Below are 230,686 nucleotides of genomic sequence, written 5' to 3' on the forward strand. Positions count from 1 at the left end.
CCATGCCGAACTCAGAAGTGAAACGCCGTAGCGCCGATGGTAGTGTGGGGTCTCCCCATGCGAGAGTAGGGAACTGCCAGACATCAAATAAGTGAAAAGGCCATCCGAAAGGATGGCCTTTTTGCATTTATACGCGGAAATCAACCGGAACTGTATCCGGCATATATATATTTAATGGATAACCTGCGATAAAAACGCGCGAGTGCGTTCCGATTTGGGGTGAGCAAAAAACTCATCCGGTGGTGCCTGTTCCACAATCTCGCCAAGATCCATAAAGATCACCCGGTCAGCTACTGTGCGGGCAAAGCCCATTTCATGGGTTACACATAGCATGGTCATGCCCGATTGCGCCAGACCTATCATGGTATCCAGCACTTCTTTTACCATTTCAGGATCCAACGCTGATGTGGGTTCATCAAATAACATGATTTTGGGTTTCATACACAGCGAGCGTGCAATGGCCACGCGCTGTTGTTGTCCACCAGAGATTTGCCCGGGATATTTATGTGCATGTTCGGCAATGCGGACCCGCTCAAGGTAGTGCATTGCCAGTACTTCAGCCTCTTTTTTCGGCATCTTTTGCACCCAGATAGGCGCCAGCGTGCAGTTTTGCAAGACAGTTAAATGAGGAAAGAGATTAAAGTGCTGAAAGACCATGCCAACTTCTTGTCGGACGCGCTCAATATTGCGGATGTCTTCATTGAGCTCAATCCCATCCACTATTATGCGTCCTTGCTGATGTTCTTCCAGATGGTTAATACAGCGGATAGTTGTCGATTTACCCGAACCGGAAGGCCCGCATAATACGATGCGCTCTCCCTGTTTTACCTTCAGGTTGATGTTTTTCAGGACATGAAACTGTCCGTACCATTTGTTGACGTTTTCCAGCGTAATCATCGCGTCGGTAGACGGCATTAATAATTGGCTCATAAATTCCTCAGTGCGGTGTACGCCCGGTGTTAAAACGTTTTTCCAGATGCTGGCTGTAACGCGACATACTGAAACAGAAGATCCAGTAAATCAGTGCAGCGAAAACATATCCTTCTGTCGACATACCCAGCCACGCAGGGTCCACAGTTGCCTGCTGCACGCTACTGAAGAGATCAAACAGACCGATGATGATGACCAGGCTGGTATCCTTGAACAGGGCGATAATCGTGTTAACCAGACCCGGGATAACCAGCTTGAGGGCTTGCGGAAGAATGACCAGCCCCTGAGTTTTCCAGTACCCTAGCGCCAGTGATTCCGCGGCCTCATACTGACCTTTCGGTAGGGCCTGTAACCCTCCGCGAACCACTTCTGCGACATAGGCCGACTGGAAAAGAATAACGCCGACCAGCGCCCGGATAAGCTTGTCGATACTGGTTCCTTCGGACATAAACAGAGGAAGCATGACCGAGGACATAAACAGAACGGTAATCAACGGTACACCGCGCCAGAACTCAATGAAAATGACGGATAAAACCCGCACGACTGGCATATGGGAACGACGTCCCAACGCCAGTAAAATGCCCCATGGAAGCGCGCCTGCAATCCCCACGGATGCAATAATAAGCGTCAGTGTTAATCCACCCCACTGCCGGGTTTCTACGCGTTCAATCCCGAAAAAACCACCGTACATCAGCCACCAGACGACAAGCGGATATATGACTGCCCAGATGGCGATATAACGGCCTCGGTGGGGAATGGTTTTCCAGAACATCGGAACAATAGAAACCAGACCAATTATCAGGGCCAGATTTACACGCCAACGCTGATCGTGTGGATAAAGCCCATACATGAATTGCCCGAAGCGTTCATGGATAAACACCCAGCAGGCTCCCGCTTTGGTACAGTCTGCCCGGGTAGAACCGACCCAGTTGGCCTGAAAGAATACCCAGTTCAACAGTGGCGGGAGAAATGACCAAATCAGCCATACGCATAGCAGGGTGAGCAGGCTATTTGACCAACTGGAGAACAGGTTTTTACGCACCCAGAGTAGACTGCGGCTTGCCGGATTACTGCGCTGGCGCGAGGGGTGAGACAGCAGTGCTTTTGTCATCATGGCTCCTTAGCGCTCAATCAGTGCAATACGGCGGTTATAAATATTCATCAGCAAAGAAATACTCAGACTGATGATCAGGTATACCGACATGGTGATGGCGATCGTTTCAATGGCTTGCCCTGTTTGATTGAGTACCGTGCCGGCAAACAGTGAAACCATGTCCGGATAACCAATGGCGGCCGCAAGAGAAGAGTTCTTGACGATATTCAGGTACTGGCTGGTCAGTGGGGGAATGATGACGCGTAGCGCCTGTGGGATGATTACCTGGCGTAGCGTCACCGGATTTGGCAGACCCAGCGAGCGTGCGGCTTCATGTTGGCCGTAAGGAACGGCCTGAATGCCCGCCCGAATAATTTCTGCAATAAATGCCGAGGTATATACCGAAAGCGCCAGAGTCAATGCCGCCAGTTCAGGAATAAGCACCATACCGCCACGGAAGTTAAAACCACGGAGCGCGGGAATATCCCAGTGAAGCGCAGCGCCAAACATCCACTGTGAAATCACCGGTAAAAGTACGATCAACGCCAGAGCTGTGGGCCAGGTCCGACGTAGCTGACCGGTTTTGGTCTGATGCATTCTGTTGAAGCGAAATAATCCGATGGTGACGACGATAGCGATAACGACAGCGGTGCAAAAGGCAAAAAAACCTTCTCCCATTTGCGGGGCCGGAATATAGAGCCCCCGGTTACTCAGGAACATCAAATCCAGCGCGTTAACGGCCTGGCGTGGGCCGGGCAGATTACGTAATACGGCGAAATACCAGAAGAAGATCTGCAGCAGCGGCGGTATATTGCGGAACGTTTCGATGTAGATCGTCGAGAGCTTTCGCAATAACCAGTTATCTGACAGGCGTGCTAGTCCGAGAAAGAAACCGAGAATTGATGCGAAAACAATGCACAGTGCTGAAACTAACAGAGTATTGAGCAGGCCGACCACAAAGACACGACCATACGTATCGCCTTGCTCGTAATCGATCAGATGCTGGACAATGCCAAATCCGGCGCTGCGATCGAGAAAAGAAAACCCCGAGGTAATACCGCTATTGTTCAGGTTATTTATCGTGTTATGAATGAGATAGACCGCAATGCTGATAACCGCAATGACGGCGAGTATTTGAAATAACCAGGCGCGGACCGCAGGGTTAGAAAAGGATAACGATCCTTTTACGGTTGAGCGGCGATGGAACATAAGAAAACCTCAGTAACTATGACTCTGGGCTGAGCGCCGCAGTTGCGGCGCCCGTTACATCACTACGCATTAGCGCACCGGTGGCGCATACTGAATGCCACCGTTATTCCAGAGGTTGTTCTGTCCACGTTTGATCTTCAGCGGACTTTCCGATCCAACGTTACGTTCAAAGATCTCCGAATAGTTACCAACCTGCTTGATAATGTTGTAGGCCCATTTGTTATCAAGCTTCAGATCCTTGCCATAATCCCCTTCTTTACCCAACAGGTGTGCCATATCCGGTGTTGCTGGATTAGCCGCTTTTTCATCGACGTTTTTCGAGTTAACACCCATTTCTTCCGCATTTAGCATGGCGAACAGCGTCCAGCGAACAATGGAGAACCACTCATCGTCCCCACGACGTACGACAGGTCCCAGCGGTTCTTTAGAAATAACTTCTGGCAGGACGATCCATTCCGCAGGATTGCTCAGCTTGATGCGTAGGGCATACAGCTGAGACTGGTCGGAAGCCAGCGTATCACAACGTCCAGATTCCAGAGCCTTGGCTGATTCATCCGAACGGTCAAAGGTGACAGGGGTGTACTTCATCTTATTGGCTTTAAAGTAGTCGGCCACGTTTAGTTCGGTATCGGTTCCCGCCTGAATACAGACCGTTGCACCATCCAGCTCTTTAGCGCTCTTCAGGCCTGCTTTATTGTGGGTAAGAAAGCCAATGCCGTCGTAATACGTTACACCAGTGAAGGACATGCCCATACCGGCATCACGAGAAGAGGTCCACGTGGTATTACGAGAGAGCATGTCGACTTCACCAGACTGTAATGCGGTAAAGCGTTCCTTGGCGGTGAGCGGGGTATATTTTACTTTGCTATCATCGCCAAATACGGCGGAGGCAACGCCACGACATACATCAACATCAATACCCGAGAACTTGCCGCTTGCATCGGCGTAAGAAAAGCCAGGCAAGCCGTCGCTGATCCCACATTGCACAAACCCTTTTTTCTTTACGGCATCAAGTGTTGCGCCGGCATGTGCCTGATTTGCAACAGCAAGCAGCACACCGGCCGCAGCCAGGCTGGCGATTATCATCTTTTTCATAGAGCATCCTGTGTGGAGGAATTATTGTTATGGAAACGTTCTGAAAACGTCTTTTACCTGTCTGTGGCTTTGGCCATACTCTTTTAAGCAAAGGTAGTGCCAGTTTTTTGCGCCTGATTATTCGACGCAATATGCAGAGTGTAGACAGGAAAAAATAAATGCAGCGCCCTGAAGTGGTGCAAAATTGAAACGTAAGCCACATTTCGGCGCAAAAAATTTAAAAATCAGACAGGACGCGTGATAACGATTTCTGGCGTTAATATTAATGGCGTGAGAATAATGAAAAGAAAATGCGGTGTTACGAAAAACAGAAAAAATGCTAATTTCAAATCGCGGATGTGTGAGTGAAATCTATAATAATTTTATTACATGTCAGGTTCTATTAAGCAACGTTTTGTCTTATATGTAGATTTTATGCTTATTGCTAAAAGCGCGGTAATAACCGCGCTTTTAATATGATTTATTTGGTCAGGGCGACAATCCCAAGCGTCAGTCCGGCAACGGCTGCAGCACCACCGGCGATGGCTCCAGCTGTTTCCCAGTTATCCTGGGTGGTGCCTTTCATACAGGTATTGGTATGAACCAGGCGTCCCTGATCGTCGTATACAGGTACGCAAGGAGAATCGTGTGCACAGCCAGCCAGGAATGCGGTAAGCAGTGCAACGGATATTAATCTTTTCATGGTGTTACCTCAAAAATAAGCGTTTCGCTAATCGAGCAAAGACAAACGCTAAGCCATCTGCGAACTCGGCGATTATTTTACCACTTCTTAAAAAAGGACTGACATGAGGAATAATCTCAATTCATGTGGATTGTAAAAATAATGGATAAAAAGAAAGGTCGCGGGGGCGTTTAAAGGAATGCTTTAAATGAAATAAATGGCTATCTTATTAATAAATAAAGAGGCGTAACATGGGTGAAAAAGGCGTCCGTAGACGCCTTTATTTTACAAATTAATCGTTGTGCCGACTAAAACGCCGTCTTACGACAACAAAGAAGACGGGGACGAAGAAGATAGCCAACAATGTTGCGGTCAGCATTCCTCCCATAACACCTGTACCGACCGCATTCTGCGCACCACTACCTGCACCGTGACTGATAACCAGAGGCATAACCCCCAGAATAAAGGCCAGGGATGTCATCAGGATAGGACGAAGACGCATGCGCGATGCCTCCAGCGTCGCTTCAATCAACCCCTTGCCTTCTTTATCCATCAGGTCTTTGGCAAACTCGACGATCAGGATGGCGTTCTTAGCCGAGAGGCCGATTGTGGTTAGTAAGCCAACCTGGAAATACACATCGTTATTCATCCCACGCAGTGATGCTGCTAACAATGCGCCCACAACACCGAGCGGTACAACCAGCATCACCGAGAAAGGAATAGACCAGCTTTCATACAATGCGGCAAGGCAAAGGAAGACAACGATTAGCGAGATGGCATACAGCGCAGGTGCCTGGTTACCCGACAGCCTTTCCTGATAGGACATCCCCGTCCAGTCATGACCAATACCGTTTGGCAGTTTTTCCGCCAGGCTTTCCATCAGCGCCATTGCTTCACCGGTACTTCTGCCAGGCGCTGCTTCTCCCAGCAGTTCCATAGAAGGCATACCGTTATAGCGCTCCAAGCGCGGTGAGCCGTAGATCCAGTGTGCGGAACTGAACGTGGAGAACGGAACCATTTCGCCATTGGCGCTACGAACATACAGATTATTGATGTCCTCCGGTAACATACGGAACTTGGCATCGGCTTGTACGTACACTTTTTTCACGCGTCCACGGTCAATGAAGTCATTGACGTAATAGCCGCCCAGCGCAGCTGAGATAGTTTCGTTGATATCAGACAGTGAGACACCAAGCGCTTGCGCTTTCTCCTGATCGACATCCAGCTTGAACTGTGCGGTATCCTCGAGCCCGTTTGGACGCACACGAACCAGCAGGTCAGGGTGTTTGGCAACCATGCCCAGCAGTTGGTTACGTGCCTGGGTTAGCGCAGCATGCCCCAACCCGCCCTGGTCAATCAGCTCGAAGTCGAAGCCCGTCGCGGTACCCAGTTCAACGATGGCTGGCATGTTGAAAGGGAACACCAGACCATCACGAATCTGACTAAACGCTCGGGTAGCGCGGGCGATAATTGATTCAACGTTATTTTCGTTACCGCTACGTTCTTCCCAGGGCTTGAGGCTGACGAACGCCATCCCTGAGTTTTGCCCCTGGCCGCTGAAGCTAAAGCCGTTAACCGTAAAGACGCTTTCAACGTTGGCTTTTTCATTGTTCAGGTAGTAGTGGGTGACCTGATCCAGCACCTTCTGGGTGCGTTCTTGCGTGGCGCCTGCAGGAAGTTGAATCATCGTCAGGAAGACGCCCTGATCTTCCTCTGGCAGGAAGGAGGTTGGCAGGCGCATAAACAGCACCGCCATCCCGATGACGATTATCAGGTAGACGACCAGGTAACGCCCGGTTTTACGCACAATACCGCTGACGCTATTGGTGTAATGATTGACGCTGTGATCGAATTTGGCGTTGAACCAGCCAAAGAAACCGCTTCTTTTCTCGTGATGTTCAGCTGATACCGGCTTCAGCAACGTTGCACAAAGTGCGGGAGTCAGGATCAGCGCGACCAGTACTGAAAGCGCCATGGCGGAAACGATGGTGATGGAAAACTGCCGATAGATAGCCCCGGTTGAACCGCCAAAGAAGGCCATCGGGATAAATACCGCAGACAGCACCATGGCGATACCAACCAGTGCTCCCTGTATTTGTGACATGGATTTTTCCGTCGCCTCTTTGGGCGGCAGATTATCCTCCATCATCACGCGTTCCACGTTTTCCACCACCACTATCGCATCATCGACCAATAGACCGATGGCGAGCACCATGCCGAACATCGTCAGGGTGTTTATTGAGTAGCCAAACGCAGCAAGCACGGCAAATGTGCCCAACAATACGACAGGTACGGCGATGGTCGGAATGAGCGTTGCCCGGATGTTTTGCAGGAATAAATACATGACCAGGAACACCAGCACGATCGCTTCAAACAGTGTTTTTACCACTTCATGAATGGAGATGGTTACAAATGGCGTCGTGTCGTACGGGTAGACCACCTTCATTCCCTGCGGGAAGAATGGTTGCAGTTCAACCAGCTTGGCTTTAATAGCGTTCGCGGTATCCAGCGCGTTTGCCCCAGTTGCCAGCTTGATCCCAAGGCCGGATGCAGGCTTACCGTTAATACGCGCCACGACGTTGTAGTTTTCCCCGCCTAACTCGATACGCGCGACGTCTTTCAGGTGAACAACCGAACCATCGCTGTTCACGCGTAAAGTCACTTTGCCGAACTCTTCAGGGTCTTTCAGTCGCGTTTGCGCAATGATAGAAGCGTTAAGCTGCTGGTTAGGTAATGCAGGCGTCCCCCCTAACTGACCTGCGGCAATCTGATCGTTCTGTACCTTCAACTGATTGATCACATCAACCGGCGTGAGCTGATATTTGTTCAATAAGTTTGCATCCAGCCAGATGCGCATGGCGTACTGTGCACCAAACAGTTGCACGTCACCCACGCCATTCAGACGGCTGATTGAGTCTTTAACGTTCGAGGCGACGTAGTCGGAAATGTCATCCTGTGTGGTTTGTGGGTTGTCAGAAACAAAACCCGCAACCATCAAAAAGCTGCTGCTGGATTTCTCGACGCTGATCCCTTGCTGCTGAACTTCTTGCGGCAGTAGCGGAGTGGCGAGCTGCAGTTTATTTTGCACCTGCACTTGCGCGATATCGGGATCGGTACCGGACTGGAAAGTCAGTGTAATAGTCACACTCCCGGCCGAGTCGCTGGTGGAGGACATATACATCAGGTTATCGATACCATTCATATTCTGTTCGATAACCTGTGTGACTGTATCCTGAACCGTCTGTGCATCTGCACCAGGGTAGGTGGCAGAAATAGCGACCGCAGGAGGCGCAATGGTCGGGTACTGTGCCACGGGCAGTTGCATGATTGCCAGAGCACCCGCCATCATCAGAATGATAGCCAATACCCAGGCAAAGATAGGACGCCTGATAAAAAAGTTAGCCATGTCCGGTTACCTTATTGGGCTTTCGTGGCAGGGGTTTCGGTATCGGCGGTTGCTTTAACCTGAACGCCTGGACGTGCTTTCTGTAAGCCACTCACGATAACTTTGTCACCCGGTTGCAGGCCTTCGCTGATGAGCCACTTGTCACCAATAGCTTGTGCGGCAACGACTGCGCGAGACTCAACCTGACTCTTGCCGTTAACGACCATTACGGTGGCATCGCCGCGAGGTGTACGCGTTACCCCCTGCTGCGGAACGAGAATGGCATTTGGCTGGACGCCTTCATCAATGCGTGCGCGCACAAACATGCCCGGCAACAGCGTGTGCTGTGGGTTAGGGAACACGGCTCTGAGGGTGATTGAGCCGGTGCTTTCATCAACCGTCACATCAGAAAACTGCAAAGAGCCTTTTAGCGGGTATGACTGACCATTTTCCATCACCAGTTCGACAGTACTGCTGGCGCTGTCTTTATGCAGACTCCCTTGTTCAACGGACTGTTTGAGGCGCATAAAGTCGTTACTGGACTGTGTCACATCGACGTAAATGGGATCGAGCTGTTGAACGGTAGCAAGCTCTGTAGCCTGGCCATTCGTGACTAATGCACCTTCGGTGACGTTAGATTTACCGATGCGTCCGCTAATTGGCGATGTCACTTTGGTGTAGGCCAGATTGATACGCGCGCTTTCGACCGCCGCTTTTGCCGCGATCACGGAGGCATCGGCCTGACGAGCATCAGCAATTGCCTGATCGTACTCTTGCTGGCTGATGTACTTGGTGCCAACCAACGGCACATAGCGTTTCACCGTTAAATGCGCGATTGCAGCCGCCGCTTCACTCTTCGCCAGTTCACCTTTGGCGCTGTCATAGTCAGCCTGATAAGTCGCGGGATCGATCTGATAAAGTGACTGTCCGGCTTCAATATCGCTTCCCTCAGTGAAATTCCGTTTAAGCACTATCCCGCTGACCTGGGGACGAACTTCTGCAATTCGGAATGCCGTTGTGCGCCCGGGTAATTCGGTCGTTACGGCTAAAGGAGCCTTTTCGACGATATGGACAGTCACCTGCGGTTCTGCGGGATGAGCTTGTGTTTCTCCCTGATCGTTACAACCGGCGAGTAATGCAGCGGAGACGATGATGAATGAGGGCAGGAGTGAAAACCTGGCATTTTTCGTCATTTCTATTCCTTAAAAAACCGAACGCTCGTTATTAACCGGGTAAAGCAGGGGGCGATAACGCGCACAAGAAAAATAATAGTTGGCTATCCTACAAATTATTAGCTTGCGATGTAAGCAATACTTATTTATAGGCACGATACACGGCACGTAAAAGCAAAAAAAGATTAATCGACAGCTGTTTCATTGTGGTGTTAATAGCAATACTATGATTCGCATAAACACAAATTGAAATAAGCATTTGGTTTGTGAATATATTGTTTGTTGGCATTCGTTTTGTTTATTCGTGTGCAAAGTCCGTAATAATATTTTTTAGAACTCGTTTAAATAAATGCTAAGTGATACATTTGTTCCGTATCGCAAATATTAGATAAGAAAGTTAATCATTCTCTACTCTACCTCAGACAGTCGGAACCATGGCCAGAAAAACGAAAGCTGATGCCCTCAAAACGCGGCAGCACCTGATAGAAACGGCAATTGTACAGTTTGCCGCACGTGGCGTAAGCAATACGACGCTAAACGACATTGCGGATGCTGCCAGCGTGACGCGTGGCGCGCTCTATTGGCATTTCGAAAATAAAACTCAACTGTTTAATGAGCTATGGTTACAACAACCACCTTTACGCGATCTTATTCAGGACAAGCTAATTGGTCGTTGGGGTGATAACCCTTTACAGCGATTGCGAGAAAAGTTTGTGGTGGGGTTACAATATATTGCAGAGAACCCTCGTCAGCAGGCATTAATGCAGATTTTATATCATAAGTGTGAATTTCATAACGATATGATATCTGAGCAGGCTATTCGCGATAAAATAGGTATCAGTCATCATAGCATTCGTGATTCCCTGCAAAAGTGTGTCGATGACAATTTGATTGCCACCACTCTTGATTTAGATGTCATCATCATTATTCTGCACGGTAGTTTTAGCGGAATTATAAAAAACTGGTTAATGAATCCAGTGAGTTATGATCTATATGGGCAAGCTCCAGTATTAGTTGATAATGTACTAAAAATGTTAAGCCCAGACGGTAGCGTCATGCAATTAATGCAGAGTGAAAACCAGGTAGGATAGTTTTTACCGCCAGGGGCTGACGGCTGTCGAAGTGTTATCTGAGGTGCTATTCGAGGTCGACGCAGTTGACCAGCTTAAGGGGATTCACTGAGTTCATATTCCGGCACTTGTCGTGCTCTGTTGTCATCAGCTCTATCCATTGGATGAGCAGCGCATCAAAAAGAAAAACGAAGACCGCAAAAACAACCAGCCACCAATACTTGCGAATCATTCCTAAACCCTGTGTATTCATGCCCAAGTGTGCAGGGAATATACACGAAATTTTTAAGCTGAAAAGCAGACTTACAATGCCTTTACTTTGTTGAAAGATCGCCACTCCTTGCCGTCAATCGACTCTTTTTAGACAGGTTTTTTGTCTTACGTTTTTTCACCTTGGCAAGCTCAATTTCTGAAAAATGAGAACCGATACTCAGTCTTCTGAGTCCCATTTTTACGTATTCAGTATTGATCTCAATCCCGACAAACTTGCGACCCAATTCCACGGCGGTAGCTCCGGTGGTGAAGCTGCCGGCAAACGGATCCAGTACCTTGTCATCTGGGTTCGAGGACGCCAGAATTATACGCTCCAGGAGGGCTTTGGGTTTCTGGGTGGGGTGGTTTTCGTATTCGTCCATCAGATAGCGTACGCGTGGGAACTCCCAGACATTGCCCGGCACTTTTTTCTGATTGTAGGGCTGCGGCGGGTTTTTTCTGTAGTCTATTAGCGCGCGTTTAGCGCCAGTTTTGGCTTCAACCAGAATATCGTCACGATTAAATGTGTAGTTTTTCTGATCTTTTACCATCATCAGGATCGGTTCATACATCGAACCAAAGTAATTTTTGGCCTGTACTCCTGAGCTATCGTATGACCACACGATACGACTCTTGATGGTAAAAAGCGGGCGGCATTTGAGATCGATGTACGGCATGTTCTCCGTACTGTTCATGATGTACATGGTGCCGTGTGGTTTGAGGATGCGATGGCACTCGTCGATGCACTCAAACAACCACGCCAGAAAGGTCTCTTCGTCCCAGGATTCAACCATCCCGTCAAAGTCTTTCCCGATGTTATAAGGAGGGTCAGCAAAAATGAGTTCGACGCTTTCAGACGGCAGTTTTTTCAGTTCAGTTAGCGCATCGCCCAGGATTATCTTTTTAGATTCATCGCCAAAATAGACAGGTTCACATCTCGCGTTCATCGCCAAAGCCTCCCGTGTGACGTCAATAAAAAAGGCGCTTCCCCATGCCGAGTAGCGCCTTTTAAAACAAACATTTAACTGATTAGTATCAGTTCATGCCGTATTTTTTCAGTTTTTTACGCAGCGTACCACGGTTGATGCCCATCATCAGGGCAGCACGGGTCTGGTTACCGCGGGTGTATTGCATCACCATGTCCAACAGGGGCTGTTCTACTTCAGCCAGTACCAGCTCATAGAGATCATTCACATCCTGACCATTCAATTGAGCAAAATAGTTCTTCAGTGCCTGTTTAACCGAGTCACGCAGGGGCTTTTGAGTTACCTGGTCCTGAGAGTTAACGGTAGAAACGGTCAGTACGTCAGAATTTACGCGTTGTTCGAACATAGTTCTGTCAGCTCTTTATTTCTGTTTACGCAAAATTTTCGAAGTATGCCTCCAACGCCGCCAGCTGTTCGCTGGAATCTTCAATGGCGTTGAATGTGCGCCGAAACTGGTCATCCGGAGCGTGTTCCTGGAGATACCAGGATACGTGTTTACGCGCAATTCGGTACCCTTTTGCCTGACCATAAAAGTCGTGCAGTTCCCGAATATGCGCACAAAGCAAGCGCTTCACCTCTGCCAGAGGCAGCGGGGGCAGCAGCTCCCCAGTGTCCAGATAATGCTGGATTTCCCGAAAGATCCAGGGTCTTCCCTGAGCTGCACGTCCTATCATCAGGGCATCCGCCCCCGTATAGTCGAGTACAGCTCTGGCTTTATGCGGGTCAGTAATGTCGCCATTCGCGATAATCGGAATGGAAACTTTCTGCTTAACTGCCCGAATACTGTCGTACTCAGCATCTCCATTGAACAAACAGGCGCGGGTGCGTCCATGAATGGTCAGAGCCTGAATGCCACAGTCTTCAGCCAGTTGGGCAATCTCTACGCAGTTACGGTGTTCCGGAGCCCAGCCGGTGCGAATCTTGAGTGTGACAGGAACGTCCACTGCATTGACGACCTCGGTTAGTATCGATTTCACTAAATCCGGGTACTGCAAGAGGGCTGAACCTGCGAGCTTGCGATTCACTTTTTTAGCCGGACACCCCATATTGATATCAATAATCTGGGCGCCGCTTTCCACGTTAATACGTGCGGCATCGGCCATCTCAACAGGGTCGCTACCGGCAATTTGCACCGTGCGAATTCCTGGCTCATCAACGTGCACCATCCGTAAACGAGACTTGTCACTTTCCCAAACCTGCGGGTTAGAAGACATCATCTCGGATACTGTCAATCCTGCTCCCATCTCATAGCACAGCGTCCTGAATGGTCTGTCAGTGATGCCAGCCATAGGTGCTGCGATCAGGCGATTTCTGAGCTGGTATTGTCCGATGCGCATGAGTTAAGAAATGACCATACTGTGACTGCAAGGCGGCGTATATTACGCATTTTTCGCACGAGATGAAAGGCCAAACTTTGACCAATCCACTGAGGTGGATCAATGAATTGCCGTAAATGTGAACGCATGAAAATATTTAATCATATAAATCATCGCATTATAAAAATGTGTCGATTTTATATACACATATAATTTTGCGTAACTTCTCATTTTTTCTTCAGCTGCAGACGGTACTGACAAGATATTCTGCTGAATTAATCAGCAAATTACCTCGTCATTGTGTGATCGCTACCTCATTTTAGTACAGGATCTCGGTATCCCCAGAATAGCTGTCCGTAATCTTGCGTTCATTCAACGGCTGCAGCGGGCGATTGTTTGCCGTCCCAACAATGTAGTGGAATTTATCCATCTGTTCGGCAGAAAGAGCAACAGGCGTTTTCAGGACAGTCCAGGTGACGCCTTCGGTGCAGGGAGGCGTTGTTAACGAACCACGGTAGCGCCAGTAGGTTTTATTGTCGGGTAAAAGCTGGTGGATATCGACCGGCGAGAAGATGGCCATGCTGCTGTCCTCCATGGTTGGAAAGGACTCCCACAAATTTTGAATCGCCTGGTTTGGTTCGCCGATATCAAACATAACCGCCACGATAGCGATGTCTCCGGATTGATTTTTGTGGACCAGCTGCAGCTCCAGCGGATAGGTTTTACCGTTGAGGGTATGTTCGCTCGGGGCATGAAAATCAAATTGTTTTAAATAATAAAGCGTTTCATCAATTTCAATAGAATTAGATGCGTAGCTACTCATCGTTGCTTGCAACGTATGGTTAATGCTCCGAAATCTAGTTGGGCCATCGACGTACTGCATGTTCAGCGCGGGGAGACCGAGTTTACTGGTTGTGGTGGTCTGGATGTCTATGGGGGATTGGTTTATGCCTGTCTGGCACGTTGCATACGCTTTGCTGATTTCTCCCCACCGTGCTGGGCCGTTTTCTTCGGTATATCCCCATGGTACGGCCAGCGTGGTCAGTGGCGTCATGCATGCTGCCAGCAAAGTTGTTGTAAAACAGTTGAAACGCATACGTTTACTCAACGAAAATCAATATAAAAAATAACAAAATCAATTGATTATTATATCGCTGAGGAAAGTGTCGGTATGCTGGTCAATTGTCTGAAAATGGCGTGGTCAGATAACCACGCCGGAAGGGATTATTTTTTCTGGCCGGTAATGCGACACCACTCTTCTTTCTCGATAACCGGATCGAGCGTAAAGAGATCGGCATAGGCTTCACAGACGCTTTCCGCCTGGCTGGCAAGAATACCAGAAAGCCCCAGCAAACCGCCCTCAACGGGCAGTACGCTGATTAACGGAGCCAGTTCACGTAATGGGCCAGCAAGGATGTTGGCGACCACCACGTCGGCTTTCATCGCCTCTGGCTGGTCTTTCGGCAGATAAAGCTCCAGACGCTCAGAAACACCATTACGCTGGGCGTTATCACGGCTGGCCTGAATCGCTTGCGGGTCGATATCCACGCCAATGGCTTTCGCCGCACCCAGCTTCAGTGCCGCAATAGCAAGAATGCCGGAGCCGCAGCCAAAGTCGATAACCGTTTTACCGTTAAGATCAAGACCGTCCAGCCATTGCAGGCACAGAGAGGTAGTGGGGTGCGTGCCTGTACCAAACGCCAGACCCGGGTCCAGCATCACGTTGACAGCATTCTCATCCGGGACATCGCGCCAGCTTGGGCAAATCCACAGACGTTCACCAAAGCGCATCGGGTGGAAGTTATCCATCCATTCGCGTTCCCAGTCTTTGTCTTCGAGCTGTTCGATTTTATGCGCGAAGCCTTCACCCAGCAGCGGATGCTGTTCCAGGATAGCAACTACTTCTTTCATGTCGGTTTCTGCATCGAACAAGCCGATAACGTCGGTATCACCCCACAGGCGAGTCTCGCCCGGCAGAGGTTCAAATACCGGCGTATCATGCGTATCCTGGAAAGTAATGGAAACGGAGCCCGCTTCCATCAGTGCATCGCTCAACTCTTCAGCGTTGGCACCGGTCGTGTTCAGTTTCAGTTGGATCCATGGCATGGCAAAACTCTTTATTTATCAGTAGTCAATATGGCGGCTTGCGGGACGGCGGAACCGAAACGGTTGCCTATCAGGAAAGCCAGCAAGCTTATCAGTAACGAGGGCACGATTGGGTGGAAGCCCAGGAACTGAACGTTAAAGGTGGCGAGTAGAGCATAAAGCACGCCGCCGACAATCATCGCGCTCAATGCGCCTGACGCGTTTGCCCGCTCCCAATAGAGGCCCAGCACCAGAGGCCACAGGAAGACGGCTTCCAGCCCGCCAAACGCCAGCAGATTCAGCCAGATAATCATCTCTGGCGGTTTCCAGGCGGCCAGCAACAGCAATGCGCCCAACAGCAGGGTAATCACTGCCGACATGCGTTTCAGCCGGGTTTCGTTTTCCAGCTGTTCCGGGCGAAGGTTCAGGTACAGATCCTTAATGATCGTAGCGGAACTTTGCAGCAATTGGGCATTGATCGTCGACATAATCGCAGCCATAGGTGCGGCGAGGAAAATCCCGGCAGCGACCGGCGGCAGGACTTTGACCATCAGCGTAGGGATTACCAGATCCGGTACCGTCAGGTCAGGGATTACCGCCCGTCCCAGAGCGCCCGCCAGATGCATACCAAACATCAGAATCGCCACCACGATGGTGCCGATGATAATGCCGCGGTGTACCGCTTTACTGTCTTTATAAGAGATACAGCGTACCGCCGTATGCGGCAGGCCAATCACGCCAAAGCATACCAGCACCCAGAATGAGGTCATAAACGTGGGTGACAAAATGTCATCAGCGCCCTGCGGCGAAACCAGTTTAGGATCGATAGTCTGCAGGGTTACCACCGCATTGCTGAGGCCACCGGCAGCATGAACAACGCCGACCAGCAAAACGATAGTACCAATCAGCATCACCATGCCCTGCATGGTGTCGTTCAACACGCTGGCGCGAAAGCCGCCGAACGCCGTGTATAACGCGATGCTGACGCCAAAAATCAGCAGACCGGTTTCGTAGGGGATACCCGCTGCGGTTTCCAGCAAACGTGCGCCGCCAATAAACTGTACGGTCATTGCCCCGACAAACGCGACCAACAGGCTGAGGCTTGCCAGCCATACCAGCAGGCGGCTCTGGTAGCGTGCAAATAGCATATCGTTGAGGGTAACAGCATTATAACGGCGTGCCAGAATGGCGAATTTCTTACCAAGAATCCCCAATGAGAGCCATACGGCGGGCAACTGGATCATCGCTAGCAGCACCCATCCCAGTCCGTATTTGTAAGCGGCACCAGGACCGCCAATAAACGAGCTGGCGCTAATGTAGGTTGCCGTTAGCGTCATCGCTAACACGACGCCGCCCATGGAGCGGCTGCCGAGGAAATATTCATTCAGGAAGGTACCGGTCGATCTCTTGCGCATGGCATAAACTGAGAGACCGAAGACCACCAGAAGATAGGCGACCAGCGGAAAAATAACTTCAAGCTGCATCGTCATCCTCCAACGGAATGTCGCGATAGATAAACTTCACCATCGCCCAGCACAGCACGATAAAAACCAGCGGCGTTAGCAGGCAGGCCATTTCGAACCAGTGCGGTAAGCCGGTAAAACCCAGCGTTGAATCTGGTAAGTAAGCGGCCACTAACCATGTGACCAGATATAAAAGGGTTAGCCACAGCGCCCAGCGCGCCTCTTTATGGGCCTGAACAAAACGAGCGTCCATTTTTTGTCCCTTGTGGATAAAGAAAGCGGGGATTGTACCTTATGGCACGTGCGGGAGGGGAGAAAAACAAAAGGCCGGAATTTCCGGCCTTTTCGGTTAACGCACGCTTACTTTTCCTGAAGTCCGAGTTTTTTCTCCAGGTAGTGGATATTGGTTCCACCGTGCTGGAAGTGCTCGTCATTCATGATACGGATCTGCAGGTCAACGTTGGTTTTGATACCGTCGATGATCAGTTCCTGCAATGCGTTTTTCATACGGGCGATAGCGACGTCGCGGTTTTCGCCATAGCAGATCAGCTTACCGATCATTGAGTCATAGTACGGAGGTACGGTGTAGCCTGCGTAAATATGAGACTCCCAACGCACACCAAAGCCACCCGGTGCGTGGAAACGCGTGATTTTACCCGGGCTTGGCAGGAAGGTGTTCGGGTCTTCGGCGTTGATACGGCATTCTACCGCATGGCCTTTAACCACAACTTCGTCCTGCTTGATGGACAGCGGTTGACCCGCTGCGATGCGCAGCTGCTCTTTGATCAGATCAACGCCGGTGATCATTTCGGTTACCGGGTGTTCAACCTGAATACGGGTGTTCATCTCAATGAAGTAGAATTCGCCGTTTTCGAACAGGAACTCGAAAGTACCCGCCCCGCGATAGCCGATATCAACACACGCTTTGGCGCAACGCTCGCCGATGTAGCGACGCAGTTCCGGGGTAATGCCCGGCGCTGGTGCTTCTTCGACAACTTTCTGGTGACGACGCTGCATGGAGCAGTCACGTTCTGCCAGATAAATTGCGTTACCCTGACCGTCAGCCAGCACCTGAATTTCAATGTGGCGTGGGTTTTCCAGGTATTTCTCCATGTAGACCATGTCGTTATTGAAAGCGGCTTTTGCTTCCGCTTTGGTCATGGAGATGGATTGTGCCAGTTCGGCATCGCTGCGCACGACGCGCATACCGCGACCGCCGCCGCCGCCGGAGGCTTTGATGATAACCGGGTAGCCGATGCGTTTAGCATGAGCGCGGTTAGCGTCCATGTCATCGCCCAGCGGGCCGTCAGAGCCTGGGACTGTCGGTACGCCCGCTTTCTTCATCGCGGTGATTGCAGACACTTTGTCGCCCATCAGGCGGATGGTGTCGGCTTTCGGGCCGATGAAGATAAAGCCAGAACGCTCTACCTGCTCAGCAAAGTTGGCGTTCTCAGAGAGGAAGCCATAGCCCGGGTGAATTGCCACCGCGCCGGTGATTTCAGCGGCGCTGATGATAGCCGGGATGTTCAGATAGCTTTTTACGGACGGAGCCGGGCCGATACAGACCGTCTCATCCGCCAGCAATACGTGTTTTAAATCGCGATCCGCACTTGAATGCACAGCGACAGTCTTGATGCCCAGTTCTTTACAGGCACGAAGAATACGCAGGGCAATCTCGCCGCGGTTGGCGATAACAATTTTATCCAACATGTTCGCCTCGTTATTCGATGACGACCAGCGGCTCGTCAAATTCTACCGGTTGACCACTTTCTACCAGGATCGCTTTAACTACGCCGGATTTGTCGGCTTCGATCTGGTTCATCATTTTCATGGCTTCAACGATGCACAGGGTATCGCCCGCATTCACTTTCTGTCCGATTTCGATGAACGCTTTAGCATCCGGGCTCGGGGTGCGGTAGAACGTACCAACCATTGGGGAGCGTACGATGTGACCACTGATTTCCGCTGCTGCCGGAGCTTCCATACTTGGAGAGGCAGTTTGTGCGACAGCGTTAGACAGAGCTGGTTGCTGCATCACTGGTGCAGCATAAGCCTGTTGCATCATCGGAAAACTTGCAGCTGGCGCTGCACGGCTGATGCGTACAGATTCTTCGCCTTCAGAAATTTCCAGTTCGGAGATGCCTGATTCTTCAACCAGCTCGATCAGCTTTTTAATCTTACGAATATCCATGAGTGGGTTCCGTACTCTTTGTTTAGTGAGATTGTGACAGGCGTTTTACCGCCGTCTGTATAGCATTTTTATAACAGTGAGTGACAAGATGCCACGCATCTCAGGCGCTGCACTGGGTGCTGCTGCCATTAAGTGAGATTGCCAGACTTGTTAGTCATTGTGCGGCTATCTTCTGCCATTTTCGGGTAAAAGACAAAATATACCTTCAATATGCGATTGTCACCCTTTCAGCGCCTTAAAAACGCTACCGGGGATAGCAAAGTCGCACATTATAACTATTTCGTAGCAATTGGCAGCTAAATACTGGTCTTATCAGGGAAGATAATCAACCGTTAACATGTAAAGAAAATCGGATCGTCCGTGTTTTGCAACGCACTGCACATATCGTGAAACTACCGCCACCACTGGCGAAACTTCTTGTAACGGCACGCTAACAGCACCGCAGCGAGCGCTGCATAAATAATCGGTTGAGGGGAGATAATTTTTACCGACCACAGATAATGTATGGGTGCCAGGATCGCCACAAGATAGACGAAGTTGTGCAAATACTGCCAGTTTTTACCCAGCTTTCGCTGTGCAGCCTGCGTGGACGTTAAGGTGAGGGCGAATAATATGACCCAACTGACAATGCCCAAGGTTAAATAAGGTCGCGTAATTAATTCCCGCCCTAACAACGCCAGATTATTAATGCCCAGTTCCAGTAACGCGTAGCTGGTTAAATGCAGTGTTGCCCAGGCGAAACACCATAGCCCTAACAGGCGACGTGTGCGTATCAATAATGGCTGTTTAGCGTAGCGCGCGAGTGGAGAGACCAGCAAGGTCGCCAGCAAGAATTTCAGAGCTGTCCTACCGGTAAAGTGCTGGATATCTTTGACCGGATCGGCGCTCAGGCCGCCGTGATTTATCGCCCAAAATAGCCAGATAAACGGCAAAAAACCGGCAAGATGCAGGCAAACTTTCAGCCCGGTAATATACTTTGCGGTCAGTCGCACTTAAAAATTCTCCTGCAAATTGAGTCCGCGATACAGTGACGCAACCTCTTCGGCATAGCCGTTAAACATCAGCGTAGGCTGACGCTGTACGTCCAGAATACCGCCAGCGCCAATAAAACGCTCAGTGGCCTGGGACCAGCGGGGATGATCGACATGCGGATTCACGTTGGCATAAAACCCGTATTCATTGGGCGCGGCCAGATTCCAGGTTGTCGGAGGGCGTTCGCGCGTGAGTTTGATACTCACGATCGACTTAATGCCTTTAAATCCATATTTCCACGGCACAATTAAGCGAATGGGCGCGCCATTTTGTGGCGGAAGGGCCTTACCATAAACCCCCACGGTAAGCAGTGTGAGTGGGTGCATTGCTTCATCCAGGCGCAACCCTTCAACATAGGGATACTTCAGCCCGCCGCCAATAAAGCGATCTTTTTGTCCTGGCATTTCTTCCGGTGCGTACAGCGTTTCGAACGCGACATACTTCGCATTGCTGGTGGGTTCTACCTGCGCCAACAGTTTATGTAACGGAAAGCCAATCCACGGCACGACCATTGACCAGGCTTCCACGCAGCGCATGCGGTAAATCCGTTGCTCCAGCGGGAAACGGGTGGTCAAGGTATCGTGATCGAGAGTGAGTGGTTTGGCGACCTCACCACTGATTTTTAATGTCCACGGATCGGTTTTCAGGCTACCCGCGTTGGCTGCCGGATCCGCTTTGTCGAGACCGAATTCATAGAAGTTGTTGTAGCCAGAAACTTTATCCGCTGGGGTTAAAGGAAGCGAATTTTGCCAGGCGGCGGGCTTGCTGAAATCAAGCGGCTTTCCCGCGGGCGCGGGCGGGCGGTCATTACCCTTAAACCAACTCAGAAGGTCAGCCTGCGCAGAGTGGGGTAAAGACAACGCGGCTGCGCTGATCCCTAATGCTTTCAGCACATGGCGACGCTGCATAAAAAAAGCCGACTCGTCAGTGACGTCGGCTTCTGTAAATGGACGTAATTTCTTCATAACAGACTCCCGGCTTACGCGTCATAACTGACAGGGGACGCGTAGTTAATATGGCAGGGAGTCTGTAGATGTGCCGCGAAATTTCGTTAATTAAGTGTAAATTTCTGCGCCAGGGTCTGTTACTTCACCTTCACCAGCGTACGGCCTTGCACCTGGTTATTGATGATGGCATCGGCGAACTTCGGCGCATCCGCCAGCGTAATTTCCGTTGCCGCCTGAGCATAGAAAGATTCCGGCAGATCCTTAACCAGACGAGCCCAGGCTTCTGCACGGCGTGTCGGCGGGGTCATCACCGAGTCCACTCCTTGCAAACGAACGTTACGCAGAATGAATGGCATTACCGTGGTTGGCAGAGCGAAACCGCCCGCCAGACCGCAGGCGGCAACACAGCCGCCGTAGTTCATCTGCGCGAGGACTTTCGCCAGAACTTTGTCGCCAACGGTATCCACCGCGCCAGCCCACAGCTGTTTTTCCAGCGGGCGAGATTCAGCAAATTCATCGCGGCCAAGAATACGATTAGCGCCCAGGCTTTTCAGGTAGTCGTGGGTGCTTTCACGACCCGAAACCGCCGCAACCTGATAACCCAGTTTATGCAGTAACGCAACGGCCGTGCTGCCCACGCCTCCGCTGGCACCAGTGACGACAATCTCACCGTCTTGCGGACGAATTCCTGCATCTTCAAGCGCCATGACGCAAAGCATGGCGGTAAAGCCAGCGGTACCGATGACCATGGCTTTACGTCCATCCAGCCCTTTTGGCAGCGCAACCAGCCAGTCGCCTTTCACGCGTGCGCGTTCTGCCAGTCCACCCCAATGATTTTCACCTACGCCCCAACCGGTCAGTAAAACCTCCTGACCCGCATGAAAACGGGGATCTTCGCTTGCACGCACGGTACCAGCGAAATCGATACCAGGAATCATCGGAAAATTACGAATGATTTTTCCCTTGCCGGTGATAGCCAGGGCGTCTTTATAGTTCAGGCTTGACCAGTGGACATCCACCGTTACATCGCCTTCCGGTAGCTGATTTTCGTCGAGGGGTTGAACGGATGCGAGGGTTTTTCCGTCCTGCTGTTCTAAGATCAAAGCCTGCATAACCTGTCCTCAATTCGTATAGTGGATTGGAAAATTAATAATGAAGACTATACTCGCTAATCAAAACATGATGCCGATTCTGCGCAATAAATTGCCAGATATACCTGATTTGGTAGTATGCCCTCACAGTTTGTATAAATTGGCGGATTTTGCGGTCAGTTTTGCATTTTAGAGTCGATTTATCACTTTCAGGCCTGTTTCATAACTGTCGGAGTTAACACAAGGATGCGATTAACGACGAAATTTTCAGCTTTTGTCACGCTGCTTACTGGGTTAACGATCTTCGTGACTCTGATCGGCTGTTCGCTGAGTTTCTACAACGCTATTCAATATAAGTTCACCACGCGCGTTCATGCGGTCGCGACGGCGATTGATACGCATCTGGTCTCCAGAGATGTCGTTGCGTTAACCCCGCAAATCGATGAACTGATGGTTTCTGTTGATATCGTTCGCATCGAACTGTTGCAGGGCGAAAACGTGGTGTATGACCACTCACGGACCAGCAGCTACCGACCGGCAGGGACAAACAATCTCTACCGCGAGATTACCGTACCGTTGGTCAAGCATCCGGGTATGTCATTGCGTCTGGTTTATCAGGATCCGATGGGTAACTATTTCCATTCGCTACTGACCACCGCACCGCTCACGATAGCCATTGCTTTCATTATTCTGATGCTCTTTTTGTCTGTGCGCTGGCTTCAGCGCCAGCTTTCGGGTCAGGAGCTGCTGGAGATTCGTTCCACGCGTATTCTGAACGGCGAACGTGGACCGAACGTGCGGGGAACGGTCTATGAATGGCCTGCGCGTACCAGCAGTGCGCTCGATATGCTGCTGACTGAAATTCAAAATGCCCGCGAGCAACGCAGCCGCCTGGATACGCTGATTCGTTCCTATGTCGCGCAGGATACAAAAACCGGGCTAAGCAACCGCTTGTTTTTTGATAACCAACTGGCCACGCTGCTGGAAGATCAGGAAAAAGTAGGCTCGCATGGCGTCGTGATGATGGTGCGCCTGCCGGACTTTACGCTGCTGCGTGATAGCTGGGGAATCACCCTCGCGGAAGAACAAATCTCGACGCTGATCAATTTGTTGTCGACTTTTATGACGCGCTATCCGGGCGCGTTGCTGGCGCGCTACCACCGTAGCGATTTTGCTATCCTGCTGCCGCACCGTACTCTGAAAGAGGCGGAAAGTATCGCCGGGCAATTATTAAAAGCGGTAGATGCACTTCCGGCTAATAAAATGATCGATCGTGCCGATATGGTTCATATTGGCATTTGCGTTTGCCGCAGCGGTCAGTCGCCGGAGCAAGTGATGGATCATGCTGAAGCCGCCACCCGGAATTCGGTATTGCAGGGCGGAAATAGCTGGTCGGTCTATGATGACTCGCTGCCGGAAAAAGGTCGGGGCAACGTACGCTGGCGAACGCTGATCGAACAGATGCTCAGCCGGGGCGGGCCAAGAATTTATCAAAAGCCTGCAGTAACGCGCGAAGGTCGGGTGCATCATCGGGAGTTGATGTGCCGTATTTTTGATGGCAACGAAGAGGTCATTTCGGCGGAATATATGCCGATGGTCCTGCAATTTGGTCTGGCAGAAGAATATGACCGTTTGCAGATAAGCCGTCTGATCCTGCTTTTGGGCTACTGGCCGCAGGAAAATCTGGCGATGCAGACAACGGTTGAATCGCTTATTCGTCCACGTTTTCAGCGCTGGCTGCGTGATACGCTGATGCAGTGCGAAAAATCATTACGCAAACGCATAATTATTGAACTTGCTGAGGCAGATGTCTGTCAACATATCAGCCGGTTACAGCCCGTTATCAGATTGATGAATGCGCTGGGCGTGCGTATTGCCGTTACGCAGGCGGGGTTAACGCTGGTGAGCACCAGTTGGATCAAAGAGCTTAACGTTGAGTTATTGAAGCTACATCCAAGTCTGGTGAGGAACATTGATAAGCGAACGGAAAATCAGCTTCTGGTTCAAAGCCTGGTGGAGGCCTGTTCGGGAACACCCACGCAGGTTTACGCCACGGGCGTACGTTCGCGTAGTGAGTGGCATACGCTGACAGAACGCGGAGTTGCGGGTGGGCAAGGGGATTTTTTTGCCGCATCACAACCACTTGACACTAACGTGAAAAAATATTCGCAAAGATACTCGGTTTAACCTGCCGTTTAATTTGTTTTCACGTAGAATAACGCGCGCTGTGCCTTCTGGGGGTGTGCTTGCCTGCTCGCCAGGTTGTAACAGCAAACATGCAGGTGAATGACCTTTGACAGGTTGCAAACAAAAGCGAGGAGTGCTGCTGATTTATTCAGCCCTGATGGACTCAGGCCGGTTTTGTAACAAAGGAAACGAACTGCACTAATTTTCACCGTAGCAGATGATTTTTGCGCCTTGTCGCTGCTGCGTGTGGTTGGTAAAGTAAGCGGATTTTGTTTTCCGCCCCAGCTTTCAGGATTATCCCTTAGTATGTTGAAAAAATTTCGTGGCATGTTTTCCAATGACCTGTCCATTGACCTGGGTACCGCGAATACCCTTATTTATGTAAAAGGACAAGGCATCGTATTGAATGAGCCTTCTGTTGTGGCCATTCGTCAGGATCGTGCCGGTTCGCCGAAAAGCGTGGCTGCAGTAGGTCATGATGCGAAGCAGATGCTGGGTCGTACGCCGGGCAATATCGCTGCAATTCGCCCAATGAAAGACGGCGTTATCGCTGACTTCTTCGTGACTGAAAAAATGCTCCAGCACTTTATCAAGCAAGTGCACAGCAATAGCTTCATGCGCCCAAGCCCGCGCGTACTGGTGTGTGTACCGGTTGGAGCAACTCAGGTTGAACGCCGTGCGATCCGTGAATCCGCTCAGGGCGCAGGTGCTCGTGAAGTCTTCCTGATCGAAGAGCCGATGGCGGCCGCGATCGGTGCGGGTCTGCCAGTCTCTGAAGCAACCGGTTCAATGGTTGTTGATATCGGTGGTGGTACCACTGAAGTTGCCGTTATCTCCCTGAACGGCGTGGTTTACTCCTCTTCTGTCCGTATTGGCGGCGACCGCTTCGATGAAGCCATCATTAATTATGTTCGTCGTAACTACGGTTCTCTGATCGGTGAAGCGACCGCAGAACGTATTAAACACGAGATCGGTTCCGCTTATCCGGGCGACGAAGTGCGCGAAATCGAAGTTCGCGGTCGTAACCTGGCTGAAGGCGTTCCGCGCGGCTTTACCCTGAACTCTAACGAGATTCTGGAAGCCCTGCAGGAACCACTGACCGGTATCGTGAGCGCAGTAATGGTTGCACTGGAACAGTGCCCGCCGGAACTGGCGTCTGACATCTCCGAACGCGGTATGGTGCTGACCGGTGGCGGTGCGTTGCTGCGTAACCTTGACCGTCTGTTAATGGAAGAAACCGGTATTCCAGTTGTTGTTGCTGAAGATCCGCTGACCTGCGTGGCGCGCGGTGGCGGCAAGGCGCTGGAAATGATCGACATGCACGGCGGCGACCTGTTCAGCGAAGAGTAATCGGATGCAGGTTGGGTAGCCCCCGCGGGTTGCCCTTCCGCTCTGATACGAGAATACGCATAGACTATGAAGCCAATTTTTAGCCGTGGCCCGTCGCTACAGATTCGCCTTATTCTGGCGGTGCTGGTGGCGCTCGGCGTTATTATTGCCGACAGCCGCCTGGGTACGTTTAGTCAAATCCGAACGTACATGGATACCGCCGTCAGTCCTTTCTACTTTATCTCAAATGGTCCTCGTGAATTACTCGACGGCGTGTCGCAAACGCTGGCTTCGCGTGACCAACTCGAACTTGAAAACCGGGCGTTGCGTCAGGAACTGCTGCTGAAAAACAGCGAACTGCTGATGCTGGGGCAATACAAACAGGAGAACGCGCGTTTGCGTGAGCTGCTGGGATCGCCATTGCGTCAGGACGAACAAAAGATGGTGACGCAGGTCATCTCAACGGTTAATGACCCTTACAGCGATCAGGTTGTGATCGACAAAGGGAGCGTTAACGGCGTCTACGAAGGCCAGCCGGTTATTAGCGACAAAGGCGTAGTAGGTCAGGTCGTGGCGGTGGCTAAATTGACCAGCCGCGTGCTACTGATTTGCGATGCGACGCATGCGCTGCCCATTCAGGTACTGCGTAACGATATCCGCGTGATCGCTGCGGGTAACGGCTGCACCGACGATCTTCAGCTCGAACACCTGCCGGCTAACACCGACATTCGCGTTGGCGATGTGCTGGTCACCTCGGGTCTGGGTGGACGTTTCCCTGAAGGTTATCCGGTTGCTGTTGTTTCTTCCGTTAAGCTGGACACTCAGCGCGCTTATACCGTGATTCAGGCTCGCCCGACTGCGGGTCTGCAGCGTCTGCGCTATCTGCTGCTGTTGTGGGGTGCCGATCGTAATGGCGCAAACCCGATGACGCCGGAAGAAGTACACCGCGTTGCTAATGAACGACTGATGCAAATGATGCCGCAAGTTCTGCCTGCACCAGATACCATGGGACCGCCTGCGCCAATACCAGCACCTGCAACAGGCGTGGCTCCAGCGCCCGCAGATACCACGCCGCCACAACCTGCTCCGCGTAAGCCGGGAGGACAGTAAGTGGCAAGCTATCGTAGCCAGGGACGTTGGGTGATTTGGCTCTCGTTCCTTATTGCACTGTTGCTGCAAGTCATGCCCTGGCCGGATGACATTCTGGTTTTCCGGCCAAACTGGGTGCTGCTCATCTTGTTGTATTGGATCCTGGCACTGCCGCATCGCGTAAATGTGGGCACGGGATTTGTGGTGGGTGCCATACTGGATCTCATCAGCGGCTCCACGCTTGGCGTGCGCGCATTGTCGATGAGTATCATTGCTTATCTGGTCGCGTTGAAATTCCAGCTATTCCGAAACCTCGCGCTCTGGCAACAGGCGCTGGTGGTCATGTTGTTATCACTGGTCGTGGATATTATTGTTTTCTGGGCCGAGTTTTTAGTGATCAACGTCTCTTTCAGACCTGAAGTGTTCTGGAGTAGTGTAGTGAATGGTGTGCTTTGGCCATGGCTATTCTTACTGATGCGTAAAGTCCGTCAGCAGTTTGCGGTGCAATAAGGTTGATATGAATACTCTGTATCTTGCTTCAGGTTCTCCACGTCGTCAGGAGTTGCTCGCTCAGCTTGGTGTTACGTTTGAACGACTGGTCCCTGGGATTGAAGAACAGCGTCACCCGCAGGAAAGCGCGCAGCAGTACGTTTCCCGTCTGGCGCGCGAAAAAGCGCAGGCTGGCGTAGTGCTGGCACAGCGCGATTTGCCGGTATTGGGTGCGGATACCATCGTTATCCTTAATGGCGAAGTGTTGGAAAAACCGCACGACGCCGACCATGCCGCAGCAATGCTGCGCAAACTGTCGGGCAAAACGCATCAAGTTATGACGGCCGTGGCACTGGCCGATCGCCAGCACAGTCTGGACTGCCTGGTTGTGACGGAAGTGACGTTCAGAGCACTAACCGATGAGGACATCGCGGGCTATGTTGCCAGCGGTGAACCAATGGATAAAGCAGGTGCATACGGTATTCAAGGGTTGGGTGGCTGTTTTGTCAGGAAGATAAATGGCAGCTATCACGCCGTAGTCGGCTTACCGCTGGTAGAAACGTATGAGTTGCTGACCAATTTTAACGCACTGCGTGAGAAAAGGGATAAACATGACGGCTGAATTGTTGGTAAACGTAACGCCATCGGAAACTCGGGTGGCTTACATTGATGGTGGTATTCTGCAGGAAATTCATATTGAACGTGAGGCGCGACGCGGAATCGTAGGCAATATCTACAAAGGTCGTGTAAGTCGTGTACTTCCGGGTATGCAGGCGGCTTTTGTAGATATTGGACTGGATAAAGCCGCATTTCTTCACGCTTCTGACATCATGCCGCACACCGAATGCGTGGCGGGTGAAGAACAAAAACAGTTCACCGTACGCGACATCTCTGAACTGGTGCGCCAGGGTCAGGATCTGATGGTGCAAGTGGTAAAAGATCCGTTGGGAACTAAAGGCGCACGCCTGACGACGGACATCACGCTTCCTTCCCGTTATCTCGTCTTTATGCCGGGGGCTTCGCACGTTGGCGTATCCCAACGTATCGAAAGCGAAACCGAACGCGAACGCCTGAAAAAAGTGGTGGCGGATTACTGCGATGAGCAGGGTGGCTTCATCATTCGCACGGCTGCGGAAGGCGTATGCGAAGAGGATCTGGCCTCGGATGCTGCCTACCTGAAGCGCGTCTGGACGAAAGTCATGGAGCGTAAAAAGCGCCCGCAAACGCGCTACCAGATGTACGGTGAATTGGCCCTGGCACAGCGCGTGTTGCGTGACTTTGCCGATGCGCAGCTTGACCGCATCCGCGTCGACTCCCGTCTGACCTATGAGGCGTTACTGGAATTTACGGCGGAATATATCCCCGAGATGACCAGCAAGCTGGAACATTACAGCGGGCGCCAGCCTATTTTTGATCTCTTTGACGTTGAGAATGAAATCCAGCGCGCGCTGGAACGCAAAGTTGAGCTGAAGTCCGGCGGCTATCTGATCATCGATCAAACCGAAGCGATGACCACCGTCGATATCAATACCGGCGCGTTTGTTGGGCATCGTAATCTCGACGACACTATCTTTAATACTAATATTGAAGCAACGCAGGCCATTGCTCGTCAGCTGCGTCTGCGTAACCTCGGCGGTATTATCATTATCGATTTTATCGACATGAATAATGAAGATCACCGTCGCCGGGTGCTGCACTCCCTGGAGCAGGCTCTGAGCAAGGATCGCGTAAAAACCAGCATTAACGGTTTTTCACAGCTGGGCCTGGTGGAGATGACGCGCAAACGCACACGTGAAAGCGTGGAACATGTACTGTGCAACGAGTGTCCGACCTGCCATGGGCGTGGTACGGTGAAAACGGTGGAAACCGTATGCTATGAAATCATGCGCGAAATCGTGCGCGTACACCATGCATATGACTCTGACCGTTTCCTGGTTTATGCCTCTCCGGCAGTGGCTGAAACCCTGAAAGGTGAAGAGTCACATGCGCTGGCGGAAGTTGAGATCTTTGTCGGCAAACAGGTCAAAGTACAAATCGAACCGCTGTATAACCAGGAGCAGTTCGACGTCGTCATGATGTAAATCGTGTAGTGGCACCCGCGCATGTAGGCCGGATAAGGCGCAAGCGCCGTTATCCGGCAATATTCACTCAAGGGGTGTGAGTCATATTTTTTGGTAGACAAGGAGAGGCGCGTGAGGCGATTGCCGGGGATTTTACTGCTCACTGGAGCCGCATTCGTTGTCATCGCAGCGCTGCTGGTCAGTGGACTGCGCCTTGCGTTACCTCATCTTGATAGCTGGCGTCCGGCCATTCTTGGCAAGATTGAATCCGCCACAGGTCTGCCTGTTTCCGCTAGCCAGCTTTCTGCCAGCTGGCAAAATTTCGGTCCTACGCTTGAAGCGCGCAATATCCATGCGCAGCTGAAAGATGGGGGAGAATTTTCGGTAAAACGCGTCACGCTGGCGCTGGATGTCTGGCAAAGTTTGCTACACATGCGCTGGCAGTTTCGCGATCTCACCTTCTGGCAACTGCAGTTGCGCACCAATACGCCTATCCAGCGCAGCGAAGGCGGAGATGGGATTGAAACCGGCCATCTCAGCGATCTCTTCCTGCGTCAGTTCGATCATTTCGATCTACGCGACAGCCATATCAGCTTTATAACCCTCTCAGGTCAACGTGCTGAACTGGCGATCCCCCAGCTTACCTGGTTGAATGGTAAAAATCGGCATCGCGCCGAGGGTCAGGTCAGCCTCTCCAGCCTGACCGGACAGCACGGCATTATGCAGGTGCGTATGGACCTGCGTGATGACGAAGGGCTGTTGAATAACGGTCGAGTTTGGCTGCAGGCAGACGACATCGACGTCAAACCATGGCTGGGCAAATGGATGCAGGATAATGTCGCGCTACAAACCGCGCGTTTTAGCCTGGAAGCATGGATGACGATCAGCAAAGGCGTCGTTTCTGGTGGCGATGTCTGGCTGAAAAAAGGCGGGGCAAGTTGGCTGGGTGAAAATCGTACGCACACGCTCTCCGTCGATAATCTGACGGCGCACATCAGCCGTGAAGAGCCGGGCTGGCAATTCTCTATTCCCGATACGCGTATCACCATGGATGATAAGCCCTGGCCGAGCGGGGCATTAACGCTGGCCTGGATCCCTGAGCAGGAAGTCGGTGGCGAGAATAACAAACGCAGTGATGAGCTACGCATTCGCGCCAGTAATCTGGAATTGGCCGGGTTAGAAGGACTGCGTCCGATGGCGTCCAGGTTATCGCCTGCGCTGGGTGATATCTGGCGGGCCACGCAACCCAGCGGCAAAATAGATGTGCTTGCGCTGGATATCCCGTTACAGGCGACAGAAAAAACCCGCTTCCTGTCCTCGTGGACCGATTTGGCCTGGAAACAGTGGAAGCTGCTGCCGGGGGCAGAACATTTCTCCGGTACGCTTGCGGGCAGCGTTGAAAATGGGGCGCTTACCGCCTCCATGAAACAAGCAAAAATGCCGTATGAAACCGTCTTCCGCGCGCCGCTGGAAATAGAGAACGGCGTGGCGACGCTAAGCTGGCTGAAGAATGATAAAGGCTTCCAGTTAGACGGGCGCAACATTGATGTTAAAGCGAAAGCGGTACATGCGCGCGGTGGTTTTCGCTATCTGCAACCGGCTGATGATGAGCCATGGTTGGGCATTCTGGCCGGTATCAGCACCGACGATGGCTCCCAGGCCTGGCGCTATTTCCCGGAAAACCTGATGGGTAAGGATCTGGTTGACTACCTCAGCGGCGCTATTCAGGGCGGCGAAGCGGATAACGCCACGCTGGTGTATGGCGGTAACCCGAATCTGTTCCCGTATCTGCACAATGAAGGGCAGTTTCAGGTCCTGGTGCCGCTACGCAATGCGAAATTTGCTTTCCAGCCCGACTGGCCTGCGCTAACCGATCTTAATATCGAACTAAACTTCATTAACGATGGCCTGTGGATGAAGACGGATAGCGTCAATCTAGGCGGCGTGAAGGCCAGTAACCTGACGGCTAATATTCCCGACTATGCAAAAGAAAAGCTGCTGATTGATGCCGATATCAACGGGCCAGGCAAGGCGGTTGGACCTTATTTTGATGAGACTCCGTTGAAGGATTCTCTCGGCGCCACGCTGGAACAGTTGCAAATTGACGGTGATGTGAATGCTCGCTTACATCTTGATATTCCGCTAGACGGCTCGCTGGTTACCGCCAAAGGCGACGTCAACCTGCGTAATAACAGCTTGTTTATTAAACCACTCGACAGCACGCTGAAGAATTTGAATGGTAAATTCAGCTTTATCAACGGCGATCTGAAGAGCGAGCCGATGACGGCGAACTGGTTTAATCAGCCGCTGAACGTCGACTTCTCCACCACCGAAGGGGCGAAAGCCTATCAGGTAGCCGTGAACTTGCAAGGCGACTGGCAGCCAACCCGCATGGGGATTTTACCGGCGCAGGTCAACGATGCCTTAAGCGGTAGCATGGCGTGGAATGGCAAGGTGGGTATCGATCTTCCGTATCATGCCGGGCCGACCTACGACATTGAGCTAAAGGGTGACCTGAAGAATGTAAGTAGTCACTTACCTGCTCCGCTGAATAAAGCGCCCGGTGAAGCGTTGCCGGTGAATGTTAAGGCCAACGGTAATCTGCGCAGCTTTGAACTGACCGGCAATGCTGGCAGTAAGAACCACTTTAACAGCCGCTGGTTGCTGAATCAGAAACTGACGCTTGACCGCGCTATCTGGACGTCGGAAAGCCGTACTGTGCCCGCGTTACCCGATCAGCAAGGCATTGAGCTTAATCTTCCCCCTATGGATGGCGCGCAATGGCTGGCGTTGTTCCAAAAAGGCGCAGCGGATAACGTTGGCACTAATGCCAACTTCCCACAACGCATCACCGTGCGTACGCCATCATTATCCCTGGGCGGTCAGCAGTGGAATAATTTGAGTATTGTGTCTGAGCCTGCGAGCAATGGCTCCATCGTGCAGGCGCAGGGTCGTGAAATTAATGCCACGCTGGCGATGCGCAATAATGCGCCATGGCTGGCCAATATTAAGTATCTTTATTACAACCCCAGCGCGGCGAAAGCGTCACCGGGCAACACATCAGCCTCGCCGTTTTCCGCCGTGGACAACTTCAGCTTCCGCGGCTGGCCTGACCTTCAGTTACGCTGTGCCGAGTGCTGGATGTGGGGACAGAAATATGGGCGCATTGATGCCGATGTAGCAATTAAAGGCGACACGCTAACGTTGAGCAACGGTCTGTTGGATACGGGCTTTGCCAGACTGACCACCGATGGCGTGTGGGTGAATGCGCCGGGCAAAGAGCGAACGTCACTGAAGGGTAAACTGAGCGGTAATAAAATTGACTCTGCGGCCAGTTTCTTTGGCGTATCGACCCCGATTCGTAATTCTTCGTTCAACGTGGAGTATGACCTGCACTGGCGTAACCCGCCGTGGGATCCGGACGAAGCATCGCTGAATGGGATTTTGCGTACCCGGTTGGGCAAAGGTGAGCTTACCGAACTCAGTACCGGGCATGCGGGGCAACTGTTGCGACTGCTGAGCTTTGATGCGTTGCTACGTAAACTACGTTTTGATTTTAGCGATACCTTCAGTGAAGGTTTCTATTTCGACTCGATTCGCAGCACGGCGTGGATTAAAGATGGTGTGATGCATACCGACGACACGCTGGTGGATGGTCTGGAGGCAGACATTGCGATGAAAGGCTCAGTGAACCTGGTCCGTCGGGAGCTGGATATGGAAGCCATTGTCGCGCCTGAAATTTCTGCCACCGTAGGGGTTGCCGCTGCGTTTGCTGTCAACCCGATTGTCGGCGCGGCGGTATTTGCTGCCAGTAAGGTTCTGGGGCCATTATGGAGCAAAGTTTCGATTCTGCGCTATCGCATCACCGGTCCGGTCGATAAACCGCAGATTAACGAAGTTCTGCGTCAGCCGCGCAAAGAAAGCCAGCAATGATTTGACGGGGGCAAGTAATTGCCCCAATCTCAGTACATAGTATTGCCGGATGGAGCAGCGCTTATCCGGCCTACAGTAGCCTAACAACGTAGGCCGGATAAGGCGTTTTTGCCGCCATCCGGCAGAATTAAATGAGTAACCAAAACGATGAGTCTGAACCTGGTAAGTGAACAATTGCTAGCGGCGAATGGCCTGAAACATCAGGATCTGTTTGCCATTCTGGGCCAACTGGCCGAACGCCGTCTTGACTACGGCGATCTCTATTTTCAGTCGAGCTATCACGAATCCTGGGTTTTAGAAGACCGCATCATTAAAGACGGCTCTTACAATATCGATCAGGGTGTTGGCGTGCGCGCCATCAGCGGCGAAAAAACAGGGTTTGCCTATGCAGACCAGATCAGCCTGCTGGCGCTGGAGCAAAGTGCTCATGCTGCCCGTACTATCGTGCGTGACAGCGGTGACGGCAAAGTAAAAACGCTAGGAGCGGTTGAGCATCAGGCGCTTTACACTTCGGTTGATCCGTTACAGAGCATGAGCCGCGAAGAGAAACTGGATATTCTGCGTCGCGTTGATAGCGTGGCCCGTGCCGCCGACAAACGCGTCCAGGAAGTAACCGCCAGCCTGACCGGTGTTTATGAACTGATCCTGGTAGCAGCGACCGACGGTACGTTGGCCGCTGACGTTCGCCCGCTGGTACGCCTGTCCGTAAGCGTCCAGGTCGAAGAGGACGGTAAGCGCGAGCGCGGTGCCAGCGGTGGTGGCGGTCGTTTTGGCTATGACTATTTCCTTGGCGACCTTGATGGTGAAGTCCGTGCTGACGCGTGGGCGAAAGAAGCCGTACGCATGGCGTTAGTTAATTTGTCCGCGGTAGCAGCGCCTGCTGGTACGCTGCCGGTAGTACTCGGCGCTGGCTGGCCTGGCGTTCTGCTGCATGAAGCGGTCGGTCATGGTCTGGAAGGTGACTTTAACCGCCGTGGTACCTCGGTATTCAGCGGTCACATGGGTGAGCTGGTGGCGTCGGAACTGTGTACCGTTGTGGATGATGGCACAATGGCGGACCGTCGTGGCTCTGTGGCTATTGATGATGAAGGCACACCGGGTCAGTACAACGTGCTGATCGAAAACGGTATTCTGAAAGGCTACATGCAGGACAAACTGAACGCGCGCCTGATGGGCGTCGCGCCAACGGGTAACGGTCGCCGTGAATCTTACGCGCACCTGCCGATGCCACGTATGACCAACACCTACATGCTGCCGGGGAAATCCACGCCGCAGGAAATCATCGAATCCGTTGAATACGGTATTTATGCACCTAACTTCGGCGGCGGCCAGGTGGATATCACCTCCGGGAAATTTGTGTTCTCGACGTCTGAAGCGTATCTGATTGAAAACGGTAAAGTAACCAAACCGGTGAAAGGCGCGACGCTGATTGGGTCTGGTATCGAAGCGATGCAGCAGATTTCAATGGTAGGTAACGACCTGAAGCTGGATAACGGGGTTGGTGTGTGCGGTAAAGAAGGGCAGAGCCTGCCGGTGGGCGTGGGCCAGCCGACGCTGAAGGTGGATAACCTGACGGTGGGGGGTACTGCATAACATCATGATGTATGCCCGATAAGCACCAGCGCTATCGGGCATCTTTCCGGACGCGGCGTCAACGCCTTATCCGGCCAATACTCTTTTTATTTCTCTTTTCCCCGGCCGTACATCCCCTGAAAAAGCTGCGCTACATCAACAAAATACTCCGTCAGATAGTTAATCACCACCTGGACCTTGAGCGGCAGTTTGTCTTTTTCGGTATATAGCGCATAGACCGGACGCGGATCCGACTGGTAGCGGGGAAGGAGGATCTCCACTTCGCCACGATTGATCTCATTGATCACCCACATCAGCGGCACATAGGCAATGCCCGCACCCGCAGCCAGCCAGCGCACCAATGTCATCGGATCGTTAGTCACAAAACGACCCTCTGGGATCAGGCGGGTGGAAATTCCTTCCGGAGCGATAAGCTCGAATTCATTATCCGGGCGCACGCTGTATTCCAGCCACGAGTGGTTGCTGAGATCGGCGGGTTTCTCCGGGGCACCAAACTGTGCGAGATAGCTTTTAGCCGCGCAGACTACCATCGGCATGGCACCCAGGCGACGCGAGAACAGACTGGAGTCCTGCAACGCACCGACGCGGATAACCACGTCCAGACCATCGGCAATTAAATCCGGGGCCGGGATGCCTGTTACCAGATTTACCGTCAGACCGGGGTATTCCTTCAGCATTGTCGCGGTCAATCCGGCGAGGACATTTTGTGCCATGGTTGAAGAACAACCAATGCGCAGCGTGCCGATGGGCGTGTTGTTAAAGGCATAAAGCTGCTCGTGAACATCCTGCGCTTCGTGCAGCATTCTCCGGCAGCCCTGGTAGTAAATTTTACCGGCTTCGGTCAGCCCAATGCTGCGTGTACTGCGGTTTAGCAGCTTAACCTGTAGCTCATCTTCCAGTTTGGAGACCGTCTGGCTTATCGATGAAACGCTCATTTGTAGCTGTCTTGCGGCGGCGGTGAAGGAGCCCAGTTCGACGACTTTGGCGAACACCGACATACGTTTTAATCGTTCCATTGTTCACTCTGGCTTAAAAGTGATTTAGATCACATAATATAGATAACAGCATAACAGTTACGTTAATATATTATTATTCAAATAACAGCTATGTCGCTCTCGCCTGGCTCATCCTTGCCCTTCTCTGCGGTGACATACGCTAGAAAATCTATCACCTGCACTCTCTTAAGTTACCAAGGTCAACATGAGTCTGTTTCCCGTTATCGTGGTGTTTGGTTTGTCCTTCCCACCGATTTTTTTCGAATTACTTTTGTCACTGGCGATTTTCTGGCTGGTGCGCCGGATGCTGGTTCCAACCGGCATCTATGATTTTGTCTGGCATCCGGCTCTGTTTAACACCGCGCTGTATTGCTGCCTGTTCTATTTAATAACGCGCCTGTTCGTTTGAGGTTGAAGTGAAAACACTAACAAAAAAACTCTCCCGTACGGCCACGACTCTCGTACTGGTCATTCTGGCCTTCATCGCTATTTTTCGCGCATGGGTGTATTACACCGAGTCGCCATGGACACGTGATGCGCGTTTCAGCGCGGAAGTTGTCGCTATTGCGCCGGATGTTGCGGGTCTTATTTCCAACGTTAACGTCCATGATAACCAACTGGTGAAAAAGGATCAGATTCTGTTCACCATCGATCAGCCACGCTATAAGAAAGCCCTTGAGCAGGCCGAAGCTGATGTTTCTTATTATCAGGTTCTGGCCCAGGAAAAACGCCAGGAGGCTGGCCGTCGTAACCGCCTGGGCGTGCAGGCCATGTCTCGTGAAGAGATTGACCAGTCAAACAACGTCCTGCAAACCGTATTACACCAGCTTGCGAAAGCACAAGCGACCCGCGACCTGGCAAAATTAGATCTGGAACGTACCGTCATTCGCGCACCAGCAGACGGTTGGGTCACTAACCTGAACGTTTATAGCGGCGAATTTATTACGCGTGGTTCCACAGCGGTGGCACTGGTCAAACAGCATTCTTTCTATGTGCTGGCTTATATGGAAGAAACCAAACTAGAAGGCGTTCGCCCTGGTTATCGCGCTGAGATCACCCCGTTGGGCAGTAATAATGTCTTAAAAGGTACCGTTGATAGCGTGGCGGCGGGGGTAACAAATGCCAGCAGTACGCAGGATGCAAAAGGTATGGCGACCATTGATTCAAATCTGGAATGGGTGCGCCTGGCGCAGCGTGTACCGGTGCGAATCCGCCTTGATGAGCAGAAGGGAACTCTGTGGCCTGCCGGGACAACGGCTACCGTTGTCATTACCGGTAAGCAGGACCGTGATGCAAGCCAGGAGTCCTTCTTCCGTAAAATGGCGCACCGCCTGCGCGAGTTTGGTTAATCGCGATGGGTATTTTCTCCATTGCCAATCAGCATATCCGCTTTGCGGTAAAACTGGCGTGCGCGATTGTACTGGCGCTGTTCGTTGGTTTTCACTTCCAACTTGAGACTCCGCGTTGGGCGGTGCTGACTGCAGCCATTGTGGCGGCAGGCCCGGCCTTTGCTGCCGGTGGGGAACCCTATTCAGGGGCTATTCGCTATCGCGGCATGCTGCGTATTGTCGGGACATTTATCGGTTGTATTGCCGGACTGATCATTATCATCAGTATGATCCGCGCTCCGTTATTGATGATCCTGGTGTGCTGTATCTGGGCCGGATTTTGTACCTGGATCTCGTCACTGGTGAAGATCGAGAACTCCTATGCCTGGGGGCTTTCGGGCTATACGGCGCTGATCATCGTCATTACCATTCAGGCTGAACCGCTGCTGACGCCACAATTTGCGCTCGAACGTTGCAGTGAAATTGTGATGGGGATTGTCTGTGCCATTGTGGCCGATCTACTTTTCTCTCCCCGTTCGATAAAACAAGAGATTGATGTTGAGCTGGACAGCCTGCTGGTGGCGCAATATCAACTAATGCAGTTGTGCATTAAGCACGGCGACAGCGAGGTTGTGGATAAAGCCTGGGGCGATTTAGTCCGTCGTACGGCAGCGCTGGAAGGTATGCGCAGTAACCTGAATATGGAGTCTTCACGCTGGGGGCGTGCTAACCGCAGGCTTAAGGCATTGAACACGCTGTCGCTCACGCTCATCACGCAGTCCTGTGAAACCTATCTTATTCAGAACACCCGACCGGAACTGATTACTGATACTTTCCGCGAGTTGTTCGATACGCCGGTTGAAACGGTGCAGGATGTCCATAAACAGTTGAAGCGGATGCGTCGGGTTATTGTCTGGACTGGCGAACGTGAAACACCGGTAACGATTTATAGCTGGGCAGGTGCGGCGACGCGCTACCTGCTGCTCAAACGTGGTGTGGTGAGTAATACCAAGATTAGCACTACGGAAGAAGAGATCCTGCAAGGTGAGCCGGTGGTGAAAGTGGAGTCTGCCGAGCGTCATCATGCGATGGTTAACTTCTGGCGTACCACGCTTTCTTGTGTGCTGGGGACCTTATTCTGGCTATGGACCGGATGGACCTCCGGCAGCGGTGCAATGGTGATGATTGCGGTCGTCACATCGCTGGCAATGCGTTTGCCAAATCCTCGCATGGTGGCGATAGACTTTATCTATGGGACGTTGGCAGCGTTACCGCTCGGAGCGCTCTATTTCCTGGTGATTATCCCTAATACGCAACAAAGTATGCTGTTACTGTGCCTGAGCCTGGCGGTGCTGGGATTCTTTCTGGGGATTGAGGTACAGAAACGACGGCTGGGATCGATGGGGGCGCTGGCCAGCACCATTAATATCATTGTGCTGGATAACCCGATGACCTTCCACTTTAGCCAGTTCCTTGATAGTGCGCTGGGGCAGATTGTTGGCTGCGTGTTGGCGTTTATCGTCATTCTGCTGGTGCGTGATAACTCTCGTGACAGAACAGGCCGCGTATTGCTCAACCAGTTTGTTTCGGCGGCGGTTTCAGCAATGACCACCAATGTAGTCCGTCGTAAAGAAAATCATCTTCCGGCACTTTATCAGCAGCTGTTTTTGCTGATGAACAAGTTTCCCGGCGATCTGGCGAAGTTTCGCCTGGCGCTGACGATGATCATCGCGCACCAGCGCCTGCGTGATGCACCGGTACCGGTAAACGAGGATCTATCCGCATTCCATCGCCAGCTTCGTCGTACTGCCGATCACGTAATTTCAGCAGGAAATGACGACAAGCGCCGGCGCTACTTTAGCCAGTTACTGGAGGAGCTTGAGGTCTACCAGGAGAAATTAATTATCTGGCAAGCACCGCCGCAGGTGACCGAGCCGGTAAAACGACTCAGTGGGATGCTGCACAAATACCAGCATGCGCTGGTCAGTAATTAAGAGTTGTAAACCGACGCTAAAAGCGTCGGTTTTTTTATGGCTATACTTACCTGAAAATGCGAGAGACCCCTGGATATTGGCGGTCTGTAGAGTAGCTGGCGTCGGGATGGTGGCTATAGATGAGCATCTATACATTTGATTTTGACGAGATAGAAGATCAGGGCGATTTCTACCGCGAGTTCACGCGCACATTCGGTCTGGCCCGGGAAAAGGTTGTTGATTTGGATTCTCTGTGGGAGGTGGTGATCGGGGAGGTCTTGCCGCTGCCGCTGGAAATTGAATTTGTCCATTTACCGGACAAGCTGCGCAGGCGATACGGCGCGTTGATTTTACTGTTCGATGAAGCGGAAGAAGAGCTTGAAGGGCAGTTGCGTTTTAACGTTCGTCACTCAATGTAAGACATAAAAAAGCCCCCGGCAGGCGGGGGCAAGTCGTCGGACTTAGACGACGAGGGTTTATTTGTAGAGTTCTGCAGTAGCGTGCCAGTGAGCACCTTCACGGAGTTCGGTGACGCGATAGCTGCTGGCGCCTGCTTTTTCAGCTTTAGCGGCGATGGCCTGACGCATGTCCATTGGTGAACTACCGATCTGAGAGACGGAGACGCTACCGATGGATTGCAGATTCTGTGCTTCTTGTGAGTTCACCTGAGTAACCGCGGCGCTTGCACCGAAGGAGAGAACAGAAAGAAGGCTTAAGGTTGCAATAGTAGTTTTGATTTTCATGATATTTACCTCGTCGAATTCTTTTATTGGGGGTCTGTGTTTCGTGACCCTCATCACAAAATCAAGTATACACTAATCACCCAATAAATTAATACCACGCTAATTGTTTCGCTGGGTTTTGAGTGTTAAGAAAATGATTTTTTATAACTCAATGGAATTAAAAAGAACATTTCAAACAGCTTATACAAAATAAATTTAATTAAATCATGTAGATGCTTTATTTTGCAAAATGTGCGTTTTTAAGGCTGCATATTCACCATGTGAATGTGTTTTGATGGTTAAACGCACCATTTGTTAAATCAATAGCAGTGGAAAAGAGAAGGAGGGGGATGAAAAGAGAGTGTTTTCCCCCGCCGCGAGGCGACGGGGAGGCGGTATTACAGTTCTTGTTCGAACAGTTCCAGAATGGCTTCGTACAGATCTTTTACCGTAAAACCCTTAGCTGGGGTGGTGAAGATGGTATCGTCACCGGCAATCGTACCCAGGATACCTTCCGCTTTCCCCAATGAGTCCAGCAGACGTGCAATCAACTGAGCAGCGCCAGGGCTGGTATGAATAACCACGACCGCATCGTTATAGTCGATATCCAACACCAGATTTTTCAGCGGGCTGGAGGTCGTGGGTACGCCCAGCTCAGCCGGAAGGCAGTACACCATTTCCATTTTCGCATTGCGGGTACGCACGGCGCCAAATTTGGTCAGCATGCGTGAAACCTTGGACTGATTGATATTATCAAAGCCCTGATCCTGCAACGCGAGGACGATTTCGCCTTGAGAGCTGAACTTTTCTTCTTTAAGTAGCGCTTTAAACGCCTTTACTAATTCTTCTTGTTTTGCCGAGCTTCGCATAAGTCACCCGTAATATGGCGGTAGAAACAACATTATTGTGCATACAGATGAATTTTTATGCAAACAGTCTGCCTTGTTCAAGGCTGAAATAATGTTATGAAAGAGCGGAATTTTATCAAATTTCGTTATCAAGAAACATGCCTGTGTCACGGCTCGCAAATAAGGTTAAAAGTAAATTAAATGTTATCAAATTGATGTTGTTTTGAGAGGCGGGTAGGGTATATTGTCAGCACCTGTTGGAAAGTTGCTCTACTGTGTGGGTGGTTTTGAATTACGTAACTTAGGTTTTATTTTACGTAAGTTAAATGCATAAAAGCCAAATTTGCGTGACTACGCATTCTTGACGCGTGGTTGTTGTATTCATTGGATTTGTGAATTAAGGTCGCCGCCGCGGAGCAATAGACATTTTGCTTATCAATATAATAAGGAGTTTAGGATGAAAGTTGCAGTCCTCGGCGCTGCTGGTGGTATCGGTCAGGCGCTAGCATTACTGTTAAAAACCCAACTGCCTTCAGGTTCAGAACTCTCCCTGTACGACATCGCTCCAGTAACACCTGGTGTGGCCGTTGATTTGAGCCATATCCCTACTGCTGTGAAAATCAAAGGCTTCAGCGGCGAAGATGCTACCCCTGCACTGGAACGTGCTGATGTGGTACTGATCTCTGCGGGTGTCGCACGTAAACCGGGTATGGATCGTTCCGACCTGTTCAACGTCAACGCCGGAATCGTGAAGAACCTGGTGCAGCAAGTTGCTAAAACCTGCCCGAAAGCGTGTATCGGTATCATCACCAACCCGGTGAATACTACCGTTGCTATCGCTGCAGAAGTGCTGAAAAAAGCAGGCGTATACGATAAGAACAAACTGTTTGGCGTGACCACGCTGGACATCATCCGCTCCAACACCTTTGTTGCGGAACTGAAAGGCAAACAACCAGGCGACGTTGAAGTTCCGGTTATTGGCGGCCATTCTGGCGTGACCATCCTGCCACTGCTGTCACAAATTCCTGGCGTAAGCTTCACCGAACAAGAAGCAGCTGACCTGACTAAACGTATCCAGAATGCGGGTACTGAAGTTGTGGAAGCCAAAGCCGGTGGTGGTTCTGCAACCCTGTCTATGGGTCAGGCTGCTGCACGTTTCGGCCTGTCCCTGGTTCGCGCATTGAGCGGCGAAAAAGGTGTGGTTGAATGTGCTTACGTTGAAGGCGACGGCCAGTATGCTCGTTTCTTCTCTCAGCCGCTGCTGCTGGGTAAAAACGGCGTAGAAGAGCGTCAGTCTATCGGCAAGCTGAGCGCGTTTGAACAAAGCTCGCTGGAAGGCATGCTGGATACGCTGAAAAAAGATATTACTCTGGGCGAAGAGTTCGTTAAGTAACGCGAGAGAGGCCTGCGTGTATTTGTAGGCCTGATAAGCGTAGCGCCATCAGGCATTACGTACTAACTCTCTACGATATCGCCTAATAAAAACCGGAGCCAACATGCTCCGGTTTTTTTATGGTCAGTAGGCCGCCAGACGTGACGTTAATTGGTGGCTGGGTATTCCTGGATCGTTACCTGCAGCGTCAACTGTTTGTCATCACGCATCACGACAACGGAGATAACTGAACCTGGTCGAATCTCTGCCACCTGGTCCATCGTTTCCAGCGCAGACACCGCCGGTTTGTTATTGACCGAGATAATCAGATCGTTAACCTGAATGCCTGCCTGTGCTGCCGGACCATCCGGGGAAACTTCGTTAACCACAATCCCCTGAATTTGATCCATCCCGCCGCCCTGAGCGTGCAGTGGTGCAATTTCGCGACCGCTGATACCGATGTAGCCACGAATCACGCGCCCGTCACGAATCAGTTTATCCATGATTTTAGTCGCCAACTGAAACGGAATGGCAAAACCGATCCCTTCCGGGGTTTCGCCATCGTTGCTCTTATCAAATGACAGCGTGTTAATCCCCATCAATTCACCCAGTGAGTTGACCAGCGCACCGCCGGAGTTTCCGTGGTTGATGGAAGCATCTGTTTGCAGGAAGTTTTGCCGTCCTGTCGGGTTCAGGCCAATTCGACCGGTGGCGCTGATGATCCCCTGAGTGATGGTTTGCCCAAGGTTGTACGGGTTACCGATGGCGAGTACTACGTCACCAATGTGCGGCACGCGTTTGTTATTAATTGGGATTGTTGGCAGCCCGCCAGTGGCGTTGATTTTCAGCACCGCAAGGTCGGTTAACGTATCAGACCCCACAAGCAGCGCTTCAAATACGCGGCCGTCCTGCAATGCGACGATGATTTGGTCGGCATCGTTAATGACGTGCTTATTGGTAATGATATAGCCGCGCTGATCCATGATAACGCCTGAGCCGAGCGTGCGGATCTCAAGCTGGTTGTGCGCGGTACTGTTCATACTGCGGTTATAAACGTTCACGACGGCAGGCGCTGCGCGGCGAACCGCCGGGTTATAGCTAGCGGGCGTTTCATCTGCACTGTCGAACTGCGGTGCGGTAAGCGTATTAATTTTTCGCAGAGAGGGCATCGCGGCCAGCAGGATGGCGCCGACGATTAAACCAATCGCGACCGAACGTAAAAGCTTCACAAACATGATGGCGGCGTCATTAATAAAGGGAACGGCAGCAGCATATCACGAGTTTACCGGACATCACACGAGGGGCTGATGTCCGGTTGCATGCGTTAACGCAGGAGCAGGTAAATACTCTCGTTACCGCGCACCACCTGCAGAGCAATGATCGACGGTTTCGCTTCCAGCACTTTTCGCATTTCGGCGATTGAGTTTACGCGATCGCGGTTAACGCCAATGATAACGTCATCTTTATGCAGACCGGCCTGTGCTGCAGGGCTGCTTTTTTCTACGTTATCAATTCTGATGCCTTTGGTGCCGTCTTTTAACTGACCATCGCTGAGCGTGGCCCCTTGCAACGCAGGCGCAATCATCTCTGCGCTGGCGGACGATGATGTGCTGGTATCGAGGGTGACTTCAACCTCGAGCGGTTTACCGTTACGCAGCAGGCCCAGTTTGACCTTGGTCCCAGGTTCAGTTGTTGCAATGCGTGAACGCAGCTCGGCGAAGCTGTTTAGCGGTTTGCCGTTGAGACTGGTAATGACGTCACCAGATTTCACTCCCGCTTTTGCGGAGCCGGAGTTAGGCAGAACCTCACTGACAAACGCGCCACGCTGTACGTCCAGTTTGAATGCTTTGGCGATATCCGAGGTCATTTCGGTGCCTTTGATACCCAACAGACCGCGTTTGATTTCACCAAACTGCATCAGCTGCTGTGCCAGCGTGCGCGCCATGTTGCTCGGGATTGCAAAGCCAATCCCGATGCTGCCGCCGCCGGGGGCCAGAATCGCGGTGTTAATACCGATCAGCTCACCGTTCAGGTTGAGCAATGCGCCGCCGGAGTTACCGCGGTTGATAGAGGCGTCAGTCTGAATAAAGTTTTCCAGACCTTCCAGGTTCAACCCACTGCGACCCAAGGCAGATACAATGCCGGAGGTGGCTGTTTGACCCAAACCGAACGGGTTACCCACAGCCACCGCGAAATCACCCACGCGGAGTTTATCGGAGTCAGCAATGGCAATTTGCGTCAGGTTGCTGGGGTGCTGAATTTGTAGCAGTGCGATATCGCTCTGATCGTCGCTGCCGATAAGCTTAGCGTCGAACTCTCGGCCATCATTAAGCTGAACGCTGATTTTTTGCGCCTGATTAATAACGTGGTTATTGGTCAGAACGTAGCCTTTGGCTGCGTCAATGATGACCCCTGAGCCCAGCCCTTCAAAGGGTTGTGACGGTTGATCGGGAAGTTCATCACCAAAAAACTTTTTGAACTCTTCCGGGACTTTCTGCCCCTGAGTGGCTGTACCTTCAACCCTTACGCTCACCACGGCAGGTAACACTTTCTCCAGCATCGGAGCGAGGCTGGGAAGCGCAGCCTGACCGGGAACCTGGCCGGGGATAGACGCTGCGGCCGGGAATGGCGCCGAGAGAGTTAACCCGACACTTAACGCTAATGCACTCAACAGCTGGGTTTGTTTTTTCATGGATCCTGCTCTCGTACCTTGAGTAAACGGAAGATGATTCAAAACAGGTTGATGTTATTGAATTTTCGGTTAGGTCACAATGCGGCTAACGACTAAATAATAGCTGGGACAGGAAGAGAAGCGGAGGGCGCAATTGCTGCGCCCAATAAATTTCTTAACGATGTGCGGTTAGTCGCGCTTTGCGCCGCTACGCAGCAGGCCGGATGCCCCTTCAGAATAGTCACGTGGCATCTGAACCGGCGCCTGATCGTTGCCTGCTTCAGACTCTGCCAGACGGTTACGGAACGGGTTGTTTTCCGGCGACATACCCGGCAGCAGGTTGCTGGAGCTTTTCGCCATGTGCTGGTAAATCTGACGATAATCGTCCGCCATGTTATCCAGCAATTCAGCGCTGCGGGCAAAGTGGCTCACCAGCTCTTCGCGGTACTCTTCCAGCTCAGCTTTATTTTTTTCCAGTTCGTACTGCAATGCCTGCTGTTGGCGTAATTTACGATTACCAAAACGCATGGCTACAGCACCAATAATGATACCGACGACTAACCCAATTAGCGCATATTCCCAGGTCATGAACATCTCCCGTTGTCTTGTGTTTCCGTAGGGTGTTGGCTTTAGGCTCCATGCCTGCGCCTGATTATGCCACTATAACCGCTAATCCCGTAGAAGTGGAATCCCGTGTTTATATCACGTAATGTAGAACGGCCTTTTTTTCGTCAACCGTGAGCGACGGCACATCGATTCTCAAGGAATAACAATAACATCATGCAAAGCTTTTCCCCTACATCGCGTTACCAGCAAGCCCTCAACGACGGCAGTCATCAACCCGACAACGTACAACTCGAAGCCGTGAATCGACTGGAAACCATTTTCCAGGCGCTTACAACGCCAGCACGTCCTGCGCCGCAAGAGAGTGGACTGATGGCGCGTTTTGGTAAATTGCTGGGCAAGCGTGAGTCACCGATCAACGCGCCGGTGCGTGGTTTATATATGTGGGGCGGAGTTGGGCGCGGAAAAACCTGGCTGATGGATCTGTTCTACCATAGCCTGCCGGGCGAACGTAAACAGCGTTTGCACTTTCACCGTTTTATGCTGCGCGTGCATGAAGAGCTTACTGCCTTACAGGGGCAGAGCGATCCGCTGGAAATCATCGCCGACCGCTTTAAGGCCGAAACCGACGTGCTGTGCTTCGACGAATTTTTTGTTTCTGATATCACCGACGCCATGCTGCTCGGCGGCCTGATGAAAGCGCTGTTTGCCCGCGGTATTACGCTGGTGGCGACCTCTAATATTCCGCCAGATGAGCTATATCGTAACGGTTTGCAACGCACGCGTTTTCTTCCTGCCATTGATGCCATCAAACAGCATTGCGACATCATGAATGTCGATGCCGGCGTCGATTATCGTCTGCGCACCTTAACGCAGGCGCATTTGTGGTTGTCGCCATTGAATGAGGAAACCCGCCAGCAGATGGATAAGCTTTGGCTGGCATTAGCGGGAACCAAAGTTGAACATGCGCCAACGCTGGAGATCAATCATCGTCCGATGCAGACGCTGGCCGTCGAAAACCAAACGCTGGCGGTGTCGTTTACCACGCTCTGTGTCGATGCCCGGAGTCAGCATGACTACATTGTGCTGTCGCGTCTGTTTCACACGGTGCTGTTGTCTGATGTGCCGGTCATGACCCCGCTGATGGAGAGTGAAGCGCGACGCTTTATCGCATTGGTGGATGAGTTCTACGAACGCCACGTCAAGCTGGTGGTCAGTGCGGCATCACCCCTCTATGAAATTTATCAGGGCGAGCGTCTGAAGTTTGAATTTCAGCGTTGTTTGTCGCGTTTGCAGGAGATGCAAAGCGAAGAGTATCTGAAGCGGGAACATTTAGCCGGTTAAACCTGCCGCAAATCACATAAAGGGGTCGATCTTTGACCCTGACTTCTCTATAATCTTGCGACCCCACGTTACGAGAGAGTTTTTTTCCCAAAACTTTCTATGCGCCGGCATAGGCTATTCGAAGGGGTAGGTTTGCTGGACAATGTCGTGTGAACCTCAACTGACAAAACGTTTGGGTGTTCACCAACGTGTAACTTATTTATTTGGGTAAGCTTTTAATGAAAACTTTTACAGCTAAACCAGAAACCGTAAAACGCGACTGGTATGTTGTTGACGCGACCGGTAAAACTCTGGGCCGTCTGGCTTCCGAACTGGCTCTGCGCCTGCGCGGTAAGCACAAAGCGGAATACACTCCGCACGTAGATACCGGTGATTACATCATCGTTCTGAACGCTGACAAAGTTGCTGTAACCGGCAACAAGCGTACTGACAAAGTGTACTATCACCACACCGGCCACATCGGTGGTATCAAACAAGCGACCTTTGAAGAGATGATTGCTCGCCGTCCTGAGCGTGTGCTTGAAATCGCGGTTAAAGGCATGCTGCCAAAAGGCCCGCTGGGTCGTGCTATGTTCCGTAAACTGAAAGTTTACGCTGGCAACGAGCACAACCACGCGGCACAGCAACCGCAAGTTCTTGACATCTAATCGGGATTATAGGCAATGGCTGAAAATCAATACTACGGCACTGGTCGCCGCAAAAGTTCCGCAGCTCGCGTTTTCATCAAACCGGGCAGTGGTAAAATCGTAATCAACCAACGTTCTCTGGAACAGTACTTCGGTCGTGAAACTGCCCGCATGGTAGTTCGTCAGCCGCTGGAACTGGTCGACATGGTTGAGAAACTGGATCTGTACATCACTGTTAAAGGTGGTGGTATCTCTGGTCAGGCTGGTGCGATCCGTCACGGTATCACCCGCGCTCTGATGGAGTACGACGAATCCCTGCGTGGCGAACTGCGTAAAGCTGGCTTCGTTACCCGTGATGCTCGTCAGGTTGAACGTAAGAAAGTCGGTCTGCGTAAAGCACGTCGTCGTCCTCAGTTCTCCAAACGTTAATTGTACTCTGCTTCGGCAGACGACAATTTGCGAAAAAACCCGCTTCGGCGGGTTTTTTTATCGTTATTTCTCGCCTCAGATCCACGGTAATCCGCTGATTGCCACCTCTTTTTCCCCATTTCAAGAATCGACTCACCACAAAGGTCACAAAATCTGGTAAACTATCATCCAATTTTCTGCCCAAATGTCCGGTATCGTTCATTTTTTGTTTGTATTTTGAACAGTAATGACTTTCCCGAGTCTGGGTGACATCACTTCTGGCTGGCCACTGAGTGGCTGGTAGCAGTAAAAATTCTGAATATACCTGGAGGTTTTCATGGCTGTCGCTGCCAACAAACGTTCGGTAATGACGCTGTTTTCTGGTCCTACTGACATCTATAGCCATCAGGTCCGCATTGTGCTGGCTGAGAAAGGTGTTAGTTTCGAGATTGAGCATGTGGAGAAGGACAATCCACCTCAGGATCTGATCGACCTCAACCCGAATCAGAGCGTACCGACACTGGTGGATCGTGAGCTGACCCTGTGGGAATCTCGCATCATTATGGAATACCTGGATGAGCGCTTCCCGCATCCGCCGCTGATGCCGGTTTACCCGGTTGCGCGTGGTGAAAGCCGCCTGTACATGCAGCGTATTGAAAAAGACTGGTACACGCTGATGAACGTCATCGTGAACGGTTCTGCTTCTGAAGCCGAAGTCGCGCGTAAGCGTCTGCGCGAAGAACTGCTGGCAATCGCGCCAGTATTTGGCCAGAAACCTTACTTCCTGAGCGATGAGTTCAGCCTGGTAGACTGCTACCTGGCGCCGCTGCTGTGGCGTTTACCGCAGCTGGGGATTGAATTCAACGGTGCAGGTTCGAAAGAACTGAAAGGGTACATGACTCGCGTCTTCGAACGTGACTCTTTCCTGGCTTCTCTGACTGAGCCTGAACGTGAAATGCGTCTGGGCCGGGGTTAACCTGTATGGATTTGCCACAGCTAACACCACGCCGTCCGTATCTGCTGCGCGCGTTCTATGAGTGGTTGCTGGACAACCAGCTCACGCCGCATCTGGTGGTGGATGTGACGCTCCAGGACGTGCAGGTTCCAATGGAATATGCGCGTGACGGGCAAATTGTTCTGAATATTGCACCGCGTGCGGTGGGCAACCTGGAACTGGCTAACGATGAAGTGCGCTTTAACGCGCGTTTCGGTGGCGTGCCGCGTCAGGTGTCTGTGCCGTTGGCTGCCGTTCTGGCAATTTATGCACGTGAAAATGGCGCCGGTACGATGTTCGAACCGGAAGCCGCCTACGACGAAGATGTTGCCAGCTTAAATGATGACGACAACGACGCGTCTGGTTTTGAGAGTGAAACGGTCATGTCGGTCATTGATGGCGATAAGCCTGATAATGGCGACGACAACGATCCGGATGATACTCCGCCACCGCCTCGCGGTGGGCGTCCAGCGCTGCGCGTAGTGAAATAAGTAGTGAAATAAAAAACAGGCCCTTTAGGGCCTGTTCTGCTTTCTGGCTTTGGTATCAATAAAACAGCGCGATGGTGGCTACCATATTCACCACAAATCCTACTGCCATCGGGATTGCTGTACGTTTTACCACTTCAAAGGGCGATACGCCGGCAATACCCGATGTCACGACAATTACAGCGGTTATGGGTGACACCGCGCGGGCAAGCGTAGTGGCAAAATGCATCGGCATAATCATTACTACGGCAGGAATATGCAGCCCGGCGGCAATATCCGGAATGAGGCTGGCAAAAGACATAAACGGCGCGTTGCCTGACCCCATGACGATTGCGCAGGCGGCGATGACAACCGCCATGATGATCATCACGCCGATACCGCCAAGACCGGAATGCTCTGCGCCTTTTATTACGGCATCGACAGTCCCGATAGTCGTCAACCCTTTCGCAAAGATTTCACCGGCGACCACCAGGGTGACAACGTTGGCAAACTGCGTCCCCATGCCGTCAAAAAAAGCCTGCACATCATCCATCGTTTCGCGCAGATTATGTTTATGCAGGAATTCAACAAACATAGTCAGCGTCATGCTCATTAACATCACCACCACCAGATTCAACTCAGCTTTCATTAGCCCCATTTGTGCAAGAGCAAGCGAGCCCAGCATCAGGATCAGCGGCATCACCGGCAAAATGGCGTAATAGAGCGGGGGTACGTTTTCCAGCGTCTTTTGTTCCGCAAATCCGTTACTTTCCGGTGCGGCTTTTTTATCAAATTGACGCTGAACGAAAAAATGCGCAATGGCGACGGCGACAATGACACACGACGCGACGGGCAACTGGTATTGAAAGAAATAGGTGGCGATTTTCATGCCCGCGACCTGCGCGGCAAAAATAGAGTTGGTTTCCAGAATGCCCCATTCAATCGACATCGAAGTGGCAATGACCGCAACAGCGGATAAACGGCTTACGCCAAGACTAACCAGCGTTGGGAACAGCGTCACCATCAGCAACATACCTAACCCGGATGCGCTGGTAATGAACTGCGCCATGATCTGACCAATCACATAGGTGGCGGCAAGCACTACATAGGGTGAACGGATTAGCTTGAGCGGGCGGCTTAACAGGCTAACCATCGCTCTGCTGGCCCCCATTCTGTCCATATAACGGGCATAACCGCCCACCGCCATGATTGATAACCCCAGCCCGGCCGCGCGGTTGGAGAGCATACGCAAAATTTCATTGTAAATATCGACCAGTAGATAGCCACTGCTTTTGTCGTTAGCGACCAACGCGCCGTAGCCCAGCCAGACGCCGCAGATCATCAGGAAGATCCCGGCGGCGGCCAGCACGACCTGCGGTTTGTAGTTTTTGAGGATCAGGTAACCCATCGTTAATAAAACGATGACAGAGATAATGATGCCGAACATTGTTTCACTCCATGCCAGAGAAGAAGATAAATCCGGTAATAATGCTGTTGTCAAAACGGATGTTATATTTTTCTGGGCATTTTTTATGGAGTGAATATCTTATTTTTAATTCGATGATGTAATTATTTATCGTTATAAAATAGATGGTTATGATAAATTATCACGTTCATATTCATAATTTTCATGAAGCTATTTAACTCCATTCAATTAAAATGAGGCAGAAGATACTCGCTTAAAATAATATTGCTGTTACGTATATTATCAATAAGCCAGCCGGATCAGATCGTCCATCATTTCACCCTGCTTTCGATCCTGTGTTAGGATAAACCCGCTGTTGTTTGTCACCATGACTTAGCTGAATGGACCCTATGAACGCATTTGATTCGCAAGCTGAAGACTCTCCATCCACCATTGGCCGTAGCTTACGCAATCGCCCGTTGGCGCGTAAAAAACTGTCTGAAATGGTTGAAGAAGAACTGGAGCAGATGATTCGTCGTCGGGAATTTGGCGAGGGCGAACAGTTGCCGTCTGAGCGGGAGCTGATGGCCTTCTTTAACGTGGGCCGTCCTTCTGTACGAGAAGCGCTGGCCGCGTTAAAACGCAAAGGTCTGGTACAAATCAACAACGGCGAGCGCGCCCGCGTTTCGCGTCCTTCAGCTGATACCATCATCAGCGAGCTGTCTGGTATGGCGAAAGATTTCCTCGCACATCCCGGCGGCATTGCCCACTTCGAGCAGTTGAGACTGTTCTTTGAATCCAGCCTGGTACGATACGCTGCCGAACATGCGACAGATGAGCAAATCGACAGACTAGTTAAAGCACTGGAGATCAACAGCCAGTCGCTCGATGACAATACGTTGTTCATCCGCTCGGACGTTGATTTTCACCGTGTACTGGCTGAGATCCCGGGCAATCCTATCTTTATGGCTATCCATGTTGCGCTGTTAGACTGGCTGATTGCCGCCCGTCCGACCGTCGCCGATCAAGAGTTGTATGAGCACAACAACGTGAGTTATCAGCAGCATATCGCGATTGTCGACGCAATTCGCCAGCGCGATCCTGAAGAAGCTGACCGCGCACTGCAAGAACACCTCAATAGCGTTTCCGCGACCTGGCATGCCTTCAGCAAAAGTAAAAAGTTGCGTAAGTGATCGCGATCCCGACGATCGTTTAAACACAAAATCATTCAAGTTGCATCAAGGCGGCAAGAGAGCGAGTTCCCTGGAGCATAGATAACTATGTGACAGGGGTGAGCGAACGCAGCTAACGCAGAGGCGGCTCGAAGGATGAAGTGTTTAGTGAAGTAGATCGCACTATAAGCGTTCTGTATTGTATTGCTGCTTATTTGATCTGGTATAACAGGTATAAAGGTATGCAGTTAGATAACACTAATCATCGTCAGAGGTCGTTATGGCAAGAGATTTAAAAGGCGTAATGCCAGCGTTGTTAACCCCATTCGATAACCAACAGAGACTGGACATCGAGAGTTTGCGCCGCCTGGTGCGTTTCAACATTGGTCAGGGTGTAGACGGGCTCTATGTCGGTGGCTCAACGGGTGAGGCCTTTGTCCAAAACCGCGTTGAAAGAGAGCAGGTACTGGAAATTGTTGCCGAAGAGGCGAAAGGTAAGGTGACGCTGATCGCCCATGTTGGCACGGTGAGTACTGAAGAGAGCCAACAGCTGGCGAGTGCGGCACATCGTTACGGCTTTGATGCCGTTTCGGCCGTTACACCGTTTTACTATCCGTTCAGCTTTGAAGAACATTGCGATCACTACCGCGCAATTATTGATTCCGCTGATGGTTTACCGATGGTGGTCTATAACATTCCGGCGCTGAGCGGCGTAAAACTGACGCTGGATCAGATCAACACGCTGGTAACGCTGCCAGGCGTTGGCGCACTGAAGCAAACTTCGGGCGATCTCTATCAGATGGAACAGATCCGCCGCGCTCATCCCGATCTGGTGCTTTATAACGGCTATGACGAGATCTTTGCTTCCGGAATGCTTGCGGGCGCAGATGGCGGTATCGGTAGCACTTACAACATCATGGGGTGGCGCTATCAGGGAATTGTGAAAGCGCTCAAAGAAGGTGACATCCGCACGGCGCAAAAGCTGCAAACCGAGTGCAATAAGGTTATCGATCTGCTTATTAAGGTTGGCGTGTTCCGCGGCCTGAAAACAGTATTGCACTATATGGATGTGGTTTCTGTCCCACTGTGCCGTAAACCCTTTGCCCCGGTAGATGAACACTATCTGCCGGAACTGAAAGCGCTGGCAAACCAACTGCTGGCGGAAAAGGCGTAATCACGGGTCGCCGGGGGCGTTTCGCTTGCCCGGCCTGGATTTTCGACCGTAGGCCGGGTAAGGCAAAGCCACCACCCGGCACAACAACAAAAATCGTCGGGAGAGTAAAATGAGTACTTCTACCCAAAGCATCCCGTGGTATCGCCATCTCAATCGGGCACAATGGCGGGCATTTTCCGCCGCCTGGCTGGGATATTTGCTTGATGGTTTCGATTTTGTGTTAATCGCTCTGGTGCTGACAGAAGTGCAGGGCGAATTCGGACTGACGACGGTGCAGGCTGCCAGCCTGATCTCGGCCGCCTTTATCTCCCGTTGGTTTGGCGGGTTAATGCTGGGGGCAATGGGCGACCGCTACGGACGCCGCCTGGCAATGGTCACCAGCATCATTCTGTTCTCTGTGGGAACGCTGGCCTGCGGTTTCGCGCCGGGCTACACCACCATGTTTATCGCCCGCCTGGTTATCGGTATGGGAATGGCCGGTGAGTATGGCTCCAGCGCAACCTATGTTATTGAAAGTTGGCCTAAACACCTGCGAAACAAAGCCAGTGGTTTCCTGATTTCCGGATTTTCCGTTGGTGCCGTGATCGCCGCCCAGGTTTACAGTCTGGTGGTCCCGGTCTGGGGATGGCGCGCGCTGTTCTTCATCGGCATCCTGCCAATTATCTTCGCCCTCTGGCTGCGTAAAAATATTCCGGAAGCGGAAGACTGGAAAGAAAAACACGAAGGCAAAGCGCCGGTACGCACGATGGTGGACATTCTCTACCGGGGTGAGCATCGGGTAATTAATATTCTGATGACGCTCGCCGCTGCAACTGCGCTGTGGTTCTGCTTTGCTGGCAACCTGCAAAATGCGGCTATCGTGGCGGTCCTGGGACTGATATGCGCCTTTATCTTCATTAGCTTTATGGTGCAAAGCAGCGGGAAACGCTGGCCGACGGGCGTGATGCTGATGGTGGTCGTGCTATTCGCCTTCCTGTACTCGTGGCCGATTCAGGCGCTGTTGCCAACCTATCTGAAAACGGAACTGCTGTACGATCCTTCCACGGTGGCCAGAGTGCTCTTCTTTAGCGGCTTTGGTGCGGCGGTTGGGTGTTGCGTCGGCGGTTTTCTTGGTGACTGGCTGGGCACGCGTAAAGCCTATGTCTGCAGTCTGCTGGCCTCGCAGTTGCTGATTATTCCGGTGTTTGCGATAGGCGGTTCAAACGTCTGGGTACTGGGTTTGCTGCTGTTTTTCCAACAAATGCTCGGCCAGGGGATCTCCGGGATCTTACCAAAACTGATTGGCGGTTATTTCGATACCGATCAGCGTGCGGCGGGACTGGGCTTCACCTATAACGTAGGCGCACTGGGTGGGGCTCTGGCACCGATCATCGGCGCGCTGATTGCCCAACGTCTGGATCTGGGTACCGCGCTGGGATCGCTCTCTTTCGGCCTGACATTTGTAGTGATCCTGCTGATTGGTCTTGATATGCCGTCCCGTGTACAGCGCTGGCTGCGTCCTGAAGCGTTGCGTACGCATGATGCCATTGATGGTCGACCGTTTAGCGGTGCCGTGCCGTTCGGCGGTGACAAAAGCACTATGGTGAAATCCAAAAGTTAATCCAGTTGCCCGGTGCTGAACCGGGCAATAGCTGTAAGGGAAGGAATATGTCGTTCTTCGAGCTACAGAGCGCCACTACGATGCATGAGGCGGCGTCATGACCACACTGGCGATTGATATTGGCGGCACCAAATTGGCTGCCGCGCTGATAGACAACAATCTGCAAGTCCGCGAGCGGCGTGAACTGCCGACGCCTGTCAGTAAAACGCCGCAAGCGCTGCGCGCCGCGTTACAAACACTGGTTGCCCCGCTACAGGGGCGTGCTAATCGGGTGGCGATCGCCTCGACGGGGATTATCCGTGAGGGGGCTTTACTGGCGCTGAATCCGAATAACCTCGGCGGATTGATGCATTTTCCGCTGACACAAACGCTGGAACAAATCACCGGCCTGCCGACGCTGGCCGTCAATGACGCACAGGCAGCGGCGTGGGCTGAGTACCATGCGCTTGGTGGTGAGTACCGCGATCTGGTGTTTATTACCGTCTCCACAGGCGTTGGCGGGGGAGTCGTCAGCGGTGGGAAACTGCTGACTGGAGTCGGCGGTTTGGCTGGGCATCTGGGACATACGCTGGCCGATCCGCATGGGCCTGTTTGCGGCTGCGGGCGTGTGGGCTGCGTTGAGGCGATCGCATCCGGTCGTGGAATAGCGGCGGCTGCCGAAGGCGCGCTTGCCGGATGCGACGCCAAAACTATTTTTAGCCGTGCCGGGCAGGGGGATGAGCAGGCAAGCCGGTTGATCCATCGCTCAGCGCGTACTTTGGCAAGGCTTGTTGCCGATGTGAAGGCCACGACTGATTGTCAGTGCGTGGTCATTGGCGGCAGCGTTGGGCTGGCTGAAGGGTATCTGGCGCTGGTGGAACATTATCTGGCACAAGAGCCTTTGGCCTATCACGTGGAATTGCTGGCGGCGCATTGCCGTCATGACGCTGGATTACTGGGGGCCGCGCTGTTGGTCCAGGGAGAATGATGATGATATCAGATGCGTTGAATTCACTGCCTTCTGCCGGATTACATCCGGTCTTGCAGCAGGCGTTAACGCTTGCCATTGCGGCGAATCCGCAGGAGAAAACGCCTGGGCGCTACACGTTGCAGGGCGAGAATATTTTTATGAATGTCATGCAATTTACAACGCAGAGCCCAGAGCATAAGAAAGCGGAGCTGCATCAGCAGTACATTGATATTCAGATGCTGTTGTCCGGCGAAGAACGGATTCTGTTCGGGATGACCGATTCTGCTCGTCACTGCGAAGAGATGCACATCGAGGATGATTATCAGCTGTGCAGCCAGATTGCCGATGAACAGGCTATGGTACTGAAGCCGGGAAAATTTGTGATTTTTATGCCGGGCGAGCCGCATAAACCGGGTTGTGTGGTGCAGACCCCGATGGACATCAAAAAGGTGGTGATCAAAGTCCGCGCCAGCTTATTACAAGCTTGAGAATGAGAGACTGTGTCGGATGGCAAGGCTTACGCCATCCGACATGGAATGTAACGACCTAGCGCTTAAACGTCACCGTTTCTGGCTGCGTCAGATGCAGTGTGGTTTGGCTTGGGACCGTCTCGGCAATGACTCGACCATGACGAATGGAATAACGGGCAGGCGTCTGGCGACGAACCGCGTCAAACCCATTTTCTGCAGGCAAAATCACCAGATTCGCAGAATTCCCCACGTTCAGACCATAGTCCTGCAGATGCAGGGTTTTCGCGCTGTGGGTGGTGACCAGGTTCAACCCATCGTTAATTTGTCCGTATCCCATCAGCTGGCACACGTGTAATCCCATATGCAGCACCTGCAGCATATTCGCAGTGCCCAGCGGATACCACGGATCGAAGACGTCATCATGACCGAAGCAGACGTTGATCTCCGCTTCCAGCATCTCTTTGACGCGCGTAACACCACGACGCTTAGGATAAGTGTCAAAGCGCCCTTGCAGGTGAATATTCACCAGTGGATTTGCGACAAAGTTAATGCCGGACATTTTCAACAGACGGAAAAGACGGGAAGCATACGCGCCGTTGTAGGAATGCATCGCCGTAGTATGGCTGGCGGTCACGCGCTCGCCCATATTGTAGCGATGCGCCAGCGCCGCAACGGTTTCAACAAAGCGGGATTGCTCATCATCGATTTCGTCACAGTGCACGTCGATAAGTTTGTCGTATTTTTGCGCCAGAGCGAAAATCTTATGCAGCGACTCTACGCCATATTCACGCGTGAATTCAAAGTGCGGGATCGCGCCAATGACGTCGGCGCCCAGACGCACGGCTTCCTCCAGGAGCGCTTCACCGTTGGGATAAGAAAGAATGCCTTCTTGCGGGAACGCGACAATCTGTAGCTCTACCCACGGAGCGACTTCTTGCTTCACCTCCAGCATGGCTTTTAGCGCCGTCAACGTAGGGTCGGAAACGTCAACGTGAGTACGGACATACTGAATGCCGTTGGCCATTTGCCACTTCAGGGTCTGCATGGCGCGCGCTTTGACGTCTTCGTGAGTGAGCATTGCCTTACGTTCAGCCCAGCGCTCAATGCCTTCAAACAATGTACCAGACTGGTTCCAGCTCGGCTCGCCCGCGGTTTGCGTAGTGTCCAGATGGATATGTGGCTCAACAAACGGGGGAATTGCCAGACCACCTTCGGCATCAAGCACTTCACCCTGTGGCAACGTAGCTGCGTCTTGAGGCTCAATACGGCTAAAGCGCCCGTTTTCAATCGTGATTTGCCATAACCCTTCACGTCCCTGTAAACGCGCCTGATGAATGGTGATGTTATTATTCTGCATGGCTGACCTCCGGGGATTTAGCAAGGCTGCGATTGAAAAGTGGATTCAGCAGGATATAGCTGAATACGCCGCCGAGTACGGCATTGACGGGCACGATGCCGGGAATATAGTGGCCTGCGGCAATGCCCAGTGCAACGGACAGGATCGCTATCCAGTTTACGGAAATAAATTGCGCTTTGCTGAAGTCGGCATAGCGGCGATGGTTCAGCAGATAGTCGGCGATGATCACCCCGCCAATCGGGGGAATCGCTGCCGACAGAAATGTCAGCCAGCCGACAAAGTTATTGTAAAGCCACAGCGCGCACAGTGTGCCAATAATACCGTTAGCCACCGACAGCGTACGGCTGGAAAGGCCGGTAATATTGGCAAATCCCAGGCCCGATGCGTACAGCGCATTATCGTTGGTGGTCCAGATATTCAGGCCGAGAACGATGATCGCGGGCAGCAGCAGTCCCTGGGCAATCATCACGTCAGAGATATCCGCCTGTCCAACCGCAGCCGCGCCCGCAGCGCCGAAGATGAACATCAAGGAGTTGCCAAGGAAAAACGCCACCATGGCGATCAGCACCGCGCCTTTGGCGTTGCGGCCAAAACGGACGAAGTCAGCGGTTAATGTCCCTGCGCTGACAAACGAGCCGACTACCAGCGCCAGTGCGGTGGAGAAATCCAGCGGCGTTTGCGGCACTATCGCTTTTAAATGCTCCAAACCGCCGACATCACTCACCGCCAGCCAGACGGAGTAGCTGCCAAGAACAACGATGGCAGGTACGGCGATGATTGATAAAACGGTCAGCGCTGAGATGCCAAAAAAGATGGTCAGGGTCATCAACAGACCGGAAACCGCAATCAGGATATTGACGTCAATTCCCGTCGCTTTGCCAACCGGGATAGCAAACATGGCCACACCAACGCCAAACCAGCCTACCTGTGTGCCGCCTAACAGCAGAGAGGGAAGCCATGAACCTTTCACACCAAATGAGTAACGCGCCAGAAGGTGGGTTGAGAGCCCTGTTTTTGCGCCGATAAAACCGAGAAATGCAGTGTAAATACCGAGGAGAAGATTACCGAAGAGAACTGCCAGGAAGAAATCATTATAAGAAAGACCGGTACCGAGTGTGCCACCGGTCCACATACTGGCGGAAAAGAATGTGAGTCCCAACATGACAAATGTTAGTGGAACTACGCCTTTTCGCGCCGCCAGAGGGACGGGGCCCTGGCTATAATTGTTGTCTTGCGACACAACGCCTCCATGAATTTTGCCCAAAAAATCCGCCGCATAATATACAGTTCTCAACGTAAAGCAAACGTTTTCGTCTGATTTTTACATGGTTATTATTCATGCTATTGATCTGTTTGGGGTGTTAAGGTTATTTGCCCTGTTTACTAAACGTGTTGTCAGACTGGCTTAATCGGCAGGTTTGGCGGTATTGCGGCAGGAATTTGGCATCTCACCCACCCGGGCAGATGAGATGCCTTAAGAGGCTGTATTACACTTCCAGGTAGTTCAGGATACCGTCTGCCGCTTTACGACCTTCGGCAATCGCGGTGACTACCAGATCCGAACCGCGCACGATGTCGCCACCGGCGAAGATTTTCGGGTTGCTGGTCTGGAAGGCGTTGTCGCTGCGCTCTGGAGCAATAATGCGGCCCTGAGAATCCAGTTCGACGCTGTGTTTTGCCAGCCACTCCATACTGTGCGGACGGAAGCCAAACGCCAGTACCACCGCATCTGCCGGAACAACGTGTTCGGAACCGGCGACGATCTCCGCACGGCGACGGCCCTTCGCATCCGGTTCACCCATTTCGGTACGCGCCATTTTCACACCGCATACCTTACCGTTGGCGTTCACTTCCACGCCTAAAGGCTGGACGTTGAACTGGAATTCGACGCCTTCTTCACGCGCATTTTTCACTTCGCGTTTGGAACCCGGCATGTTCTCTTCGTCACGACGATAAGCGCAGATGACATGTGCTGCGTTCTGGCGAACCGAGGTCCGCACGCAGTCCATCGCGGTATCGCCGCCGCCGAGAACGACGACGCGTTTGCCTTCCATGCTGATGTACGGCTCGTCGCTGCTTTCGCCAAAGCCCATCAACTGTTTGGTATTGGCGATCAGGAACGGCAGGGCATCAAACACACCGGAAGCGTCTTCGTTTTCCAGTCCGCCGCGCATCGACTGATAAGTACCTACGCCAAGGAATACCGCGTCGTAATCCTTCAGCAGGTCGTCGAGCTGGACGTCACGGCCCACTTCGACGTTGAGTTTGAACTCAATACCCATGCCGGTGAAGATCTCACGACGGCGGGTCATGACCTCTTTCTCCAGCTTGAAAGCCGGGATGCCGAAGGTCAGCAGACCACCAATCTCCGGATGACGATCAAACACCACCGCCTTCACGCCGTTACGGGTCAGCACATCAGCACAGGCCAGGCCTGCCGGACCGGCACCGATGATCGCCACGCGCTTGTCGGTTTGACGCACGCCGGTCATATCCGGGCGCCAGCCCATTTCGAATGCTTTATCGTTGATATAGCGCTCGATGTTACCGATAGTCACTGCGCCGAACTCATCGTTCAGCGTACAGGATCCTTCACACAGACGATCCTGCGGGCACACGCGGCCACAGACTTCCGGCAGAGTGTTGGTCTGGTGCGACAGTTCTGCTGCTTCAAAAATACGCCCCTCGTTCGCCAGTTTCAGCCAGTTCGGGATGTAGTTATGCACCGGGCACTTCCACTCGCAGTACGGGTTACCGCAGGACAGGCAGCGGTCTGCCTGTGCTTTGGCCTGACCTTCGGAAAACGGCTCGTAGATCTCGATAAACTCGATCTTACGGATCTTCAGCGGCTTCTTAGGCGGATCAACGCGCTGCAGGTCGATAAATTGGTATACGTTCTGACTCATTGCTGCTACCCCTTACTGCGCCTGCACACGCAGCTCTGCTGCGCTACGACTACGGTGACCCAACAGTGCTTTCACATCACTGGATTTTGGTTTTACCAGCGCGAATTTCGCCGAGAATGCTGGCCAGTTAGCCAGGATCTCTTCGCCGTGTGAAGAGCCGGTATGCTGTACGTGCTCGGTAATCAAACCGCGCAGGTGTTCCTCGTGGATAGCCAGCGAGTCCACGTTCAGCACTTCTACCAGTTCCGGGTTCACGCGTTTGCGGAACTCACCGTCTTCGTCGAGCACGTAGGCGAATCCACCCGTCATACCCGCTCCGAAATTGACGCCCGTTTTTCCGAGAATACAGACGATGCCGCCGGTCATATATTCGCAGCCGTTGTCGCCAATACCTTCAACCACGGTGATTGCGCCGGAGTTACGTACTGCAAAGCGCTCACCTGCACGACCCGCGGCAAACAGGCGGCCACCGGTGGCGCCATACAGACAGGTGTTACCAATGATGCTCGCCTCATGGCTACGGAAAGCAGAGCCAACCGGAGGACGCACTGCCAGCAGACCGCCCGCCATACCTTTACCGACATAGTCGTTGGCATCACCGGTCAGATACAACTCCACGCCGCCCGCGTTCCACACGCCGAAGCTCTGGCCTGCGGTACCGCTGAAGTGCGCTTTGATTGGGTCAGACGCCAGCCCCTGATCGCCATGCGTTTGCGCGATATAGCCCGACAGCGACGCGCCAACGGAACGGTCGGTGTTGCGGATATCGAACCAGAAGGTTTTACTCTGGCGCTCGTCGACAAACGGTTTCGCTTGCTGTAACAACTGAGCGTTCAGCACGCCGTTATCAAACGGCGGGTTGTTCTCGGTGCAATGCAGCGCTTTACCCGGATGCGGTTCGGCGGTTTCCAGCAGACGAGACAGCTCCAGTTTCTGTTGCTTGGCGGTAAACCCTTCCAGCTCTTTGAGCAGGTCGGTACGACCAATCAGATCCACCAGACGCTTCACACCCAGTTGCGCCATCAGCTCACGGACTTCGCGGGCGATAAATTCAAAGTAGTTAGTCACTTTGAACGGCAGGCCGTGATAGTGATTCTTACGCAGTTTGTCATCCTGAGTCGCCACGCCGGTTGCGCAGTTGTTCAGGTGGCAAATACGCAGGTATTTACAGCCCAGCGCCACCATTGGACCGGTACCGAAGCCGAAGCTTTCCGCACCCAGAATCGCCGCTTTAATGATATCGACACCGGTTTTCAGACCGCCATCAACCTGCAGACGAATCTTGTGACGCAGACCGTTAGCGACCAGCGCCTGCTGGGTTTCCACCAGACCGAGTTCCCACGGGCAGCCCGCATATTTCACCGAGGAGAGCGGGCTTGCGCCTGTACCGCCATCGTAGCCAGCAATGGTGATCAGGTCCGCATAGGCTTTCGCCACGCCTGTGGCGATGGTGCCAACGCCTGGTTCGGAAACCAGCTTCACGGAGATCATCGCTTTCGGGTTGACCTGTTTGAGGTCGAAAATCAGCTGCGCTAAGTCTTCGATAGAGTAAATATCGTGGTGCGGCGGCGGGGAGATCAGCGTCACGCCCGGTACCGAATAGCGCAGTTTGGCGATGTACGGGGTGACTTTATCACCCGGTAACTGACCGCCTTCGCCAGGTTTCGCGCCCTGAGCGACTTTAATCTGGATGACATCGGCGTTGACCAGATACGCCGGGGTTACGCCAAAGCGACCGGAAGCAACCTGCTTAATGCGCGACACTTTATTGGTGCCATAGCGCGCCGGGTCTTCACCGCCTTCACCGGAGTTCGAGTTGCCGCCGATGCTGTTCATGGCTTCGGCCAGCGCTTCGTGTGCTTCGGGGCTTAATGCGCCGATGGACATAGCTGCGGTATCGAAGCGTTTAAACAGTTCGGTTGCGGGTTCTACTTCGCTAATGCTTACGGCTTCATCGCCAGGCGTAATCGCCAGCAGATCGCGCAGCGTGGCCGCCGGACGCTCATTGACCAGCTTGGCATATTCCTGATAGTCGCTGTACTCGCCGCTTTGTACCGCCTGTTGCAGCGTGCGCACCACGTCCGGGTTGTAGGCATGGTATTCGCCGCCGTGGACGTATTTGAGCAAACCGCCCTGGCTGATAGGTTTACGTGCCAGCCATGCATGTTTGGAGAGGTTTAGCAGATCCTGCTGGAAGTCGCTAAACCCTGCGCCGCTAATACGGCTGACCACGCCCTGGAAGCACAGCGCCACGACATCATCGTGCAGACCAACCGCTTCAAACAGCTTCGAGCAGCGGTAAGAGGCGATGGTCGAAATGCCCATTTTGGACATGATTTTGTACAGACCTTTGTTGATGCCGTTACGGTAGTTCAGCATCACGGTCCGGTAATCTTTGGCAATCGCCTGAGTGTCGATCAGCCGTCCCAGCGTTTCATACGCGAGATACGGGTAAATGGCCGTCGCGCCAAAGCCGAGCAGGACAGCAAAATGGTGCGGGTCGCGGGCGCTGGCGGTTTCAACGATGATGTTGGCGTCGCAACGCAGGCTTTGTTCTACAAGGCGCGTTTGCACTGCGCCCACGGCCATCGGTGCCGGAACCGGCAGGCGGTTTTTCGCGATGTTACGGTCAGAGAGCACCAGCAGCACCGTACCGTTACGCACCATCTGTTCCGCCTTATCGCACAATGCCTTGACGGTCTCTTCGAGGGTGGTTTCGGTCACATCGAAGGTGATATCCAGGCGGTCGGCGCGGTAATGCTCCTCTTTCATGGTGGTGAGCTGGGTGAAATCGGAGTACAGCAGGATCGGCGATTTAAAGCTCAGGCGGTGTGCCTGACCTTCGGCTTCGCAGAAGACGTTCATCTCACGACCGATGCTGGTGGCCAGCGACATAACGTGCGCTTCACGCAGCGGGTCGATCGGCGGGTTAGTCACCTGCGCGAACTGCTGGCGGAAGTAGTCATAAATGATGCGCGGCTGGCTGGACAGCACGGCAAACGGGGTATCATCACCCATTGAGCCGACCGCTTCCTGACCATTTTCGCCGAGCACGCGGATCACGGAATCCAGCTCTTCGGCGCTGTAGTTAAACTGTTTCTGATAGCTGGCGAGCGTGTCATCGTCCAGTTCGCGGCTGCCGACCTGATCGTCTGCGAGGTCTTCGAACGGCACCAGACGGCGGACGTTCTTCTCCATCCACTCTTTGTACGGATGGCGGCTTTTCAGATCGTCATCGGTTTCGGCGGAGTGCAGAATGCGCCCGCTGCGGGTATCGATAACCATCAGCTCGCCAGGGCCGACGCGACCTTTCTCAACCACTTCATCCGGCTGATAATCCCAGATCCCAACTTCAGAGGCGCAGGTAATCAGCTTGTCTTTGGTGATGACGTAGCGCGCCGGGCGCAGGCCGTTTCGGTCAAGGTTACAGGCGGCAAAGCGGCCGTCGGACATAACAATGCCCGCCGGGCCATCCCACGGCTCCATGTGCATGGAGTTAAAGTCAAAGAACGCGCGCAGCTCCGGGTCCATATCCGGGTTGTTCTGCCAGGCCGGCGGCACCAGTAAACGCATGGCACGGATAATGTCCATCCCGCCAGCCAGCAGCAGTTCCAGCATGTTATCCATTGAGCTGGAGTCGGAGCCGGTTTCGTTAACGAACGGTGCGGCGTCGTGCAGGTCAGGGATCAGCGGTGTCTGGAATTTATAGGTACGTGCGCGTGCCCACTGGCGGTTGCCGGTGATGGTGTTGATTTCACCGTTATGCGCAAGGTAGCGGAACGGTTGCGCCAGCGGCCAGCGCGGTACGGTATTGGTGGAGAAGCGCTGGTGGAACAGGCAGATGGCCGATTCCAGACGCAGGTCCGCCAGGTCCAGGTAAAAGCGCGGCAGATCCGCCGGCATACACAGACCTTTATAGATATTGACCAGGTTCGACAAGCTACACACGTAGAAGTCTTTATCGTCCTGGAGGCGTTTTTCGATGCGACGGCGCGCGATGAACAGGCGGCGCTCCATATCACGCGGACGCCAGCCCGCAGGGGCGTTGACAAAAATTTGCTCGATACGAGGCAGGGAGGAGAGGGCGATTTCACCGAGAACACCTTCGTTGGTCGGCACGTCGCGCCAGCCGACAATCGACAGGGTCTCCTGCTGTAATTCTTCTTCGACAATGCGACGAGAAGCCGCAGCCAGTTCAGCGTCTTTATTTAAAAAGATCATGCCGACGGCGTAGTTTTTAGCTAAACGCCAGCCGCGCTCTTGCGCCACGATGCGGAAAAAGCGGTCAGGTTTTTGTAACAGCAAACCGCAACCATCGCCGGTTTTACCATCGGCTAGAATTGCGCCACGGTGCTGCATGCGGGCCAGTGCGTGTATGGCGGTACGCACTACCTTGTGGCTAGGTTCGCCTTCTATGTGGGCGATCAGGCCGAAACCACAGTTATCCCTCTCAAGGGATTTATCGTACAACATATCAGTGAACCTCCCCAGGCTCTGCGGGATTCCCATCTGGACCGTTGCGCACGGGCACACCAAGAGCATGGCGACGGGGTTTGCGTGTCATGCGCTTACCTCGCATTCGCCCTCTTTATCCTTTTCGCATAGGTCAAACAAGTTTGAGGACTTGCTTCAGAGGGAATCTCAATTACTGCATAAATATGATGAGCAGGCTGCTCATCCAGAAAGCTTCCAGCGGATTTCCACGTTATCGGGAATCCACACACAGGTCAAATGGCAATCTTATTTATGCAAAAATGTGCTATAGGGCGATTAACTTTATGAATATGTTGAAATTTAAGGCTTTTTTACATTGATTTAACGCAAGGAGAATGGAGAGCGAAGTGTGATCTGTCTCACTGTCAGAAAGGCTGTATATCCCCCGTCCTCCCTTTGTTTATCGCTATGCTTGGCATTTTATGCTGGTTTTTGGAGTTTTGGCGTCTTAAAGATACTGTTTTTATGCTGAGAGTATAAGAAGATAAAAAAAACAGTCGGATATAAGGAAAAGTAATTTCATTTTTAATGAATGAAATTTCGATTATTTTGATTTGTTATGCAATGAATAAAGGCACGCCAGGGCGATTGATCCAGGTCATCGCCGACTGGGGCAAAAAATGGCAGGCTTTGGCCTCTTTTCAAGGCGCGGTCTACCAGATTATGCAGTTACAGAAATTAGTCAATATGTTTGGTGGGGATCTTTCTCGCCGTTACGGGCAAAAGGTTCATAAACTCACGCTTCACGGCGGCTTTAGCTGTCCAAATCGTGATGGCACCATCGGACGTGGTGGATGTACTTTCTGCAATGTCGCCTCGTTTGCCGATGAAGCACAGCAGCACCATTCTATTGCCGAGCAGCTTGAGCATCAGGCGCATCTGGTCAATCGCGCGAAACGCTATCTGGCCTATTTCCAGGCCTATACCAGCACCTTTGCTGAAGTGCAGGTGCTGCGTTCGATGTATCAGCAGGCGGTTAGCCAGGCCAGTATCGTCGGGTTATGCGTTGGGACGCGCCCCGACTGCGTGCCGGATGCGGTACTCGATCTGCTTTGCGAGTATAAAGACCTCGGCTATGAGGTATGGCTGGAGCTCGGTTTGCAAACCGCGCATGACAAAACCCTGCATCGTATTAACCGCGGCCATGATTTTGCCTGCTACCAACGCACTACGCGACTGGCACGCGAGCGTGGGCTGAAAGTGTGCTCGCACCTGATTGTCGGTCTGCCGGGAGAAGGGCAGGCAGAATGCCTGCAAACCATGGAACGTGTAGTGGAGACGGGTGTTGACGGTATTAAGCTGCACCCGCTGCATATTGTGAAAGGCAGTACGATGGCGAAAGCCTGGGAAGCCGGGCGGCTGAACGGAATTGAACTGGACGACTATACGGTTACCGCCGGGGAGATGATCCGTCATACGCCGCCAGAGGTGATTTATCATCGAATTTCCGCCAGCGCGCGCCGCCCAACTCTGTTGGCACCGCTATGGTGTGAAAACCGCTGGACCGGCATGGTCGAACTGGATAAGTACCTTAACAAGTACGGTGTGCAAGGCTCGGCGCTCGGTACGCCATGGGTGCGGCCTGAGAACTAACTCTTCGTAGGCTGGATAAGGCAAAGCCGACATCCGGCAATCTGCGCCTGCTTGCCTGATGGCGCGTTGCTTATCAGGCCTACGATGGCCTCTCCGCGGTCATTTCACCGATAACCTCCGCATTTCTTGCACAATCTTCAACGTCACGCTGAGAATTGAGTATTATTGTGCCAAGTTGTCGTGAAGGAACCCTCTATGAAGCAAATCCGTATGCTGGCGCAATATTACGTCGACCTGATGATGAAGTTAGGTCTGGTGCGCTTTTCGCTGCTGTTGGCGCTGGCTCTGGTCGTGTTGGCAATTGTGGTGCAGATGGCTGTCACCATGGTGCTGCATGGCCAGGTAGAAAGCATTGATGTCATCCGTTCTATCTTTTTTGGTCTGTTAATTACCCCCTGGGCCGTCTATTTCTTGTCTGTGGTGGTGGAGCAACTTGAGGAGTCCCGGCAACGCCTGTCACGACTGGTACAAAAGCTGGAAGAGATGCGCGAGCGCGATCTCAAGCTCAATGTGCAGCTGAAAGATAATATTGCCCAGCTCAATCAGGAAATTGTTGAGCGTGAAAAAGCCGAAGCAGAGCGCCAGGAAACATTCGAGCAACTGAAGGTTGAAATCAAAGAGCGCGAAGAGGCGCAGATCCAGCTTGAGCAACAGTCTTCCTTTTTACGCTCTTTCCTTGATGCCTCGCCGGATCTGGTTTTTTATCGCAATGAAGATAAGGAGTTTTCCGGCTGTAACCGTGCCATGGAGCTGCTGACTGGCAAAAGCGAAAAGCAGCTGGTGAACTTAAAACCGGCTGACGTTTACTCTCCTGAAGCGGCTGAAAAGGTGATTGAGACCGACGAGAAGGTGTTCCGTCATAATGTTTCGCTCACCTACGAACAGTGGCTGGACTACCCGGACGGGCGCAAAGCCTGCTTTGAAATTCGCAAAGTGCCTTACTATGACCGCGTAGGTAAACGACATGGTCTGATGGGCTTTGGGCGCGATATTACCGAGCGTAAGCGTTATCAGGACGCGCTTGAGCGCGCCAGCCGCGATAAGACCACCTTTATTTCTACCATCAGCCACGAGCTGCGCACCCCGCTTAACGGCATTGTCGGCTTAAGCCGGATCCTGCTGGATACGGATCTAACCGCGGAGCAGGAAAAATACCTGAAAACAATCCACGTCTCTGCTGTGACGCTGGGGAATATTTTCAACGATATTATCGACATGGATAAGATGGAGCGACGTAAAGTCCAGCTCGATAACCAGCCGATCGATTTCACCAGCTTTATGGCGGATCTGGAAAACCTCTCTGGCCTACAGGCGCAGCAAAAGGGGCTGCGTTTTGTGCTTGAGCCGACGTTACCGCTGCCGCATAAGGTCATTACCGACGGAACGCGTCTGCGTCAGATCCTGTGGAATCTGATCAGCAACGCCGTGAAGTTTACCCAGCAGGGGCAGGTGATCGTGCGGGCGCGCTATGACCAGGGGAATATGCTGCATTTCGAAGTTGAAGATTCCGGCATCGGCATTCCGCAGGATGAGCAGGATAAAATCTTCGCTATGTATTATCAGGTGAAGGACAGCAACGGCGGTAAACCGGCAACGGGGACAGGGATTGGTTTGGCCGTGTCGAAGCGTCTGGCGAAAAACATGGGCGGTGATATTACGGTTTCCAGCCAGGCAGGAAAAGGGTCCATCTTTACGCTAACCGTGCATGCCCCCGCGGTAGCGGAAGAGATTGAAGATGCTTTTGAAGACGATGAAATGCCGCTGCCAGCCCTGAATGTGCTGCTGGTAGAAGACATTGAGCTGAACGTTATTGTTGCGCGCTCCGTGCTGGAAAAATTAGGCAACAGCGTGGATGTCGCGATGACCGGGAAAGCCGCGCTGGAAATGTTTACGCCGGGTGAATATGACCTGGTGCTGCTGGATATTCAGCTACCGGATATGACCGGTCTGGATATCTCGCGGGAGCTCACGCAAAAATACGCCCGTGAAGATCTGCCACCGCTGGTTGCACTCACCGCCAACGTACTGAAAGATAAAAAAGAGTATCTGGACGCAGGCATGGACGACGTGCTGAGTAAGCCGCTGTCGGTTCCGGCGCTAACCGCCATGATCAAAAAATACTGGGATACCCGAAACGAAGAGGAGAGCACTGTGACATCTGAAGAAAGCAGTAAATCGCAAGCGCTGTTAGATATTCCTATGTTGGAACAATACCTCGAGCTGGTGGGACCGAAGTTAATTACCGACGGGCTGGCGGTATTTGAGAAGATGATGCCGGGATATTTGAGCGTGCTGGAGTCCAACCTGACGGCACGGGATAAAAAAGGTGTTGTTGAGGAAGGCCATAAAATTAAAGGCGCAGCAGGTTCAGTGGGGCTGCGTCACCTGCAACAGCTAGGTCAGCAAATCCAGTCGCCGGATCTTCCTGCTTGGGAAGATAACGTTGCTGAATGGATTGAAGAGATGAAGCAGGAGTGGCAGCACGACGTGGCAGTATTAAAAGCCTGGGTGGCGAGCGTGGAAAAAAAATGACCCCGGCTTGACCGGGGTGCGCGAATACTGCGCCAACACCAGGGAAATCGTGGCTGCGCCGTAAATTATTATCATTGTTTACAAGGGCGCAGCCCTAATTTTCAGGCCGCACGCAGTTAAGATAGCAAATCTTAAATAATTTGTTACATGAATCAGTTAAATGTGTGAAGCGTAGCATTTAAATCATAATAACTAATATGTTTCAGCCAGTTGAGAAAGGAGTATTGCGATGAAAAAAGTGGGTGTAGTGCTCAGCGGATGCGGCGTGTATGACGGTGCAGAGATCCATGAAACTGTTCTCACGCTTCTGGCGATTGCCCGCAACGGCGCTCAGGCTGTCTGTTTCGCACCTGATAAACAACAAGCGGATGTGATTAATCATCTGACCGGCGAGTCGATGCTGGAAACTCGCAATGTGCTGATTGAAGCCGCGCGTATCACACGTGGTGATATTCGCCCACTTGCGCAGGCAGTCTCATCGGAACTGGATGCGTTGATCGTGCCGGGTGGGTTTGGTGCGGCCAAAAATCTGAGCAATTTTGCCAGTCAGGGCAGCGAATGCCGGGTTGACAGCGATTTAGCCGCGCTGGCGGTGGCCATGCATCAGGCGGGTAAGCCGTTGGGGTTTATGTGCATTGCGCCTGCCATGTTACCTAAAATTTTTGACTTCCCGCTGCGTCTGACCATCGGCACTGATATCGACACGGCAGAGGTGCTGGAAGAGATGGGCGCTGAGCATGTGCCTTGTCCGGTTGATGACATTGTCGTCGATGAAGACAACAAAATCGTCACCACGCCTGCCTATATGCTGGCGCAGGACATCGCTCAGGCTGCGAGTGGCATCGATAAACTGGTATCGCGTGTGCTGGTGCTGACTGAATGAGAAAAGGAGTAACCGCCTTTCTGCGACGTATTTTTCTGCGGGTGGTGGTTGTCCTCGCCGTATTCTGGGGCGGGGGCATCGCACTTTTCAGCGTGATGCCTGTGCCTTTCTCGGCGGTAATGGTCGAGCGACAGCTGGGCGCATGGCTGTCCGGTGATTTCGGCTATGTGGCGCACTCGGACTGGGTGAGCATGGATGAGATCTCACCGTGGATGGGACTGGCGGTGATTGCTGCGGAGGACCAGAAGTTTCCAGACCACTGGGGGTTTGACGTCACCGCCATAGAGAAAGCGCTGGCGCACAATGAACGCAATGAAAACCGCATTCGCGGGGCGTCGACGTTATCGCAACAGACGGCGAAAAACCTCTTTTTGTGGGATGGACGTAGCTGGGTGCGTAAGGGCCTTGAAGCCGGGCTAACGCTGGGTATGGAAACCGTCTGGAGTAAGAAACGTATTCTGACCGTCTATTTGAATATCGCCGAGTTTGGCGATGGGATATTTGGCGTGGAGGCGGCGGCGCAACGGTATTTTCATAAACCGGCCAGTCGGTTGAGCCTGTCTGAAGCGGCCTTGCTGGCGGCAGTATTGCCCAATCCTTTGCGTTTTAAGGCGAATGCGCCTTCTGGTTATGTGCGTAACCGCCAGGCTTGGATTATGCGCCAAATGCGCCAGTTAGGTGGTGAGTCGTTTATGCGGGAAAATAAGCTGTATTAGCGTAGTTATTGCCGGATGCGGCGTAAACGCCTTATCCGGCCTACTGGCTACGTTCTGTGTACTCGATTAATCTTCATCAAACCCTGAATTAAACAGGGCAATCACTGCGGCCAGGGCTTCTACTTCCTGTGGTCCCGTGGCTTCGACTTCTATCTGACGCCCTTTGGCTGAATCCAGCATCAGCAGAGCGATAACGCTGTTGGCCTCGGCTTCCGTTCCTTCATCATTACGCAGCAAAACTTCTGCTTCGAAACCCTGCATCAATTCAAACAGTTTCATCGCTGGGCGGGCATGCATGCCCAGCTTATTGGTGATTTCAACGGTTTGCTTCACGGTCATGATTTACGTTTTTCCAGCGTACGATGGCGTGACTGCACGTTTTTACCGCGTGAGCGGAAGTAGTCTGCCAGCTGCTCAGCAATATACACCGAACGGTGTTTCCCGCCGGTACAGCCGATGGCTACGGTAAGGTAGCTACGGTTGTTGGTCTCCAGCATGGGTAACCATAGCTCAAGATAGCTGCGAGTCTGGTAAATAAAATTGTGTACTTCTGTGTGCCTGTCGAGGAATGCGGCGACGGGGCGGTCAAGACCGGTCATTGGGCGCAGCTTTGGATCCCAGTGTGGGTTAGGCAGAAAGCGCACGTCAAAGACGTAATCCGCATCAATCGGGATACCGTGTTTGAAACCAAAGGATTCGAATACCATCGTCAATTCACGTTCACGTTTACCCAGCAGTCGGGTACGTAACATTTCCGCCAGTTCGTGTACGGACATTTCGGAGGTATCAACGATCAGGTCAGCGCGAGAGCGCAGTGGCTCCAGCAAATCGCTTTCCTTATCGATAGCGCTTTCCAGAGACAAGTTCTTGCTGGAGAGCGGGTGTAAACGGCGCGTGTCACTGTAGCGACGAATCAGCGTGTTACGGTCTGCATCAAGGAACAGCAGCTGTGGTGAGAAACCCTCGGGCAGATTATTCATTGCCTGCTCAAAAATTTCCGGGGACTCAGGCATGTTGCGCACATCAATGCTGACGGCCGCAGAAATCTGGCGATCGGCCAGTGTACGAGCCAGATCGGGCAACAGCACTACGGGAAGGTTATCCACGCAGTAAAAACCCATATCTTCCAGCGCACGCAGGGCGACAGATTTACCTGACCCTGAACGGCCGCTGACGATCATCAGTACCATGTACTGTTTCTCCTCACAACGACAAAAAAGGATGCCATTGGGTTGTTATGCTTCATCCTGTCCACCTTCGGTGTCCGTGATGATTTGATACAATTCCTGGTCACTCTGCGCAGCGCGCAGACGACGACAGATGGTTTTATCTGCCAGACGTTTTGCGACCAGTGACAACGTATGCAAATGCGTCTTGGTTTGGTCTGCCGGGACCAGCAGGGCGAAAAGCAGATCGACAGGTTGATTATCAATGGCGTCGAAGGCGATGGGTGTTTCGAGTTGAACAAACACACCAACCGCGCGCATCGTGTCTTCTTCCAGCTTTCCGTGCGGGATAGCAATACCATTACCGATGCCGGTACTGCCCATTTTTTCACGCGTCAGAATGGCTTCAAATACCACCTGAGAAGGCAGGCTAAGCTGTTTTGCCGCAAGTTCGCTGATGATTTCCAGTGCGCGTTTCTTGCTTTGGCAGTGAACGCCTGCGCGTGTACATTCCTGGTTAAGAACAGTGCTCAGTTGTAGAGTCGTATCGTTATTTGTCATAATTTCACCTAAGCGCTAACTGTACAAATGGCCCGTTGTGCTACACAACAGGCCGTCCTGCACCCGCTAACTGCCCGGACAAGTTAGTGCTGTTTCAGTTTATCTTTATGTTTTGTTAACTGCCGAGCCAGTTTATCAATTAAACCGTCAATGGCGGCGTACATATCCTGACCTTCCGCGCTGGCATGAATTTCGCCACCGTTCACATGCAGTGTTGCATCCGAGATATGTGTAACCTTCTCCACTTTCAACACAATATAGACCTGATTAATCCGGTCGAAATATTGTTCGAGCTTGGCAAATTTTGTATTCACAAAATCGCGCAGGGCTTCGGTGATTTCGACGTTGTTTCCAGTGATGTTGAGCTGCATAGTGTCTTCCTTATCGGTTGGGTCACACCAGCTGTTTGCGCTGGTTAGACGGCGGAATGGATAAAGACTCTCGGTACTTCGCAACGGTGCGGCGTGCCACCATGATACCCTGTTCTGACAGCATAGAGGTTAACTTGCTGTCACTCAGCGGTTTCGCGGGGTTTTCCGCAGCAATTAATTTCTTCACCAGCGCACGGATAGCTGTGGATGAGGCTTCACCTCCGCCTTCAGTGTTAACGTGACTGGAAAAGAAATACTTCAATTCAAAAATGCCGCGCGGACTGTGCAGATACTTTTGCGTGGTCACACGGGAAATGGTCGATTCGTGCATCTCGACGGCCTGGGCGATATCCGCCAGCACCATCGGTTTCATATACTCTTCGCCTTGCTCAAAGAAAGCTTGCTGCTGCTCAACGATGCAGCGGCTGACGCGCAGCAACGTATCATTGCGGCTTTCCAGGCTTTTAATCAGCCACTTCGCATCTTGCAGATTGCTACGAATAAACTGGCTGTCGGCATCGTTGCGCGCGCTATTGCACATGGCGGCGTAGTGCTGGTTAATCTGTAAACGAGGAATGCTGTCGCCGTTGAGTTCGACCACCCAGCGATCGTTATGCTTACGCACCAGCACATCCGGAATAACGTACTCCGGCTCGCCGGTCTGGATCGATTGCCCAGGTCTTGGATCCAGCGACTGAATAAGATTGACGGCTTCTTTCAGCACGTCTTCTTTCAGCCGGGTCACGCGCATCAGGGTGCGGAAGTCATGGTTGGCTAACAGATCGAGGTGATCGCTGATGATCAGACGCGCTTCTTCCAGCCACGGTGTGGCTTTATCAAACTGCGAAAGTTGGATCAGTAAGCAGTCACGGAGATCTTTGGCGGCCACGCCAACGGGATCAAAGCGCTGAACGCGTTTAAGCACAGCTTCGATTTCGTCCATACCGACGTCGTCATCGCCCATGCTTTCGAGAATATCGTCCAGGGTCACGGTGAGATAACCGGTTTCGTCTACCGCATCTACAATGGATGTCGCAATGGCGCGATCGGTATCCGAGAACGGAGTCAGTTCCACTTGCCAAATCAGGTAATCCTGTAGTGATTGCGTGGTCTCACCCTGATACACAGGCAGTTCGTCGTCGATGTAATCTCCGCTGGTGCCCGAAGGCGTCCCGGCGGTGTAAATTTCATCCCAACTGGCGTCAAGCGGCAACTCCTCAGGCATCTCTTTTTGTTCGAGAGCATCTGCGGTGTCGAGGGTTTCGCTGTCCTGTTTTTCCTGGGTATCAATTTCGTCGTGAAGATCGGTTTGCTCGAGCAGTGGGTTACTTTCCAGCGCTTGCTGAAGTTCTTGCTGAAGTTCCAGCGTGGACAGCTGCAACAGACGGATAGCCTGTTGTAGCTGAGGCGTCATCGCCAGTTGTTGGCTAAGCCTGAGTTGCAAACCTTGCTTCATGTTCAGAGTTGTTTTCTCCTGCAGTGACGTGAAGTCTTCTACCCTATCAGAGTCTGAAGTCTTCCCCAAGGTATACGCGCTTAACGTGCTCATCCTGCAGTATTTCTGTTGGCGTGCCGTGCGCGATCAGGTGTCCCTGACTTACGATATAGGCGCGCTCACACACTGCCAGCGTTTCGCGGACGTTATGGTCGGTAATCAGCACGCCAAGGCCGCTGTCGCGCAGGTGTTCGATGATCCGTTTAATATCAATAACAGAAATCGGGTCAACACCGGCAAACGGTTCATCCAGCAGGATAAATTTCGGATTAGCGGCCAGTGCGCGAGCGATCTCCACGCGGCGTCGTTCACCACCGGAGAGCGACTGACCTAAGCTGTCACGCAGGTGCTCGATGTGGAATTCTTCCATCAGCTCGTTGGCCCGATCTTCCCGCTGCTCGCTGGTCAGATCGTCACGAATTTGCAGTACCGCCATCAGGTTATCAAACACGCTCAGGCGACGGAAAATCGATGCTTCCTGCGGTAAGTAGCCGATGCCGCGACGCGCGCGCGCATGCAGAGGCAGCAGACTGATGTCTTCGTCATCAATGATAATGTTACCCGCATCGCGCGGGACAATGCCGACTACCATGTAAAAGGTTGTTGTCTTGCCTGCACCGTTAGGACCGAGCAGACCGACGATCTCCCCGGAGTTGACGGTCAGACTGACATCTTCAACCACACGACGGCCTTTATAGGCTTTTGCAAGGTTCTTTGCAGTTAATGTTGCCATAACGAATCAGTTACCTTTTTTCTCTGCCGGAGCCTTGTTTTTGTCCTGCAACTGCGACGGAACCAGAACGGTGGTGACGCGTTTGCCTTTATCGCTGAAGGCCTGCATTTTCTGCTCTTTTACCAGATAAGTGATCTTATCGCCCGTGATGTTGCTATCGAGCTGTTCCAGATACGCCTTGCCGGTGAGAACGACAAAGTCTTTCGCCAGTTCATAGTGCATCTGAGAGGCGTGGCCTTTAACCGGTTTACCGTTGTCCTGCATCTGGTAAAACGTCGCTGGATTGCCATAGCCATCAATCACTTCTTTGCCGTCTTCACCGCCAGGACGGGTCACGACGACTTTATCGGCGTTAATTTTGATGGTGCCCTGAGTCACAATCACGTTGCCAGTAAACGTCACCACGTTGCCCTGCATATCCAGGGACTGCTGGTCCGATTCAATGTGAATCGGCTGCTCGGTATCGCCGGTGACGGCAAATGCCGGAATGCTGGCGGCCAGAAGTGAGCTGGCAAGTACAAGATTAAGGCTGAGTTTGTTTGTTTTGGATTTCATATGAGGTTCTAACCTTTTCAATCAGCTCGGCGTTCTTGCTGCGTAAGTTGCCGCGCATCTTCAGTCCGCTGGAGTTAAATGTTGTGCCATACAACGTCACCAGATCATCGGAAGTGACGTCTTGTGTCACCAGGTTAATCTGCGCGTTATCGGTCGTAATTCTGCGTAGTTGAGAGTCAGGCACCAGGGCGTTAACCTCAACATGGCCGTACAGATACAGCATCCGATCGTTGGTCAATTTGGCTTTGTCGGCCTTGATCGTCCAGGTCGGTACTTTATCCTTATCAAACGTGGTTAATACTGGTTGAGTAAACCACGAAACCGCTTGTTCCGAATAATATTCAACGTGTTGTGCGATCAAGTGATAGCTCAGCGCGCCTTCCGGACTATACACGACGGTATCAGTATGTTCGCTCTTATAGGTTGGCTCGTTGTTATTGACGACGACCTGAGTGGTGTCATCTTTGTCTGCCAGATTAATACCAATCATCACAAGGACAGCCAGCGACAGTAGAATGATAACCCAACGTCTGGTTTTGCTCATATCGATTGCCCTTTGGCCTCGTCCAGTTTGCCCTGCGCCAGGAGTAATAAATCGCAGACTTCACGCACAGCGCCACGTCCCCCATCAATGTGGGTGACATAATCAGCTCGCGGGATCAGCAAAGGGTGGGCATCTGCCACCGCGACGCTTAATCCCACTTTAGCCATCACCGGCCAGTCGATCAGGTCATCGCCAACGTAGGCGACATTCTTCGGCGCGATCGCCAGTTTGCTAAGGAGATCGCCAAAGGCAACCAGTTTGTCTGACTGCCCCTGATACAGGTGGGTGATCCCCAAAGTGGCACAGCGATCTTCTACAAGTTTAGCCTTTCGTCCGGTAATAATGGCAACCTCAATACCGGAAGTGAGCGCACAGCGAATTCCGTAACCATCACGGACGTTAAAAGCCTTCAGCTCTTCACCGTTGTTGCCCATATAAATCAGACCATCAGACAGTACGCCATCCACATCCAGGATCAGCAAACGGATGTTTTCTGCCCGGGTGATAACGTCTGCGCTGACGGGTCCATAACAGGTCGCAAGCGACGCACCTGCTTTACTCATTTTCGTTATCCTTGAGTTTCTTACACTACACCTGCACGCAGCAGATCATGCATATGTAACACACCGAGTAATTGGTCGCCATCAGCAACCATTACCGAGGTGATATGGCGGGACTGCATTAAGTTCAGGGCATCGACGGCAAGAATACCCGGACGCACGCGAATGCCTCCAGGGGTCATCACATCGGCAATGCCTAACTGGCGTACATCAACGCCCATATCGAAGACACGACGTAAATCGCCATCGGTGAAAATACCGTCAATCTTCATGGCATCATCGCAAATGACGGTCATGCCGAGATTTTTACGCGTGATCTCAATTAAGGCGTCACGCAGGCTGGCGTTTTTGGTCACATGCGGGATCTCGTCGCCCGTATGCATAATATCGTTAACGCGCAGTAAAAGCTTACGGCCCAGTGCGCCACCGGGATGAGACAACGCAAAATCTTCCGCGGTAAAGCCGCGCGCTTTTAATAATGCCACCGCGAGGGCATCGCCCATCACCAGTGTTGCTGTCGTACTGCTGGTCGGCGCCAGGCCTAACGGACAAGCTTCCTTGGGCACTTTAACACACAGATGCACATCTGCCGCACGCGCCATACTGCTTTCAGGACGACCGGTCATGCAAATAAGCGGTACATGAAGACGTTTTAATACCGGGATCAGCGCCGCTATCTCATTGGATTCACCGGAGTTAGAGATGGCGATGACCACATCCTGCGGCGAGACCATACCCAGATCGCCATGTGCGGCTTCGCCTGGGTGTACAAAAAATGAGGGGGTGCCGGTGCTGGCAAATGTGGCTGCCATTTTCCGCCCGATATGGCCGGATTTCCCCATTCCCATCACCACCACTTTGCCCGGGCAGCTGAATATTTTCTCGCATGCGAGGGTAAAATTTTGGTTGATGTACTGATCAAGCTCCGCCAGGCCTTCACGTTCAATTGCCAGGACTTCCTTGCCTGCTTGCTGAAAGTCAAAACCCGGTTGCAACTCTAAGTGCGACATAATGCGTTTCCAGTTATCCAACGAGAAGTGGCGATAACCAATACAGCATCGCCAGCCATATGATAAAACCGCCGGTCAGCAGCGCACCTGCGCCGCGACCAATCTGGCGCGGACGTCGCCAGCAGAGTAGTGCAAAAATCACGCTCACCAGCAGCATGACGCTATAGTCACGGGTGAAGGCCATCGGGTTGACTTCACCCGGCGTAATCAGCGCCGGTAGCCCGAGGACGATAACGATATTAAAAATGTTTGCGCCGATAATGTTACCGACGGCAATATCATTTTCACCTTTACGCAGACCCGCAATCGCTGTTGCCAGCTCCGGCAGGCTGGTACCAATGGCGACCACTGTCAGCCCGATAGTAAGTTCGCTCATGGCGAAATAGTTCGCCAGTACGGTCGCGTTGTCCACCACCATACGTGTTGCCATTGGCATGATAATCAGCGCAATGCCCAACCACAAAAATGCGACCGGTAATCCGCCTTCGCGCGGCAGCTCAGCTATCTGCTCACGTGTCAGGCTGTCATTGCCTTGTCGCTCGGCCAGACGGGCGATTTTAACAATGAATAGCAGCCATAGCACGGCCAGAAGCAGAAGAAAGAAACCGTCGCTGCGGCTTAACTGCCCGTCATACAGGACGGATGCAGCTAAAATACTTACCAGCAACATTAGCGGTAATTCACGACGCAGAACATCAGAATGCACGGTAAAAGGATGAATCAGCGCCGACAGGCCTAAAATAAGCAGAATGTTGGTGATGTTAGAACCTATAGCGGTCCCGACAGCCAGATCGAGTTGCCCATTCATCGATGCGGCAACGGAGACAATTATCTCGGGTAACGACGTACCCATGCTGACCACGGTCATTCCGATGATAATGGGAGGAATACCGAAGTTTCGACATAAAATGGATGCAGCAAATACCAGACGGTCGGCACCGTAGACCACCAGAAGTAAACCAATTATTAACAGCGCCGTCGCTAAAAGCATCTAAAGTCCTTTCTTCAGGTATACTCGCCGGTCCACTTGAAGGATCTTCTGGAAGCCGTAACGAAGTCTTAATTTTGACTTTATGCGGCTAAAAAGTAAAACAAATGCCAGCTTTCGCTAACCAGGACAGGCAATAATCTGTAAATATGTTGAGTTCATGGCTAAATTGAGCGCCAAACTCTTCGATCAACGAGGCAATAGTAAAGGATGAATCAATGGGGCAGTCTGTGGCGAATCTAGTCGATATGCGCGATGTCAGCTTTTCCCGGGGTGACCGCTGCATCTTTGATAATATTTCCCTGACGGTACCGCGCGGTAAGGTGACGGCGATCATGGGGCCATCAGGCATCGGCAAAACGACGCTGTTGCGTCTGATTGGCGGACAGATCCCCCCGGATAAGGGCGAGATCCTGTTTGACGGTGAGAACGTCCCGGCCATGTCCCGTTCGCGTTTATTTACCGTGCGTAAGCGCATGAGTATGCTGTTTCAGTCTGGGGCGCTATTTACCGACATGAATGTGTTTGACAACGTCGCGTACCCTCTGCGCGAGCATACGACGTTGCCAGCGCCGTTGCTGAAGAGCACGGTGATGATGAAGCTCGAGGCCGTCGGCCTGCGGGGTGCGGCCAAATTAATGCCTTCTGAATTATCCGGTGGGATGGCGCGTCGCGCCGCGTTAGCACGTGCTATCGCGCTGGAGCCAGACCTCATCATGTTTGATGAGCCGTTCGTCGGCCAGGATCCCATCACCATGGGCGTTCTGGTGAAGCTGATTTCAGAACTGAACAGCGCGCTGGGCGTCACCTGTGTGGTGGTATCCCATGATGTGCCTGAGGTACTGAGTATTGCGGATTACGCCTATATAATGGCGGACAAAAAAATAGTGGCCTACGGTAGTGCTCAGGCACTACAAGAAAATGCCGATCCGCGCGTACGCCAGTTCCTGGACGGCATTGCCGATGGACCGGTTCCGTTCCGTTACCCGGCGGGCGACTACCACATCGATTTACTCAAAACAGGGAGTTAAGCCACCCATGTTGTTAAATGCGCTGGCATCACTCGGACATCGGGGAATAAAAACCCTCAGGACGTTCGGGCGAGCCGGATTAATGTTGTTCAATGCGGTTGTCGGCAAGCCGGAGTTTCGCAAACATGCGCCGCTGCTGATACGCCAGCTCTATAATGTCGGTGTCTTATCGATGCTGATCATTATTGTTTCTGGCGTGTTCATCGGTATGGTGCTGGGGTTGCAGGGATACCTGGTGCTAACCACCTACAGCGCGGAAACCAGCCTCGGTATGCTGGTGGCACTGTCATTGTTACGTGAGTTGGGACCGGTTGTTGCGGCGCTGCTGTTTGCCGGGCGGGCCGGGTCGGCCTTAACCGCAGAAATTGGCCTGATGCGGGCGACCGAACAGCTTTCCAGTCTGGAGATGATGGCCGTCGATCCACTGCGCCGGGTGATTTCCCCACGTTTTTGGGCTGGCGTCATTTCATTGCCGCTGCTGACGATTATTTTTGTCGCAGTGGGTATCTGGGGTGGTTCACTGGTTGGCGTAAGCTGGAAGGGTATTGATGCAGGCTTCTTCTGGTCGGCTATGCAAAATGCCGTCGACTGGCGTCTGGACCTGGTTAACTGTCTGATTAAGAGCGTGGTGTTCGCCATTACGGTCACCTGGATTGCATTGTTCAATGGTTATGATGCGATCCCGACCTCTGCCGGGATTAGCCGGGCAACGACACGCACCGTTGTGCACGCCTCTCTTGCCGTTCTGGGGCTGGATTTTGTGCTGACCGCACTGATGTTTGGGAATTGAGTTCATGCAAACGAAAAAGAATGAAATTTGGGTCGGGTTATTCCTGCTGGTTGCGCTGCTGGCAGCGCTGTTTGTTTGCCTGAAGGCGGCGAACGTTACCTCAATGCGTACTGAGCCGACTTACACGATTTATGCGACCTTTGATAATATCGGCGGCCTGAGAGAGCGTTCTCCGGTGCGGATTGGCGGGGTGGTAGTTGGACGCGTATCGGACATCTCGTTAGATCCGAAAACGTACCTGCCGCGCGTGACGCTGGAAATCGAATCGCGTTTTAACCATATTCCTGACACCAGTTCTCTGAGCATCCGTACTTCCGGTCTGCTGGGCGAACAGTATCTGGCATTGAATGTGGGTTTTGAAGATCCTGATCTGGGAACGTCTATCCTCAAAGATGGCGGTACGATTCAGGACACGAAATCCGCGATGGTGCTGGAAGATATGATTGGTCAGTTCCTTTACAACAGCAACAGTAAAGGTGATGACAATAAGAATTCTGGCGATGCGCCAGCCGCAACTGACGGCAATAATGAAGCCACTACGCCTGCGGGCGCAACGAAATAATCTCAGGAGAATCGACGTATGTTTAAACGATTGATGATGGTGGCTATGCTGGTGATTGCCCCGCTTAGCGCAGCAACTGCAGCCGACCAAACGAACCCGTACAAACAGATGAATGAGGCGGCGCAGAAGACATTTGACCGTCTGAAGAATGAACAACCTAAAATCCGCGCAAACCCGGATTACCTGCGCCAGGTTGTCGATCAGGAACTGTTGCCATACGTGCAGGTTAAATATGCGGGTGCGCTGGTACTGGGGCGCTACTACAAAGATGCGACCCCTGCTCAGCGTGAAGCCTATTTTGCCGCATTCCGTGAATATCTGAAGCAGGCCTACGGCCAGGCTCTGGCGATGTACCATGGCCAGACTTATGAAATTGCACCAGAGCAACCGCTGGGTGATGCGACCATCGTACCTATCCGCGTAACCATCATCGATCCAAACGGTCGTCCTCCGGTACGTTTGGATTTCCAGTGGCGTAAAAACTCCCAGACCGGTAACTGGCAGGCTTATGACATGATTGCTGAAGGCGTAAGTATGATCACCACCAAACAAAATGAGTGGAGCGACCTGCTGCGTACCAAAGGTATTGATGGCCTGACGGCGCAGCTGAAATCTATTGCTCAGCAGAAAATCACTCTGGAAGAGAAAAAATAATGACGCAGTCACTCACCTGGACGCGTGAAGGCGACAAGCTGGTGCTGGTGGGGGAGCTGGATCAGGACGTGTTAAACCCATTATGGGATGCGCGAATTGAGGCGATGAAAGGGGTATCCTGCATCGACCTGAACCAGGTATCCCGGGTAGATACCGGCGGTCTGGCGTTACTGTTGCATCTGATTAATCAGGGCAAGCAGCAGGGAAACAGCGTTTCACTCACTGGTGTTAACGATAAAGTGTACACGCTGGCGCAGCTTTACAATCTGCCTGACGACGTCCTTCCGCGTTAATTTTTCCAGGCCGGATAAGGTCTTGTGCCGCTATCCGGCAAAACCCCTGAGGGGGATCTGCCACTAAAGCCTTGTCTGATTTATCAGCGAGGCTTTTTGCTTATTTATGACAGCGCCACTTTGCTCTAAGATGTTGGGCTGTTTTCACTATCTGACGAATGAAGAGCCCATGGAAAATAATGAAATTCAGAGCGTGCTGATGAATGCACTCTCCCTCCAGGAAGTCCACGTTTCTGGCGACGGCAGTCACTTTCAGGTTATTGCCGTGGGTGAGATGTTTGAAGGCATGAGCCGGGTCAAGAAGCAGCAATCGGTCTATGGCCCGTTGATGGAGTACATTGCGGACAACCGCATTCATGCCGTGTCGATTAAGGCGTTTACCCCAGCGGAATGGGCGCGCGATCGCAAACTTAACGGTTTTTGAGCTACGGGTGATGTGCCGGTAGCGAAGATAAATTCTTAACAGAGAACAGAATAATGGATAAATTTCGTGTTCAGGGGCCAACTAAGCTCCAGGGCGAAGTCACAATTTCAGGCGCTAAAAACGCCGCACTGCCGATCCTGTTTGCGGCGCTGCTGGCTGAAGAACCTGTAGAGATCCAAAACGTCCCGAAACTGAAGGACGTTGACACATCAATGAAGCTGCTGAGCCAGCTGGGTGCGAAAGTTGAGCGTAATGGTTCTGTGCACATCGATGCGCGTGATGTGAACGTCTTCTGTGCGCCGTACGATTTGGTGAAAACCATGCGTGCATCCATTTGGGCGCTCGGGCCGCTGGTTGCCCGCTTTGGTCAGGGCCAGGTTTCACTGCCGGGTGGCTGTACCATTGGCGCGCGTCCGGTTGACCTGCACATTACCGGTCTGGAGCAGTTAGGCGCGACAATTAAGCTGGAAGAAGGCTATGTGAAGGCGTCCGTTGATGGCCGTCTGAAAGGCGCGCATATCGTCATGGACAAAGTGAGCGTCGGCGCGACGGTCACCATCATGTGCGCAGCAACGCTTGCCGAAGGCACCACCATCATCGAAAACGCTGCGCGCGAGCCGGAGATTGTGGATACCGCGAACTTCCTGATTGCGCTGGGCGCGAAGATCACGGGTCAGGGCACCGATCGTATTACCATCGAAGGCGTTGAGCGTCTTGGCGGTGGTGTTTATCGCGTTCTGCCAGATCGTATCGAAACCGGTACCTTCCTGGTGGCGGCGGCAATTTCTCGCGGCAAGATTATCTGCCGTAATGCACAGCCGGACACGCTGGATGCCGTTCTGGCGAAGCTGCGTGATGCGGGTGCGGATATTGAAGTGGGTGATGATTGGATCAGCCTTGATATGCACGGTAAACGTCCGAAAGCGGTCAATGTGCGTACTGCACCGCATCCGGCGTTCCCTACCGACATGCAGGCCCAGTTTACATTGCTGAACCTGGTGGCAGAAGGGACCGGCTTCATCACGGAAACCGTGTTTGAGAACCGCTTTATGCACGTGCCTGAGCTGAGCCGTATGGGCGCTCACGCAGAAATCGAAAGCAATACCGTGATTTGCCACGGCGTGGAAACGCTCTCTGGCGCACAGGTTATGGCGACCGATCTGCGCGCATCTGCAAGCCTGGTGCTGGCAGGGTGTATTGCTGAAGGTACGACGGTAGTCGACCGTATTTATCACATCGATCGCGGCTATGAGCGCATCGAAGATAAACTGCGTGCGCTGGGCGCAAACATTGAGCGCGTGAAAGGCGAGTAATCGTCAACGTCTCTTGTAACCCCCAGTTCAGTTGGCCGGGGGTTACAGCTCAATGTTCATTCCGGATTCTTTTTCTCTCTGCGACTCCTCATCATCCGCGTTCTGTCGATGAACTCATGCGTTTTGGCATCGTGATAGCGTGACGGCCAAATCACCCAGGGGTCAGTTCCCAGTGCCCGGGCGATAATCAACTCACCTTTTGGCCATGGTCTCGTTAACGCATTGGCCAGCGTTGATGAACTCAATCCATTTTTACGTGATTCAGCGGCCATTGAGGTCCCTTTCTTGCGCAGTCCGGCGATGATGTCGGCCGGATGCCAGTCAATCAGCTTGCTTTCCATCAATTCATCTCTCCTTTGGTTAACGGCTTACGGTTTCACGATCGGTTGTGCCGACACTATAACGCCCGAAGAACGAATGTTCTAAAATGTTCATGTAAAGTGTGTGTATATTCAGAAGATACCAAGGTTCTGCGTGATTATCTGGAGGGGGAAAATGATTACTGGAACTTATAAGAAAATCCCGTGCAGGGCACGGGATGAGGGAAGATGCTGTAGGGAATTAACGGTCGCGCTGCACGGCGATATGTGCCAGACCAATCAGCGCTTCTCTCCACGGCGTATCGGGCAGCACCTGAAGCGCAGCGATGGCTTTATCAGCCTCTTCTTCTGCCCGCTGACGGGTCCATTCCAGAGAACCACAGGCGTTCATCGCTTCCAGAACCGGCTCCAGAAGGTGACGACCATTACCTTGCTCAATGGCCTGGCGGATCATTAGCGCTTGTTCTGGGGTGCCGTGGCGCATGGCATGCAACAGTGGCAGCGTTGGTTTACCCTCATTGAGGTCATCACCGACGTTTTTACCCAGCTGCTCGCCATCTGCGCTGTAATCCAGCAAATCGTCAATTAACTGGAAAGCGGTACCGAGATAACGGCCATAATCCTGCAACCCTTTTTCTTGTTCTTCGCTACAGCCAGCCAGAATACCTGAACATTGGGCTGCCGCTTCAAACAAACGCGCGGTCTTACTGTAGATGACGCGCATATAGTTTTCTTCGGTGATGTCCGGGTCGTTGACGTTCATCAACTGCAAGACTTCACCTTCGGCAATGACGTTGACTGCTTTCGACATGACTTCCAGCACTTTCAACGAGCCAAGGCTGGTCATCATCTGAAATGCACGGGTATAGATAAAATCGCCAACCAGCACGCTGGCCGCATTACCAAACGCCGCATTTGCCGTAGCTTTCCCACGGCGCATGTCTGACTCATCCACAACATCGTCGTGCAGCAGGGTCGCTGTGTGGATAAACTCGATGAGGGCCGCAATCGTAACGTGCGCATTTTCCTGGTAACCAACGGCCCGCGCGGCGAGGACGGCGATCATTGGGCGAATGCGTTTTCCGCCGCCGCTAACGATGTAGTACCCCAGTTGATTGATCAACTGAACGTCGGAATTGAGCTGTTCAAGGATTGTCGCATTGACCCCCGCCATATCTTGCGCGGTTAACTCATTGATTTTTTCTAAATTCATCGCAAAAGCCGGGCTTCTCGCCCCGATTACCTTACTGTGTGGGAAGGTAACGTCGGGTTTAGGGTTATAAATATATGCTGATTGTACTGAAAAAACGCCGTAGATAAACGTTACCGTACGTGTTGTGTTTTTTTTCTTCATGTATTGACGGTAGCACTTGTCAAAGGCTCGCGTTTTGCGTAATATTCGCGCCCTATTGTGAATATTTATAGCGCACTCTGAATCATCAAAAAGGTGTGCGCGGAAGCGGAGTTTTTTATGTACGCGGTTTTCCAAAGTGGTGGTAAACAACACCGAGTAAGCGAAGGTCAGACCGTTCGCCTGGAAAAGCTGGACATCGCAACTGGCGAATCTGTTGAATTCGCAGAAGTTCTGATGATCGCAAACGGTGAAGAAGTCAAAATCGGCGTTCCTTTCGTTGATGGCGGCGTTATCAAAGCTGAAGTCGTTGCTCACGGTCGTGGCGAGAAAGTTAAAATTGTTAAGTTTCGTCGTCGTAAACACTACCGTAAGCAGCAGGGCCATCGTCAGTGGTTCACTGATGTGAAAATCACTGGCATCAGCGCTTAAGTTAAGGGGAGCAGATTAAATGGCACATAAAAAGGCTGGCGGCTCGACTCGTAACGGTCGCGATTCAGAAGCTAAACGTCTGGGCGTAAAACGCTTCGGCGGTGAAACAGTTCTGGCTGGTAGCATCATCGTTCGTCAACGTGGTACTAAATTCCACGCTGGCTCCAACGTTGGTTGCGGCAAAGACCACACTCTGTTTGCTAAAGCAGACGGTAAAGTGAAATTTGAAGTGAAAGGCCCGAAAAACCGTAAATTCATCAGCATCGTTGCTGAATAAGTTTTTCGCGTCCCGGTAACGGATAAAAGCCCCGCAACACGTTGCGGGGCTTTTTACATTCGACGGCCGGTAAATACGCTCGTCGCGCCGTGACAACCCGGAAACGAGCCCTTGCAGGGAATACGGCATGAAGCAGCAGGCAGGCATTGGTATTCTGTTAGCACTCACAACGGCGGTATGTTGGGGCGCTTTGCCAATAGCAATGAAGCAAGTGCTGGAGGTGATGGAGCCTCCTACCGTGGTGTTCTACCGTTTTTTAATGGCAAGCGTTGGCCTTGGCGCTATTCTTGCGGTTAAAAAAAAGCTCCCTCCGTTGCGTATTTTTCGCAAAGCGCGTTGGCTGGTGTTGCTGGCTATCGCAACCGGTGGGTTGTTCGGTAACTTCATTCTGTTTAGTTCATCCTTGCAGTATTTGAGCCCAACGGCTTCGCAGGTTATCGGTCAGCTGTCACCGGTTGGTATGATGATCGCCAGCGTCTTTATCCTGAAAGAAAAGATGCGCGGCACGCAGGTGATTGGCGCCATTATGCTTCTGAGCGGCCTGGTCCTGTTTTTTAATACCAGTCTGATCGAAATTTTTACCCGACTCACCGATTACACCTGGGGCGTTATCTTTGGTGTCGGTGCGGCGATGGTCTGGGTGAGTTATGGGGTCGCGCAAAAGGTGTTATTGCGCCGCCTGGCATCACCGCAGATCCTGTTTTTACTGTACACTTTATGTACGATTGCGTTGTTGCCGCTGGCTAAACCCGGTGTCATCACGCAGCTCAGCGACTGGCAGCTGGCATGCCTGGTATTCTGCGGCCTGAATACGCTGGTAGGATATGGCGCTCTCGCGGAAGCGATGGCGCGTTGGCAGGCGGCGCAGGTGAGCGCTCTTATCACGCTCACACCGCTGTTTACGTTGTTATTTTCAGATTTATTATCACTGGCCTGGCCCGATTTCTTCGCCAGACCGATGCTAAACCTATTAGGTTATCTCGGTGCGTTTATCGTGGTTGCGGGCGCGATGTATTCCGCCATTGGTCATCGAATTTGGGGCGGTTTACGTAAGCATGAAACGGTGGTTTCGCAACCCCGCTCAGGCGAATGATTTACGGAGAGTAAAATGAAGTTTGTTGATGAAGCATCGATTCTGGTCGTTGCAGGTGATGGCGGTAATGGTTGCGTCAGCTTCCGCCGCGAAAAGTACATCCCAAAAGGCGGTCCGGACGGTGGTGATGGTGGTGACGGTGGTGACGTTTGGCTGGAAGCCGACGAAAACCTGAACACACTGATCGATTACCGTTTTGAAAAATCATTCCGTGCGGAACGTGGTCAGAATGGCGCGAGCCGTGATTGCACCGGTAAGCGTGGCAAAGACGTTACCATTAAAGTACCTGTTGGTACGCGTGTTATCGATCAGGGCACGGGCGAAACCATGGGCGACATGACCAAACACGGTCAGCGTCTGATGGTCGCTAAAGGTGGCTGGCACGGTCTGGGCAACACCCGTTTCAAATCCTCGGTTAACCGTACTCCGCGTCAGAAAACAATGGGTACGCCGGGTGATAAGCGCGATCTGATGCTGGAGCTGATGCTGCTGGCGGACGTGGGTATGCTGGGCATGCCAAACGCTGGGAAATCGACGTTTATCCGTGCGGTGTCCGCGGCGAAGCCGAAAGTCGCTGATTATCCGTTTACCACCCTGGTGCCGAGCCTGGGCGTGGTGCGTATGGACAACGAAAAGAGCTTCGTGGTTGCCGACATTCCGGGACTGATTGAAGGCGCGGCTGAAGGCGCAGGCCTGGGCATCCGCTTCCTGAAACACCTGGAACGTTGCCGTGTACTGCTTCACCTCATCGATATCGATCCGATTGATGGCTCTGATCCAGTTGAAAACGCCCGTATCATTATTGGCGAACTGGAAAAATACAGTCAGGATCTGGCATCTAAACCGCGCTGGTTAGTGTTCAACAAAATTGATTTGATGGACAAGGCTGAAGCGGAAGAGAAAGCGAAAGCGATCGCCGAAGCATTGGGTTGGGAAGGTAAATATTACCTGATCTCTGCCGCCAGCCAACTGGGCGTGAAAGATCTCTGCTGGGATGTGATGACCTTTATCATCGAGAACCCGATTGTTCAGGCTGAAGAAGCGAAACAGCCAGAGAAAGTTGAGTTCATGTGGGATGATTATCACCGCCAGCAGCTCGCTGAAGTCGAAGACGAAGCGGAAGATGACTGGGATGACGATTGGGACGAAGACGACGAAGAAGGCGTTGAGTTCATCTACAAGCGTTAATCTCGTCGCCGGATGGCGCTAGCGCTTATCCGGCCTACGGACGGCATCATATCGTAGGCCGGATAAGACGCGTTAGCGTCGACATCCGGCAATAATGCACTCAGTTATTCTGATAAATATCCTTGTACAACCGGCTCTCGAAGCGCACCAACGGAATACGGCGATTACGCTGGTCAGCTGGCTCTACCGCATAACCAGATAAATACTGCACGAATGCCATGCGTTGGCCGCTTGCCGTGGTGATGAAACCTGCGAGGTTATAAACCCCCTGCAGCGAGCCTGTCTTCGCCGATACTTTGCCATCCACACCAGCCTGATGCAGACCCGCACGGTATTGCAGAGAGCCGTCGTGGCCCGCCAGCGGCAGCATAGTGATAAAGTTCAGCTCGTTATCGTGTTGAGCGATATATTGCAGCACCTGCATCATGGTCGCTGGGGCAATCAGGTTATGGCGGGAGAGGCCAGAACCGTCGGCAATAATAGTGTTGCCGATATCGACGCCTGCCTGCTGACGCAAAATCTGGCGCACGGCGTCAGAACCCGCCCGCCAGGTGCCCGGCACGTTAAATCGGGCATGACCAATCATACGGAAAACGGTATCGGCAATCATGTTGTCCGATTTTTTCAGCATAATCTTAAGCAGGTCATGTAGCGGCGCAGACTGCTTACTGGCGACCACCGTTCCTGGTTCGTTGACCAACGTCTGGCGCAGCAGTGTACCGCTGTAGGTGATACCTGCTTGTTTTAGCTCATCTTTGATAATTGCCCCGGCATAGCTGGCACCGTCCTGAATGGCGAACGCCAGCGGCAGCGGATCGGCACGTTGTGGCAGGCATCCGGTCAGCGTATAGCGGTTGAGATCGCCGGGAACTACATCCAGTTCACAATATTGCGCTTCCGCAGAACCTCGGGCGAGAGTACGCACCTGACTGAACATGGTGACCGGGTAATAAGATGCCACGCGAATAAAGGCGAGATCGTTGGGTTTTTGCGCGCTGTAGAGTGAAACCGAGAAACAGTTTCTATCGACAATAGCCGCTGCGGGCGGTGCGCTAAAACACTGCGTCATGTCGTTCCAGGGCCAGCCGGGCGCTTTATCATGACTGGCAAAAATAGAGGTGTCGATCAGGACATTCCCGGCAATTTGCGTCACACCTGATTTTTTCAGGGTTGCCACCATATTGCGAATATCCTGGCGTTTTAGCGTCGGATCGGCACCAAATCGTGCCACTAAGTCACCTTTCAATACGCCGCCTTCCACGCTGCCTTTGGTCTCAAGCGTGGTGGTAAAACGAAAGTCAGGCCCGAGCTGAATCAATGCTGCCAGCGCGGTGATTACTTTCTGGGTACTGGCGGGCAGCGCCATCTGCTGGCTATGAAAATCAATCGCGGGTGCAGGTGCGCCAACCTTCTGTACCATAAGGGCGAGGTTGGCCCCGGCAGGGAGCTGATTGATATACTCGTCGACGTTCGCAGCCTGAACGCTGAACGCTATACTGGCAGTCAATCCGATGGTAAATCTGGAAAATCGCATAATCTCGCGCTAACAACCTGGAAACAGGCCGTCATACTACGGCGCAACGCCCCAAAAAGTAAACGATGACCCATAAGGAACTCCAGGGTAAAATGATCATCAAATAGAGAATTGTAGCTGACCTGGGACCTTGAGCCCCGGGTCGGTATTTTTTTGCTTCTGACTCTGGCATGACACACGCCAGGGTGGGCTTAGCAGCCGGGGTGAGAGCAACTACCCCCTACAGGAATGTTCAAGAGGTATAACAAATGCAAGCTATCCCGATGACCTTACGTGGTGCTGAAAAACTGCGCGAAGAGCTGGATTTTCTGAAATCTGTGCGCCGTCCTGAAATTATTGCCGCTATCGCTGAAGCGCGTGAGCACGGTGACCTGAAAGAGAACGCGGAGTATCACGCGGCGCGTGAACAGCAGGGTTTCTGCGAAGGACGCATTAAAGATATCGAAGCTAAACTGTCCAACGCGCAGGTAATCGACGTTACTAAGATGCCGAACAATGGCCGCGTTGTTTTCGGTGCGACGGTTACCGTTCTGAATCTCGATAACGATGAAGAGCAGACCTGGCGTATTGTCGGCGATGATGAAGCCGATTTTAAACAGAACCTGATTTCAGTGAACTCGCCTATCGCTCGTGGCCTGATCGGTAAAGAGCAGGATGACGTCGTAGTTATCAAAACGCCGGGCGGCGAAGTGGAATATGAAGTGACGAAGGTAGAATACCTGTAATTCGCATCTTGGTTAAGATGTTGATACATTGTAAAGAAAGGAAAAAGGCCGCATAGCGGCCTTTTATCAACGAAGAGAGCGTGGCATTTTGCTCTCCTGCTAGCGGAAAACCCCGCGTTTTACACAAACTTCGTGTGCAACTTTGGGATATTCTTAGCGTGGCAGCGAGATTTTACGTTCTTTAGTCGGGCGATACAGTACCAGCGTTTTGCCGATGACCTGTACATTGCAGGCGCCGGTTTCGCGTACGATAGCTTCCACGATCAAGGTTTTAGTATCGCGATCTTCCGAGGCGATTTTCACCTTGATAAGTTCATGGTGCTCTAACGCTTGTTCAATCTCGGCCAGTACCCCTTCGGTCAAACCATTATTGCCAAGCATAACTACAGGCTTGAGCGGATGTGCCAGACCTTTCAGGTGCTGTTTTTGTTTAGTACTCAGATTCATCGTATATTTTTGCTTACGTTGGGATTGAAAACGGGTCATTCTACCGCCATCTCCCATATATCACCAAATAGCTGTGTAGAAATTTACACCATTGGTTACGATGAACTGCCCTTTGGGAATGTGAAATGACAGGTAAAAAGCGTTCTGCCAGCTCGAGTCGCTGGCTTCAGGAACACTTTAGCGATAAATATGTTCAACAGGCGCAGAAAAAGGGGTTACGTTCCCGTGCCTGGTTTAAACTTGATGAAATACAGCAAAGTGACAAAATTTTTAAACCGGGGATGACAATAGTTGATCTCGGTGCTGCACCCGGTGGCTGGTCGCAATATGCAGTTACGCAGATCGGCAACACCGGCCGCATTATCGCTTGCGATCTTTTACCTATGGATCCAATCGTTGGTGTGGACTTCCTTCAGGGCGACTTTCGTGATGAATTAGTCCTGAAAGCGTTACTTGAACGCGTAGGTGACAGTAAAGTACAAGTTGTCATGTCTGATATGGCGCCAAATATGTGTGGAACACCGGCGGTGGATATTCCCCGGGCCATGTATCTGGTAGAGCTGGCGCTTGGAATGGCTCGTGATGTATTAGCGCCAGGTGGTAGTTTTGTAGTGAAGGTGTTCCAGGGCGAAGGCTTCGATGAGTATCTAAGAGAAATTCGCTCCCTGTTTACGAAGGTCAAAGTTCGTAAGCCGGACTCTTCTCGCGCCCGTTCGCGTGAAGTGTATATTGTAGCGACCGGGCGTAAACCATAACCGGCAGATTTCAAACGAAAGTTTGAAAGAAACTGGATATAGAGTATCCTGACGCTGTTTTTAACACAGTTGTAATATGAGGTTAATCCCTTGAGTGACATGGCGAAAAACCTAATTCTCTGGCTGGTCATTGCCGTTGTGCTGATGTCAGTATTCCAGAGCTTTGGGCCCAGCGAGTCTAATGGCCGTAAGGTTGATTACTCTACCTTCCTGCAAGAGGTCAATCAGGACCAGGTTCGTGAAGCGAAGATCAACGGACGTGAGATTAACGTTACCAAGAAAGATAGTAACCGTTACACGACCTACATCCCGGTTAACGATCCGAAGCTGCTTGATAACCTGCTGACCAAAAACGTCAAGGTTGTTGGCGAACCACCTGAAGAGCCGAGCCTGCTGGCTTCTATCTTCATTTCCTGGTTCCCAATGCTGCTGCTGATTGGTGTCTGGATCTTCTTCATGCGTCAGATGCAGGGCGGTGGTGGCAAAGGTGCCATGTCGTTCGGCAAGAGCAAAGCGCGCATGCTGACGGAAGATCAGATCAAAACGACTTTTGCTGACGTTGCGGGTTGTGACGAAGCAAAAGAAGAAGTCGCTGAGCTGGTTGAGTATCTGCGCGAACCGAGCCGTTTCCAGAAACTGGGCGGTAAAATCCCGAAAGGCGTCCTGATGGTTGGTCCTCCGGGTACGGGTAAAACCCTGCTGGCGAAAGCTATCGCAGGTGAAGCGAAGGTTCCATTCTTCACAATTTCCGGTTCTGATTTCGTGGAAATGTTCGTGGGTGTCGGTGCATCTCGTGTGCGTGACATGTTCGAACAAGCCAAGAAAGCGGCACCGTGCATCATCTTCATCGATGAAATCGACGCCGTAGGTCGCCAGCGTGGCGCAGGTCTGGGCGGTGGTCACGATGAACGTGAACAGACGCTGAACCAGATGCTGGTTGAGATGGACGGCTTCGAAGGTAACGAAGGTATTATCGTTATCGCAGCAACTAACCGTCCGGACGTTCTTGACCCTGCGCTGCTGCGTCCAGGCCGTTTCGACCGTCAGGTTGTGGTTGGTCTGCCAGACGTTCGCGGTCGTGAACAGATCCTGAAAGTGCATATGCGTCGCGTACCGCTGTCTCCGGATATCGATGCGGCAATCATTGCACGTGGCACACCTGGCTTCTCCGGTGCGGACCTCGCGAACCTGGTGAACGAAGCGGCGCTGTTTGCTGCTCGTGGCAACAAGCGCGTAGTGTCGATGGTTGAGTTCGAAAAAGCGAAAGACAAAATCATGATGGGTGCGGAACGTCGCTCCATGGTGATGACGGAAGCGCAGAAAGAATCTACCGCGTATCACGAAGCTGGCCACGCGATTATCGGTCGCCTGGTACCGGAACACGATCCGGTGCACAAAGTAACGATTATCCCGCGCGGTCGTGCGCTGGGTGTGACCTTCTTCCTGCCTGAAGGCGACGCAATCAGCGCCAGCCGTCAGAAACTGGAAAGTCAGATCTCCACACTGTACGGTGGCCGTCTGGCGGAAGAGATCATCTACGGTGCTGAACATGTTTCTACCGGTGCGTCGAACGACATTAAAGTCGCGACTAACCTGGCGCGTAACATGGTTACTCAGTGGGGCTTCTCCGATAAACTCGGTCCGTTGCTGTACGCTGAAGAAGAAGGCGAAGTGTTCCTGGGACGTTCTGTGGCGAAAGCGAAACACATGTCCGATGAAACCGCTCGCATTATCGATCAGGAAGTTAAGCTGCTGATTGAGCGTAACTATGACCGTGCTCGTCGTTTGCTGAACGAAAACATGGACATTCTGCACTCGATGAAAGATGCACTCATGAAATATGAGACCATCGATGCGCCGCAGATTGACGATCTGATGGCTCGCCGCGACGTGCGTCCGCCAGCGGGTTGGGAAGAACCGGGTTCTTCTAACAACAACTCTGGCAGCACCGGCAAGCCGAGTGCACCGCGTCCGGTTGATGAACCGCGTGCGCCGGACTCTGGCACTATGTCAGAGCAACTGGGCGACAAATAAGTTATCGTTGATGATGACCGTGTTTTAATTGAAAACCCTGGGGCTTGCTCCGGGGTTTTTCTTATCTGCATATTCAAGATTTTACCAGGGATAAAACTATGAAACTCTTTGCTCAGGGTTCTTCACTGGATCTCAGCCATCCGCACGTCATGGGGATTTTGAACGTCACGCCAGACTCATTTTCCGATGGTGGAGCGCACAACTCTCTGGTTGAGGCGGTAAAACACGCAAACCTGATGATTAACGCCGGGGCGACTATCATTGATGTGGGCGGTGAGTCCACGCGTCCGGGCGCGGCTGATGTGAGTGTGGAAGAAGAGTTGCAGCGAGTGATCCCAGTGGTCGAGGCGATTGCTCAGCGTTTTGAAGTGTGGATTTCGGTCGATACCTCAAAACCCGAAGTGATTCGCGAATGCGCCAGAGTTGGCGCGCATATCATCAATGATATTCGCTCACTCTCGGAGCCTGGAGCGCTGGAAGCCGCAGCGGAGACCGGATTGCCGGTTTGCCTGATGCATATGCAGGGGCAGCCGAAAACCATGCAGGAAGCGCCAAAGTATGAGGATGTTTTTGCTGAGGTAAACCGTTACTTTGTTGAGCAAATAGCACGTTGCGAGCGGGCTGGAATCACAAAAGATAAATTGTTGCTCGACCCCGGATTCGGATTCGGTAAAAATCTCACTCACAACTACACATTACTGGCACGTTTGTCTGAGTTTCATCATTTTAATCTGCCATTGCTGGTTGGGATGTCACGAAAATCAATGGTTGGCCAGTTACTGAATGTGGGGCCATCTGAACGCCTGAGCGGTAGCCTTGCGTGCGCGGTGATTGCCGCAATGCAGGGGGCGCAGATCGTTCGTGTCCATGACGTCAAAGAAACCGTAGAAGCGATGCGTGTGGTGGAAGCCACATTGTCTGCAAAGGAAAAAAAACGCTATGAGTAATCGTAAATATTTTGGCACTGATGGGATCCGCGGTCGCGTAGGCGATGCCCCAATTACACCTGACTTTGTGCTCAAGCTGGGCTGGGCTGCAGGGAAAGTGCTTGCTCGTCATGGTTCACGTAAAATTATTATCGGTAAAGATACGCGTATTTCCGGCTATATGCTGGAGTCTGCGCTGGAAGCGGGCCTGGCTGCCGCCGGACTCTCAGCCTCATTCACAGGGCCAATGCCAACACCCGCCGTTGCGTATCTGACGCGCGCCTTCCGTGCTGAGGCCGGGATTGTTATCTCCGCTTCGCACAACCCGTACTATGACAACGGGATTAAATTCTTCTCTACCGACGGGACTAAACTGCCGGATGCAGTGGAAGAAGCCATTGAAGCCGAGATGGAAAAAGCGATCACCTGCGTGGATTCCGCTGAACTGGGTAAAGCCACGCGTATCGTTGATGCTGCCGGTCGCTATATCGAGTTTTGCAAAGGCACCTTCCCGAACGAACTGAGTCTGAATGAGCTTAAAATTGTGGTGGATTGCGCTAACGGTGCGACGTACCACATTGCGCCAAATGTACTGCGTGAACTGGGTGCAAACGTGATTGCCATTGGCTGTGAGCCAAACGGTGTGAATATCAATGAAGAAGTCGGCGCCACCGACGTCCGTGCCCTGCAGGCGCGCGTGATTGCGGAAAAAGCCGATCTGGGTATTGCACTGGATGGCGATGGCGACCGCGTCATTATGGTTGATCACGAAGGTAATAAGGTCGATGGCGATCAGATCATGTACATCATCGCCCGTGAAGCCCTGCGTCAGGGTCAGCTGCGCGGTGGCGCGGTAGGTACGCTGATGAGCAACATGGGCCTCGAGCTGGCGCTGAAACAGCTGGGTATTCCGTTTGCCCGTGCAAAAGTTGGCGACCGTTATGTGCTGGAGAAAATGCAGGAAAAAGGCTGGCGTATCGGTGCCGAAAACTCAGGTCATGTGATCCTGCTGGACAAAACCACCACTGGTGACGGTATCGTGGCGGGTCTGCAGGTGCTGGCGGCGATGGTACGCAACCATATGAGCTTGCACGACCTGTGCAGCGGCATGAAAATGTTCCCACAGCTGCTGGTTAACGTACGATACACAGCAGGTAGCGGCGATCCACTGGAACATGAAAACGTGAAAGCGGTGATGGCGGAAGTGGAAGCGGCGCTGGGTAACCGTGGACGCGTCCTGCTGCGTAAGTCTGGTACCGAACCGTTAATTCGTGTGATGGTTGAAGGTGAAGACGAAGCGCAGGTGACTGAATTCGCCCACCGTATTGCCGATGCTGTGAAAGCGGCGTAATTCCGAAGAAAGTGAAAGCCGGAGTCTGAGACTCCGGCTTTTTTTTACTGTACGGCAAGCTGCTGTTTACGTCGGCGCAGCCAGAAGTAACCACCGACCATCAGTAGCACAAGGACTGCCAGCCACGGCAGAACCGCCAGCAGATGTCCAGACCGGGCAAAGGTTAGCGCAATCATCAGTAGCCAACCGCCCAGCATCGGAATCGCGGTACGCTTAACAATATCCACAGGCGAGACGCCTGCAATCCCTGCGATAGCAATGATGACGCCAGCAATAGGCGATAACGTACGACCAATACCCGCCGAGATCTGGATAGGCAACATCATGACAGCGATATCGCTACCGATATGACGGCTGATGTCCGGCACCATGGGTGCGAAGGAGAAAAATGCCGCATTCCCGGAGCCCATCAGCGCTGAAATTGCGAAGGTGATCAGGGTCATCAGCAGGATAATCGAGGCGGCGCTGAGGCCAAATTCACCGGAAAGTGACAACAGTGCGTCAACGGCACCAATGGCTTTCAGTCCGGCGGAAAAGACTTCACCGGCGATAATCAGTGTCACGACGGTGGCAAAAACGCTGCCCATGCTGTCGAAAACCTTTTGTACGCCAGCCATCACCTCGCGCGCCTTGCGATGACGGCAGTACTCACAAACCAGCGTAATAGCGAGGCTTATCAGTACGGCGGTATCCAGCGTGATCTTGAGAGAGCTGAATACTAAATCGCTGCACACCAGCATCAATACCAGCGGCAGCATGGGCAGAAACAGCCAGGCGATAGGTGCGTCGGCTTCATCAGTCGCCGTTAATGTCTGCATTTGCTGAGCTGCATTGTCGCCACTTTCCCGACGGTCAAAAAAGCGTTGCACAACAATATGCAGCAGGGCGATGAAAAGAATGACGGGCACAACGATCGGCAACTGATCCTGCACGAAATAGTTCACGACCTCGATGCCTGCGGTTTTGGCGGCGAGAACAGAGTTGCCGGAGCCGGGGCCAAACTCAACCGCACAGGTACTGGCGATAACGGCGGCAACCGCGGCGCGGCTACAGCCAAGACGGGTAAGCAGCGGGTAAAGCGTCGCCATCAGCAGCAGACCCAATCCGGTGGCGCTGCTGATAAACAGCGACAGGAATTGACCCAATAGCAGTGCCAGCCCCAGCAGCAGATATGGCGAGTTCAGCCGTTGCAAAGGACGAGACGTCACCCGAACCAGTACCTGGCTTGCGCCAATGGCTGACATGTAGGTGGCAAAACCACCAATCAGCATAATTTGCAGTCCGAGGCCGCCGAGACGCACGCTCAGGGTATCGCGAATAAACTCAAAGGCGTCAAAGGGGCCAAATCCGGTGCTCTTTTTCACCAGGCCACTGAGTGAGGTCATTCCGCTAAAATGCGCGATAAGCAACAGCACAATCCCGGTCAATAACAGTACCGACTGGGGGTGATATTTTTTGAGGATCAGACGTCCGGCAAAAATGATGGCGATTAGCGCCAGTAGCAATGACATTCTTGCCCCCTTACTCGAAGTTGCCGGTAACCAGGCACTCGCCATCCCGCAGCAACGGTTTACCCGCGGCAAACAGATGGGCCAGCGAGAGGTCATCATTGAGTACACAGATATCGGCACGTTCCCCGGCGCAGAGCACGCCCCCGGAAATACCCAGCGAGCGCGCAACGTTTGCCGTCAGCATCGCGATGGCCTGTGGCACCGGAATCCCGACATCAATCAGGCGAGGAAGCAGGTTAAGATTGCCTGCGACCGGTGCCGCGCTTAAACCTTCAACGATACCCTGAGCGTTAAAGCGCGGAACGCTGCCATTGCCGTCAGAACTGATCGTGATGCGCTCCGCCGGAACCTGTGCTTCGAGTGCGTGGAGAATCGCTTGCTCCTGAGGCATAAAACGACTGCCACCGGACGTAACATCGATATGGCCGCCGCGATGGGCGAAAGCAATCGCCTGTTCGAACAAGGGCTCAGTTCTCGCAACATGCGTCGGTGAAATATGGTGAATCGGAATACCCGCATCACACAGCTCAATAAGTTGCGACATCCCTTCCGGCAGATTCCCCAGGTGCACATGCAGCAAGCCCTTTTTCCCAGCCAGCAGGGAAGCGACGCGAATATCGCTCACTATCCTCAGCAACTCCTGGAAAGAGGGGTAAGAACCGCGGTGATCGGCGAGGGCGATTTTTACACCAAGAATTGCCGGAATGAAGGCCATATCATCGCGGATGGATCGCGTAATGGTTGGGCTGGGAACGGCGTAGGCTCCCGTGTGCATAAACGCGCGTAATCCCTCAAGGTTGAGAGACTGCATTTTTGCGTAGAGGTCTTTGGGGGAACGAGAAATGGCATCGGTGCCTAACACGCCAACCACCGTGGTAATACCTGCCTGAATCAGGTCGCGCAGCTTGACGGCGGGCGTCCGACTGGCAAATCCGGCTTCACCACCGCCACCGGTAAGATGAACATGCTGATCGATGATACCAGGGATAACCCATTTACCCCGACAATCGATGACCTCGTTGATGCCATCAAACAATGAAATATCTTTTTCTACCGCCACAATTCGGTCGGCATGAATGAGCAGGGAGCAGAGGCCTAAATCCTCAGGAGAAAAAACACGGGCATTGGTCAATAAAGTAAACATAGCGGTCCTGTCAAACGTCGAGGGTGAGAGTCGGCAGGTGAAACGAAATATTGTTGTTATGATGCCCACCATAAAGCCATTACTATAACTATGACTATTACCGATTTGTTATTGGAGGATGCGGTTATGGCATGGCGGAGAGCACAACGTGGATTGTAAGTGGCTGGAAGATTTTCTGGCCTTGAGCCAGCATGGAAACTACTCTCAGGCCGCGGCGCAGCGGCATATTACTCAACCTGCGCTGAGTCGGCGTATAAAGGCCCTGGAAGAGGTGCTGGGCGTACCTTTGTTTGACCGGACAACGACCCCCGTCACGTTGACGCGCTATGGTGAACGCTTTGAACCTTATGCCCGGCACGTTCTCAGCACGTTAAGAGAGGCAAGCCATGAGCTGTCGGCGATGACGCCAGCAACGGATAACACGCTGGTGATGGTTAGCCTGCATACGCTGTCGGTGAATATCCTGCCGGATATGATCAACTACCTGCGACAGAGTGAGCCGCAGTTAAACTTTACGGTAAACGCCAGTATCCAGGGGATAGACAACCACTTCAATGCCCTGATGAACCGGCAAATTGATTTACTGGTAACCTACGATTTACCGTCTGCCCAGCCGGGGCTGGAGATCGCCGGAGGGTTAAAACGTTCCCTATGGCGGTATGAGCGATTTATACCGGTTATTTCCGCCCAGTTGGCTGATGCGCTTAATGATCCGCATGCTCCGATTCCGTGGCTATGCTATAGCGACTACACCTTTGTCAGACGTATTATTGAGTCGGCAGAACAACGCGTCCGCCCACGGCTAAAAAAAGTATTTGAGAGTGGTTTAAGCGAAACGATACGAGAAATGGTACTGCGCCATATGGGAATGGCCTGGTTACCTGAATCGATGGTGGCGGAAGAGTTGGTGAATCAGCAAATTATTCACTGCTGGCCAGAAAATACAGACCTGATTTGTGAAATCCCCGTTGTGGTATGGGCGAATCTTGAAGATCAACGTGCCGTTATGCAGAGATGCTGGGAGAAGTTGCTGCGTTTTTGATTGATATGGCGATTTTTTCCGCAGTTGATACAATGCTAACAAATTGCCCTTGCGAAGGTTATTCGCTTTGGTTAGTATTCACACCCGCTTCAGTGGGAAACAGTAAATATTCCCGCTTTAATGGTCGAAGCATTGTACGCGGCAACTCCGCAAGGAACAGGTTGATTATGCACGAAGCTCTTTTAGTAGTTTTCCTTATTGTGGCAATTGGCCTGGTAGGCTTGATCATGCTGCAGCAAGGCAAAGGCGCTGATATGGGAGCCTCTTTTGGCGCAGGCGCTTCTGGTACTCTGTTTGGTTCAAGTGGTTCTGGTAACTTCATGACCCGTATGACAGCTGTATTGGGAACCTTGTTCTTCATCATCAGTCTGGTGCTGGGTAACATGAACAGCAATAAGACCAATAAAGGAAGTGAGTGGGAAAATCTGAGCGCACCGGCGAAAACCGAGCAAACTCAGCCAGCTGCTCCGGCTCAACCGACCAGCGATATCCCACGCTAAGTATTCTGTACCGAGGTGGTGGAATTGGTAGACACGCTACCTTGAGGTGGTAGTGCCCTAACGGGCTTGTGGGTTCGAGTCCCATCCTCGGTACCAAATTCCAAAAAAAAGACGCTGCAAAGCGTCTTTTTTTTCGTCTGTTATTTGTGGCTATCCTGTAGGTCGGATAAGGCGTTAACGCCGCCATCCGACATTATTACAACGCCTGATGGCGCTACGCTTATCAGGCCTACAGACATCCTATATTCCGCGCATAAAAAAGGCCGCTTTCGCGGCCTTAAGATAGTGAATCTTTACTTCGCCTTATTTTCCAGATTCTCAACCTGCGGCAGGCCGGTTGCGGAAGAGGCTGTCAGTAGGCCAGACTGCGCATAGCCGAACAGCTTCTCGCGGGTATCGGTGATATCCAGATTACGCATGGTCAACTGACCGATACGGTCATCCGGAGAGAATACGGAGTCGCCTTTTTCCATCGTCAGACGTTCTGGTTTGTACGTCAGATTGTCAGACACGGTGTTGAGGATTGAGTAGTCATTACCACGACGCAGTTCCAGCGTGACTTCGCCGGTAATCTGGCTGGCAACCCAACGCTGCAGACCGTCACGCAGCATCAGCGCCTGAGAGTCGAACCAGCGGCCCTGATACAGCAGACGACCCAGCTGGCGACCGTGCGCGTGATACTGCTCGATGGTATCCTCGTTGTGAATACCGGTCAGCAGACGCTCGTAGGCGATATGCAGCAATGCCATCCCCGGGGCTTCGTAGATGCCACGGCTCTTCGCTTCAATGATACGGTTTTCAATCTGATCGCTCATACCCAGACCGTGACGGCCGCCGATACGGTTGGCTTCCAGCATCATCTCAACGTCGTCGCTGAAGGTTTTACCGTTAAGAGCAACCGGATGACCCTGTTCAAAACGCACGGTCACTTCTTCTGCCGGGATCTTCACGCTCTCATCCCAGAACTTCACGCCCATAATCGGGTTGACGATTTTGACGCTGGAATTCAGGAATTCCAGATCTTTTGCTTCGTGAGTCGCGCCGAGCATATTGGAGTCTGTTGAGTACGCTTTCTCAACGGACATCTTGTAGTCGAAACCACAGGCAATCATAAATTCGGACATCTCATGGCGACCGCCGAGTTCATCGATAAAATCGGTATCCAGCCATGGTTTGTAAATCTGCAGTTCGGCGTTGGTCAGCAGACCGTAACGATAGAAACGTTCAATATCGTTACCTTTATAGGTGCTACCGTCACCCCAGATATTTACGCCATCTTCTTTCATGGCGGCAACCAGCATGGTGCCGGTCACGGCACGGCCCAGCGGGGTGGTATTGAAGTAGGTCAGTCCGCCGGTGGTGTTGTGGAATGCACCGCACTGAATGGCAGCGATCCCTTCGGCAACCAGCTGCTTACGGCAATCTACCAGGCGAGCATTCTCAGCACCATATTCCATTGCACGGCGAGGAATGGCGTCATAGTCATCCTCATCCGGCTGGCCCAAATTCGCAGTATATGCATATGGGACAGCCCCTTTTTGTCGCATCCACAGCAGTGCTGCGCTGGTGTCAAGGCCGCCGGAAAAAGCGATACCAATACGTTGACCTACCGGGAGATGCTTGAGAATCGTCGTCATAAAATAAAACCCTGCTTGATAGACTGGTGAAGAGGTCGGCTTATTACACTAATTGCATTTTTATGCAAAATAAATGAGTTTTCATTTAATCATCTTTTCTGGATGACAGGAAGAGTTTAGTGAGAATTTCGTTAAATAACGGCGTGGGCGGCATATTTATCTTGCTGGGCTAGCGCTGGGCAGCATTCATTGATTTGCATAGTCGTAACAAGGTTGACATAACGCATAGTGAATCAATATACTGTGCGCAGATTTTACGTCCCGTCTCGGTACCAAATCCCAGCAGTATTTGCATTTTTTACCCAAAACGAGTAAAATTTGCCACGTTTCAGGCGCGGGGTGGAGCAGCCTGGTAGCTCGTCGGGCTCATAACCCGAAGGTCGTCGGTTCAAATCCGGCCCCCGCAACCACTTTCCCTTAGAGTTCTTTTTCAAATATACTGTGAAGACTTAGGCCTTCGTAGCTGGATTTGAAAAAAATTCTTTCGGAAGGTTCTCCGAACCGCAGGTGCGGTTATAGGGTTCAGTTATCTAAAGCCCCGATTTATCGGGGTTTTTTGTTATCTGACTACAGAATAACTGGGCTTTAGGCCCTTTTTTTATGTCTTGGGGGTGGGCTTGTCCACATTAGAGCAAAAATTAACAGAGATGATTACAGCGCCAGTTGAAGCCCTGGGCTACGAACTGGTCGGCATCGAATTTATTCGTGGTCGCACATCCACACTGCGCATCTATATTGATAGTGAAGATGGCATCAATGTTGATGATTGTGCTGATGTGAGCCATCAGGTAAGCGCCGTGATGGATGTCGAAGACCCAATCACCGTTGCCTATAACCTGGAAGTCTCCTCTCCGGGTCTCGACCGTCCTCTGTTCACAGCTGAACACTACGTGCGTTTCCTGGGTGAAGAAGTCACGCTGGTTCTTCGTATGGCGGTACAAAACCGTCGTAAATGGCAGGGCGTTATCAAAGCGGTGGACGGTGAGATGATCACGGTCACAGTCGAAGGCAAAGATGAAGTGTTCGCGCTGAGTAATATCCAGAAGGCGAACCTGGTTCCCCACTTTTAACAGTCTGGATTGAGGTGAAAAGCCCGCGATGAACAAAGAAATTTTGGCTGTTGTTGAAGCCGTATCCAACGAAAAAGCGCTGCCACGCGAGAAAATTTTTGAAGCGCTGGAAAGTGCGCTGGCTACAGCAACAAAGAAAAAATATGAGCAAGAGATCGACGTTCGCGTAGAAATCGATCGTAAAAGCGGTGATTTCGATACTTTCCGTCGTTGGGTAATCGTAGAAGAAGTTACTCAGCCGACCAAAGAAATTACGCTGGAAGCGGCACGCTTCGAAGACGAAAGTCTGAACGTGGGCGAATATGTTGAAGATCAGATTGAATCTGTCACCTTTGACCGTATCACTACCCAGACCGCGAAGCAGGTTATTGTACAGAAAGTACGTGAAGCTGAACGCGCAATGGTTGTTGATCAGTTCCGCGAACACGAAGGCGAAATCGTCACCGGTGTGGTGAAGAAAGTAAACCGCGACAACATTTCTCTGGATCTGGGCAGCAATGCTGAAGCTGTGATCCTGCGTGAAGACATGCTGCCGCGTGAAAACTTCCGCCCTGGTGACCGTATTCGTGGTGTTCTGTACTCAGTTCGCCCGGAAGCGCGCGGTGCACAGCTGTTCGTAACCCGTTCCAAGCCGGAAATGCTGATTGAGCTGTTCCGCATTGAAGTGCCGGAAATCGGCGAAGAAGTTATCGAAATTAAAGCGGCTGCTCGCGATCCGGGATCGCGCGCGAAAATCGCCGTTAAGACCAACGACAAGCGTATTGATCCGGTCGGCGCCTGTGTTGGTATGCGCGGTGCGCGCGTTCAGGCGGTTTCTACCGAACTGGGCGGCGAGCGTATCGATATCGTCCTGTGGGATGATAACCCGGCGCAGTTCGTGATTAACGCAATGGCGCCAGCAGACGTCGCTTCTATCGTGGTGGATGAAGACAAACACACCATGGATATCGCGGTTGAAGCCGGTAACCTGGCTCAGGCGATTGGACGTAATGGTCAGAACGTCCGCCTGGCTTCACAACTGAGCGGTTGGGAACTCAACGTGATGACCGTTGATGACCTGCAAGCGAAGCATCAGGCTGAAGCACATGCAGCCATCGATACCTTCACCAAATATCTCGATATCGATGAAGATTTCGCGACTGTTCTGGTGGAAGAAGGTTTTGCGACGCTGGAAGAACTGGCCTACGTGCCAATGAAAGAACTGCTGGAAATTGACGGCCTGGATGAACAGACCGTTGAAGCGCTGCGCGAGCGTGCTAAAAACGCACTGACCACTCTGGCACTGGCCCAGGAAGAAAGCCTCGGTGATAACAAACCGGCTGACGATCTGCTGAATCTGGAAGGATTGGATCGTGAGATGGCCTTCAAACTGGCGGCCCGTGGTGTTTGTACGCTGGAAGATCTCGCTGAACAGGGCATTGATGATCTGGCTGATATCGAAGGGTTGACCGACGAAAAAGCCGGTGAGCTGATTATGGCTGCCCGTAATATTTGCTGGTTCGGCGACGAAGCGTAATAAACTGTAGCAGGAAGGAACAGTATGACAGATGTAACCGTAAAAACGCTGGCTGCAGAGATACAGACTTCCGTAGATCGCCTGGTACAGCAATTTGCTGATGCCGGTATCCCGAAGTCTGCTGACGACTCTGTGTCCGCACAAGAGAAACAAACCTTACTGGCGCATTTGAACCGTGAAAACGGCTCAGCGCCGGATAAGTTGACATTGCAGCGTAAAACGCGCAGTACTCTCAATATTCCAGGTACCGGTGGAAAAAGCAAATCGGTACAAATCGAAGTCCGCAAGACACGCACCTTTGTGAAACGCGATCCGCAAGAGGCTGAACGCCTTGCCGCGGAAGAGCAGGCGCAGCGTGAAGCGGAAGAGCAAGCCCGTCGTGAGGCAGAAGAAGCTGCCAAACGCGAGGCGCAACAAAAAGCCGAACGTGAGGCCGCAGAACAAGCTAAGCGTGAAGCCGCTGATAAAGCGAAACGTGAAGCTGCGGAAAAAGACAAAGTGAGCAATCAACAGACCGACGATATGACTAAAACCGCCCAGGCCGAAAAAGCCCGCCGTGAAAATGAAGCCGCAGAACTGAAGCGTAAAGCGGAAGAAGAAGCACGTCGCAAGCTTGAAGAAGAAGCGCGCCGCGTAGCGGAAGAAGCTCGCCGTATGGCGGAAGAAAACGAGAAAAATGGTGTGAATAACGCTGAACCTGTCGAAGACACCAGTGATTATCACGTCACCACCTCTCAGCATGCTCGCCAGGCTGAAGACGAGAACGATCGTGAAGTTGAAGGCGGTCGTGGTCGTACTCGCAGCACTAAAGCAGCGCGTCCGGCGAAGAAAGGTAACAAACACGCTGAATCTAAAGCTGACCGTGAAGAAGCACGTGCAGCGGTTCGCGGCGGTAAAGGCGGTAAGCAGCGTAAAGGTTCCGCTCTGCAGCAGGGCTTCCAGAAGCCAGCTCAGGCCGTTAACCGTGACGTTGTGATCGGCGAAACCATCACCGTTGGCGATCTGGCGAACAAGATGGCGGTCAAAGGCTCTCAGGTCATCAAAGCAATGATGAAACTGGGCGCAATGGCGACCATCAACCAGGTCATCGACCAGGAAACCGCACAGCTGGTTGCCGAAGAGATGGGCCACAAAGTTATCCTGCGTCGTGAAAACGAGCTGGAAGAAGCAGTAATGAGCGACCGTGACACCGGCGCTGCGGCAGAACCGCGCGCACCGGTAGTGACCATCATGGGTCACGTTGACCACGGTAAAACGTCTCTGCTGGACTACATTCGTTCAACGAAAGTGGCCTCTGGCGAAGCGGGCGGCATTACTCAGCACATCGGTGCGTACCACGTTGAAACTGACAACGGTATGATCACCTTCCTGGACACCCCGGGTCACGCCGCGTTTACCTCCATGCGTGCTCGTGGTGCTCAGGCAACGGATATCGTTGTTCTGGTTGTTGCAGCAGACGACGGCGTGATGCCGCAGACTATCGAAGCTATCCAGCACGCGAAAGCGGCAGGTGTGCCGGTAGTTGTTGCAGTCAACAAAATCGATAAACCGGAAGCGGATCCAGATCGCGTTAAAAACGAACTGTCCCAGTACGGCATCATGCCGGAAGAGTGGGGCGGCGAGAGCCAGTTCGTTCACGTTTCTGCGAAAGCGGGTACCGGTATCGACGAACTGCTGGATGCTATCCTGCTGCAAGCCGAAGTACTGGAACTGAAAGCTATCCGTAAAGGTATGGCGAGCGGTGCGGTTATCGAATCCTTCCTGGATAAAGGTCGTGGCCCGGTCGCTACCGTCCTGGTTCGCGAAGGTACCCTGAACAAGGGCGATATCGTTCTGTGTGGCTTCGAATACGGCCGCGTTCGTGCGATGCGTAACGAACTGGGTCAGGAAGTACTGGAAGCAGGTCCGTCCATTCCGGTGGAAATCCTCGGTCTGTCCGGTGTTCCGGCTGCGGGTGACGAAGTTACTGTTGTTCGTGACGAGAAGAAAGCGCGTGAAGTTGCACTGTACCGTCAGGGCAAATTCCGTGAAGTTAAACTGGCTCGTCAGCAGAAATCTAAACTTGAGAACATGTTCGCCAACATGACCGAAGGCGAAGTTCACGAAGTGAACATCGTGCTGAAGGCTGACGTACAGGGTTCTGTAGAAGCGATTTCCGACTCTTTACTGAAACTGTCTACCGACGAAGTAAAAGTGAAGATCATCGGTTCTGGCGTAGGTGGTATCACCGAAACCGACGCGACCCTGGCTGCGGCATCCAACGCGATTCTGGTTGGCTTCAACGTACGTGCTGATGCCTCTGCACGTAAAGTTATCGAATCAGAAAGCCTGGATCTGCGTTACTACTCCGTCATCTATCATCTGATCGACGAAGTGAAAGCAGCGATGAGCGGCATGCTGTCTCCGGAACTGAAACAGCAGATCATTGGTCTGGCTGAAGTTCGTGATGTGTTCAAATCACCGAAATTCGGCGCTATCGCAGGCTGTATGGTTACCGAAGGCACGATTAAACGTCACAACCCAATCCGCGTACTGCGCGACAACGTGGTTATCTATGAAGGCGAGCTGGAATCCCTGCGCCGCTTCAAAGATGACGTCAACGAAGTCCGTAACGGTATGGAATGTGGTATCGGCGTTAAGAACTACAACGACGTTCGCGTTGGCGATATGATCGAAGTGTTCGAGATCATCGAGATCAAACGTACAATTGCTTAAGGTTGTTCGGGTGTAGGCCGGATAAGGCGTTTACGCCGACATCCGGCAATGTAATGCCTGATGGCGCTACGCTTATCAGGCCTACAGCCTAATCACCGAATTATTTTCAAAAGGGGCTGAATGCCCCTTTTTTGTCTGGAGAATTTATTATGGCGAAAGAATTTGGTCGCCCGCAGCGTGTCGCGCAGGAGATGCAGAAAGAAATCGCACTCATCCTGCAACGCGAAATCAAAGACCCGCGTGTTGGCATGATGACCACCGTATCGGGTGTTGAGATGTCCCGTGATCTGGCATATGCCAAAGTATTCGTGACTTTCCTCAACGATCAGGACGAAGCTGCCGTGAAAAACGGCATTAAGGCACTGCAGGAAGCCTCTGGTTTTATCCGCTCTCTGCTGGGTAAAGCAATGCGTCTGCGTATCGTGCCTGAGCTGACCTTCTTCTACGACAACTCGTTGGTTGAAGGGATGCGCATGTCCAACCTGGTGACCAGCGTGGTGAAACATGACGATGAGCGTCGTGTGAACCCAGCGGACGACAGCAAGGAGGACTGATGAGTCGTCCTCGTCGTCGTGGTCGCGATATTCATGGTGTCCTGCTGCTGGATAAGCCGCAGGGTATGTCCAGCAATGACGTGCTGCAAAAAGTAAAACGCATCTACAATGCCAACCGCGCGGGACATACCGGCGCGTTGGATCCGCTGGCGACAGGCATGCTGCCTATCTGCCTTGGTGAAGCGACAAAGTTTTCACAGTATTTGCTGGATTCTGACAAACGCTATCGCGTGGTTGCCCGTCTGGGCCAGCGTACTGACACTTCCGATGCCGATGGGCAGATCGTGCAGGAGCGTCCGGTAACCTTCACCGCAGAACAACTGGCGAGCGCGCTGGAGACTTTCCGCGGCGATATCGAGCAGATTCCGTCGATGTATTCGGCGCTGAAGTATCAGGGTAAGAAGCTGTACGAATATGCGCGTCAGGGCATTGAAGTGCCGCGTGAAGCGCGCCCGATTACCGTCTATGAGCTGCTGTTTATCCGTCATGAAGGTAACGAACTGGAGCTGGAAGTTCACTGCTCCAAAGGCACCTATATTCGTACCATCGTTGACGATCTCGGTGAGAAGCTGGGCTGCGGCGCGCACGTAACGTATCTGCGTCGTCTGACGGTCAGCAAGTATCCGGTGGATCGTATGGTCACGCTGGAACACCTGCGTGAGCTGGTCGAACAGGCAGAACAGCAGAACATTCCGGCGGCTCAACTGCTTGATCCTTTGCTGATGCCAATGGACAGTCCGGCATCGGACTATCCTGTTGTTAATTTGCCTTTAACATCGTCGGTTTACTTTAAAAATGGTAATCCGGTACGGACGACAGGCGCCCCGCTGGAAGGGCTGGTACGTGTGACGGAAGGCGATGACGACAAGTTTATTGGCATGGGGGAGATGGACGATGAAGGTCGTGTCGCCCCCCGCCGCCTGGTGGTTGAGTATCCTGCATAGCGCTCTCTGTCTTGCGATAAAAGGGCGCTGCGAGTAGAATACTGCCGCTTAACGTCGCGTGAATTGTTTAACAATCTGCGTGGCGTATACACAAAATCATTCGAGCTGCATCAAGGCGGCAAGTCTGAGGATCCTCAGGAGCTTACTTAGGTAAGTGATTGAGGTGAGCGGACGCAGCCAACGCAGAGTCAGTTTGAAGGATAAAGTGTATACACTGGGATAGCTGAATTAGAGATCGGCATCCTTTCATTCTTATCACTTTGGAGTTTTAAAATGTCTCTAAGTACTGAAGCTACCGCTAAAATCGTTTCTGAGTTTGGTCGTGATGCAAACGACACCGGTTCTACCGATGTTCAGGTTGCTCTGTTGACTGCACAGATTAACCACCTGCAGGGCCACTTTGCAGAGCACAAAAAAGATCACCACAGCCGTCGTGGTCTGCTGCGCATGGTTTCTCAGCGTCGTAAACTGCTCGACTACCTGAAACGTAAAGATGTTGCACGTTACACCGCGCTGATCGAGCGTCTGGGCCTGCGTCGCTAATTCTTTCGAGTTTCAGAAAGAGGGGGCCTTCATGGCCCCTTTTTTCCAGCAGATGGCAGCAATTCGCTGGAAACTAATGTATTGTTGCTATGAATGATCTTCCGTTGCAGAGGTTCGCGCGGCTAATGAGAGGCTTTACTCATGCTTATGGGTTAGGGTTGTCATTAGTCGCGAGGATGCGCAGAAGATCGGGTATTAACGATGGCGCAAAAATGTGCCGTCAAAAAATAGAGAAAGGATATTATTTTGCTTAATCCGATCGTTCGTAAATTCCAGTACGGTCAGCATACCGTTACGCTGGAAACCGGCATGATGGCGCGTCAGGCGACTGCCGCTGTTATGGTTAGCATGGATGACACCGCGGTATTCGTTACCGTTGTTGGTCAGAAAAAAGCGAAACCAGGCCAGGACTTTTTCCCGCTGACCGTTAACTATCAGGAGCGTACCTACGCTGCTGGCCGTATCCCGGGTAGCTTCTTCCGTCGTGAAGGCCGTCCGAGCGAAGGCGAAACCCTGATCGCGCGTCTGATTGACCGCCCGGTTCGCCCGCTGTTCCCGGAAGGCTTCGTTAACGAAGTTCAGGTTATCGCGACCGTTGTTTCCGTTAACCCGCAGGTTAACCCGGACATCGTGGCAATGATTGGTGCATCTGCTGCGCTGACTCTGTCTGGTATCCCATTCAACGGCCCGATCGGTGCTGCACGTGTTGGTTACATCAATGACCAGTACGTACTGAACCCGACTCAGGACGAACTGAAAGAAAGCAAGCTGGACCTGGTTGTTGCAGGTACTGAAGCAGCCGTACTGATGGTTGAATCCGAAGCTGAACTGCTGAGCGAAGATCAGATGCTGGGCGCTGTTGTGTTCGGTCACGAACAGCAGCAGGTTGTGATTCAGGCGATCAACGAGCTGGCGAAAGAAGCTGGCAAACCGCGTTGGGACTGGCAGCCAGAAGCCGTCAACGAAGCGCTGAACGCACGCGTTGCCGCACTGGCAGAAGCTCGCCTGAGCGATGCTTACCGTATCACTGACAAACAAGAGCGTTATGCTCAGGTTGACGTGATCAAATCTGAAACCATCGCGACTCTGGTGGCTGAAGACGAAACCCTGGACGCTAACGAACTGGGTGAAATCCTGCACGCTATCGAGAAAAATGTTGTTCGTAGCCGCGTACTGGCAGGCGAGCCGCGCATCGATGGCCGTGAAAAAGACATGATCCGTGGCCTGGACGTGCGTACTGGCGTTCTGCCTCGTACCCACGGTTCCGCACTGTTCACCCGTGGCGAAACTCAGGCGCTGGTTACTGCGACCCTGGGCACCACGCGTGATGCGCAGAACCTCGACGAACTGATGGGCGAGCGTACTGACAACTTCCTGTTCCACTACAACTTCCCTCCGTACTGCGTAGGTGAAACCGGTATGGTCGGTTCTCCGAAGCGTCGTGAGATTGGTCACGGCCGTCTGGCGAAGCGTGGCGTACTGGCAGTAATGCCGGAACTGGATAAATTCCCGTACACCGTACGTGTGGTTTCTGAAATCACCGAATCTAACGGTTCTTCTTCCATGGCTTCCGTATGTGGTGCTTCCCTGGCGCTGATGGACGCAGGCGTGCCGATCAAAGCAGCCGTTGCGGGTATCGCGATGGGTCTGGTGAAAGAAGGCGACAACTTTGTTGTTCTGTCTGACATCCTGGGCGACGAAGACCACCTGGGCGATATGGACTTCAAAGTGGCGGGTTCCCGCGACGGTATCTCTGCACTGCAGATGGATATCAAAATTGAAGGTATCACCAAAGAAATCATGCAGGTTGCGCTGAACCAGGCTAAAGGTGCGCGTCTGCACATCCTGGGTGTGATGGAACAAGCGATCAACGCTCCGCGTGGCGATATTTCTCAGTTCGCTCCGCGTATCCACACTATCAAGATCAGCCCGGACAAGATCAAAGACGTTATCGGTAAAGGCGGTTCTGTTATCCGTGCTCTGACCGAAGAAACCGGCACCACCATTGAAATCGAAGATGATGGTACCGTGAAGATTGCTGCGACCGACGGTGAGAAAGCGAAATATGCTATCCGTCGTATCGAAGAGATCACCGCAGAGATCGAAGTAGGCCGTATCTACAATGGTAAAGTGACCCGTATCGTTGACTTTGGCGCATTCGTTGCCATCGGTGGCGGTAAAGAAGGTCTGGTACACATCTCTCAGATCGCTGACAAGCGCGTTGAGAAAGTGACCGACTACCTGCAGATGGGCCAGGAAGTACCGGTCAAAGTTCTGGAAGTTGATCGCCAGGGCCGTGTACGTCTGAGCATTAAAGAAGCAACTGAGCAGTCTCAGCCTGCAGGCGAACCGGAAGCTCCGGCAAGCCAGGGCGAGTAAGGTTGCCATTGCCCTCCGTGAAAGCGGAGGGCCTTTAACCCGGCAGGATGCCTTGTTAGCAACCGGGGGAACCTGGACGTTCATTCAATCGTTGTCTTCGGGAGTGGGAAATGAAGCCTTTTTTGCGCTGGTGTTTCGTTGCGACAGCACTCACGCTGGCTGGATGCAGTAATTCCGCCTGGCGAAAGAGTGAAGTCCTCGCAGTACCATTGCAACCGACTTTGCAGCAGGAAGTGATTCTGGCACGTATGGAACAAATTCTTGCCAGTCGGGCTTTAACCGATGACGAACGCGCACAGCTTTTATATGAGCGCGGAGTGTTGTATGATAGTCTCGGTCTGAGGGCATTGGCGCGAAATGATTTTTCACAAGCGCTGGCAATCCGACCAGATATGCCTGAAGTATTCAATTACTTAGGTATATATTTAACGCAGGCAGGCAATTTTGATGCTGCCTATGAAGCGTTTGATTCTGTACTTGAGCTTGATCCAACTTACAACTACGCGCACTTAAATCGCGGTATCGCATTGTATTACGGCGGTCGCGACAAGTTAGCGCAAGATGATCTGCTAGCGTTTTATCAAGACGATCCCAATGATCCTTTCCGTAGTCTGTGGCTTTATCTTGCCGAGCAGAAGCTCGATGAGAAGCAGGCTAAAGAAGCGTTGAAGCAACGCTTTGAGAAATCGGATAAAGAGCAATGGGGATGGAACATTGTCGAGTTCTACCTGGGCAACATTAGCGAAGCAACGCTGATGGAACGCCTGAAGGCGGACGCAACGGATAACACCTCGCTCGCTGAGCATCTCAGTGAAACCAACTTCTATTTAGGTAAGTACTACCTAAGTCTGGGGGATTTGGACAACGCTACGGCATTGTTCAAACTGGCGGTGGCTAACAACGTTCATAACTTTGTTGAGCACCGATACGCATTGTTGGAATTATCGCTCCTGGGCCAGGACCAAGATGACCTGGCAGAATCGGACCAGCAATAGCTGACGTACACATCAGCCCGTAATCTTTTTTGATTGCCATCACCTTCACGGGTGAGGGCGTTGTTGTTCGTTAATACACCTACTTTGAGCCGGTTCACACTTTTCAATGAAAATTGCAGATCAATTTCATGATGAGTTATGTAGACTGGCCGCCATTAATTTTGAGGCACACGTACTACATGGCTGAATTCGAAACCACTTTTGCAGATCTGGGCCTGAAGGCTCCTATCCTTGAAGCCCTTAACGATCTGGGTTACGAAAAACCATCTCCAATCCAGGCAGAGTGCATTCCGCATCTGCTGGGCGGCCGCGATGTTCTGGGTATGGCCCAGACAGGTAGCGGCAAAACCGCAGCGTTCTCTTTACCGCTGCTCAACAATCTTGATCCTGAGCTGAAGGCACCTCAGATTCTGGTGCTGGCACCGACCCGCGAACTGGCGGTTCAGGTAGCAGAAGCCATGACGGATTTCTCTAAACATATGCGCGGCGTGAACGTGGTTGCCCTGTACGGCGGCCAGCGTTATGACGTGCAATTACGTGCCCTGCGTCAGGGGCCACAGATCGTCGTCGGTACGCCGGGTCGTCTGCTGGATCACCTGAAGCGCGGTACTCTGGACCTCTCCAAACTGAGCGGTCTGGTACTGGACGAAGCTGACGAAATGCTGCGTATGGGCTTCATCGAAGACGTTGAAACCATCATGGCACAGATCCCGGAAGGTCATCAGACCGCTCTGTTCTCTGCAACCATGCCGGAAGCGATTCGTCGTATTACCCGCCGCTTTATGAAAGAGCCGCAGGAAGTACGTATTCAGTCCAGCGTAACTACCCGTCCTGACATCAGCCAGAGCTACTGGACTGTGTGGGGCATGCGTAAAAATGAAGCGCTGGTGCGTTTCCTGGAAGCGGAAGACTTTGATGCGGCGATTATCTTCGTACGTACCAAAAATGCGACCCTGGAAGTAGCAGAAGCGCTGGAGCGTAGCGGTTATAGCAGCGCTGCACTGAACGGCGACATGAACCAGTCCCTGCGTGAGCAGACTCTGGAGCGTCTGAAAGATGGCCGTCTGGATATTCTGATTGCAACCGACGTTGCGGCCCGTGGCCTGGACGTTGAGCGTATCAGCCTGGTTGTCAACTACGACATCCCGATGGATTCCGAGTCTTACGTTCACCGTATCGGCCGTACCGGTCGTGCGGGTCGTGCGGGTCGTGCGCTGCTGTTCGTTGAGAACCGCGAGCGTCGTCTGCTGCGTAACATCGAACGCACCATGAAGCTGACTATTCCGGAAGTAGAACTGCCGAACGCAGATCTGCTGGGCAAACGCCGTCTGGAAAAATTCGCTGCTAAAGTTCAGCAGCAGCTGGAAAGCAGCGATCTGGATCAGTACCGTGCTCTGCTGGCGAAAATGCAGCCGGAAGAAGAGCTGGATATCGAAACGCTGGCAGCTGCACTGCTGAAAATGGCTCAGGGCGAACGTCCTCTGATCCTGCCGCCAGATGCGCCGATGCGTCCGAAACGCGAATTCCGCGACCGTGATGACCGTGGTCCGCGCGACCGCAACGATCGTGGCCCTCGTGACCGTAATGACCGTGGTGGTGAAGACCGTCCGCGTCGTGAACGTCGTGATGTTGGCGACATGCAGCTGTACCGCATTGAAGTGGGCCGTGATGACGGTGTTGAAGTTCGTCATATCGTTGGTGCGATTGCTAACGAAGGTGATATCAGCAGCCGTTACATCGGTAACATCAAGCTGTTTGCTTCCCACTCCACCATCGAACTGCCGAAAGGTATGCCGGGCGACGTGCTGCAGCACTTTACCCGTACTCGCATCCTGAACAAGCCGATGAACATGCAGCTGGTTGGCGATGCAGTTCCGCACACTGGTGGTGAGCGTCGTGGCGGTGGTCGTTTCAGCGGTGAGCGTCGTGAAGGTGGTCGCGGTGAAGGTCGTAACTTTAGCGGTGAACGTCGTGAAGGCGGTCGTGGCGATGGTCGTCGTTTCAGTGGCGAACGTCGTGAAGGCAACCGTGGTCCGCGTCGTGACGATTCTTCTGCTCCGCGTCGTGATGACTCTGCTGGTCGTCGTCGTTTCGGCGGTGATGCATAAGCCTTTTAGCTTTATAGCTGTAAAGTAAAATATACGGCCCCGATCTCAACAATCGGGGCTTTTTTTATTTCAATTGTACTCGTGTACTGGTACAGTGCAGCACATTGAGATGTAGTCACAATATAAATGACTGGAGAGATGGCTAAATGGCAACACTAACCACCACCCAAACGTCACCTTCGCTGCTCGGCGGCGTGGTGATCATCGGCGGCACCATTATTGGCGCGGGGATGTTTTCCCTGCCAGTGGTCATGTCCGGGGCGTGGTTCTTCTGGTCAATGGCAGCGCTGATCTTCACCTGGTTCTGCATGCTGCACTCCGGGCTGATGATCCTTGAAGCTAACCTCAATTACCGTATTGGCTCCAGTTTCGACACCATCACGAAAGATCTGCTGGGCAAAGGCTGGAACGTGGTGAACGGCATCTCGATTGCTTTCGTTCTCTATATTCTGACCTACGCGTATATCTCGGCGAGCGGTTCGATCCTGCATCACACCTTCTCGGAGATGTCGTTGAACGTTCCGGCGCGTGCGGCAGGTCTTGGCTTTGCGTTGCTGGTGGCGTTTGTGGTGTGGTTAAGTACCAAAGCGGTTAGCCGCATGACGGCAATTGTGCTGGGCGCAAAGGTGATTACCTTTTTCCTGACCTTCGGCAGCTTATTGGGACACGTTCAGCCCACAACGTTGTTTAACGTGGCGGAAAGCAATGCTTCGTATACGCCGTACCTGCTGATGACGCTGCCGTTCTGTCTGGCCTCATTCGGCTATCACGGCAACGTCCCGAGCCTGATGAAGTATTACGGCAAAGATCCGAAGACCATCGTTAAGTGTCTGGTGTACGGCACGCTGCTGGCGCTGGTGCTGTATACCGTGTGGTTGCTGGGGACGATGGGTAATATTCCGCGTCCGGAGTTTATCGGTATTGCGCAGCAGGGCGGTAACATTGATGTGCTGGTACAGGCGCTGAGCGGCGTATTGAACAGCCGCAGTCTGGATCTGCTGCTGGTGGTGTTCTCCAACTTTGCGGTGGCGAGTTCATTCCTCGGCGTTACGCTCGGTCTGTTTGACTATCTGGCGGATCTGTTTGGCTTTGATGACTCGGCAATGGGACGTTTCAAAACGGCATTGCTGACGTTTGTCCCACCAATTATCGGTGGCTTGCTGTGGCCGAACGGTTTCCTGTACGCCATTGGTTATGCAGGACTCGCGGCAACCATCTGGGCCGCCATTGTTCCGGCGCTGCTGGCACGTAAATCCCGCGAGCGTTTCGGTAGCCCGAAATTCCGTGTCTGGGGCGGTAAGCCGATGATTGCGCTGATCCTGGTATTCGGTATCGGCAACGCGGTTATCCATATTCTGTCGAGCGTGAATCTGTTGCCTGTTTATCAGTAACTTTGTTGTGCCGGATGGCGGCTACGCCTTATCCGGCCTACAGGGTCAAGTAGGCCCGGTAAGCGAAGCGCCACCGGGCAAAGCAACGCACTACCCCAATAATTCCTGCTTCACATCCATCGCCAAATCAAACGAATGTAGGCGTGCCTGATGATCAAAAATCTGACCGTTAACCATAATCTCATCGGCCTGGGTTTCACGCAAAATGGCGTCGAGACCATGCCGCACTTTTGCCTTATCACCGACCAGCGACATGCTCAGCGCCTGTTGTACGCCGTACTGCTCAGAAGCGGACCACAGCTGCTGCATATTCTCTACCGGCGGCGGTAGCTGGCCGGTTTCGCCACGACGCAGCTTCACAAAGGCCTGCTGCATGGAGGTGAAAAGAAACTCGGCGTCGCGATTGCTGTCGGCGGCAATAATGTTGATGCACACCATCGCATACGGTTTTGCCAGCCGCGCCGAGGGTTTGAATTGGGTGCGATACAAATGCAGCGCCTGATGCAGCATATCCGGGGCAAAGTGCGAGGCGAAGGCAAACGGCAGACCAAGCTGGGCCGCCAGTTGTGCGCTGTACAGGCTAGAGCCTAATAACCAGACCGGGATCTGCTCGCCATAGCCGGGAACCGGGCGTACATGGGGATTAGGATCGCGGGCGTCGAACCAGTCCACCAGTTCAGCTACATCGCGTGGGAAGTTATCGATATCACCGCTCATATGGCGGCGCAGTGCGCGCATTGTTGGTTGATCGCTGCCCGGTGCGCGACCAAGCCCGAGATCGATTCGTCCCGGATATAGCGTGTTCAGGGTACCGAACTGCTCGGCGATCACCAGCGGCGAATGGTTAGGCAACATCACGCCGCCAGACCCGAGATGCAGCGTGGTGGTATTGGCAGCCAGATAACCAATCAGCACTGAGGTTGCTGCGCTGGCGATGCCGGTCATGTTGTGATGTTCCGCCAGCCAATAGCGGTGGTAACCGCGTTTTTCGGCCAGTTGAGCGAGATCAAGCGAGTGTGTGAAGGCCTCTTTTGCCGAAGATCCTTCAGGGATCGGCGCCAGATCCAGCACCGAGAACGGAATAGTTTTGTCAGTCATAACGGCTCACTTTGTTACCGGTTAATCTTTTAATACTGCATTAAAGATTAGCGAATGTTGTTAACAAAGTGAGCTTTATACGGCGGGCATCGAATACAACATGCCCGATGGCGCTGCGCTTATCGGGCCTACGGGATCGCTATTTTTAGGCCCGATAAGGCATTTATGCCGCATCCGGCTAGGCCTGTAGCTCCAGTCCAGCCAGTCGCTTCCAGTAGCCGTTACAGTCACTGTGGGCGGCAAGCGGTAATGGGGCACTGCCATTTTCATTGGCGCGGAAGGCGTCGAGCATGGCGAATGTTTCAGTGCCTGAAGGGGACAGACGCACAATATCAACCAGCCCCTGCATCGATGTCAGTTCGTTGCCGAGGTTGTAAACATAACCGCTCATGGTCTGGATCCCGTTGAGGACAAAGACCTGCTGATTCTCCTGCGACAGCACATCGCGCCCGTTCGGATATTTGATGCAGCAGGTTTCACACTCATCTTTTGGACGGTCTTCAGAGCGCGCGGTGAAGCAGCGGGCAGAGTACGCCAGCGGCAGATGCCCGTAGCTCAGCACCTCAACTTCAAACTGATTGCGAATACCCAGCTCATCACACTGGTTGAGCAGGTTTGCCAGCCAGTCGCGGGAAAGCTCTACCGGCATACACCAGCGCACCATGCCTTGTTTGAGCAGAATACGCAGGGTAACCGCGTTGTAGCAGTTGAGCGCATGCCCGGCGACAAACGGCAGTTTACGCTCGGCGCACATGTTTACTACGCCGAGATCGCTGGCTTCCAGCATGAAGTCACCGTTTTCGACATAGCGCTTCAGCTCTCCCAGTTCAGAAGAAGCCTGTACCAGCGCCAGTGTTGACAGCACAACCTGTTTACCGCTGCCAGCGAGCGATTTCGCCATATCGAGCCAGTCGCCCACTTTGGTGGCGCGGCGTTTACTGCATACCGCTTCACCAAGATAGATAACGTCGGCCTGGCTTACGGCAGCCTGCTGATAAAAATCTTCCAGCGTTTCTTTCGGCCAGTACCACAGCACCGGCCCTAAGGAATATTTCATTGCTTCTCTCACTGCCATTTACGGTGATACGCGCCAAGCGTGGTCTGCGTGCCTTCGGACATAGAACCGAGCGTTTCCATCCACGCGGCCTGCGGGACGTAGTTTTGCGGGTCGGCCATACAGCGGTCGATCGCCTGACGCCACACTTTCGCCACCTGGCTGACATAGGCCGGACTACGCTGACGACCTTCGATTTTCACCGAGGCAATATTGGCTGCCAGTAGTTCCGGCAGCAGCTCCAGCGTGTTCAGGCTGGTGGGTTCTTCCAGCGCATGGTAACGCTCGCCGTCAACCAGATAGCGGCCTTTGCATAGCGTCGGATAACCGGCGTTTTCCCCGTCCTGATAGCGGTCGATCAGCACTTCATTAAGACGGGATTCCAGCCCTTGTTGGGTCTGTTGCCAGCGGACAAAACGGGCAGGCGAGCAGGCACCAACCGTATTAGGAGACTCACCCGTCAGATAGGACGAAAGATAGCAACGGCCTTCCGCCATAATGCACAGGCTACCGAAGGCGAACACTTCCAGGGGAACTGGCGTGACGCGAGCGAGCAGCTTCACCTGATGAATAGACAGCACGCGCGGCAGCACCACGCGGGCGACGTCAAAGTTGCGATGATAGAAATTAATTGCCTCTTCATTGGTTGCAGATGCCTGAACAGAGACATGGCGCTCAATATGCGGGTAGCGCTCTGCGGCATACTCAAGCATGGCGAGGTCGGCAAGGATCAGCGCGTCTGCACCCAGTTGCGCTGCCATATCAACGGCACGTTGCCAGCGCGCGTAACCATCCGGGTGCGCAAAGGTGTTAATCGCAATGTGCAGCTTACGGCGGTGCTGATGGACAAAACTCACCGCTTCCTGCAATTTTTTCTCGGTAAAATTAAGGCCGGCGAAATGACGGGCGTTGGTATCATCTTTCAGCCCGATGTAGACAGCATCAGCGCCGTTCTCGATGGCCGCCTTAAGCGCCGGTAGGTTTCCGGCAGGGCAGAGCAGCTCCATAATTTATCCTGAACGTTGCGCCGTGATGGGCGCAGAAATGTTAACGAATGGGGATTTTAGTTAACCTTGCTGAGACAATTTTTGATTTGAGGCAGTTAAAGTCGTATTGGTGACACCAATAAAGAGGTAACAATTTCGCATCGAATTGTTGATTTATGCCGCTATGTCGTTTATTTGATATGGCAAAATAGCAGGACTATTGAAACAGGGAGTAAAGCTCGTGTTGGATAAACTGCGTTCACGCTTAGTACAATTTGGTCCTTCTCTGATGAGTGTACCAGTTAAACTGACGCCCTTTGCGCTGAAGCGCCAGGTTCTGGAGCAGGTCCTGAGCTGGCAGTTTAGTCAGGCGCTGGCCGATGGGGAGCTGGAGTTTCTCGAAGGTCGCTGGCTGAGCATTCATGTGCGTGACATTGACCTCAAATGGTATACCTCTGTTGAGAACGATAAACTTATCGTCAGCCAGAATGCAGATGCGGATGTGAGTTTTAGCGCCGATGCCAGCGATCTGCTGATGATCGTGGCCCGCAAGCAGGATCCGGATACGCTTTTCTTCCAGCGTCGTCTGGTGATTGAAGGTGATACAGAATTAGGGCTATACGTAAAAAATCTGATGGATGCCATCGAACTGGAGCAGATGCCTAAAGCGTTGCGCGTCATGCTGATGCAGTTGGCGGATTTTGTTGAGGCGGGGATGAAAACGTCGCCAGAAACCAAACAGACCTCGGTAGGTGAGCCATGCTGATTCGAGTTGAAATTCCCATTGATGCCCCTGGTATTGATGCGCTGCTGCGCCGTTCATTTGAGAGCGATGCGGAAGCGAAATTAGTGCACGACCTGCGTGAAGATGGTTTCTTAACGCTGGGTCTGGTTGCTACCGATGACGAAGGTCAGGTAGTGGGTTACGTCGCGTTCAGCCCAGTCGATGTTCAGGGTGAAGATCTGCAATGGGTCGGCATGGCGCCGCTCGCGGTGGATGAAAACTACCGGGGGCAGGGCCTGGCGCGTCAGCTGGTCTATGAAGGACTCGATTCACTGAACGAGTTTGGCTACGCAGCGGTGGTTACGCTGGGGGATCCGGCCCTGTACAGCCGCTTTGGCTTTGAGCTGGCGGCCCATCATGACCTGCGTTGCCGCTGGGCGGGCACCGAAAGCGCGTTCCAGGTTCATCGCCTGGCGGACGATGCGCTGGATGGCGTGACGGGACTTGTGGAATACCACGACCACTTCAATCGCTTTTAAGCTTCCGGGGTTTGCAGGCTGCTTAATAGCGCCTCAAACCCTTCGCCTTCGACAAGGCGCTCTTTCTGCCGCTTGGTGAGCTGTTTAACGCGATACTCTATGCGCAGGGCCAGCGAACGGTCGCCGACCTGCGCCGCAAATGCCAACGTGAGTTCCCCCTTTCCGCGTAGCGCCTTCGCGCCATTCCCACTTTGATGCTGCTTATAGCGGCGCTGCACATCGGTGGTTATTCCGGTGTATAAGGCGTTGTCAGCGGTACGGATCAGGTACAGATACCAGGGTGTCATTGTTACCATCGACGTGATAATTTTCAGGCCTACAGTATAAAAGAGAATAGAAATGGAAACACTGACTGCGGTGTCTCGCTGGCTGGCAAAACAGCACGTCGTGACCTGGTGCGTACACCATGAAGGTGAATTATGGTGCGCCAATGCGTTTTACCTGTTTGATGCGCAGAAGATGGTGTTCTATGTGCTGACCGAAGAGAAAACGCGGCATGCGCAGATGTCCGGACCACGCGCACCGATTGCCGGTACAGTAAACGGTCAGCCTAAAACCGTCGCTCTGATTCGTGGCGTACAGTTTAAAGGGGAAATCCGGCGTCTTGAAGGGCAGGAGAGCGAAGCTGCGCGTAAAGCCTACAACCGCCGTTTCCCCGTCGCCAGAATGCTGCCAGCGCCCGTATGGGAGATTCGACTGGATGAAGTCAAATTCACGGACAACACGCTGGGCTTTGGTAAAAAGATGCACTGGCTGCGTGATCTATAGTTAGAAGAGTGATTGAAGACCCTGGGGAAGATAAGCGATGAGTCAGGTGTTAATAACGGGAGCCACGGGGCTGGTGGGCGGACATTTGCTGCGTATGCTGCTCAATGAACCCCGGGTCAATGCCATCACGGCACCAACGCGTCGACCGCTGGCAGATACGGTTGGTATCTATAACCCCCATAATTCGCAGCTAACCGATGCTCTGGCGCAGGTCACCGATCCAGTCGATATTGTCTTTTGTTGTTTGGGGACTACCCGGCGTGAAGCGGGCAGCAAAGAGGCGTTTATCCATGCTGACTATACGCTGGTGGTAGATACGGCCCTGACGGGACGTAGGTTAGACGCCCAGCATATGCTGGTGGTGAGTTCGATGGGCGCCAATGCGAATTCACCGTTTTTTTATAATCGGGTGAAAGGTGAAATGGAGCAGGCGCTGATCGCGCAGAATTGGCCACGGCTGACGATTGTCCGGCCTTCAATGCTACTGGGTGATAGGGAAAAACAGCGGACGAATGAGATGTTTTTAGCGCCGTTGTTCAGGTTGCTGCCGGGTAACTGGAAGTCGATTGAAGCGCGCGATGTTGCTCGGACAATGCTGGCAGAAGCGTTGGCACCTGGGCATGAAGGGGTTTCGATCCTGACCTCTTCCGAGCTACGCGAAAGGGCTAAATAAAAAAATGCCGAATGGCGCTGACGCTTATCCGGCCTACAAACGATTACGTTCTGTAGGACGGATAAGATGCCATCTACAGGCGTGTTACTTAATAAACGTAAAGGCTGTCGTGACGCGTTTCACGCCGCTTACCCGGCTGGCGATATCCGCCGCCGCCTTCGCTTCACGCTCGGTCACCAGACCTAACAGGAACACTTCTCCGTTCTCAGTCGTTACTTTCACATTAGAGGATTTCACCTGATCGCTGGTAAGTAACTGGGAACGTACTTTGGTGGTTATCCAGGTATCGTTGGACGCATCGCCCAGGCCGATTGGCTGGCCCTGACGGATCTCATTAAAGACCTCAGTCGTACCTTCTACGCCCATCGCAATCTGTTTTGCACGTGCAGACAGTTCGCTATTCGGCGACTGGCCGACCAGCAGCACTTTACCCTGATATGCGCTCACGTTGATTCGCGCTTCTTTCTTGATCTGGGCATCTTTCGACAACGCCGTATTGACGCGTAATTCCAGGGTACTGTCATCAACCTGGGTGCCGACACTACGAGGATCCGTCGCGGCTTTAGTCCCGACAGCTGCAGTTCCAACAACGGCGGCAGCGACACAGCCTTGCAGCAGCAGTGCAGCGATAATCACAGCAAGCGGCGAAAATGCCTTCATGTGTACTCCTTAATCATCCTGGTGAGGGAAAAGCGTGTTATCGATAAGATCGCAAAGGCAGTTGACCGTCAGCATGTGCATTTCCTGAACGCGGGCGCTGTGGTGTGAGGGTATACGGATTTCAACATCCTGTGGCCCCAGTAATCCGGCCAGTTCCCCTCCGTCATACCCGGTCAGCGCGACGATTGTCATGTCGCGTGTCACGGCGGCTTCAACGGCTTTTACGATATCGCGGCTATTACCACGCGTAGAGATTGCCAGCAGAACATCACCTGCATGTCCCAGCGCACGGACTTGTTTTGCATAAACTTCGTCGTGCAGGCGATCGTTGGCAATCGCAGTTAAGACCACATTATCAGTGTTTAGTGCAATCGCAGGTAAACTTGGGCGTTCTGTTTCAAAACGATTGATCATGCTGGCAGCAAAATGCTGTGCGTTGGCAGCGGACGTCCCATTACCACAACAGAGAATTTTGTTGCCATTGAGCAGGGACTGAACCAGCGTCATGGCGGCACGGGAGATTGCATCCGGAAGTGCTTCAGCCGCAGCTATCTGAGTTTGAATGCTTTCAGTAAAGCAGACTTTAATTCTATCTAACACGCTAATCCTTAAGAACCAGGCTCTGAATCTTCAACTATGAGCGGTCGTTGAACGCGTCCTTAAACCACTCAACATCATTTCCGGTGAAGGCTAACACATCGAACCGGCAATCCACAGTATCAAAACTCCCATTGTGGTGCGCAAGCCACAAGCGGGCGGTCTGTAATAATTTGTGTTGTTTGCTCCGGGTCACACTCGCCGCCGCACCGCCGAACTGTGCTGAGCGTCGGTAGCGAACCTCAACAAATACGGTGGTGTTGCCTTCACGCATTATCAGGTCGATTTCGCCACCACGTTCACGCACGTTGGCGGCGATAAAATGCAGTCCCTTGCTCAGCAGCCAGTCACGCGCGGTGGATTCCCACGCGTCACCGGTCTGTTTACTCGTTAACTGGCGGGGACGACTTGTCCTTGCTGGTATTTGAGCCATGATAACTTCCTGTTAATCACACAATCCTGCGTTGCGGTTAAGGCCCCGGTATTACCGTTAATTTCGAAACCCTGCACCTGACGCATTTGCGAGAAGTGGTTGGCAAGCGACCAGGCATCGACACCCATGGCATACATACGCGCCAGCGAGTAGTCGTTACGAACCGCGCCAAGCGCCTGCTGCATAAGAGGCGCATTAGCGCCTGCCAGCATCGGAATTTCGCTGTACTGCAAGCCTTCCATCTCCAGACGGAAATCCGGGCCGGCAGTGCCCTGCGCACTACGAGAACTGGCGTACAGCGTTGCTCCGCTCTGGCTACCGTTGCGCATGGCAATCATCGGCTTAATAAATGCAATTTCTTCCGGCGTCGCCAGAATATACACGGCATCAACACGACCGCTGCCGCCGGTGATTTGCGCATCGGTAGGTGCTGCCGGGATGGTCAGACCGCCAATCGTCACGCCGGGTTGGGCTGGTACAGAGGAGGCCACAGGGCTGCCTGTCAGGGAAATCCCTGAGCCGCCGTTGACGCCCATTTTAAGTTCAGCGGTGGAGCCGAACTTCTGCTGCAATACCACGCCGCCACCCAGTTTTTGCCATTCCTGTGCAAAGGCGTTGGCAACGCGATCGCCTAATGAACTCCGTGGAATCAACAACAGCGGCGTCTGTTTTCCTTGATCGCGGATGTGGCGCGCGGCGTCGCGCGCTTCATCTTCTGGCGACAGGGCGAAGTAGCAGACATTCGGCAGATTTTTCACCGACTCCGGCTGGTTAAGCGCCAGGACGTTCAATGGCGTGTTGCTTTTCATCAGCTCTTCAACATTGTTCTTCAACAGTGGGCCAACCACGATGCTGGCGCCATCCTGCTGAACCTGAGTCAGGATCTGGTTCAGCGGCTGTGATGAAGTGTCGTAGATTTTCAGCTCAGCGGATGGATTCGCCGGTGCGCTGGCCGTTGTTGGCTGAGCGGGTGCTGTGGGCTGCACAGCAGGTGTTTCTGGTTGAGCCGGCGTCTCGTTGGTCAGATCGCTTACTGACGCCTGAGACGGGCTGGCAACGCCGTCAGTCGTTTGCGGCTGTTCTGTGGTGGTCGCGGCAGCTGGAACTGCGGCAGGTGCGACAGCAACAGGGGCTGCGACAGGTTGAGTGCCCATGTTTTTCGCAGCTTCAAAGCCTTGCTGAATAGTCCGGCCAAATACAGCGGCCTGACCGTTCAGTGGTAACAGCAGGGCGATTTTGCTGGTGGAGGCGGGCTTAAAGCTCTGCACGTTAACCAACTGTGTTGGTAACAGTTTTGCCCCTGGGTTTTGCGGATAACGTTTCTGCCAGTCCGCAATACCGGCTTTCATCATGTCCGGATCGTTACGGTTATCGAACCAGACGCGCTGGAGATCCAGCCAGCCTTGCAGCACGTTTTCATCAGCATTGATGACCAGCGCTTGCGCTTGCTCCTGGGTCATGGACGACAGCGCCTGCCAGGTGGCGTCCATATTTTTCTGCTTAGCATTCGCGGCCAGCAGCGGTTCCTGCGCGATCAGGGCGCGCAGCAGCGTCAGAGATGGGCGACCCTGGTTGACGTCGATTTGCGCCTGCCAGTAGCGTGCCTGTTGGTTTTGATCGAAATCGGCGGGAGTTAACTTATCCAGCAGGGCCTGTGCGCCAGCGACATCTTTCTGCGCGAGCTTAATCTCGACGGCCAGCAGTGACTGCTCACGCTGCTGGGTATCGCTTAGCTTCTGCGGTAGCTGGTTAAACAGTTCGATAGCCTGCTGGCTCTTGCCTTCTTTCAGCAGTGCACGAATGGCGAGTAATTGCCAGTTGGTCTTGCTATCATCAGAGCTTTGCTGCATTTGTTGCAGATAAAAGCCGGAATCAGCCTGCGCAGTGCCCTGCATATGGGCTGCACTCTGGTCTGGCGCCTGGGTGCCACAGCCTGCGAAAATCAGTGCTGCCAGAATGACTGGTAGCGCGCGTGCGGCTTTCAAACGAGAAAATGTTGAGGGTACCATACTGTATCCAGTGATATTTTTTTACTCAATGCTCAATATTAAATCGGCAATACGGACGACACAATGAAACAACACGAATCGGCGGATAATTCTCAAGGCCAACTCTTTATTGTACCTACTCCTATAGGAAATTTGGCTGATATTACCCAACGAGCGCTCGAAGTTTTACAAGCCGTTGATTTGATTGCCGCTGAAGACACTCGTCATACAGGATTATTGTTACAACACTTCGCGATTAACGCGCGTCTGTTCGCGCTACATGACCACAACGAGCAGCAAAAGGCTGAAACGCTGGTCGCGAAGCTCAAAGAAGGACAAAACATTGCGCTGGTTTCCGATGCCGGAACGCCGCTGATTAACGATCCTGGCTACCATCTGGTGCGTACCTGTCGTGAAGCAGGGATCCGCGTTGTTCCCCTGCCTGGTCCTTGTGCGGCGATTGCTGCCCTGAGCGCTGCAGGCCTGCCTTCAGACCGTTTTTGCTATGAAGGATTTCTGCCTGCCAAATCGAAAGGGCGTCGTGATGCGATGAAAGCCATTGAGGCCGAACCGCGTACGCTTATTTTTTATGAATCTACCCACCGCTTGCTGGATAGCCTGGAAGACATGGTTGCCGTCTGGGGCGAATCCCGTTACGTGGTACTGGCGCGCGAGCTGACCAAAACCTGGGAAACTATTCACGGCGCACCGGTTGGCGAACTGCTGGCGTGGGTCAAGGAAGATGAAAACCGTCGTAAGGGCGAAATGGTGCTGATTGTCGAAGGGCATAAAGCGCAAGAAGATGACCTCCCGGCTGATGCGCTGCGTACGCTGGCGTTGTTACAAAAAGAGCTGCCGCTGAAGAAAGCGGCGGCGCTGGCAGCGGAAATCCACGGCGTGAAAAAGAATGCGTTGTATAAGCACGCGCTGGAACAGCAGGGAGAGTAAGCCCGATTGCTGATGGCCAAACCGACAAGGGTATGGCCATTAGCTAACACAGTGCTTAAGACTGAGCGGCAGTTTCACTGATTAATAAGCGGTTTGCTGACCCGCATACAGTGATTTTGCTACGCACCACTTCTTTCATCGCATCCATACCGACCCGCATGTAATAGCGGGGATCGTTGCCCTGCGGATTCTCCGCAAACCACGCTTTGACCGCATCGGCAAAAGCGATTTTCAGTTCGGTCGCGACGTTAACTTTGCAAACGCCAAGCTCGATCGTGCGGCGGACGTATTCGTCAGGGACATCACTTGCGCCATGCAGCACCAGCGGAACGTCGACTACCTCACGAATTTCACCCAGCCGCTGAAAATCGATTTTGGGCGTTTTGGTGTACAAACCGTGTGCTGTGCCGATGGCAACAGCAAGGCTATCTACGCCAGTACGCTCAACAAACCGTTTAGCTTCTTGTGGATCGGTGAGGAAGGCGCTTTCTGCATCCACACTCATATCATCTTCTACGCCACCGAGGCGACCCAGCTCAGCTTCCACGCTGCAATCTTTGGCATGGCAAAAATCCACAACGGATTTCACCAGCTTCACGTTTTCTTCAAACGGAAAGTGGCTGCCGTCAATCATTGCGCTGCGCACTCCTGCATTCACTTTACGACGAATGTCGTCCAGCGACTCATGGTGATCGAGGTGCAGCGCCAGCGGTATACCGTAGCTGGTGGAATAAGCGCTGCACAGCGCGTAGATCTCTTCCAGCGCGATATGCTTAAAGGTACCCGGCGTTCCTGCCAGGATCACCGGCGATTGCATTTCATAGCACACTTCAAGGATCGCCTGGATCGTCTCGGCGTTATGAATGTTAAAGGCGGGTACGGCATAGCCCTTTTTTTGGGCATCCAGCAGGAGGTATTTCGTGGAAATAATGCTCATAAAACGATCCTTTTAGGCGTTCCAGGGATGAATAACAACACCCTGTACAACGCGGTTCACAGTGCCGCTGGCAGAAGGCGTATCCGGTGTATTGCCGATATTGATGGATTGCGTCAAAGCAAAAACCTGGGCGTAGATCAGGAAGCAGAACGCCAATTCCATATCGATGAAAGAGCGTGCTGGTGGCAGCAGAATATGTGGGCCTGCTTCAATCACCTCATGGGTTTGTGCGGCAATCGCGACAACCCGCAATGCCTGCCGATCGCGGCGTAACTCTGCCAGCAGATCGAGATCGTATTGACGTGTATACGGATGGCTGGAAACAAAGACCACTACCAGCGTTTCGTTATCAACCAGTGACTTTGGACCGTGACGAAAGCCTGTCGGGGAGTCATAGAATGCGGCCAGTTTGCCTGCAGTCAGCTCCAGGACTTTCAGTGCTGATTCCCGCGCTGCTCCCTGTAATCCACCGCTACCGAGGTAAACGATCCGTTTCCAGGGTTCATTGCCAAATACACCGTCGCTGAAATCGCCCAGCGAAGTCAGAATCGTCTGGCACCGATCGGCCACGTCACGGAAGGTCTGGCTGTTGATTTTCTCTGGGGCAAATACTGCCAGGCAGCTGGCCATCATGGTGGTAATGCTGCTGGTCATCGCGAAGCCACGGTCATGTGTCTCTGCGGGCATTAACAGAGCAAAGGCATTGTCGCTTGCAACTGCGTTTTGATAGAGGCTACCTGCTTCGTTGCAGGTGATCGGCAGGTGATAACACTCAGGCACAAACTGATTAGCCAGTTCCACTGCCGCAACGCTTTCAGGGCTGTTACCTGAGCGAGCGAAAGAAATGAGCAGCAGCGGATGTGCGGGATTCAGGTAATCCATCGGATTGGTGACCAGATCGGTGGTCGGCACAGCGCTGATGTTTTTACCGGTATAGCTTGCCAGCCAGGGGGCGATGATGTCGCCAATGAATGCTGATGTTCCAGCCCCGGTCAGTATGATCCGCAGATCGTTTTTGCGCAGTAATGGTGCGAGAAAGCTGTCAATGGCAGATCGAATGTTGTCGATATTCGTAAGGGAACGGATCCAACTGGCAGGTTGTTGACGGATCTCTTCTTCGGTCCAGGTGCCCGTTACCGCGGTAACAGGGGTATAGGTTTCTGGCATAACTTAAGTCCTTAGTCTTGTAAATTCCACATAAGACGCTGGCGAGAATGTCGCTATCTTTCGTTTCGTTTCACTTGTTCATCTTGTCGATTGATTAAAATCTATAGGAAAGAAATCGAAAGAGCAATAATCCAAAAGGAAATAAAACGAAATTTGTGATCATGAGAACGAAAGGTGTGGTTATCTTATTGATCTATAAGAAGTAGGCTTGTTGTAGGATGGTTAGGTATTTACTCAAGCGAAAGGAAAAGAAAGGCCTTGCGATCGAAGACCGCAGGCCAACACGAGACAAAATGAAAGGTCAAAGGGGGAGAGCCTGACCCTGAATCCAGATCTGTTGTAAATGTAGCCCGCTATTGAGCGCGATCGCGTCTGCACGTTTTCCCACTGCTAACGATCCCAGTTGGCGATCGATACCCAACAGACGTGCGGGGTGGAGAGAGGCCATATGAATTGCCTCTTCTGCCGTTATCCCGGTGAGCTCGACCATATTACGTACGGCTGCGTCAACCGAGAGCGTGCTACCAGCCAGGCCACCGGAAGCGGTACGCACAATACCACTGTGCATTTCCACCTCCTCACCGCAGAGTGTATAGCGTCCGTCTGGCATTCCTGCAGCCTGCATGGCATCGGTGATCAGCACCAGCCTGTCTTTGGCGCAACAGCAGCAGAGTTTCATGGCTGCCGGGTGGACATGGTGTCCGTCAGCGATAAGTTCCAGCCAGGCGCGAGGGTCGGTTAACCCTGCGCCAACCATTCCTGGCTCCCGATGATGTAAACCGGTCATACCGTTATAGCAGTGAACCAGTCCGTCAGCGCCGGCGTCAAAGGCTGCGCGGGTTTGCTCCCAGGTAGCTGCGCTGTGTCCCAGCATCACCCGTACGTTGCGCTGCTTCAGATGTTCGATGGCCTGCAATGCACCGGGTTTTTCTGGTGCCAGCGCAACGACGCGCAATGTTTGCTGGGAAATCGCAATCAGTTCATTCAGTTCACTGAGTTCCAGTTCCCTGAAAAGCTCAGGTGGGTGCGCCCCTTTGTTCTGCGGCGTAAAGTATGGGCCTTCAAGATAACTGCCCAGCACCTGTGCGCCGGGCCCTCCGGAATGGTAGCGATGGGCGATACGCTCAAGTGCCTTGTGAATATCCGGTAATGGAGCGGTGACGGTAGTAGGTAGCCAGTTGGCTACCCCTTCACGCGCTTTGTGCATCGCCAGTTTGTCGAGTGTATCCGGTGCTTCATCCATCACATCGGCACCCGCGCCCCCGTGTACGTGGGTATCAATGTATGCCGGACAGAGCAGTTCAGCATCGCGGACCATAACGCCGGAAGGAATTGGCTCTATTGCCGCAATGATACCGTCTTCAACATGCAATTGATGATCGTCCAGCCAACCCTGTTCGGTCAGTAGGCGTCTGGCGCGCAGTAGCAGTGTCATATCCCTTCCTCAACGGGCTTTTCCTCACGGCAGCGTCCCAGCTCGTCCACCAGGCTGGTTAAACCCCGGTGCCCGCATTCCAGCGCCTGCAAACGAAACGCTTCGCTGCTCAGGCCGTCGCGCTCCAGCACCATCTCCAGTAGCAGTTGTAGATTGGTACCGGTGATCACTTCAGTACCTTGCCTTTGCATGGCTAGCGTGGAAGCGACGCGAAATGGCGTCCCGCCCAACAGGTCGGTCAGAAACACGATGTCTTGCTGCGCATCCAGTTCACCCACCGCCTGCTCAAGTTGTGAGGTGAGCAAGGCAGTGGTTGAGGTTTCCGGAAAGTCGATGGCAATGAACTGAGTCTGCTCACCCAGAATCTGTTTCATCGCTTTTTCCATTCCGCTGGCAAACCCGCCATGACCCGTCAAAATAATACCTAACATCTACAACCCCTTATATTTACAGGAAATGACAGAACTTACCTACGACGCCGAGCACCACGGTAATGGCGATAAGGCGCAGAGGACTCCAGCCACGGCGGACCAGCCAGAACATGGTTAATGTGTAGACCAGCGGTAAAAAAGCAGGCATCAGCTTGTCTATCACGTCTGTTTGCAGTTTCACTACCGCATCGCCAGCAGTGATTTCCAGCGTAGTGCTCAGGCGAACATAGGTCGCTACCAGCGCACCGATCACCGTCATCCCTACGATGGATGCCGCATGTCCAACTTTTTTTGTGTTAGCTTTAATCAGCGGAATGGCAGCAACGCCCATTCGATAAGCATAGTGTGCCAGCCCAAAGCGCAGACCAAGATGAACCACGTTGAACATAACAATAAAGACAACTGCGCCAAGAATAGAGCCTTGCAGCGCCAGGCTGGCCCCGATACCGCCGCAAATAGGCAGTAACGTTAACCAGAACATGGCATCGCCGATACCGCCAAGCGGCGCACCCACGGCAATCTTGGTGCTTTGAATACTGTTCACATCCTGCTTGGAGCGTTCCATCGCCAGGATAATCCCGATAACAAACGTAACCAGGAACGGGTGCGTGTTGAAGAAGCCCATATGGCCTTTCATCGAACGCGCCAGATCGCGCTTATTGGTATGGATCTTTTTCAGAGCAGGTAACAGGCCGTACAGCCATCCTGATGCCTGCATACGTTCGTAGTTAAAAGAGGCCTGCAACAGCATTGAACGCCAGGCAACACGGTTGATATCTTTTTTCGTCAGCTCGGCACCGATATTCTGGTCTTCGTAGACGTTTTCATTGGTGCCGGACAGCAGCGTTTCTTCGGTTTCGGAAACGTTCGGCAGAGCAGTTTGATTAGATGCCATCTTCGAATTCCTCTTTTTGTGCTGCGGGAGCTGTAGGTTCAGGTGATTTACGCAGAAAATCGATCAGCGCCATTGCCAGTGCTGCGGCGGCGATCGCCAGCACAGGGAGTTTGAGCCAGGCTGCGGCTACAAAACCCAGGATGAAGTAGGGGATATAGACGTTTTTCATCATGATTTTCAGCAGTACGGCGAAGCCGATAGCTGGCATGATGCCGCCTGCCACACCCAGGCCGTCAATCAGACGCGTTGGCAGAACATCTATCGCGGTTTTGGCATGTTCCGCGCCAAAGTAAATCGGCAGGAACGCGCATAAGAAGTAGAACGTCCCCAGCGCCAGTAACGCCAGATAGTTGACCCGCTCAATTCCGTCTGTATCGGCATTCGCCGCCATGCGATCGCAGCGAGCCATCACCCCGGACATCACGGAGAAGAGGAAGGTAATGCCCATTTGTACCGCTACCGCGAACGGTACAGCGACACCGACAGCTACTTCCGGTTTTACGCCAGTGGTGATGGCGAAAGTTGTTCCTACGATGGTGCCGATGATGACGTTTGGCGGCTGTGCTCCCGCCAGCGGAGCCAGGCCCATCCACACCAGTTCCAGCGTACCCCCGGTTAAAATACCGGTATGCAGATCGCCCAGAATCAGGCCGACCAGCGGCCCGAGAACAACCGGGCGGTGCATGTGAGTTAACCCGTTGAACATATCCAGGCCTGCAATAAAGGCGAGAATACCCAACGCAAAAGCCTGCAACAGACTGATTTCCATTGTGAATCCCTCAGAGAAGTTTATAGAGGTCCTGGGCGGGTTCTGTTGGAACGCCCTGAACGAAGCATTCCACTCCAGCGGCTTTGAGCCCGTTGAACGCCGTAATATCTGCAGCGTCTACAGAAACCGTTTTGGCGATTTGTTGCTTGCCGTTGGCGTAGTGCATATTGCCAACGTTGATACGGTTAACAGGAACACCGCCTTCGACCAGACGGAAGAAATCCGCAGGCGATTTGCAGACCAGCAGAATTTTCTGGCGATCGGCGGCACGGTGAATATTGTCGATCACTTTTTGTAGTGACCAGAAGCGTACGGCGATCCCTTCTGCCAGTACCATTTCCATCAGGTTTTGCTGCACTGGATCTTCAGCCACCTCATCATTAGCGACCAGCACCAGGTTTGCCCCCGCAAACCCGACCCATTGCACACCAACCTGACCGTGAATCAGACGTTCATCAATGCGACTTAATACAATGTTTGGCATGGTATTTTTCTCTTTTTTGTTATGCGTTACGATCTGGAGCACCCAGGCAGGCGCAGTGATATTGCTGCAGTATGTCCTGAATATGGTTAATGATGAGTTCTCGCGGCGTGGCGCTGAGATCTCCCTCGCGCACTTTTACGTACTGCAAGGGTAAATACTGGCTAATCAGCGGTAGTGGAATGGGGTCGTCCGCCAGGTTACGTACCAGACGTTCAAATGCTTCATCAATCTGGCTGTCCGGCCAGTAGTAACGAACCCGATCAGAGTAGCTGTATCCACGGGCCAGACGGCGTGCATTGCCATCACCGTGATAATGGCTCTGCCAGTACTCTGGTCTATCAAGCATTACGCTTTCCAGCACATGTCGCAGGCCTGAGCTGGCTTTTGCAGGCAGCAATTCTTCTTCAATGGCAGCTAACGAAAACAGCGCTTCGCGCAGGGCGAAGGTAAGCGCGGGTCCCACTTTCAGAATAGCGAAGTGGTCTATCACCAGTTGGCGCAAGGACTGTGGCGTTTGGTAATCGGTAGAATGCGCTTCAAAAACCAGCGTGTCGTAGTCTTCCACCATTTTGCTGAGTGCCACGGCTTTCTGCGGTTGATAATCAATGATGTGCGTGTGGTCGAATTCAACGCCAGGTTGCACGACCAGGGCGATAATACGTGCCCATATACCTTCCAGCCCGCGCTTTTCAAAGGCGTGATAGTGGGCCTGCAGCGTTGCACGTGCGGCATCTGGCGTTGTTACCGCCAGTTCGGTTAACGCTTCGTGTGCGCCACCAGGAACCGGAACTTCTGTGCCAATCACATAGACCAGGTCAGACTCGCCAAAATGTGCCATACAGGTTTCTTCGGCGACTTTGGCCAGGCGTGCGGCGCGCTCAGCGACGATTTCATCCGTCAGTGGAACCGGGTCGTTGGCACAAGACATGCTGCAATCGAGGTGGATTTTTTTAAAGCCTGCGGCGACATAGCTCTTGATCAGATCGTCAGCATTGGCCATTGCCTGTTCCGCAGGCAGATTTTGCCAACGGTTTGGCCCGAGATGGTCTCCGCCGAGAATCAGCATATCCTGAGAAAAATCAAGCGAGTCGGCTAATCGGCAGACAAAACTGCGAAAATCGGCTGGCGTCATACCTGTATAGCCGCCAAACTGGTCAACCTGATTAGAGGTTGCTTCGATCAACAGCGGTGTATGGTTTGCATGGGCGTAGCGTATTGCGGCTTCCAGTACGATTGGATGCGCGGAACAAACGGCATAAATCCCGTTTGCCTTCCCCCGTTTATGCTGCTCGACCATTTTAGTTAGATGTTTCACTTTCCTCTCCAGGTCAGATTACTGCGACATCAATCTTTCGTTTTGTTTCATTTAATACTGCATCATGGTGTTATAAAAATAAAACGAAAGATAATAGTTTTCCGATCTGTTTCACAAAAGAAACACAATGAAAGGTTTCAGCGTAAGTTCGTCCGGCTCTTCCCTGCTTGCGGGGCTTGCATTCGCGCAAAAGAAAGGCGTTAATAGACAAAACGAAATAAAACGAAAGGTTCAACTAAAGGATTTCTTATGAGTAACACCGAGTCCTCTGCAGACAAGCGCGTTATTGGCACCAGCGAAAGACGTGAGCAGATCATCCAGCGGTTACGGCAGCAGGGAAGCGTTCAGGTTAACGATCTCTCCTTATTTTTTGGCGTCTCCACGGTCACTATTCGCAACGACCTCGCTTTTCTGGAAAAGCAGGGGATTGCGGTACGTGCCTATGGCGGAGCGCTGATTTGCGAAAGCAATGCGCCTGTTGTGGAGCCTTCTGTTGAAGATAAGAGTTCACTTAATACGGCAGTAAAACGCAGTATTGCCAGAGCCGCCGCAGAGTTGATTCAACCGGGACACCGCGTGATCCTTGACTCCGGTACCACGACCTATGAAATTGCCCGCCTTATGCGCCAGCATACTAATGTCATTGCTATGACCAACGGTATGAATGTCGCCAATGCGCTACTGGAAGCCGAAGGGGTTGAGCTGCTGATGACCGGCGGTCATTTGCGTCGTCAGTCACAATCGTTTTATGGCGATCAGGCTGAGCAGTCGCTACAAAATTATCACTTCGACATGCTGTTTCTTGGCGTTGATGCTATTGATTTAGAGCGTGGTGTTAGCACGCACAACGAAGATGAAGCGCGTCTCAACCGTCGGATGTGTGAAGTGGCTGAACGTATTATTGTTGTTACCGACTCGACGAAGTTTAACCGCTCCAGCCTGCATAAGATCATTGATACCCAGAGGATCCATACCATCATTGTTGATGAAGGTATCCCAGAGGAAAGTTTGCAGGAACTACGCCGCAGCGGTGTTGAAGTGATCATTGTTGAGTAGTCCCGCTCTAAAATTCAAAAATGTGATCCCATTCAATTAAACAAAAACAAACCATAAGCGAGCTTTTTTAGTAGCTCGCTTTCGTTTTTTGCATGCTTCCCGTCTCTTTCTCGCATCTTACCCGTTTTGAGTCTTTTCATTTTTTCGGTTTTCTTCGTTTCGGTTTGCTAAAACGAAAGAAAATAGTCAGTTTTGGTTAAATTAAACGCTGAGTCTGTGCGCACAAATTCACCTTATTGCTTCTGATGTAATATATTCAAAAGAAAACGAAAGTGCTAAAGCGCTAAAACAAAACAACATGAATATTTGATGGAGCAATAGAAATGCTGGATAACTTAAGACGTCGCGAGCAAATAATTGATCTGCTGTGCGATCAGGGTAGCGTTCGTGTCGAGCCACTGAGCGTCCATTTTGGTGTGTCATCGGTCACGATCCGCAACGACTTACGTTATCTGGAGCAGAAAGGATGCGTCATGCGCTCCTACGGCGGGGCGGTTCTCAATCAGCACTTCGCCCTTGACCGGCCTTTGCAGGATAAGGACCGGCTGAATCGCGATGTGAAAACGCGTATTGCCGAAAAAGCAGCCAGCTTTGTGAAAGATGGTGACACGTTAATCCTCGATTCCGGTTCGACCACCACGCTCATTCCTCCAATGTTAAAGAATCGCCGCGATCTGGTGGTGATGACCAATGCGCTCAACATTGCGTGGGAACTGGCGAATTTTGAGCGCGTAGACGTCATGATCCTGGGAGGGAATGTCAGGCAAAGCGTCTATTCATTGTATGGCCCTTCAGCAGAACACCAGCTCAGACAATACCGGTTTGATAAGCTTTTTTTGGGCGTTGATGGATTCTGCCTGGAAGCGGGGATTACCACGCCACATCCGGGAGAAGCACATCTGAATCAGGTAATGTGTGAGGTTGCGCAGGAGGTCACGGTAGTCGCTGACTCCAGCAAGTTTGGCCGCAAAAGTTTCTGTATGATTAGCGAAATCAGCGGGATTGACCGGGTGATTACCGACAGCGGTATCCCTGAAAATTATCACCGGACGTTAATCCAGCTTGGGGTGGATGTGGTGATTGCGGATGAATAACTGAAATTGCTGGCGAGATTTTCTCGCCAGCAGTGTTTTAGTGGGTCAGCGTACCCTGTTCAACCAGCAGCAATGCGGCACCGCGAACCCCGCTGGATGCACCATGGATGGCCGGGAATACGCGGGCAGGCTCTAATCCCGGGAACAAGTAACGTGACATGGCCTGCGGCAGCAACGTATAAATTTCCTCGATGTTGGAAACTCCACCGCCGAGAACAAAAGCATCGACATCCAGAATCAACTGCAATTGCGCCAGCGTACAACCCAACATATCAATCCATGCTTCTATGGTTGTAACGGCGCTGGCATTGCCATGACGATAATGCTCCAGCAGGGTCTCCATTTTGAGTTGTTCTCCACTGAAGTGTTTGTGGAGCCACAGTAAACCAGGACCGGATTGATAGCGTTCCAGACACCCTTGTAAGCCACAGCCGCACTTCAACTCCGGCAAGTGATAACGACGCATAAACGTTGCCGGAAGCGGTAAATGGCCGAACTCACTGGCCATTCGGTTGCGACCCCGATACAACTGACCGTCAATGACTAACCCTCCACCCATGCCGGTGCCAATAATGGCACCAAAAATTCGGGAGAACTGGCGAGCCTGCTGGGTATGGGCTTCCGAGAGTGCAAAACAGCAGCAGTCATTGTCCAGTTCAACCGAACGATTGAGGCGGTGGGCCAGATCGTTCATCACCTGGCGTCCTGTGAGGCAAGGCACGTTAGATGACAGTAATTTTCCGGTATGTCTGTCCATAAGACCGGGCATGCCGATGCCAATTTTTCCTTGCGTTCCAGTCGCCCAGTCGGCGGTATCAATAAGTGAAGTAAAGGTCGAAAGAAAGAGTTCATAATCCTGCACTGGCGTGGCGACGCGCTTACGCCAGCAAACCTGCATTTCCTTATCAAAAGCGACAATTTCAGTTTTGGTTCCACCAATATCAACACCGTAAAACATGCCTCATCTCCTCCGGCTTCACAGCGTAACCAGACAGTTTTCCTTGCGAGCGCGCTCTGCGGCAAAGACCATTAAGTGGCTTTCCAGTGATTCATCCGGGCCAGAAAGGATCATATTTTGATCGTTGGCCATCACTGCGTGGATGAAGCGATCCATCAGGTAGTAATCGCCACCACCATGCCCCCCCATCTGGGTTTGTGTGCCAGCGGCGATCTCCTCGATCTGATGCACTGTTTCTTTGTCTGTCAGGAAATCAAACACCCGGATCTGCTCGCCATCGCCTTCCAGATAACCTCTGGTACCAAACAGGCGCGTTTTTCGATCTTCCATTTTGGTAAACGCGGTCATGGTAAAGGTCACTGTCTGCTGGTGGGCAAAACGTAAGTTAACAACCTGATGATCCACCACATCATTATCACAACGATAAACGCAACGACCATAAGGCCCATCGCGCAGCGCCTGGCGAACATTCTCTTCGCTAGGATCTGCAGTCAGCACCCGACGGAAGTGTGGAGTGCATTTGTGGTTTTCACCCAGATAAATTTTGCAGGCAGACCAGGGACAGGTTGATTCAACCTGACAATCAAGGCAGCGGTCGGCGGCACCAGCAGGCTGATTCTCTTTCACAAAGTGACTCAGGCTACCAAATGATCCTACGTCCTGGCAGTTGTCGCTCATGATGTAGCGGATCCAGTCCAAATCATGACAGGATTTCTGTAACAACATAAATGACGATTCTGCTTCATTGCGCCAGTTACCACGTACAAACGAGTGCGCCTGATGCCAGTAACCTACGGGTTCGAGATGCTGCATGCTGACAATATCGCCAATTACGCCATCATCAAGCAGTGATTTCAGCTTTTGCGTATAGCGGGTGTAACGCAGGACGTGCGCGACGGCCAGTAATACGTTGTTGCGTTTGACCGCATCAATAATGATCCGGCAATCTTCTGGCGTAGGGGCGAGCGGTTTTTCCAGCAGAATGTGATAGCCGAGATTAGCAAACGCCACGGCAGGATCTTTGTGCATACTATCCTGCGTGCAAATAAGTACCACATCGGCCATTTTGGGTTGGGCCGCAGCTTCTTGCCAGTCGCAAAACACGTTATTTGGGTCAATCTTATGCTGTGCGACAAACTGCTGGCGGTATGCCTCTCTGGGCTCGGCAACGCCTACCACCTGCATTCTGTCTGGATGTTCAAGCGCATAGCGAGAATATATTTCTCCGCGCGCACCAGCCCCTACCACTAATACGGTCACTTTATTCGCACACATATAAACCTCTCATTTTTCACTTAGCCTGAATAACGGTCAGGCCAAATTTTCTTCATGTTTTTTATCAAACAAAAAGGCGGCATCCAGATTAAATTTCACTTTGATAGATTCACCGGGAAGTGGGGTCCAGTCGGGTAAGGAGTTAATACGTAAGATCATATGTTGCTCACCAATATCAAAATGCAGAAGGTCTTCGTTGCCCATCCTTTCTACGTTGGTAATGTGCGCATCGAACGCAGAGGCATCATGCTGCGAGGCTAACTGAATGGCCTCTGAGCGGATGCCAAACCAGACGCTGGAGTGCAGATATTGCTCCAGTAGGTTACTCAAGCGCGTATTTAATGGCAGGATTAAATTATCAGCCAGGCGCAGGCCACGAGTGCTGGGGTCAATATCAAGCAGCATAATATTCATTGCCGGATTACCAATAAAACCAGCAACAAATTTATTCCTGGGATGATGGTAAATATTCCCTGGGGTATCCACCTGCATAATACGACCGCCATTTAGAACGCAAATCCTGTCTCCCATCGTCATCGCTTCAATCTGATCGTGCGTGACGTACACCATGGTTGCGCTCACGCCTTCGTGACGCAGTTGTCGATGCAGTTCTGTCAGCCGCACGCGCATTGAAACACGCAGTTTTGCATCCAGGTTGGACAGCGGCTCATCAAACAAAAAAACGTCTGGCTTACGCACGATGGCCCTGCCAACGGCTACTCGCTGGCATTGACCGCCTGAAAGCTGACCGGGCTTTTTGTCGAGCAATGTTTCGATTTCCAGCTTGTGTGCAGCTTCCCGGACGCGGATATCAATCTCTTCTTTGCTCATTTTCCCTAACAGACTGAATGCCATATTTTTATAAATCGTCATGTGGGGATAGAGGGCATAATTCTGGAAGACCATGGCAACGCCTCGCTCCTTTGGTAGCAGGTCGTTGACGCACTTCTCTCCGATTGCGATATGGCCATGAGTGATATCTTCCAGACCTGCAATCATGCGTAGCAGCGTTGATTTGGCGCAGCCTGATGGCCCGACAAACACCATGAATTCGCCGTCGTGGATTTCAAGATCAACGCCATGGATCGCCTGAAAGCCATTGGGATAGACTTTGCTTACTGCCTGTAATTGAATACCTGACATAACACTGCCCCTTATCCTTTAATTCCGGCACCAGCGATGCCGCGAATAAAATAGCGCTGGAAGAAGATATAAAGTAACAACATCGGGATAATCGCCAGCAATGCGCCCGCCATTAACATCGGATATTCCACGCCTGAACGGCCAGAAAGTGAGGCTAATCCTACTGGTAATGTCATTTTATCCATGGAGGTGTTGACGATCAGTGGCCACATTAAATTATTCCAGCTCCACAGTCCGTTAATAATGACGCAGGCAATCAGTCCCGGTTTAATTAATGGCAGCATAATTTTGAAGAAAATAGTCAGATGGTTATACCCATCCATAATGGCTGCCTCTTCCAGTTCTTTAGGTACTGACAGAAAAAACTGACGTAATAAAAAGGCGCTATATATGCTGAATAAACCCGGTAACACCAGTCCAGGAATTGAGTTCAGCAAACCGATTTTTTCAACGGTTAAAAACTGTGGGATTAAAAAGATCTGACCGGGCACCATCAGAATTGAAATACACAGCATAAACAGGACATCTCGTCCTTTGAAACGCAGTCGGGAGAAACCGTACGCTGCCATTGCCGCAATCAGCGTCTGCAAAATGACGATGACCAGCGTGGAGACGATCGAGTTAAAGTAAAAGCTGCCAAAAGGCATTTCATGCAAGATTTTACCGTAAGCCTGAAACCCTGGGTTGGCGGGTAGCAGTATCGGCGGAAAGGCGATGCTTTCTGCCTGGGTTTTAAAAGAGGTGATGATCATCCAGATAAACGGAACCACCGTTACCAGCGTCGCGAGGATCATCAGGCCGTAAATTAGCCATTTTTCACGTTTTGTCATGAACATCGTGGTGCCTCACTGTGCTTTAAGTCGTTTACCAATCCATATTTGCAGCAGCGTCAGGACCATCGTGATAACGAAAATCACCACGGCGATTGCTGAGGCATACCCTTTTTCATGGTAGATAAAGGCGTATTTATAGAAGAGATAGGCGATGGTCATCGTCTGATCGTCCACCATGGATGAACTGCCAAACAGCAGATAAACCACATCGAAAATTTGCAGCGTTTCGATAAAAGAGATCACCAGTACGAAAAACAGCGTTGGGATCATTAGCGGTAAGGTAATAGACCAGAATCCACGCAATTTGCTGATGCCATCCAGCGACATCGCTTCATAAATTTGTTTGGGGATCCCCTGCAATCCAGCGAGCAGAATGATCATCTTCAGCGCAATAGCCGACCAGATGATAACCAACGAGGCGCTCAGGCGGACGACATCGGGATCGGATAACCAACCGATGGCCGGAAGATCGAAAAAAGCCAGGATCTGATTAATTAAGCCGAAGTTTCGGTTCATCAACCACTGCCAGACCATAGCAATGGCCGCAGGCATAGTGACAGCGGGTAGAAATAACAGTGTGCGAAACAACCACTGACCGCGAATCGCCTGATTCAGGCCAATTGCGAGCAGTAATGACAAAACGGTAATTATCGGTACGCAAATAAAAACATAGGCCAGGGTGTTATATATTGCTGAACGAAACTCATCATCGCTGAATAAATTAATATAGTTATCTAAGCTGATCGTCGTCCAGATCTGAAACTCGCCGAGGTCGGTGAAACTATAAAAAACGTTCTGGAAGAATGGAGTAAAGTAAAAAACAATTAACCCCGCCAGTAACGGCATAATCATTATCCATCCCCAGAAGCGTTCTTCTTTTTCCAGCTTGGTCAGGGATTTTTTGTGCACTTCCCTGGCTGGTAATTGTGGGGATGCAGCTTCATCTGAATAGCTCATACAAACTCCGGGATGCTCACTGTGCAACCAAAATATATTGCGTGGGCGAAAGCGAGAGGGAGCATGGCTCCCTCAGGATTATTTCTGCATTTCTCGTTCAACGCGTTTTGCAACACCAGGCATGACTTTTTCTGGGTCAGTACCCGTCCAGACTTTTTTCAAGCCATCATTCAGGATGCTATTCCACTTGGCGGTATTGGAGCCTGCGGTTGGATATTTATGTGAGAAAGCCAATGAATCGATATAGGCTGAAACATCAATACCCTTAAAGCCTTCAGCCCACTCTTTGGCCACTTTTTGGTTAGCGGGGATCACGACTTTTCCCGTAGCCAGCGTCTGCTGCGCATGCTCAGAACTCATGAACTCAATGAACTTCCACGCCGCATCTTTATGCTGACTTTTTGCTGACATGGCAAATGCCAGGCTATGGGATACACCTGCCTGCTCTGCCATTTTAGGCATTGGTACCACGCCGATGTGATCCTTAATCAGCTCATTTTGAGAGAAGGGTAATGCCCACCATGAGCCTGCGTAGACCATGGCCACTCGGTTGGACTGGAAGACATCTGAGGCTTCCATCTCGCCTGGCGGTTGGATTAGTCCCGCGTTCAGCATGCCTTGAACATCGCGATAGACGGCGATGGCTTTGTCATTGGCAACATCCGTTTTGCCCTCAGGCAGGACAATCTTATCGCCAGCCTGTAATAGCAGGTTAAAATAACTGTCCTGTCCGCTGCTGAATTCCATTGCCAGTGGATAAGACTGTTTATCCAGCCCTTTACGCAACTGCGCTGATTTTTGTTTTAAATCGTCCCATGTCCAGTTTTTATCGGGATAGCTCACGCCAGCCTGATCGAACATTTTTTTGTTGTACCAGACGGCAATTGCATCAATATCCCTTGGGATGGCATATTGCTGCGACTGGTATTGATAGGCATCGACTGAACTTTTAACAAAATCATCCAGTTTCGGCGCTGATTTCTCTTTCAGATAATTGCTCAGTGGTTCCAGCATGCCATTTTTAACATATTGCTGGAAATTAGGCATATTCATCCAGAATACATCCGGTGCTACATTTCCACCGACTGCTGAACTTAGCTTGATAAAATATTGGTCATAAGGTGTTAATTCAATTTCGACTTTGATGCCAGGGTTGTTTTTTTCGAATTCATTAACGAGCTGTTGTTCGCCAGGGAGTTGATTACGGTCCCATAACGTGTAGCGTAATTTAACAGGCTTTGCGTCCGATTGGCCTTCAGCACTCGCGACGACAGGAGTTGCCAGTAAACAGAAAATAAGACAGGCCAATGCGACATTATTTTTATTCAGGGTATACATAACTTCCCTCTTTATTCAGGTCAGAATGCTTGTGAGGTAAATTACAGGAGCCTATGAATAATCTGTTTTACATCGGAGAAAGTCAAAGCGGTAAAAAATAGGGGATTATCGCATTAAAACAAGGTCGTCTTTCGGTAGGTTTCTCTTTTATCAAAACGAAAATATAACATAAAACAATGGCGATGTTATTTCGTTTAATTTCATGTTGTTAGGTTCATTTTGTGGGTTTGAATCGAAAAAAACAGATGTTTAAAAAAACCTCTTAAAATGCGAACGTTATCACTTTATTTGTTGTTACATAGACATAAAAAACGGGGATAAATCCCCGTTTTTTCGTTGGCTTTCGTTTCGATAATCAGGTCACTGGCGCCGGGTTAAACACTGCCAGCTGATTATGCAGTCCCCACTGATCCGAGAAGGTTTTCTTACGCCCGCTGGCGACGTCGAGAATAAATTCGAACAGTTTCAGACCCACATCTTCAATGGTTTCTTCTCCGGTGGCGATGGTACCTGCGTTAATGTCCATCAGGTCAAACCAACGGTTGGCCAGCTCGGTGCGTGTCGCCATTTTAATCACCGGCACGGCCATCAGACCATACGGCGTACCGCGACCGGTAGTGAACACCTGCACGGTGATCCCGGAAGCGACCTGTTGTGTACCGCAAACAAAATCACTGGCGGGGGTTGCAGCGTAAATCAGGCCACGTTTGGTTGGACGCTGACCCGGCGACAATACTTCGACAATCGCGCTCTTGCCAGACTTGGCAATCGAACCCAGCGCCTTTTCCACCACGTTTGCCAGGCCGCCTTTCTTGTTGCCCGGAGAAGGGTTAGCGCTGCGATCCGTTTTGCCCATATCAAGGTAGTTATCGTACCAGGCCATCTCTTCGAGCAGGCGTTTACCTACTTCTTCGTTAATCGCACGTGGGGTCAGAAGGTGGATGGCATCGCGCACTTCGGTTACTTCAGAGAACATTACGGTCGCGCCGCAGCGTACTAACAGGTCGGAGGCATAACCCACCGCCGGGTTGGCCGTCACGCCGGAGAACGCATCGCTACCGCCGCACTGCATGCCGACCACCAGTTCTGAAGCCGGACAGGTTTCACGTTGGCGCTGATTGAGTTTTGCCAGGTGACGTTCGGCCACCTGCAGAATATCGGTGACCATCGATTGAAAGCCGACGTGCTTTTCATCCTGCAGGCTGACGATACTGGCGCTGTCGACCGGAATACTTTTCACGTCGTGCGTGCCTTCCAGCAGCCGCTCTGGCTGCAGTTTTTCGCAACCGAGGCCGATGACCATCACTTCACCGCCAAAATTTGGGTTAAGCGCAATATTGTGAATGGTGCGAATCGGCACGATGGCGGCTGGAGCATTGATCGCCACGCCGCAGCCGTAGAGATGATTGAGCCCCACCACACCGTCGACGTTCGGGTATTTAGGCAGCAGATCGCGCTCAATGATTTTCACCACATAATCCACCACGCCCGCTACGCAGTGCACGCTGGTGGAGATACCGAGTAGATTTTTGGTACCAACGCTACCGTCAGCATTGCGGTAACCTTCAAAGGTATAACCCTCAAGAGGCGGCAGCGGCTCTGGCACTTTAGTTGCCAGCGGCAGCGTCTCCAGCGGCGGGGCTTTGGGCAGCTCAACCATTGATTCATCAATCCAGCTGCCGCGTGGGATATCGCGAACGGCATAGCCTATCACTTCGCCATAACGCACGATTTCGCCATGAACAGGAATATCCAATAGCGCCACTTTATGACCCTGGGGAATATGTTCAATGAGTTCCAGTCCGTCCGGAAAACGCGTTCCGGCTTTAAGACCATTGTCATTGACAATTATCGCCACATTATCTGTTTCGTGAACTTTAATATAAAACGCCGTTGGCGATTCTTGTCTGATTTCGATGTCGGCCATTGTCCAGTATTCTCCAACAAGGTGGTGATAATAGTGTGGATATTTATATTTTGAATCTAATTGTAAGTAATAAAGATTCGGTATCGTGAAATAAGAATGTCAGGAGTTTAACGTGAAGAATGTGACGATGATCACTTAAACTCAGCAAGGCCGCGTCACCAGTGGTAGCAATACGTAAATGTGTGCATTAGCGCCCATGCTTGTGTGCATATGCCCAAAACATTAATTTAATAACGCGTATTTAATGAGCGTTTGCACAATGATTAACGTTGTGCTGATGATTATACTAAATCACGGTTTCATAACGTCTGATAAATTATTATCTATTTTTATTATCGGTAATTTATCACGAGAAATACCCACAAAATAATAATAAAAACCTTTTATGTGCCCGAGGTAAATAGAATGATATTGGATACAGTTGTCGAGAAAAAGAAAGGTACGCACACCCGTTATTTAATATTGCTGATAATATTTATTGTTACAGCCGTTAACTATGCGGACCGTGCGACGCTGTCTATTGCCGGAACTGAAGTGGCGAAAGAGTTACATCTCAGCGCCATCTCAATGGGTTACATTTTCTCAGCCTTCGGCTGGGCTTACCTGTTGATGCAAATCCCCGGCGGCTGGCTGCTGGATAAATTCGGCTCGAAGAAAGTCTACACCTACAGTTTGTTCTTCTGGTCACTGTTTACCTTCCTGCAGGGCTTTGTGGACATGTTCCCGCTGGCCTGGGCGGGTATTTCAATGTTCATCATGCGCTTTATGCTGGGCTTCTCGGAAGCGCCATCCTTCCCGGCTAATGCCCGTATCGTGGCGGCCTGGTTCCCAACGAAAGAGCGCGGCACGGCATCTGCGATTTTTAACTCCGCACAGTATTTCTCCCTGGCGCTGTTTTCCCCGCTGCTCGGCTGGCTGACCTTCGCCTGGGGCTGGGAGCACGTCTTTACCGTGATGGGCGTGATTGGTTTTGTGCTTACCGGACTGTGGGTAAAGTTTATTCATAACCCAACCGATCACCCGCGCATGTCGCAAGAAGAGTTGAAGTTTATCTCTGAAAACGGCGCGGTCGTGGATATGGACCATAAAAAACCGGGCGATGTGAAGTCAGGTGGTCCTAAACTACATTATATCAAGCAGTTGCTCACGAACCGTATGATGCTTGGTGTGTTCTTTGGCCAGTATTTTATCAACACAATTACCTGGTTTTTTCTCACCTGGTTCCCGATTTACCTGGTTCAGGAAAAAGGTATGTCGATTCTGAAAGTGGGCCTGGTGGCTTCGATTCCGGCACTGTGCGGGTTTTTCGGTGGCGTGCTCGGCGGCGTGTTCTCTGATTATCTGATTAAACGTGGTTTCAGCATTACCCTGGCGCGTAAGCTGCCGATAGTGCTCGGCATGTTGCTCGCATCGACCATTATTCTGTGTAACTACACCGATAATACCGCTCTTGTGGTGGCGCTGATGGCGCTGGCGTTCTTCGGTAAAGGTTTCGGCGCGCTGGGTTGGCCGGTGATTTCCGATACCGCGCCGAAAGAGATTGTCGGTCTGTGCGGTGGGGTATTTAACGTATTTGGCAACGTGGCTTCCATCGTCACCCCGCTGGTGATTGGGTATCTGGTGAGCGAGCTGCACTCATTTAATGCTGCGCTGATGTTTGTAGGGTGCTCGGCGCTGATGGCAATGGTTTGCTACCTGTTTATTGTCGGTGACATTAAACGTATGGAATTGCAGAAATAAACAAAGGTATAGGCGATGAATAACACGATTTTCCCGAATAAGTTTAAAGCGGCCCTCGCGGCGCAACAAATTCAGATTGGCTGCTGGTCTGCATTGGCCAGCCCAATCAGTACCGAAGTTTTAGGCCTGGCAGGTTTTGACTGGCTGGTACTGGATGGCGAACATGCGCCGAATGATATCTCGACGTTTATTCCGCAATTGATGGCGCTGAAAGGCAGCGACAGCGCGGCGGTAGTGCGTGTACCAACCAACGAGCCGGTAATTATCAAGCGTCTGCTGGATATCGGGTTTTACAACTTCCTGATCCCGTTCGTTGAGACGGAAGAAGAAGCGGTTAACGCTGTGGCGTCGACCCGCTATCCGCCGGAAGGTATTCGCGGCGTGTCCGTATCCCATCGCGCCAATATGTTTGGCACCGTACCGGACTACTTTGCGCAGTCGAATAAGAACATCACCATCATCGTGCAGATCGAAAGTCAGCAGGGCGTTGATAACGTTGACGCAATCGCGGCGACAGAAGGCGTTGACGGTGTCTTCGTCGGACCAAGCGATCTGGCTGCGGCGCTAGGACACCTCGGCAATGCGTCACATCCTGATGTGCAGAAAGCTATCCAGCACATTTTTGCCCGCGCGAAAGCACACGGCAAACCAAGCGGCATTCTGGCCCCGGTAGAGGCGGATGCGCGTCGTTATCTGGAGTGGGGCGCGACGTTTGTTGCCGTTGGCAGCGACCTTGGCGTGTTCCGTTCAGCCACGCAGAAACTGGCTGATTCTTTTAAGAAATAACCACCATCGACAGTAGAGAGAGATAAAGACATGACAATGAAAGTTGGTTTTATTGGCCTCGGTATTATGGGTAAACCAATGAGTAAAAACCTCCTCAAGGCAGGTTACTCGCTGGTGGTTGCTGACCGTAACCCGGAATCCATTGCGGATGTAATTGCCGCAGGCGCTGAAACCGCCGCCACGGCGAAAGATATCGCTGAGCAGTGTGATGTGATCATCACCATGCTGCCGAACTCTCCGCATGTTAAGGAAGTGGCACTGGGTGAAGGCGGCATTATTGAAGGGGCGAAACCGGGCACAGTGCTTATCGACATGAGCTCCATTGCACCGTTGGCCAGCCGTGAAATTAGCGATGCGCTGAAAGCGAAAGGCGTGGATATGCTGGATGCGCCGGTCAGCGGCGGCGAGCCAAAAGCGATTGACGGCACGTTGTCGGTGATGGTCGGCGGCGATAAAGCGATTTTCGACAAGTACTACGATCTGCTGAAAGCGATGGCAGGCTCCGTGGTGCATACCGGTGAAATTGGTGCGGGTAACGTTACCAAGCTGGCGAATCAGGTGATTGTGGCGCTGAACATTGCCGCGATGTCTGAAGCGCTGACTCTGGCGACCAAAGCGGGCGTGAATCCGGATCTGGTTTATCAGGCAATTCGCGGTGGGCTGGCCGGGAGCACCGTGCTGGACGCCAAAGCGCCAATGGTGATGGACCGTAACTTTAAGCCGGGCTTCCGTATCGATCTGCATATCAAAGATCTGGCGAACGCGCTGGATACCTCTCATGGCGTTGGCGCTCAGTTGCCGCTGACTGCAGCAGTCATGGAGATGATGCAGGCGCTACGCGCAGATGGATTGGGTACTGCCGATCACAGTGCGCTCGCATGCTACTACGAAAAACTGGCGAAAGTGGAAGTCACTCGCTAACAAGAAGGGCGCGGATGCGCGCCCTGTATTTCTTGCCTTGCGCGGCACAGTCAGGCTACATAACTATGAAAATCGTAATTGCCCCAGACTCTTATAAAGAAAGCCTTTCTGCCACCGAGGTAGCTCAGGCAATAGAAAAAGGATTTCGGGAAATTTTCCCCGATGCGCAATATGTTTCTGTTCCGGTTGCCGATGGCGGCGAAGGAACGGTTGAAGCCATGATTGCCGCGACGCAAGGGAGTGAACATTCAGCGCAAGTAACGGGGCCGCTGGGCGAAAAAGTGAATGCCTGCTGGGGCATGTCTGGAGATGGTAAAACTGCGTTTATCGAAATGGCGGCAGCCAGCGGTCTGGCGTTGGTGCCTCCTGAAAAGCGCAACCCTTTAGTCACTACGTCACGCGGTACCGGAGAGCTGATTTTGCAGGCGCTGGATAGCGGTGCGCAGAGCATCATTATTGGCATCGGCGGCAGTGCCACCAACGACGGTGGCGCGGGTATGGTGCAGGCGCTGGGGGCAAAACTTTGCGACGCCAACGGGACAGAAATTGGCTATGGTGGTGGAAGCCTGATGAGTCTGAACTCCATCGATATCTCGGGTCTGGATCCGCGCTTAAAAACCTGTTCCATTCGCGTGGCCTGTGATGTGACTAATCCACTCATCGGCGATTCTGGCGCTTCGCGCATTTTTGGCCCGCAGAAAGGGGCGACGGAAGAACGCATTCTCGAACTGGACCGTAATCTGTCTCATTATGCCGACATTATTAAAAAGTCTCTGCGGGTTGATGTGAAAGATGTGCCAGGCTCCGGTGCGGCAGGCGGAATGGGCGCGGCATTAATGGCTTTTTTAGGCGCCGAGCTGCGCAGCGGTATCGAGATTGTGACCCAGGCGCTCAATCTGGAAGAGCATATTCACGACTGTACGCTGGTGGTGACCGGCGAAGGGCGGATCGACAGCCAGAGCATTCACGGCAAAGTGCCGGTAGGCGTGGCGAATGTCGCGAAGAAGTACCACAAGCCGGTTATTGGTATTGGCGGCAGCCTGACGCGCGATGTGGAGGTAGTGCATCAATATGGTATCGATGCGGTATTTAGCGTATTGACCAGCATCAGCACGCTGGAAGAGGCCTTCCGTGGGGCATTTGATAATATTTATCGCGCCTCAAGAAACATCGCTGCCACGTTAGCGATAGGAATGCGCAGTGCGGGGTGACATTGCCCCGCAAACCCTCTATACTGCGCGCCGAAGCTGACCAGACAGTCGCCGCTTCGTCGTCGTCCTCTTCGGGGGAGACGGGCGGAGGGGAGGAAAGTCCGGGCTCCATAGGGCAGGGTGCCAGGTAACGCCTGGGGGGGAAACCCACGACCAGTGCAACAGAGAGCAAACCGCCGATGGCCCACGCAAGTGGGATCAGGTAAGGGTGAAAGGGTGCGGTAAGAGCGCACCGCGCGGCTGGTAACAGTCCGTGGCACGGTAAACTCCACCCGGAGCAAGGCCAAATAGGGGTTCACAAGGTACGGCCCGTACTGAACCCGGGTAGGCTGCTTGAGCCAGTGAGCGATTGCTGGCCTAGATGAATGACTGTCCACGACAGAACCCGGCTTATCGGTCAGCTTCACTCTTTATAAAACCCCGCTTCGGCGGGGTTTTTGCTTTCTGGGTAAGCCAGATGAATGACTGTCCACGACGTTATGCTCAAAAGAACGCGCCTTATCGGTCAGCTTCACTCTTTAATAAAACTCCGCTTCGGTGGCTCTTTATTTTGTATAATAAAAAATTGGTACGACAATAGATAATTTCTCTTTTCTAACTTTATTTTTTACACATAATCAAGTGTTGGCTGTTAAATTAATCATATCGTTTCTTAGCTTCCGTAATGCTATAAAATAATCTTTACCATCATCATGATTAACCAGACATTCATTGAGTTTCGCTGAAATCCATGATAAAGATGTGTGCTCAATTTTTTCATTGTTCAGATATTTCAAAAAAAATAATATATCAGCACATTCTATAAAACCATAGTTCCTGACAATATCCATAATATATTGTTTATGCATTAAATAACCTCTTCTATTTTTAGCTATACTACAGGGATAAAATAATCACAAGATATTGTGCCTGGACTTGCATCATCTATATATTTTAAAATCTCAATGTCTGATCCCTCTCGTCTTTTTAATCCAAGTTTAGGAAGTACATAATAATAGACGCTCCTTGGGAAGTATATATATTCATTGAGGCTGCCATTAAATGAAAATTTTATATACTTACCATTTTCAGATGTGAATACCTCATCGGTTGATATCAACCGATCATTTTTAGCGTGAAAACCTAAGAATGAGTTAACGCTCAGTTGGTGATCTTTCTGAGGGTGAGGAGAAAAAGTGCTGCTTATAAATAAATCAGACTGATGTTTCCTCATTATATCAATGATCTTTTGATATCTGATGATGGTTTCATGTTCTCTAATGAAATACATTTGCTGCTCAAAACTAAAGCGGTATCCATGGTATTTTTTTGATTCCAAAATGCAATACTCGAATTTTATTTCAGGTATGTTTTCTGGCTGAATCGGAAGCTGTAAAGCTTTAAAATCCCACTCTCTGGATTTTCGATACTGGCGAGGGGAATATCCGAATAATTTACTGAACTCTCTGCTAAAGGATTGCTGGGAATCGAATTTCAATTGATATGCGATATCCATTATCTTGAGGTTTGTTAATCGTAGTAAAAAAGCAGCGCGACAAAGCTTTCTTTCTCTAATATATTTTGCCGGGGTTAAGTTTGTATACTGCATAAATATGTTTGATAAGTGTCTAATAGTATAGCCACTAATGTTTTCAAGTGTTGAACTGCAGATCTTTTCGTCGATGTTATCCTCAATCCAATGGATGATATCAGCAAGAAATTTCTTTTTCATAGGCTCCTGGCTAAAAAAATCTTAATTTAAATAATGCCCAAAATAAATTATTTGCTTGAAATTTATTCAGTAATAAATGACGGGTGTGAGTATTGATTAGATCTTGCCAATTGTTGATGCTCACAGTATTAGATGCAATTATTAACGCTGTTTCGTCCAGTACGAGTTTGTCCTTGTTGGTTTACGCAATGTAAAGCGTGATATAAATAATACGGCTAAGAACCCCTCTGCTAACTTATTCATTGTTAATCGGTGATTTGTTAATATAAATTCGAGATTTGCTGATTATTATAGCGCATAGGAAAGTAAGATGATTTAAGTTTGAGCTATAGAATTAGTTATAAGAGCTATAATATTATAGCTTCGGTGTGGACATGAATTTTTTCTCTTTCGACTGATACAGTTTTGTTGCAGATTGATCAGGGTTAGCAAAAAGATACGACATTGAATTGCGAATCTGTCGTATCTTTTGTTATCACTATGTTTTACCCAGAAGCAAAGCCTTCACGATTTGAGCAACGGTAGCGCCATACTTATCTGGAGATGTTTCTCCTGTCCCGTTGTTATTTAAAATGTATTTACCATTAACATAGAATGATGGTGTGCCTTGAACCTCAAAACTTTGGGCTGCGTGTATCTGTTTTTGCGTTAGCGCTTTAACCACAAAACTGTCTTTTGCTGCATCGTATTCTGTGGCTGAAATTCCTGCGTCAATAAATACCTGGCGAATATCTTCCTCATTGCGCAAAGATTTTTTATCCTGTACGGCAATAAATAGAGGATGCTCAACCTTGTCTGTTACTCCTAATGCCATTGCAACCGACCACGCTGTTGTCAGATTTTGTCCCAGACTACCCATCGCGCCAACATGGTACTTTTCAACTTTTGTCCCTTCAGGTAGTACCTGGTTTATGGCCTCACTCACTTTATATTCACGAGAAAATGCCATGCAGGGTGGACAATAGAACGAAAAAAACTCGACTACCATAGGTGCTTCTTTAACTGGTCTTTCCATTCGTGAATATTGTTGACCTTCCGCAATAGGAAAAGCGCTAACGCTAAAGGTACAAAATGTCAGAACAACAAAGGAAAATATTTTTTGTATCATGCTTGCTCTCATATCGTTAGTATAAATATGTAAAAAATAATAGGTGTTTGCATTAGAACGAACAGCATATTTCTATTGAGACGGCGCTAAGGTGTGGTGTATTCATATGCGTAGTAATTTGCATCTTCCCTTGTGATACCATTAAGAATAACGCCTTTCACGTTTATTCCATTTTGCTCAAATTTTCGCAGGCATCGGTTCACCTGTTGCAAGCTATCCTGATTTGCGCGCGTAACCACCAGACAAGTTCCTGCCTCGTACCCGGCGATGATTGCATCCGCAACCGCAAGAACCGGAGGGCTGTCGACGATCACCATGTCATATTCATTGTTTGCCCATTTCAATAGCTGCTTAAATCGCTCGTTGGCCAGAAGATCCACAGGACTGGAAAGTAATGTTCCACGGGTAAGTATATCGAATTGGCCTTTCAGACAATGTTGGATACTTTCCGTTAACGTTGCGTTTCCACTTAGAAAATCAGAGAGGCCATTTTTGTTGTCAACGTTGAATAAAACATGGGTATATCCACGCCGCATATCGGCATCAATAAAAAGTACGCGCTGGCCGGACTGAGCAATAACAGCCGCAAGGCTGCTGCTGATAAATGTTTTACCGCATCCCATTGTTGCGCCAGAAATCATCAGCACTCTGTTCGGTGTCTCCTTCATGATAAAATGTAGCGTGGTACGCAATCCGCGAACAGCTTCTATGGAAATATCAGCTGGCTCTTCAAATGCCAGACAAAATCCTGGCGACGTATCTCGTCGGAAGAAGTTCACGATTGAAGACCTTTGCTGATGCCGATATTTTTTTTCCAGCGATTTAGACACCGGCACGGTTGCCAGCACATGAACTCCCGCATTTTCTAATGTTTCTGATGATTCGATCCCACGACGCAGGGCTACGCGAGCAATAGTCAGACCTGATGAAGTGATCAGACCAAGCATCATCCCAAGCATGATAATCAATGCTTTTTTAGGTTTGACCGGTGAAGGCCAGGTCACTGCGGGATCGATAATGCGCACATTCCCCACGTTGCTGGAGCGGGAGATGTTGAGTTCCTGCTGACGGCTTAGAAGCTGTAAATAGATCTCTCTCCCTGTTTCAACATCACGGCTCAACTTCAGAACTTCTTGCTGAGTGGATGGCATTGCAGATATACGCTTGTTAAGTTTGTTCTTTTCCTGCACCAACGTTTGGCGTTTATCGAGTAATGCGCGGTAGGCTGGGTGACTTTTCTTATAAAGTTGCGAGATCTCTGCTTCCCGGAAAGTTAACGCGTTGAGTTGGTTATCTACGTTCACCATCTGTTCAAGTACCGTTTTTGCTTCCAAATTGAGATCAACAGAATCCTGTTGCTGTCGGTAAACGTTAAGTTTGCTTTCAGCATCATCCAGTTCAGACTGCACTTTCGGCAACTGGTGTTGTAAAAAAGCCAGACTGTTGGCGTCGCGGGCTGCCTGACGATTGATATTCTGCTGAACGTAGTTGTTCATTACCGTATCGAGAATGCGTGCGATTTCATTTGGGTTATGTCCCGTGATACGAAGTGCGATCATTCCGCTCTCTTTACCCTGTTGGGACACGTCAATTTGCTGTTGCAAATTGCTGATAGCTTCCAGTTTACTTATTTCACGGAGCTTGAATCGAGAGCCAGGGACAGCATGTATGTTGCTAACTTCGATGATGATATTCTCTTTCTTCAGTCGCTCTCCAACCTTACCCTCTAAAGAAAAGTTTGTTCCTTGTAGATGAAACAATCCCTTCTCTTGCACTGTAAGAATAACCTCCGAGTTTTGATCGTTAGTCTGCGGCAAACTGAGATCTTGTATTGTAATTTTTGCTGATGATTCTCCCTTCAGCTTCGCCCAGAGGTATCCTGTGACAGGAAAATAAATTTGCTCCGATTGTATTCTTAGATTGAGATCATCAACTGTTTTTCCCAGAATCATTCGTGACTTAAGCAACTCAATTTCAGCTGATACAGTAGATGTGTCGGTTGGTAAAACATTCTTCAAGCGGTTCAAAAATGCCTGATTTTGCTTTTGCTCAACCTGAATTAGGGCATCTGCTTGATACACAGTGGGAGATAAAAATGCGTATAGTGATGCAGCCAGGGTAAAGGCGATGGTTATGCAGAGGATTATTTTCCATTGCAAAAATAATGTATGCAGTAGCTGGATAAGATCCAGTTCTTTTTCCGCCGAGGAAGTACGCGGATATTTCGAATTCTCATTCAAGATTAAACGGTCCTTTTTTACACCAGATGCTGGGCCCATCTTTGTGCATCCAGTTCCAGTTGGTGAAACACATACTCATAAACATCACGACTTTTGCGATAAGGGTCGGGGATTGCTTGTTTACTGGACCAATAGCTGAATAATAATGTTTTGCCTCTGGCTTCTGCCGCCATTGATGTAACAAACGCAATATGTTTTGGTTCCATCGCCAGGATAAGTCCGGAGTCACGTAGCATTTCCAGGGTGACATTTCGCGCGATGTGTCCGCTCAGTGACACACCATGCTCGAACGCCACTGCCGCGCTCATGTTTTCCGCCGGATGCCCATAATGGGCATTGATCCCGGCAGAGGTGACAGAAATAGTTGGTGGCAAAAATTGACATAATAAACGTTCTGCAATGACCGAACGGCAAATGTTCCCAGTACACAGCACCAATATCGAGGTGAAATTTATCGGGCCCATGTTCTGATATACCGCGTGGTTTCAGTCAAATCGCGCACACCAACAATGGTGGGCAGTAGCTGTGATATAACGCGATTCCAGCGTGCCAGAGGCGCTGTCGTTACATAGACGATATCGTATGGTTCCAACTGGAATTCGGTACTGAGTACCATTGCGGAAGCATCCTGAGCATCCAGTTGATAAATGTTGGCAATTTTGCCCTCGGGCTTACCTTTCAGCGCCCGAATCACGAAAATACCGGTTGCATCTGAACTCTCTTGCTTCATGCCTTCGGCATTTCCCAGCGCCTCTGCCAGCGTCATTCCACTTCTGTCCATTTTGAGGGTGGCTTGTCTGCCGACCTCACCCATGACAAAAACTTTCAAATCATCATTACGGGGTATAAATAAAATGTCACCAGGATGAAGCAGACGGTTTTGCGTCAGATCACCGCGCTGTAATAGTGCATATAAAGAGAGGTGAGATTTCTGTCCATTATGGGTGAGAGTGACATTGCGCCAGTCGGCGTCCGCAGTCAGACCACCTGCAGCGTTGACTGCATCCATTACCGTAAGTGGAATATTGGTAACAGGTAGTACACCTGAACGCATCACTTCGCCTGTAACGTATATTTTCTGTGAGCGGAAGGCGGCAATACTGACATCTACCTGTGGATTTTCTATAAATGCATTCAGTCGGGTAGATATAGCGTCGCGAACTTCATTTAAGGTTTTACCTGCCACATGCAGGCGCCCGACGTAAGGATAAAAAATAGTGCCGTCAGCACTGACCCAGTTGCCAGTATCACTGGCACTGCGATATTGGCCCGCTGGCGTAGTCAGCTCCGGATGATCCCAGACGGTAACCATTAAGACATCACCCACACCAATACGATAGTTATAAGAAAGCAACTGTTTTTCTAATTGAGGGTTTGGACGAGAAACGATATTAGCCGGACGCAGTATGTCGACAAGTCCGGGAGTCAGCATAATAATATTGAGCCTGTCATTCAGTGCATCACGATTGTGTGGCATACCAGTGTTCTTTTTCCCCTGAACAGGGAGCCCTTGTCCTGGCAATATCGTACATCCGGAAAGCAGTATCATTGTGCCAAACAGAATGAGGCACATAAAACGTTGTCTGTTCATATTATCTCAAGTCGAACGGTTTCAGGCTTGCGTTAAAATTCATAGCCTAAGAATATATAATTGGTCATCGCGTTAATGTGCACCATTCATTATAATTTAACTCTACTGCGTTAATAAATCTGAGCATCTGCTTGCTAATGTTGTTAATAGTATATAGCTTCCTCGATGTTGGCGATAAAATATCCATGGGATTAGGTGCATGAGTTGATAATACCCGCGCCATGATCTTTTGCATGTTGCTTTCAAGGATAAGAAGATACTCTCCCTCACCAACACACACTGATTCAATGACTCGCCATTCCTTGTTGATTTCTTTATTTAATAGTTTGTCCATTTTATGGATATAACTGTCAATGGAATCATTGCTATGAAATGACATTTGTATTTAGTTCCCCATAAACAGAACAATGTTTAGTAATAGGTGATGTTAATTGTCAAATCAGCCTGGTAGCGGCCCGGAGTTAATGATGCAGAAGCAGTATTGATAATGGTTGGATACACTTTAAACGAGCTATCATATATGCTGGGCTGAATCTCAGCATCTTTAACTGACAATATATCTGTAGCAGTGGACAAATCAATCACGCTTGCGCCATTACGTTTCCAGCGGGTAAGGAGAGCAATGTTTGCCATTGTGGTATTCACCAAACCATTCGCTGCATTCTGAAAACCAGGGGTCGCAGCAGTAAAAGAAATCGTGAGTGCGCTGGGCTTGACGCCTTTGCTGCAGTCGATAATGAGCGGTACATCAGTAGCGCTAACGCGATCAATGACGTTACCGCTTTCGTTCATTAGCGGCAGGTTATATGCTCCAGAAATACCTTTTCCGCCATTAACAGTACAATTAGCATGGGTAATCTTCATTTTTACCCCGATACTGGATGTGCTGTTACCAGCGATCGCAGTTAATGAGCATAGTGATGACAATATAATTATGGAGCATGGTAGCAGCAGCTGTTTAATCATAACTCAGCCTTAAAATAACAGATGTATCAATATTTCCAGCTGCCATCTGTTCAGCCGTTATTGGTAATAATTTGAATTTAAGGTCAATAGTTTTTTCATTATAAGGATAATCCTCATTAAAATTCAGGGCACCATACAACCCCATTTTCATTACACCAATACCAATACCATTCAGTCCTGATTTCATTATTGATTTCCCAAAATTTGTTTGACCTGATACGATCCCTTGTGCGGGAACAAACCTCATCTTAGTATTTGCCTCGGCCAAATCACAGTTACGTGTGAAGTTAATTGACTTTTCTACCTTTCCAGCAATTAGGTCATGTGCAGAAACAGAACCAAAGCTAACCTCAGAAGAGATACTAATGGAACAGGTAGCTTCGGTAATTGCGCCATTTATATTAACAACTGTATCCGTTTGCTGTGCGTTAGCGAGACAAGCAAAACAAAACGCAACAAAGAAATATACTCTGAATGGCATTGCTTAAATTCCTGGTCAGGGTTATCACTAATCGTAAGACAGGCGTATGGTCAGCGTCGTATCAATATTACCAGCAGCAATATCCTCTGAAGGTATTTTTACTGGTTTGATTTTTACATATATTCTTCTTATTCCGCCACCAAAACCAGATGGAAACCAGATATGTTCAGTATTAAATGATAAATTATTTATCTTGTCCATTATTGGTAATTTAAACCCGACTCCGGCTAGACCAGATTGCATTATCTTATCATCTCCAGAAACAATTGCACCAGGAATGAATGAGAGCGTTACTCTCTTTGTCATCCAATCACAATTTGCCGTCATGTTAATATCTTTTTCAGAAACGGTATTGTTATTAATGTCTAATGCAGTAATAGAACCAAAGTTTACCTCAGGATCTGCCGTGAAGGTACAGGTGGCTGACGTGATGGTGCCTTTCACTGGGACATTTACTGTTGCCGTAGATGCAAATACAGAGGATGAAAAAAGGGAAATTAGCATTGCTATTTTTTTCATCTTTTTTCCTTAATCGTACTGAACACCAATGGTCAGGCTGGTATCAACATTACCGGCTGCGATATCCTCGCCGCTGATATAGAATGGTTTAAGCGCAATTTTACCACCTAAATTGTAAGGTGATGCTGTTGTCGTCGTACTTGCCCAGGTTTGCTCTACGCCAAAGGGGATATCAGTTAATGTACCTCCCGCAGTGTTAGCAAATTGGAGCTTGAATCCTAAACCCGTTTTACCCGAGCGCATTACGCTGGTGTTGCCGGTAACGGTACCTTCCGTAGGGGTAAATGTCACTTTTACATTTTTAGCAATCCAGTCACAGTTCAGGGCAAGACTTACCTCTTTGGCGGCAATTCTGTTATTGCCGATATCTCCTGCGGTCAGAGTATTAAAGTTAATTTCAGTAGGCGTTGGTACAATATTACAGGTAGCGCCTGTTACGCTGGCTTTAATTGCGACAGTCGTATCCGCCATTTTGGCATAAGAATGAGGAGCTATACCCAGCAGAAAAACGACCGGAATTACTTTTTTCATATTTTATCCTTATATCAAATATAAGTTAACTGAATTGTCATTGAGGTATTAAAAACCCCTTTGGTTATCACGCCATTTGCACCCAGGAGCATCGTGACAGATGTCGTCCCTGGTGATGGCCAAACTATATTACTGTTAAAATTAACATTGTTAACCCCCAGACCTGTCAATGAAACTGTATACATTACACTAGTGTTACTGGTTAATGCCGCATCATTTCTACCGCTTACTATGCCATTGCGTGGAATAAACATTAACTCGACCCGTGAAGCATTGTGGCAAGATGCGGTAATATCAAAATTCCTGATTCGTAAATCTGGATTACCATTTAAGAAATCATTTCTGTTAATATCCCCAAAATTAATCACCGCAGGGGCAGTTAATGTACAGGTCGGAATGATTAGGTTTGCCCCTACGGTTATGCTTAGTGTGCTGGTCTTGGCCGAGACGCTATGACCGCATAGCAGCAGTGTAAACAGGAATACTCTTGTCATCTTTGCACTCTACGTATAAGTCAGCTCAGCGTTAAGTACGACGGATACCGAACCTGAGGTTATCGTTCCGCTGCTACTTTTTTTAACAAGTTTAAATTTTAATTTGTATCCCGAACCACTCAATGTTTTTAAATTATAATCGGAGTTAAACTGCATCCGGGCATTATTGAAAAAGGGAAGGATCGCAACATTATGCCCGGCATCTAAAAAAGCGCCTCCTGACCCCCCGGTACTTACGGGGGAGGTGAAACGCAAGTTAGCCGATTGCAAAGCTGTGATTGCGTTATTCCCGGTTAACTCTGGCGTAGCGCTATCAAGACGACATGTTAACGTCAAATCGGCTTCGATTTCCGGTCCTTCAGTAAGTGTTAAGGTCGTAATATTAACATCACCAAAGCTTAAATTACTCCCTCTGCTGGAGGCGATATTGCATGTAAATTCTCGGAATTTAACAGAGAGAGCAACCGTAGTACTTGTTACTTTAGCGGATGCCTCGATGGTGATGAAGCAGAGTAAAGATAGTAAAACAAGTATTACGCGCATTACAGTAACTCCGTTTAGTTATAGGCAATTTCAAAAGTCACAGCACCATTCCAATCAACACTATTTCCTTGAGTCGAACCGTATTTGTACGGATAAACAGGTATTGAGATCTTATCTAAGTTATTAATATTTACAGCATCCCCGGTCCTGAATCGTAGTCCCCATCCATTACCTATCTGAAGACCAACACTATTTGATGCTGCCAGCCACTCACTAGTGGCATTTGTGGGTGTGACTGCATTCATTCTGGCAGACCCTGCAATAATGAATGATGGATAATTTGATGTCATATTCCCACCACCAGGCCCCAGGCCACATTGCATCGTCAAAATAATAGTCGTCAGTGGTGTGTTTAAATCACCATGAATATTAACTACACCTAAATTCAGGTTGTTTGTATTGCTTGTGACAGAGCATGTTACCGTATTTGTATAATTCAATGTAGTACTGTTATTTGTTACTGAAGGCGTTACGTGCTTAGATCCGGGTACGAGACCACCTGATCTGTAGTTTATCTTGTTCCCGGTTGCTGAAGTCAGCATTGAGATAATTTTACTACTGGACGCAACATTACCACCAATATTTCTATTGGTATATATGCCATAAGTAAATGTCGGGCCAGTATTTGTTGTTGGCCATCCGCCTAGAGCATTTGAAAACTCCACGAGAATAGATGGGTAATTCCAGGCATGGCCGCTTTTATCTTGAAAGTTAGTTCGAGAGGACGCTATTCCTTCTCGCTCTAAATATATCCACCCACTGTTATGCTCCAATCTGTTACTATTGATAAAGTTAAATTCTGGAAGTGGTACATATATATATCCTTTGGAGCCCCCTAAGTAATCATCGGTATTCCAGGCATTTGGTCCGACATAATATGGGCAGCTAAAGGTTATCTTCATTGTTCCTATTCTTGTACCCGCAGCAGTCTCTGTTGTGAGAGTGCTTTGCGAATAAGATATCTCTATTTTGCTGGAAGGCGATCCCCAATAGTAAGCTGCATTGCCCGCCGCAAAACATCCTGCATATGCTGAGGGCACTGCTAGTATTGATAGCAAGAAAATCCAAGAATATATTTTTCTCATTTACTTAACCTGGTATTGATTATTTGCGCCGTAATCATCAATCGCGTTCACCGATACATTCCCGGTTAATGAGTTGCTGATCTGTACTTTGCTAAACGGCGCAAATTTGGCTAGCTGTGCCCCTTCTTTTTTAGTGAGTTTTACCTCATTGCCATTCACTTTTATCCCGGTAATAGCAAAATAGTAGGGAGTGGGGTTTTCAAGAAAATATTTCCCGTCATTCTTTAACAACCTGATCTGCTTTTCTGCTTCTTTTCGCCCATCGACCAGCGTTTGTGGACGATAAATCAGCTTAACGCGAGTGTTTAACGCAATAGCCAGAACATTCCCACCTGATTTAGGGGCCGGTGGGATCTCCTGTACATTAAGCCAGGTTAACGTCTCACGATCTTGCGGCAGATTAGGGTTGATATCCAGAATCCTGATCGTCTGTCTGCTTTTCGGGTCTACTTTAAAAAATGTTGGACTGGTTGTGAAGTAAACGTCTTTATCTTTTTCATTGTCATTATCAATCCATACCTGCCCGGCATATTTTTGCTCGCTTTCATTAGAGACCATTACGGACAGGCTTTTTTTGCCACCTTCATAAACATAGCGAGTACCATTAAGGCTAAACGCGGCATTACTGCTCAGGCTTACAGATAGCATGGCAACAGCAATAAAAGCTTTGATTTTGTTATTTACAGTAAACATCTTGAATTGTTCTCTTGGTTGGACTTAATTTTTCTAAATTAATGACACACTGATCGAGTGTGATATTTTGTACTTTACTATCAACGTTAAGTAACAATACGCCACCATTACTGACAAAACCCACTTCCTTGCCTGCATCATCCTTTGCAATAGTTCCCATAGGAATGACGTACTTATTTTTACTAAAAACGCGTAAAATATAGTGATGAACACGACGATACTTTATCTTCCTGTAGATAATAGCCTTCTCGGTTGGTACAACATTAATCACATTGCCCTGTATTTCAATATCTGTTGGCAACTTATCGACATCGATATTAATAGAGTTCGGTGAATAACTCGCCAGAGAGATCACCGCTCTCCCGTTGCTGTCTGTCGGAAGGCCGCCATTAATTACCGCACCGCTAATTCCATCCATATCGATCACTGCCAGCGTACCATTACTATTCTGTGACAACATCAGCCCACCACCATAAACCCCCAGCACTGATCCGCTCATCTGCAAGCTCAGGTTTTGGCTGGTAGAACCTTTCGAATACATGCTGTTTAATTGGGCATAATCCGAAGCATAGCCAGTGGATAACGAAATATTATTCCCGTTATTATCTCGATTCATACTAACGTTGTAACTCAGTCGATCGTTAAGATTTGCAGAGCTACCCGCCATATAACTCATTCCGCCTTCACGAGTATAGGTCATCGAGGTATTACTATAATGCATCACATCGAATGCACTGAACGGGATGTTAAAGGAGATGCTGGTCATATATTCTCCGCCATTCTCCCCCTTCTTACTGTAACTTCCACTCAGCGAGGCCGAAAAGCGGCTAAATGATTTGCTGAGCATAAAATTCACTCCACTCTCCTGTGGCTTATCCCAATATTGCTGCATCCATCCGCTCATACTGAGATAAATATTTTGTTCCGGTATACGGTGGGCCAGGATCGCCTCATAACGATTTTTCGACTTAAACTCATCCGTGCTGTAGCTCAGGTAATCATAATTGGCATACTCGACATATCCGCGGTCCGTAAACCGGTAGCCGATTAACTGTAAATCCGTCTTATCGGTTAGTGAGCGAGCATACTTAACGGAAGCACTATACCCTTTCTGCTCATCTTTCTGTTTAAACCGGGCTTTTGACAGGTTCAAACTGGTCGATAATGCGCCAAACCATCCGAGCGAATGGGTGCTACCAATACCCATGTTTTGATAGTTCTGACTTAATAACAATGCTGAGTTAAACGTTGCATAGTTAAAACCGTAATCCAGGCTGCCCAGCCCGAAGGTACCGTCGGCGGAACTTTTATTATTGCCCGCCATTTTTTTACCCACGGCCAAACCATAGTCCATGGCACCGGGGCGCAGGAGGTTACCCATTATGGTTACAGGAAAATGTTCTGTTCTTTTACTGCCATTTTCCTCCGTAATAGTCATAATCAGATCCCCGCTACTGATTGCGCCCAGATTGTTAATTTCAAACGGTCCCGGGGGGACAACAATAGATTCTAATACGCGCCCATTCTGCTCTACGGTCACCCTGGCATTACTGGTTGCAATTCCCTGCAATTTAGGTGCATAGGTTCTGCTTAACCATGACGACATGTTCGTATTCGAGGTCAACTGAATCCCGCGAAAACCAAACCCATTCATTAACGGGCTATAGGTACTCTGCGCCTGACCGATGCTTAGATCGGCCTTAATGGATTCCAGCGCACGGGTTAAACGTAGATCGCTGGTGTTAAAACCACTTTCATCGGTGGCATTTGTGGTAAATGAAAGCACCCATTTGCCAATGTTCGCATTACCATTCACACCCAGATAGTTAGTACGCTGTTGCCCTGAGCTTTTACTGGTGTTCGCGTTATATGCTAATTGAAATCCGGAATCGCCATAATCCCAAGGGCGTTGGCTGCGTTCCCCAGATAATAAGGCTGCCTGCGGAATACGTAGTTTCAGCGTTTGTGTACCATTATCCAGCTCAACTTTAGTTGTTTTATTATTGCTTAATACATAACACTTTCGGGTTGCGTCGAATTCCTGTGCATAAAAGTCCTCCTTGATAAAAACGCCTTGTTCTCTTAACCATTCGTTTGTCAGGCAAAGAGCTTGCTTTTCGCTGTCGGTAACGGTAATAAAACCGCTACCGACCTTTTCGCCATTAACCTCAACATCAACCAGATATTCACCAGGAACAAAGTTAACGTTTTTATCAAAGACTTCTGGTAATTCATCCTGTGCACCACCACGAATAAAACTCATGTTAAATTCGTCATCTGCCATTACTGTAAATACAGGCTGTAATGCAGAGCAAATCAGTAACAATAATATTTTATTTTTAAGCATGTCATATATTATTTCAACTGTAAAATAAACGGGCTGCATATTTTATGCAGCCCAAAGGCGCATGAGGGTAATACGATTATTTATAGGCTACGGTATAGGATGCTGAAGTGGCAAAACTACCGGCGCTGACCGTACCACTTTTAACCGTTTTAACCAACTGAGCTTCGTAATCAAACGTTGTCAAAGGTGTGGCTGGGGTGCCAGTACCTGCATATGCAATAGTACGGTTGGTGTCGGTCACCAGTTCGTCAGCTTTCGTGGCATTCTTGGCTTTTAGCTGCAGGGATACGCCGGTTGCCGAACCGCCGCTGTTACCCAGTCCTGCTGCATCCATGTTTGGTGCGCTCCAGCTCACGTCAGCAGCGGTTTTAGCCAGACAGTCGGCGGCAGAAGGGCCAGCTGGCGTCAGTGAAAATTGGACGGTTTTGGCTGTGGTTAAATCCGTGCCCGGCGTACCCAAATCGATTGAGCTTGCTACACCACCTCCCACAACCGGACTTACCGTACAGGTTGCAGAAGTAATCGTACCGGTAAAATTAATGGTACCGCTGTTTGCTGATGCGACAGAAGAGAATGCTACCGCCGAAGCCAGTGCTCCAAGAATAAATAGTTTTTTCATTTTAACTCCAGGGATTAACTTTTTGTGATTACCTGTAAGTGCTAATCAGCGCACTTAAGGGATGTGGTCATATTATCTTTTGAATGGTGAAAGACAATGGCTCAATAGAGGGTTGAGCTAAATGTGTAATATTTTGCGTTTCATTCTGGTATGTTTTATTTTTAATAGCATGAGCGCTGAAGATACTAACCTCCTTAGCTTATAAAGCTTACCATATTAACCAATAGAAAATGGGGGTATCCGTAGTTGATAGATTAATGGGCATCGATACGAAAATGTGTCGATTAATCTGTTGCCTGTTTAGTTGGGCCGGAGTCAATAATGAAGGAGACGGTGGCGAATGCCCTCGTCCCGCTAAAGTATAATTATTAATGGGGTTTTAGCTATGATGAGGGCGCTTAGTTACTGTAAGAATGGAAAGGTCAAGGGGGCTTGATGAAGACAATTCAACCAGATTAACGTTTGCCATTGTATTGATAGTGAAGCGTACTTTCAGTGGTTTACCAGACTCATAAAAGTATAAGGGGTCATCTGGAAGTATTTCTTGAATGTGGTGATAAAATAAGACGTATGGTTGTACCCACACATCACTGAAACCTGAGTAATATTATAATCGCCTGTACGTAGTAGCCTTGCCGCCATACACATCCTGGCATCGAGATAGATCTCGCTGAAGGATGTTTGTTCTATCGCAAGTTTACGTTTTAGGGTGGAGCGGCTCATATACAACCTGGCTGCAACATCGTCCAGGCTCCATACTTTGGATGGAGTATTTTTCACCATATTATATACTTTTTCTCTCAGGCTTGATTTAACCGTACGAATTAGTATGCCAATACCATCCTCGTGAGCGGTAAAGGCCGAAAGCAGAAACATTAACGTAAAATCCAGCGGTGAACCTTCAGTTCCGGTGTCACAGCGTGTGCAATCCCCACATTCACTGCGCTCTGATTTTTGCAGGCAGCCAAAAACATTGTCAAAGGCTTCATTCATCCCTGGACGTAACGGTGAACAAAGCATGCGCGAGCTTATGCTTTTGTGCACGCCTGACATATATTCCTGTTTGTTCCCGGTGATCAGCAATGAGTACATTTTACTCATTAACTCATATGAAATATCGATTAGTTTGAATTCTAAATGATTATCGATATCACTGCATTTAATGTTAAGTGTTTGGTTTTTTTCGATAAGAATAAGGCTTTCTCCAGTGCATTTCAGCATATCATTATTGCTGGAGTTAATGATGAGTTCTCCCTTGCTTAATTTGATGAGTGTTGTATTGGCAACGTAGATATGATTTAAAACTACACCTTCGGTTGATTGATAATAGTTACTATTACTCACACTTTGTTGTTTACAATTCACCATGTCTGAACATTTTCTTTGGTTCATCGAATTTTGCATTGCAGCACCTTTGTTTTTATGTGGTTAATATACATATTATCAAGTAATGATTTTTTCTATGCTTATTTGAGAGGGTTGGTCTGATAGTGAAAAAATTACAGCTAATATTAATATGCAGAGTTGGTGCTGTAGTATTGCATCAACTAAAACCTCAATATTTGAGTTATGTTCATCTCAGGTGTCATAAAAAAGCACGATCAACGAAAGATATCTTCTGAATGGTGTGAGGGGATTTTATGAGTGATGGAAACCATGCATACCGAGTAAAAAAAGATACACGCGATTAAAAAAACACCCGATCAGGCCCGGTAATATCGTTGAACCTGAAATTCAAAATGAATTCAACCGTCTTATGATGCGTCGTCGGGCGTTGTACAACCAGGAGTACGCAAATAACTTAAGGAATTTGGGTGATGTCGACAGGGATTGTGACGTTCAGAACTGTATCAGTTTCATCACACTCAATCACTGAGCGGGCGAAAAGATTTAATTCAATAATCCGTAATCCTGTTTCAATCATAAAGCGATGGTTTGCATAATCCGAGACAAATTGGATTTTCGGACTGATACTGTTCTCTTTGATAAATCGACTTTGAGCAAATGGTGTATCGATGCTAATGACATAATATTTTGTAGTACTAACATCCTCATGAGTTAGCGACTCACTGAGCTGTTTTATTTGGGATTCACAAACTGGTGTATCCAGTGATGGTACGGTGTAAATAATCTTCCTGACACCTTTCGGTAATTTAAAAACATCCAGTTCTGGAGTCACCAGATCGTGTGCTGCTGGCAGTTTACCGCCTACGGACATGAAACCTTGATCCAGCGTCAGATCGTTCTCACCGAACTTTAATTTGAAATCCTTTCCTAAGCGAATATTATTAATTGATTTGACAAGTTTCATTAATCTTTATCCTTATATAATATAAATGCGGATAACCGCTAAAATCGGCATAGCAACTGATAGGGAAGAATCATTTTCTGAATAAATCGAATCGTATTCAATTTTTTATTATTCAGTTGTCTCCCTAATTAAATAATAGCAGATGCGAATTTCAAAAACTTAGCTAAAAAGGAAATGTATGAAATGAATTTTTAGAATGCTTAATGATTAGAATGTATATCCCCCTATAGGGGTATTTTATCTATGTAAAGAAAATGACTTTAAAAAGCATTGGCTTGAGCAAACTTTGTCTTCTTGCGAGTATCAATAAAGGGGGAGCTAACGATTGTCCGATGGGGAGAACCCTCTATTGCCCGTAAAGAAACACTCGCCAATTAGCCATACCCCTCCATCACCGTTAGTGTGGTCAGGTGCGCATGTTAACTGACATGGAAATGTTCTCGGGACTCTATTCCGCACTCATTTCCTGGTGGCTTTCTTTTATGCAGTGACTACTACTGGAAGGTGATAATCGAGACGATTTGGATACAAATGGTATATAGGTCTCTAAAAGAGATTTCTGATTTTGTGACTGTCAACACAAAACGCTACGCGATACGTTTTTACTGAGAATAATCACGCGAAATAGATCGCCATCACAAAATTAGTTGCTGACAAAATGCGAAAAACCAGTGTTAATGTAATGTTGCTAATAGTGGTCATTTGTTTTAATTGGTTTAAATATTGATAAATGCAATGTTTCTTTATAAACAAACAAGGCAAAAAAATGTGATGCATGGCGTTATTTAAACACCATAAACGATAAAATATAATTATATTTGATAAATTACTTATTAAATTTAAGCGCCATTTTTACCGATAATTACTCGGTAATTGATTGAAATATAGCCTTTCGTGGTTCGAAGAAATAACAACAAAAATGATGTCGTTATAGCCATAAAAAATCGTTATCCCCCCATCTTTTTTTGATTAAAGTCAAGGTTAAGTGAGATTGGTATTTTCTATCTCTATGATTAATAAGAAATTATCAATTTAATAATAATCTTACAAAATGTAAGGGAAGGGGATTTGTGAGTGGTCGCACATATCCTCGTTGGCTTAATTTGGTACACTTCCTGCCGTCAACAAAGTAATTAACGCAGGTCGATATGAATACTATTACACTCCCTAAAACACAGCACTTAGTGGTCTTTCAGGAAGTCATTAGAAGCGGTTCTATCAGCTCAGCTGCAAAAGAATTAGGTTTAACTCAACCGGCTGTCAGCAAAATCATTAATGATGTAGAGGCTTATTTCGGTATTGAGTTAGTTGTACGTAAAAATACTGGTGTGACATTGACTCAGGCAGGTCAGGTGATGCTCTCATGGTCTGAATCTATTACCCGTGAAATGAAAAACATGGTTGATGAGATGAACAGTATGACGAGCAATGCGGTCGTTGATGTGTCGTTTGGCTTTCCTTCACTGATCGCCTTCACCATCATGTCCGGCATGATTAAAAAATTCAAAGAAGTGTTCCCGAAAGCGCAGGTTTCTATGTATGAAGCTCAGCTCTCCTCCTTCTTACCGGCGATTCGTGACGGACGTCTGGATTTCGCCATCGGTACGCTGAGTGATGAGATGAAACTGCACGATCTGCATGTTGAGCCGCTCTTTGAGTCAGACTTTATCCTGGTTGCCAGCAAGTCCCGAACATGCACCGGCATCACCTCGCTGAGCGCGTTGAAAAACGAACAGTGGGTGTTGCCACAAACGAATATGGGGTACTACAGCGAACTTCTTACCACGTTACAGAATAATGGCATCAGCAGTGAAAACATCGTTAAAACAGACTCTGTCGTTACGATTTATAATCTTGTTCTCAATGCTGATTTCTTAACAGTAATTCCCTGCGATATGACCACACCGTTTGGCTCAAACCAGTTTATTACTATCCCGGTAGAAGAAACCTTACCCGTCGCGCGTTATGCCGCCGTGTGGTCGAAAAATTATCGAATTAAAAAAGCAGCATCTATTTTGGTGGAATTAGCCAAAGAGTATTCATCATATAATTGTCGGAGACGAAGGCAATTAATTGAAATTGATTAAAGATTAAATTTGTTTTAACACGAAATAAACGCCATTTGTCTATATCTGACAATGGTCACGGCTATCTATTTACTTTAATACCCAGGTAAGAGGTTCTAATGCACATTACATACGATCTCCCAGTTGCAATTGAAGATATCCTCGAAGCGAAAAAAAGACTTGCGGGGAAAATTTATAAAACGGGAATGCCTCGCTCTAACTATTTTAGTGAACGTTGCAAAGGGGAAATTTTCCTCAAGTTTGAAAACATGCAGCGTACCGGTTCATTTAAAATCCGTGGTGCTTTTAACAAGCTCAGTTCATTAACCGAAGCTGAAAGATGTAAGGGCGTGGTGGCTTGCTCTGCAGGTAACCACGCGCAAGGTGTTTCTCTCTCCTGCGCTATGCTCGGAATCGATGGCAAAGTGGTGATGCCGAAAGGCGCACCGAAGTCTAAAGTAGCGGCAACCTGCGATTATTCCGCAGAAGTTGTACTGCACGGCGACAACTTCAACGACACCATCGCTAAGGTTAGCGAGATTGTGGAAACTGAAGGCCGCATCTTTATTCCACCTTATGATGACCCGAAAGTTATTGCTGGTCAGGGCACTATTGGTCTGGAAATTCTGGAAGATCTGTACGATGTCGATAACGTGATTGTGCCAATTGGCGGTGGTGGACTGATTGCTGGTATTGCGGTGGCAATTAAATCTATTAACCCGACCATTAAAATTATTGGCGTACAGTCTGAAAACGTTCACGGCATGGCGGCTTCTTTCCACGCTGGAGAAATAACCACGCACCGAACGACCGGCACCCTGGCGGATGGTTGTGACGTTTCCCGCCCGGGTACTTTAACGTATGAAATTGTTCGTGAGTTGGTGGATGACATTGTCCTGGTCAGCGAAGATGAAATTCGCAACAGCATGGTGGCATTAATTCAGCGAAATAAAGTTGTGACTGAAGGTGCCGGCGCGCTGGCATGCGCAGCATTATTAAGCGGGAAATTAGATAGCTATATCCAGAACAGAAAAACAGTCAGCATTATTTCTGGCGGTAATATCGACCTTTCTCGTGTATCTCAAATTACTGGTTTAGTTGACGCTTAATATACTTCGTTGAGGATAGGATATGAGTACTACTGATAGCATTGTATCCAGCCAGACAAAACAGTCGTCCTGGCGCAAATCGGACACCACCTGGACACTGGGTTTATTTGGTACAGCCATCGGCGCTGGGGTGCTGTTCTTCCCTATCCGCGCAGGTTTTGGCGGACTGATCCCCATTCTGATCATGCTGGTGCTAGCATACCCCATCGCCTTCTATTGCCACCGTGCGCTGGCACGCCTGTGTCTTTCCGGTTCTAACCCTTCCGGTAACATCACAGAAACGGTTGAAGAGCACTTTGGTAAAACGGGCGGCGTGGTTATCACGTTCCTCTACTTCTTTGCGATTTGTCCGCTGCTGTGGATTTATGGCGTCACCATTACCAACACCTTTATGACCTTCTGGGAAAACCAGCTGCAGATGCCAGCGTTAAACCGTGGCTTCGTGGCGCTGTTCCTGCTGCTGTTGATGGCATTCGTCATCTGGTTTGGTAAAGATCTGATGGTTAAAGTGATGAGCTACCTGGTATGGCCGTTCATTGCCAGCCTGGTGCTTATTTCTCTGTCCCTGATCCCTTACTGGAACTCTGCGGTTATCGATCAGGTTGATATCAGCAATATCGCCCTGACTGGCCATGACGGCATCCTGGTTACCGTATGGCTGGGTATTTCCATCATGGTGTTCTCTTTCAACTTCTCACCGATTGTTTCTTCCTTCGTCGTCTCTAAACGTGAAGAGTATGAGAAAGATTACGGTCGCGAATTCACCGAGCAGAAATGTTCTAAAATCATCTCCCGCGCCAGTATGCTGATGGTTGCGGTGGTAATGTTCTTCGCCTTTAGCTGCCTGTTCACGCTCTCTCCGGCAAACATGGCGGATGCGAAAGCGCAAAACATTCCTGTGCTGTCTTACCTGGCAAACCACTTCGCTTCACTGTCCGGTACGAAGTCCACCTTCGCAACTGTTCTGGAGTACGGGGCTTCAATCATCGCCCTGGTTGCTATCTTCAAATCTTTCTTCGGCCACTATCTGGGCACGCTGGAAGGTCTGAACGGTCTGGTGCTGAAGTTTGGTTATAAAGGCGATAAAACGAAAGTTTCTGCCGGCAAACTTAATACCATCAGCATGATCTTCATCATGGGCTCCACCTGGGTTGTGGCTTACGCCAACCCGAACATCCTGGACCTGATTGAAGCAATGGGCGCGCCGATTATTGCCTCTCTGCTCTGCCTGCTGCCGATGTATGCCATCCGTAAAGCGCCATCACTGGCGAAATACCGTGGCCGTCTGGATAACGTGTTTGTTACCGTGATTGGTCTGCTGACCATCCTGAACATCGTCTACAAACTGTTTTAATCCTTAAGCTCAGGATGAGCGGAGTAGTGAAATGAATGAGTTTCCGGTAGTACTGGTTATTAACTGTGGTTCGTCTTCCATTAAATTCTCAGTGCTGGATGCAGCAAACTGTGAAGTTTTAATGGCGGGAATTGCAGACGGTATTAACTCTGAAAATGCGTTCATAGCAATTAATGGAGGAGAGCCAGCTAAGCTGGCTCACCACAGCTACGAAGACGCATTAAAAGCAATTGCCGTTGAACTGGAGAAACGTAATTTAATGGACAGCGTGGCCTTAATTGGCCACCGCATTGCCCACGGCGGAAATATCTTTACCGAATCAGCAATTATTACTGACGAAGTTATCGACAATATTCGCCGGGTATCGCCATTAGCACCGCTACATAATTATGCGAACCTGAGCGGGATTGAATCTGCTCAGCACCTTTTCCCAGGCGTGCAGCAGGTCGCGGTATTTGATACCAGCTTCCACCAGACGATGGCCCCTGAGGCCTATCTGTACGGTTTACCGTGGAAATATTATGAGGAGTTGGGCGTTCGTCGTTATGGCTTCCACGGCACGTCGCACCGCTATGTTTCTCAACGGGCGCATGAGCTTCTCGAACTGCAGAGTGATGACTCCGGTCTGGTTGTAGCGCACCTGGGCAACGGCGCGTCAATCTGTGCGGTACGTAATGGACAGAGCGTTGATACCTCAATGGGCATGACGCCGCTGGAAGGGCTGATGATGGGCACCCGCAGTGGAGACGTCGATTTCGGCGCCATGGCGTGGATTGCCAGCGAAACCAACCAGACGCTCGGCGACCTTGAGCGCGTAGTGAATAAAGAGTCCGGTTTACTGGGTATTTCCGGTTTGTCCTCTGACTTACGTACGTTAGAAAAAGCCTGGCACGAAGGACATGAGCGTGCGCAGCTGGCGATTAAAACGTTTGTGCATCGTATTGCACGCCATATCGCCGGACATGCCGCATCGCTGCATCGTCTTGATGGGATTATTTTCACTGGCGGAATTGGTGAGAACTCGGTATTAATTCGTCGTCTGGTTATTGAACATCTCGCCGTTTTAGGGGTGAATATCGACAGCGAAATGAATAGCCTGCCAAATTCCCATGGCGAAAGAATTATCTCTAATAAAGATGCTCGTGTTATTTGTGCGGTTATTCCCACAAATGAAGAGAAAATGATTGCGCGTGATGCCATTGCCTTAGGCAAAATTAATACACCAGTAGAATTTGCATAATTAAATTTCAGCAGAGAGATTATTTTTCATGAAGGTAAATATCGATACCAGCGATATGCTGTATGCCGAAGCCTGGAATGGCTTTAAAGGTACGGACTGGAAAGAAGAAATTAATGTCCGTGATTTTATTCAGCACAACTATACGCCTTATGAAGGGGATGAATCTTTCCTCGCCGAAGCAACGCCTGCGACCACTGCATTGTGGGAAAAAGTTATGGCGGGCATCCGTATTGAAAACTCGACGCACGCGCCGGTTGATTTCGATACCAATATTGCGACCACGATAACCGCGCATGACGCCGGTTATATTGAACAAGAACTGGAAAAAATCGTCGGTCTACAAACGGATAAGCCGCTCAAGCGTGCTCTGCATCCGTTTGGCGGCATCAATATGATCAAAAGCTCTTTTGATGCTTATGGTCGTGAGATGGATGCTGATTTTGAATACCAGTTTACTGAACTGCGTAAAACCCATAACCAGGGCGTATTTGACGCCTACTCTCCGGATATGCTGCGCTGCCGTAAATCCGGCGTGCTGACCGGCCTGCCGGATGGTTACGGTCGTGGTCGTATCATCGGTGATTACCGCCGCGTCGCGCTGTATGGTATCCGCTATCTGGTGCGTGAGCGTGAACTGCAGTTTGCCGATCTCCAGTCGAACCTGGAGTGGGGCCAGAATCTTGAAGCCACGATTCGTCTGCGCGAAGAGCTGTCTGAGCACCGCCGCGCCCTGCTGCAAATGCAGGAAATGGCGGCGAAATATGGCTGCGATATCTCCCGTCCGGCGCGTAATGCGCAGGAAGCGGTGCAGTGGGTGTACTTTGCTTACCTGGCTGCGGTGAAATCTCAGAACGGTGGCGCTATGTCGCTGGGCCGTACCGCATCGTTCCTCGACATCTACATTGAGCGCGATTTCAAAGCGGGAATTTTAAACGAGCAGCAGGCGCAGGAGCTGATCGACCACTTCATTATGAAGATCCGTATGGTGCGCTTCCTGCGTACGCCGGAATTCGACACTCTGTTCTCAGGCGACCCAATCTGGGCGACCGAAGTTATCGGCGGTATGGGACTGGATGGCCGCACGCTGGTGACGAAAAACTCGTTCCGCTACCTGCATACGCTACACACCATGGGCCCGGCACCTGAGCCGAACCTGACGGTGCTGTGGTCTGAGCAGCTACCGATAGCCTTCAAAAAGTACGCCGCCCAGGTGTCTATCATCACTTCGTCTTTGCAGTATGAAAACGACGATCTGATGCGTGCCGACTTTGACAGCGATGACTATGCCATTGCCTGCTGCGTCAGCCCGATGGTTATCGGCAAGCAAATGCAGTTCTTCGGGGCGCGTGCCAACCTCGCCAAAACGTTGCTGTATGCAATCAACGGCGGCGTGGATGAGAAACTGAAAATCCAGGTCGGGCCGAAAACGGCACCGCTGATGGATGACGTGTTGGACTACGACACGGTGATGGAGAGCCTGGACCACTTTATGGACTGGCTGGCCGTGCAGTACATCAGCGCGTTGAACATCATCCACTACATGCACGACAAGTACAGCTACGAAGCTTCGCTGATGGCGCTGCACGATCGTGATGTCTATCGCACGATGGCCTGTGGTATGGCGGGTCTGTCCGTGGCGGCGGATTCTCTGTCGGCTATCAAATACGCTCGCGTGAAACCGATTCGTGATGAAAATGGTCTGGCAGTTGATTTCGAAATCGAAGGCGACTATCCGCAATACGGTAACAACGACGAGCGCGTAGACAGCATTGCCTGCGACCTGGTCGAACGCTTTATGAAGAAAATTAAGGTGTTGCCAACCTACCGTAACGCGGTGCCGACGCAGTCCATTCTGACCATTACCTCCAACGTGGTGTACGGACAGAAAACCGGTAACACGCCGGACGGACGTCGCGCAGGTACGCCGTTTGCGCCAGGGGCGAACCCGATGCACGGCCGCGATCGTAAAGGTGCGGTGGCGTCGTTAACCTCGGTTGCCAAACTGCCGTTCACCTATGCCAAAGACGGTATCTCGTACACCTTCTCCATTGTGCCGGCAGCGCTGGGCAAAGAGGATGGAGTGCGTAAAACCAACCTGGTCGGTCTGCTGGACGGTTACTTCCACCATGAAGCACATGTGGAAGGTGGTCAGCATCTGAACGTTAACGTTATGAACCGTGAAATGTTGATGGATGCCATTGAGCACCCGGAAAACTATCCGAACCTGACGATCCGCGTGTCTGGTTATGCGGTGCGCTTCAACGCGCTGACCCGCGAACAGCAGCAGGATGTTATTTCACGTACTTTCACCCAGGCGCTCTGACGCCGGAGGGACTATGAGAAAAGTAATTGCAACCGAATGTGCGCCAGGGGCGATTGGGCCTTACGTACAGGGTGTGGTTCTGGGCAGCATGGTGTTGACGTCAGGTCAAATCCCGGTATGTCCACAGACCGGTGAAGTGGCAGAAAACGTGGCCGATCAGGCGCGTCAAAGCCTGGAAAACGTGAAAGCGATCGTCGAGTCCGCAGGTTTGAAAGTGAGCGATATCGTGAAGACGACCGTTTTCGTTTCTGACCTGAACGACTTCGCCACCATTAATCAGGTGTACCAGCAGTTCTTTGATGAGCATAAGGCAATCTACCCCACGCGCAGTTGCGTGCAGGTCGCCCGCTTACCAAAGGATGTGAAACTGGAGATTGAAGCCATCGCCGTACGTGGCGACACGCTGTAATCCCTTGCGGGGCGATCTCAGGATCGCCCCGATCCTTAATGAGTGTGAAACCTGGTCTTCACTGAACGGCAATCCGAGGGTGTGGATATGATTAGCGCATTCGATATTTTTAAGATTGGCATTGGACCTTCCAGCTCCCATACCGTGGGGCCAATGAACGCAGGTAAAAGCTTTATCGATCTGTTGGTCAGCTGTGGGGAACTCCCCAAGGCTACGCATATTGTGGTCGATCTTTACGGATCGCTCTCCCTGACCGGAAAAGGTCATGCGACAGACGTCGCCATCATAATGGGACTGGCCGGTAACAGTCCGCAAAACGTTAATATAGATTCAATCGCTGGCTTTATTCAGGAAGTGGCCCGTACCGGACGTTTACCGGTTGCAGAGGGCACGCATATTGTCGATTTCACTCCAGATAAAAATATTCTTTTTCACGCCGAAACGCTGCCGCGCCATGAAAATGGCATGCGTATCACCGCATGGAACGGCACCGAGACGCTATTAAGCAAAACCTATTACTCCGTCGGCGGTGGTTTTATCGTTGAAGAGGAGCAATTTGGTCAGGCGCATGATGTTGAAGCACACGTGCCCTATAATTTTCATTCCGCCAGCGAACTGCTGAAACTGTGCGAGCGCAACGGGCTATCCGTTTCCGGTCTGATGATGCAGAACGAACTGGCGATGCGTAGCAAAGAAGAAATCGATGCTGGTTTTGCCGCCATCTGGGACGTCATGCACGCCGGCATTGAGCGCGGCATGAACACCGAAGGCGTCCTGCCGGGTCCATTGAACGTACCGCGTCGCGCCGTAGCATTACGCCGGTTGCTGGTTTCCAGCGATAACCTGTCCAGCGACCCGATGAACGTTATTGACTGGATCAACATGTTCGCGCTGGCCGTGAGCGAAGAAAACGCCGCCGGATGCAGGGTTGTGACGGCACCGACCAACGGCGCATGTGGAATTATCCCTGCCGTATTGGCCTATTACGACAAGTTCCGCCGTCCGGTGAATGCAAACTCCATTGCCCGTTACTTGCTGGCCGCGGGGGCGATAGGGGCGCTGTATAAGATGAACGCCTCTATTTCTGGTGCCGAAGTCGGCTGTCAGGGTGAAATTGGCGTAGCCTGTTCAATGGCGGCAGCCGGGCTGACCGAGTTGCTCGGCGGTAGCCCGTCGCAGGTTTGTATTGCGGCGGAAATCGCCATGGAGCATAACCTGGGGCTGACCTGCGATCCGGTTGCTGGACAGGTGCAAATACCTTGCATTGAGCGTAATGCGATCAACGCGGTAAAAGCCGTCAACGCCGCACGCATGGCGCTACGTCGCACATCTGAGCCACGCGTTTCGCTCGATAAAGTGATCGAGACCATGTATGAAACGGGCAAAGATATGAACGACAAATACCGCGAAACGTCACGCGGTGGTCTGGCGATTAAAGTAGTTTGTACCTGAGATGAAAGGGTGCGTTTGTAGGCCGGATAAGGCGTAAGCGCCGCCGCTCCCTTGCATCCCAGGCTCCCGGCGGGAAAATCGTCGCTGCGCGAGCTATTCGTCTTATTCCGTCTGCCTGTCGGGTCGGGGCCGAGCCTGCATCCATGCAGGCCGTCCCCTCTGCCCGCATCCCTGCGGGCAGTCCCGGTCAGCCGTCAACGCCTCATCGATTTTCAGCCGGACCGGGGTCATCGCTTCAACGCACTGACTTCCAGTTAAATCTGTTTTGCTGTTTTAACAAAAAACGCAGAAGGTGAGGTGTTAACTGATCAGCATTAGCACTTTTGTGCACATTTTTTGTTGTGATCTGCTTCAAAAATAGAATTTAAATCCCATATGTTCATGTAAAAGAGAAAGTATTTCTTAACTTTTAGAAATTAAAGGGGTTTGTTTGTGAAGTTTTTCTCTGATCCTACGCGTATGATTTCTTCATTACTCCAATAGCTCACCTGCACCTAAGTACTGCGTATCGCATTGATGCAGTACGAAAAAAATATAAAAACCTCTACCTACACATTGAGCGGGAAATTATGGAAACGGCAACGAATAGTAGCGTAATACTCGACGCATCTGCTCCGGCACGTCGGGCGGGAATGACCGAAAGCGAATGGCGTGAAGCCATTAAATTCGACAGCACGGACACCGGCTGGGTCATTATGAGTATCGGTATGGCAATTGGCGCGGGGATTGTTTTTCTTCCTGTCCAGGTAGGATTGATGGGGCTGTGGGTGTTCTTGCTCTCCTCTATCATCGGCTACCCAGCCATGTACCTGTTCCAGCGCCTGTTTATCAACACGCTGGCTGAGTCCCCAGAGTGTAAAGACTACCCGAGCGTGATCAGCGGCTATCTGGGTAAGAACTGGGGCATCCTGTTAGGTGCGTTGTATTTTGTGATGCTGGTTATCTGGATGTTCGTTTATTCCACCGCCATCACCAATGACAGCGCCTCCTATCTGCACACGTTTGGTGTGACGGAAGGTTTACTGTCCGACAGCCCGTTCTATGGCCTGGTACTGATTTGCATCCTGGTGGCTATCTCGTCACGCGGGGAACAAATGCTGTTTAAAATCTCCACCGGCATGGTAATGACCAAGCTGCTGGTTGTGGCAGCGCTTGGCGTGTCGATGGTAGGGATGTGGCATCTGCATAACGCGGGTTCACTGCCGCCGATGGCGCTGCTGATCAAAAATGCGATCATCACTCTGCCGTTTACGCTGACCTCGATTCTGTTTATTCAGACCTTAAGCCCGATGGTTATCTCATACCGTTCACGCAACAAATCCATCGAAGTGGCGCGCCATAAAGCCCTGCGTGCCATGAACATCGCGTTCGGTATTCTGTTTGTTACCGTCTTTTTCTACGCCGTTTCCTTCACGTTGGCGATGGGCCACGACGAAGCGGTTAAAGCTTATGAGCAGAACATTTCCGCTCTGGCGATTGCCGCGCAATTTATCAATGGTGCGGGTGCTGGCTGGGTGAAAATCGTCAGCGTTATTCTGAACATTTTCGCCGTTATGACCGCTTTCTTCGGTGTCTACTTAGGTTTCCGTGAAGCGACTCAAGGGATCGTGATGAACATTCTGCGCCGCTATATGCCGGCTGAGAAAATCAACGAAACCTTTGTTCAGCGCGGCATTATGATTTTTGCCATCCTGCTGGCCTGGAGCGCAATTGTGCTCAACGCGCCGGTGCTGAGCTTCACCTCTATTTGTAGCCCTATCTTCGGCATGGTGGGTTGTCTGATCCCGGCCTGGCTGGTCTACAAAGTTCCTGCACTGCACAAATACAAAGGCGCTTCCCTGTATCTGATTATTTTCACGGGCCTGCTGTTGTGCGTTTCTCCGTTCCTGGCATTTTCCTGAGATATTTGAGCAAAGGTTGTTGTTATGTTTGAGACTACATTGAATCCATTATGGGATAGTTTTATCCGCGCGGTGCAGGAAGAAGTTAAGCCTGCGTTGGGCTGTACAGAACCTATCTCTCTGGCTCTGGCGGCGGCGGTTGCATCCTCTGAGCTGGACGGCGCGGTTGAACGCATTGACGCGTGGGTCTCACCGAACCTGATGAAAAACGGCATGGGCGTTACCGTGCCGGGTACCGGAATGGTCGGGTTACCTGTCGCGGCGGCGCTGGGTGCGCTGGGGGGAAATGCCCGTGCCGGTTTAGAGGTACTGAAAGATGCGTCACCACAAGCGATCGCCGATGCGAAAGCGATGCTGAGCGCTGGCAAGGTTGCGGTGATGCTGCAGGAGCCTTGCGAGGACATCCTCTTTTCCCGCGCGAAGGTTTACAGCGCTGAAGGATGGGCGTGCGTGACGATTGTGGGCGGTCATACCAACATTGTGCACATCGAAACCAATAAGGGCGTAGTGTTCACCACAGAACAGAATGCTCAGGAAGAGGAACAGGAGTCGCCGCTGGCGGTATTGTCTCACACCTCGCTGGAAGAGATTCTGGCGTTCGTGAACGCGGTACCGTTTGAGTCAATCCGCTTCATTCTCGATGCGGCAAAACTGAACGGTGCGCTGTCTCAGGAAGGGCTGCGCGGTAACTGGGGTTTGCACATCGGAACTACGCTTGAGAAGCAGTGTGTGCGTGGCCTGTTGGCGAACGATCTCTCCACCTCTATTCTGATCCGCACCAGTGCGGCATCGGATGCGCGAATGGGCGGGGCGACGCTGCCGGCCATGAGCAACTCCGGCTCCGGTAATCAGGGCATTACCGCGACTGTTCCGGTGATGGTGGTGGCTGAGCACTTTGGCGCGGATGAGGAGAAACTGGCACGTGCGCTAATGTTGTCTCATCTGAGCGCTATCTACATCCATCATCAGCTTCCGCGTTTGTCTGCACTGTGTGCGGCAACTACGGCGGCGATGGGGGCAGCAGCGGGGATGGCATGGATCGTAGATGGTCGCTACAACACCATCGCGATGGCGATCAGCAGCATGATTGGTGACGTGAGCGGAATGATATGCGATGGCGCTTCAAACAGCTGCGCGATGAAAGTCTCAACCAGTGCTTCCGCGGCGTGGAAAGCGGTACTGATGGCGCTGGATGATACTGCTGTAACCGGCAACGAAGGGATTGTGGCGCATAACGTGGAACAATCTATCGCTAACCTGTGCGCGCTGGCGTGTCGTTCAATGCAGGAAACCGACAAGCAGATTATTGAGATCATGGCCAGTAAGGCACATTAATCTGTAGGCCGGGTAAGGCGTTGCCTCCACCCGGCATAAGTCTAAGCCGCCTGTTCAGGCGGCTTCTTCGTCTTCCAGCCGTAGTTCGGCATCGGCCACAATCGCTTCCAGCTCTGTCAGCATTTCTTCATAGCCGAAGGTAACTGTTTCCTGTTTTTTCGGCTCAACCTGAGGCTGGCGTTTTTTTGATGATTTCTTGCTCAATAGTCGTACTCCATTGTTTTCCCTGACTATACGGGCAAATCTATCAGCAAAGCGCGCAGCGGGGTATCGGCGACTAACGTTATGTTAGTTTCGTCACGAATAAATGCCCCATCGCCACAGGTGAGCGCTTCTTTTTCGGCGCCAGACGTCACAGCATGGAATCTGCCGTGAATCGACTGTAAATAAGCACGTGGCCCATGTAACTGAAAACTCAACGATTCACCTTGCTGTAGCTCAACGTGGTGTACCCATACCTGTTGGCGCAGATGCAGGCTGCCTTGTTCACCGTCCGGCGAGGCCAGCAACTGATGCTTACCGGTTCCCAGCGTGGCTTTCTGTACACAGGCGTTTTCACGCTGTGGGCAGGCGTCCAGCCAGAGCTGCATCCGGGTTAACGGTTTGTCTTTGCTGATATTGTGTTCGCTATAGCTAATCCCGGGCTGTGTCGCGAGCAGCAAAACTTCACCTGCTTTGGCCTTGATATGGTTGCCTTCGCTGTCTCGGTACTCCGCTTCCCCTTCGAGGATCAGATTGACGATATCCACCTTCGGATAGGTCCGTGGCTGGAAAGAGGCCCCCGGTGCCAGAACTTCCTGGTTCAGAACACGCAGCGAGGCATAACCCAGCAGTTTAGGATCAAAATAGTGTCCAAAGGAGAAGGTATAACGGGCCTGCAGCCAGCCGTAGTCTGCTTGCCCGCATTGTTTGGCTGTACGGGTAGTAATCATAGTTCTTGACCTCTCTTTACTTCCTTTTATGTTAAATGGCTAGACGCTGCATTGTTAGCCAGATATTCTGCCCGGTATGTTCAAATTTCCTGAATGAGAACGAGATGGCCAAAGAAAGGGCTTTAACGCTTGAAGCGTTACGCGTCATGGACGCAATAGACAGACGCGGTAGTTTTGCTGCTGCGGCAGACGAACTGGGACGCGTTCCTTCCGCACTTAGCTATACCATGCAGAAGCTGGAGGAAGAGCTGGACGTGGTGCTGTTTGACCGTTCAGGCCACCGCACAAAATTCACTAACGTTGGGCGTATGTTGCTGGAGCGCGGGCGCGTACTGCTGGAAGCTGCGGATAAACTGACTACCGATGCCGAAGCATTGGCTCGCGGTTGGGAAACGCATCTGACTATCGTTACCGAAGCGCTGGTGCCGACGGCGGCGTTTTTCCCGCTGATCGACAGGCTTGCCGGGAAGGCCAATACCCAGCTTTCCGTTATTACCGAAGTTCTGGCCGGGGCGTGGGAGCGTCTTGAGCAGGGGCGGGCGGATATCGTGATTGCGCCGGATATGCATTTTCGCTCATCCTCAGAAATCAACTCGCGCAAGCTGTACTCGCTGATGAACGTCTATGTAGCGGCCCCGGATCATCCTATCCATCAGGAGCCGGAACCGTTATCGGAAGTCACCCGCGTTAAATACCGTGGGATCGCGGTGGCGGATACCGCCCGTGAACGTCCGGTGCTGACAGTTCAACTGCTGGATAAGCAGCCGCGTCTGACGGTGAGTACGATAGAAGATAAACGTCAGGCGCTGTTGGCAGGACTTGGCGTGGCGACGATGCCGTATCCGCTGGTGGAAGAGGATATTGCGGCTGGTCGGCTGCGGGTCGTTAGTCCGGAATCGACAAGCGAGATAGATATTATTATGGCCTGGCGTCGTGACAGCATGGGCGAGGCGAAATCCTGGTGTCTGCGGGAAATCCCCAAGCTGTTTGCGGGTAAATAGCCTGACTGTTACGCCGGATGCGGTGCGAAGCACCTTATCCGGCCTGGAAGACGGAGTATGTTGTAGGCCTGATAAGCGCAGCGCCATCAGGCATCTACATATGCTACGTCAGGATAACTGTTTGGGATCGGGCCCGAAGCGGTTGCTCCCTTGAGTCCCGTTTTGGCAGTTGAAAATGATGATCACCAGCCAGCCTACGATCGGGATCAGCAGCACCAGTAGCCACCAGGCTGAACGATCGGTGTCATGTAAACGCCGGAACTGTACCGCCCACCACGGAATAAAGACCAGAACCCCGTAAATCGTCGTTAATATGCCTTCTCCACCGGCGCGCTCCCAGCCAAACATTCTGTCCAGAATACCCAGCACGAATGTGAAGATGATGTTGACCAGCACAAACATCCAGTATTCTTTACGACGTGCGCGGCCACCAAAACCAAAGTAATTCTTTAATACGTTTAAATACCAATCCATTTTTGCCTCGTTCTGCATTCAATTACTTGTTTTTAAAGTAATCAAATTAAGAATAGCTGTGAATGAAATGATGGTAAATATTTACGGTATTAATTATTTAGCCCCCAAATGGGGGCCTGTGTAAATCAGGCGAAACGCTCGTCACGCCCATGAGGTTCGTTGAGGTCCTGCCACGGCCCAACAGAAATAATGCCGGTCGGGTTAATGGTTTTGTGGCTACGGAAGTAGTGATTGCGGATATGATCGAAATTGACGGTTTCCGCAATACCCGGCATCTGGTAGATATCACGCAGGAAACCGTACAGGTTCAGATAGTCGCTAATCCGGTGTTTGTCGCACTTGAAGTGGGTGACATACACGGGATCAAAGCGTACCAGCGTGGTCCACAGGCGAATGTCGGCCTCGGTTAGCTGGTCGCCGGTCAGGTAGCGATGTTGCCCAAGGATCTGCTCCAGTCGTGCCAGAGATTGAAAGACGTTATCCACGGCGTCGTCGTAGGCTTCCTGACTGGTGGCAAATCCGGCTTTATACACGCCGTTATTAACGTTGTCATAAATCCAGCCGTTCAGCTCGTCGATTTTGCTTTGCAGGGCAGGGGGATAGTAATCTCCGGCTTTCGCGCCCAGCGCATCAAACGCGGTGTTAAACATGCGGATGATTTCTGCAGATTCGTTGCTGACAATGGTGTGGTTCTTTTTATCCCACAGCACCGGAACGGTGACCCGACCGCTGTAGTGCGGATCGGCGTGTAAATAGAGCTGATAAAGAAATTCGTGTTGATACAGGGTATCGCCGGTTGCCGCCGGGAAGTTATCGTCAAAGGTCCAGCCGTTTTCCAGCATCAGCGGATGCACAACAGAAACGGAAATAAACGGTTCCAGCCCTTTGAGTTTGCGCAAAATCAGCGTGCGATGCGCCCACGGACAGGCCAGAGAAACGTACAGATGATAGCGGTCTTTTTCGGCAGCAAAGCCACCTTCACCGGTCGGGCCAGGCGCGCCATCCGCGGTGAGCCAGTTACGGAAAGCCGATGCAGAACGTTGAAATTTTCCACCGGTTGATTTGGTATCGTACCAGGTGTCATGCCAGACGCCGTCAATCAGTTGTCCCATGATTTTCGCCTCCTCAGATAGCAAAAGCGAGGAGATATCTCCTCGCTTTTTGATGTGTTCAGTATAGTTTGATTACCACTTTTTATTCAGCACGCGGTCAATACTAAATGCGCCTGGACCGGTGATAGCCAGCAGCAGGAAACCGCCTGCGATGGTCAGGTTTTTCATGAACATCAGAGAGTTCACACCTTCCGCAAAGTTGCTGTGGAAGAGGAACGCCGTCAGCAATGTGAAGCCTGCGGTGAACAGCGCGGTTGTACGGGTCAGGAAACCGAACAGAATTGCCAGACCGCCGCCAAACTCAAGCAGAATCACCAGCGGCAGCATAAATCCTGGGACGCCCATGGCTTCCATGTACTGTTGGGTACCCGCATATCCGGTGATTTTTCCCCAACCTGCGGTAATAAACAGGATTGGCATCAGAATGCGCGCTACCAGTACACCAACATCTTCTAATTTCTTCATCATACTCTCCAGGAAACCACTCAGGCGGCTTATTGTGTTTTTTTGTGCATCGACGCTGCAGAGCGCGTCGTTGCTGTCGATGGAGAGAATCATAAACGTGCTTAATGAGAATTGTTAGCAAGGAAAACTGTCAGTATTTTTCAAAATTTTTGAGGTTGGGGGTAAGGAAAGGATTAGCCGCGCAGTTGCTGCTGTCTGATGGTCGATTTCACCAGACGCCAGATACTCCAGACGCTAAAGCCGCGCTTAGCCCAGCGTACCAGCAGATTCGGGTTGCGGATGGTGCGAACCGCCATAATACTGCTCCCGACCAACACCCAGCCACGCAGGTTCAGTAGCGTCTTCCAGCCACGATCGTAGACCTCGGTGGCTTCCAGCCAGTCGCGGCGAGTAGCAGACAGATCCAGCCGTTGCTGCTGGATCTGTCCAAGCAGTTGCGCCTTACGCTTTTGACGTTCGACTTTGCTGCTCATTATGCATCATCCTCCAGGGCTTGCCTGTCATTAGCGAGTTCCTGGCGTGTATGGCGTAGCAGCGTTGTTTTACGTGCTTTACGCAGCGTCCATATCCCGCCAATCAGCGCTAACAGCAACAGCACAACGGTGGTGGCAATCATGGCGTTCAGGCGGTATTGAGGGTCAATAGCCCAGATGATAAGCACCATCAGGCTCATCAGGCCAAACGCAGCGAACAGCATAGTCAGCCCAAGCATCAGCAGGATCTGGATGAGATTGGCTTTTTCCTCTTCCAGCTCAACGACGGCCAGCCGCAGCCGTGTTTCTACGATCTCAACGAGAATCGTCAGGATCCGCTGTCCAATACCCAGTACGCCTTTGCCTGGACCTTGTGCGTGTTGAGAATCAGCCATTGTTAACGGCGCGACAGCAGTACACCAAGCACCACACCGACTGCAGCGCCAATGCCGACGCCTGTCCATGGGTTTTCGCGCACGTAGTTATCGGCTTTAGCCGCGGCCTCACGGGTCTGTTTGGCAATCACATCGCTGGTTTCACTCAGACGATGGCGGCTCTCGCGCAGCGCGTGTTCGGCTTTGCTGCGAATTTTACTCATCTCTTCCTTCGACTTATCGCCAGAGGAGCTAAGTACTTCTTCAAGCGTATCCGCAAGAGATTTCAGCTCAGCGCGCAGGTTTTCCGTAGCATTATCTTTCGACATAGTTTTCTCCAGTTGAGTGGCTAGTTACCGTACTTAGTAATCGCGGGTCTCGAGTTCTTTTAGCTCTTGCTGAGCTTCAGCAAGCTTGTGTTCACGCTTTGCTACCTTATCCGCATCGCCTTTTTGCTTAGCTTCGGCTAAGTCACGTTGACGCTCGGCAATCTCATTTTTCTGCTCGGCGATCTTTTTCTGATGGTTAGCGCGCAGTTTGCTGTCAGTACAGTTTGCTCTGACTTCGCTCAGCGCTTTGTTCAGCCCATTGATACGGCTCTGATTGTTGTGTTTTTCGGCATAGCTAATCTCCCGCTGAATGTCTTGTTCTTTTTCCTGACAGAGGGTGGTGGCGTAGCTGCCGGCACTGAGAGCGAAAAGGCTAATTGCCAAAGCGATGCGGTATTTCATTCTTGAACCTTCCATTGTGATTCGACCTCTTCGTTTAGGGTCGATGCTCCAGAATAATAAAGCGTTGGGTCATAAACCCAGTTTATTAATCATAGGCGCTAAACGGTGAAATCACCAAAGTGAGTGATCTAATTCAGATTCCTGGAAATTAACCAAAACGGTGTGGGGTCTCACGTAAGCGGGATAACCACTGAACCGCCTGATTATTATCATCCTGCTGAGCGATAACGAAACCGTGCGGTAACGTTCGATCCAGTACGACTTTTGCCGCTGCGCTCTGCGCACTGGAATCAAAGGTAATCAGCAGGGCGTCATTTTGCGGAGTGATGCTTTTAAAACGAATGCCGTTGGCATCCAGGTGATGCCAGATAGAGAAGCCATCAGGCATGCTGGCTCCCTGGTTTACGGCGCGAATGGCAAGCGTTGACTCCTGCTGGCGAATGACCGACCAGGTCAGGAGCAACGCGCCGATGAACAACATAAAAGTGGTGGACCAGGCAAGTCGTCGGAGCGTTATGCATGATTTCAGCATAATTTACCCTCGGTTCCCGTATTTCTTTTTCCAAAGAACAACCAGTGAACCTGCCAGACCAAACACCAGTAACACCACAGGAAGCAGCATCAGGCAAGACATCAGCTGATCTTCATATTTGAGAAACACCGGTGTTTTGCCCAGCAGATAGCCCAGCGATGTGAGAATAAGGACCCAAAGCAGTCCGCTCATCCAGTTGAAGAACTGAAAGCGCGCATTGTTCAGGCCGGACAATCCTGCGATGGTCGGCAGTAATGTTCTGACAAACGCGATAAAGCGACCGACCAGCAGCGCAGACAAGCCATGCTTATGGAACAGATGATGCGCACGCTGATGGTAATGTGCAGGAAGATGAGATAACCAGTTTTGCACTGTGCGGGTATTGCCCAACCATCGACCTTGTATATAGCTGAGCCAGCAACCGAGGCTGGCTGCGGTGGTGAGTAGTAGCACCGTTTGCGGAAAACCCATTGCGCCTTTGGCAATAAGTACGCCGACCAGTACCAGCAAACTGTCGCCAGGTAAAAAGGCTGCTGGCAGCAGTCCGTTTTCCAGAAACAAAATGGTAAAGAGTACAAAATAGAGCATGCCAATCATGGAAGGATTGGCCAGCGTTTCAAAATCCTGAGCCCATAAAGCATTTAGTAATTGAGTCAGTAGTTCCATTCAATATTCCTGGAGAATCGGTTGTCGTCATGCCGGTTTTCTGGTTTTTGTAACACCACGATTTTATTAATATTTTTTACATGACTCGCGGTTTGATACAAATTCACGGCCTGAACTATTCCCTGTAAAGTTGTGAAGTTAGCAAGCTCTTAAACACAAAAATTCAAACAGCATCTAATTGTAACAAAGGTCAACGTAGTCCGTTATAGAAATTACGGTTGTTGAACTGTGATTTTGCTTATCGCAATGGAGGGTGGCGAGAGGATTTACACAGGCTGACATTTTATACCTAATGCTTACCAAGTGTCAGAAACAGGCGCGTGGTCGCGCCTGCATTGATAAGATTGTTTATTTTGCGCTGTTAGCCGCTGTATCGAGATGAACGACCGGATTTTCGGTAAATAGATAACGGTCCGCATTGAACTCAAAATCATCGCTGGTTTCGTTAAACAGCATCTGCTTCGTGTTCTCAAGATGCTGCCACATCGCCAGTTTGGCGGCATGAGGATCTTTGCGAATCAGCGCCCGAAGGATCTGGTCATGGTCATCACACCAGTTATCAACCGTGCGCAGGTCGATGTGGTCGTGCAGTTTCTTCCAGTAGGGGTTATGAATGCGCTGAGTCCACATTTTTTCAACAATCGCGGCCAGAGCCGAGTTCTGCGTTGCCAGGGCGACCTGCACATGGAACTGGAGATCCCACTCGGAGTCACGAAAGCTTTTTTCGTTACGTGATTTCTCCTGAATCTCCATCAGCTTCATGATGTCCTGTTTGGTCACCTGCGTGGCGGCAAACTCGGCAATGTTGCTTTCTATGAGCTGACGCGCCTGGAGCAGCTCGAAAGGACCGTAGCTGGCAAATTCCAGGTTTTCATCTGGCGCAACATAATGTCTGGGTTGGTTGGAAATGACGTGGATCCCCGATCCTTTGCGTACCTCAACGTAACCCTCTACCTCGAGCATGATAATTGCTTCACGAACCACGGTACGGCTGACATTTTTTTCATCGGCGATAAAGCGCTCGGCAGGGAGTTTGTCACCCACCAGATAGACGCCTTGCTCAATGCGTTCTTTCAGATCAGCTGCAAGTTGTTGGTACAAACGTCGTGGTTCGGTGATTTCCATATGCGCTCCAGGCATGATACGGCAGACTATATTTGTTATACCACTTTTGCGATTACTGCTCCACTCGCGGCGATAAAAAAGCCGCCAGATGACTGGCGGCTTTGCATTATATACCCTTGATGAAAAGCAGCGGGTTAATTTTGCGGAGCGGGATCGCCAGTCTGTGATCCCGAGTCGACCTCGCTGGCCGATTTGTTTTGCAAGACCGTCCAGATAACGAGTGCGCCGAGCAGGTCGAATACCGCCAGTACGGCGAACAGCGGGCTAAAGCCGATAGTGTCAGCCAGTGCGCCAACAACCAGTGCAAACAGCGTACTGGCAAGCCAGGCGGACATACCGGTCAGACCGTTTGCTGTTGCCACTTCATTACGACCAAATACGTCAGAAGAAAGCGTAATCAGCGCACCGGACAGCGCCTGGTGAGCAAAGCCTCCGACGCACAGCAGGGCGATAGCAATGTACGGGCTGGTGAACAGACCAATCATCCCTGGGCCAATCATCAGCAATGCGCCCATGGTGACGACCATTTTACGTGAAACGATCAGGTTAACGCCGAACCAGCGCTGGAACAGCGGCGGTAAGTAGCCCCCAACGATACAGCCCAGGTCAGCAAACAGCATCGGCATCCAGGCAAACATCGCAATCTCTTTCAGGTTAAAGCCGTAGACTTTAAACATGAACAGCGGGATCCAGGCGTTGAAGGTACCCCAGGCCGGCTCTGCCAGGAAACGCGGCAGCGCGATGCCCCAGAACTGGCGGTTACGCAGGATCTGACCGAGCGACATTTTTTTCGAGGTCGCGTTTTTATGCTGTGATTCCTGACCATTCAGAATGTAATCACGTTCTTCATCAGACAGTTTTTTCTGGTCGCGCGGGTGTTTGTAGAACACAAGCCAGCACATCGCCCAGATGAAGCTCAGCGCACCGGAAATAATGAATGCCATCTGCCAGCTGTGCATGACGATTGCCCAGACGACCAGCGGCGGAGCAATCATCGCACCGATAGAAGAGCCGACGTTAAAGTACCCAACGGCAATTGAACGTTCTTTTGCCGGGAACCACTCAGAACTGGCTTTCAAACCCGCAGGGATCATTGCGGCTTCAGCGGCACCTACCGCGCCACGCGCCAGCGCCAGTCCACCCCAACTGCCAGCCAGTGCGGTCGCGCCACAGAAGACGGCCCACAGAACGGCGAACATCGCGTAACCAACTTTTGTGCCGAGCACATCGAGCACGTAGCCGGCAACGGGTTGCATTACGGTGTAAGCAGCAGAATACGCTGCGATGATATAGGAATACTGTTGAGTGGAGATGTGTAACTCTTCCATCAGAGTTGGCGCAGCTGCCGCCACAGTGTTACGTGTCAGGTAACCCAGCACGGTGCCAAGCGTCACCAGTGCAATCATGTACCAACGTAACCCTTTAATTTTACGCATGTAAAACCTCATCGTTTTGTTATGTCCGCGAACGAGCGGTCATCTTCCAGTTCAGGGCGGAGGATGTTCTTTTACGAGGGGGGACCGAAAAAAAGCCGGTACTCCCCGAACTTTGCCATGTCAATAATTGTGCTAATTCGGTTTCCGTACCGGTCAATCCGATGGTGATACATCGGTAATTTGCATTCCGTCGGCTTATGTATCGCGACGGCCAAAAGATAACTTGTCATACAGCTTTAAAAGGTGAGTGCCATCACAAAAGTGTGAATCTTCGTGTGGTCATTATTTCGATTCAGCAAAGCCAGCACTGGCGCGGCTTGACGCGTGATTTACCTCTTTGAGAGTAATTTTTTTGTTACCATTTGTTGATCTAACTCACGAAAATATCTTCAGTGTATGGAAATTGGTGTGATAACTTTGTCAACATCAAAACATAAGCAATCTGACGCACTCGTTGAGAGGAAGACGATAATGACCCCGTTTATGACTGAAGATTTCCTGCTGGACACCGAATTTGCCCGCCGTCTGTACCATGATTACGCCAAAGACCAGCCGATCTTCGATTACCACTGCCATTTACCACCGCAACAAATCGCTGAAAACTACCGTTTTAATAACCTGTATGACATCTGGCTGAAGGGTGATCACTACAAATGGCGTGCGATGCGTACCAATGGCGTCGCTGAGCGCTTGTGTACCGGCGATGCGTCCGATCGCGAGAAGTTTGACGCATGGGCCGCCACGGTTCCGCACACTATCGGTAACCCGCTGTACCACTGGACCCACCTCGAATTACGCCGCCCGTTTGGTATTACAGGTAAGCTGCTTTCTCCTGCGACTGCTGATGAAATCTGGAACCAGTGCAACGAGCTGCTGGCGCAGGATAAATTCTCCGCGCGCGGCATCATGCAGCAGATGAATGTGAAAATGGTCGGCACTACCGATGACCCGATCGACTCTCTGGAGCATCATGCGGCCGTTGCTAAAGACGGAAGCTTTGATGTGAAAGTGCTGCCGAGCTGGCGTCCGGATAAAGCCTTTAACATTGAGCTGGCGACCTTTAATGACTACATGGCGAAGCTCGGTGAAGTGTCCGACACCGACATTCGTCGCTTCGCAGACCTGCAGACTGCGCTGACCAAACGCCTGGATCACTTCGCGGCTCACGGCTGTAAAGTCTCTGACCACGCGCTGGACGTGGTGCTGTTTGCCGAATCTAACGAATCTGAACTGGATAGCATTCTGGCGCGTCGCCTGGCGGGTGAAACCCTGAGTGAGCATGAAGTTGCCCAGTTTAAAACTGCCGTGCTGGTGTTCCTTGGTGCGGAATATGCTCGTCGCGAATGGGTACAGCAGTACCACATCGGCGCGCTGCGTAATAACAACCTGCGCCAGTTCAAACTGTTGGGCGCGGATGTTGGCTTCGACTCCATCAATGACCGTCCGATGGCTGAAGAACTGTCCAAACTGCTGAGCAAGCAGAACGAACAGAACCTGCTGCCGAAAACCATTCTCTACTGCCTGAACCCGCGTGATAACGAAGTGCTGGGCACCATGATCGGCAACTTCCAGGGCGAAGGTATGCCGGGCAAGATGCAGTTCGGTTCCGGCTGGTGGTTCAACGATCAGAAAGACGGGATGGAACGTCAGATGACGCAGCTGGCCCAGCTCGGCCTGCTGAGCCGTTTCGTCGGCATGCTGACCGATAGCCGTAGCTTCCTGTCATACACGCGCCATGAATACTTCCGTCGCATTCTGTGCCAGATGATTGGCCGTTGGGTTGCTGCAGGTGAAGCACCGGCAGATATCCAGTTGCTGGGTGAAATGGTCAGAAATATTTGCTTTAACAATGCGCGTGATTACTTCGCCATTGAACTGAACTAAGGCCCGGGTGAAGGTATGCAATACATCAAGATCCATGCGCTGGATAACGTCGCGGTAGCGCTCGCTGATTTGGCTGAAGGAACCGAAGTCACCGTTGATGGGCAGGCGGTAACCCTGCGTCAGGCGGTCTCTCGTGGCCACAAATTCGCTTTACGTGATATTGCGAAAGGCGAAAACGTCATTAAATACGGTTTGCCAATTGGCCATACGCTGGTGGACGTTGCGGCGGGTGAGCATATTCATGCTCACAACACGCGCACTAATCTGAGCGACCTGGACACGTATAGCTACCACCCTGATTTTCAGGCGGAAGTTGCACAACCGGCGGATCGCGATGTGCAGATCTACCGTCGTGCCAACGGCGATGTTGGCGTGCGCAACGAACTGTGGATCCTACCGACGGTTGGCTGTGTTAACGCCATGGCGCGCCAGATGCAGAACCGTTTTCTGAAAGAGACTAACGATGCCGAAGGAATCGACGGCGTACATCTCTTCAGCCACACCTACGGCTGTTCACAGCTCGGCGACGACCACATTAACACCCGCACCATGCTGCAAAACATGGTGCGTCACCCGAATGCGGGGGCGGTGCTGGTGGTTGGCCTTGGTTGTGAAAACAACCAGGTTGATGCCTTCCGCGAAACCTTAGGCGAGTACGATCCTGAGCGCGTTCACTTCATGGTCTGCCAACATCAGGAAGACGAAGTGGAAGCGGGGATTGAACATCTTCACCAGTTGTACAACGTGATGCGTAACGATAAGCGTGAGCCGGGTAAACTGGGTGAGCTGAAGTTTGGTCTGGAATGCGGCGGCTCTGACGGCCTGTCCGGTATTACCGCCAACCCGATGCTGGGGCGTTTTTCTGACTACGTGATTGCCAACGGCGGCACCACCGTACTGACCGAAGTACCGGAAATGTTCGGCGCCGAGCAACTGCTGATGGACCACTGCCGCGATGAAGAAACGTTCGGCAAGCTGGTCACCATGGTCAATGACTTCAAGCAGTACTTCATTGCTCACGACCAGCCGATCTACGAGAACCCATCGCCGGGCAACAAAGCGGGCGGTATCACCACGCTGGAAGATAAATCTCTCGGCTGCACGCAAAAAGCAGGCTCCAGCCAGGTGGTGGACGTACTGCGCTACGGCGAACGTCTGAAGACGCATGGTCTGAACCTGCTGAGCGCACCGGGTAACGATGCGGTGGCGACCAGTGCCCTGGCGGGCGCGGGCTGTCATATGGTGCTGTTCAGTACCGGTCGCGGTACGCCGTACGGTGGTTTTGTGCCGACGGTGAAAATTGCTACCAACAGCGAGCTGGCGGCGAAGAAAAAGCACTGGATCGACTTTGACGCTGGACAGTTGATCCACGGCAAAGCGATGCCGCAGTTACTGGAAGAATTTGTCGATACCATCGTCGAGTTCGCCAACGGCAAGCAAACCTGCAACGAGCGGAATGATTTTAGAGAGTTAGCGATATTTAAAAGCGGCGTAACGTTGTAGTAAATACCTGATGGTACCTGCATGCAGGTCTGCGCAAACCGTAGGCCTGATAAGCGCAGCGCCATCAGGCACAAACCGTTGCCGGATGGCGGCGAACTCGCCTAATCCGGCCTACGAGATAGAATTGGGGTTGCTTGCATGACCGCGTATTGGCTGGCCCAGGGCGTAGGTGTCATCGCCTTTCTGATCGGTATTACCACCTTTTTCAATCGCGATGAGCGCCGGTTCCGGCTGCAACTCGCCGTCTATAGCGCCACCATCGGCGTGCATTTTTTCCTGATGGGGGCCTGGCCTGCGGGAATGAGCGCAGAACTCAACACCATCCGCACACTTGTCTCAATGCATACCCGCAAACTGTGGGTAATGACCGTTTTTATTGTCCTCACCCTGGTTCTCGGGCTGGCGAAATTACAGCATGCGATGGAGCTGTTGCCGATAATTGGCACGCTGGCCAGCACCTGGGCGCTGTTCCGCTGCAAAGGGTTAACCGTGCGCTGCGTCATGTGGTGCGCAACTGCCTGTTGGGTTATCCATAATTTCTGGCTGGGATCGATTGGTGGGACGATGATCGAAGGGAGTTTTCTGGTGATGAACGGCCTGAATATTATTCGCTTCCGGCGAATGCAAAAACGCGGAATTGATCCGTTCAAAATTGAAAAAAGCGTACAAGAAGAGAACCCCTCCGCCCGATGACGGAGGGGCGTAGGGATTAGCCGCGCAGGGCGTTATTTGCCAGACGCTCGTCTTCTGCCTGGCAGGCTGCAGCGGTAAACAGGACGTCTGTAGAAGAGTTCAGCGCTGTTTCACATGAGTCCTGCAATACGCCGATGATAAAGCCAACGGCAACAACCTGCATGGCGATGTCATTCGGGATACCGAACATGTTGCACGCCAGCGGGATCAGCAGCAGAGAACCGCCCGCCACGCCCGATGCACCACAGGCACACAGTGAAGCCACCACGCTCAGTAACAGCGCAGTCGGTAAATCAACCGGAACACCCAGCGTATTCACCGCCGCCAGCGTCAGTACGGTAATGGTGATCGCCGCGCCCGCCATATTGATGGTGGCGCCCAGCGGAATAGACACCGAATAGGTATCACGATCCAGATTCAGTTTCTCACACAGTGCCATGTTCACCGGAATATTTGCCGCCGAACTGCGGGTAAAGAAGGCATACACGCCGCTTTCACGCAGACAGGCCAGCACCAGAGGGTACGGGTTACGGCGAATTTTCCAGAAGACCAGCAGTGGGTTAACCACAAATGCCACCAGCAGCATACAGCCTACCAGTACGGTCAGCAGTTGGGCGTAGCCCCAAAGCGTGGCGAAACCGGTGGTTGCCAGCGTGGAGGAGACCAGACCAAAGATACCGATTGGCGCGAAACGAATCACCAGCTTCACCATAAAGGTGACGGCGTTGGACATATCATTGACCAGATTTTTGGTCGTTTCATTGCCGTGGCGCAGTGCAAAGCCCAGGCCGACAGCCCATACCAGAATACCAATATAGTTGGCGTTCAGCAGAGCATCAATTGGGTTAGAAACCATGCTCATCAGCAGGCTACGCATCACTTCCACAATCCCGGATGGCGGTACGATATCCCCCGCGCTGCTGGAAAGATGCAGTGTTGATGGGAAAGCAAAGCTGAAGACAACGGCGGTTAATGCCGCTGAAAATGTTCCGAGCAGGTAGAGGAACAGAATGGGGCGGATATTGGTTTTTTGCCCGTGCTGGTGGTTGGCGATAGAAGCCATCACCAGCATCAGAACCAGAATTGGCGCGACGGCTTTTAATGCGCCGACGAACAGCGTACCCAGCAAACCAACGGCTTCAGCCGCAGGTTTTGACACCAGTGCCAGTAAAATCCCCAGTACCAAACCGATCAAAATTTGTTTAACCAGGCTCCCTTGCGCCAAACGCGAGAGTAGCCCCGATGAACGTTGCGTAGTCATGTAGTGATCCTTTCATTGTGTTGTTGCCTTACCTTTGTGCGTTCTGTTGACGCATCTTTCAGGATCGGGCAAATGTTTGCATGGCTGAGTATAAGGAAAGAACAGGGTTCTGGAAGCGAAATATCCTGGATTCCGCGTTGAGATCATATTTTATAACTTTGACTTAACATTATTTTGACATGATAAACAAAAAGCCCGACGCACGCAGTGTGCTGTCGGGCTTTTCAGCTAGCAGATGAAACTTACTGTATTTGCTGCTTTTTATCGTGCTGGTGGTTGACCCAAGCGTTAACAACCAGCGTCACAAACAGAATGCCAAATACCACGCCTAACGAGATAGCGATCGGGATATGGTAGAAATCGACGATCAGCATCTTAATACCGATAAACACCAAAATGACCGACAAGCCGTACTTCAGCATGGAGAAACGCTCCGCCACGCCCGCCAGCAGGAAGTACATCGCACGCAGACCCAAAATAGCAAACAGGTTCGAGGTCAGCACGATGAACGGGTCGGTGGTCACGGCAAAGATAGCCGGAATACTGTCGACGGCAAAAATCACATCGCTCAGCTCAACCAGAATCAACACCAGCATCAGCGGCGTAACAAACAGCAGGCCGTTTTTACGCACGAAGAATTTTTCATCTTCGATGGTATCGGTCATGCGCAAATGACCGCGTAGCCAGCGTACTAACGGTCTGTCGCCAATACCGGAGGCATCTTCTTTCGCCAGCGCCATCTTCACGCCGGTAAACAACAGGAACGCGCCGAACACGTATAACAGCCACTCAAACTGGGTGATAAGCCAGCTGCCCGCGAAGATCATGATCGTACGCAGCACAATCGCACCCAGCACGCCATACACCAGTACCCGACGCTGCAACGCAGGCGGCACGGAGAAGTAGCTGAAGAGCATCAACCAGACAAAGACGTTATCTACTGCCAGTGATTTTTCGATCAAATAGCCGGTAAGGAACGCCAGCGCCTGTGGGTCGGCAACGGCTCGCCCCTGGGTTTCCGCCAGGTACCACCAGAAGGCAGCGTTAAACAGTAACGACAGCGTTACCCAGACGATTGACCAGGCCGCAGCCTGCTTCATTGACATCGTATGCGCGCCACGACGCCCCTGCAACAGCAGGTCGATGGCCAGCATAATTACCACTACGACAGCGAAGCCACCCCATAACAACGGTGTGCCGACAGTATTCATTGTATTTCCCCATGCATAAAAAAAACGGCCAACGCCGAATGACGTTAGCCGCTGCTTTTTATGCATAGACCTTGCCATTCGGCAAGGTCTCACTTACAACAACAAAGGAATACGGTGGCGTATTCCTTTGTTATCGCCCGGTGACCGGATGTGGTTTTTCACACATCGTAATGACGATCAACCGACAACGAAGTTACTCCCCTTTGCGGGTTACAAAATATTACAGGCCATGCTTTCAGTCAATGGCCTGCAACATTCGTTTTACACACCTTTACGCAGTCAGCGATGTTTCCGCTTCGTCTGCCGGGAAAACCACGCCGGTCTGGCGGCGAATCTCCGTTTGCAGTTTGGCGGTGATACGGCTGACGGCCAGTGCCGGGTGATCCACTTCGCCGGATTCAACCAAATGGGCAAAAGCCTCTGCCTCATACAGCATAGTATTGATGTGTTGAGGCGTCGTCAGATCCTGCGTTTTCCCACCGCGTGGCACGAAGCACACCTTTTGGCATTCGGAGATATGCTCGATGACCAGCGATCCCGACTCGCCCTGAATTTCACTGGCTAATACCGAGTCGCTTACTTTTGAGTGCTGGAGCGTAACGCTGAAATCACCGTAATTCAGCACTACCACGCCGTGGGCATCCACGCCACTTTCCAGCAGGCTGGCGCTGGCCTGAACGCTCAGCGGTTCGCCCCACAGCGCAACCGCTGAGGCCAGGCAGTAAAAACCGATATCCATAATCGAGCCATTGGAGAATGCCGGATTAAACGTGTTCGGATTTTCACCGTCCAGATAGCGCTGGTAACGCGAGGAGTACTGGCAGTAATTGATAAACGCTTTCCTGATTTTTCCTACTCTGGGTAGTGATTGCTGTAACTGCAGGAAATTAGGCAGGTAGGCGGTTTTAAACGCTTCAAACAGCACGACCTGATTCTCACGCGCGCAGGCGATAGCTGCTTCGGCTTGCGCCAGATTGGAGGCCAGCGGCTTTTCGCAAATAACATGCTTTTTATGCCGCAAAAACAGCTCGGTCTGCGGGAAATGCAAAGAGTTCGGGCTGGCGATATAGACAGCGTCGATTGCCTCGCTTTGCGCCATCGCTTCCAGTGAGGTAAACAGATGTTCGACAGGGTAATCGTTGGCGAAGGTCTGTGCCTGCTCAAGGCTACGGGAATAGACTGCGGTTAATTTATACTTGCCGGTTTCATGGGCGGCATCGACAAACTGGCGGGTGATCCAGTTTGTGCCAATTACTGCGAAACGTATCATAAAGGCCTTCAGGCTGCGAAAAGGGATTCTTTCGTCAATTTAGCATGCCCTGAAGACAAAGCCAGTGCGCGACTACGCAGTTTGCTTTAACGATTGTTGCGTTAACCACAGGCGGGTATCGAACTCCAGTTGGTGATACTGAGGCTCCATATGACAGCACAGCTGGTAAAACGCTTTGTCGTGCTCTTTTTCTTTCAGATGCGCCAGTTCATGAACGACGATCATACGCAAAAAGGGTTCCGGGGCATTGCGAAACACGGTGGCGACGCGGATCTCCGCTTTGGCTTTGAGCTTACCGCCCTGCACGCGAGAGACGGCGGTATGCAGCCCCAACGCATTCTTCAGAACGTGGATCTTGCTGTCATACATGACTTTATTCAGCGGCGGGGCGTTACGCAGAAACTGATTTTTCAGATCCTGGGTATATTGCCAGAGCGCTTTGTCAGTCGCGAAGTCATGCGTACCCGGATAGCGCTTCTCCAGCACTGCGCCCAGGCGCTGCTCAGCAATCAGCGTTCTCACTTGAGAAAGCAAATGTTCCGGGTAGCCCTGGAGGTAAGTTAGTTGGTTCATTCATGTCCACGCAAATCATAAAAGTGTATACTCACGCACCCTTTTCAGGGATACGCCGAAATTTTACCATTCAGGAGGGCCGATGAGCCACATAGACAACGGTTTCCGTTCGCTGTCACTTAAACGTTTCCCGGAAACGGATGACGTTAACCCGCTGCTGGCGTGGGAAGCTGCAGATGAATATCTGCTGCAACAGCTGGACGATACCGAGATTAGCGGCCCGGTGCTGATCCTGAATGATACCTTCGGCGCGCTGGGCTGTGCGCTGGCGGAACATACGCCGTACAGCATCGGCGATTCCTATCTCAGCGAGCTTGCCACGCGCGAGAACCTGCGTCACAACGATATTGCCGAGTCGAGCGTCAAGTTCCTCGACAGTACCGCTGACTATCCGCAGGCGCCGGGCGTGGTGCTGATTAAGCTGCCAAAAACCATGGCGCTGCTGGAGCAGCAACTGCGTGCGCTGCGCGAAGTGGTAACGCCAGAAACGCGCATCATCGCCGGGGCAAAAGCGCGTGATGTACATACCTCGACGCTGGAACTGTTTGAAAAAGTGTTGGGTCCAACCACCACTACGCTGGCGTGGAAAAAAGCGCGTTTGATCAACTGTACGTTCAGCAAACCGGAGCTGGCCGCTGCCTCGCAAACGTTAAGCTGGAAGCTGGAAGGCACCGACTGGACTATCCATAACCACGCCAACGTCTTCTCCCGTACCGGGCTGGATATCGGCGCGCGCTTTTTTATCGAGCATCTGCCGGAAAACCTTGAAGGGGAGATTGTTGATCTCGGTTGCGGCAACGGCGTCATCGGTATGACGCTGCTGGCGAAAAACCCAGAAGCCAGTGTGGTATTTGTTGATGAATCGCCAATGGCGGTGGCTTCAAGCCGCCTGAACGTGGAAAGTAACATGCCTGAAGCGCTGGATCGCTGTGAGTTTATGATTAACAACGCGCTGTCTGGCGTTGAACCGTTCCGCTTTAACGCTGTGCTGTGCAACCCACCGTTCCACCAGAAGCACGCGCTGACGGATAACATTGCCTGGGAAATGTTCCACCACGCCCGCCGCTGCCTGAAAATCAACGGTGAGCTGTACATCGTAGCTAACCGTCACCTCGACTACTTCCACAAGCTGAAGAAGATATTCGGCAACTGCGTGACCATCGCCACCAATAATAAATTCGTGGTGCTGAAAGCGGTCAAAACCGGTCGCCGTCGGTAATAGCGGGTGCCGGATGCGGCTAACGCCTTATCCGGCCTACAACAAATATTCTGCCTGATTCTGTAGGCCTGAAAGCTGCGCGCCATCAGGCAAATAGATACATGCACATATTGCCGGATGGCGGCGTGACCGCCTTATCCGGCCTACGAAATACATCCTGTTAAATTTCCAGTGCCAGTCGGGTGCCTTGCGCAATAGCGCGTCGGGCATCCAGTTCCATCGCCACATCGCAGCCGCCGATCAGATGCACCGTTTTACCTGCCGCGTGCAGCGGATCGACCAGTTCACGGCGCGGCTCTTGTCCGGCGCAAATCACCACGTTATCCACGTTAAAGATCACCGGTTCACCGTTCAACACAACGTGTAACCCATCATCATCAATCTTCTGATAGCTGACTGCCGGGATCATTTTCACGCCGCGTGAGAGTAGGGTGGCGCGATGGATCCAGCCCGTCGTTTTACCTAAACCTTGCCCCGGTTTGCTGGCTTTTCGCTGTAACATCACTATCTGGCGAGGGTTGCGGGATAGGTGCGGACCTTCCGGGCGTAAGCCGCCAGGCTGTTGCAGGCTGGTGTCGATCCCCCATTCCACGCAGAACTCCGCAATGTTCTGGCTGGTGGGTTCACCGGGCTGACTCAGATACATTGCAGTATCAAAACCGATCCCGCCGCAGCCCACGATCGCCACGCGTTTACCCACTGGCGTCTTATCACGCAGAACGTCGAGATAGCTCAGCACTTTAGGATGATCGATCCCCTCGATCGGCGGCATGCGTGGCTCGATCCCACTGGCAAGGATCACTTCGTCGAAGGTGTGCAGATCGTGTGCGCTGACAAAGTGATTCAGCTTCAGCGTCACGCCAGTCACGTCGATCATCCGACGGTAGTAGCGCAGGGTTTCATAGAATTCTTCTTTGCCGGGGATCTGTTTGGCGATATTAAACTGCCCGCCAATCTCGCTATGTGCGTCAAACAGCGTCACGTGATGCCCGCGCGCTGCGGCATTAATGGCGAAGGCGAGGCCCGCAGGACCCGCACCGACAACCGCCAGATTTTTCGGCACAGCTGCCGCAACGATCGGCATTTTGGTCTCATGGCAGGCGCGCGGATTGACCAGGCAAGAGGTGACTTTGCCGACGAAGATCTGATCCAGACAGGCCTGGTTACAGCCGATACAGGTGTTGATCTCATCCGCTCGTCCGGTTTGCGCTTTTGACAGCAGTTCGGCATCGGCGAGGAACGGACGGGCCATCGACACCATATCGGCATCGCCACGGGCCAGAATGTCATCGGCGACCTGGGGATCGTTAATGCGGTTGGTGGTGACCAGTGGGATTGTTACATGCCCTTTCAGCTTACGCGTCACCCAACTAAACGCACCGCGCGGTACCGGGGTAGCGATAGTGGGAATACGTGCCTCATGCCAGCCAATACCGGTGTTAATAATGGTGGCCCCCGCGGCTTCTATAGCCTGCGCCAACTGAACGGTTTCGTCGAAGGTTCCGCCGTTTTCCACCAGATCGAGCATCGACAGGCGGAAGATAATAATAAAGTCATTCCCGGCACGCTGACGTACCGCTCGCACTACCTCAACGGCAAACCGCATGCGGTTGGCATATTCACCGCCCCATTGGTCATCGCGCTGGTTGGTACGCAGTGTCAGGAATTCGTTGATGAGATACCCTTCCGACCCCATCACTTCCACGCCATCGTAGCCCGCTTCCCGCGCCAGCTGTGCGCAGTGGGCAAAATCTTCAATCAACTGCAGCACTTCATCGTGCGTTAATTCATGTGGCGTAAAGCGGTTAATGGGTGCCTGAATAGCAGAAGGCGCCACCAGATGCGGCTGGTAGCTGTAACGCCCGGTGTGCAGGATTTGCAGGGCGATTTTGCCGCCTTCATCATGCACAGCATCAGTAATGACGCGATGGTGAGCAAGCTGGCTGGTGTCGTTCAGCATCGCACCGCCTTCCATCCCCACGCCGGAAAGCGCAGGCGCAATACCTCCGCTCACAATTAACGCTACGCCGTGACGGGCGCGCTCGGCGTAGAACGCGGCCAGCCGTTCTGCACCATCGGGATACTCTTCCAGCCCGGTATGCATTGAACCCATCAGCACGCGGTTTTTAAGCGTGGTGAAGCCTAAATCGAGCGGAGCGAACAGCGACGGATAGCTCATAAAGGTGTCCAGTATGTAAAATTATTGTTATGTGGTCGGATGAGTTAATAATTTAGCCGTCGCCGCGTAAAAGGGAAAAGGGGAATGCCGTGATTGTGATGGGATTCAAAAAAGGAGTGGAGCCAGAGGACGGATATGCCGGATATCGGTGCAAGCACCTAATCCGGCCTGTGAAAATGTATCTTTGTAGGCCGGATAAGCGAAGCGCCATCCGGCGTTATGTCACAGATTACTGTTTTTTAAGAAAATCGTTATACAGCATATAGAGATGCGCCGCGCTCCAGGAGAAGTTCGGTGCGCCCTGCTGTGCGCCGGTCAGCGGGTTATAGTTTTCCTGAATCGGACCGTCAGCGGTGAGGCCTTTGGCGTGGCTGAAGAAGGTATCCGCCAGTTTTAACGCGTCATCGCGATAGCCGTAACGCTCCATCCCTTTTAGCCCGAACCAGAACTGATCCACCCAGACGCGCCCGCGCCAGTATATATCCGCACCAAAAGCCGGGTTGGTCAGCGCCGCTGTGCCAAGCGGGACAAAGGTGTTGAACTCTTTGGGGTCGAGCATCACCTTAACCACTGCGTCCGCATGGGGCTGCGTTGCTGCGCCGTTAAACAGCGGCGACCAGCCTTCCGGCCCTTTGCCACGTTCGACGATCGGTTTACCCGCGCAGCCGTTTGCCAGCGGTTGGTCCTCAATACGAACGTCATAAAAGAATTTTGTTGCCGGGTCGAACATGCAGGTGTTGATGTAATCTGCGAGGTTTTGCGCCAGTTGGCGATAGCGCTGCGCCTCTTGGTGTTTGCCGAGCAGGGTCGCCATCTGCGCCAGATAATGGTTGTCGCTGTACATGTAGCTGGCCTGATCGACTGACTCCTGCAACAGCGAGTAACCCAGCAAATTACCGTCTTTACTGCGATTTTCGGCAAATTTCACCACCCAGTCGCTGCGTTTTCCACCACCCGCGACGTATTTATCCAGTTGATCTTTATCGATAAAACCGAATACAGCCGCATCGTCACGACCGGACTCCCACGAGGCGGCAACCTGCGCTGGGATCTCCAGGCTGTCATACTGACCCTTATCGATCACGGTGGCGTAGTTGTTAAGCCCGGAGAGCGTTTCTTCCTTGTCGCCTTTTTTCACCGTAAACAACATTTCGCCGCGGTCAGTATTGTGGGCTTTATCGCGGGTAGCACCGTATTCCGGCACGCCGTTGCCGTTGTGATCGCGGTTACGCAGCCACCAGTCGTGATACGCAACCAGCTTTGGATACATCTCTTCGAGCCAGGCCTTGTCTTTGGTAACGTTGTAGACCTCCATCACCGACCACGCCGCCAGGCTGGGTTTGGTGTTGCGCTCGTTCCAGTTACCGCCGTCGCCGCCGCGTTCCGGGCTGAGATTCCAGGCAATCAGGTCGGGAATGAATCCGGCATCCTGCGGGCGAACCGGATCACCGGGTTTAACCTGCCATGAAAAGACGGCGCGAATATTCTCTTTGGCGATCTCCGGGTTAAAGTGCGCCATAGCGAAGGCCTGCTTCCAGGTGTCCCACGGCCAGGTTTGGTTGCCGGAGAACCAGCGGCCGGTGACCGATGGCGTCACGGTATTGTGTTTTACCGCACCGCCTGGCGAGCGCCAGTTGCCGTTCAGCGTTTCAATAGCTTTTACCGCGACCCGGGTTTGTTCCGTTGTGGCATCCGGGTTGGTTAAGCCTTTTTGCAGATAATCTGCCCAGCGCTTTTGTGATGCAGCAAGATACCAGGCCGGGCGCGCCAGAATATCGCGGATCTGCGGCTGCTCTTTCGCCACATCCTCGGCGGTAAGCAGATGAGACCAGGTGGTGTAAATGGTTGTCGAACCACTGATATGGGCCTTCCCCGTAAAGCGATGACCGTTAACCGTGGTTTTCATAGCGACAGATTTATGCACCTGATACTCCGACTCACCGGAGGTGAGCAGATCCCAGGTTGAGCGCACTTTGCCGAAGGTGACTTTCAGACCGTCGTGCGTGGCGGTGATTTTGCGCTGATAGCCAGGGAATTCGCTATCAATGGTTTTATCCGACAGCGCTTTTCCCTCTTTGGCTTCCAGTTTCTCCAGCAGCTCGCCGTCCCACACCAGATCCAGCGGCGTGTTGCTGGTGATTTTGGTTTCCAGCAGCGAGGTGCGCGGGCTGGCAAAACGCAGTGTCATCTCTATTTGCACATGCTTAGATGACAGCTTTTGCACCAGCGCGCCGGGAATGCTGTAGGCCTCAAGCGCAAAATCGACCTTTTTACCGTGCTGGTACACCGTCAGACGGTCAAAATTATTGGCCATAAAATTGATGTATTCTTCGGTCAGCAACGCCACGCCTGGAAAGCCGCCCATCGTTGCAGGGCCGTCCGGGAGCAAATGACCGTGCCAGGCGCCAAGATCGAAAAATGGATTAAAGCGCTGGTGGTCGTCGTGATCGTAGTCATGCATGTAGCCCGGCGCACCGGTGCGATTAATGATGTTTTTAAAGTCGTTAGCACTGGTGGCATGTGCGGAGAAGTTCATCAGCAGGATACAGGCCAGCGGCGTAAGAATAGGTTTCATGTTCATGGTATTCCGGTCCTTGTTACCAATAGAAATATTGCATCAGGAAGATTTGGTCGCTCGGGTCGCCGGATGCATTCTGCATATAGAACCGACTGTCGAAGGCGGTAGCGAAACGGCCGCCGCCGTATTCATACCAGATACCGAACTGCATAAAGGAAGTGGTTTCGTCCTCGGCGCGATCCGGTCGGTGTTTGGCGTAGCTATAAGCAGTGGAGAGGTAAACGCCTTTTAGCGCTTCATACATCGCGCTGACCATGTAGCCGGTTTCGGTGCCGGACACATCCAGCCCGTCGGCGCGGCCCGTGTGGTGCCAGGCGCGGGCGGCGAAGTTGGGCGAAAGGATGCCGGTCAGGAACAGCTGTCCGGTACCATCTGTTATCTCCAGGCCGTTCATCCAGGTTACGCCTTCAGTCAGGTCGTACTGGATGTAGCCGTTCATCATGGCCGGATAGGTATATTTATCGTCGTAGCGATCGTATTTACCAAAGTGCAGCCAGGCTTTGCTCTCGTCGTGGTGTCCGGCGGGTGTTGCTGTCACGCTGTAGCGCAAAGGACCGGTCAGGTTTTGCACCTTAATGGCAGTCATGATGTCACGGGTGTTGGGAATAACGTAGCCCAGGTCTGGAGTGAAATCCCCCCACCATTGCAGGTCATCCAGCGAAGAGTCCTGGCGCAGGCTGAGCATCAGCTCCGTTCCGTCATTGGTACGATAACCGCCGTAAAAGCGGTTGATCCCGCCCTCGAATCCGCCCCAGCTATGGTCAGGAACCCAGGCATTGCCCTGATGGTCGGCCTGCACGGTCCAGCCCTCGCCGTAGATCAGACCAAACCAAGAGCCGTGTTTTATCTCCAGGCCACCTTCTATATAGGTACCATCACTGTATTTATGTTTGTCTTGTCCTTCTAAATCCATATATCCTCCCATGCCCAATTCGCCATAAAAGCGAAATGAGGGGGAAGATATTTCTGGCGTTTTCGTGTCGTCGTGTTCTGCAGGGCGAACTTCTTCTGCACCCAGAGAGGAGACGCAGAAAAAGGGCAGGGCAATAATTGCCCTGCAACAATGGCTAATGTTTTTCATGCTTCGATCCTAAGCAAATAAAATTTAATTTTTATTGTTATATACCCGTCATACTTCAAGCTGCATGTGCGTTAGCTACGTTCGTTCACCTCAGTCACATAGTTATCTATGCTCCTGGGAATTCACTCACTTGCCGCCTTCATGCAACTCGAATTATTTTGGTTATAGCCTTGGCGAGTATTATTTATTGTTATTATGTTTTAGTCATTAATTGATATCTGAAGCAGGGGCCGCCTCAACAGCTTTTTCTTCTTTGGTTAGCCCTTTGATATATTTACTGTATTTCCACCAGGCAAAACCGAGGAAAATAACAATCCCACCGACGTTATAGAAAATAATGGTTATGATATTGCCGCCGGTTGGGAAGGTAGAGGCAATAAATCCGATGGTGAAAAGAACGATCAGCATCGACACCACAACAATGCCGGTTTTTTGCGAACCCATACGGAAGTCGCGCGGTAAGTGGTCCAGTTTTGCACGCAGATTCAGGTAAGCCAGCATAATAAACAGCGGCGGCAGCATCGAGGCGGCGGCGGTCATGTTGATGATAGTGTTCATTAAATCCTGCACGGTATTGGAGCCGAGCGTCGGGATAATCATCAGCGGGATAACGATCAGGAACTGGATCCATGCTGCACGGGCCGGGACGCCGTTTTCATTCAGTTCGACGGTTTTTTTACCGAAAATACCCGCCGGAATTTCAGAGAAGAAGATCTTCACCGGCGTTGCGGTCCACATCAGCAGGGAGCCGAACATTGCGGTAAAGGAGACCAGGCCGACAAAGCGGTTCACGACCAGTTCCGGCAGGCCGAAATATGCCGCCAGGCCGTGGAATACCTGCACCGAACCACCGGTAAACTTCAGCTCTTTGCTGCTGACGAAGACGTTAATCAGCACCGAGGAGATGGAATAGAGCACGCCGATAAAAATTCCGGCAATGATAATGACCTTCACGAACGATTTGGAGCCGCCCTTGACGTCGTTGACGTACACCGCCACCGACTCCGCGCCGCCTGCCGCCATAAAGATCCAGGTGGTGATACCGAGGAATGCCCAGTTAAAATTCGGGATCATTGCGTCTACGGTGATAGGGTCAGCAGGCTGTACGCCACCAACCAGCGCCGTACCTGCCAGTAAAATATAGGACAGCGTCAGCAGCAGCATCAACGTGGAGGTGACCGAGGTAATCGGCCCTAACATTTTTGCACCATTGGTCGAAACCCAGGTGGAGAAGGCAAACAGCACCATACTTAACACGGTGGTTGCGAACGGCGTCAGAATGTATTCGTAGCCTAAAAAAGCATATGAGGCGTAGGCAATAACGCGGGGCAAAAGCGAGGTAAAAAAGAACAGGTTAACGAACCAGTAGGTGTAGGCAGTAATAAATGCCCAACGTCCACCCAGCGAACTTTTTACCCATGCGTAGACACCGGCTTCGGAGTTTTTATTCAGCGAAACAAATTCGGCGATGATTAAGCAAAACGGAATAAAGTAGAAAATCGTCGCGAGGAAAAACATCGGTGCGGATGCCAGACCAAGCTCAATATTATTGTTGATTACGTTATTAAAACTATAAACCGCGGCAAAGGTGAGTGAAAGTAAGCCGAACTTGCCGATGGTATTACGTTTGGTATCAGACATAGCACATCTCCGATTCCTGATTATTATAGGGTACTGGCGGCGCAACGTCGGCGCCGCCTGTGTTTTTATTTATTATGAAAATAACCATCTTCGATGGTGACTTTGAGTACGACTTTTTTCACTGCGTTATTACAAATAAAACGATAGGCTTCATGGTTGTCACAAATAACCATTTGTCCTTCGTGCACTTCGATGGTTTTTCCACAACCTTTCAGATATTCGCGATCGGTTTCATCGCGATAATATTCAACCACCTGGAGATCCTCTTTGGCGGCATACTCTATTTTTTGCTGCCCTTGCAGGTAGTAATGGATCTCAAAATAACGACGATGACCGGTAAACAGCGCATCGGTCGCGGAGTCTGTCTCCACGCGGTAGCTCAGGGAATCACCGATAGAGTGGGCGACGCCTGGCTGAATATTGTCAATATTTTCAATAGCCTCGACGCAGCGTTGCCATTTCCGACCTGAAGCATAGCGTTGCTGGAACTGCTCTAAGTTGTCGATGATCCTCATTTTGTATTCTCGCTGTGCATATTCGTGGAAAAGAACCCGGTGCCAAAGGCGCGGTTGGCGGTGGTTTGAGCGCCAGATTCGCTGCCGGAAACCGGCAACAACGTGAAGCCGTAGCTGAATGACGTAAACCAGACGCGCCAGGAATCGAGTACTTCACTTCCCCACGAGTTGGAACCTAAGCCCAGTAACTGGTGATCCAGATTCAGGGTGATGTCATCGCTACGCTGTAGCGCGTTGCAGTGTTGTGCGGCAAAGATATTTTCCGGCGTATAGCGCCAGGCGCTCAGGTTGACAGGGCGCTGCGGGACCACCAGCAGGCCGTTGCCGTGGCGGTTGGTTAGCGTTGCCCAACGCACGTCCTGACGATTGCCGTTGTTTTGCGGGAAAGGATAATTTTCGAACATCTCATCCACGCTGCTGCGCCAGATGTCGATGATGTTGGCCTGCTGGCTATCGGCATAGTTTTCACCGGGACCACGTCCGTAATACGCCACCTGGCCCAAATCACCGTTGATGCCCATCGTGAAACCGATGCACGGAATAATGTCCCGGTACTCGCCGTAAGGCTGGCCAGAAAGTTCCACATTCAGCTGACCGTCCGCGGCAATGCGCCAGCGATAGGTGCAGCGTATACCGAAATCGAATACCGGCGGGGCGATAATGGTCTGGCTGGTTATCAGCAGCGCATCATCGGTTTGCTCAAGGGTAAATTCGCGCAGATGCTCCTGCATAATCTGTAAATGATTCGGCTGCCAGAGGCCTTCGAACTCTTGCTTGTGGTTATCAATGGTCGGTTTGAAGAAATTAATCTTCGGCTCGCGGGTAATCAGCTCTTCGCCATTGACGTTCCAGGCGATCGGTTTACCGGTCAGCTTTGAGAAGGTCAGATGGAAGTTATAACCGCGAACGGTGCAGCTCTGGCGGCTGTCTTCCAGCGTCAGAGGGTTGGCGTTTTGCAGGCTAAACGGTACGGCAGCCGCCGTTCTGGCCTTCAGCGGGAACTGATAAGTCGCGATGTGATGCCCGGCTTCACTGTATGACGTGCGGGAATCTTTCGTCACGGTGACGTTAAGGAACGCTTCGCGCGCATCCAGCTCCGGCAGTTCGCATTGCAGCAGCGCGTCGCTGTTGGGAGGAACGTCGCGCAGTTTTATCTGCTGAACAGAGAGCGTATCTCCTTCGGCGCGAACCTCAATATGCAAGGTGTAGTCGTCAAGCGTGGTGAACCAGAGTTTGTTTTCTACCCGTAGCTCGCCGCGGGCCAGATCCTGTGCGCGCACTTTCACCGGCGCAATTACCTGCTTGTACTCTTTCAGTCCCGGTCCTGGGGTTTGATCGGAATAAATCAGGCCATCAAGGCAGAAGTTGTAGTTGTTCGGATAGTCGCCGTAGTCGCCGCCATATTTGTACCAGACGTTGCCGTCGTCATCTTTAGCCTGAATCCCGTGATCGCACCACTCCCAGACATAGTGCCCCTGAATGCAATCATGCTGATAGAAGACGTTCTGATATTCCGTTAGCCCGCCGGGACCGTTGCCCATGGCGTGAGCATATTCACAGATGATGCGCGGTTTAGGATGCGGATATTCACCAAACTCATTCATCAGCGGCACGCGGGTGTACATGGTGGAGATGATATCCACCACTTCAGCGTCACGATCTTCTTCGTAATGGATCAGACGCGTGTCATCCAGCGCTTTCGCAGCGTGATACATGGCGCGGATGTTACAGCCGTATCCGGATTCGTTACCGAGCGACCAGATGATGATCGAAGGGTGATTTTTCTGCGCATGGACGTGGCGCACGATGCGCTCAACGTAGACATTTTCCCACAGTGGATCGTCGGTGATCCGACTGATATCGCCGATATTGGCGAAGCCGTGAGATTCAACGTCTGTTTCGGCCATCACGAACAGGCCGTAGATATCGCACAATTCATAGAAACGCGGATCGTTCGGGTAATGGGCGGTGCGTACGGAGTTGATGTTGTGCTGCTTCATTAACAGCAGATCTTTTTCAACGCGATCCATACCGACCGCGCGGCCCTTAAGATGATCGTTATCGTGGCGGTTAACGCCATGCAGCATCACGTAGCGGTTATTGATGTAAAACAGACCGTCGCGAACTTTAATATCGCGGAATCCAACGCGCTGTGGCACGACCTCAAGGATGTTGCCGCTGGCATCTTTCAGCGTCATCACCAGATGGTAGAGATACGGCGATTCCGCAGACCACTGCTGCGGCGCGCTAACCTTGAAATGAAAAGCGGTCTGCGTTTGTTTATCCACTTTCAGGGCGTTAATCACACCGCTATGCAGTGCCTTCTCACCGTCAAACAAGGTGTATTCCAGCGACGCTATCGCTGGCGTGGAGGCCAGGTTTTCCAGCGCAATGTCGCAGGAGAGGGTGGCGTCGCGATAGTCATCATCGAACTCGGTGCGAACGGTAAAATCCTGAATGTGGGTCGCCTGTTTGCCGACCAGATAGACGTCGCGGAAAATTCCCGCCGACCACCACATATCCTGGTCTTCAACGTAGGTGGAATCAGCCCATTGCATTACGCGAACGCACAGCAGGTTATCACCGGTCTTCACCACCGCGCTGATATCAAATTCGGCCGTCAGGCGACTGCCTTTGCTGAAGCCAACGTACTGACCATTCACGTAAACTTCGAAGTAGGTTTCTACGCCATCAAACTTAATCAGCGTCTGTTTGCCCTGCCAGCCTTCGCTGAGGGTGAAAATACGCTGATAGGCCCCGGTGGGGTTATTGGTCGGAACGTAGGGGACATCAATCGGGAAAGGAAAACCTTCGTCGGTATACTGCAGCTTGCCGTGTCCTTCCATCTGCCACATGCCGGGGACGGTGATGCTGCCCCAGTCACTCATAAACTGCGACGTAAAGGCTTCCGGCACCTGCAGCGGATGCTCAAAGAACTGAAAATTCCACTGACCGCTTAGCAGCTGAAAGAGACTGCTGGTTTCGCGGGCAAACGAGCGAGCCTGCGCAACGGAGTCGTAAGAGAAAAAATATGCGCGTGGCGCCAGTCGATTTTCGTGGGTGAGCTGAATGTTTTCCCAGCGATTCATAAGGCCTCCCGGTGGAGAAAAATCGGAACCATTCATTGTAATGGTGGGTAAGTGTAATTGATGGTGATTTTAGTAAAAGTTTTACTAAAATATAGCGGGTGAGGTGATTTACTTTAACTGGATCACGAAAATAATTCGGACGCGGAAAAGAATGCATGACAATGCGCGCCCGGCATCAGAAGAAACCGGGCGGGTTAACGGGGGATTTCAGCGGGTGGTGCCGCGCAGTTTCAGCTTGCTGGGAACAAAAACCAGCAGGGGGAGCGCACGCCCGTCACGGGCTTTTTCGAACAGCAGGTTGACGCCCTGACTGCCCATCATTTCCGAATGAATGCGAACGGTGGAAAGCGGAGGAAAGGTGAAACGCGCCGTTGGGATATCATTAACGCTAATCAGCGAAATATCCTGCGGAATATTCAGACCACGCTCGTGGATGGCGCGCAGAACGCCAATGGCAATCGAGTCTGAAGCCACAAACAGGGCGCTGGGATAGTCGGGTTTCGCCAGCATTTCTTTAGCCAGTTCATAGCCTGATGAACTGGAGAAACCGCCGCGATAGATATCCTGTTCAGAAACGACCTGCTGTAGACGACCGTATTCGACAAACGCGGCTTCGCGGATATCGGCCTTGCCTGGCTGGTCTTCGCCACCGATGAAACCAATGCGGGTGACGCCCTGGGCAATGAAGAAGTCGATGCTCTCTTTGCTGATGCGTGCCAGATCGATATCGACGGCGTCATATTCGCTGCCGGATTCATGGAAATCGATAAAGCAGATGTTGTCGGTAAGCGCTGTTGCCGCCTCGCGCAGAGCGGGGGAAGGCTTGCCGACAATAAGAATGCCGGTAATGTGTTTGCTCTCCGGCAGACCACTGTGCTCATAGCAGTTGGTCAGTTCGATCCCGAGTTTCTCACACTGGGTTTCAATCCCATGGCGGATCGCGAGGTAGTAAGGATCGTTGATTTCCAAATCTTGCTGATAGCTGTAGAGCGCCAGAATATGCTGGGGGCCGAGCGCACTAGTCTGGTTCTTTCGGGCGCTGCTGGTTTTGTACTCCAGCTTTTCCGCGATCTCCAGAATGCGATGCTTAGTCTCTTCTTTTACATTCAGCGTGGGGTCATCGTTTAAAACCCGGGACACTGTCGCCAGGGACACGCCAGCTTCGATTGCGATGTCTTTAAGTGTTGCCATGTTTGCCTTTTCCCTGAGTTACCTGCGCATTGTAAATGAAGTGCTTATCTATTCATCTGTTTTCAGTAAAAAAAGCATGATTAATTGACATGCTCGGGGTAAAACTGGGCTTTCAGAGTGTGATGAGTACGTCATTTTCCCGCTTTTGAGAACAATGCCCGGAAAATATTTTGCTAGTATTTAGTAAAATTTTACCAAAGGAGAAAATAATGGATACCGTCGCATTTGCTGATTTTGCCCGAATGGAAATACGTGTTGGAAAAATCGCACAGGTAAAGCGCCATGACAATGCCGATAAACTGTATATCGTACAGGTAGATGTGGGAGAGCGTACGCTGCAAACCGTAACCAGCCTGGTGCCTTACTACAGTGAAGAGGAGTTGATGGGCAAAACGGTGGTGGTGCTGTGTAATCTGCAAAAGGCCAAAATGCGCGGTGAGACATCAGAGTGCATGCTGCTGTGCGCGGAAACCGACGATGGCAGCGAAAGCGTACTGTTAACGCCAGAACGCCTTATGCCTGCTGGTGTGCGGATTGTTTAAGTTAGGTTAATTGCCGGATGGCGGCTACGCCTTATCCGGCCTACAAAAGAGTGTCTTCTATAGGCCGGGTAAGGTTGTTACATTTGCTCCACGCTCACCCGTAATGCTGCCAGGGCTTTGCGCGTCGATCGCAATACCAGATCGCATTGCTCGATCGTTAACGTCAACGGTGGTTCGATGCGGATCGTCTTTGCATTATTAAGCGTGCCGGCAACCAGCACCCGCTGGCGGAACATCTCGCTGGCAAAGTTGTAGCCGATTTCATTATCGACAAACTCAATCGCCATCAGCATTCCCTTACCGCGTACATCATGCACCAGGTCCGGGTATTCCCGCGCAAGCTGGCGGAAACCATCCAGCAACATATCGCCTTTCTGCTCCGCCTGAGCCGGTAAATTTTGCTCCAGCAGGACGTTAATGGTGGCCAGCGCCGCTGCACAAGCGAGCGGGTTGCCGCCAAACGTGGTGGTATGCAGGAAAGGATTGTCGAACAGGACGGAGAACACCTCTTCGGTGGCAATGGTCGCGCCAATTGGCATCACACCGCCGCCCAACGCTTTGGCCAGGCACATAATGTCGGGTTGCACGTTTTCGTGTTCGCAGGCGAACATCTTGCCGGTACGCCCCATGCCGGTTTGCACTTCGTCAAGGATCATCAGCGCGCCAAACTCATCGCAAAGTTTACGAACGGCGGTCAAATAACCTTGCGGCGGCAGGATCACCCCTCCTTCACCCTGGATCGGCTCGAGGATCACAGCTGCGACATCGTCACCGGTCTTTTTACACTCGCTGAGCATGGTGCGCATTGCGTTAATATCGCCAAACGGCACATGACGGAAGCCCGGCAGCAGCGGCATAAAAGGTTTACGGAAGGTGGATTTAGCCGTAGCGGACAGCGCGCCCAGTGATTTACCGTGGAATGCGCCGCTGGTGGCAATAAACGTAAATTTACCGCGCGGCGATTGATATGCTTTCGCCAGCTTCAGGGCGGCTTCAACCGACTCGGTCCCGCTGTTACAGAAAAAACTGTATTTCAGTTTACCGGGCGCCAGTGCGGCGAGGGTTTTTGCCAGCATGGCCCGCAGAGGGTCAAGTAACTCCTGGCTGTGCAGAGGTTGTTTCGCGAGTTGATTCTGTACGGCGGAAACCACGACTGGATTACGGTGCCCCACGTTGAAAATTCCAAAACCACCCAGGCAATCGACGAACTCCTGCCCCTGGGTGTCGACAAGCGTATTAAGGCTTCCTGCTTGCCACTCTACGGCTCCGTAATCCCCGCCTGCAGTTACAGATTTTCGATACTCTAAGAACCCCGGATTGACATGCTCCTTGAAGTACTCAATCACCTCTCGGTTTAACGATTTCATTTCCTCATGATCAAGCGTGCGCTTTTCGATGAGATTCAGTGCGTGTGCGCTGCAGGCCAGGGCCGATGCGCTGGAAGGTAACCTGTTCAAAATATGCTCCCGGAGCTCGCGTATCACATGATACTGAATTAAGTATTGCAGGGATTGCGCCATTCCGGCGCGCTTAGCAAAAATCGGGATAAACACCAGGAAACATCTCATTTACGCAACATTTAATGCCGCGCTTTAACATTTGCTGGCATTTTGCCCAAGTAAGGAGCCTGAAAACAGATCGAATAAACGCAAATTTGCGCTAAAAATGGGCAATATTTGCACTGTGACGGTGCGCTGGTAGAAGTGACGTTGAATAGTTACTAGATGAAAGTATTTTAAATCAATGGATTAGAATGCGTACAGATTTTGAGGTTTAATCGCAAATTGCGATCTAAATCAAATTTAACAACTAAAGATAAAAAAATTATCGCCGAAATAACATAAGCCGAAAGAGTTAACAACCAGATAACCTGCACAGGACGCAATCATGTCTTCTCATCCCTACGTTAGTCAGCAAAATACACCGCTGGATGATGATATCACCCTCATGTCTACCACCGATTTACAAAGCTATATCACCCATGCGAACGATACATTTGTCCAGGTCAGTGGCTATCAGCTGAATGAATTGCTCGATAAGCCGCACAATCAGGTTCGTCATCCGGACATGCCAAAAGCGGCGTTTGCGGATATGTGGTACACCCTGAAGCAGGGCGAGCCATGGAGCGGGATTGTGAAAAACCGGCGTAAGAATGGCGATCACTACTGGGTGAGGGCCAATGCGGTGCCGATGGTGCGGGAAGGACGCGTGACCGGGTATATGTCGATTCGTACCCGGGCTACTGACGAGGAAATTGCGGCGGTAGAGCCTTTATATAAAGCGCTGAACGAAGGACGTTGCAACCGACGTATTCATAAAGGGCTGGTGGTACGCAAAGGCTGGCTGGGTAAACTGCCGGCGATGCCGATTCGCTGGCGGGTGCGCAGCGTGATGGCATTCATGTTTGTCCTGCTAGCGGTCGCATTGCAGCAAATGGGCGCCGAATGGCCGTTACAGCTGATGAGTGCATTGGTGATGCTTTTTGGAACGGCTATTTTCGAATGGCAAATTGTGCGTCCTATTGAGAATGTCACCCGTCAGGCGCTGAAAGTGGCGACCGGTGAGCGGAACAGCGTGTCGCATCTTAACCGTAGTGATGAACTGGGCCTGATGCTACGAGCAGTGGGCCAACTTGGATTAATGTGTCGCTGGCTCATTCACGACGTCTCCAGCCAGGTGAGTTGCGTGCGCAGCGACAGCGAAACGCTGGCGAAAGGCAGCGATGATTTAAACAAGCATACGCAGCAGACCGTAGAGAATGTGCAGGAAACGGTGACCACCATGAATCAGATGGCGGCATCGGTGAAACAAAACTCAGAGACCGCCGCCGCGGCCGATAAGCTCTCTATTGCCGCCAGTAGCGCGGCAACGCACGGCGGTGAGGCGATGGATACCGTCATCAAAACCATGGACGATATCGCCAACAGCACCCAGAGGATCGGCACCATTACGACGCTGATTAACGATATTGCCTTCCAGACCAACATTCTGGCTTTGAATGCCGCTGTTGAAGCCGCGCGGGCGGGCGAGCAAGGGAAAGGGTTCGCCGTGGTGGCGGGAGAAGTACGTCATCTTGCTAGCCGTAGCGCCAGTGCAGCCAATGATATCCGCAAGTTGATTGATGCCAGCGCTGACAAGGTGCAGTCCGGATCTGACCAGGTGCACGCCGCAGGACGCACGATGGACGATATTGTGGCGCAGGTGCAAAACGTCACTCAGCTGATCGCCCAAATCAGCCACTCCACGCTGGAACAGTCAGATGGTCTTTCCAGCCTGACCCGCGCGGTGAATGAATTAAGCAACATTACACAGAAAAACGCCGAACTGGTTGAAGAGAGTGCGCAGATTTCCGCGATGGTGAAACATCGCGCGGGTCGTCTGGAAGATGCGGTTACGGTGCTGCATTAATACTAAAAATACAGGCGGAACGTCAGGCATATGGGTTCCGCCTGCTGTGCAGATTAATCCAGCTGAGTAATATCCAGCGCAGCGCGATCGATAATACCGATGATTTTTTTGATCTGCGCATCGCTGGTATCACCATGATTGACGCGTAGATCCAGCACGGCTTTGAAGTTTTCCAGCGCGCGTTTCATCTGTGGATTTTTGCGTAATTCAAAACCTACGCAGCGGGCTTTAATCCGTTCGTGGATATGTTCCAGATGTTCACGGTTCTCATCCAGCCACTGCTGGCCCTGAGTCGTGATCGCAATCTGTTTACGCCCACCTTCCTCGTCGCTGACGGTGATCATTGCCTGATCCTGCAAGAAATCCAGCGTTGGATAGATAACGCCCGGGCTTGGGGTGTAATTACCCTGGGTCAGGGTTTCAATCGCTTTAATCAGCTCATAGCCGTGGCTGGCGTCGCGGGTCAAGATATCCAGAATCACCAGGCGTAATTCGCCGTGGCCGAAGAACCGCTGACGACGACCCCCTCCGCCGCCACCACGACCGTGGCGATGTCCGCAACCCTGCTCGTGGTGATGTTCTTTGTTACAGCCTTCATGGCGATGTTCTTCACCTTTGCAGCAACCTGCATGGTGCTCGTTGTGGCGGCCTTCATGGTGATGTCCTTCACCCTTGCAGCAGCCTTCGTGTTGGTGCTCTGAGTGCTTACAGCAACCTTCATGATGGTTTTGCATCATCGTCTCCTGATGTTGTTTAGATATATCTAATTTATATCTAAAAATTATCAGTTTGCAAGTCTACAAATAAAATGTTGTATAACATTATGATTATTATCTATTTTTATGTGTCTGTGATAACTGGGTAATCATAAGTTAACTATATCAAAAAGTGCTTGCAATATTTTTGATTAGCAATCATTATCATTTAAAAAATCAATTTAGATATATCGTATTATCTTCACAAGGCGAAAAAATGACAAAAAACATCTCACGCTACCCACAGCGCGTTCGCAATGAACTGCGTTTTCGAGAACTTACTGTCCTGCGCGTAGAGCGTATTAGCGCGGGCTTTCAGCGTATTGTACTGGGCGGTGACGCGCTGGACGGTTTTAGCTCACGCGGCTTTGACGACCATACCAAGGTCTTTTTCCCTGAACCGGGCAGCAACTTTGTACCACCTGTCGTCACCGATGAAGGCATTGTCTGGGCGGACGGTGTACGTCCGCTCTCCCGTGACTACACGCCGTTGTATGACGAAGCGCGCCATGAGCTGGCACTGGATTTCTATATTCATGACGGCGGCGTGGCAAGTACGTGGGCGATGAATGCCCGTGAGGGTGACAAGCTGACGATCGGCGGGCCGCGCGGTTCTTTGGTGGTACCAGAGGACTATGCGTATCAGGTTTACGTGTGTGATGAGTCGGGAATGCCCGCGTTGCGCCGACGCCTGGAGTCGCTCAGCCGTTTGGTGGTACGTCCGCACGTCACGGCGCTGGTTAGCGTGCAGGATGCAGCCTACCAGGACTATTTTGCCCATCTCGACGGATTTACTCTTCAGTGGTTTATCGGCCATGATGAGCAGGCGGTGAATGAACACTTATCGCGGCTAAGCGTGCCCGCAGACGATTATTTCATCTGGATCACCGGCGAAGGCAAGGTGGTCAAAAACCTGAGTGCTCGTTTTGAAACCGAGGCGTTCGATCAGCAACGGGTTCGTGCAGCGGCTTACTGGCATCAACGCCGTTAATCAGTAATTAGAGGGCGGAACGCCAAACGCCTGGCGGAATGCGTAGCTAAATGCCGCGGTGCTTGAATACCCAACGTCGAGTGCCACGGCGGTTACGCTTTTATTTTTCTTCAGCATTAATACCGATTCAAGTATTCGCATTTTTTGCTTCCAGACGCTGAAAGGCAATCCGGTTTCTTTTTTGAAATGGCGTGAAAAGGTACGGGCAGACATACCCAAATGCTGCGCCCAGTATTCAACCGAATGCTCCAGTGCGGGGGATTCTTGTATTGTTCGGCAGACTTTGGTTAATTCACGATCCTGCGGCCAGGGTAATACAAAAGCGACTTCCGGGAGTTGCAGAATAATATCGACCAGCACACTAACCAGCTTGCCCTCTTTTGACTGACTATCATAATGGCCTGAAATTGAATTCGTGGCGTAATGAATAAACTCTCTGGCGAAATCACTGATAGCCACTACTTTGCATTCATTGATGCTCTCTTCAAGAAAACCCGGTTTAATATCCAGATTTTCTAAATATACATCATCTAATGCCCAAACCGCATGCTCCGTATTATTTGGGATCCAGATGCCATAATGCGCCGGGATTATCCAGCACTTACCGGCAACATCAATGCGCATGCTGCCTTTGCGGGCGAAATGAAACTGCATAAAAGAGTGTGAATGCTGCGGTACATGGTGGTTGGCTTCCAGGACATAAGAGCGAAAGAATACGTCCTGCGGCAGTTCGGTCATGGAGTTATCCGGGAAGGAGTTCCACTGTTTTTGCGCGAGAGTTTCCATAAATGAATCGTCAATGCTCCCGATGGTGTGTCCGCTGCTCGATAGATCTTGTCCGCGGATCATAATACATACACTCTTTTTTCCATAATAATCTTGCGTAATAATTTTTAGCCCACTTTTGGTAAATACCATGAACTCGCTTTGTTCAGATGCTGTCATCGTCAATGAAACAAATGATAACTGGACCCGAATGGGAAAAGAGCTGCTTTCGCAAGCGGATATCAGAATTAATGGCTCGCGCGCCTGGGACATTCAACTTCATCATACTGGTTTCTTTAAACGGGTATTGCAACAAGGCTCATTAGGGCTTGGCGAAAGCTATATGGAAGGCTGGTGGGACTGCGAACGGCTCGATATTCTGTTCTGCAAAATCCTGAAAGCAAAACTCGACCAGCAGATGCCAGGTAATCTGAAAGATATTTTACGCATTGCCAGCGCACGCCTGTTTAATTTGCAGTCACGGAGCCGCGCATGGATCGTCGGTAAAGAACATTATGATATTGGTAACGATCTCTTTGCGCTGATGCTTGATCCGCATATGCAATATTCCTGCGGTTACTGGAAAGACGCGACCACCTTAGACGATGCGCAAAATGCCAAATTAAAAATGATCTGCGAGAAGCTGCAGCTTAAGCCGGGTATGCGTTTACTCGATATCGGTTGTGGATGGGGCGGGTTGGCAGAATATGCGGCGCGTCATTATGGCGTGGCGGTAGAAGGCGTTACCATTTCCAAAGAGCAGCAGAAAATGGCGCAGCAGCGCTGTGAAGGGCTGGACGTTAACATTCTGCTGCAGGATTATCGCGATCTTGATAAACACTACGATCGCATTGTGTCCGTGGGGATGTTTGAACACGTCGGGCCGAAAAACTACGACACCTATTTCAGCATCGCCGACCGTTGTTTAAAACCGGACGGACTGTTCCTGCTGCATACTATTGGCAGCAATAAAAAAGGGATGAGCGTCGATCCGTGGATCAATAAATACATTTTCCCGAACGGTTGCTTACCGTCGATTTCCCATATTGCCGAGGCCAGCGAATCACGGTTTGTGATGGAGGACTGGCATAACTTCGGCAGCGATTATGATAAAACGCTGATGGCCTGGCATGAGCGCTTTAATCAGGCCTGGCCGGAGCTGTCATCACGTTATTCCGCCACCTTCAGAAGAATGTTTAATTATTATTTATGTGCCTGCGCAGGGGCTTTCCGCGCCAGAGATATTGAGCTTTGGCAGGTGCTGTTTAGCCGCGGCGTAGAGGGCGGGATCCGCGTTTATCGTTAACGTTCTGCCGGATGGCGGCGTTGCCTTATCCGGCCTACATAGGTTTGTACTCGTAGGCCTGATAAGCGCAGCGCATCAGGCGTATCTTCGCCGGATGGCGGCGCAAGCGCCTTATCCGGCCTACATAGGTTTGCACTCGTAGGCCTGATAAGCGCAGCGCATCAGGCATTTCTTCGCCGGATGGCGGCGCAAGCGCCTTATCCGGCCTACAAAAGTTTGCACTCATCGGCCTGATAAGCGCAGCGCATCAGGCGTATCTTTGCCGGATGGCGGCGCAAGCGCTTTATCCGGCCTACAAAAGTTTGCACTCGTAGGCCTGATAAGCGCAGCGCATCAGGCACTTCTTCGCCGGATGGCGGCGCAAGTGCCTTATCCGGCCTACAAAGGTTTGTACTCGTAGGCCTGATAAGCGCAGCGCATCAGGCATATCTTCGTTGGATGGCGGCGCAAGTGCCTTATCAGGCATTTATGGCTTAACCCAATTCACTCTCTGCCAGCGCTTTAAATACCATCGCGACAGCATGCGCGCCGGGGTCCATATTTCCGAGCAGGCTTTCACTGCTCAGATACGATGCGCGACCCGCATTGGCTTTGCTCGACAAACAGGTTCGTTCGGCTCCCGCTTGCGCGGCGTCGAAGGCGGCCTGCAGATTTTGCGGCTGCGTGAGCAGCGAAGTCAGAGCCGGTTGCAGCGCATCAATCATGGTGCGATCGCCTTCGTCTGCGCCGCCGTAGAACTTCATCTGCGCCAGTCCCGTATTCAGGGCTTCGGCAACGTTAGCTCCCTGTTCCAGTTTCTGCCCCGCAGCGGTAAAGAAAATAGACATCAGCACACCGCTGGAACCGCCCATCACCACGGTCAGACGTTCGCCAATCAGCGCAAACAGCGTGGCAAGGTTATCCAGCGGCAACTGCTGACGATGCAGCAGACCGGCAATTTCGCGCGCGCCTGCGGCAAAGGTTGAACCGGTATCGCCATCGCCGACTTTGGCATCCAGCGCATTAAGATGGGTCTCCAGATCGGAAAGGGTTGTGGTGACAAGCTCCACAATCCCGGCCACCAGGGCATTTGCCGAAGGCTGGAATTCCACGCGTGCGCTACGCTGAGATGACGGTACACAGCTGATTTCACGCGGTGGGACCGGCATCGGCCAGTTACTGGTTTCCACCTCTGTGAGCAGCGCTTTTTCGATGCTCTCTTCCAACACGATGGCCGTCAGTGAAAAGCCTTTCATATCCAGCGCGGTAACCAACGAGGCCGGGCCAATCAGCCAGTCGATACGCGGATGCAGCGGGCTGCTGGCCAGTTCGCGGGTAATGATGGCCATTTCGGCAACAGAAACGCCGCCAAGATTGTTAATCATCACCGCCAGACGGCCGGTTTCAGGCAGGGCGGCCAGCAGTTTATCCACCATCAGGTTCACCACCTGTGCACTGTTCTGGGTGTCGATGACCGAGGCGCCTGGTTCGCCGTGAATGCCCATACCCAGCTCCGCGTGGCCCGGATGATGACGCGGGGCGGCGTCGGTTTCTTGCGGCAGATGACAGCTGGAAAGCGCAACGCCCAGACTGAAGGTGTTATTGGCCGCGTATTGCGCTTCACGCAGGACGGTGGCGAGGTTGTAGCTGCGTTCGGCAAAATAGCCCGCGATTTTATGCACCAGGATGGTTCCCGCAATGCCGCGCGGGTGTTTGTTATCCGGCAGGGAGATGTCATCGCCGACAATCAGCATTTCAACGTTGTAACCAAGGCGACGAGCTTTCTCGGCGGCAAGACCGAAATTAAGACGATCACCGGTGTAATTTTTCACGATCAACAAACAGCCCGCCTCACCGGTTACCGCCTGAATGGCGGTCAGTACCGCATCTACGCTCGGGGAAGCGAACACGTCGCCACAGACTGCGGCGGTTAGCATACCTTTACCGATAAACCCAACGTGCGCGGGTTCGTGCCCTGAACCGCCGCCGGAAATGATCGCCACGTTATTTTTGTTGAGGTCACGACGGACCACGATGCGAATGGCCGGATCGCTTTCCAGACGCGCCAGGTTATTCCACGGGCTGGCGATAATCGTACCGTCGATGACGTCGCTCACGAGATGGGTGCGTTGATTAAAAAAGAATTGAGACATAACGGCTCCTTGAGGTTGAGTGTAAGACAAACCCCCGGAAGCATGGTCATGGTGCGGAGGCGATAGAGAGATTCTGGCGAAGTCAGCGTGGAAAAAAACAACGTTAAAATGAGTTTCATTACGGAACGTTGTTATTGTTTTTTGTTCCGAAATGAAACCTAAAAGAACGGGGAACGACCACAATGCGAGCTCGCTCGACTTTTTCCTCTCGCGATGAATGCAGGTCACACGGTACTGTCAGCTTTTTTTTACCGGTATTTTGGCAAGTGAGTGGGTAAAAGAGAAAGTGAGATTCGTCTGTGCCGGAGATTTGGTGGCAAATGCACGGATCGGGATCGCAAACCTTATATTTTTTATGGTTAAGCGTTCCAATATGAAACATGTGTTGTTTTTATCTGTTTCATATCAGAACAAAAAGACGAAAGATTTTTTTGTGCACGCCTCGCCATACAGTTATTGCATCGCTCCGGTACCTCCCGTTTTCGCCGTCAGCATCAGGCCAAACAGGTTAACGCCAGGGCTCACCATGTAAAAACATGTACTTATTTGAGGATGAAAGGAATGCTAAAAGTTATTCAATCTCCAGCCAAATATCTCCAGGGTCCTGACGCTTCCACCTTGTTTGGTCAATACGCTAAAAATCTGGCGGACAGCTTTTTCGTGATTGCGGATGACTTCGTGATGAAACTGGCGGGAGAGAAGGTACTCAACGGCCTGCACAGCCACGACATTAGCTGCCATGCGGAACGCTTTAACGGTGAATGTAGCCATGTTGAAATTAATCGCCTGATTACCATTCTGAAACAGCACGGTTGCCGCGGCGTGGTTGGGATTGGTGGTGGGAAAACGCTGGATACCGCCAAAGCGATTGGCTACTACCAGAAGTTGCCGGTGGTGGTGATCCCGACTATCGCGTCTACCGATGCGCCAACCAGCGCGCTGTCCGTTATCTATACCGAAGCCGGTGAGTTTGAAGAGTATCTGATCTACCCGAAAAACCCGGATATGGTAGTGATGGACACTGCAATCATTGCCAAAGCGCCGGTACGTCTGCTGGTGGCCGGGATGGGCGATGCGCTCTCGACCTGGTTTGAAGCGAAAGCCTGTTATGACGCCAGAGCGACCAGCATGGCGGGCGGACAGTCCACCGTGGCGGCGCTGAGCCTGGCGCGCTTGTGCTATGATACCCTGCTGGCGGAAGGCGAGAAGGCACGCTTTGCCGCGCAGGCCGGCGTGGTGACCGATGCGCTGGAGCGTATTGTCGAAGCTAACACTTACCTCAGCGGCATCGGCTTTGAAAGCAGCGGTCTGGCAGGGGCGCATGCGATCCACAACGGCTTTACGATTCTGGAAGAGTGCCACCATTTGTACCACGGTGAAAAAGTCGCCTTTGGTACGCTGGCGCAGCTGGTGTTGCAAAACAGCCCGATGGAAGAGATCGAAACCGTGCTGAATTTCTGTCAGAAAGTAGGCCTGCCGGTAACGTTAGCGGAAATGGGCGTGAAAGAAGACGTTGACGGCAAGATCATGGCGGTGGCGAAAGCGACCTGTGCAGAAGGTGAAACCATCCATAATATGCCGTTCCCGGTAACGCCTGAAAGCGTACATGCCGCTATTCTGACGGCAGACCTGCTGGGGCAGCAGTGGCTGGCGCGTTAATCAGTCGTCGGTAGGTTTTTATCCGGCATCTTCTCCCCCTCTGACAGTCTCTGCCGGAGGGGTTGTCTATGGTTAAACAGCGGAAAGGGATATGACGGCGCACACGCATAGCATCGGGAAGGAAGTCTCTTCAGTCATTGCCCAGTCATGGCATCGTTGCAGTAAGTTTATGCAGCGGGAAACCTGGCAGGCGCCGCATCAGGCGCAAGGGCTGACCTTTGAGTCGATTTGTCGTCGCAAGACGGCGTTGCTGACGATTGCTCAGGCTGCGCTGGAAGATGCCTGGGAGTTTATGGACGGCCGCCCGTGCGCGCTGCTGATTCTGGATGAATCAGCCTGTATTCTCAGCCGTTGCGGCGACCCACAGACGGTGGAACAGCTGGCGGAGCTTGGGTTTCGCGACGGCAGCTACTGTGCGGAAAGCATCATTGGCAGTTGTGCGCTGTCGCTGGCGACGATGCCGGGCCAGCCGACAAAAACCTCTGGCGATCAGCATTTTAAACAGGCGCTGCATCCGTGGTCGTTCTGCTCGACGCCGGTCTTCGATAACCATGGTCGACTGTTCGGCTCCATCTCGCTGTGTTGTCTGGTGGAGCATGAGTGCGTTTCTGATTTATCCCTGACGCTGGCGATTGCCAGAGAAGTCGGCAACTCTTTGCTGACCGACAGCCTGCTGGCTGAATCCAACCGCCATCTGAACCAGATGTACGGGCTGCTGGAGAGTATGGATGATGGTGTGATGGCCTGGAACGAACAGGGCGTATTGCAGTTCCTCAATGCGCGTGCGGCGCTGCTTTTGCATCTCGATGCGCAGGCCAGTCAGGGAAAAAACATTCACGATCTGCTCAATCTCCCCATGCTGCTGCGCCGGGCGATCAAACATGCCCGCGGCCTGAATCACGTCGAAGTTACCTTTGAAAGCCAGCATCAGTTTGTTGATGCCGTCATCACCCTAAAACCGATTGTTGAGGAACAGGGCAACAGCTTTATCCTGCTGCTGCATCCGGTGGAGCAAATGCGCCAGCTGATGACCAGCCAGCTTGGCAAGGTGAGCCACACCTTTGAGCAGATGTCGACTGACGATCCGGAAACCCGCCGCTTGATCCACTTTGGACGCCAGGCGGCGAGGGGGAGTTTCCCGATCCTACTGTGCGGGGAAGAAGGCGTTGGTAAGGAGCTGCTGAGCCAGGCCATTCACAACGAAAGCGAGCGCGCCAGCGGGCCGTATATCGCCGTGAACTGTCAGCTGTATGCCAACAGCGTGCTGGGGCAGGATTTTATGGGCAGTGCGCCCACCGACGATGAAAATGGCCGGTTGAGCCGTCTTGAACTGGCGAACGGCGGCACGCTGTTTCTGGAAAAAATTGAATATCTGGCGCCGGAGCTGCAATCCGCGCTGTTACAGGTGATCAAGCAGGGGGTACTCACCCGCCTGGATGCCCGTCGGTTGATTCCGGTGGATGTCAAAGTGATCGCCACCACCACGGTTGATCTCGCCAATCTGGTGGAGCAAAACCGCTTTAGCCGTCAGCTGTATTACGCGCTGCACTCTTTTGAGATAGTGATCCCCCCGCTGCGGGCGCGGCGTAACAGTATTCCCTCGCTGATTTATACGCGACTGAATAGCCTGAAAAAACGCTTTTCATCCAGTCTGAAGATCGACGACGACGCGTTGGCTCAGCTGGTGGCCTATTCGTGGCCGGGCAATGACTTTGAGCTGAACAGCATTATCGAAAACATCGCCATCAGCAGTGATAACGGCCATATTCGGCTGAGCAATCTACCGGATTATCTGTTTGCCGAACGTCCTGGTCTGGAGACGGCGTCTTCACTGCTGCCAGCCAGTCTGACCTTTACCGCTATCGAAAAAGAGGCGATTATCCATGCTGCTCGCGTCACCAGCGGACGCGTACAGGAGATGTCGCAACTGCTGAACATTGGTCGCACTACCTTGTGGCGCAAGATGAAGCAATACGACATTGATGCCAGCCAGTTTAAGCGCAAGCATCTGGACTAGTTTCTTCAATTCTCGCCATCGAGAACAGCGCGTCCGACAGTCGGTTGATGTAACGCCTGGGTTCATCGCGTAACGTCAGCGTTCTGCTCATTGCGATAAGGATCCGCTCCAGTCGGCGCGTCAGAGTTCGCGCAACGTGTAGCTGTGCCGATGGCAGATTTTTCCCCGGAATAACAAACTCTTTGAGCGGGCCGCTTTGCGCCATATTGCGGTCAATAAGCTGCTCCAGCGCCTGAATATCCTCATCGCCAATACGCTGTTGTAAGCGAGCGAGTCCTTTCTCATCGCTGGCGAGTTCCGCACCCAGTACAAACAGCATCTTCTGTATGGCGTGCAGATCCTGGCGTAGCCCGGCCTGACGCGTGCTGGCATAGCAGACGCCAAGCTGGGAAATCAGTTCATCCACCGTGCCATAGGCCTCAACGCGGATGTCATCTTTGTCGATACGGCTGCCGCCAAACAGCGCGGTCGTGCCTTTATCGCCGGTTCGGGTGTAGATGCGATACATTTATTTTATCTCGCTGAAGGGAAGTACTTTGACCAGTTGACCGGCATTGGCGCCAAGCGTTCGGATCTGCGCAATTCCGGCGCGGATATGCCCACGGATCAGCGCCCGATCCTCGGGCAACTGGGCGTGGGTTAAAGCAATATCACCCGTGGCGTTAAGACCCAGACCGACACGTAGCGTTGAGCTTTTGGCCGCAAGTTTGCTCAATGCCAGCGCGCAGTCATGCTCGTCGCAACAGATTGCCCGGCAAGGGACGCCTTGCTCTTCCAGTCCCCAGCACAGTTCATCAAGCACGCGAGTATCCTGCCAGCGTGAGTGATAAAACAGATTTACGCCCGGTGATGAAAGTGACATTGCGCCCCCTTATTTATCAGAATGCCTGACGGAAGATCTCGGCAATTTCTTTCTCGTTCCCTTTACGCGGGTTGGAGAAGGCATTGCCGTCTTTCAGCGCCATTTCCGCCATATACGGGAAATCGGCTTCTTTAACGCCCAGATCGCGCAAATGCTGCGGAATGCCGATGTCAGCGGAGAGGCGGGCAATGGCGTGAATGGCCAGTTCGGCGGCATCCATGGTGGAAAGTCCGTCAGTGTTTTCACCCATAAATTCTGCGATATCGGCAAATTTCTCCGGGTTAGCGATCAGGTTATAGCGCGCCACGTGCGGGAGCAGAACGGCATTCGCCACGCCGTGTGGCATGTCGTACAGACCGCCAAGCTGATGCGCCATTGCGTGAACGTAGCCGAGGTTGGCGTTGTTGAAAGCCATACCCGCCAACAGAGAGGCGTAGGCCATGTTCTCGCGAGCTTTCAGGTTGCTGCCCAGCGCTACGGCCTGACGCAAGTTGCGTGCGATCAGGCGAATAGCCTGAATAGCGGCGGCGTCGGTGACCGGGTTGGCATCTTTGGAAATATAGGCTTCTACGGCGTGGGTTAGGGCGTCCATACCGGTCGCGGCGGTCAGCGGGGCGGGTTTGCCGAGCATCAGCAGCGGATCGTTAATGGAGACCGACGGCAGGTTACGCCAGCTGACAATCACAAACTTCACTTTGGTTTTGGTATTGGTCAGCACGCAGTGGCGGGTGACTTCGCTGGCGGTACCGGCAGTGGTATTCACCGCAACGATAGGCGGCAGCGGGTTGGTCAGGGTTTCAATCCCGGCATAGCTGTAGAGATCGCCTTCGTGAGTTGCCGCGATACCGATGCCTTTACCGCAGTCATGCGGGCTACCGCCGCCAACGGTAACGATGATATCGCAATGCTCTTTGCGAAAGACCTCCAGACCATCGCGCACGTTGGTGTCTTTGGGATTTGGCTCAACGCCGTCAAAAACCACCACGTCAATGCCCGCTTCACGTAAATGGGCGAGGGTTTTATCTACCGCACCGTCTTTAATAGCCCGCAGACCTTTATCAGTAACCAGCAGCGCTTTTTTACCGCCTAACAGTTTGCAGCGTTCGCCGACAACGGAAATAGCATTGGGGCCAAAGAAGTTCACATTTGGCACCAGGTAATCAAACATACGATAGCTCATAATATACCTTCTTAGATTTAAATTATAATTCAGAGAAACAATTCAGTGCGGTTTCTGCTAATAATCTGTCTTGTTCGACAGTGCCGCCGCTAACGCCAACGGCACCAATTAATTTACCGTTTAATATGACAGGTAAGCCGCCTCCGAAAATAACAATGCGCTGTTGGTTAGTAAGCTGCAAACCATATAGCGAAGCGCCAGGTTGTACCGCGTCGGTAATTTCATGGGTACCCTGACGCAGGCAGCAGGCGGTATACGCTTTATTAAGAGAGATATCACAGCTGGTGACAAACGCATCGTCCATACGTTGCATTAGCAGCGTATTCCCGCCGTGATCCACCACGGAAAAGACCACCGGAACGTTGATCTCAAGCGCTTTAGCCTCAACGGCCTGCGCCATTTTTTTTGCAGCCGCCAGCGTAATGGTGGCAATTTGTTGGCTCTTATTCACAGTCTCTCCTGAAAATGTTGTAGGGCTGAGGTCACGAAATATATCGCGCAACAGCTATTTTTATCATTGGCTTTACCTTATTTTCTCGCCGCACGTTATTAAGTCAATAGGGTGGGTTTTTCATAAAGATTGAATTCATTTCCCTGATTTTGCGTTTATTGATAATGATCATTTAACCTCGTCACAATTCACGATGGATATTCCTGAATTGCGTTTCAATATGGAACGATGCGTTTTTATTAGGTGCCAAATTGGAACGAAATTAATTTTATTTTTTTATTGCTTGGCTCATTTAGAGTTCGGCCATTGCTGATGAAAGGCGAATACCGGGTGTGGTGTCCCCGGCAATATGGCCCGGCGTCCCTATTTTTTTACCTTTTGAGTCAATAAATCATGAGAAGATCAAAACGATTCGAAGTGCTTGCGAAGCGGCCTGTAAATCAGGATGGGCTGATTGGCGAATGGCCTGAAGAGGGGCTGATCGCCATGGAAAGCCCCTACGATCCGACGTCGTCGGTGAAGGTGGAAAATGGTCGTATTGTTGAGCTGGACGGTAAGAGCCGAGCCGAGTTCGACATGATCGACCGTTTCATTGCCGACTATGCGATTAACGTGGCCGAAGCTGAGCGCGCCATGCAGCTCGACGCGCTGGAGATCGCCAGAATGCTGGTGGATATCCACGTCAGTCGGGAAGAGATTATTGCCATTACCACCGCCATCACCCCGGCGAAAGCGGTGGAAGTGATGGCGCAAATGAACGTGGTGGAGATGATGATGGCGCTACAAAAAATGCGCGCCAGACGCACTCCCTCCAACCAGTGCCACGTGACTAACCTGAAAGATAACCCGGTACAGATTGCCGCCGACGCTGCTGAAGCGGGGATCCGCGGCTTTTCCGAGCAGGAAACGACGGTCGGGATCGCCCGCTACGCGCCGTTTAACGCCCTGGCACTGCTGGTGGGTTCCCAGTGCGGTCGCCCCGGTGTGCTGACGCAATGTTCCGTTGAAGAGGCCACGGAGCTGGAGTTGGGCATGCGAGGGCTAACCAGTTATGCCGAAACGGTGTCGGTGTATGGCACAGAATCGGTGTTTACCGACGGTGATGACACGCCGTGGTCCAAAGCGTTTCTCGCCTCGGCTTATGCGTCGCGTGGTCTGAAGATGCGCTACACCTCCGGCACCGGCTCGGAAGCGCTGATGGGCTATTCCGAAAGTAAATCGATGCTTTATCTGGAGTCGCGCTGCATTTTTATCACCAAAGGCGCGGGCGTACAGGGGCTGCAAAACGGCGCGGTCAGCTGTATCGGCATGACCGGCGCAGTGCCGTCAGGGATCCGCGCGGTGCTGGCGGAAAACCTGATTGCCTCAATGCTCGACCTTGAAGTGGCCTCCGCCAATGACCAGACCTTTTCCCACTCCGATATTCGCCGTACTGCCCGCACCCTGATGCAGATGCTGCCGGGTACCGACTTTATTTTCTCCGGTTACAGCGCGGTACCCAACTACGACAACATGTTTGCCGGGTCGAACTTCGACGCTGAAGATTTCGATGATTACAACATTCTGCAACGCGATCTGATGGTTGACGGCGGTCTGCGTCCGGTCACGGAAGAGGAAACCATCGCCATTCGCAATAAGGCCGCACGCGCCATTCAGGCAGTGTTCCGCGAACTGGGCCTGCCGCTGATTAGCGATGAAGAAGTCGAAGCTGCTACTTATGCTCACGGCAGCAAAGATATGCCTGCGCGTAATGTCGTTGAGGATTTGGCTGCCGTGGAAGAGATGATGAAGCGCAATATCACCGGGCTGGATATCGTCGGCGCGTTGAGTTGCAGCGGCTTCGAAGATATCGCCAGCAATATCCTCAACATGCTGAGACAGCGTGTTACCGGTGATTACCTGCAAACGTCGGCCATTCTGGATCGCCAGTTCGACGTCGTCAGCGCCGTCAACGACATCAATGATTATCAGGGACCTGGTACCGGCTATCGCATCAGTGCCGAACGCTGGGCGGAAATTAAAAATATTGCGGGCGTGGTTCAGCCCGGCTCGATCGAATAAGGCGGTACACAGTGGAATGCACAACTGAACGTAAGCCGGTTTTCACCTTACAGGTGAGCGAAGGCGAGGCGGCTAACGCGGATGAGCGCGTGGATGAGGTGGTGATTGGCGTCGGCCCGGCCTTTGATAAGTATCAGCATAAAACCTTGATTGATATGCCGCACAACGCGATTTTGAAAGAGCTGGTTGCAGGCATCGAAGAAGAGGGACTGCATGCGCGAGTAGTGAGGATCCTGCGCACCTCGGATGTTTCTTTTATGGCATGGGATGCGGCAAATCTCAGCGGCTCAGGCATTGGGATTGGTATCCAGTCGAAAGGAACCACGGTGATTCATCAGCGCGATCTGCTGCCGCTAAGTAACCTGGAACTGTTTTCTCAGGCTCCGCTGCTGACGCTGGAAACCTATCGTCAGATTGGTAAAAACGCCGCGCGATATGCACGCAAAGAGTCGCCTTCGCCGGTGCCAGTGGTCAATGACCAGATGGTGCGCCCTAAATTTATGGCCAAGGCCGCGCTGTTTCATATCAAAGAAACCAAACACGTGGTGCAGGATGCTGCGCCTGTCACGTTGCATATTGCACTGGTAAGGGAATGACCATGAACGACAACATCATGACCGCGCAGGATTACCCATTAGCCACCCGCTGCCCGGAGAAAATCCAGACGCCTGGCGGCAAGCCGCTAACCGACATTACCCTTGAGAATGTGCTGGCGGGCCGCGTAGGGCCGCAGGATGTGCGTATTTCTCAGCAAACGCTGGAGTACCAGGCGCAGATTGCCGAGCAGATGCAGCGTCATGCCGTGGCGCGCAATTTTCGTCGTGCGGCAGAACTGATTGCGATCCCGGATGCCCGCATTCTGGAGATCTACAACGCACTGAGGCCGTTTCGTTCTTCGTTCGCCGAGTTGCAGGCCATTGCCGATGAACTGGAACACACCTGGCACGCCACGGTGAACGCCGGGTTTGTCCGCGAATCGGCAGAGGTATACCAGCAGAGAAATAAGCTGCGTAAAGGCAGTCAGTGACGGAGGCAGCATGCCGTTAATTGCAGGGATCGATATCGGCAACGCCACCACTGAAGTGGCGTTGGCGCAGGATGGCCGGTTTATCGGCAGCGGGATTGTCGCCACGACCGGGATGAAAGGCACGCGGGAGAATATCGCCGGGGTGGTCGCGTCCCTGCAGCAGGCGCTGGATAAAACGCCGTGGTCGCTGCAGGATGTGGCAAAAATCTGCATCAACGAGGCCGCGCCGGTTATTGGTGATGTGGCGATGGAAACCATCACTGAAACCATCATTACCGAATCAACGATGATTGGCCATAACCCGCAAACGCCCGGCGGCGTTGGCGTGGGCATGGGAACCACCATCGCCGTGGAGAAGTTGGCGGCGTTGGATGAGGATCGATTTGCCCAGGGCTGGATCCCGTTGGTGGACGAGGAGATGGATTTCCTTGAGGCGGTTTGGTTTATCAATGAAGCGCTGGATCGCGGCGTCAACGTGGTGGCGGCTATCCTGAAAAAAGATGATGGCGTGCTGGTGAATAATCGCCTGCACCGGCCAATACCGGTGGTTGATGAAGTCACTCTGCTGGAGAAGGTGCCTGAAGGCGTGCTGGCGGCGGTGGAAGTGGCGGCCCCGGGACAGGTAGTGCGGGTGCTGTCGAATCCTTACGGCATCGCGACCTTCTTTGCCCTGACCCCTGAGGAAACACAAACTATTGTCCCCATCGCCAGAGCGCTGATTGGCAACCGTTCCGCTGTGGTGCTGAAAACCCCGCAGGGAGATGTGCGATCGAGAGTGATCCCGGCGGGTAAGATCTTTATCCGTGGTGAAAAGCGCGGCGGTGAAGCCGACGTAGCGCAGGGCGCTCAGGCCATTATGCAGGCGATGAGCGCCTGTGCGCCCGTGTGCGATATTCGTGGGGAAGCTGGTACGCACGCAGGCGGCATGCTGGAGCGGGTGCGTAAGGTGATGGCCTCGCTGACCGGCCATGACATGAACACGGTGCATATTCAGGATCTA

Annotated in this window: 213 protein-coding genes, 2 tRNA genes, 1 rRNA gene and 1 other RNA gene (1 of these 217 cut by a window edge); 96 read left to right on the forward strand and 121 right to left on the reverse strand. The window is 51.5% G+C overall.

Annotated features, from left to right (window positions below):
* Positions 1-82 (forward strand): 5S ribosomal RNA (rrf, locus tag OGX90_RS23875); the annotation flags it as partial.
* Positions 83-171: 89 nt separating this feature from the next.
* Here the strand turns inward: rrf and OGX90_RS04300 are convergent.
* The 7 genes from OGX90_RS04300 to OGX90_RS04330 all read right to left on the reverse strand — a co-directional run bounded on the left by OGX90_RS04300 (position 172) and on the right by OGX90_RS04330 (position 9,566).
* Positions 172-930, reverse strand: a complete 759-nt coding sequence (locus OGX90_RS04300) for an amino acid ABC transporter ATP-binding protein (protein ID WP_212024792.1) — start codon at positions 928-930, stop codon at positions 172-174.
* A 7-nt stretch (positions 931-937) separates the two neighbouring features.
* Positions 938-2,041 carry an amino acid ABC transporter permease gene (locus OGX90_RS04305; RefSeq protein WP_234692448.1) on the reverse strand — a complete coding sequence of 368 codons (1,104 nt, stop codon included), beginning with the start codon at positions 2,039-2,041 and terminating at the stop codon, positions 938-940.
* 9 nt (positions 2,042-2,050) lie between these two features.
* The gene (locus tag OGX90_RS04310) at positions 2,051-3,232 is read right to left on the reverse strand and encodes an amino acid ABC transporter permease (RefSeq protein ID WP_003844801.1); all 1,182 of its coding nucleotides are present in this window, start codon (positions 3,230-3,232) and stop codon (positions 2,051-2,053) included.
* Positions 3,233-3,301: 69 nt separating this feature from the next.
* Positions 3,302-4,327 (reverse strand): amino acid ABC transporter substrate-binding protein, encoded by a 1,026-nt coding sequence (locus tag OGX90_RS04315; protein WP_008785976.1) that lies wholly within the window; start codon positions 4,325-4,327, stop codon positions 3,302-3,304.
* 460 nt (positions 4,328-4,787) lie between these two features.
* Positions 4,788-5,009 carry a lipoprotein gene (locus tag OGX90_RS04320; RefSeq protein ID WP_003025292.1) on the reverse strand — a complete coding sequence of 74 codons (222 nt, stop codon included), beginning with the start codon at positions 5,007-5,009 and terminating at the stop codon, positions 4,788-4,790.
* A 271-nt stretch (positions 5,010-5,280) separates the two neighbouring features.
* Positions 5,281-8,394, reverse strand: coding sequence for an efflux RND transporter permease subunit (locus OGX90_RS04325; protein WP_191235972.1), 3,114 nt, complete (start codon positions 8,392-8,394; stop codon positions 5,281-5,283).
* Between the two features lie 11 nt (positions 8,395-8,405).
* The gene (locus OGX90_RS04330) at positions 8,406-9,566 is read right to left on the reverse strand and encodes an efflux RND transporter periplasmic adaptor subunit (protein WP_234692445.1); all 1,161 of its coding nucleotides are present in this window, start codon (positions 9,564-9,566) and stop codon (positions 8,406-8,408) included.
* 413 nt (positions 9,567-9,979) lie between these two features.
* Between OGX90_RS04330 and envR the strand changes: the two genes are divergently transcribed.
* Positions 9,980-10,636 (forward strand): acrEF/envCD operon transcriptional regulator, encoded by a 657-nt coding sequence (envR, locus tag OGX90_RS04335; protein WP_153686713.1) that lies wholly within the window; start codon positions 9,980-9,982, stop codon positions 10,634-10,636.
* 46 nt (positions 10,637-10,682) lie between these two features.
* Here envR and OGX90_RS04340 read toward each other — a convergent pair whose 3' ends face one another.
* The 13 genes from OGX90_RS04340 to acuI form a co-directional block, all read right to left on the reverse strand.
* Entirely contained in the window at positions 10,683-10,847 is a 165-nt protein-coding gene (locus tag OGX90_RS04340) for a DUF2556 family protein (RefSeq protein WP_003025279.1), read from the reverse strand.
* A gap of 82 nt (positions 10,848-10,929) precedes the next feature.
* Positions 10,930-11,814, reverse strand: a complete 885-nt coding sequence (gene yhdJ / locus OGX90_RS04345; protein WP_103284658.1) for an adenine-specific DNA-methyltransferase — start codon at positions 11,812-11,814, stop codon at positions 10,930-10,932.
* Positions 11,815-11,902: 88 nt separating this feature from the next.
* The gene (gene fis, locus OGX90_RS04350) at positions 11,903-12,199 is read right to left on the reverse strand and encodes a DNA-binding transcriptional regulator Fis (RefSeq protein ID WP_000462905.1); all 297 of its coding nucleotides are present in this window, start codon (positions 12,197-12,199) and stop codon (positions 11,903-11,905) included.
* A 25-nt stretch (positions 12,200-12,224) separates the two neighbouring features.
* The gene (gene dusB, locus OGX90_RS04355; RefSeq protein WP_008785970.1) at positions 12,225-13,190 is read right to left on the reverse strand and encodes a tRNA dihydrouridine synthase DusB; all 966 of its coding nucleotides are present in this window, start codon (positions 13,188-13,190) and stop codon (positions 12,225-12,227) included.
* Between the two features lie 298 nt (positions 13,191-13,488).
* The gene (locus OGX90_RS04360) at positions 13,489-14,223 is read right to left on the reverse strand and encodes a carbonic anhydrase (RefSeq protein WP_234692443.1); all 735 of its coding nucleotides are present in this window, start codon (positions 14,221-14,223) and stop codon (positions 13,489-13,491) included.
* A 170-nt stretch (positions 14,224-14,393) separates the two neighbouring features.
* Entirely contained in the window at positions 14,394-15,275 is an 882-nt protein-coding gene (prmA, locus tag OGX90_RS04365; RefSeq protein ID WP_003025221.1) for a 50S ribosomal protein L11 methyltransferase, read from the reverse strand.
* 11 nt (positions 15,276-15,286) lie between these two features.
* Positions 15,287-16,738 (reverse strand): sodium/pantothenate symporter, encoded by a 1,452-nt coding sequence (gene panF, locus OGX90_RS04370; RefSeq protein WP_020996361.1) that lies wholly within the window; start codon positions 16,736-16,738, stop codon positions 15,287-15,289.
* A complete protein-coding gene (locus OGX90_RS04375; RefSeq protein WP_003828839.1) occupies positions 16,728-16,970 on the reverse strand; it encodes a YhdT family protein in 243 nt (80 codons plus the stop codon). Before OGX90_RS04375 ends, panF begins: the two co-directional genes overlap by 11 nt.
* Before the next feature lie 107 nt (positions 16,971-17,077).
* Entirely contained in the window at positions 17,078-18,427 is a 1,350-nt protein-coding gene (gene accC / locus OGX90_RS04380; protein WP_003828838.1) for an acetyl-CoA carboxylase biotin carboxylase subunit, read from the reverse strand.
* 10 nt (positions 18,428-18,437) lie between these two features.
* Complete coding sequence (gene accB / locus OGX90_RS04385) at positions 18,438-18,908, reverse strand: acetyl-CoA carboxylase biotin carboxyl carrier protein (protein ID WP_003025210.1); 471 nt, start codon at positions 18,906-18,908, stop codon at positions 18,438-18,440.
* Between the two features lie 392 nt (positions 18,909-19,300).
* Positions 19,301-19,900, reverse strand: coding sequence for a protein-methionine-sulfoxide reductase heme-binding subunit MsrQ (msrQ, locus tag OGX90_RS04390; RefSeq protein ID WP_048236876.1), 600 nt, complete (start codon positions 19,898-19,900; stop codon positions 19,301-19,303).
* Positions 19,901-20,905 carry a protein-methionine-sulfoxide reductase catalytic subunit MsrP gene (gene msrP / locus OGX90_RS04395; protein WP_057067970.1) on the reverse strand — a complete coding sequence of 335 codons (1,005 nt, stop codon included), beginning with the start codon at positions 20,903-20,905 and terminating at the stop codon, positions 19,901-19,903.
* Between the two features lie 119 nt (positions 20,906-21,024).
* Positions 21,025-21,999, reverse strand: a complete 975-nt coding sequence (gene acuI / locus OGX90_RS04400) for an acrylyl-CoA reductase (NADPH) (protein WP_008785963.1) — start codon at positions 21,997-21,999, stop codon at positions 21,025-21,027.
* A gap of 225 nt (positions 22,000-22,224) precedes the next feature.
* Here acuI and csrD point away from each other — a divergent pair, with 225 nt between their 5' ends.
* From csrD to tldD, 8 genes are all read left to right on the forward strand, one after another.
* Positions 22,225-24,165, forward strand: a complete 1,941-nt coding sequence (gene csrD, locus OGX90_RS04405; protein ID WP_048215442.1) for an RNase E specificity factor CsrD — start codon at positions 22,225-22,227, stop codon at positions 24,163-24,165.
* 306 nt (positions 24,166-24,471) lie between these two features.
* Complete coding sequence (mreB, locus tag OGX90_RS04410) at positions 24,472-25,515, forward strand: rod shape-determining protein MreB (RefSeq protein WP_000913396.1); 1,044 nt, start codon at positions 24,472-24,474, stop codon at positions 25,513-25,515.
* A 66-nt stretch (positions 25,516-25,581) separates the two neighbouring features.
* The gene (mreC, locus tag OGX90_RS04415) at positions 25,582-26,604 is read left to right on the forward strand and encodes a rod shape-determining protein MreC (protein WP_008785960.1); all 1,023 of its coding nucleotides are present in this window, start codon (positions 25,582-25,584) and stop codon (positions 26,602-26,604) included.
* On the forward strand, positions 26,605-27,093 hold the full coding sequence (gene mreD / locus OGX90_RS04420) for a rod shape-determining protein MreD (protein WP_003025196.1): 489 nt from the start codon (positions 26,605-26,607) through the stop codon (positions 27,091-27,093).
* A 7-nt stretch (positions 27,094-27,100) separates the two neighbouring features.
* Positions 27,101-27,694, forward strand: a complete 594-nt coding sequence (locus tag OGX90_RS04425; protein ID WP_057067977.1) for a Maf family protein — start codon at positions 27,101-27,103, stop codon at positions 27,692-27,694.
* Positions 27,684-29,153, forward strand: coding sequence for a ribonuclease G (gene rng / locus OGX90_RS04430; RefSeq protein WP_003025190.1), 1,470 nt, complete (start codon positions 27,684-27,686; stop codon positions 29,151-29,153). Before OGX90_RS04425 ends, rng begins: the two co-directional genes overlap by 11 nt.
* Before the next feature lie 111 nt (positions 29,154-29,264).
* Entirely contained in the window at positions 29,265-33,065 is a 3,801-nt protein-coding gene (gene yhdP / locus OGX90_RS04435) for an AsmA2 domain-containing protein YhdP (protein WP_060683122.1), read from the forward strand.
* Between the two features lie 147 nt (positions 33,066-33,212).
* Positions 33,213-34,658: a metalloprotease TldD gene (gene tldD, locus OGX90_RS04440; protein ID WP_003025183.1), complete on the forward strand. Its 1,446-nt coding sequence runs from the start codon at positions 33,213-33,215 to the stop codon at positions 34,656-34,658.
* Between the two features lie 86 nt (positions 34,659-34,744).
* Here the strand turns inward: tldD and aaeR are convergent, their stop codons facing one another.
* Positions 34,745-35,674, reverse strand: coding sequence for an HTH-type transcriptional activator AaeR (gene aaeR, locus OGX90_RS04445; RefSeq protein ID WP_008785957.1), 930 nt, complete (start codon positions 35,672-35,674; stop codon positions 34,745-34,747).
* A 184-nt stretch (positions 35,675-35,858) separates the two neighbouring features.
* On the opposite strand from aaeR, the gene aaeX reads away from it, so the two are divergent.
* From aaeX to OGX90_RS04465, 4 genes are all read left to right on the forward strand, one after another.
* Positions 35,859-36,062: a p-hydroxybenzoic acid efflux pump operon protein AaeX gene (gene aaeX / locus OGX90_RS04450; protein WP_003828816.1), complete on the forward strand. Its 204-nt coding sequence runs from the start codon at positions 35,859-35,861 to the stop codon at positions 36,060-36,062.
* Positions 36,063-36,069: 7 nt separating this feature from the next.
* Positions 36,070-37,002, forward strand: coding sequence for a p-hydroxybenzoic acid efflux pump subunit AaeA (gene aaeA, locus OGX90_RS04455; RefSeq protein WP_286623238.1), 933 nt, complete (start codon positions 36,070-36,072; stop codon positions 37,000-37,002).
* Positions 37,003-37,007: 5 nt separating this feature from the next.
* Positions 37,008-38,975, forward strand: coding sequence for a p-hydroxybenzoic acid efflux pump subunit AaeB (gene aaeB, locus OGX90_RS04460; protein ID WP_234692440.1), 1,968 nt, complete (start codon positions 37,008-37,010; stop codon positions 38,973-38,975).
* A gap of 119 nt (positions 38,976-39,094) precedes the next feature.
* Entirely contained in the window at positions 39,095-39,373 is a 279-nt protein-coding gene (locus tag OGX90_RS04465) for a barstar family protein (RefSeq protein ID WP_234692439.1), read from the forward strand.
* A gap of 57 nt (positions 39,374-39,430) precedes the next feature.
* Here the strand turns inward: OGX90_RS04465 and yhcN are convergent, their stop codons facing one another.
* Both yhcN and argR read right to left on the reverse strand, forming a co-directional pair.
* On the reverse strand, positions 39,431-39,697 hold the full coding sequence (yhcN, locus tag OGX90_RS04470; RefSeq protein WP_003828812.1) for a peroxide/acid stress response protein YhcN: 267 nt from the start codon (positions 39,695-39,697) through the stop codon (positions 39,431-39,433).
* A 377-nt stretch (positions 39,698-40,074) separates the two neighbouring features.
* The gene (gene argR / locus OGX90_RS04475; protein ID WP_003025162.1) at positions 40,075-40,545 is read right to left on the reverse strand and encodes a transcriptional regulator ArgR; all 471 of its coding nucleotides are present in this window, start codon (positions 40,543-40,545) and stop codon (positions 40,075-40,077) included.
* Positions 40,546-40,981: 436 nt separating this feature from the next.
* Between argR and mdh the strand changes: the two genes are divergently transcribed.
* Positions 40,982-41,917 (forward strand): malate dehydrogenase, encoded by a 936-nt coding sequence (gene mdh / locus OGX90_RS04480; protein WP_286623241.1) that lies wholly within the window; start codon positions 40,982-40,984, stop codon positions 41,915-41,917.
* 146 nt (positions 41,918-42,063) lie between these two features.
* Here the strand turns inward: mdh and degS are convergent, their stop codons facing one another.
* The 3 genes from degS to zapG form a co-directional block, all read right to left on the reverse strand.
* A complete protein-coding gene (gene degS / locus OGX90_RS04485; protein WP_008785952.1) occupies positions 42,064-43,131 on the reverse strand; it encodes an outer membrane-stress sensor serine endopeptidase DegS in 1,068 nt (355 codons plus the stop codon).
* 89 nt (positions 43,132-43,220) lie between these two features.
* Positions 43,221-44,588 carry a serine endoprotease DegQ gene (gene degQ / locus OGX90_RS04490; RefSeq protein ID WP_008785951.1) on the reverse strand — a complete coding sequence of 456 codons (1,368 nt, stop codon included), beginning with the start codon at positions 44,586-44,588 and terminating at the stop codon, positions 43,221-43,223.
* Positions 44,589-44,756: 168 nt separating this feature from the next.
* Positions 44,757-45,155: a Z-ring associated protein ZapG gene (gene zapG / locus OGX90_RS04495; RefSeq protein ID WP_003025147.1), complete on the reverse strand. Its 399-nt coding sequence runs from the start codon at positions 45,153-45,155 to the stop codon at positions 44,757-44,759.
* A gap of 192 nt (positions 45,156-45,347) precedes the next feature.
* Here zapG and zapE point away from each other — a divergent pair, with 192 nt between their 5' ends.
* The 5 genes from zapE (at position 45,348) to sspB (ending at position 48,994) form a co-directional block, all read left to right on the forward strand.
* On the forward strand, positions 45,348-46,475 hold the full coding sequence (zapE, locus tag OGX90_RS04500; protein ID WP_008785949.1) for a cell division protein ZapE: 1,128 nt from the start codon (positions 45,348-45,350) through the stop codon (positions 46,473-46,475).
* A 218-nt stretch (positions 46,476-46,693) separates the two neighbouring features.
* Complete coding sequence (gene rplM / locus OGX90_RS04505; protein WP_003025141.1) at positions 46,694-47,122, forward strand: 50S ribosomal protein L13; 429 nt, start codon at positions 46,694-46,696, stop codon at positions 47,120-47,122.
* 15 nt (positions 47,123-47,137) lie between these two features.
* Entirely contained in the window at positions 47,138-47,530 is a 393-nt protein-coding gene (gene rpsI / locus OGX90_RS04510; RefSeq protein WP_003025138.1) for a 30S ribosomal protein S9, read from the forward strand.
* 316 nt (positions 47,531-47,846) lie between these two features.
* Entirely contained in the window at positions 47,847-48,485 is a 639-nt protein-coding gene (sspA, locus tag OGX90_RS04515) for a stringent starvation protein SspA (RefSeq protein WP_003025132.1), read from the forward strand.
* Between the two features lie 5 nt (positions 48,486-48,490).
* On the forward strand, positions 48,491-48,994 hold the full coding sequence (gene sspB, locus OGX90_RS04520; protein ID WP_003025130.1) for a ClpXP protease specificity-enhancing factor: 504 nt from the start codon (positions 48,491-48,493) through the stop codon (positions 48,992-48,994).
* 55 nt (positions 48,995-49,049) lie between these two features.
* On the opposite strand, the gene dcuC (OGX90_RS04525) is transcribed toward sspB, so the two are convergent.
* Positions 49,050-50,417, reverse strand: a complete 1,368-nt coding sequence (gene dcuC, locus OGX90_RS04525) for an anaerobic C4-dicarboxylate transporter DcuC (RefSeq protein ID WP_060683127.1) — start codon at positions 50,415-50,417, stop codon at positions 49,050-49,052.
* A 359-nt stretch (positions 50,418-50,776) separates the two neighbouring features.
* Between dcuC (OGX90_RS04525) and nanR the strand changes: the two genes are divergently transcribed.
* The 5 genes from nanR to nanQ all read left to right on the forward strand — a co-directional run bounded on the left by nanR (position 50,777) and on the right by nanQ (position 55,758).
* A complete protein-coding gene (nanR, locus tag OGX90_RS04530) occupies positions 50,777-51,568 on the forward strand; it encodes a transcriptional regulator NanR (RefSeq protein ID WP_286623243.1) in 792 nt (263 codons plus the stop codon).
* Between the two features lie 259 nt (positions 51,569-51,827).
* Positions 51,828-52,721 (forward strand): N-acetylneuraminate lyase, encoded by an 894-nt coding sequence (gene nanA, locus OGX90_RS04535; protein ID WP_286623245.1) that lies wholly within the window; start codon positions 51,828-51,830, stop codon positions 52,719-52,721.
* 109 nt (positions 52,722-52,830) lie between these two features.
* Positions 52,831-54,321, forward strand: coding sequence for a sialic acid transporter NanT (gene nanT / locus OGX90_RS04540; RefSeq protein WP_048215451.1), 1,491 nt, complete (start codon positions 52,831-52,833; stop codon positions 54,319-54,321).
* A gap of 97 nt (positions 54,322-54,418) precedes the next feature.
* A complete protein-coding gene (gene nanK, locus OGX90_RS04545; RefSeq protein ID WP_208743681.1) occupies positions 54,419-55,288 on the forward strand; it encodes an N-acetylmannosamine kinase in 870 nt (289 codons plus the stop codon).
* 2 nt (positions 55,289-55,290) lie between these two features.
* Entirely contained in the window at positions 55,291-55,758 is a 468-nt protein-coding gene (gene nanQ / locus OGX90_RS04550) for an N-acetylneuraminate anomerase (protein WP_057067638.1), read from the forward strand.
* 58 nt (positions 55,759-55,816) lie between these two features.
* Here nanQ and OGX90_RS04555 read toward each other — a convergent pair whose 3' ends face one another.
* From OGX90_RS04555 to gltB, 4 genes are all read right to left on the reverse strand, one after another.
* A complete protein-coding gene (locus tag OGX90_RS04555; RefSeq protein WP_032945132.1) occupies positions 55,817-57,097 on the reverse strand; it encodes a cytosine deaminase in 1,281 nt (426 codons plus the stop codon).
* Complete coding sequence (codB, locus tag OGX90_RS04560) at positions 57,087-58,337, reverse strand: cytosine permease (protein ID WP_032945130.1); 1,251 nt, start codon at positions 58,335-58,337, stop codon at positions 57,087-57,089. Before codB ends, OGX90_RS04555 begins: the two co-directional genes overlap by 11 nt.
* Positions 58,338-58,584: 247 nt before the next feature.
* Positions 58,585-60,003, reverse strand: a complete 1,419-nt coding sequence (locus OGX90_RS04565; RefSeq protein WP_008785940.1) for a glutamate synthase small subunit — start codon at positions 60,001-60,003, stop codon at positions 58,585-58,587.
* Positions 60,004-60,015: 12 nt separating this feature from the next.
* Positions 60,016-64,476, reverse strand: coding sequence for a glutamate synthase large subunit (gene gltB, locus OGX90_RS04570; RefSeq protein WP_020996357.1), 4,461 nt, complete (start codon positions 64,474-64,476; stop codon positions 60,016-60,018).
* Positions 64,477-65,160: 684 nt separating this feature from the next.
* Here gltB and mnmL point away from each other — a divergent pair.
* The 4 genes from mnmL (at position 65,161) to mtgA (ending at position 70,221) form a co-directional block, all read left to right on the forward strand.
* Positions 65,161-66,090 (forward strand): tRNA modification radical SAM protein MnmL/YtqA, encoded by a 930-nt coding sequence (gene mnmL / locus OGX90_RS04575; protein WP_286623318.1) that lies wholly within the window; start codon positions 65,161-65,163, stop codon positions 66,088-66,090.
* A gap of 195 nt (positions 66,091-66,285) precedes the next feature.
* The gene (gene arcB / locus OGX90_RS04580) at positions 66,286-68,622 is read left to right on the forward strand and encodes an aerobic respiration two-component sensor histidine kinase ArcB (RefSeq protein WP_286623250.1); all 2,337 of its coding nucleotides are present in this window, start codon (positions 66,286-66,288) and stop codon (positions 68,620-68,622) included.
* Between the two features lie 229 nt (positions 68,623-68,851).
* Positions 68,852-69,505: an isoprenoid biosynthesis glyoxalase ElbB gene (gene elbB, locus OGX90_RS04585; RefSeq protein WP_048236855.1), complete on the forward strand. Its 654-nt coding sequence runs from the start codon at positions 68,852-68,854 to the stop codon at positions 69,503-69,505.
* Positions 69,502-70,221 carry a monofunctional biosynthetic peptidoglycan transglycosylase gene (gene mtgA / locus OGX90_RS04590; RefSeq protein ID WP_003828772.1) on the forward strand — a complete coding sequence of 240 codons (720 nt, stop codon included), beginning with the start codon at positions 69,502-69,504 and terminating at the stop codon, positions 70,219-70,221. Before elbB ends, mtgA begins: the two co-directional genes overlap by 4 nt.
* Before the next feature lie 66 nt (positions 70,222-70,287).
* Here the strand turns inward: mtgA and npr are convergent, their stop codons facing one another.
* The 11 genes from npr to OGX90_RS04645 all read right to left on the reverse strand — a co-directional run bounded on the left by npr (position 70,288) and on the right by OGX90_RS04645 (position 78,207).
* A complete protein-coding gene (gene npr, locus OGX90_RS04595) occupies positions 70,288-70,560 on the reverse strand; it encodes a PTS phosphocarrier protein NPr (RefSeq protein ID WP_003828770.1) in 273 nt (90 codons plus the stop codon).
* Positions 70,557-71,411, reverse strand: coding sequence for an RNase adapter RapZ (gene rapZ / locus OGX90_RS04600; protein ID WP_003025085.1), 855 nt, complete (start codon positions 71,409-71,411; stop codon positions 70,557-70,559). Before rapZ ends, npr begins: the two co-directional genes overlap by 4 nt.
* A gap of 45 nt (positions 71,412-71,456) precedes the next feature.
* Complete coding sequence (gene ptsN, locus OGX90_RS04605) at positions 71,457-71,948, reverse strand: PTS IIA-like nitrogen regulatory protein PtsN (protein ID WP_003025083.1); 492 nt, start codon at positions 71,946-71,948, stop codon at positions 71,457-71,459.
* A gap of 83 nt (positions 71,949-72,031) precedes the next feature.
* Complete coding sequence (gene hpf, locus OGX90_RS04610) at positions 72,032-72,319, reverse strand: ribosome hibernation promoting factor (protein ID WP_003025078.1); 288 nt, start codon at positions 72,317-72,319, stop codon at positions 72,032-72,034.
* 22 nt (positions 72,320-72,341) lie between these two features.
* Positions 72,342-73,775: an RNA polymerase factor sigma-54 gene (rpoN, locus tag OGX90_RS04615; RefSeq protein ID WP_286623252.1), complete on the reverse strand. Its 1,434-nt coding sequence runs from the start codon at positions 73,773-73,775 to the stop codon at positions 72,342-72,344.
* 46 nt (positions 73,776-73,821) lie between these two features.
* Positions 73,822-74,547 carry an LPS export ABC transporter ATP-binding protein gene (gene lptB, locus OGX90_RS04620; RefSeq protein WP_003828761.1) on the reverse strand — a complete coding sequence of 242 codons (726 nt, stop codon included), beginning with the start codon at positions 74,545-74,547 and terminating at the stop codon, positions 73,822-73,824.
* A 6-nt stretch (positions 74,548-74,553) separates the two neighbouring features.
* The gene (lptA, locus tag OGX90_RS04625) at positions 74,554-75,102 is read right to left on the reverse strand and encodes a lipopolysaccharide ABC transporter substrate-binding protein LptA (RefSeq protein ID WP_003828759.1); all 549 of its coding nucleotides are present in this window, start codon (positions 75,100-75,102) and stop codon (positions 74,554-74,556) included.
* Positions 75,071-75,646: an LPS export ABC transporter periplasmic protein LptC gene (gene lptC, locus OGX90_RS04630; RefSeq protein ID WP_008785932.1), complete on the reverse strand. Its 576-nt coding sequence runs from the start codon at positions 75,644-75,646 to the stop codon at positions 75,071-75,073. The genes lptA and lptC overlap by 32 nt, the downstream gene beginning before the upstream one ends.
* Positions 75,643-76,209 carry a 3-deoxy-manno-octulosonate-8-phosphatase KdsC gene (gene kdsC / locus OGX90_RS04635; protein ID WP_286623255.1) on the reverse strand — a complete coding sequence of 189 codons (567 nt, stop codon included), beginning with the start codon at positions 76,207-76,209 and terminating at the stop codon, positions 75,643-75,645. Before kdsC ends, lptC begins: the two co-directional genes overlap by 4 nt.
* A gap of 20 nt (positions 76,210-76,229) precedes the next feature.
* Entirely contained in the window at positions 76,230-77,216 is a 987-nt protein-coding gene (gene kdsD, locus OGX90_RS04640; RefSeq protein ID WP_003025063.1) for an arabinose-5-phosphate isomerase KdsD, read from the reverse strand.
* Positions 77,217-77,229: 13 nt separating this feature from the next.
* Complete coding sequence (locus OGX90_RS04645) at positions 77,230-78,207, reverse strand: calcium/sodium antiporter (protein ID WP_003828751.1); 978 nt, start codon at positions 78,205-78,207, stop codon at positions 77,230-77,232.
* A 215-nt stretch (positions 78,208-78,422) separates the two neighbouring features.
* Between OGX90_RS04645 and mlaF the strand changes: the two genes are divergently transcribed.
* From mlaF to murA, 7 genes are all read left to right on the forward strand, one after another.
* Positions 78,423-79,235, forward strand: a complete 813-nt coding sequence (gene mlaF, locus OGX90_RS04650; protein ID WP_003828749.1) for a phospholipid ABC transporter ATP-binding protein MlaF — start codon at positions 78,423-78,425, stop codon at positions 79,233-79,235.
* A gap of 7 nt (positions 79,236-79,242) precedes the next feature.
* Positions 79,243-80,025: a lipid asymmetry maintenance ABC transporter permease subunit MlaE gene (gene mlaE / locus OGX90_RS04655; RefSeq protein ID WP_003025053.1), complete on the forward strand. Its 783-nt coding sequence runs from the start codon at positions 79,243-79,245 to the stop codon at positions 80,023-80,025.
* A gap of 4 nt (positions 80,026-80,029) precedes the next feature.
* Positions 80,030-80,587 (forward strand): outer membrane lipid asymmetry maintenance protein MlaD, encoded by a 558-nt coding sequence (gene mlaD, locus OGX90_RS04660; protein ID WP_191226738.1) that lies wholly within the window; start codon positions 80,030-80,032, stop codon positions 80,585-80,587.
* Between the two features lie 18 nt (positions 80,588-80,605).
* Positions 80,606-81,241, forward strand: a complete 636-nt coding sequence (gene mlaC / locus OGX90_RS04665) for a phospholipid-binding protein MlaC (RefSeq protein ID WP_008785928.1) — start codon at positions 80,606-80,608, stop codon at positions 81,239-81,241.
* A complete protein-coding gene (gene mlaB / locus OGX90_RS04670) occupies positions 81,241-81,534 on the forward strand; it encodes a lipid asymmetry maintenance protein MlaB (protein ID WP_003025045.1) in 294 nt (97 codons plus the stop codon). Before mlaC ends, mlaB begins: the two co-directional genes overlap by 1 nt.
* A 169-nt stretch (positions 81,535-81,703) precedes the next feature.
* Positions 81,704-81,958: a BolA family iron metabolism protein IbaG gene (ibaG, locus tag OGX90_RS04675; RefSeq protein WP_003025040.1), complete on the forward strand. Its 255-nt coding sequence runs from the start codon at positions 81,704-81,706 to the stop codon at positions 81,956-81,958.
* Positions 81,959-82,011: 53 nt separating this feature from the next.
* A complete protein-coding gene (gene murA, locus OGX90_RS04680; protein ID WP_003839949.1) occupies positions 82,012-83,271 on the forward strand; it encodes a UDP-N-acetylglucosamine 1-carboxyvinyltransferase in 1,260 nt (419 codons plus the stop codon).
* Positions 83,272-83,327: 56 nt separating this feature from the next.
* Here the strand turns inward: murA and sfsB are convergent, their stop codons facing one another.
* A complete protein-coding gene (sfsB, locus tag OGX90_RS04685; protein WP_003025035.1) occupies positions 83,328-83,612 on the reverse strand; it encodes a DNA-binding transcriptional regulator SfsB in 285 nt (94 codons plus the stop codon).
* A gap of 220 nt (positions 83,613-83,832) precedes the next feature.
* Complete coding sequence (ispB, locus tag OGX90_RS04690) at positions 83,833-84,804, reverse strand: octaprenyl diphosphate synthase (protein WP_003839953.1); 972 nt, start codon at positions 84,802-84,804, stop codon at positions 83,833-83,835.
* A 258-nt stretch (positions 84,805-85,062) separates the two neighbouring features.
* Here ispB and rplU point away from each other — a divergent pair, with 258 nt between their 5' ends.
* The 4 genes from rplU (at position 85,063) to cgtA (ending at position 87,932) form a co-directional block, all read left to right on the forward strand.
* Positions 85,063-85,374, forward strand: a complete 312-nt coding sequence (rplU, locus tag OGX90_RS04695; RefSeq protein WP_003025032.1) for a 50S ribosomal protein L21 — start codon at positions 85,063-85,065, stop codon at positions 85,372-85,374.
* Between the two features lie 19 nt (positions 85,375-85,393).
* Entirely contained in the window at positions 85,394-85,651 is a 258-nt protein-coding gene (gene rpmA, locus OGX90_RS04700; RefSeq protein WP_003025030.1) for a 50S ribosomal protein L27, read from the forward strand.
* A gap of 127 nt (positions 85,652-85,778) precedes the next feature.
* Positions 85,779-86,744 carry a DMT family transporter gene (locus tag OGX90_RS04705; protein WP_032945110.1) on the forward strand — a complete coding sequence of 322 codons (966 nt, stop codon included), beginning with the start codon at positions 85,779-85,781 and terminating at the stop codon, positions 86,742-86,744.
* A gap of 15 nt (positions 86,745-86,759) precedes the next feature.
* On the forward strand, positions 86,760-87,932 hold the full coding sequence (gene cgtA / locus OGX90_RS04710; RefSeq protein WP_003828732.1) for an Obg family GTPase CgtA: 1,173 nt from the start codon (positions 86,760-86,762) through the stop codon (positions 87,930-87,932).
* 100 nt (positions 87,933-88,032) lie between these two features.
* On the opposite strand, the gene dacB is transcribed toward cgtA, so the two are convergent.
* On the reverse strand, positions 88,033-89,466 hold the full coding sequence (gene dacB, locus OGX90_RS04715) for a serine-type D-Ala-D-Ala carboxypeptidase (RefSeq protein WP_032945109.1): 1,434 nt from the start codon (positions 89,464-89,466) through the stop codon (positions 88,033-88,035).
* A gap of 248 nt (positions 89,467-89,714) precedes the next feature.
* On the opposite strand from dacB, the gene greA reads away from it, so the two are divergent.
* Positions 89,715-90,191 (forward strand): transcription elongation factor GreA, encoded by a 477-nt coding sequence (gene greA, locus OGX90_RS04720; protein WP_003025019.1) that lies wholly within the window; start codon positions 89,715-89,717, stop codon positions 90,189-90,191.
* A 153-nt stretch (positions 90,192-90,344) separates the two neighbouring features.
* On the opposite strand, the gene yhbY is transcribed toward greA, so the two are convergent.
* Complete coding sequence (gene yhbY, locus OGX90_RS04725) at positions 90,345-90,638, reverse strand: ribosome assembly RNA-binding protein YhbY (RefSeq protein WP_003025016.1); 294 nt, start codon at positions 90,636-90,638, stop codon at positions 90,345-90,347.
* Between the two features lie 125 nt (positions 90,639-90,763).
* On the opposite strand from yhbY, the gene rlmE reads away from it, so the two are divergent.
* From rlmE to glmM, 4 genes are all read left to right on the forward strand, one after another.
* Entirely contained in the window at positions 90,764-91,393 is a 630-nt protein-coding gene (gene rlmE, locus OGX90_RS04730; protein ID WP_003025015.1) for a 23S rRNA (uridine(2552)-2'-O)-methyltransferase RlmE, read from the forward strand.
* 99 nt (positions 91,394-91,492) lie between these two features.
* The gene (gene ftsH / locus OGX90_RS04735) at positions 91,493-93,427 is read left to right on the forward strand and encodes an ATP-dependent zinc metalloprotease FtsH (RefSeq protein WP_003025013.1); all 1,935 of its coding nucleotides are present in this window, start codon (positions 91,493-91,495) and stop codon (positions 93,425-93,427) included.
* 98 nt (positions 93,428-93,525) lie between these two features.
* Positions 93,526-94,374 (forward strand): dihydropteroate synthase, encoded by an 849-nt coding sequence (gene folP, locus OGX90_RS04740; protein WP_048225717.1) that lies wholly within the window; start codon positions 93,526-93,528, stop codon positions 94,372-94,374.
* Positions 94,367-95,704 (forward strand): phosphoglucosamine mutase, encoded by a 1,338-nt coding sequence (gene glmM / locus OGX90_RS04745; RefSeq protein ID WP_008785919.1) that lies wholly within the window; start codon positions 94,367-94,369, stop codon positions 95,702-95,704. Before folP ends, glmM begins: the two co-directional genes overlap by 8 nt.
* A gap of 44 nt (positions 95,705-95,748) precedes the next feature.
* On the opposite strand, the gene dcuC (OGX90_RS04750) is transcribed toward glmM, so the two are convergent.
* Together dcuC (OGX90_RS04750) and iadA are read right to left on the reverse strand one after the other, a co-directional pair.
* Complete coding sequence (dcuC, locus tag OGX90_RS04750) at positions 95,749-97,215, reverse strand: C4-dicarboxylate transporter DcuC (protein ID WP_286623258.1); 1,467 nt, start codon at positions 97,213-97,215, stop codon at positions 95,749-95,751.
* Positions 97,216-97,225: 10 nt separating this feature from the next.
* Complete coding sequence (iadA, locus tag OGX90_RS04755; protein WP_063941608.1) at positions 97,226-98,359, reverse strand: beta-aspartyl-peptidase; 1,134 nt, start codon at positions 98,357-98,359, stop codon at positions 97,226-97,228.
* Positions 98,360-98,507: 148 nt separating this feature from the next.
* Here iadA and OGX90_RS04760 point away from each other — a divergent pair, with 148 nt between their 5' ends.
* The 3 genes from OGX90_RS04760 to OGX90_RS04770 all read left to right on the forward strand — a co-directional run bounded on the left by OGX90_RS04760 (position 98,508) and on the right by OGX90_RS04770 (position 99,997).
* Complete coding sequence (locus tag OGX90_RS04760) at positions 98,508-99,401, forward strand: LysR family transcriptional regulator (protein ID WP_103014950.1); 894 nt, start codon at positions 98,508-98,510, stop codon at positions 99,399-99,401.
* Positions 99,402-99,568: 167 nt separating this feature from the next.
* Positions 99,569-99,901 carry a preprotein translocase subunit SecG gene (gene secG, locus OGX90_RS04765; protein ID WP_003025000.1) on the forward strand — a complete coding sequence of 111 codons (333 nt, stop codon included), beginning with the start codon at positions 99,569-99,571 and terminating at the stop codon, positions 99,899-99,901.
* Between the two features lie 9 nt (positions 99,902-99,910).
* Positions 99,911-99,997: transfer RNA gene (locus OGX90_RS04770), tRNA-Leu, on the forward strand.
* Between the two features lie 197 nt (positions 99,998-100,194).
* On the opposite strand, the gene argG is transcribed toward OGX90_RS04770, so the two are convergent.
* The gene (gene argG, locus OGX90_RS04775) at positions 100,195-101,538 is read right to left on the reverse strand and encodes an argininosuccinate synthase (RefSeq protein ID WP_005131837.1); all 1,344 of its coding nucleotides are present in this window, start codon (positions 101,536-101,538) and stop codon (positions 100,195-100,197) included.
* Positions 101,539-101,871: 333 nt separating this feature from the next.
* Between argG and OGX90_RS04780 the strand changes: the two genes are divergently transcribed.
* The 12 genes from OGX90_RS04780 to mtr all read left to right on the forward strand — a co-directional run bounded on the left by OGX90_RS04780 (position 101,872) and on the right by mtr (position 115,753).
* Positions 101,872-101,948: transfer RNA gene (locus tag OGX90_RS04780), tRNA-Met, on the forward strand.
* A gap of 207 nt (positions 101,949-102,155) precedes the next feature.
* Positions 102,156-102,608 carry a ribosome maturation factor RimP gene (rimP, locus tag OGX90_RS04785; protein WP_003024996.1) on the forward strand — a complete coding sequence of 151 codons (453 nt, stop codon included), beginning with the start codon at positions 102,156-102,158 and terminating at the stop codon, positions 102,606-102,608.
* 28 nt (positions 102,609-102,636) lie between these two features.
* On the forward strand, positions 102,637-104,124 hold the full coding sequence (nusA, locus tag OGX90_RS04790; protein WP_003024992.1) for a transcription termination factor NusA: 1,488 nt from the start codon (positions 102,637-102,639) through the stop codon (positions 104,122-104,124).
* 24 nt (positions 104,125-104,148) lie between these two features.
* Positions 104,149-106,839, forward strand: coding sequence for a translation initiation factor IF-2 (gene infB, locus OGX90_RS04795; protein WP_032945099.1), 2,691 nt, complete (start codon positions 104,149-104,151; stop codon positions 106,837-106,839).
* A 149-nt stretch (positions 106,840-106,988) separates the two neighbouring features.
* Positions 106,989-107,393, forward strand: coding sequence for a 30S ribosome-binding factor RbfA (gene rbfA, locus OGX90_RS04800; protein ID WP_003024988.1), 405 nt, complete (start codon positions 106,989-106,991; stop codon positions 107,391-107,393).
* A complete protein-coding gene (gene truB, locus OGX90_RS04805) occupies positions 107,393-108,337 on the forward strand; it encodes a tRNA pseudouridine(55) synthase TruB (protein ID WP_048225707.1) in 945 nt (314 codons plus the stop codon). Before rbfA ends, truB begins: the two co-directional genes overlap by 1 nt.
* 273 nt (positions 108,338-108,610) lie before the next feature.
* Positions 108,611-108,880, forward strand: coding sequence for a 30S ribosomal protein S15 (rpsO, locus tag OGX90_RS04810; RefSeq protein WP_000059465.1), 270 nt, complete (start codon positions 108,611-108,613; stop codon positions 108,878-108,880).
* Between the two features lie 246 nt (positions 108,881-109,126).
* The gene (gene pnp, locus OGX90_RS04815; protein ID WP_008785911.1) at positions 109,127-111,259 is read left to right on the forward strand and encodes a polyribonucleotide nucleotidyltransferase; all 2,133 of its coding nucleotides are present in this window, start codon (positions 109,127-109,129) and stop codon (positions 111,257-111,259) included.
* A gap of 110 nt (positions 111,260-111,369) precedes the next feature.
* Positions 111,370-112,254 carry a lipoprotein NlpI gene (gene nlpI / locus OGX90_RS04820; RefSeq protein WP_003024982.1) on the forward strand — a complete coding sequence of 295 codons (885 nt, stop codon included), beginning with the start codon at positions 111,370-111,372 and terminating at the stop codon, positions 112,252-112,254.
* A 106-nt stretch (positions 112,255-112,360) separates the two neighbouring features.
* On the forward strand, positions 112,361-112,441 hold the full coding sequence (gene yrbN, locus OGX90_RS04825; protein ID WP_010723222.1) for a protein YrbN: 81 nt from the start codon (positions 112,361-112,363) through the stop codon (positions 112,439-112,441).
* A complete protein-coding gene (locus tag OGX90_RS04830; RefSeq protein ID WP_003828643.1) occupies positions 112,434-114,362 on the forward strand; it encodes a DEAD/DEAH family ATP-dependent RNA helicase in 1,929 nt (642 codons plus the stop codon). Before yrbN ends, OGX90_RS04830 begins: the two co-directional genes overlap by 8 nt.
* Before the next feature lie 146 nt (positions 114,363-114,508).
* The gene (gene mtr / locus OGX90_RS04835) at positions 114,509-115,753 is read left to right on the forward strand and encodes a tryptophan permease (RefSeq protein WP_003828642.1); all 1,245 of its coding nucleotides are present in this window, start codon (positions 114,509-114,511) and stop codon (positions 115,751-115,753) included.
* A 90-nt stretch (positions 115,754-115,843) separates the two neighbouring features.
* Here the strand turns inward: mtr and OGX90_RS04840 are convergent, their stop codons facing one another.
* The 3 genes from OGX90_RS04840 to ubiU form a co-directional block, all read right to left on the reverse strand.
* Positions 115,844-116,851 (reverse strand): luciferase-like monooxygenase, encoded by a 1,008-nt coding sequence (locus tag OGX90_RS04840; protein WP_137378069.1) that lies wholly within the window; start codon positions 116,849-116,851, stop codon positions 115,844-115,846.
* Between the two features lie 178 nt (positions 116,852-117,029).
* Positions 117,030-117,908 carry a U32 family peptidase gene (locus OGX90_RS04845; RefSeq protein ID WP_423363732.1) on the reverse strand — a complete coding sequence of 293 codons (879 nt, stop codon included), beginning with the start codon at positions 117,906-117,908 and terminating at the stop codon, positions 117,030-117,032.
* A gap of 8 nt (positions 117,909-117,916) precedes the next feature.
* Positions 117,917-118,912 carry a ubiquinone anaerobic biosynthesis protein UbiU gene (ubiU, locus tag OGX90_RS04850; protein ID WP_286623263.1) on the reverse strand — a complete coding sequence of 332 codons (996 nt, stop codon included), beginning with the start codon at positions 118,910-118,912 and terminating at the stop codon, positions 117,917-117,919.
* Between the two features lie 220 nt (positions 118,913-119,132).
* On the opposite strand from ubiU, the gene ubiT reads away from it, so the two are divergent.
* The gene (gene ubiT, locus OGX90_RS04855; RefSeq protein WP_003828637.1) at positions 119,133-119,657 is read left to right on the forward strand and encodes a ubiquinone anaerobic biosynthesis accessory factor UbiT; all 525 of its coding nucleotides are present in this window, start codon (positions 119,133-119,135) and stop codon (positions 119,655-119,657) included.
* On the forward strand, positions 119,651-120,154 hold the full coding sequence (locus tag OGX90_RS04860; RefSeq protein WP_286623265.1) for a GNAT family N-acetyltransferase: 504 nt from the start codon (positions 119,651-119,653) through the stop codon (positions 120,152-120,154). Before ubiT ends, OGX90_RS04860 begins: the two co-directional genes overlap by 7 nt.
* Here the strand turns inward: OGX90_RS04860 and OGX90_RS04865 are convergent.
* Positions 120,151-120,441, reverse strand: a complete 291-nt coding sequence (locus tag OGX90_RS04865) for a GIY-YIG nuclease family protein (RefSeq protein ID WP_048215469.1) — start codon at positions 120,439-120,441, stop codon at positions 120,151-120,153. The two genes, OGX90_RS04860 and OGX90_RS04865, sit on opposite strands and share 4 nt — an antisense overlap.
* Before the next feature lie 52 nt (positions 120,442-120,493).
* Here OGX90_RS04865 and OGX90_RS04870 point away from each other — a divergent pair, with 52 nt between their 5' ends.
* Both OGX90_RS04870 and OGX90_RS04875 read left to right on the forward strand, forming a co-directional pair.
* The gene (locus tag OGX90_RS04870) at positions 120,494-120,922 is read left to right on the forward strand and encodes a YhbP family protein (protein WP_032945092.1); all 429 of its coding nucleotides are present in this window, start codon (positions 120,494-120,496) and stop codon (positions 120,920-120,922) included.
* Positions 120,923-120,959: 37 nt separating this feature from the next.
* Positions 120,960-121,595 carry an NAD(P)H-binding protein gene (locus OGX90_RS04875; protein ID WP_286623267.1) on the forward strand — a complete coding sequence of 212 codons (636 nt, stop codon included), beginning with the start codon at positions 120,960-120,962 and terminating at the stop codon, positions 121,593-121,595.
* 84 nt (positions 121,596-121,679) lie between these two features.
* Here OGX90_RS04875 and dolP read toward each other — a convergent pair whose 3' ends face one another.
* Genes dolP through OGX90_RS04895 form a run of 4 tightly spaced genes read right to left on the reverse strand, consistent with a single transcriptional unit; the run spans position 121,680 to position 125,294 of the window.
* On the reverse strand, positions 121,680-122,255 hold the full coding sequence (gene dolP / locus OGX90_RS04880) for a division/outer membrane stress-associated lipid-binding lipoprotein (protein ID WP_008785904.1): 576 nt from the start codon (positions 122,253-122,255) through the stop codon (positions 121,680-121,682).
* A gap of 9 nt (positions 122,256-122,264) precedes the next feature.
* Positions 122,265-122,855: a DnaA initiator-associating protein DiaA gene (diaA, locus tag OGX90_RS04885; RefSeq protein WP_003024948.1), complete on the reverse strand. Its 591-nt coding sequence runs from the start codon at positions 122,853-122,855 to the stop codon at positions 122,265-122,267.
* A gap of 34 nt (positions 122,856-122,889) precedes the next feature.
* Positions 122,890-123,285, reverse strand: coding sequence for a YraN family protein (locus OGX90_RS04890; RefSeq protein WP_286623269.1), 396 nt, complete (start codon positions 123,283-123,285; stop codon positions 122,890-122,892).
* On the reverse strand, positions 123,243-125,294 hold the full coding sequence (locus OGX90_RS04895) for a penicillin-binding protein activator (RefSeq protein ID WP_149607309.1): 2,052 nt from the start codon (positions 125,292-125,294) through the stop codon (positions 123,243-123,245). The genes OGX90_RS04890 and OGX90_RS04895 overlap by 43 nt, the downstream gene beginning before the upstream one ends.
* Before the next feature lie 63 nt (positions 125,295-125,357).
* Between OGX90_RS04895 and rsmI the strand changes: the two genes are divergently transcribed.
* Positions 125,358-126,221: a 16S rRNA (cytidine(1402)-2'-O)-methyltransferase gene (gene rsmI / locus OGX90_RS04900; RefSeq protein WP_137378073.1), complete on the forward strand. Its 864-nt coding sequence runs from the start codon at positions 125,358-125,360 to the stop codon at positions 126,219-126,221.
* 55 nt (positions 126,222-126,276) lie between these two features.
* On the opposite strand, the gene kbaY is transcribed toward rsmI, so the two are convergent.
* The 8 genes from kbaY to kbaZ all read right to left on the reverse strand — a co-directional run bounded on the left by kbaY (position 126,277) and on the right by kbaZ (position 133,654).
* The gene (kbaY, locus tag OGX90_RS04905) at positions 126,277-127,158 is read right to left on the reverse strand and encodes a tagatose-bisphosphate aldolase subunit KbaY (protein WP_016151042.1); all 882 of its coding nucleotides are present in this window, start codon (positions 127,156-127,158) and stop codon (positions 126,277-126,279) included.
* Positions 127,159-127,170: 12 nt separating this feature from the next.
* A complete protein-coding gene (locus tag OGX90_RS04910) occupies positions 127,171-128,325 on the reverse strand; it encodes an AgaS family sugar isomerase (protein ID WP_008785901.1) in 1,155 nt (384 codons plus the stop codon).
* A 301-nt stretch (positions 128,326-128,626) separates the two neighbouring features.
* Positions 128,627-129,760 (reverse strand): N-acetylglucosamine-6-phosphate deacetylase, encoded by a 1,134-nt coding sequence (gene nagA / locus OGX90_RS04915; RefSeq protein ID WP_186412945.1) that lies wholly within the window; start codon positions 129,758-129,760, stop codon positions 128,627-128,629.
* The gene (gene agaF, locus OGX90_RS04920; protein WP_048215476.1) at positions 129,757-130,191 is read right to left on the reverse strand and encodes a PTS galactosamine/N-acetylgalactosamine transporter subunit IIA; all 435 of its coding nucleotides are present in this window, start codon (positions 130,189-130,191) and stop codon (positions 129,757-129,759) included. The genes nagA and agaF overlap by 4 nt, the downstream gene beginning before the upstream one ends.
* Positions 130,192-130,207: 16 nt before the next feature.
* On the reverse strand, positions 130,208-131,086 hold the full coding sequence (gene agaE, locus OGX90_RS04925) for a PTS N-acetylgalactosamine transporter subunit IID (RefSeq protein ID WP_003024929.1): 879 nt from the start codon (positions 131,084-131,086) through the stop codon (positions 130,208-130,210).
* Positions 131,076-131,855 carry a PTS N-acetylgalactosamine transporter subunit IIC gene (agaW, locus tag OGX90_RS04930; protein WP_038634140.1) on the reverse strand — a complete coding sequence of 260 codons (780 nt, stop codon included), beginning with the start codon at positions 131,853-131,855 and terminating at the stop codon, positions 131,076-131,078. The genes agaE and agaW overlap by 11 nt, the downstream gene beginning before the upstream one ends.
* 10 nt (positions 131,856-131,865) lie before the next feature.
* On the reverse strand, positions 131,866-132,339 hold the full coding sequence (agaV, locus tag OGX90_RS04935) for a PTS N-acetylgalactosamine transporter subunit IIB (protein ID WP_003024925.1): 474 nt from the start codon (positions 132,337-132,339) through the stop codon (positions 131,866-131,868).
* A 19-nt stretch (positions 132,340-132,358) separates the two neighbouring features.
* Positions 132,359-133,654, reverse strand: coding sequence for a tagatose-bisphosphate aldolase subunit KbaZ (gene kbaZ / locus OGX90_RS04940; protein WP_020996349.1), 1,296 nt, complete (start codon positions 133,652-133,654; stop codon positions 132,359-132,361).
* 249 nt (positions 133,655-133,903) lie between these two features.
* Here kbaZ and OGX90_RS04945 point away from each other — a divergent pair, with 249 nt between their 5' ends.
* A complete protein-coding gene (locus OGX90_RS04945; RefSeq protein ID WP_003024922.1) occupies positions 133,904-134,710 on the forward strand; it encodes a DeoR family transcriptional regulator in 807 nt (268 codons plus the stop codon).
* Positions 134,711-135,033: 323 nt separating this feature from the next.
* Positions 135,034-135,804, forward strand: coding sequence for a transcriptional repressor AgaR (gene agaR / locus OGX90_RS04950; RefSeq protein WP_003024920.1), 771 nt, complete (start codon positions 135,034-135,036; stop codon positions 135,802-135,804).
* Positions 135,805-135,841: 37 nt separating this feature from the next.
* Here agaR and OGX90_RS04955 read toward each other — a convergent pair whose 3' ends face one another.
* The 7 genes from OGX90_RS04955 to garD form a co-directional block, all read right to left on the reverse strand.
* Positions 135,842-136,762 carry an ROK family protein gene (locus tag OGX90_RS04955; RefSeq protein WP_008785896.1) on the reverse strand — a complete coding sequence of 307 codons (921 nt, stop codon included), beginning with the start codon at positions 136,760-136,762 and terminating at the stop codon, positions 135,842-135,844.
* An 18-nt stretch (positions 136,763-136,780) separates the two neighbouring features.
* Positions 136,781-138,037: a Gfo/Idh/MocA family protein gene (locus tag OGX90_RS04960; protein ID WP_286623273.1), complete on the reverse strand. Its 1,257-nt coding sequence runs from the start codon at positions 138,035-138,037 to the stop codon at positions 136,781-136,783.
* Positions 138,038-138,073: 36 nt separating this feature from the next.
* The gene (locus tag OGX90_RS04965; protein WP_286623276.1) at positions 138,074-139,180 is read right to left on the reverse strand and encodes an ABC transporter ATP-binding protein; all 1,107 of its coding nucleotides are present in this window, start codon (positions 139,178-139,180) and stop codon (positions 138,074-138,076) included.
* Positions 139,181-139,191: 11 nt separating this feature from the next.
* Positions 139,192-140,016 carry a carbohydrate ABC transporter permease gene (locus OGX90_RS04970; RefSeq protein WP_003024907.1) on the reverse strand — a complete coding sequence of 275 codons (825 nt, stop codon included), beginning with the start codon at positions 140,014-140,016 and terminating at the stop codon, positions 139,192-139,194.
* A gap of 9 nt (positions 140,017-140,025) precedes the next feature.
* Positions 140,026-140,970 carry a carbohydrate ABC transporter permease gene (locus OGX90_RS04975; RefSeq protein WP_048236826.1) on the reverse strand — a complete coding sequence of 315 codons (945 nt, stop codon included), beginning with the start codon at positions 140,968-140,970 and terminating at the stop codon, positions 140,026-140,028.
* A 78-nt stretch (positions 140,971-141,048) separates the two neighbouring features.
* Complete coding sequence (locus OGX90_RS04980) at positions 141,049-142,308, reverse strand: ABC transporter substrate-binding protein (RefSeq protein ID WP_286623278.1); 1,260 nt, start codon at positions 142,306-142,308, stop codon at positions 141,049-141,051.
* Between the two features lie 355 nt (positions 142,309-142,663).
* Complete coding sequence (garD, locus tag OGX90_RS04985; protein WP_057067637.1) at positions 142,664-144,235, reverse strand: galactarate dehydratase; 1,572 nt, start codon at positions 144,233-144,235, stop codon at positions 142,664-142,666.
* A 405-nt stretch (positions 144,236-144,640) separates the two neighbouring features.
* On the opposite strand from garD, the gene garP reads away from it, so the two are divergent.
* The 5 genes from garP (at position 144,641) to rnpB (ending at position 149,302) form a co-directional block, all read left to right on the forward strand.
* Positions 144,641-145,975 (forward strand): galactarate/glucarate/glycerate transporter GarP, encoded by a 1,335-nt coding sequence (gene garP, locus OGX90_RS04990; protein WP_008785890.1) that lies wholly within the window; start codon positions 144,641-144,643, stop codon positions 145,973-145,975.
* A 15-nt stretch (positions 145,976-145,990) separates the two neighbouring features.
* The gene (garL, locus tag OGX90_RS04995) at positions 145,991-146,761 is read left to right on the forward strand and encodes a 2-dehydro-3-deoxyglucarate aldolase (protein WP_008785889.1); all 771 of its coding nucleotides are present in this window, start codon (positions 145,991-145,993) and stop codon (positions 146,759-146,761) included.
* 30 nt (positions 146,762-146,791) lie between these two features.
* The gene (gene garR / locus OGX90_RS05000; protein WP_213786539.1) at positions 146,792-147,682 is read left to right on the forward strand and encodes a 2-hydroxy-3-oxopropionate reductase; all 891 of its coding nucleotides are present in this window, start codon (positions 146,792-146,794) and stop codon (positions 147,680-147,682) included.
* A gap of 65 nt (positions 147,683-147,747) precedes the next feature.
* The gene (garK, locus tag OGX90_RS05005; protein ID WP_032934186.1) at positions 147,748-148,893 is read left to right on the forward strand and encodes a glycerate 2-kinase; all 1,146 of its coding nucleotides are present in this window, start codon (positions 147,748-147,750) and stop codon (positions 148,891-148,893) included.
* A 32-nt stretch (positions 148,894-148,925) separates the two neighbouring features.
* Positions 148,926-149,302: RNase P RNA component class A (gene rnpB / locus OGX90_RS05010), an RNA gene on the forward strand.
* Positions 149,303-149,764: 462 nt separating this feature from the next.
* Here rnpB and OGX90_RS05015 read toward each other — a convergent pair.
* The 17 genes from OGX90_RS05015 to OGX90_RS05100 form a co-directional block, all read right to left on the reverse strand.
* The gene (locus OGX90_RS05015; protein ID WP_234692426.1) at positions 149,765-150,604 is read right to left on the reverse strand and encodes a helix-turn-helix domain-containing protein; all 840 of its coding nucleotides are present in this window, start codon (positions 150,602-150,604) and stop codon (positions 149,765-149,767) included.
* A 478-nt stretch (positions 150,605-151,082) separates the two neighbouring features.
* Entirely contained in the window at positions 151,083-151,712 is a 630-nt protein-coding gene (locus tag OGX90_RS05020; RefSeq protein ID WP_201287296.1) for a DsbA family protein, read from the reverse strand.
* Between the two features lie 86 nt (positions 151,713-151,798).
* Positions 151,799-153,955: a polysaccharide biosynthesis tyrosine autokinase gene (locus tag OGX90_RS05025; RefSeq protein ID WP_462562430.1), complete on the reverse strand. Its 2,157-nt coding sequence runs from the start codon at positions 153,953-153,955 to the stop codon at positions 151,799-151,801.
* A gap of 14 nt (positions 153,956-153,969) precedes the next feature.
* On the reverse strand, positions 153,970-154,416 hold the full coding sequence (locus tag OGX90_RS05030; RefSeq protein WP_234692424.1) for an arsenate reductase/protein-tyrosine-phosphatase family protein: 447 nt from the start codon (positions 154,414-154,416) through the stop codon (positions 153,970-153,972).
* A complete protein-coding gene (locus OGX90_RS05035) occupies positions 154,404-155,543 on the reverse strand; it encodes a polysaccharide export protein (protein WP_234692423.1) in 1,140 nt (379 codons plus the stop codon). The genes OGX90_RS05030 and OGX90_RS05035 overlap by 13 nt, the downstream gene beginning before the upstream one ends.
* Positions 155,544-155,954: 411 nt before the next feature.
* The gene (locus tag OGX90_RS05045; RefSeq protein ID WP_233623708.1) at positions 155,955-156,509 is read right to left on the reverse strand and encodes a fimbrial protein; all 555 of its coding nucleotides are present in this window, start codon (positions 156,507-156,509) and stop codon (positions 155,955-155,957) included.
* Positions 156,502-156,990: a fimbrial protein gene (locus OGX90_RS05050; RefSeq protein ID WP_234692422.1), complete on the reverse strand. Its 489-nt coding sequence runs from the start codon at positions 156,988-156,990 to the stop codon at positions 156,502-156,504. Before OGX90_RS05050 ends, OGX90_RS05045 begins: the two co-directional genes overlap by 8 nt.
* Positions 156,991-157,017: 27 nt before the next feature.
* A complete protein-coding gene (locus OGX90_RS05055) occupies positions 157,018-157,509 on the reverse strand; it encodes a fimbrial protein (RefSeq protein ID WP_234692421.1) in 492 nt (163 codons plus the stop codon).
* 9 nt (positions 157,510-157,518) lie between these two features.
* A complete protein-coding gene (locus tag OGX90_RS05060) occupies positions 157,519-158,040 on the reverse strand; it encodes a fimbrial protein (RefSeq protein ID WP_286623280.1) in 522 nt (173 codons plus the stop codon).
* 14 nt (positions 158,041-158,054) lie between these two features.
* Positions 158,055-158,534 (reverse strand): fimbrial protein, encoded by a 480-nt coding sequence (locus OGX90_RS05065; protein ID WP_234692419.1) that lies wholly within the window; start codon positions 158,532-158,534, stop codon positions 158,055-158,057.
* 9 nt (positions 158,535-158,543) lie between these two features.
* Entirely contained in the window at positions 158,544-159,077 is a 534-nt protein-coding gene (locus tag OGX90_RS05070) for a fimbrial protein (protein WP_234692418.1), read from the reverse strand.
* Positions 159,078-159,091: 14 nt separating this feature from the next.
* Entirely contained in the window at positions 159,092-160,162 is a 1,071-nt protein-coding gene (locus OGX90_RS05075) for a hypothetical protein (RefSeq protein WP_234692417.1), read from the reverse strand.
* Positions 160,163-160,855, reverse strand: a complete 693-nt coding sequence (locus tag OGX90_RS05080) for a fimbrial chaperone (protein WP_234692416.1) — start codon at positions 160,853-160,855, stop codon at positions 160,163-160,165.
* Positions 160,839-163,241 (reverse strand): PefC/AfrB family outer membrane usher protein, encoded by a 2,403-nt coding sequence (gene pefC, locus OGX90_RS05085; RefSeq protein WP_286623283.1) that lies wholly within the window; start codon positions 163,239-163,241, stop codon positions 160,839-160,841. Before pefC ends, OGX90_RS05080 begins: the two co-directional genes overlap by 17 nt.
* Before the next feature lie 37 nt (positions 163,242-163,278).
* Positions 163,279-163,821 carry a fimbrial protein gene (locus OGX90_RS05090; protein ID WP_150345455.1) on the reverse strand — a complete coding sequence of 181 codons (543 nt, stop codon included), beginning with the start codon at positions 163,819-163,821 and terminating at the stop codon, positions 163,279-163,281.
* Between the two features lie 492 nt (positions 163,822-164,313).
* Entirely contained in the window at positions 164,314-165,225 is a 912-nt protein-coding gene (locus OGX90_RS05095; protein WP_234692414.1) for a helix-turn-helix domain-containing protein, read from the reverse strand.
* Between the two features lie 397 nt (positions 165,226-165,622).
* A complete protein-coding gene (locus OGX90_RS05100) occupies positions 165,623-166,132 on the reverse strand; it encodes a redoxin family protein (protein ID WP_159121525.1) in 510 nt (169 codons plus the stop codon).
* A gap of 1,148 nt (positions 166,133-167,280) precedes the next feature.
* Here OGX90_RS05100 and tdcA point away from each other — a divergent pair.
* The 9 genes from tdcA (at position 167,281) to OGX90_RS05145 (ending at position 179,321) form a co-directional block, all read left to right on the forward strand.
* On the forward strand, positions 167,281-168,219 hold the full coding sequence (tdcA, locus tag OGX90_RS05105; RefSeq protein WP_234096720.1) for a transcriptional regulator TdcA: 939 nt from the start codon (positions 167,281-167,283) through the stop codon (positions 168,217-168,219).
* Positions 168,220-168,317: 98 nt separating this feature from the next.
* Positions 168,318-169,307, forward strand: coding sequence for a bifunctional threonine ammonia-lyase/L-serine ammonia-lyase TdcB (tdcB, locus tag OGX90_RS05110; protein WP_003828594.1), 990 nt, complete (start codon positions 168,318-168,320; stop codon positions 169,305-169,307).
* 22 nt (positions 169,308-169,329) lie between these two features.
* A complete protein-coding gene (gene tdcC, locus OGX90_RS05115; protein WP_008785886.1) occupies positions 169,330-170,661 on the forward strand; it encodes a threonine/serine transporter TdcC in 1,332 nt (443 codons plus the stop codon).
* Positions 170,662-170,692: 31 nt separating this feature from the next.
* The gene (gene tdcD / locus OGX90_RS05120) at positions 170,693-171,901 is read left to right on the forward strand and encodes a propionate kinase (protein WP_048225677.1); all 1,209 of its coding nucleotides are present in this window, start codon (positions 170,693-170,695) and stop codon (positions 171,899-171,901) included.
* Between the two features lie 28 nt (positions 171,902-171,929).
* Complete coding sequence (gene pflB, locus OGX90_RS05125) at positions 171,930-174,224, forward strand: formate C-acetyltransferase (protein ID WP_043017750.1); 2,295 nt, start codon at positions 171,930-171,932, stop codon at positions 174,222-174,224.
* A gap of 13 nt (positions 174,225-174,237) precedes the next feature.
* Complete coding sequence (locus OGX90_RS05130) at positions 174,238-174,633, forward strand: enamine/imine deaminase (protein ID WP_048236823.1); 396 nt, start codon at positions 174,238-174,240, stop codon at positions 174,631-174,633.
* 87 nt (positions 174,634-174,720) lie between these two features.
* Complete coding sequence (tdcG, locus tag OGX90_RS05135) at positions 174,721-176,085, forward strand: L-serine ammonia-lyase (RefSeq protein WP_048236822.1); 1,365 nt, start codon at positions 174,721-174,723, stop codon at positions 176,083-176,085.
* A 569-nt stretch (positions 176,086-176,654) separates the two neighbouring features.
* Entirely contained in the window at positions 176,655-177,986 is a 1,332-nt protein-coding gene (locus tag OGX90_RS05140; protein WP_020996346.1) for an SLC5/6 family protein, read from the forward strand.
* Positions 177,987-178,010: 24 nt separating this feature from the next.
* Positions 178,011-179,321: an L-cysteine desulfidase family protein gene (locus tag OGX90_RS05145; protein WP_048236821.1), complete on the forward strand. Its 1,311-nt coding sequence runs from the start codon at positions 178,011-178,013 to the stop codon at positions 179,319-179,321.
* A 54-nt stretch (positions 179,322-179,375) separates the two neighbouring features.
* Here the strand turns inward: OGX90_RS05145 and OGX90_RS05150 are convergent, their stop codons facing one another.
* Both OGX90_RS05150 and OGX90_RS05155 read right to left on the reverse strand, forming a co-directional pair.
* Entirely contained in the window at positions 179,376-179,525 is a 150-nt protein-coding gene (locus OGX90_RS05150; RefSeq protein ID WP_003828578.1) for a protein YhaL, read from the reverse strand.
* A gap of 26 nt (positions 179,526-179,551) precedes the next feature.
* Positions 179,552-180,253 (reverse strand): pirin family protein, encoded by a 702-nt coding sequence (locus OGX90_RS05155; RefSeq protein WP_003024860.1) that lies wholly within the window; start codon positions 180,251-180,253, stop codon positions 179,552-179,554.
* A gap of 104 nt (positions 180,254-180,357) precedes the next feature.
* On the opposite strand from OGX90_RS05155, the gene yhaJ reads away from it, so the two are divergent.
* Entirely contained in the window at positions 180,358-181,254 is an 897-nt protein-coding gene (gene yhaJ / locus OGX90_RS05160; protein WP_003024855.1) for a DNA-binding transcriptional regulator YhaJ, read from the forward strand.
* Positions 181,255-181,362: 108 nt separating this feature from the next.
* Here yhaJ and OGX90_RS05165 read toward each other — a convergent pair whose 3' ends face one another.
* From OGX90_RS05165 to OGX90_RS05215, 11 genes are all read right to left on the reverse strand, one after another.
* On the reverse strand, positions 181,363-181,728 hold the full coding sequence (locus OGX90_RS05165; RefSeq protein WP_008785879.1) for a DUF805 domain-containing protein: 366 nt from the start codon (positions 181,726-181,728) through the stop codon (positions 181,363-181,365).
* 125 nt (positions 181,729-181,853) lie between these two features.
* Positions 181,854-182,840 carry a glutathionyl-hydroquinone reductase YqjG gene (gene yqjG, locus OGX90_RS05170; RefSeq protein ID WP_008785878.1) on the reverse strand — a complete coding sequence of 329 codons (987 nt, stop codon included), beginning with the start codon at positions 182,838-182,840 and terminating at the stop codon, positions 181,854-181,856.
* 72 nt (positions 182,841-182,912) lie between these two features.
* Positions 182,913-183,305, reverse strand: a complete 393-nt coding sequence (locus tag OGX90_RS05175) for a DoxX family protein (protein WP_003024847.1) — start codon at positions 183,303-183,305, stop codon at positions 182,913-182,915.
* A 173-nt stretch (positions 183,306-183,478) separates the two neighbouring features.
* A complete protein-coding gene (locus OGX90_RS05180) occupies positions 183,479-183,778 on the reverse strand; it encodes a YqjK-like family protein (protein WP_003828569.1) in 300 nt (99 codons plus the stop codon).
* Complete coding sequence (locus OGX90_RS05185) at positions 183,778-184,173, reverse strand: phage holin family protein (protein ID WP_003828567.1); 396 nt, start codon at positions 184,171-184,173, stop codon at positions 183,778-183,780. The genes OGX90_RS05180 and OGX90_RS05185 overlap by 1 nt, the downstream gene beginning before the upstream one ends.
* Before the next feature lie 2 nt (positions 184,174-184,175).
* Positions 184,176-184,481, reverse strand: coding sequence for an ElaB/YgaM/YqjD family protein (locus OGX90_RS05190; RefSeq protein WP_003024832.1), 306 nt, complete (start codon positions 184,479-184,481; stop codon positions 184,176-184,178).
* A 33-nt stretch (positions 184,482-184,514) separates the two neighbouring features.
* Positions 184,515-184,883 (reverse strand): DUF1090 domain-containing protein, encoded by a 369-nt coding sequence (locus tag OGX90_RS05195; RefSeq protein WP_032941739.1) that lies wholly within the window; start codon positions 184,881-184,883, stop codon positions 184,515-184,517.
* 148 nt (positions 184,884-185,031) lie between these two features.
* Positions 185,032-185,400 (reverse strand): EnvZ/OmpR regulon moderator MzrA, encoded by a 369-nt coding sequence (mzrA, locus tag OGX90_RS05200; RefSeq protein WP_162623447.1) that lies wholly within the window; start codon positions 185,398-185,400, stop codon positions 185,032-185,034.
* Between the two features lie 18 nt (positions 185,401-185,418).
* The gene (gene yqjA / locus OGX90_RS05205; protein ID WP_003828561.1) at positions 185,419-186,081 is read right to left on the reverse strand and encodes a DedA family general envelope maintenance protein YqjA; all 663 of its coding nucleotides are present in this window, start codon (positions 186,079-186,081) and stop codon (positions 185,419-185,421) included.
* 348 nt (positions 186,082-186,429) lie between these two features.
* Entirely contained in the window at positions 186,430-187,206 is a 777-nt protein-coding gene (gene exuR / locus OGX90_RS05210; protein WP_003828559.1) for a transcriptional regulator ExuR, read from the reverse strand.
* Positions 187,207-187,340: 134 nt separating this feature from the next.
* Positions 187,341-188,642, reverse strand: coding sequence for an MFS transporter (locus OGX90_RS05215; protein WP_003828557.1), 1,302 nt, complete (start codon positions 188,640-188,642; stop codon positions 187,341-187,343).
* A 471-nt stretch (positions 188,643-189,113) separates the two neighbouring features.
* On the opposite strand from OGX90_RS05215, the gene uxaC reads away from it, so the two are divergent.
* The 3 genes from uxaC (at position 189,114) to OGX90_RS05230 (ending at position 192,722) form a co-directional block, all read left to right on the forward strand.
* Positions 189,114-190,526 (forward strand): glucuronate isomerase, encoded by a 1,413-nt coding sequence (uxaC, locus tag OGX90_RS05220; RefSeq protein ID WP_043017737.1) that lies wholly within the window; start codon positions 189,114-189,116, stop codon positions 190,524-190,526.
* A gap of 15 nt (positions 190,527-190,541) precedes the next feature.
* Positions 190,542-192,029 carry a UxaA family hydrolase gene (locus tag OGX90_RS05225; RefSeq protein ID WP_032945078.1) on the forward strand — a complete coding sequence of 496 codons (1,488 nt, stop codon included), beginning with the start codon at positions 190,542-190,544 and terminating at the stop codon, positions 192,027-192,029.
* Between the two features lie 138 nt (positions 192,030-192,167).
* Entirely contained in the window at positions 192,168-192,722 is a 555-nt protein-coding gene (locus tag OGX90_RS05230; protein WP_008785870.1) for a YgjV family protein, read from the forward strand.
* 16 nt (positions 192,723-192,738) lie between these two features.
* On the opposite strand, the gene sstT is transcribed toward OGX90_RS05230, so the two are convergent.
* The 4 genes from sstT to OGX90_RS05250 all read right to left on the reverse strand — a co-directional run bounded on the left by sstT (position 192,739) and on the right by OGX90_RS05250 (position 197,037).
* Positions 192,739-193,983: a serine/threonine transporter SstT gene (gene sstT, locus OGX90_RS05235; RefSeq protein ID WP_048215489.1), complete on the reverse strand. Its 1,245-nt coding sequence runs from the start codon at positions 193,981-193,983 to the stop codon at positions 192,739-192,741.
* A 242-nt stretch (positions 193,984-194,225) separates the two neighbouring features.
* On the reverse strand, positions 194,226-195,194 hold the full coding sequence (locus OGX90_RS05240) for a TerC family protein (RefSeq protein WP_048216385.1): 969 nt from the start codon (positions 195,192-195,194) through the stop codon (positions 194,226-194,228).
* Positions 195,195-195,465: 271 nt separating this feature from the next.
* The gene (locus OGX90_RS05245; protein ID WP_048225663.1) at positions 195,466-196,464 is read right to left on the reverse strand and encodes a Gfo/Idh/MocA family protein; all 999 of its coding nucleotides are present in this window, start codon (positions 196,462-196,464) and stop codon (positions 195,466-195,468) included.
* A gap of 72 nt (positions 196,465-196,536) precedes the next feature.
* Positions 196,537-197,037, reverse strand: coding sequence for a M48 metallopeptidase family protein (locus OGX90_RS05250; protein ID WP_016154609.1), 501 nt, complete (start codon positions 197,035-197,037; stop codon positions 196,537-196,539).
* 82 nt (positions 197,038-197,119) lie between these two features.
* Between OGX90_RS05250 and rlmG the strand changes: the two genes are divergently transcribed.
* On the forward strand, positions 197,120-198,256 hold the full coding sequence (gene rlmG / locus OGX90_RS05255) for a 23S rRNA (guanine(1835)-N(2))-methyltransferase RlmG (RefSeq protein ID WP_008785866.1): 1,137 nt from the start codon (positions 197,120-197,122) through the stop codon (positions 198,254-198,256).
* A 160-nt stretch (positions 198,257-198,416) separates the two neighbouring features.
* On the opposite strand, the gene OGX90_RS05260 is transcribed toward rlmG, so the two are convergent.
* From OGX90_RS05260 to ebgR, 7 genes are all read right to left on the reverse strand, one after another.
* Positions 198,417-200,435, reverse strand: a complete 2,019-nt coding sequence (locus OGX90_RS05260; RefSeq protein WP_286623288.1) for an NADPH-dependent 2,4-dienoyl-CoA reductase — start codon at positions 200,433-200,435, stop codon at positions 198,417-198,419.
* 229 nt (positions 200,436-200,664) lie between these two features.
* Complete coding sequence (gene ygjK, locus OGX90_RS05265; RefSeq protein ID WP_286623290.1) at positions 200,665-203,016, reverse strand: alpha-glucosidase; 2,352 nt, start codon at positions 203,014-203,016, stop codon at positions 200,665-200,667.
* A gap of 16 nt (positions 203,017-203,032) precedes the next feature.
* Positions 203,033-204,094 (reverse strand): protein YgjJ, encoded by a 1,062-nt coding sequence (gene ygjJ / locus OGX90_RS05270; protein WP_032945071.1) that lies wholly within the window; start codon positions 204,092-204,094, stop codon positions 203,033-203,035.
* A 207-nt stretch (positions 204,095-204,301) separates the two neighbouring features.
* Entirely contained in the window at positions 204,302-205,735 is a 1,434-nt protein-coding gene (locus OGX90_RS05275) for an amino acid permease (protein WP_057067542.1), read from the reverse strand.
* A gap of 65 nt (positions 205,736-205,800) precedes the next feature.
* Positions 205,801-206,250 carry a beta-galactosidase subunit beta gene (locus tag OGX90_RS05280; protein WP_153686680.1) on the reverse strand — a complete coding sequence of 150 codons (450 nt, stop codon included), beginning with the start codon at positions 206,248-206,250 and terminating at the stop codon, positions 205,801-205,803.
* Positions 206,247-209,339, reverse strand: coding sequence for a beta-galactosidase subunit alpha (ebgA, locus tag OGX90_RS05285; protein ID WP_234692403.1), 3,093 nt, complete (start codon positions 209,337-209,339; stop codon positions 206,247-206,249). The genes OGX90_RS05280 and ebgA overlap by 4 nt, the downstream gene beginning before the upstream one ends.
* A gap of 207 nt (positions 209,340-209,546) precedes the next feature.
* Positions 209,547-210,530, reverse strand: coding sequence for a transcriptional regulator EbgR (gene ebgR, locus OGX90_RS05290; RefSeq protein ID WP_032945068.1), 984 nt, complete (start codon positions 210,528-210,530; stop codon positions 209,547-209,549).
* A 209-nt stretch (positions 210,531-210,739) separates the two neighbouring features.
* On the opposite strand from ebgR, the gene OGX90_RS05295 reads away from it, so the two are divergent.
* Entirely contained in the window at positions 210,740-211,072 is a 333-nt protein-coding gene (locus tag OGX90_RS05295; RefSeq protein ID WP_016157522.1) for a tRNA-binding protein, read from the forward strand.
* A 77-nt stretch (positions 211,073-211,149) separates the two neighbouring features.
* On the opposite strand, the gene ygjG is transcribed toward OGX90_RS05295, so the two are convergent.
* Positions 211,150-212,529, reverse strand: coding sequence for a putrescine aminotransferase (ygjG, locus tag OGX90_RS05300; RefSeq protein WP_167371260.1), 1,380 nt, complete (start codon positions 212,527-212,529; stop codon positions 211,150-211,152).
* A gap of 430 nt (positions 212,530-212,959) precedes the next feature.
* Here ygjG and OGX90_RS05305 point away from each other — a divergent pair, with 430 nt between their 5' ends.
* A complete protein-coding gene (locus tag OGX90_RS05305; protein ID WP_100271883.1) occupies positions 212,960-214,480 on the forward strand; it encodes a methyl-accepting chemotaxis protein in 1,521 nt (506 codons plus the stop codon).
* Positions 214,481-214,533: 53 nt separating this feature from the next.
* Here the strand turns inward: OGX90_RS05305 and OGX90_RS05310 are convergent, their stop codons facing one another.
* Positions 214,534-215,217, reverse strand: a complete 684-nt coding sequence (locus OGX90_RS05310) for a PadR family transcriptional regulator (RefSeq protein WP_165690001.1) — start codon at positions 215,215-215,217, stop codon at positions 214,534-214,536.
* 235 nt (positions 215,218-215,452) lie between these two features.
* Here OGX90_RS05310 and OGX90_RS05315 point away from each other — a divergent pair, with 235 nt between their 5' ends.
* Complete coding sequence (locus OGX90_RS05315; RefSeq protein ID WP_071445948.1) at positions 215,453-216,226, forward strand: siderophore-interacting protein; 774 nt, start codon at positions 215,453-215,455, stop codon at positions 216,224-216,226.
* On the opposite strand, the gene OGX90_RS05320 is transcribed toward OGX90_RS05315, so the two are convergent.
* Positions 216,227-217,075 (reverse strand): helix-turn-helix domain-containing protein, encoded by an 849-nt coding sequence (locus OGX90_RS05320; protein WP_003828520.1) that lies wholly within the window; start codon positions 217,073-217,075, stop codon positions 216,227-216,229.
* A gap of 67 nt (positions 217,076-217,142) precedes the next feature.
* On the opposite strand from OGX90_RS05320, the gene cfa reads away from it, so the two are divergent.
* The gene (gene cfa, locus OGX90_RS05325; RefSeq protein WP_071445947.1) at positions 217,143-218,297 is read left to right on the forward strand and encodes a cyclopropane fatty acyl phospholipid synthase; all 1,155 of its coding nucleotides are present in this window, start codon (positions 217,143-217,145) and stop codon (positions 218,295-218,297) included.
* A gap of 473 nt (positions 218,298-218,770) precedes the next feature.
* Here the strand turns inward: cfa and OGX90_RS05330 are convergent, their stop codons facing one another.
* Positions 218,771-220,429, reverse strand: a complete 1,659-nt coding sequence (locus OGX90_RS05330) for a glycerone kinase (RefSeq protein WP_286623294.1) — start codon at positions 220,427-220,429, stop codon at positions 218,771-218,773.
* Between the two features lie 561 nt (positions 220,430-220,990).
* Between OGX90_RS05330 and OGX90_RS05335 the strand changes: the two genes are divergently transcribed.
* Both OGX90_RS05335 and dhaR read left to right on the forward strand, forming a co-directional pair.
* Positions 220,991-222,088: a glycerol dehydrogenase gene (locus OGX90_RS05335; RefSeq protein ID WP_079935257.1), complete on the forward strand. Its 1,098-nt coding sequence runs from the start codon at positions 220,991-220,993 to the stop codon at positions 222,086-222,088.
* A 91-nt stretch (positions 222,089-222,179) separates the two neighbouring features.
* Entirely contained in the window at positions 222,180-224,105 is a 1,926-nt protein-coding gene (gene dhaR, locus OGX90_RS05340; protein WP_003828512.1) for a dihydroxyacetone kinase operon transcriptional regulator DhaR, read from the forward strand.
* Here the strand turns inward: dhaR and OGX90_RS05345 are convergent.
* Genes OGX90_RS05345 through OGX90_RS05360 form a run of 4 tightly spaced genes read right to left on the reverse strand, consistent with a single transcriptional unit; the run spans position 224,083 to position 226,598 of the window.
* Complete coding sequence (locus OGX90_RS05345) at positions 224,083-224,613, reverse strand: cob(I)yrinic acid a,c-diamide adenosyltransferase (RefSeq protein WP_234692399.1); 531 nt, start codon at positions 224,611-224,613, stop codon at positions 224,083-224,085. The genes dhaR and OGX90_RS05345 overlap by 23 nt on opposite strands.
* Entirely contained in the window at positions 224,614-224,967 is a 354-nt protein-coding gene (locus tag OGX90_RS05350; RefSeq protein ID WP_057067394.1) for a glycerol dehydratase reactivase beta/small subunit family protein, read from the reverse strand.
* 16 nt (positions 224,968-224,983) lie between these two features.
* Positions 224,984-226,147, reverse strand: coding sequence for a 1,3-propanediol dehydrogenase (gene dhaT / locus OGX90_RS05355; RefSeq protein ID WP_003024734.1), 1,164 nt, complete (start codon positions 226,145-226,147; stop codon positions 224,984-224,986).
* A 22-nt stretch (positions 226,148-226,169) separates the two neighbouring features.
* Positions 226,170-226,598, reverse strand: a complete 429-nt coding sequence (locus OGX90_RS05360; protein WP_003828504.1) for a GlcG/HbpS family heme-binding protein — start codon at positions 226,596-226,598, stop codon at positions 226,170-226,172.
* Between the two features lie 393 nt (positions 226,599-226,991).
* Between OGX90_RS05360 and OGX90_RS05365 the strand changes: the two genes are divergently transcribed.
* The 4 genes in view from OGX90_RS05365 to OGX90_RS05380 are tightly spaced (at most 11 nt apart) and all read left to right on the forward strand, a layout consistent with a single transcriptional unit that may run on beyond the window.
* On the forward strand, positions 226,992-228,659 hold the full coding sequence (locus tag OGX90_RS05365) for a propanediol/glycerol family dehydratase large subunit (protein ID WP_048215504.1): 1,668 nt from the start codon (positions 226,992-226,994) through the stop codon (positions 228,657-228,659).
* Between the two features lie 11 nt (positions 228,660-228,670).
* Entirely contained in the window at positions 228,671-229,255 is a 585-nt protein-coding gene (locus tag OGX90_RS05370) for a propanediol/glycerol family dehydratase medium subunit (RefSeq protein ID WP_008785852.1), read from the forward strand.
* Positions 229,256-229,257: 2 nt separating this feature from the next.
* The gene (locus tag OGX90_RS05375) at positions 229,258-229,686 is read left to right on the forward strand and encodes a diol dehydratase small subunit (RefSeq protein WP_153686675.1); all 429 of its coding nucleotides are present in this window, start codon (positions 229,258-229,260) and stop codon (positions 229,684-229,686) included.
* Positions 229,687-229,696: 10 nt separating this feature from the next.
* Positions 229,697-230,686, forward strand: partial view of a diol dehydratase reactivase subunit alpha gene (locus OGX90_RS05380; RefSeq protein ID WP_286623297.1) — the 5' portion only. 825 nt of this gene lie beyond the right edge of the window; only the first 990 of its 1,815 coding nucleotides appear in the window; the start codon lies at positions 229,697-229,699; its stop codon lies off the right edge, out of view.

Source organism: Citrobacter sp. Cpo012 (assembly GCF_030333015.1).
GTDB classification, from domain to species: Bacteria; Pseudomonadota; Gammaproteobacteria; order Enterobacterales; family Enterobacteriaceae; genus Citrobacter; species Citrobacter portucalensis.

What these genes read in the sequence shown, in the direction of transcription:
- cfa (WP_071445947.1), top strand. Translation starts at nt 217,143, where the DNA reads ATGAACTCGCTTTGTTCAGATGCTGTCATCGTCAATGAAACAAATGAT.
- OGX90_RS05365 (WP_048215504.1), top strand. Translation starts at nt 226,992, where the DNA reads ATGAGAAGATCAAAACGATTCGAAGTGCTTGCGAAGCGGCCTGTAAAT.
- agaF (WP_048215476.1), bottom strand. Translation starts at nt 130,191, where the DNA reads ATGTTAGGTATTATTTTGACGGGTCATGGCGGGTTTGCCAGCGGAATG.
- OGX90_RS04360 (WP_234692443.1), bottom strand. Translation starts at nt 14,223, where the DNA reads ATGACGCCACTGACCACGCTGGCCGTACCATGGGGATATACCGAAGAA.
- yrbN (WP_010723222.1), top strand. Translation starts at nt 112,361, where the DNA reads ATGAAAATTGCAGATCAATTTCATGATGAGTTATGTAGACTGGCCGCC.
- OGX90_RS05100 (WP_159121525.1), bottom strand. Translation starts at nt 166,132, where the DNA reads ATGAAACTTGTCAAATCAATTAATAATATTCGCTTAGGAAAGGATTTC.
- greA (WP_003025019.1), top strand. Translation starts at nt 89,715, where the DNA reads ATGCAAGCTATCCCGATGACCTTACGTGGTGCTGAAAAACTGCGCGAA.
- tdcD (WP_048225677.1), top strand. Translation starts at nt 170,693, where the DNA reads ATGAATGAGTTTCCGGTAGTACTGGTTATTAACTGTGGTTCGTCTTCC.
- OGX90_RS04555 (WP_032945132.1), bottom strand. Translation starts at nt 57,097, where the DNA reads ATGCAGAATAATAACATCACCATTCATCAGGCGCGTTTACAGGGACGT.
- ubiU (WP_286623263.1), bottom strand. Translation starts at nt 118,912, where the DNA reads ATGGAGCTGCTCTGCCCTGCCGGAAACCTACCGGCGCTTAAGGCGGCC.
- OGX90_RS05185 (WP_003828567.1), bottom strand. Translation starts at nt 184,173, where the DNA reads ATGGCTGATTCTCAACACGCACAAGGTCCAGGCAAAGGCGTACTGGGT.
- OGX90_RS05260 (WP_286623288.1), bottom strand. Translation starts at nt 200,435, where the DNA reads ATGAGCTATCCGTCGCTGTTCGCTCCGCTCGATTTAGGCTTCACCACG.
- agaW (WP_038634140.1), bottom strand. Translation starts at nt 131,855, where the DNA reads ATGGAAATCAGTCTGTTGCAGGCTTTTGCGTTGGGTATTCTCGCCTTT.
- ygjK (WP_286623290.1), bottom strand. Translation starts at nt 203,016, where the DNA reads ATGAACATGAAACCTATTCTTACGCCGCTGGCCTGTATCCTGCTGATG.
- lptC (WP_008785932.1), bottom strand. Translation starts at nt 75,646, where the DNA reads ATGAGCAAAACCAGACGTTGGGTTATCATTCTACTGTCGCTGGCTGTC.
- rplM (WP_003025141.1), top strand. Translation starts at nt 46,694, where the DNA reads ATGAAAACTTTTACAGCTAAACCAGAAACCGTAAAACGCGACTGGTAT.
- OGX90_RS04330 (WP_234692445.1), bottom strand. Translation starts at nt 9,566, where the DNA reads ATGACGAAAAATGCCAGGTTTTCACTCCTGCCCTCATTCATCATCGTC.
- ebgR (WP_032945068.1), bottom strand. Translation starts at nt 210,530, where the DNA reads ATGGCAACACTTAAAGACATCGCAATCGAAGCTGGCGTGTCCCTGGCG.
- sspB (WP_003025130.1), top strand. Translation starts at nt 48,491, where the DNA reads ATGGATTTGCCACAGCTAACACCACGCCGTCCGTATCTGCTGCGCGCG.
- OGX90_RS05175 (WP_003024847.1), bottom strand. Translation starts at nt 183,305, where the DNA reads ATGAAGAAATTAGAAGATGTTGGTGTACTGGTAGCGCGCATTCTGATG.
- kbaY (WP_016151042.1), bottom strand. Translation starts at nt 127,158, where the DNA reads ATGAGCATTATTTCCACGAAATACCTCCTGCTGGATGCCCAAAAAAAG.
- rlmG (WP_008785866.1), top strand. Translation starts at nt 197,120, where the DNA reads ATGAGCCACATAGACAACGGTTTCCGTTCGCTGTCACTTAAACGTTTC.
- tdcG (WP_048236822.1), top strand. Translation starts at nt 174,721, where the DNA reads ATGATTAGCGCATTCGATATTTTTAAGATTGGCATTGGACCTTCCAGC.
- ftsH (WP_003025013.1), top strand. Translation starts at nt 91,493, where the DNA reads ATGGCGAAAAACCTAATTCTCTGGCTGGTCATTGCCGTTGTGCTGATG.
- aaeB (WP_234692440.1), top strand. Translation starts at nt 37,008, where the DNA reads ATGGGTATTTTCTCCATTGCCAATCAGCATATCCGCTTTGCGGTAAAA.
- OGX90_RS04830 (WP_003828643.1), top strand. Translation starts at nt 112,434, where the DNA reads ATGGCTGAATTCGAAACCACTTTTGCAGATCTGGGCCTGAAGGCTCCT.
- mreB (WP_000913396.1), top strand. Translation starts at nt 24,472, where the DNA reads ATGTTGAAAAAATTTCGTGGCATGTTTTCCAATGACCTGTCCATTGAC.
- hpf (WP_003025078.1), bottom strand. Translation starts at nt 72,319, where the DNA reads ATGCAGCTCAACATCACTGGAAACAACGTCGAAATCACCGAAGCCCTG.
- mlaC (WP_008785928.1), top strand. Translation starts at nt 80,606, where the DNA reads ATGTTTAAACGATTGATGATGGTGGCTATGCTGGTGATTGCCCCGCTT.
- sspA (WP_003025132.1), top strand. Translation starts at nt 47,847, where the DNA reads ATGGCTGTCGCTGCCAACAAACGTTCGGTAATGACGCTGTTTTCTGGT.
- pefC (WP_286623283.1), bottom strand. Translation starts at nt 163,241, where the DNA reads ATGCAGCCCGTTTATTTTACAGTTGAAATAATATATGACATGCTTAAA.
- rpsI (WP_003025138.1), top strand. Translation starts at nt 47,138, where the DNA reads ATGGCTGAAAATCAATACTACGGCACTGGTCGCCGCAAAAGTTCCGCA.
- zapE (WP_008785949.1), top strand. Translation starts at nt 45,348, where the DNA reads ATGCAAAGCTTTTCCCCTACATCGCGTTACCAGCAAGCCCTCAACGAC.
- OGX90_RS04910 (WP_008785901.1), bottom strand. Translation starts at nt 128,325, where the DNA reads ATGCCAGAAACCTATACCCCTGTTACCGCGGTAACGGGCACCTGGACC.
- OGX90_RS04975 (WP_048236826.1), bottom strand. Translation starts at nt 140,970, where the DNA reads ATGAGCTATTCAGATGAAGCTGCATCCCCACAATTACCAGCCAGGGAA.
- glmM (WP_008785919.1), top strand. Translation starts at nt 94,367, where the DNA reads ATGAGTAATCGTAAATATTTTGGCACTGATGGGATCCGCGGTCGCGTA.
- rplU (WP_003025032.1), top strand. Translation starts at nt 85,063, where the DNA reads ATGTACGCGGTTTTCCAAAGTGGTGGTAAACAACACCGAGTAAGCGAA.
- secG (WP_003025000.1), top strand. Translation starts at nt 99,569, where the DNA reads ATGCACGAAGCTCTTTTAGTAGTTTTCCTTATTGTGGCAATTGGCCTG.
- nagA (WP_186412945.1), bottom strand. Translation starts at nt 129,760, where the DNA reads ATGACACTGCTACTGCGCGCCAGACGCCTACTGACCGAACAGGGTTGG.
- mtgA (WP_003828772.1), top strand. Translation starts at nt 69,502, where the DNA reads ATGAGAAAAGGAGTAACCGCCTTTCTGCGACGTATTTTTCTGCGGGTG.
- csrD (WP_048215442.1), top strand. Translation starts at nt 22,225, where the DNA reads ATGCGATTAACGACGAAATTTTCAGCTTTTGTCACGCTGCTTACTGGG.
- OGX90_RS05295 (WP_016157522.1), top strand. Translation starts at nt 210,740, where the DNA reads ATGGATACCGTCGCATTTGCTGATTTTGCCCGAATGGAAATACGTGTT.
- ptsN (WP_003025083.1), bottom strand. Translation starts at nt 71,948, where the DNA reads ATGACAAATAACGATACGACTCTACAACTGAGCACTGTTCTTAACCAG.
- mlaB (WP_003025045.1), top strand. Translation starts at nt 81,241, where the DNA reads ATGACGCAGTCACTCACCTGGACGCGTGAAGGCGACAAGCTGGTGCTG.
- kdsC (WP_286623255.1), bottom strand. Translation starts at nt 76,209, where the DNA reads ATGAGTAAAGCAGGTGCGTCGCTTGCGACCTGTTATGGACCCGTCAGC.
- OGX90_RS04860 (WP_286623265.1), top strand. Translation starts at nt 119,651, where the DNA reads ATGCTGATTCGAGTTGAAATTCCCATTGATGCCCCTGGTATTGATGCG.
- rng (WP_003025190.1), top strand. Translation starts at nt 27,684, where the DNA reads ATGACGGCTGAATTGTTGGTAAACGTAACGCCATCGGAAACTCGGGTG.
- rpmA (WP_003025030.1), top strand. Translation starts at nt 85,394, where the DNA reads ATGGCACATAAAAAGGCTGGCGGCTCGACTCGTAACGGTCGCGATTCA.
- degQ (WP_008785951.1), bottom strand. Translation starts at nt 44,588, where the DNA reads ATGAAAAAACAAACCCAGCTGTTGAGTGCATTAGCGTTAAGTGTCGGG.
- acuI (WP_008785963.1), bottom strand. Translation starts at nt 21,999, where the DNA reads ATGCAGGCTTTGATCTTAGAACAGCAGGACGGAAAAACCCTCGCATCC.
- nanR (WP_286623243.1), top strand. Translation starts at nt 50,777, where the DNA reads ATGGACCCTATGAACGCATTTGATTCGCAAGCTGAAGACTCTCCATCC.
- tldD (WP_003025183.1), top strand. Translation starts at nt 33,213, where the DNA reads ATGAGTCTGAACCTGGTAAGTGAACAATTGCTAGCGGCGAATGGCCTG.
- truB (WP_048225707.1), top strand. Translation starts at nt 107,393, where the DNA reads ATGAGTCGTCCTCGTCGTCGTGGTCGCGATATTCATGGTGTCCTGCTG.
- OGX90_RS04375 (WP_003828839.1), bottom strand. Translation starts at nt 16,970, where the DNA reads ATGGACGCTCGTTTTGTTCAGGCCCATAAAGAGGCGCGCTGGGCGCTG.
- rsmI (WP_137378073.1), top strand. Translation starts at nt 125,358, where the DNA reads ATGAAACAACACGAATCGGCGGATAATTCTCAAGGCCAACTCTTTATT.
- infB (WP_032945099.1), top strand. Translation starts at nt 104,149, where the DNA reads ATGACAGATGTAACCGTAAAAACGCTGGCTGCAGAGATACAGACTTCC.
- OGX90_RS04945 (WP_003024922.1), top strand. Translation starts at nt 133,904, where the DNA reads ATGAGTAACACCGAGTCCTCTGCAGACAAGCGCGTTATTGGCACCAGC.
- tdcA (WP_234096720.1), top strand. Translation starts at nt 167,281, where the DNA reads ATGAATACTATTACACTCCCTAAAACACAGCACTTAGTGGTCTTTCAG.
- OGX90_RS05320 (WP_003828520.1), bottom strand. Translation starts at nt 217,075, where the DNA reads ATGATCCGCGGACAAGATCTATCGAGCAGCGGACACACCATCGGGAGC.
- garP (WP_008785890.1), top strand. Translation starts at nt 144,641, where the DNA reads ATGATATTGGATACAGTTGTCGAGAAAAAGAAAGGTACGCACACCCGT.
- envR (WP_153686713.1), top strand. Translation starts at nt 9,980, where the DNA reads ATGGCCAGAAAAACGAAAGCTGATGCCCTCAAAACGCGGCAGCACCTG.
- mtr (WP_003828642.1), top strand. Translation starts at nt 114,509, where the DNA reads ATGGCAACACTAACCACCACCCAAACGTCACCTTCGCTGCTCGGCGGC.
- garR (WP_213786539.1), top strand. Translation starts at nt 146,792, where the DNA reads ATGACAATGAAAGTTGGTTTTATTGGCCTCGGTATTATGGGTAAACCA.
- yhbY (WP_003025016.1), bottom strand. Translation starts at nt 90,638, where the DNA reads ATGAATCTGAGTACTAAACAAAAACAGCACCTGAAAGGTCTGGCACAT.
- agaV (WP_003024925.1), bottom strand. Translation starts at nt 132,339, where the DNA reads ATGCCAAACATTGTATTAAGTCGCATTGATGAACGTCTGATTCACGGT.
- agaR (WP_003024920.1), top strand. Translation starts at nt 135,034, where the DNA reads ATGCTGGATAACTTAAGACGTCGCGAGCAAATAATTGATCTGCTGTGC.
- OGX90_RS05075 (WP_234692417.1), bottom strand. Translation starts at nt 160,162, where the DNA reads ATGAGAAAAATATATTCTTGGATTTTCTTGCTATCAATACTAGCAGTG.
- msrP (WP_057067970.1), bottom strand. Translation starts at nt 20,905, where the DNA reads ATGAAGAAATTACGTCCATTTACAGAAGCCGACGTCACTGACGAGTCG.
- OGX90_RS04875 (WP_286623267.1), top strand. Translation starts at nt 120,960, where the DNA reads ATGAGTCAGGTGTTAATAACGGGAGCCACGGGGCTGGTGGGCGGACAT.
- OGX90_RS04425 (WP_057067977.1), top strand. Translation starts at nt 27,101, where the DNA reads ATGAATACTCTGTATCTTGCTTCAGGTTCTCCACGTCGTCAGGAGTTG.
- OGX90_RS05065 (WP_234692419.1), bottom strand. Translation starts at nt 158,534, where the DNA reads ATGACAAGAGTATTCCTGTTTACACTGCTGCTATGCGGTCATAGCGTC.
- garL (WP_008785889.1), top strand. Translation starts at nt 145,991, where the DNA reads ATGAATAACACGATTTTCCCGAATAAGTTTAAAGCGGCCCTCGCGGCG.
- garD (WP_057067637.1), bottom strand. Translation starts at nt 144,235, where the DNA reads ATGGCCGACATCGAAATCAGACAAGAATCGCCAACGGCGTTTTATATT.
- mnmL (WP_286623318.1), top strand. Translation starts at nt 65,161, where the DNA reads ATGCAGTTACAGAAATTAGTCAATATGTTTGGTGGGGATCTTTCTCGC.
- OGX90_RS05240 (WP_048216385.1), bottom strand. Translation starts at nt 195,194, where the DNA reads ATGAATACTGTCGGCACACCGTTGTTATGGGGTGGCTTCGCTGTCGTA.
- OGX90_RS04565 (WP_008785940.1), bottom strand. Translation starts at nt 60,003, where the DNA reads ATGAGTCAGAACGTATACCAATTTATCGACCTGCAGCGCGTTGATCCG.
- OGX90_RS05020 (WP_201287296.1), bottom strand. Translation starts at nt 151,712, where the DNA reads ATGATACAAAAAATATTTTCCTTTGTTGTTCTGACATTTTGTACCTTT.
- tdcB (WP_003828594.1), top strand. Translation starts at nt 168,318, where the DNA reads ATGCACATTACATACGATCTCCCAGTTGCAATTGAAGATATCCTCGAA.
- OGX90_RS04705 (WP_032945110.1), top strand. Translation starts at nt 85,779, where the DNA reads ATGAAGCAGCAGGCAGGCATTGGTATTCTGTTAGCACTCACAACGGCG.
- lptB (WP_003828761.1), bottom strand. Translation starts at nt 74,547, where the DNA reads ATGGCAACATTAACTGCAAAGAACCTTGCAAAAGCCTATAAAGGCCGT.
- OGX90_RS05375 (WP_153686675.1), top strand. Translation starts at nt 229,258, where the DNA reads ATGAACGACAACATCATGACCGCGCAGGATTACCCATTAGCCACCCGC.
- nanK (WP_208743681.1), top strand. Translation starts at nt 54,419, where the DNA reads ATGACCACACTGGCGATTGATATTGGCGGCACCAAATTGGCTGCCGCG.
- pflB (WP_043017750.1), top strand. Translation starts at nt 171,930, where the DNA reads ATGAAGGTAAATATCGATACCAGCGATATGCTGTATGCCGAAGCCTGG.
- OGX90_RS04300 (WP_212024792.1), bottom strand. Translation starts at nt 930, where the DNA reads ATGAGCCAATTATTAATGCCGTCTACCGACGCGATGATTACGCTGGAA.
- OGX90_RS05230 (WP_008785870.1), top strand. Translation starts at nt 192,168, where the DNA reads ATGACCGCGTATTGGCTGGCCCAGGGCGTAGGTGTCATCGCCTTTCTG.
- nusA (WP_003024992.1), top strand. Translation starts at nt 102,637, where the DNA reads ATGAACAAAGAAATTTTGGCTGTTGTTGAAGCCGTATCCAACGAAAAA.
- OGX90_RS04310 (WP_003844801.1), bottom strand. Translation starts at nt 3,232, where the DNA reads ATGTTCCATCGCCGCTCAACCGTAAAAGGATCGTTATCCTTTTCTAAC.
- OGX90_RS05015 (WP_234692426.1), bottom strand. Translation starts at nt 150,604, where the DNA reads ATGAAAAAGAAATTTCTTGCTGATATCATCCATTGGATTGAGGATAAC.
- dolP (WP_008785904.1), bottom strand. Translation starts at nt 122,255, where the DNA reads ATGAAGGCATTTTCGCCGCTTGCTGTGATTATCGCTGCACTGCTGCTG.
- OGX90_RS04325 (WP_191235972.1), bottom strand. Translation starts at nt 8,394, where the DNA reads ATGGCTAACTTTTTTATCAGGCGTCCTATCTTTGCCTGGGTATTGGCT.
- yhcN (WP_003828812.1), bottom strand. Translation starts at nt 39,697, where the DNA reads ATGAAAATCAAAACTACTATTGCAACCTTAAGCCTTCTTTCTGTTCTC.
- exuR (WP_003828559.1), bottom strand. Translation starts at nt 187,206, where the DNA reads ATGGAAATCACCGAACCACGACGTTTGTACCAACAACTTGCAGCTGAT.
- dacB (WP_032945109.1), bottom strand. Translation starts at nt 89,466, where the DNA reads ATGCGATTTTCCAGATTTACCATCGGATTGACTGCCAGTATAGCGTTC.
- gltB (WP_020996357.1), bottom strand. Translation starts at nt 64,476, where the DNA reads ATGTTGTACGATAAATCCCTTGAGAGGGATAACTGTGGTTTCGGCCTG.
- iadA (WP_063941608.1), bottom strand. Translation starts at nt 98,359, where the DNA reads ATGTTTACTTTATTGACCAATGCCCGTGTTTTTTCTCCTGAGGATTTA.
- aaeR (WP_008785957.1), bottom strand. Translation starts at nt 35,674, where the DNA reads ATGGAACGATTAAAACGTATGTCGGTGTTCGCCAAAGTCGTCGAACTG.
- sfsB (WP_003025035.1), bottom strand. Translation starts at nt 83,612, where the DNA reads ATGGAAAGCAAGCTGATTGACTGGCATCCGGCCGACATCATCGCCGGA.
- dhaR (WP_003828512.1), top strand. Translation starts at nt 222,180, where the DNA reads ATGACGGCGCACACGCATAGCATCGGGAAGGAAGTCTCTTCAGTCATT.
- degS (WP_008785952.1), bottom strand. Translation starts at nt 43,131, where the DNA reads ATGTTTGTGAAGCTTTTACGTTCGGTCGCGATTGGTTTAATCGTCGGC.
- agaE (WP_003024929.1), bottom strand. Translation starts at nt 131,086, where the DNA reads ATGGCATCTAATCAAACTGCTCTGCCGAACGTTTCCGAAACCGAAGAA.
- OGX90_RS04865 (WP_048215469.1), bottom strand. Translation starts at nt 120,441, where the DNA reads ATGACACCCTGGTATCTGTACCTGATCCGTACCGCTGACAACGCCTTA.
- OGX90_RS05190 (WP_003024832.1), bottom strand. Translation starts at nt 184,481, where the DNA reads ATGTCGAAAGATAATGCTACGGAAAACCTGCGCGCTGAGCTGAAATCT.
- panF (WP_020996361.1), bottom strand. Translation starts at nt 16,738, where the DNA reads ATGCAGCTTGAAGTTATTTTTCCGCTGGTCGCCTATCTTCTGGTGGTC.
- fis (WP_000462905.1), bottom strand. Translation starts at nt 12,199, where the DNA reads ATGTTCGAACAACGCGTAAATTCTGACGTACTGACCGTTTCTACCGTT.
- aaeX (WP_003828816.1), top strand. Translation starts at nt 35,859, where the DNA reads ATGAGTCTGTTTCCCGTTATCGTGGTGTTTGGTTTGTCCTTCCCACCG.
- OGX90_RS05330 (WP_286623294.1), bottom strand. Translation starts at nt 220,429, where the DNA reads ATGTCTCAATTCTTTTTTAATCAACGCACCCATCTCGTGAGCGACGTC.
- OGX90_RS05070 (WP_234692418.1), bottom strand. Translation starts at nt 159,077, where the DNA reads ATGCGCGTAATACTTGTTTTACTATCTTTACTCTGCTTCATCACCATC.
- OGX90_RS04970 (WP_003024907.1), bottom strand. Translation starts at nt 140,016, where the DNA reads ATGTTCATGACAAAACGTGAAAAATGGCTAATTTACGGCCTGATGATC.
- OGX90_RS05215 (WP_003828557.1), bottom strand. Translation starts at nt 188,642, where the DNA reads ATGCGTAAAATTAAAGGGTTACGTTGGTACATGATTGCACTGGTGACG.
- OGX90_RS04890 (WP_286623269.1), bottom strand. Translation starts at nt 123,285, where the DNA reads ATGGCTCAAATACCAGCAAGGACAAGTCGTCCCCGCCAGTTAACGAGT.
- OGX90_RS05035 (WP_234692423.1), bottom strand. Translation starts at nt 155,543, where the DNA reads ATGAACAGACAACGTTTTATGTGCCTCATTCTGTTTGGCACAATGATA.
- sstT (WP_048215489.1), bottom strand. Translation starts at nt 193,983, where the DNA reads ATGACTACGCAACGTTCATCGGGGCTACTCTCGCGTTTGGCGCAAGGG.
- OGX90_RS05335 (WP_079935257.1), top strand. Translation starts at nt 220,991, where the DNA reads ATGCTAAAAGTTATTCAATCTCCAGCCAAATATCTCCAGGGTCCTGAC.
- OGX90_RS05250 (WP_016154609.1), bottom strand. Translation starts at nt 197,037, where the DNA reads ATGAACCAACTAACTTACCTCCAGGGCTACCCGGAACATTTGCTTTCT.
- nanA (WP_286623245.1), top strand. Translation starts at nt 51,828, where the DNA reads ATGGCAAGAGATTTAAAAGGCGTAATGCCAGCGTTGTTAACCCCATTC.
- OGX90_RS05165 (WP_008785879.1), bottom strand. Translation starts at nt 181,728, where the DNA reads ATGGATTGGTATTTAAACGTATTAAAGAATTACTTTGGTTTTGGTGGC.
- garK (WP_032934186.1), top strand. Translation starts at nt 147,748, where the DNA reads ATGAAAATCGTAATTGCCCCAGACTCTTATAAAGAAAGCCTTTCTGCC.
- argR (WP_003025162.1), bottom strand. Translation starts at nt 40,545, where the DNA reads ATGCGAAGCTCGGCAAAACAAGAAGAATTAGTAAAGGCGTTTAAAGCG.
- yqjA (WP_003828561.1), bottom strand. Translation starts at nt 186,081, where the DNA reads ATGGAACTACTGACTCAATTACTAAATGCTTTATGGGCTCAGGATTTT.
- OGX90_RS04955 (WP_008785896.1), bottom strand. Translation starts at nt 136,762, where the DNA reads ATGTTTTACGGTGTTGATATTGGTGGAACCAAAACTGAAATTGTCGCT.
- OGX90_RS04845 (WP_423363732.1), bottom strand. Translation starts at nt 117,908, where the DNA reads ATGAAATATTCCTTAGGGCCGGTGCTGTGGTACTGGCCGAAAGAAACG.
- mlaD (WP_191226738.1), top strand. Translation starts at nt 80,030, where the DNA reads ATGCAAACGAAAAAGAATGAAATTTGGGTCGGGTTATTCCTGCTGGTT.
- prmA (WP_003025221.1), bottom strand. Translation starts at nt 15,275, where the DNA reads ATGCCATGGATCCAACTGAAACTGAACACGACCGGTGCCAACGCTGAA.
- rapZ (WP_003025085.1), bottom strand. Translation starts at nt 71,411, where the DNA reads ATGGTACTGATGATCGTCAGCGGCCGTTCAGGGTCAGGTAAATCTGTC.
- OGX90_RS04320 (WP_003025292.1), bottom strand. Translation starts at nt 5,009, where the DNA reads ATGAAAAGATTAATATCCGTTGCACTGCTTACCGCATTCCTGGCTGGC.
- OGX90_RS05245 (WP_048225663.1), bottom strand. Translation starts at nt 196,464, where the DNA reads ATGATACGTTTCGCAGTAATTGGCACAAACTGGATCACCCGCCAGTTT.
- OGX90_RS04965 (WP_286623276.1), bottom strand. Translation starts at nt 139,180, where the DNA reads ATGTCAGGTATTCAATTACAGGCAGTAAGCAAAGTCTATCCCAATGGC.
- nanQ (WP_057067638.1), top strand. Translation starts at nt 55,291, where the DNA reads ATGATATCAGATGCGTTGAATTCACTGCCTTCTGCCGGATTACATCCG.
- OGX90_RS05095 (WP_234692414.1), bottom strand. Translation starts at nt 165,225, where the DNA reads ATGCAAAATTCGATGAACCAAAGAAAATGTTCAGACATGGTGAATTGT.
- OGX90_RS05225 (WP_032945078.1), top strand. Translation starts at nt 190,542, where the DNA reads ATGCAATACATCAAGATCCATGCGCTGGATAACGTCGCGGTAGCGCTC.
- OGX90_RS05275 (WP_057067542.1), bottom strand. Translation starts at nt 205,735, where the DNA reads ATGTCTGATACCAAACGTAATACCATCGGCAAGTTCGGCTTACTTTCA.
- OGX90_RS04840 (WP_137378069.1), bottom strand. Translation starts at nt 116,851, where the DNA reads ATGACTGACAAAACTATTCCGTTCTCGGTGCTGGATCTGGCGCCGATC.
- rbfA (WP_003024988.1), top strand. Translation starts at nt 106,989, where the DNA reads ATGGCGAAAGAATTTGGTCGCCCGCAGCGTGTCGCGCAGGAGATGCAG.
- OGX90_RS05180 (WP_003828569.1), bottom strand. Translation starts at nt 183,778, where the DNA reads ATGAGCAGCAAAGTCGAACGTCAAAAGCGTAAGGCGCAACTGCTTGGA.
- OGX90_RS05055 (WP_234692421.1), bottom strand. Translation starts at nt 157,509, where the DNA reads ATGAAAAAAATAGCAATGCTAATTTCCCTTTTTTCATCCTCTGTATTT.
- OGX90_RS05090 (WP_150345455.1), bottom strand. Translation starts at nt 163,821, where the DNA reads ATGAAAAAACTATTTATTCTTGGAGCACTGGCTTCGGCGGTAGCATTC.
- argG (WP_005131837.1), bottom strand. Translation starts at nt 101,538, where the DNA reads ATGACGACGATTCTCAAGCATCTCCCGGTAGGTCAACGTATTGGTATC.
- OGX90_RS05030 (WP_234692424.1), bottom strand. Translation starts at nt 154,416, where the DNA reads ATGGGCCCGATAAATTTCACCTCGATATTGGTGCTGTGTACTGGGAAC.
- OGX90_RS04960 (WP_286623273.1), bottom strand. Translation starts at nt 138,037, where the DNA reads ATGTGTGCGAATAAAGTGACCGTATTAGTGGTAGGGGCTGGTGCGCGC.
- OGX90_RS05280 (WP_153686680.1), bottom strand. Translation starts at nt 206,250, where the DNA reads ATGAGGATCATCGACAACTTAGAGCAGTTCCAGCAACGCTATGCTTCA.
- rlmE (WP_003025015.1), top strand. Translation starts at nt 90,764, where the DNA reads ATGACAGGTAAAAAGCGTTCTGCCAGCTCGAGTCGCTGGCTTCAGGAA.
- OGX90_RS05145 (WP_048236821.1), top strand. Translation starts at nt 178,011, where the DNA reads ATGTTTGAGACTACATTGAATCCATTATGGGATAGTTTTATCCGCGCG.
- rpsO (WP_000059465.1), top strand. Translation starts at nt 108,611, where the DNA reads ATGTCTCTAAGTACTGAAGCTACCGCTAAAATCGTTTCTGAGTTTGGT.
- OGX90_RS05050 (WP_234692422.1), bottom strand. Translation starts at nt 156,990, where the DNA reads ATGCCATTCAGAGTATATTTCTTTGTTGCGTTTTGTTTTGCTTGTCTC.
- OGX90_RS04895 (WP_149607309.1), bottom strand. Translation starts at nt 125,294, where the DNA reads ATGGTACCCTCAACATTTTCTCGTTTGAAAGCCGCACGCGCGCTACCA.
- OGX90_RS04980 (WP_286623278.1), bottom strand. Translation starts at nt 142,308, where the DNA reads ATGTATACCCTGAATAAAAATAATGTCGCATTGGCCTGTCTTATTTTC.
- folP (WP_048225717.1), top strand. Translation starts at nt 93,526, where the DNA reads ATGAAACTCTTTGCTCAGGGTTCTTCACTGGATCTCAGCCATCCGCAC.
- ygjJ (WP_032945071.1), bottom strand. Translation starts at nt 204,094, where the DNA reads ATGAAAAACATTAGCCATTGTTGCAGGGCAATTATTGCCCTGCCCTTT.
- accC (WP_003828838.1), bottom strand. Translation starts at nt 18,427, where the DNA reads ATGTTGGATAAAATTGTTATCGCCAACCGCGGCGAGATTGCCCTGCGT.
- OGX90_RS05060 (WP_286623280.1), bottom strand. Translation starts at nt 158,040, where the DNA reads ATGAAAAAAGTAATTCCGGTCGTTTTTCTGCTGGGTATAGCTCCTCAT.
- dcuC (WP_060683127.1), bottom strand. Translation starts at nt 50,417, where the DNA reads ATGTTCGGCATCATTATCTCTGTCATCGTTTTATTAACGATGGGTTAC.
- dusB (WP_008785970.1), bottom strand. Translation starts at nt 13,190, where the DNA reads ATGCGCATCGGACAATACCAGCTCAGAAATCGCCTGATCGCAGCACCT.
- OGX90_RS05345 (WP_234692399.1), bottom strand. Translation starts at nt 224,613, where the DNA reads ATGTATCGCATCTACACCCGAACCGGCGATAAAGGCACGACCGCGCTG.
- OGX90_RS05315 (WP_071445948.1), top strand. Translation starts at nt 215,453, where the DNA reads ATGACAAAAAACATCTCACGCTACCCACAGCGCGTTCGCAATGAACTG.
- mreC (WP_008785960.1), top strand. Translation starts at nt 25,582, where the DNA reads ATGAAGCCAATTTTTAGCCGTGGCCCGTCGCTACAGATTCGCCTTATT.
- tdcC (WP_008785886.1), top strand. Translation starts at nt 169,330, where the DNA reads ATGAGTACTACTGATAGCATTGTATCCAGCCAGACAAAACAGTCGTCC.
- OGX90_RS04315 (WP_008785976.1), bottom strand. Translation starts at nt 4,327, where the DNA reads ATGAAAAAGATGATAATCGCCAGCCTGGCTGCGGCCGGTGTGCTGCTT.
- murA (WP_003839949.1), top strand. Translation starts at nt 82,012, where the DNA reads ATGGATAAATTTCGTGTTCAGGGGCCAACTAAGCTCCAGGGCGAAGTC.
- elbB (WP_048236855.1), top strand. Translation starts at nt 68,852, where the DNA reads ATGAAAAAAGTGGGTGTAGTGCTCAGCGGATGCGGCGTGTATGACGGT.
- OGX90_RS05080 (WP_234692416.1), bottom strand. Translation starts at nt 160,855, where the DNA reads ATGTTTACTGTAAATAACAAAATCAAAGCTTTTATTGCTGTTGCCATG.
- mlaF (WP_003828749.1), top strand. Translation starts at nt 78,423, where the DNA reads ATGGGGCAGTCTGTGGCGAATCTAGTCGATATGCGCGATGTCAGCTTT.
- OGX90_RS05195 (WP_032941739.1), bottom strand. Translation starts at nt 184,883, where the DNA reads ATGAAATACCGCATCGCTTTGGCAATTAGCCTTTTCGCTCTCAGTGCC.
- OGX90_RS05155 (WP_003024860.1), bottom strand. Translation starts at nt 180,253, where the DNA reads ATGATTACTACCCGTACAGCCAAACAATGCGGGCAAGCAGACTACGGC.
- rpoN (WP_286623252.1), bottom strand. Translation starts at nt 73,775, where the DNA reads ATGAAGCAAGGTTTGCAACTCAGGCTTAGCCAACAACTGGCGATGACG.
- dhaT (WP_003024734.1), bottom strand. Translation starts at nt 226,147, where the DNA reads ATGAGCTATCGTATGTTTGATTACCTGGTGCCAAATGTGAACTTCTTT.
- OGX90_RS05045 (WP_233623708.1), bottom strand. Translation starts at nt 156,509, where the DNA reads ATGATTAAACAGCTGCTGCTACCATGCTCCATAATTATATTGTCATCA.
- zapG (WP_003025147.1), bottom strand. Translation starts at nt 45,155, where the DNA reads ATGACCTGGGAATATGCGCTAATTGGGTTAGTCGTCGGTATCATTATT.
- uxaC (WP_043017737.1), top strand. Translation starts at nt 189,114, where the DNA reads ATGACCCCGTTTATGACTGAAGATTTCCTGCTGGACACCGAATTTGCC.
- ebgA (WP_234692403.1), bottom strand. Translation starts at nt 209,339, where the DNA reads ATGAATCGCTGGGAAAACATTCAGCTCACCCACGAAAATCGACTGGCG.
- mlaE (WP_003025053.1), top strand. Translation starts at nt 79,243, where the DNA reads ATGTTGTTAAATGCGCTGGCATCACTCGGACATCGGGGAATAAAAACC.
- yhaJ (WP_003024855.1), top strand. Translation starts at nt 180,358, where the DNA reads ATGGCCAAAGAAAGGGCTTTAACGCTTGAAGCGTTACGCGTCATGGAC.
- npr (WP_003828770.1), bottom strand. Translation starts at nt 70,560, where the DNA reads ATGACCGTGAAGCAAACCGTTGAAATCACCAATAAGCTGGGCATGCAT.
- OGX90_RS04645 (WP_003828751.1), bottom strand. Translation starts at nt 78,207, where the DNA reads ATGCTTTTAGCGACGGCGCTGTTAATAATTGGTTTACTTCTGGTGGTC.
- OGX90_RS05350 (WP_057067394.1), bottom strand. Translation starts at nt 224,967, where the DNA reads ATGTCACTTTCATCACCGGGCGTAAATCTGTTTTATCACTCACGCTGG.
- yqjG (WP_008785878.1), bottom strand. Translation starts at nt 182,840, where the DNA reads ATGGGACAACTGATTGACGGCGTCTGGCATGACACCTGGTACGATACC.
- OGX90_RS04870 (WP_032945092.1), top strand. Translation starts at nt 120,494, where the DNA reads ATGGAAACACTGACTGCGGTGTCTCGCTGGCTGGCAAAACAGCACGTC.
- OGX90_RS04340 (WP_003025279.1), bottom strand. Translation starts at nt 10,847, where the DNA reads ATGATTCGCAAGTATTGGTGGCTGGTTGTTTTTGCGGTCTTCGTTTTT.
- cgtA (WP_003828732.1), top strand. Translation starts at nt 86,760, where the DNA reads ATGAAGTTTGTTGATGAAGCATCGATTCTGGTCGTTGCAGGTGATGGC.
- arcB (WP_286623250.1), top strand. Translation starts at nt 66,286, where the DNA reads ATGAAGCAAATCCGTATGCTGGCGCAATATTACGTCGACCTGATGATG.
- dcuC (WP_286623258.1), bottom strand. Translation starts at nt 97,215, where the DNA reads ATGTCATTGCTACTGGCGCTAATCGCCATCATTTTTGCCGGACGTCTG.
- accB (WP_003025210.1), bottom strand. Translation starts at nt 18,908, where the DNA reads ATGGATATTCGTAAGATTAAAAAGCTGATCGAGCTGGTTGAAGAATCA.
- OGX90_RS04305 (WP_234692448.1), bottom strand. Translation starts at nt 2,041, where the DNA reads ATGACAAAAGCACTGCTGTCTCACCCCTCGCGCCAGCGCAGTAATCCG.
- nlpI (WP_003024982.1), top strand. Translation starts at nt 111,370, where the DNA reads ATGAAGCCTTTTTTGCGCTGGTGTTTCGTTGCGACAGCACTCACGCTG.
- kdsD (WP_003025063.1), bottom strand. Translation starts at nt 77,216, where the DNA reads ATGTCGCACTTAGAGTTGCAACCGGGTTTTGACTTTCAGCAAGCAGGC.
- ibaG (WP_003025040.1), top strand. Translation starts at nt 81,704, where the DNA reads ATGGAAAATAATGAAATTCAGAGCGTGCTGATGAATGCACTCTCCCTC.
- OGX90_RS05130 (WP_048236823.1), top strand. Translation starts at nt 174,238, where the DNA reads ATGAGAAAAGTAATTGCAACCGAATGTGCGCCAGGGGCGATTGGGCCT.
- OGX90_RS05310 (WP_165690001.1), bottom strand. Translation starts at nt 215,217, where the DNA reads ATGATGCAAAACCATCATGAAGGTTGCTGTAAGCACTCAGAGCACCAA.
- nanT (WP_048215451.1), top strand. Translation starts at nt 52,831, where the DNA reads ATGAGTACTTCTACCCAAAGCATCCCGTGGTATCGCCATCTCAATCGG.
- yhdJ (WP_103284658.1), bottom strand. Translation starts at nt 11,814, where the DNA reads ATGAACGCGAGATGTGAACCTGTCTATTTTGGCGATGAATCTAAAAAG.
- OGX90_RS04465 (WP_234692439.1), top strand. Translation starts at nt 39,095, where the DNA reads ATGAGCATCTATACATTTGATTTTGACGAGATAGAAGATCAGGGCGAT.
- OGX90_RS05305 (WP_100271883.1), top strand. Translation starts at nt 212,960, where the DNA reads ATGTCTTCTCATCCCTACGTTAGTCAGCAAAATACACCGCTGGATGAT.
- OGX90_RS05140 (WP_020996346.1), top strand. Translation starts at nt 176,655, where the DNA reads ATGGAAACGGCAACGAATAGTAGCGTAATACTCGACGCATCTGCTCCG.
- mdh (WP_286623241.1), top strand. Translation starts at nt 40,982, where the DNA reads ATGAAAGTTGCAGTCCTCGGCGCTGCTGGTGGTATCGGTCAGGCGCTA.
- lptA (WP_003828759.1), bottom strand. Translation starts at nt 75,102, where the DNA reads ATGAAATCCAAAACAAACAAACTCAGCCTTAATCTTGTACTTGCCAGC.
- ispB (WP_003839953.1), bottom strand. Translation starts at nt 84,804, where the DNA reads ATGAATTTAGAAAAAATCAATGAGTTAACCGCGCAAGATATGGCGGGG.